The organism is Flavobacterium sp. C3NV, assembly GCF_046825355.2.
Lineage (GTDB): Bacteria > Bacteroidota > Bacteroidia > Flavobacteriales > Flavobacteriaceae > Flavobacterium.
Genome location: NZ_JBKQBJ020000001.1, coordinates 288,357 through 519,042, shown reverse-complemented (window position 1 = coordinate 519,042; position 230,686 = coordinate 288,357). Strand labels below are relative to the sequence as shown.

Genomic DNA, 230,686 nt, shown 5'->3' with positions numbered 1-230,686 from the left:
CTGTTCTGTAAATGCACCAAAAGTTTCGAATATTCAGGTAAATGAATCAAATGTAATTTGGTATAGTACTCCGACTGGAGGAACGGCAATTCCGGCAACAACAGCTTTAGCTAATGGTACTTATTACGGTGCTGTGGCAAGTGGTTCGAATTGCGAGAATCCATCAAGATTAGCAGTAGCGGTAGTTATAAATACACCACTTCTGGTTACTACGCCAAGAACAGCTCAGACATTCTGTTTATCAGCATTGCCAACAATAGAAGATATAGTTGTAAATGAAGCAAATGTAGTATGGTATACTTCTGCAAATGGTGGAACACCGCTAGCAGCAAATACGCCACTTACAGCGACAACATATTATGCTGTAGCAAGTAGCAATACAACGAATGGTTGTGAGGGAATTTCCAGATTAGGAGTTGCAGTTTCTTTTGAAAATGATGCAATGGTTCCAATCACTACTACAGACGATACACCATGTGTTTTCCAGGGAATTACATATTCTATTGCCAACGGAAAATCAGATTATCTGTGGATAGTTGAAAATGGTACTATTACTTCCGGAGGAGGAAATGCTGATGGAACTGTAACGATATCATGGTCTGACATCGGACCTGGAAAAGTGAGTGTTGCTTACATTAATACATGTAATGAAAGAACAATTAAATCATTAAATGTAAATGTAGCCACTTGTTCAGATCTAACGATAACAAATACAGTTAGTAATCCTACACCTAATTTTGGTGAGCAGATAACATTTACCGTAACAGTAAACAATGTTGGTCAAGGTAACTTCATCAATACGATAGTAAGCGAGTTATTACCAAGCGGATTTGATTTAGTAAGCGCCAGTACAACTGCAGGAACATATGATTTAGCTACACAGCTTTGGACAATTCCAGCATTAAATGCAGGACAAAGCGTAGTACTTACAATCGTTGCAGAAGTATTGCCAAGCGGTAATTATACAAACGTTGCAACTGTCGAAATTTCGACTCCTTTAGATGTTGATGCATCAAATAACTCGGCTTCAGTTACTGTTGTGCCGGTTTGTTTGACAGTGTACAATGAATTTACTCCAAACAATGACGGAGCGAATGATCTTTTCAGAATTGATTGTATCGAATCATATCCAAACAACGAGTTGAAAGTGTATAACAGATACGGTTCATTAGTATATAGTAAACAACATTATGAAAATGATTGGGACGGAACGGCCAATGTGTCCGGAGTTATCAATAGAGGAGATATGCTGCCAACAGGTACTTATTTTTACGTGATAACCATTGGAGACGGAACGGTTAAAAAAGGATGGTTATCTATCATGAGATAATCGCCGTATTAATCATCTAATTAATTAAACTTAATAAGTATCGTTATGAAACTATATATAAAATCATTAGAAACGTATTTTATTTTAATATGTTCTTTTATCACATTTTGTGCCAGTGCGCAACAAGATCCGGAGTACACACAATACATGTACAACACAATGTCGGTAAATCCTGCTTATGCAGGATCTACCGGAACATTAGAAGCAACACTTTTGCACCGTTCTCAATGGGTTGGAATTGATGGAGCACCAGAAACGCAGTCGTTCTCTGTTCATTCACCACTTCGAAACGAAATGATTGGTTTAGGATTAAGTGTCGTAAATGACAAAATAGGTCCGTCGAACGAATTATACATTGATGGAAACTTTGCTTATTCAATTCCTTTAGGATATGAAAAAAGATTAGCATTTGGTCTTAAAGCGGGTATGAGAATGTTGAATATAGATTGGTCTAAGGGAAGGTATTACAATAATAATGATGTTTTGTTAAATCAAAACATTGATAATCAAATGAAATTAGCTGTTGGAGCAGGGATTTACTATTATACTGATAAATGGTATTTAGGATTCTCTATCCCAAGTTTTATTCAAAATAATTATTACGACGATGTTCAGGAATCGATAGATTACGATCGTTTGCATTATTATTTAATGGGAGGTTATGTTTTTGATTTAAATCCGAATTTAAAGTTTAAGCCTGCATTTTTAGTAAAAGCAGTAAGCGGAGCGCCACTTACAGCTGATATATCGGCGAATTTTATGATTGCAGAGAAATTTGTAATTGGCGGATCTTATCGAACAGATGATTCTGTGAGTCTATTGGCGGGTTTTCAAATATCCAGAAGTTTTTACATCGGATACGCTTTTGATTACACGGTTAGTGAATTGAACAAATACAACGATGGATCGCACGAAATCATCTTGCGTTATCAATTTACTAAGAACCAAAGTAAAATTAAATCCCCTCGATTCTTCTAAATATAAAACCTTATGAAAAAATTATATATCCTTAGTTTAGTATTGAGTTTTACATTTGGTTTTGCTCAAAAGACTAATTTAAAAAAGGCCGATGCATTGTTTAAAAACTATTCTTATGTAGATGCTTCTAAAGCTTACGAAGAATGTTTGCAAAATATCGAAAACCCATCGGCTCAAACGTTAAAAAATGCCGCAGACTCGTATTACTTTATTTCTGATGCCAGAAATGCTTTAAAATGGTATAAAAGATTGTACGAAGTGCAAGGCAATAATTTAACAGATATCTATTACCTGCGTTATATCCAGTCAATGAAAGCCGTTATGGATTATGATGATGCAGATAAAATCACGAAAGAATATCTAAACAAAAAAGGAGATCAAAAAGAAATCAACAGATACGTGGCTCAAAAAAAACAGCTCGATAGTCTGGCGAAGGCGAAGTCTCTTTATTCGATTAAAAATTTAGATATCAATACCAGTAAATCAGATTTTGGAGCTACTTTCTATCAGGATCGAATCGTGTTTACATCTGCCAGAGATACAACAAGATTTGCTGATAAATTGTATAATTGGAACAATCAGCCTTTTCTAAATTTGTATGTAGCCGAGAGAAATCCAGCTGACGGAAGTTTGTTTAATGATGCGTTGTTTATACCCAATATAATGACCAAATATCATGAAGCAACAGCAAGTTTTGATGCCAGCGGAAAAACAATTTATTACTCTTCGAATATTGTCAAGAAAAACAAATTAGTTACTGATGGAAATAGTGTAAACAATTTTCAAATCCTAAAAGGTTCAATTGTAGATGGAAAAGTAGAAAATCCGCAAAAAGTTTTCTTTGATAATAATGATTACTCAGTTGGACATCCTAGTTTAAGTGATGACGGACAATTGCTTTTCTTTGCGTCAGATATGCCGGGAGGTTATGGCGAAACCGATTTGTATGTAGTGAAAATTGCAGATGACGGAACGATGAGTTCGCCTCAAAATCTGGGACCAAAAATCAATACAATGGGTAATGATCTTTTTCCATTTTTTCGTAACGGAATACTTTACTTTTCTTCAGACGGACATTATGGTTTAGGAGATCTCGATGTATATCAAAGTACTTTTTTATCAGATGGAAGTTTCTCTACACCAAAAAATTTAGGAGCTCCTATAAACAGTAACAAAGACGATTTTACTTTTGTTATTGATAAAACGGGTACTTATGGTTATATCTCTTCTAACAGGGCAGGCGGTAAAGGTGATGATGATATTTATTCTTTTGTAAAAGGAGAACCGGTTTGCAACCAGAATATTTCAGGTAAAGCAATCGATCACAAATCAAAATCGCCAATAACAGACGTTACCATTGTGGCTTACAATTCGTACAATGAGATTCTGGCAGAGACCAAAACAAACTACGAAGGAAAATATGCTGTAACGGTACCTTGTAATAAAACAGTTCGACTAGTGGCTACAAAAACAAATTATAGCAACGACGAAAAAACAGTAGAAACTACAAAGGAAAATGAAGCAGAAATTACCGATGTTAATTTCGAACTAAGTAATTACGATGATCTTGTAGTTAAAAAGAAAGGAGTAGAAAAAGTAGATGTTAACCCTATTTATTTTGACTATAACAAATTCGATATAACACCTTTAGCTGTTGAAGAATTGGCCAAAGTAGTTTTTATTATGCGAAAGTTTCCTAATATCCGTATCAAAATCGAGTCTCATACAGATTCCCGCGGAAAAGATGCTTATAACCTGAAACTTTCAGACAACAGAGCAAAATCGACACGTGATTATATTGTAGCACAGGGTATTGACGCTTCGAGAATAGAAAGCGCAATAGGTTATGGCGAAAGCCGATTAATTAATAAGTGTAAAAATGGAGTAAAATGTACTGAAGAAGAACATTTATTAAACAGAAGATCAGACTTTATCATTATTCAGAAATAGTTTTAGGTTTATATTCTTCTAATTTGGGGATTATTAGAATAAAAACATAAAACGAAGAAACCATTTGGAAGTTGGTTTTGTTTAATTCTTTTTAAGAATAATGGGCAAGAAGAAAATCAAGTTGCATCGTTTTGCAACTTGATTTTTGATTTTATAAAAGTTTCATTTTTTACTGTTTTAGAACAAAAATAATCCTAATTTTGATGTTCAGTTATTCTAAATCACAACCTACAGTATTTTAATATTATATGAATATTCAAGACACCATTCAGACTTTAAGAGACGAACTTAATCAGCACAATTACAATTATTATGTGTTAGATAATGCCACAATTTCTGACTACGATTTTGATATAAAACTAAAAGAACTTCAGGATTTAGAAAATAAACATCCGGAATTTTTTGACGAACATTCTCCAACGCAGCGAGTAGGAGGAATGGTTACCAAGAACTTCAAAACTATAGCACATCAATACCGTATGTATTCTTTGGATAATTCTTATTCGAAAGAAGATTTGCTGGATTGGGAAAACCGAATTCAGAAAGTTCTCGGAAACGTGAATTTACAATATACATGCGAATTAAAATACGACGGAGCCTCGATAAGTATTACTTACGAAAACGGAAAATTAGTACAAGCCTTAACTCGTGGTGATGGTTTTCAAGGCGATGAGGTTACCAACAACATCAAAACAATACGATCAATTCCGTTAAAACTAAAAGGGAATTATCCGGAAAGATTCGATATTCGTGGCGAAATTATTCTGCCATTTGCCGGTTTCGAAAAAATGAATCAGGAATTAATCGAAATAGGAGAAACACCCTATTCGAACCCAAGAAATACAGCATCAGGAAGTTTAAAATTACAAGACAGCGCCGAGGTTGCAAAACGTCCGTTAGAATGTTTATTGTATTTTGTAACAGGTAATAATTTACCTTTTTCGTCTCAATATGAAGGCTTAGAATCAGCCAGAAAATGGGGATTCAAAGTGCCTACCGAAGCAAAATTAGTCAATAATATGCAGGAAGTTTTTGACTTCATTGATTATTGGGATGTGCACCGTCATAATTTACCTTATGAAACAGATGGAGTTGTTGTAAAAGTAAACAGCATTCAATACCAGGAAGAATTAGGATATACAGCAAAATCACCGCGTTGGGCAATTGCGTACAAATTTAAATCAGAACAGGTTTCGACTCAATTAAATTCTATTACCTATCAGGTAGGACGTACGGGAGCCATAACTCCTGTAGCAAATTTAGCACCTGTACAATTGGCAGGAACAATTGTAAAAAGAGCTTCATTACATAATGCAGATCAGATTGAAAAATTAGATATAAGAATAAATGATACCGTTTTTGTTGAAAAAGGAGGTGAAATTATCCCTAAAATTATTGCCGTAGATTTATCAAAACGCCCTGAAAACTCAGAACCGACACATTACATCACACATTGTCCGGAATGCCAGACCGAATTGGTCAGAAATGCCGGAGAAGCCAATCATTACTGTCCTAATTTTTACGGATGTCCTCCGCAGATTATTGGCAGAATTCAACACTACATTTCAAGAAAAGCAATGGATATTGAAGGTTTGGGAGGCGAAACAGTAGCTTTACTTTTCAAAAATGGTCTGGTACACAATTACGCCGATTTATACGAATTAAAAGTAGAGGATATTTTGCATTTAGAAAGAATGGCAAAAAAATCTGCTGAAAATCTGGTAAATGGCGTAGCGAAATCTAAAGAAATTCCGTTCGAAAGCGTGTTGTTTGCGCTTGGGATTCGTTTTGTTGGAGAAACAGTGGCTAAAAAATTAGCCAAACATTATAAAAATATCGATGCACTTCGTCAGGCCACTTTAATGGATTTGATTTTGGTAGACGAAATTGGTGAAAGAATTGCCAGAAGTGTAATTGAATTCTTTGAAAACGAAGAAAATCAAAAAATTATTGAGCGTCTAAAAAGTTACGGCGTTCAATTTGAAATTGTTGAAAAAATCAACCCAAATGCTACCGTAAAATTCGTTGGAAAAACATTCGTTGTTTCTGGTGTTTTTACTCAATTTTCAAGAGATGAACTTAAAAAAGCCATCGAAGATAACGGAGGTAAAGTAGGAAGTTCAATTTCTGCAAAAACTGATTTTGTAGTAGCGGGCGATAATATGGGCCCTGCAAAATTAGAGAAGGCGAATAAATTAAATATCCCTATCTTGTCCGAGGAAGATTTTATAAACAAATTAAATGAAAGCGAATAAGCCGTCTTTGATTTTATTCTTTGTAGCATTACTGTGTACAATTATATTCGATTGTACACAACAAGATATCTTTGCGCTCTATGCGAAAGCCGTTGTTCTTCCGGCAATATTCATTTATTTTTTAATAAGCAGCGAGTTTAAAATAGCTAAAACCGAAAGTTTGATTTTTCTGTTTTGCTTTATAGGTCAGGTTTTTGATTTAATGGATGTTGAGGTTTCTGAAATTGGCGGAGTACTATGTTTTTTAGCTGTTTATCTTCTTATAATAACACTTTTTATAAGAGAACACGAAAAAATAAAATTGACAAAAAAAGATATTTTGCCCGTATCTATAGTAATTATATTTATTGTTTATTTACTCGTTTCTGTTTTGAGTTTACAGTTCGACAATCTAAAGAAATTCAGTTTTATTTATACTTTTTACGGAATTATACTAAGCGTTTTAAGTTGCTTTTCGTTTGTAAGTTACATAACAAAAGGAACACATATAGCATTATTAATGTCACTCATGGCCATTAGTTATATCTTTTCGGATATATTCTACATCTTCAATGAATACTTCTCGTACTCAATTGTCCTGGTTTTAATTCGCGACATTACACAAATTTTGGCTTATTTCTTTATGGTGGAGTACTTTCTTGAAAAAGCCAAAATTCATACTAAGATATTATACAACAATTGATCTTCCTTGGTTGGTGTGTGCTTTATCTTTATCGAAATAAAAATCGATTCGGCCTAAATTTATTCCGTAGCAACCCACCTGATTTACCAAAACATCTTGTCCTGCCTTATTTTTCACAATGGTAGGTTTGTCAAGAAAAGTATGCGTATGCCCGCCAATGATTAAATCAATATCCTGAGTTTGTGCGGCAAATTTTAAATCAGAAATTTTAGATTCGTCGTCTTTGTATTTATAACCTAAATGCGAAAGGCAAATAACCAAATCACATTTTTCTTCTTTTTTTAATAATTGCGTCATATCCTGAGCAACTTCTACAGGATTGTTGTAAACAGTTTCCTTGTACATTTGTTTGTCTACCAAACCTGCAAGTTCAATTCCTACACCAAAAATACCTACTTTAATTCCGTTTTTATTAAAAATCTTATACGGTTTTACAAGACCGTTCATTACAGTATTCTTAAAATCATAATTTGAATTAATAAATTCAAAAGTTGCATGAGGCATTTGTGCATATAAGCCATCAAGACCATTATCAAAATCATGATTTCCTATAGTCGATGCGTCGTATTTCATCATACTCATCAACTTAAATTCAAGTTCCCCACCATAATAATTAAAGTACGGAGTTCCCTGAAAAATATCTCCCGCGTCTAATAAAAGAACATTTGGGTTTTCCCTGCGAATTGTTTCTATAAGAGCAGCTCTTCGTGATACACCACCTTTGTTTGGGTTACGCGGATCATCAGCCGGAAACGGATCGATGTGGCTGTGAACATCATTAGTGTGTAGAATCGTTAAGTGCTTAATATCGTTAGTTTCAAAACTGCTTAATGACAAACCTAAACTTAATAAGGCAGTACTTGCAGCTGTTTTTTCGATAAATTCTCTTCTTTTCATTTTGTATATTTTTTGCGGAAACGATATTTTATTTTGTTATTTTTTTGCCACAGATTAAAAAGATCTACGTAGATTTTTAATCCTTTAATTTTTGGCTGAAACCTTTTACGCACATAGAAATAATTTGTTTTTTAATTCTAAATATGCGCTTGGTCTTTTTATTCTTCAGTAATTCTGATATTCTTTGCTACCGGAATTGTATCAACTTGTTTAAAATAGTCAATCAATACATCTCGAAGTTTATAGTTTAGATCAAATTTCTCAACACCCTTAGCGAAAAAAGTCATGCTATCGCCGCCATTCGCCAAATAATCATTTGTAGCCACATAATAAACCTTATTTACATCAAGAGGTTTTCCCTGAACTAAAATATTCTTGGCTTTATTATCTTTTGTAATTGTAAAAGTCATTCCGGATAAAGGCTGAGGTTTTTTCTCCTTAATAATATAAGCAGCGATTTCAAGAATCTGATCTCCTTTTAAAGCGATAACAACCAGATTGTTTTCAAAAGGCATAATTTCAAAAGCAGTTCTTGGAGTTACATTTCCTTTTGGTAAAATAGCGCGAATTCCACCGTGGTTTAAAAGACATAAGTCGATACTTTTCTTTTCGCGTGCGTTAAAAACAAGATTTCCTCTTTCTATACAAACATCGGCTAATAAGCTGCCAATACTCGTTTGCCATTTTCCTGTGCTTTTATCAAGAGTTTCAGGGCAGTATGCCAAAACGCTGTCTAAATCTTTATTAATATGATCGCGATAAGGTTTAATGAAATTTTCAATTGCTGGAGTTTCAGCGTTTTTTTCGGTGATCGGAATTTGCTTTCCTTCTATCTTCGTCAGGTTGTAATTTTTCTGACTGCAAGAAGTTATAAAAAAAAGTGTTAAGAATATAACAAAAAGTTTTAAAAATCCGTTATACTTTTTTAGTTTTACCATCTTAAATGCGACTTAAATAATTAATTTTGTAATCTGGCAAAAGTACTATGTTTTTAAATTATATAAAGGAATTTTTTGTAAAAAAAACATTAAATAAAAACTTGAATAATTTCAAAAACGAAGTCTTTACCAGTAATATACAAACAATTGGTTTACTGATCGATGAAAGTGGTTTTGGTCATTCAAAAGAATTAGTAAATGAACTTATTTTGCAGGGCATCGCTCCTCAGAACATAAAAGTTGTGGCGTATAGAAGTAAATTTAAGGAAAAAGAAACGTATTTGATCCCTACATTTGGTAGTAAACATATCAAATGGAGCGGAGAAATTACCGAAGTTTTTCTGAATGAATTTATAACAGTAGAATTTGATCTTTTGATTAGTTATTATGATATCGAAAATGCAATTTTGATGATGATAACCAACCAGTCAAAAGCCAGGTTTAAAGTGGGATTTGCATCTGTAGATAAAAGATTAAATCGATGGATGATTGATACCGCGTTACAAAATTATAAACTTTTCGCTTTCGAATTGTTTAAGTATTTAAAGAGTATAAAATAAAATCATAAATTAGAATATGCAATCATTAATAGGAACTGGTGTTGCGCTTGTAACTCCATTTAAAAAAGACTTTTCAATTGATATCGAAGCTTTACAGCGTATCGTTAACTTTTCTATTGATGGAGGGGTTGAATATCTTGTGGTTATGGGAACAACAGCAGAAAATGCTACCTTAACACAAGCCGAAAAAGAATTGGTTATTACTACTGTAATCAATACAAATAAAGGAAGATTACCACTAGTTCTTGGAGTTGGAGGTAATAATACGATGCAAATTGTTGAGGAATTAAAGACAGGAGATTTCTCTGCCTTTGAAGCCATACTTTCTGTTTCTCCTTATTATAATAAACCAACACAGGAAGGCATTTATCAGCATTTTAAAGCCATTGCTGAAGCTTCGCCAATTCCGGTGATCTTATATAATGTTCCTGGTAGAACTTCTAGCAATATGTTGCCGTCTACTGTGATACGTTTAGCGAATGATTTCAAGAATGTTGTTGCTATAAAAGAAGCTGCAGGTGATGTGGTGCAGGCAATGCAGTTAATAAAAAATGCACCAAAAGATTTTCTTGTAATTTCAGGAGATGATATGATTGCTTTGCCAATTGTTTTGGCTGGTGGAGCAGGTGTAATTTCGGTTATCGGGCAAGGTTTTCCAAAAGAATTTTCAGAAATGATTCGTTTAGGACTCAATAAAAAGGTAAGTGAAGCGTTTAAAACGCAATATTTTTTATCAGATTGTATTGATATGATTTTTGAGCAGGGAAATCCTGCAGGAATCAAACAAGTCTTTCAAGCCCTTGGTATTGCTGACAACACAGTACGTTTGCCATTAGTAAGTGTTGATGAATCGTTAGCAAACCGATTGAATGAATTTGTAAAAAACAGCATAAAATAAGAGTGAGATTGCCGGTATTTTAATATACCAAAAAATATTTTGTAGTAGCTAAATTAATAACTAAATTTGCCACCGGAACTTCGGTGTGATTTTGCTTTGGCATAATTGTCTAAGAAATCATAATAAAAGTAAGAAAATGAAAAAAATAGTATCTCTATTAATTGTTGTTGTCCTTTTTTGTTCTTGTAGTGAATATCAAAAAGCATTAAAAAATGAAGATGTTGCAGCTAAATTTGAAGTGGCAACGAAGATGTACGAGGCAGGAAAGTATTCAAAAGCAATTCGTCTTTTTGAACAATTAGCGCCTTCGTACAGAGGAAAACCTCAGGCAGAGAAACTTTTTTATATGTTTTCGCAATCTTATTATAAATCAAAACAATATTATTTAGCTGGATATCAGTTCGAAAGCTTTGTTTCAGGTTATCCACGAAGCGAAAAAGTACAGGAAGCTGCTTTTTTAGGCGCTTTCAGTTATTCAAAATTAGCACCTGTTTATAGTTTAGATCAAACAGATACTCAAAAAGCATTAGAAAAATTACAAGCTTTTATTGATAATTATCCAAACTCAGAATACATCGCTCAGGCCAATGAAGCTGTAAAAGTTTTAAATGGTAAACTGGAGAAAAAAGCATACGAAAATGCTAAAGGATACAATACAATTTCAGATTATAAATCAGCATTAATTGCATTTGATAATTTTATAGCTGATTATCCTGGAACACCTTTTAAAGAAGATGCCCTTTTTTACAAATACGATTCGGCATACAAATTAGCAATAAACAGTATTCCTGCAAAAATGGAAGAACGTTTAAATGTGGCCAAAGTAGCGTACAATAACTTAATTAAGTTTAATGCTGCTACTAAATACAAAGTACAGGCAGATGAAATGAATGCCAGAGTTGAAACAGATTTACAAAAATTTACTAAATAAAATAAAGTCATGGATTTAAAAAAGACGAATGCTCCTGTAAATACAATAACTTACAATAAAACAGTTATTGAAGAGCCAACAGGAAATGTGTATGAAGCAATTACCATTATGGCTAAAAGAGCAAATCAAATTAATTCTGAAATTAAAAAAGAATTAACTGAGAAATTAGAAGAGTTTGCAACATATAATGACAGTCTTGAAGAAGTTTTTGAAAATAAAGAACAAATTGAAGTTTCTAAATTTTACGAAAAATTACCAAAACCACACGCTTTAGCAGTTCAGGAATGGTTAGACGGTAAAACTTACCACAGAAGTTCAAATAAATAATATATAGTATAATGTCAGTTTTAAACGGGAAGAAAATTTTACTGGGTGTTTCTGGTGGAATTGCAGCCTATAAAACAGCCTCATTAGTACGACTTTTTATAAAAGCAGGTGCACATGTCCAAGTGATAATGACACCTGCTTCTAAGGATTTTGTAACTCCACTTACGTTATCTACGTTATCAAAAAATCCTGTATATTCCAGTTTCTTTAATCAGGATGATGAAGATGCTGTCTGGAACAATCACGTTGATTTGGCGCTTTGGGCCGATTTGATGATAATTGCTCCTGCAACAGCAAATACCTTGTCTAAAATGACAACAGGAAATTGTGATAATCTTTTAATCGCTACTTATTTATCGGCTAAATGTCCTGTTTATTTTGCTCCGGCAATGGATTTGGATATGTACAAACATCCTTCAACATTGTCTAGTTTTGCTGCTTTAAAACAGTTTGGCAATATAATGATTCCGGCTGAAAGCGGAGAATTGGCAAGCGGTTTATCCGGTGAAGGCAGAATGGCTGAGCCTGAGAATATTGTCGCTTTTCTTGAAGCTGATTTAGAAAGCAAGTTACCTCTAAAAGGAAAAAAAATACTAATTACTGCCGGACCAACATACGAAGCAATAGATCCTGTACGTTTTATAGGAAATCATTCGTCAGGAAAAATGGGTTTTGATATTGCTCATGAAGCAGCAAGTCTTGGGGCGCAGGTTATCCTGGTTTCCGGACCAACATATTATAAAGCTAAGAACAGCTTAATAAAAGTGGTTGATGTCATTTCGGCTCAGGATATGTACGATGCGTGTCATTTGTATTTTAATGAAGTAGATGTTGCTATTGCAGCAGCAGCTGTTGCAGATTACAGGCCTAAAGTCGTAGCTTTACAAAAGATAAAAAAAGCATCAGAGGATTTTTCGATCGAACTCGAAAAAACAAAAGATATTTTAGCATCGCTGGGAGCAATAAAAAAGAATCAGTTTTTAATTGGCTTTGCTTTAGAGACTGAAAATGAAATTGAAAATGCTAAGTTGAAAATTCAGAAAAAAAACTTAGATTTGATTGTTTTAAATTCCTTACAAGATGAAGGCGCAGGTTTTAAAAAAGAAACCAATAAAGTAACATTTATTGATCATAATTTTGAAATCGAACCAATGGAATTAAAATCAAAAGAATCTGTTGCAGTTGATATTTTAAACAAAGTGATTTTGCATTTTTCGAAATCGTAATGATTTATAGTAAAAACGAGTGGCAGAAATAGTAAATCTATTGTAGCTAAAACCAAATATTATCTTTCGCATGAATAAAGTAGTTACCCTTTTAGTATTTTTTATTTTTGGCTTTACACAAGCGCAACAGCTAAATTGTACCGTAACTATTAATACAGAAAGGCTGCCCAATGCCAATCAGCAAGTTTTTAAAACACTTCAAACCTCTTTGTCTGAATTTGTAAATAAAACAGACTGGACAGGATCAGTTTTAAAACAAAACGAACGAATCAATTGTTCAATGTATATCACATTGTCATCAGGAGGTTCGAATCAATTTACAGGTACGATTCAGGTACAGTCTTCACGATTGATTTTTAACTCGACTTATTCATCACCTGTTTTAAATTACAACGATAAAGACTTTAATTTTCAATATACAGAGTACGAACCTTTGCTTTTTAACCCGGCTACTTTTGAGTCTAATTTAGTATCTGTAGTATCTTTTTACAGTTACGTGATTTTGGCTATGGATGCTGATACTTTTCAAATGGGAGCAGGAAATCAATATCTTGAAACCGCTCAGAATATTGCGAGTGTTGCACAACAAGGCGGATCTAAAGGCTGGAGCCAGTCTGATGGACTTCAAAACCGTTATTATTTAATAAATGATCTTGCTTCGCCAATGTATAGTGATTTACGTCAGACAATGTATGCGTATCACACTGGTTTAGACGGAATGAGTCTGGATTTGAAGGCGTCAAAAGAAAAAATTAAGAATGCAATAATGCTTATTGGTAAATTGAATTCAGTTAAACCAAATGCTTTTTTGACAAGAGTCTTTTTTGATGCAAAATCAGATGAAATCGTTTCTATCTTTTCAGGAGGCCCGAGTATTCCGGTTGGCGATTTAACAGATGTGCTGAATAAAGTATCGCCTTTGAATTCTACTAAATGGTCTCAGATTAAATTTTAATTGAATTTCTTTTTCAATTTACTATCTTACTAACTTTTATACTTATACAATTTCTTTATGATAACGTCCTTGTCAATTAAAAACTATGCCCTGATTGAAAAACTGACTATCGATTTTTCAAGAGGTTTTTCTATAATTACAGGTGAAACGGGTGCTGGTAAATCTATTATATTAGGCGCAATAGGATTGGTTTTAGGAAAAAGAGCTGATTTAACATCATTAAAAAATAAAGAAGAAAAATGTGTAATCGAGGCGCATTTTGAAATATCCAAATACAATCTTAAAGAATTTTTTGAAGTAAATGATCTTGATTATGAAGACGACACCATAATTAGAAGAGAAATTTTACCTTCAGGAAAATCTCGTGCTTTTATAAATGACAGTCCGGTAAATCTTCAGGAATTACAAGATTTAAGTTTGTTTTTGATTGATATTCATTCGCAACAGCAAACTCAGGGACTTTCAGATGAAGGAGTTCAGTTTAAAATTATTGATGCAATTGCAAATAATTTTGATACTATTCAATCTTATCAAAAAGCACTAAAATCATATAAAGCAGATAAATCTAAATTGAATGCTTTGCTGAAAAAACAAAGTGATTCAGGAAAAGAGCAGGAGTACAATACTTTTTTACTGAACGAATTAGTATCGGCTAAATTAAAATCCGGCGAACAAGAAGAATTAGAAGCTGATTACGAAAAATTAAATAATGTTGAGATTATAAAAGAGGCGATCGATAAATCTCTTGTAATTGCTAACGAAGAACAATTTGGAGTTTTTCATAATTTAAATGAAATTAAAACTTCAATACAGAAAATTGCACTTTTCTCTCCTGAATATCAAAGTATATTCCAACGAATTACAAGCCTTGCGATTGAATTTGATGATGTTTCTAAAGAATTGCAAAATGCTTCTGAAAAATTATTGAACGATCCGGTGCAATTAGAATTTGTGAGTCAAAAACTGCAATTGATTTATAATTTACAGAAGAAACATCAGGTAAACACTGTAGATGAATTGATCGAAATTCAGGCAAATTTAGGCAATACACTATTAGAACTTGATAATATCGAAGAAGAAATCGCTTTGTTGTCAAAAGCAATAGATCAAAAAACAATTGAGTTGGATGCTTTTTCAGCAACGATTCATCAAAACAGAACAAAAGCAATTCCGGTTTTATCTCAAAAACTAATTTCGATTTTAGAAACTTTAGGAATGCCAAATGTTCGTTTTAATATGGAACTTTTACCTTCTGAAACATATTTCCAAAATGGAAAAGACGAACTACAGTTTTTATTTTCTGCCAATAAAGGAACTGATTTTGGTTTATTGAAAAAAGTAGCGTCAGGAGGGGAGATGTCCCGTATTATGTTGGCTGTTAAAGCAATTTTGGCACAATATTCAAAATTACCTACTTTAATTTTTGATGAAATAGATACCGGAGTTTCCGGAGAAATCGCGATTAGAATGGGCGAGATTATGAAAGAAATGAGTACGACAATGCAAATTTTTGCTATTACCCACTTGCCTCAAATAGCAGCAAAAGGAGATTCTCACTTCAAAGTATTCAAATCTACAGTAGACGATGATACGCAATCAGAATTGAAGCTATTGTCTCAGGACGAAAGAGTTATAGAGATTGCTCAGATGTTATCAGGAGCAGTTGTCTCTGATTCGGCTTTAAATCATGCCAAAGCCTTGTTGAACTAAAGAAATAATTTATATTTGTCAACTCAAAGCTAATTAAACAAACGTAAATAAGTTAGTCGTTTATCTTAAGGATAAGATTAACCCAATCAACGAATAAATACAAAAATATGATTATAGAACCTAGAATGAGAGGATTTATTTGCTTGACTGCACACCCAAAGGGCAGCGAGCAAAATGTTAAAAATCAAATAGAATATATAAAATCAAAAGGTCCAATTGACGGTGCTAAAAAAGTATTGGTTATTGGTGCTTCAACAGGTTTTGGATTAGCTTCAAGAATCACAAGTGCTTTTGGATCTGATGCTGCAACTATTGGAGTATTTTTTGAAAAACCACCAGTTGAAGGAAAAACAGCTTCACCAGGTTGGTATAATTCTGCTGCATTTGAAACAGAAGCTCACAAAGCAGGTTTATATGCGAAAAGTATCAATGGAGATGCTTTTTCAAACGAAATAAAAAGACAAACTTTAGATTTAATCAAAGCCGATTTAGGTCAAGTTGATCTTATCATTTATAGTTTAGCATCGCCAGTTCGTCAACATCCGGTTACAGGAGTGTTGCACCGTTCAGTTTTAAAACCAATCGGACAAACTTTTACCAATAAAACAGTCGATTTTCATACAGGAAATGTAACAGAAGTTTCTATTGCTCCGGCAAATGAAGAAGATATTGCAAATACTGTAGCGGTAATGGGCGGAGAAGACTGGACTATGTGGATCGATGCTTTAAAAGCTGAAAATTTATTAGCAGATGGAGCTACAACAGTTGCTTACTCATACATTGGCCCATCATTGACGGAAGCAGTTTACCGTAAAGGTACAATTGGTCGTGCAAAAGATGATTTAGAAGCTACAGCATTTTCTATTACAGATAGTTTAAAATCAATAGGAGGAAAAGCTTATGTTTCTGTAAACAAAGCATTAGTAACTCAGGCAAGTTCTGCAATTCCGGTAATCCCGTTATATATTTCTCTTTTGTATAAAATTATGAAAGAAGAAGGAATTCATGAAGGTTGTATCGAGCAAATCCAACGTTTGTTTAAAGACAGATTGTACAACGGATCTGAAGTTCCTGTAGACGAGAAAGGAAGAATCAGAATCGACGATTGGGAAATGCGTGAAGATGTTCAGGAAAAAGTGGCTAAACTTTGGTTAGAAGCTACAACTGAAACATTACCTGCAATTGGAGATTTAGCCGGATATAGAAATGATTTCTTAAATCTTTTCGGGTTTGAATTTGCCGGAGTAGATTACAAAGCAGATACAAATGAAGTTGTTGAAATCGAAAGTATCAAGTAGATAAAAAAATAGCATAATTGAAAAAACCATCAACCTAAAGTTGATGGTTTTTTTATGAATATACCATATCTTTGTTAAAATTTTGAAGTTTAAAAAATTGCCACTTTAATACCGCACATCCCGTTATGATTTTTTCTTTAATTATACCCGTGTATAATCGCCCAGATGAAGTTGATGAACTTTTAGAAAGTCTGTCTAAATCTGATTATAATGAAGCTTTTGAAATTGTTCTTGTAGAAGACGGATCATCAATACCATGCAAAGATGTGGTGATGACCTATCAGGGAAAATTGAACATTTCGTATTATTTCAAGCCGAATTCAGGACCAGGTGATTCAAGAAATTTCGGAATGCAAAAGGCACGTGGAGATTATTTTATCATTTTTGATTCAGATTGTATTATTCCGCCTAATTATTTAACGGAAGTTCGAAAAGCATTAGACGCAGATTATGTAGATTGTTTTGGGGGACCGGATAAAGCATTAGATAGTTTTTCGGATATTCAGAAAGCAATTAATTTTGCTATGACTTCGTTTCTTACGACAGGAGGAATTCGTGGCGGATCTGAAAAGATCAATAAATTTCAGCCAAGAAGTTTCAATATGGGAATTTCAAAAAAGGCATTTGAAGCATCAAAAGGCTTCGGAAACATTCATCCCGGCGAAGATCCGGACCTTTCGATTCGTTTATGGAATCTTGGTTTTGAAACCAGACTGTTTCCAGAGGCTTATGTATATCATAAACGCAGAATCGATTGGGAAAAATTTTCAGTTCAGGTAAATAAATTCGGGATCGCAAGACCTATTTTAAATAGTTGGTACCCAGAGCATAATAAGTTAACATTCTTCTTTCCATCCGTTTTTATAGTAGGGCTATTATTAGCTTTTTTACTATTAATTTTCAATTTTGATATTTTATTACAATTATATTTTGTATATTTCGTTATTATTTTTCTTACATCAAGTATTCAAAATAAAAGTGTTAAAATTGGATATTTATCTGTAATTGCAGTTTGGAAGCAGTTTTATGGTTATGGAACAGGATTTTTAAAGTCGTTCATAAAAATTATTCTTTTAAAGAAAAAACCACAAGAAGCTTTTCCTCGTATGTTTTTTAAAGTATAATATGACTAAAGTTATTGGTTTAACAGGCGGAATAGGGAGTGGTAAAACCACCATTGCAAACTATTTTGCGACAATGGGCATCCCTGTTTATATTGCAGATGATGCAGCCAAAAAAGTGATGCAGTCTAAAAATATAGTACAACAAATAAAAACAACATTTGGCGATTCTATTTTTGAAAAAGAGATTTTAAACCGTGCAAAACTGGCTGAAATTGTTTTTAATAATGCCGATAAATTAGCACAACTAAATGCTATTGTGCATCCCGCTGTAAAAAGCGATTTTGAATTATGGCTTCAGGAAAATAAAAAGTACGACTACGTAATTTATGAAGCCGCAATTTTGTTCGAAAGTGGTCGTTATAAAGAATGTGATGTAATTATAACTGTTACTGCACCGGAAGAAATTAGGATCGAAAGAGTCGTGAAGCGAGATAATACCACACGCGAACAAGTTTTAAGCAGAATGAAAATGCAATGGAATGACGAAAAAAGAATTTCTTTAAGCAATTTTGTAATTAATAACAGTAATCTTAAAATTGCTAAAGAAGAAGTTGTTAAAATTCTTAAAATTTTAAATATAAAACAAAATCAGTCTTAAATGTTAATATTTGGTTAATGTATTATTTAGTATATTGTTAAAATATTAATTTTGTTTCGATGAATAAATTATTTTTTAGAATACTTGTTTTACTAATGAGTTTGTCCTTAATAGGGATTATTCTGGTACAGGTATATTGGTTCAACTCTTCATTTAAAAACAATGATGAGCAGTTTAAATACCACGTGACACAAGTAATTGGTAATGTTGCTGATAAACTTGAACAACAAGAAGAGTACAGTTTCTATGACAAATACAACCGTATAAAAGACAGTACAGGTAAAACTCCAAAAAAAGAAGATTTATTAGAAGTTCTCTATGTTCAGAGAAATACAAAAACAAATAAAACAATTGTATACTCTAATACCCTTACATCCGAAGATTACGATATAAATGGTTCATTATTCAATAAAAAATTTAGTAGTGAAAGATTTAAAAACTTTAGCTCTAAAAGAGTAACTGAAGTTTACAATAACAATAACGGAATCGATAATAATGGTTTAGGTCAAAGTATCATTCCGGATCTAAGAGTTGAAAAATCAGGTAGTTTAGATATTTTAAATAAAGTACAGCAGCAAATTCAATACAAAGATATTGCTTCACTGACACCTATAGAGGGTAGAATTACACCAGATAAGCTTCAAAAACTTTTAAAGAAGGAATTACTAGAATATGAAGTAAAAACTAAATTTGAGTTTGGTGTCCTGAACAGCGGTTTAGTTACAAAAGTGAAATCAGAAGGATTTCATTATGATAAGGATGCAAGTTATCATGTACCTATTTATACAGATAATGAAGGAAATAGTAAATACGAGTTATATATAACTTTCCCTCATAAAAAGAAATTTTTATTGTCTGAATTGTTGAGTATTACCATATTGTCAATAGTTTTTACATTAATTATTATAGTTGCTTATACAAGTGCATTGAATCAATTGTTACGTCAAAAGCATATTTCTGAAATCAAAACAGATTTTATAAATAATATGACGCATGAGTTTAAGACTCCAATTGCAACGATAAATTTAGCTCTTGATGCGATTAAGAATCCTAAAATTATTGAAGATAAAGAAAAAGTATTTCGATATCTGCAAATGATCAGGGATGAGAATAAAAGAATGCACGCTCAGGTAGAAAACGTTCTTCGTATTTCTAAATTAGAAAAAAGAGAATTAGACATTACAAAAGAGCCAACAGCAATTCACGATATAATCGATGATGCAATTGAGCACGTAAATTTAATTTTGGAAGATAGAAAAGGAACCATTGTAAAGCATTATAATGCTGCAAGAACAACCTCTTTAATCAACGAAGTACATTTTACAAACGTCTTGGTAAATATTTTAGAAAATGCTATAAAATATTCACCTGGTATTCCTGAAATAGAAATTTTTACAGAAAATGTCAAAGACATGATTCTGATAAAAGTAAAAGATAATGGTCTTGGTATGAGTAAAATAGCTCAAAAAAGAGTTTTTGAGAAATTTTACAGAGAGCATACTGGAGATTTACATAATGTAAAAGGACACGGTTTAGGCCTTGCTTATGTAAAAAGAATAGTAGAGGATCACAATGGTCAAGTATATGTTGAAAGCGAAAAAGGAAAAGGTAGCACCTTTATAATAAAAATACCATTAATAAATTAAAATATGGAAAATAATAACAAAAGAATACTTTTAGTAGAAGATGACCTTAATTTTGGGGCAGTTCTTAAAGATTATCTAATGTTAAATGACTTTGAAGTTACTTTAGCTAAAAACGGTATGGAAGGTTTCGAGAAATTCAAGAAAGATGTATATGATTTATGTATTCTTGACGTAATGATGCCTTATAAAGATGGTTATACTTTAGCCAAAGAAATTAGAGAAAAGAACAGCGAAGTGCCAATTATATTCTTAACAGCAAAATCAATGAAAGAAGATGTGCTAAAAGGATACAAAGCTGGTGCTGATGATTATTTGAATAAACCTTTTGATTCAGAAGTTTTATTAATGAAAATCAAAGCGATTATTCAAAGAAAATCTGCAGATACAAAAGCAGAACAAGTTCAGTTTGAGTTTAACATTGGTAAATTCCACCTGAATTCTAAACTTAGATTTTTAACGTTCGAAAACGACGAACCTATAAAATTATCTCCAAAAGAGAACGAATTGCTTAAAATGTTAATTCTTCATGAAAATGACTTAATGCCAAGAGAATTAGCGTTAACAAAAATCTGGAGAGATGACAACTACTTTACTTCAAGAAGTATGGACGTTTACATCGCTAAACTTAGAAAATACCTAAAAGCAGACGAAGATGTTGAAATCCTTAACATTCACGGTGAAGGTTTCAGACTAGTTGTTAAAAGCAAAGTTGCAGAATAAAAAACAAAATTCACAAAAACAAAAGCATAAAGCCCTGAGTAATCAGGGCTTTTTTTGTGGCTATACTTTTTTAAAATTACACTTATACTCAATCTTGTCATTTTTCCTCCTTCGAAATGAAACATCACGTAAAATTGGAATTTGGAATTTAAAAGATTGTAATTTTTAATGTCAAGGAGCTATTTCCTGCTGTCCGCTATATCTTTTTCTTGCTAAAGAAGCAAGAAAAAGGATGCCGCTTCCATCAGGGCTAGGGCTTTAGTTTTCAGATAGATAATTTGTTTTTTTACGATTCAAAAAATATAGTAATTATTTTTTACATGAATTTTCTTTAAATAAATTTGGAAAATCAAAAAACAATTCACAATATTTGCACACGAAAAAAGTAATAACCCTTTAATAACGAAGAAAAATGTCTGTATTTACATTATCATCTCAGAGCTTCACACCAAACGGATTTGGTGCAGCGCTTCTTCGTGGTCTTTTTCAATCTTAGAAAATCATTTTTTAGATATATATAAAAGCCCGAAGACATTTAGTTTCGGGCTTTTTTTATTCTAGACACTTCAAATTTTCCCGAATAATCGATTTTATTATTTATCCTCACGGATAAAATGTTATGGCCTCTTTTGGCTATTAATTTAATGCACTATAATTTTTTATGGAAAATTATACAGCAGAAGAGTATGCTTTGTGCTCTCGCTTTAAAAATAAAAGAACAAAGAAAAGATTAGTAAAAGAAGATTTTGAAAAACAATTAATTCAAATCAGAAAGCTTGAAGTAGAACTCTGGAAAAAACGACAAAATTTGCCATTGGTTCCTTTAGCAACACCTTATCAAAAAGGTTGGGAACGCAGTTTTGTACTAAGAGAAGATATAGTAAGATCTAATGAAGCTTCCTTTTACAGGACATTGTTGGAAAAGATCAATACATGGCAGCATTCTCCTGAAAAATCTTTTAAGAAAAAGAAAAAGAGGAAAAGAAAACATGTATATGTCGAAAAGCTTCAAACAGTAAAAGAGTTTTCTGAATCAGAATGGAGAAGCCCAAAATTATCATTGACTGAGAAAGAGAAAATGCATTTTTATAAAAGGGAACGATGGTGTCCTAATTGTAAACGCTATAAGATTCATTATGTTTTTAATGAGCCATGGCGTTATGTATTTCGCATTAAACCATATATGATAACGCATACCAAAATGGTTGATGCAGATTTAGAAAGTGAAATTCAGGTTCTTGACAATTACATTACTAATCTTAATTTAAGATATAAAATAAACAAATTAGTAAATGGTTTTTCTTACCGTTGGAGATATTATCAAAATGAAAATCCAAGAGAGATAAGCCCAATTAAAAATAAAAGTCTGCATGTATTGTACCAACAATATGTAGACGAAATGATATAAATCATGGGAAATAAATTATCCGGAAAAGACCTTATCAAGTTAGGCTTTCCAAAAAATAATTCAATAAATATTGCTTTAGGGCAAATAAACAGATATAGAAAAAGAGAGAAAAAAGAATCTATTCTAACAGAAGCCAAAGAGGTTTTACTTCATCCTGAAAAGTTTAATGGACACGGAACCTGGGGAAAAGTGGCTGAAGGTTTAATAAACCCGGTTCAGGTAAGAATGCACCAATTGAAAACAACAAGAGTTCCTTTTACCATTTTTGGTGAAAATGAAATCGATGAACAAGCTAAATTTCAGTTATATGATTCATTAAAATTACCAATTTCGGTTGCAGGAGCCTTAATGCCAGATGCACATTCAGGTTATGGTTTGCCAATTGGCGGTGTTTTAGCCACAGATAATGCCGTGATTCCGTATGGAGTTGGCGTTGATATTGGTTGCCGAATGAGTTTATCGATTTTCGATTTACCAGCTTCGCATTTCAAAGGAAAGGAGCATCAGTTGCAGGCGATTTTAAAAGATAATACCAAATTTGGAATGAACGAAACACATGCTGTAAAAGCAGATCATGAAGTTTTTTACAAAAGTGAATTTCAGGATATTCCTTTATTGAAGAATCTTTTACCTAAAGCTTACAAGCAATTAGGAAGTTCTGGCGGAGGAAATCACTTTGTAGAATTTGGTGTGGCGAAAATTGACAATCCGGAGAATGATTGGAAACTAGGCGTAGGAGAGTATTTTGCTGTTTTATCGCATAGTGGTTCTCGAGGTTTGGGAGCAAACATCGCCAAACATTATACTTATTTGGCTACTAAGCAATGTCCTTTGCCTAAAAACGTTCAGCATTTAGCGTGGTTAGATCTAAACACGCACGATGGACAGGAATATTGGCTAGCGATGAATTTAGCCGGAGAATACGCAAAAGCGTGTCACGATGATATTCATAGAAGAATTGCCAAAGCGATAGGAAAAAGAGTAGTGGTAACAATCGAAAATCATCACAACTTTGCGTGGAAAGAAATGGTAAACGGACAAGAATGTATTGTGCACAGAAAAGGTGCAACTCCAGCGGCTGAAGGGCAATTGGGTATTATTCCCGGTTCGATGACGGCGCCTGGTTATATTGTGAAAGGCAGAGGAAATGCAGAGAGTTTAAACTCGGCTTCGCATGGAGCAGGACGTTTATTTTCAAGAGCGAAATGCAAAGCTACTTTTACCCAAAGTGAAATCAAAAAGGTTTTGAAAGCCAATGATGTAACCTTAATTGGCGGAAATATTGATGAAGCGCCAATGGCATACAAAGACATTACAAAAGTAATGGGAAATCAAACTGATTTGGTTGAAGTTCTGGGAACTTTCACTCCAAAAATTGTTAGAATGGACCGATAAAAAAGTAAAGATCATGGAAAGATTTCAAGATGAAAATAAATGGTTAGGAAGTTTTGGGGATATTATTAATGTAAAATGTCCTCAATGTGGCTCGCAAGCAGTTGTGAAAAGAATTTTTAAATCGGAAAGATATTATAGCGATAGTCGAGTTTTAGAATGTAAAAATTGTTACTATTCAATAAAAGAAGGAACAGTGAAATATAGTGCTACTGTGGATACTTATTGTTGTAATAATGAAGATAAGATACAATTCAAATCACAATTGCTAAATGAAAAACCAAATAAAATCAAGTTAAAATGCCCAATCTGCAATGAAATTAAAGAGTTTAAACCTGCCATTACAGAGGTTCCTTTTGTTTTGAATACAGATAATACAGCGGCTAGGGAATTTAGTTTTAATGCCGAATTATGGTATCAGAAAGAATTTAGTAGATCAATTTTTTGGGCTTATAATCTGGAGCACATAAATTATCTGGAAAGATATATTAAAGCAGATTTAAGAGAAAGAAACAATAATGGAAGTACTAACGGAACTATGATTTCAAGGCTTCCAAAGTTTGTAAAAGAAGCAAAGAATAGAGAAAAGCTTCTTAAAATATTAGAAAAATGGAAAAAATAATTCAGATAACAGCGGGTCGCGGACCTGCAGAATGCACTTGGGTGGTTGCCCAAGTGCTTAAAAAAGTTTTAGACGAAGCGCAAGAGCAGGGATTAGAAGCCACTTTATTACAAAGAGAAGTTGGGCAGGAAAACGGAACGGTTGAAACAGCAACAATTGCCGTAAAAGGAAACAATGCCGAGAAATTTGCGAATTCCTGGATAGGAACGATTCAGTGGATTGGACAGAGTCAGTTTCGTAAAATGCACAAACGTAAAAACTGGTTTATTGGCATTTTTGAGATTGAAGCACAAAAGAATGCTTCGATTTCAGAAAATGATATACAATATCAGGCGATGCGTAGTTCCGGTGCAGGCGGACAACACGTTAATAAGGTAAGTTCGGCTATTCGGGCAACTCATATTCCAACAGGGATTGCAGTTGTGTCGATGGACAGCCGCTCGCAGCACCAAAACAAGAAACTGGCCACAGAAAGATTATTAAAAAAACTAGAAGACGAAACTTTGCAGCAGCTTAAAAATCATGTTGGGAAACAATGGGAAAACCAGTTGAATATTCAGCGTGGGAATCCGGTAAGGGTTTTTAGCGGATCGGACTTTAAAAAGAATAAAGTCGAAAAAAGCTACAAAGGAACTCGTCAGCAATTAAAAACAGATTTACGAAATGAAAGCAATTGATAAATACCTATTTCAGGCTTTGGATAATTATCCGTATTCGCTTGAAGAAACAATAGAATCCTTAGATTATGCTTTTTCTTATGATGCAAAAAATACGATGGTTTTGTGTTTGTATGGAAGAATTCAGGTGGAGCAATTATGGAATTATGAAGAGGCAAAATCTTATTTTCAAGAAGCTTTGGCTATAAACATTCATGCTCTTGAAGTGTATCCGTATTACATTCAGACTTTAATATTGAATGAAGACTATGAAGAAGCACAAAAACTCATTGATTTTGCTTTGACTATAAAAGGGATAAACAAATCTGAAATCTATGTAAAGAAAGCGATTCTGTTTGAAGCGCAACTTCGATTTAAAGACGCGTTGACAGCCATTAAAAACGCAAAACTTTATACGCTGCAATTTGCTTTTGAATCTGATATTATGGAAGTTGAAAAAAGAATAAAAAGCAAAATTGATTTGCTGAAAAATAAAAAGAAATCTAAAAAAGATTTGAAAAAGAAATCAAAGTGATTTTGATATGAAACAAAAAACGATGCAAAATTGCATCGTTTTTTGTTTTTTTTGTCACGAATTAAAAGTAAATAAATCGGTGTAAAACCGTTCAATCTGTTTAAATCTGTGGGCCGAAAATTATTTCCAATGCAGTTCTAAAGCAAAACAAGTTTTTTCTCCTTTTGTAATGCTAAATCTTGCTGTACTTTGGCCATCTTCGCTTTCGTGAATTACGACTTGATCTTTTAATGACAGTTCTTTCATGAAATTCATTTCAAAGTTTTTTACTTCTTGTTTCAAAATTCTTTTTGGCTCAACGTGATCAAGGCACCATTCCAGATATTTTACGTTATTAACGTGATTTACAATATCTAAATCAGATAAATAAACTGTTTTTTCAAAGACAGCTTCTTTTTCATGGTTGATGTTTATTTTAGAAAAACCTTCATCTGTAGCTCTTTTTTCAGGGAATAATTCGAAATGTTCATACGGAATTGCCAAAGATTCCGGACGACGTGATTGGGTATTAAAAACAGCCCAGTACGTTTCGCAACCTACAATTTTCTTTCCATTTACATACATTTCGAGCGCACGAACAGAGCGTGAATTTTCGAGGCTGTTTATCCATGTTTTTACAGTTACAACATCCTGCCATTGAGGCAATGCATGCACTTCTACACGCATTCGGCTTAAAACCCATGCCTGGTGAAATTCCTGCATGTCCTGAAAACTGATGCCTCCAACTTCGGCGTGAGATCCTGCGGTTAATTGTAGAATATTACATAAATCTGTATATTTTAAAAAACCAGCCGGGGTGCATTGTGTAAAATTGATTTCCCAGTCTTTACTATAAACTGATGTGAAATTAGGTGATATTGGCATTTTTTTATTTTAGATTTTTGATATTAGATTTTAGATTGATTTAGAGAATAGAAAATAGAATATAGAAAATAGATTTGCTTTACTTTAGAAGATTTTCTATATAATCTATAATTTCTTTTTTATCTGTCGCGTAATCAAACCATTTTGTGGTTTCATTTCGTTTGAACCATGTAAGTTGTCTTTTCGAGAAACGACGGGTATTTTTCTTGATTTCTTCGATAGCTAAAGCTAGTGAGAAATCTCCGTCAAAATAACTAAATAATTCTCTATATCCGACGGTTTGAAGTGCATTTAACGCTTTGTTAGGGTACAATTTTTTTGCCTCTTCAAGTAAACCTTCATTCATCATAATATCGACACGCTGATTGATTCGATCGTAAATGATTGGTCTTTCGGCATCTAAACCTATTAAAATAGGAGTGAAGTCCCTGTTGTTTTTCTTTTGATTTAAAAAAGAAGAATATGGTTTTTGAGTTCCGATACAGACTTCTACAAAACGCATCATTCGTTGTGGGTTTTGAAGTGTTTGCGGGTTTTCTATTGTGATTTTTTGATAATAATCCGGATCCAGGTTTTTTAATTGTTCTTGCAGATATTCGATTCCGAGATTTTCGTATTTTGAATTTACTTCAGAGCGTACTTCGGGATTAATTTCAGGAAATTCGTCAAAACCTTTTAAGATTGCGTCAACGTATAATCCTGAACCGCCAATAAGAATGACAAAATCATTGTTTTGAAATAATTCCTCTATTTTTAAAAGTGCTTCTTTTTCGTAATTGCCAACGGTGTAATTTTCGAAAATCGATTTATTTTGAATGAAATGATGTGTTGCTGCTTGTAATTCTTCCTGATTTGGAACTGCGGTACCAATGGTCATTTCTTTAAAAAACTGACGGCTGTCGCAAGATATTATCTCGCATTTGAAATGTTGGGCCAGAGCAATACTCAGGGCTGTTTTGCCTATAGCGGTAGGTCCGACAATGGTAATTAAGTGTTTCATATTTTTTAGCCCAGATGGGAGTGAAAACCCCGGACTTATATTTGTTAGTTTTTTTTGGGATAAAAGAGCGACTTTAGAAGCTCCTTTTATGCCTTAAAAAAACAACAAAGATAAGGAGGAGTTGTAATGTACAGCTGGAATAGCTCCTTAAATTAAGTATTAGGTAATTCGGTTCCGCATTCGTAACAGTATTGTGCGTTATCAAAATGTGTTTGTGCGTTGCATTTTGTGCATGTTTTTTTTCCACTAACGCTATTCATGTTTTTAAGACTGCTTTTTGCAAACTCAGCCGTCACGATTCCGGTTGGTACCGCTATAATGCCGTAACCTAAAATCATTACCAGCGATGCAACAAATTGGCCTAGAGGGGTTTGCGGTGAAATGTCTCCATAGCCCACTGTTGTTAAAGTAACTATAGTCCAGTATATACTCATCGGAATACTGGTAAATCCAGATTCTTTACCTTCAATCAGGTACATCACCGATCCGATAATTATGGTACTGATAAGTACAAAATAGATGAAAACTAGAATTTTCTCTTTGCTGGCATCTATTGCTTCTTTTAATTGAAAGGATTGATGCGAGATTTGCGGAATGTGTAATATTTTAAATAATCTTAAGAAACGCAAGGCTCTTACAATCGATAAAATACTCGCACCCGGAAAAAATATCGACAAATACATAGGCAAGACGGCAAGTAAATCTATTACTCCGTAAAAGCTAAAAATGTATTTTATAGGTTTTTGAATAGAAATAATTCTCAGAATGTATTCGATGGTAAAAAAAATAGTGATAACCCATTCGCAAATTAATAACTGATCGTGATATTTTGAACTGATACCCTGAACAGTATCGAGCATGATTAAGAGCACACTCAATAAAATCAATCCTAAAAGAACCAGATCAAACATTCGTCCTAAAATGGTATTGGTGCCATATAGAATGATTTTAATTCGTTCTCTGAAGATTTCGTATTTTGATTTTACTTTTCTCATATCGCGAAGATAATGAAAGTTTTTATTTGTTAAAAATCTAAAATTTTAAGCGATTTGCTTTTACGCATGTAATTCTGGATAATATTTTTTACATCGCGATTGTGATCCATTGGAATAAGGATATTTTTTAGAATTTCGATATTTGTAATCTGATAGTTTAAATCGTAGAAAGCATATCCCTGATAAATTCCGTTTTCGATTAATATTGCGCTTCTTTCGTTTACATTTCGGCCTCTGTCAATCAGGATCATACTTTTATTGTCGAAGCTATTTTCTGAGATGAATTGTTGTACTCTTGCATTGTATATTTCGGGAGTGATTTCTCCAATACAAGCGCCGTCGCATTCTTTTATTTTATATTGAAAACACTCTTTTTTACTTTGATACAATCCTGTGAGCTTTTGGCATAAATGGTATTTTGCAGTGAATTTGAAAAGTGCATTTTTGCCTTCTTGCAAAGTAGCAAAGGATGTAATTTCTTTTTTGCGACCATCGGCTTTTTCAAGTTTAAGATTGATGTAGCTATTAGCATCTTTTTCAGGATACAAGGCATATTGAAAAATCGTTTTTCGTCCGGAACGATTGTATCTCGGTCGGTTTATTTTGATTTCCTGACTTTCTTTTAATAATGCTATTAATTCGCTTCCGGTTTCATCATAAGTAATAGTGAAAACTTCGGTTTGAATTTTTTTGCTTTTGGTTGTTATTCCTGTAAAATGCTGATTGACTCTTTTTTTGATATTTTGGCTTTTGCCAATATAAATTAGGGTTCCTCCTTCGTTATAAATATAATAAACACCTGTTTTAGTTGGCATTTGAGATAAAAGATCGAAAAATTTTGGTGCTATACCTTTTTCTACTTCTAGTTTTATAAAGTCTTTTACGATTGTTTTTTCTACATCTTTTTCAAGAAGCATTTTAAATAACTTGGTGGTTGCCATGGCGTCTCCGCTGGCGCGATGTCTGTCGGCCATTGGAATTCCAAGTGCGCGAACGAGTTTTCCTAAACTATAAGAAGGTTGTTCGGGGATTAATTTTTTAGCCAATTCAACCGTACAAAGTGTTCTGGCTTCGAAATCATAGCCTAAACGTCTGAATTCGGTACGAAGGATTCTATAATCGAAAGAGGCGTTGTGAGCAACAATAATACAATCTGAAGTAATTTCGATGATTCTTTTGGCAACTTCAAAAAACTTAGGAGCAGAACGCAACATAGCATTATTGATCCCGGTTAATTTCACCACAAAAGGCTGAATCGGAATTTCGGGATTAACAAGGCTAATGAACTGGTCGACTACTTCGTGGCCATCAAATTTATAAATGGCGATTTCAGTAATTCCTTCTTCGTTAAACTGGCCTCCAGTGGTTTCTATGTCTAGTATTGCGTACAAATTCAGTATTCAGTCTCAGTTTTTAGTATTCAGTTTGCTTGTAGGTGTGCACCGCAGTGCGTCTTATGGATCTGTGGTTTTTGAAAAATCAACGACCTCCAAAAATGCTGCTTCCAATTCTAACCATTGTGCTTCCGCATTCTATGGCTAGTTTATAATCTCCAGACATTCCCATTGAAATGGTATTCAGATTGCAGTTTTCAGATTTCAATGATTTTATGGAATCAAAAATCGATTTTAAATGTGTAAATTCTTTTTTAATCTGGTTTTGGTCTTCTGTAAATGTTGCCATTCCCATTAATCCTAAGATACGAATATTTTTCATCTCTTTGAATTCTGATGAAGATAATAATTCGTTTAATTCGTTTTCGTCTAAACCAAATTTGGATTCTTCTTCGGCAATGTATATTTGAAGCAAACAATCGATAGTTCTATTGTTTTTTAAAGCGTGTTTGTTGATTTCCTGTAATAATTTTAAACTATCAACACCGTGAACCAAACTCACAAATGGTGCCATAAATTTAACTTTATTAGACTGAACATGACCAATCATGTGCCATTGAATGTCTTTTGGCATTTCTTCGTACTTATCGGCCATTTCCTGGATTTTGTTTTCTCCAAAAATGCGCTGACCGGCTTCGTAAGCTTCCATTAAATCAGGAACAGGTTTGGTCTTTGAAACAGCAACTAATGTTACATGTTCAGGTAAACTTGCTTTGATTGTATTTAAATTCGATTGTATCGACATTGTGTTTGTTTTTTACAAAAATTGCTTAGAGATTTTCTCTGCTTTTTTACTTTCACTGTAATCGTAAAAACCTTCGCCGGATTTTACTCCTAATTTTCCGGCTCTAACCATATTAACTAATAGTGGGCAAGGAGCGTATTTAGGATTTTTGAAACCTTCGTACATAACGTTTAATATCGCAAGGCAAACGTCAAGACCAATAAAATCAGCTAATTGAAGTGGTCCCATTGGGTGTCCCATTCCTAATTTCATTACGGTATCAATTTCGTAAACACCGGCAACTTTATTGTATAACGTTTCGATTGCCTCGTTTAGCATAGGCATCAGGATTCTGTTTGCCACAAAACCCGGATAATCGTTTACTTCGACAGGCGTTTTTCCTAATTTTTCAGATAAATCCATGATGATTTTAGTGACTTCATCGCTGGTATTGTAACCGCGAATGATTTCGACTAATTTCATAATTGGCACCGGATTCATAAAATGCATTCCGATAACGCGTTCAGGATGTGCAACTACGGCTCCAATTTGTGTTATTGAAATCGAAGAAGTATTGGTTGCTAAAATAGTATTATGAGAACAAGCTTCGTTTAATTGTTTGAAGATGTTTAGTTTTAATTCTACATTTTCTGTAGCAGCTTCGACTACTAAATCAACGCCAACAACACCATCCTTAATATCAGTATACGTAATAATATTAGTGATAGTTTTAGCAACATCTTCCTGAGTTATGGTTCCTTTAGACAACATTCGATCTAAGTTTGCGGCAATAGTTGCCATTCCTTTGTCTAATGATTTCTCAGAAACGTCAATTAGTTTTACAGTAAAACCACTTTGTGCAAATGTATGAGCAATTCCGTTACCCATTGTTCCTGCACCAATTACAGCTATAGTTTTCATTTTATCTTAGATATTATATTTATGATTTAGCCACGAATTCACCAAATGGTTCGTGAATTCGTGGCTAATTTTATTTTTTAAACTTTCAATTATTTATTGAAACAATCAATTATTTGATACGCTACTCTCAAAGCATCAGTTGCTTGTTCAAGTGTTACAACCGGAGTAGTATTTGTTTTTATGGCGTTTGCAAACGATTCTAATTCGTCAAGAATGGCATTGTTTTGCTCGACATCAGGATTAGTAAAATAGATTTGTTTTTTTACGCCTTCGGCATTTTGCAGAATCATATCAAAATCTCCTGGAATTTCCGGTGCATCTTTCATACGGACTACTTCGCATTTTTTCTCCAGAAAGTCTACAGAAATATAAGCATCTTTCTGAAAGAAACGTGTTTTACGCATATTTTTCAAAGAAATTCTGCTTGCTGTTAAGTTTGCTACACATCCGTTTTCGAACTCAATTCTGGCATTGGCAATATCCGGAGTATCACTAATAACCGAAACGCCACTTGCATGAATGTCTTTTACTTTTGAGTTTACTACGCTTAAGATCGCATCAATATCGTGAATCATTAAATCCAGAACTACAGGAACATCTGTACCACGCGGATTAAATTCTGCCAAACGGTGCGTTTCTATAAACATTGGATTTTCGATCATGTTTTTTGTAGCAATAAACGCTGGATTAAAGCGCTCAACATGACCCACCTGACCTTTTACGTTGTATTCTTTGGCTAAAGCGATAATTTCTTCGGCTTCTGCAACGGTATTGGCAATTGGTTTTTCTATAAAGATGTGTTTTCCTGATTTAATGGCTACCTTAGCACATTTATAATGAGAAAGTGTTGGGGTTACAATATCAATGACATCCACAGCGTGGATTAATTTTGCAATAGTACTGAAGTTTTTATAGCCAAATTCTTTTGATATTCGTTCGGCATTTTCTTGATTTTCATCGTAAAATCCAACTAATTCGTATTTGTCAGATTGTTGTAATAAGCGTAAATGTATTTTACCAAGATGACCAGCACCTAAAACTCCTACTTTTAACATGAGAATGTATTTTAAACAAAAATATAATTTATTTGTTGAAAGTAAAAGTGAATGCAATAAAGATTTAGCGATTTAATAATTAAAAATCAATATTTGATTTCCTATTTACTTTCTTATTTTTGCAAAAATTAAACCTACCTATTTTGAAAGACACTGCCAAACATCAAGGACTTCGTAATCAATTAGTAAGCACTTTAGAACAAAAAGGAATTACCGATAGAGCAGTTTTGGATGCGATAAAAAAAATCCCAAGACACCTTTTTTTGAATTCAAGTTTTGAAGATTACGCTTATCAGGATAAGGCTTTTCCTATAGGAGCCGGGCAAACTATTTCGCAGCCGTACACCGTTGCGTTTCAATCGCAATTATTGGAAGTTAAAAAAGAGCATAAAATTCTTGAAATTGGTACCGGTTCAGGTTATCAAACTGCTGTTTTATGTATGCTAGGAGCCAAAGTTTTTAGTGTAGAAAGACAAAATGAATTGTTTAAAACAACTTCAAATTTATTTCCAAAATTAAACATTCGCCCCAAACATTTATCTTTTGGTGATGGTTACAAAGGCTTACCAAGTTACGCACCGTTTGATAGTATTATTGTTACGGCGGGTGCTCCGTTTATTCCTCAGCCTTTAATGGCACAATTAAAAATAGGAGGAAGGCTTGTAATTCCGCTAGGAGAAGACGTTCAGATTATGACTTTATTGATTCGAAAGAATGAAACCCAATTCGAAAAACATGAGTTTGGAGAGTTTCGATTTGTTCCTTTATTAGAAGATAAAAATTAAAGAAAAAGCCCATTGAGTTGGGCTTTTTTATTTAGAAACCAATTCTATTGCCCGAAGTAAATTGGTTTTTTCAATTTGAAGTATAAAATTAATAAAAAGTGATTTATCATTTTTGTTTTGACATTCTTCTAAAATTGATAAATAATGGTCTTTGCTTTCTTGGATTGTTGCAAAAACATAATCGTGTTGAAGTAATATCCAATTCATTAATAAATTTGCTATTTGCATATTTCCCTTTTCAAAAGGACTAATAGCTATAATTTTTAAATGTACTTCAGAAGCTAAAAGTATGGGGTGCAAGTTGTTTTTATTTGTTTCATACCAATTAAAAAATAAATTCATTTCACGAGGGATTAATGAATTGTTTTTATATTTTCCTGAGTTTTCAGCTTGAATTCCTCTAAAAACTAAATTGTGAATTGTTAGAAATTCTTTTTCGTTTATTGCTGCTTTTTTTTGATTTAAGTCTTGAATGTAAGCTATAGTTTCATGAAGATTAACAGCTTCAAGATGTTCATGCATACTTTTTCCTGCAATTGTAAGTCCTTCATTGATTACAGATTTTGTTTCCTGAAAAGTTAATGAGTTTCTGTTTAAGCGATTGCTTTCAGAAATAAATTCTAATTCCAATATTTTAGAAATTCGACGTAAGTCAAAGTGCTGAAAAGATTTTATTTGTTTTTTCAAAATTTCAATTTCGTCCAAAATAATTTGTAGACTTGATAAAACAGCTGAATTGATGAATTTTTTCTTATTTTGAATTTCTTGCTCAGCGAGTAATAATGCCTTTAAAGCAAATTCTTCCTCTCCAATTTCATATAGAATTTTTTCCTTGAGCCAGGCAATCATTATAGTTTCATGATCAATTTCTAATAGTTGAGATAGTTTTGATATTTGATTTTTAGTTGGTCTTCTGGTTCCGCTTTCAAATTTACTTATTAATGCCTGATCAATACCCAGGATTTGCGCCACTTCTCTGGTCTTTAATCCTTTTAGTTCTCTTGCATTTTTAAGAAGTGTTTTCATATTTGTAAAAATGTTTTAAATTGTCTTGACAGAATTAGTCATTTTATTAGTAATAAAAAAAGCAATATTAAATATTGCTTTTCTAAAATTATATTTTACTTTTTGGAGGAAGAGATCCGTCTTTTCTCATTTCCTGAACTACAGTCTGCATAATAGCATCAACCGTTTGACCTAAATCAGTAACATAATCTGATTTTGTCGTTCCTGTCCAGATTAATTTATTTTCTTTTAATGAAAAAACATTCGTTTCTACCATATAAGATGTAGTTTCCTGATAGTATCCCGGGTCATAAAAGTTAGGAGAGTACATTCCGTACCAGTTTGCAAAACCGTAACCATACATACCGGTATACATGCCGTCGAAGCCGCCGTAGTACATACCTGTGTAAGTTCCGGGAACATAAGTTGTTTCTTTTTCTTTGCTTACTAAACGCAATGTAATAACGCCATCAAAATTCTCATCTTGCAATATTTTTAATTTTTGCTCCTGAGTAAGATTTTTAGTTGTTTCGTTTAAGTACTGATAAGAAGTTTTGAAAATTTCATTACTGGCAGCAATTCTGTTTTCAGTAACTCTTCGCGAAGCTTCGTCTTTTAGTAAAGCTACAACCAGAACTTTTTTGAAATTTTCCTGTGCGACTGTTATTTTTGGATCTCTCCAGCTATTTACAATAGAAGTATTGCTACCACAACCTGAAAGAGCAAGAACAGCGATTATTAAAAATAAGTATTTTTTCATATTACAATTTTTTATAATGATTGTAGTAAAAATACGTATAAAATAAAAGCAAACCCTTCTTGCAATTAAAAATATATTTTAATTATAAGCTTTTTTTATTCGGTCTAAGTCGCGTTTGGTATCTTGTTCTTTTAGCGATTCGCGTTTATCGTAGTTTTTCTTTCCTTTACAAAGACCAATTTGCAATTTTGCAAGTCCCTTTTCGTTGGTAAATAATTTTAAAGGAACAATGGTAAGACCCTTTGCCTGAACGCTTTTATAAAGACTTTTTAATTCTTTTTTGTTCAAAAGCAATTTTCTTTCGCTTCTTGCTTTATGGTTAAACTGATTTCCGAATGTGTATTCTTCGATATAAGTATTGATCGCAAAAAGCTCCAGATTACTAAATTCACAAAAACTTTCGGTGATATTTGCTTTTCCTAATCGTATCGATTTAATTTCAGTTCCAGATAAAACAATTCCAGCAGTATAGGTATCGATTATCTCATAATCAAATCGAGCTCTTTTATTAAGTATATTGACTGTTTTTAACATAGGATGACAAATTTAGTAACAAATAAATGAAACAGCAATTGTTTTTGCATAAATGATATAAATTTGCATCATGGAAAAACAACAATCAAAAGATCCGTTACACGGAATCACTCTTCAAAAAATAGTAGAAGCTTTAGTAGATCATTATGGTTTTGATACTTTGGCAGAAATAATTCCGATAAAATGTTTTACTTCAAATCCAAGTGTAAAATCTAGTTTGACTTTTTTAAGAAAAACCGACTGGGCCAGAAAGAAAGTAGAAGATTTATATGTAAAATCTCTGCCTAAATTTGCAAAGTAATTACAATTTATAAGAGATCATAACACCACCGCGGTATGGTAACCATTCGCCGCTTTTATTCCAGTTTGGAGCTTTTTCGTATCTTCCCGGAGTTCCATCGTTGTAATATCCGTGATAGAATCCTTGGTGCCATCCACCTCCAGCAAAAATATCCAACACAAATTTATCGCTTAGTTTAAGATTATATCCTACAGTAATACCTAAGCGGTAGCCAAACCCATGTTCGTACTTATTAGTATCCCAGTAATTCCATTTTTGTAGTTCGTAAACATCCGGACCAGCATGAGCACCTACATAAAATCCGTTATACTTTTCTTTAAAATGGTAACGAACTTCAGGAGTTAATGTGTAAAATTTCATTGGACTATGCCCATTAAAAGATTCCCAGAATGAAGCCATTACATCAACACTAAAAGTCATTTTTTCTCCTATACTGGTCTCGATACCCACATTAGGTATTGCAACTATAGCAGTCGCAGCATTGAATTTAATAAAAGTTTGACTTTGAGACTGAATCGAAAAGAAAAGAACAATTAGGGTTAAGATTTTTTTCATAAAATGGGTTTTGTGGTATTATAACAAGCCTTTATTGCTTATTTTGCGTGCAAATATAACGCAAACCATTAATGACTATTATAATTTAACAGGAATATTTTTTTAAATAATTAAGCTGAATTATTTAGGTTCTAGTAATGAGTATATTACACTATCGAGAAAACGTCCTTCATAAAATTCGCTTTCTTTTAAATGCGCTTCTTTAACAAAACCACATTTTTGTAAGACTTTTTCAGATGCATAATTCTCAGGATCAATTACAGCTTCTATTGAGTGTAATTTTAGATCCTCAAATCCATAAGTAATTAATCTATTTACAGCTTCAGGAATAATTCCTTTTCCATGAAATTCAGGAAGTAAAATATATCCAATTTCAGCGCGATAATTTTGGGGCTGCATTCTGTAATAGCCTATAATCCCCAGCAATTTTGAACTACCTTTTAATGTAATTCCCCAATTGATTCCCACATTTGTTTCGATTTTTTCTTCGATCATAGCAATATGTTCCAAAGCATCTTCATTGTTTTTTACCAATGGACGCGGAATATATTTCATGGTTTCGGGATTCGAACGTAATTCGAAAACTTCATTTACATCATCGTTTGTTATTCTTCTTAAAAGCAAACGTTCTGTTTCTATAACAGGAAATGGATTGAAATTAAATTCTAACATTTTTCTTGAATTATAATATTGTAATACTAAATTTTGAATGGAAAGTTTTATTCGCATCCAAAACCAAAATTCCTTCTTTTTCGAATAAATCTCCTGAATTTTCGGCAGTATCCGAATAACCTAACCAAGGTTCAATACAAATAAAAGGAGCTTGTTCTTTGGTCCAAAGTCCTAAACTTGGAAAATCTTCAAAATCAACTTTTAAATACGGTTTTGAGTTTTCAAGAATCGTTAATGATTTTGATTCTAATGTTTTAAAAATCAAAGCATCGTTTTCGAATAAACTATAATTTAAAGGAATGATATTACGAGTAGTTTCCAGAACTTTAGTTTTATTAGAAATTAAATCATTCTCTAAAAGATAATATTTTAAAGTCTCTTCTTTTTCAAATTCAAAAGCATAGTTTTCGAAATTTTCAGGTAGCGCTATTGCAGGATGCGCTCCAATAGAGAAAGGCATTTTTTTATCACTTTTATTAATTACCTTATATTCTATGTCTAACGAAGCATCTTTGATTGTGTAAATAAGCTGCAATTCAAATTTGAAAGGATATTTCTTAAGTGTTTCTGTTGTCGATGCTAACGAAAAAGTTGCACTGTTTTCTGTTTTATGAATAAGTTGAAACTCCATATCACGCGCAAAACCGTGTCTTGGTAATTGATATTCTTTTCCGTCAATGGTATAAGTATTATTTTTTAAAGTTCCCACAATTGGGAAAAGAATAGGAGAGTGCTTTCCCCAAAAATCAGGATTGCCTTCCCAGATATACTCTTTATTGTCATTGTTTTTTATCGAAAATAATTCGGCTCCGGCATGTTTTATGGATACGCTTAATGTTGAATTTGAAATAGTTGTATTCAAAGTATATAGTATTGAAATGAATGAATTTTATAGTGATGTAAATATATTTTATAAATTTTAGTTTTTCAGGAAAATGCCTCAAATTATTTTTTTAATAAAATTTTGCTAAAATTCAATTTAAGCTTCGTGTTTTCTCTGTAAATAGCTTTTTTTTTCATTAATTTGCTACATAAACAGCTAAAAAATATGAAAATACAATCTTCAAGAGCCTTATTAACCATGGCTTTGTTTGTTGGGATTTCTTCTGTTTGGGCACAACAAAAGCCTGCAACAACAGCAGTAACTCCAGTTAATAATTATAGTTATCATGATGCATTTGCACCGCATTTTTATACTAAAAACGGGACTTCAACTCGTTCTGCAAGTGGTCAGCCGGGAGTCGAGTACTGGCAAAACAGAGCCGATTATCAGATTACGGCAAAACTAAATGCCACTACAAATGAAATTATTGGTACAGATGAAATTACTTATACCAATAATAGTCCTGATAAATTAGGTTTTTTATGGTTGAATTTAGATCAAAATTTATTCAAAGAAGATTCAAGAGGAAATGCGGTTGTGCCTTTAACAGGAAGTCGTAACGGAGCTCAGGGTCAGGTTTTTGAAGGAGGAAATAAAATCAAGTCGGTTAGAGTAATTTCTGTTGGAAAGAAAAAAACGGATATTGAAGCAAAATATGTAGTTACAGACACCAGAATGCAAATATTTCTTCCAGAAGAATTAGCATCAAAAGGAGGTACTGTAAAAGTTAAAATCGAATTTGCATTCACAGCTCCTTTTGAAGGGTCAGACAGAATGGGAGTTCTAGAAACTAAAAATGGTAAAATTTTTACCATTGCTCAATGGTATCCGCGTATGTGTGTGTACGATGATGTAAGAGGCTGGAACACACATCCGTATTTAGGAGCTTCTGAGTTTTACTTAGAATATGGTAATTTTGATGTAAAACTTACGGTACCTGCCAATCATTATGTTGTAGGTTCAGGAGAATTGATAAATGGGGCAGAAGTATTGTCGGCAGAAGTATTTAAACGTTATAAAGAAGCTGGTCAAAGTGATAAAACAGTTACAATTCGTTCTGCCGAAGAAGTTGCTGCAACAGCAACAGCAAATGCTACGGGTGAAAAAACATGGCATTATCAAATTAAAAATGCTCGTGATTTCTCTTGGGCATCATCTCCTGCTTTTGTTTTAGACGGAGCAAAAATCAATTTGCCAAGTGGTAAAAAATCATTGGCTTTATCTGCTTATCCGGTAGAAAGTGCTGGACAAGGAGCTTACGGACGTTCTACAGAATATGTAAAAGCAGCGATAGAACATTACTCTAAAACATGGTTTGAATATCCTTATCCGGCAGCGACAAATGTGGCAGGAAATGAGGGCGGAATGGAATATCCTGGAATTGTTTTTTGCAGCTGGGAATCAAAAGGTCAGGATTTATGGGGAGTTACAGATCATGAATTTGGTCATATCTGGTTTCCTATGATTGTAGGTTCAAACGAAAGATTATTTGGCTGGATGGATGAAGGTTTTAATACTTTTATTAATTCGCTAAGTACTGCCGATTTTAATAAAGGAGAATATGTAGAAGAACCTACAGATTTGCATAAATCAGCAGAATCATTTACCAGACCTGCTTTAGAAACGATCATGAGTTCGCCTGATAATATGAAAGAAGCTAATATTGGGATGTTATGCTACTTTAAACCAAGCTCAGGATTGGTAATATTGAGAGAACAAATATTAGGAAAAGAGCGTTTTGATACTGCTTTCCGTACATATATCGAGCGTTGGGCTTACAAACATCCTCAACCGGATGACTTTTTCAGATCTATGGAAAATGTAGCTGGTGAAGATTTAAGCTGGTTCTGGAGAAGCTGGTTCGTAAACAACTGGCGTTTCGATCAGGGAATTAATTCGATTAAATATGTAAAAAATGATCCTTCAAAAGGAGTAGTTATTACAGTAGAGAATTTTGATAAAATGCCAATGCCTGTTATTTTAGATGTAAAAACAAAAAGCGGGAAAGTGACAAGAGTTAAATTGCCTGTAGAGATCTGGCAGCGTAACACTGTTTGGAGTTTCAAGCATAACTCTACAGAAGAAATCGAAAGTATTACCCTTGATCCTGATCATGTTTTTCCTGATAATAATGAATCTAATAATGTGTGGACGTCGGGAAACGGTAAAGTAGAGAAGGATGTAATTTTAGATGGTTATTTAGGAACCTATTCAACTACCAGAGCGCCTTTGAAAATTGATTTTACTGAGAAGAACAGCACATTAAATGTTGAAATTACAAACTTTCCTAAGTTTACTGTCGCTCCTGTAGAAAACGAAAAAGATACATTTCAATCTACAAGTGCCGGATTAAAATTTAAATTTAATGAAGCCAAAACAGGTTTCGATATGATTATTTTAGGTAACGGAGAAATAATTCCGTTTACAAAAAAGTAAGATCATAAAATATAAAGTTTTTAAAACCCGATAGTTATTACTAACTATTGGGTTTTTTGTTTTGTTTCAGGTTTCAAGTTTCAATTTTTGGATTGTAAAAAAAAACTCAGCACCTTAGCAACTCAGAATCTTAGTGTCTTTAAAAAAAAACAACATAACATTAAAAAAATGTTAGAATTTTAATTTTTTGTTTTGGAAATAAAAAAATAGTGTACTTTTGCACCGATGAATAAAATAAGTTTACATATAACTTCTTTGTCACGGACAAACACACCTGTAACTTCTCCCGAAGTACGGATACTATCTCTATAGTATTCACAGAGTTTTTCGCCGCGTATTTATTTATATTCATTTTTCATTTTGAAATCACAACATTTGTCCATTGGACAAACATATCCTAAAAGTATATATAGTTTTTTGAATTTTCTTAATCAAGTTTTTGATTTTGAGAATGTTACTTCTATTATGTCTATTTTTGTCGGACTGATTTCCGGATTTCAAACTAAACAATACGTTTTAATTTTTAACTCTAACTTCAACTATTGAAATGAAAATCTCTATTGTTGTTACTCAGGAAGAACACTTCAAATTCGCACAGGAAATTTGCGATACAATAGAATCATCTGCCTTGTTAAGAGGTACAGGGATTGCTAAAAGAACTCCTGAATACATTCAGAAAAAAATGTCGAACGGTGATGCGATGATTGCTTTGGCAGATGGAAAATTTGCAGGTTTTTGTTATATCGAAAGTTGGCAACACGGAAAATTCGTGGCCCATTCCGGCTTAATTGTACATCCGGATTACAGAAGTTTAGGTTTGGCGAAAAAAATCAAATCAAAAGTATTTGATTATTCTCTAAAAAGATACCCCGACGCTAAGATATTTGGTATTACAACAGGTTTGGCTGTAATGAAAATCAACTCTGATTTAGGATATAAACCAGTGCCTTTCTCTGAACTTACAACAGATCCAAGTTTTTGGTCAGGATGTAAAACCTGTACCAATTATGAAATTCTAAAAAGCAAAGAAAACAAAATGTGTCTTTGTACCGGAATGTTGTATGATCCAAAAGAAAAACAAAAAGATCCGCCAAGACATCCTTTTAATGAGGCTGTTTTAAGCAGATTGAAAAAAATAAAACAAGCTTTATTCTTAAATAAAATACTGTCTTTCGGTTTTTTATCTTAAGAATAAAATTAAAAAAGAAATCTCAAACTTGCTACATACGAAAGTATTAGCCTAAATTATAAAAAATGAAAAAAGTTGTATTAGCTTATAGTGGAGGATTAGATACCTCGTATTGTTTGAAATATTTAAAAAATGAAAAAGGATACGAAGTTCACACCGTACTTGTAGATACAGGAGGATTTGATGCTGAAGAATTATCAGCAATCGAAAAAAGAGCTTACGAATTAGGAAGCGCGCAACACGCCAACCTAACCATCGTAGACAAATATTATGATAAAGCAATAAAATATTTGATTTTCGGAAACGTATTAAAAAACAATACTTATCCATTATCAGTAAGTGCAGAGCGTGTTTTTCAGGCAATTGAAGCCATTAAATATGCTAAAAAAGTAGGAGCGAGCGCCATCGCACACGGAAGTACAGGTGCAGGAAATGACCAGATTCGTTTTGATTTGATTTTCCAAACCATCGCTCCGGAAATTGAAATCATCACTCCAATTAGAGATTTAAAATTATCAAGACAAGAAGAAGTTGATTATTTGTCTAAAAACGGAGTTCACTATTCTTGGGAAAAAGCACAATATTCAATCAATAAAGGACTTTGGGGAACAAGTGTAGGAGGAAAAGAAACCCTTACCTCAAGCCAGCCATTGCCTGGTGACGCTTATCCGTCACAATTGAAAAAAGAAGGAGAAGAAAAAGTTAGATTACATTTTGAGCAAGGAGAATTAGTTGGAATAAACGGTCAATTAGACAAACCATCAAATAATATTGTAGCTCTTGAAAAATTGGCAAATGCCTTTGCAATTGGTAGAGATATTCACGTAGGTGATACTATTATTGGTATTAAAGGAAGAGTTGGTTTTGAGGCTGCTGCACCATTAATTATCATCAAAGCGCACCATTTATTAGAGAAACACACACTTGGTAAATGGCAACAATACTGGAAAGATCAATTAGGAAACTGGTACGGAATCTTATTTCACGAAGGTCAGTTTTTAGATCCTGTAATGAGAAATATTGAGACATTCTTGCAAGACACACAAAAAACAGTAAATGGAGTTGTAACCGTTTCTCTAAAACCATATCATTTTTCGCTTGACGGAATTGAATCAGATAATGATTTAATGAATACTGGTTTTGGTCAGTACGGAGAAATGAACAATGCATGGACTTCTGACGATGCAAAAGGATTTATTAAGATTTTAGGAAATGCACAAAACATATTTTCATCTGTAAATCATTTAGATCATGATTAATTTCTGATGATTTATTCAAAAAAATAAAACTTAATTTTTATGAAAACAAAAGTATTTTTTTTACTTCCAATGTTTCTGCTATTTCTTGGTTGTTCAAGTGATAGCGATACGCCGGAAAAGGAAACTTTAAAACCGGTTACGTATGAAGTTTTGTTATTTGAATTTACAGCTGACACAGGTAATAATTCATCTCGATTACATTATGAAATAAAATATACTAACCCCAATGATGTTGCTGTAAAAGGAACATCAAGCGTAACTGCCAATTATAACGGATTGATATTAACTCCTATTAAACGAGTTTCTGTTTCTCCATATACTGAAATTGGTGCAAATTCTACTTATACAGAAGTTTATAATGTTGAATCTCCACATGAAACACAATCATTAAGTCCTGAGCAGATAAAGACATATTACATAAAGTTTGTATCCGCAGAATTTGTTTTTGCTATTGATTAAAAAAACTAGGAGATTAGACAATTTTTTAAAGTTTTCTAATCTAAAAACACAAAAGATATTAAGAATCGAATTCGATTTAACAACATATCTAAAAAAATAAAAATTATGATTAATATCGGAATAATTGGTGGTTCGGGCTACACGGCCGGAGAATTGATCAGAATATTAATGTATCATCCCAATGTAAACATCGATTTTGTTTACAGTACGACAAATGCAGGGAAACCGCTTTCTGTGGCGCACCACGATTTGATGGGAGATATTGAAATGAATTTTACTGATGTGGTGAATCCGAATGTGAATGTTGTTTTTTTATGTTTGGGTCACGGAAAATCTATTTCGTTTCTTGAGGAAAATAAATTTGCAAGCCATACTAAGATCATCGATTTAGGAAATGATTTCAGATTGACAAAAGACGCTGTTTTCGAAGGAAAAGAATTCGTTTACGGATTGCCTGAATTGAATAAAGCAGAAATCAAAAAAGCAAATTTCATTGCAAATCCAGGTTGTTTTGCAACAGCAATTCAATTGGCTCTTTTGCCTTTGGCTAAAAATAATTTGCTTAAAAATGACGTTCATATTAATGCCACAACCGGAAGTACAGGTGCGGGCGTAAGTCTTGCTGAAACTTCTCATTTTAGTTGGAGAAACAATAATATGTCGCATTACAAAGCTTTTGAACATCAACATTTAGGCGAAATCAATCAAAATGTGAATCAATTGCAGGCAGATTATTCAGATGAATTGATTTTTGTTCCGAATAGAGGAGATTTTACAAGAGGAATTTTTGCGACTTTGTATACAGAATCTGATGAAAGTTTAGAAGATTTAGTGGCGAAATATCAGGATTTCTATAAAAATGAGCCTTTTGTAACCGTAACAACGACAAACATCAATATGAAACAAGTTGTTCAAACCAACAAATGTATCATTAGTTTATTGAAAAAAGGAAACCGGGTTTTAATAACATCAATCATTGATAACTTAACCAAAGGTGCTTCAGGACAAGCGATTCAAAACATGAATTTAATGTTCGGATTAGAAGAAACCACCGGTTTACATTTGAAACCAAGCGGATTTTAAATTGTTGTCAAAACGGTTAATCGTTGATTCGGTTAATCGATTAAACAAAAAACGGTTAAACAATTAAACTAAGAAAAAATGAATTTATTCAACGTATACCCACTTTACGATATCACTCCTGTAAAAGCAGTAGATTGCACAATTATAGACAATAACGGAGTAGAATATTTAGACTTATATAGCGGACATGGTGTAATTTCGATTGGCCATACGCAACCTGATTATGTAGCCAAATTAAAAAATCAATTAGATCATTTAGGATTTTATTCGAATGCTATTCAGAATCCTTTGCAGGTAGAATTGGCTCAGAAATTAGGTAAACTTTCAGGATTAGAAGATTACGAATTGTTTTTGTGCAGTTCAGGAGCCGAAGCAAACGAAAATGCTTTGAAATTAGCTTCTTTTCATAACGGAAAATCAAGAGTTGTAGCTTTTGATAATTCTTTCCACGGAAGAACTTCTGCAGCCGTTGCCGTTACAGACAATAAAAAAATTGTTGCGCCAATAAATGCACAACAAATAGTTACTTTTTTACCGCTGAACCAAATCGAATTAGTTGAAGCTGAATTGGCTAAAGGAGATGTTACAGCTGTAATTATCGAAGGAATTCAGGGAGTTGGAGGTTTGGATCAGGGAACAACAGAATTTTTTCAGGCTTTAGAAAAAGAATGTAAAAAACATGATGTTGTTTTGATTTTAGACGAAGTACAATCAGGATATGGAAGAAGCGGAAAGTTTTTCGCTTTTCAACATCACGGAATCAACGCTGATATTATTTCAGTTGCAAAAGGAATGGGGAATGGATTTCCGGTTGGAGCCATTTTAATCTCTCCAAAATTTGAAGCAAGTTTCGGATTATTGGGAACTACTTTCGGCGGAAGCCATTTATCTTGTGCTGCAGGAATTGCAGTTCTTGACGTAATTGAAAAACTAGATTTACAGAAAAACGTAAACGAAGTTTATGAATATTTCTTAGAACAAATAAAACAAGTTCCCGGAATTAAGCAAGTAAAAGGAAAAGGTTTAATGCTTGGGGTTGAATTTGATTTTGATGTTGGTGCTTTAAGAAAGAAACTAATCATCGAGAAACACATTTTTACAGGAAGTGCCAACAACAAAAATCTGTTAAGAATTTTACCGCCACTTACCGTAAAAAAATCAGATATTGATACCTTTATTGTAGCTTTAAAAGAAAGTTTAGAAGAGCTTCAAAATTAAATATGCTTATCCTAACAGGTTTTAAAAACCTGTTAGGTATATTATAAAGTTTCAATCAAAACGAAACTATCAAAAAAACAACCAACCAACTAGAAATTATGAATCCATTATCAATTGAAAAACGCAATCTGGTTTTGCACTCGATGGCAAAACTCGTCGAGAAGGAACGGAGTCAGATTATCTTAACCAATCAAGAAGATTTACTCGCTTATGACGGTTCAGATTTAGCAATGGAAGAACGCTTGAAAGTAGATGATAAAAAAGTCGACGAGATGATTTTATCGTTGAACCAATTGGCTTCGCAGGAAGATCCTGTTGGAGTAGAGCGTTTTCATTTTACTCATGATAATGGAATAAAAGTCATTAATAAAACGGCCGCTTTTGGTACGATTTTAATCATTTACGAATCTCGTCCGGATGTGACAATCGAAGCGGGAGGAATTGCTTTTAAATCTGGAAATAAGATTTTATTAAAAGGAGGGAAAGAAGCTTTACAATCGAATTTGAAAATTGTTGATTTATGGCATCAGGCTTTAGAAGAAAATAGAGTTTCGAAAGATTGGGTCGAGTATTTGAATTATAACCGCGCAGAAACACAGGTTTTTTTAGAAAAACCAACTCAAAAAGTCGATTTAATTGTACCAAGAGGAGGAGAAAAATTAATTGAGTTTGTAAAAGCGCACGCAACGTGCCCGGTGATAGTAAGCGGACGCGGAAATAATTTTGTATACGTTCATAAAGATGCAGATACTGATTTGGCTTTAAAAATAATTTTGAATGCTAAAATCTCAAAAATCTCTGCTTGTAACGCGGTAGATAAGGTTTTAATAGATTCTAAATTACCCAATTTTGAAGGTTTTACAGCTATCTTAATAGAAACATTAAAAGAATCTAATGTAGAAGTGATTGTTGACGAATCTTTAAAAAGTTTTGAAGACACAGAAACACTTCAGAATGAAGATATCTGGTACGAAGAATTTTTAGATTATAAAATTGTCATTGGAACCATTGATTCTGAAGAAAATGCAATCGAAAAAATAAATAAATATTGCGGAGGACATTCGGCAGTAATTATTACGAAAGATGACAAAGCAGCACAAGAATTTATGGATGCCGTTGATACCGCAGCTGTTTATCAAAATGCCTCAACCCGTTTTACCGACGGAGGACAATTTGGCTTAGGTGGAGAATTAGCGATAAGCACAGATAAATTACATCAAAGAGGACCAATTGGACTCCAACATCTCGTAACCAACAAATGGTACGTGTACGGAGAAGGACAAATACGATAATAATTTTAGATTTCTGATTTTAGATTGGGATTAAGAATTTCTGATTAAATTTTTAAAATTGGAATTTGTCCCGAGGCTTCGGGATTGGAATTTTATTAGTATAAAGCTTTGCGAACTTAGCGTTTGTAAACACAAACTATATAGAAACCTTGCGCCCTTTGCGGTAAAAAAAAAAACTTAGTGCCCTTGTGCCTTCGTGGCCAAAACAATAACAATGAAAAAAAGGATTTTATTAAAAATAGGAAGTAATACTTTAACCAAAGAAACCAACCATATTTCGCGGGGAAAGATTGAAGATATTGGTATGCAAATCGCCGCTCTCAACAAAGATTACGAATTTGTAATCGTAAGCTCAGGAGCCATTGCAGCCGCCAAACAATTTGTAAAACTCGAAAGTAAAGGCAAAGAAATTGCATTAAAACAAGCGCTAGCTTCAATAGGACAACCTCATTTAATGCGGATTTTCCATGAGAATTTCAGCGATTTAGGATTATTGACATCACAATGTTTATTGTCTTATTCAGATTTTGAGAAAGAGCAATCGAAAGTAAATATTGTCAATACAATCAATGTTTTGGTCGAGAACAATTACATTCCGATTATTAATGAAAATGATACCGTTGCCACAGATGAGATTCGGTTTGGAGATAATGATAAATTAGCGGCATTAACGGCGGTGCTGCTAAATGTTGATATTCTGATTATTGCGACCAATACAAACGGAATTTACACGAAAGATTCTATTCACGATGAAAATCCTGAAACCATAAAATTGGTAAACGATCTAAAAGTATTAGAAAAGGAAATCGGAGAATCAAAATCATCACACGGAACAGGCGGAATGCAATCCAAAATCGAAGCAGCCGGAATCGCAAAAGCGGCCAACATAGAAACCTGGATCGTAAACGGATTAAATGATAATTTTATTTTAAAGGCATTAGAAGGAGAAATTCCTTTTACGAAAATTGTGTAGAAATGTTTATTTGTTTAATCGTTAATTCGGTTAATCGATCGGGCAAATAAACAGTTAAACAAATTAACGATTAAACAAGAAAAAGACATGAATTATATTTCAATAGAAGATATCAACTCATTATCAAAATGGGTAAAAAGTGCGTTAAAAATCAAAAAGAACCCACTTAAAAATCAAGACTTAGGGAAAAACAAAACCTTAGGAATGTTATTCTTTAACCCAAGTTTAAGAACGCGTTTGAGTACTCAAAAAGCCGCTATAAACTTAGGAATGAACGTTATGGTGATGAATTTTACCAACGAAGGCTGGACATTAGAGTTCGAAGATGGAGCTATTATGAATTCAGGAGCTTCAGAACATATTAAAGAAGCAGCAGAAGTAGTTTCTCAATATTGCGATATTATCGCCATTCGTGCTTTTGCAGGTTTGGTAGACAAAGAAAAAGATTATGCCGAAACGGTAATTTCAGGATTTCTGAAACACGCAACAGTGCCAATCGTGAATATGGAAAGCGCTGTGCGTCATCCAATGCAATCTTTGGCAGACGCTATTACAATGGAAGAATACAAAACGAAACACAAACCAAAAGTAGTTTTGTCCTGGGCGCCACATCCAAAAGCGTTGCCACAAGCAGTTGCAAATTCATTTGTAGAAATGATGCAAATGCAAAAAGACATGGATTTTGTAATCACACATCCTGAAGGTTACGAATTGAGCCCGGAAATAACAAAAGACTGCAAAATCGAATACGACCAAAACAAAGCTTTCGAAAATGCCGATTTCGTTTACGTAAAAAACTGGAGCAACTTCAACGATTACGGAAAAGTAACCAATATAGATCCAAACTGGACCGTTACTGCAGAAAAAATGGCATTAACCAATAATGGAAAATTCATGCATTGCCTTCCGGTTCGTCGTAACGTAATTGTAAGCGATGAAGTTATCGACAGCGAGAATTCAATCGTAATTCAGCAAGCGAATAACAGAACATATTCGGCACAATTAGTTTTACAAAAGATTTTGAAGAAATTGTAAATAAAGGTTCTAAGGTCCTGAGTTGCTAAGATGCTAAGTTTCTTAGAACCTCAGAACCTTAGTATCTTAGAACCTTAAAAAATGGAAGTTAAAGTAATAAAAATAGGTGGAAACATCATTGACAACCCAACCGAGTTAGAACAATTCTTAACCGACTTTTCTAAGATCGAAGGCTATAAAGTTTTAGTTCACGGCGGAGGAAAATCGGCTACAAAAATGGCTCAAAGTATTGGTTTAGTACCTCAAATGATTGATGGACGAAGAATCACAGATGCTCCAATGCTTGACGTTGTCGTAATGATTTACGCCGGACAAATCAATAAAGATGTTGTGGCGCAATTACAAGCGAAAGACAACAACGCAATGGGCTTTTCAGGAGCTGACGGGAATTTGATTCAGTCAACAAAACGAAATCACCCAACAATAGATTACGGATTTGTAGGCGATGTAAAACAAGTAAATACCAAATTATTGGCAACTTTACTTGAAGCGGGAATAGTTCCTGTTTTCTGCGCCATTACACACGATAAAAACGGACAATTATTAAACACAAATGCTGATACTATTGCAAGCGAATTATCAATTGCATTGTCTGAAGTATTTGATGTTACGCTAACCTATTGTTTCGAAAAACAAGGCGTTTTGCAAGATTCAGAAGATGATTCATCTGTAATAACCGAAATCAACGAAGAATTATACAACAAACTAAAAGGAGAAAAAGTAATCCACTCCGGAATGATTCCTAAACTGGATAATTGTTTCAATAGTTTATCAAGAGGCGTTCAGAAAATCAAAATTGGACATCATAAAATGCTTCAAAACCCAGGCATTTTGCATACAACGATTACATTATAAAGATATAGCCACAGATTACAGATTGAAAGGATTAAAATCTGTGAAAATCTTTTAATCTGTGGCAAAAAAAGAGCATTGCACAAGGCATTTTAAATATTAATTTAAGAAATTTGCGCAAATTAAAATCGTCACAGATTTAATTAAAAACTTTGTGACTTCGTCCCGATAGCTATCGGGATCACGGTAAAGAAACCATAACTATGAAAAATATTGCAACGCTTACCCAGGAAGCAATTAGTTTATTAAAAAGCCTGATCGAAACCCCTTCATTTTCAAGCGAAGAAGATCAAACGGCACTTTTGATAGAAAATTGGTTCAATCAAAACGAAATTCCTTTCAATAGAGAAAACAATAATGTGTGGGCTTTCAATAAATATTTCGACGAAAATAAACCAACACTTTTACTAAATTCACACCACGATACCGTAAAACCAAATCAAGCCTATACAAACGATCCGTTTAAAGCCATCGAAAAAGACGGCAAATTATTCGGGTTAGGAAGTAATGATGCCGGAGGATGCTTAGTTTCATTATTAGCGACTTTTGTTCATTTTTACGAGAACCAAAACTTATCTCATAACCTTGTAATTGTGGCTTCTGCAGAAGAAGAAAGCAGCGGAAAAAATGGTTTAAACAGCGTTTTAAAACATTTACCTGAGTTAGATTGCGCCATTGTAGGTGAACCAACTTTAATGCAATTGGCTGTAGCTGAGAAAGGTTTGTTGGTTTTGGATGTAAAAGTAAAAGGAACAGCAAGTCACGCCGCACATCAAAACGATGATAATTCATTATACAAATCAATTCCGGTAATGGAATGGTTTAAAAACTATAAATTCGATAAAATCTCAGATGTTTTAGGTCCCGTAAAAATGACCGTAACGCAAATCAGCGCAGGAAAACAACATAATGTGGTACCATCAGAATGCGATTTGGTTGTCGATATTCGCGTAACAGATCGTTATACAAATGCCGAGATTCTTGAAACAGTAAAAGCAAACGTAAATGCCGAAGTAACTCCAAGATCCATGCATTTAAATGCGTCATCTATTCCAGTTACTCACGGTTTAGTACAAGCCGGAATCGCTTTAGGAAGAACAACTTATGGCTCGCCAACACTTTCAGACCAATCTGTTTTAAGTTGTCAGTCATTAAAACTAGGACCAGGAGAAACATTACGTTCACATTCAGCAGACGAATTTATTTTCATCAACGAAATCGAAGAAGGAGTCGACTTGTATATCAAAATACTAACCGATTTTTTTAAATTATAATTATCCTAATTTGTCCTCCTGATCGAGTCGAAAGACTTTCCTTTTTGGAATTTGGGTTTTAAAATTTGGAATTTAGTTTTTATTTAGGAGCTATTTCCCGCTATCCGTTACAATCTTTTCCTGGCTAAAGAAGCCAGAAAAAGGATTTTCACTACTATCGGGGCTAGGACATTCGGGGAATAAAGAAACATAGTAATAAAATAAAACTTTGTGAATCTTTGAGTTTTCTTTGAGAAACTCTGTGAAACAAAAAAAATATATCTTATGAAACTTTGGGAAAAAGGAATACCAACAGATAAGCAAATCGAACATTTCACAGTAGGAAACGATCGTGAACTGGATTTAGTTCTTGCAAAATACGATGCTTTAGGTTCAATCGCACACGCGAAAATGCTCGGGCAAATAGGTTTATTAACTCAGGAAGAAACCACTTCTTTAGTTGATGCATTAAACGAAATCATTGCAGATGTTGTAATAGGTAATTTCGAAATCGAAGACAGTTTCGAAGATGTACATTCTAAAATAGAATATTTATTGACCGTTAAATTGGGCGATGCCGGAAAGAAAATCCATACGGCACGTTCTCGTAACGATCAGGTTCTGGTAGATGTTCATTTATACTTAAAAGACGAATTAAAAGCCTTAAAAGAACAAGTAAAAACATTGTTTGATTTGCTAATGGAATCGGCAGAGAAACACCAAAATGTTTTATTGCCAGGATATACGCACTTGCAAATTGCGATGCCATCATCATTCGGAATGTGGTTTTCAGCTTACGCCGAAAGTTTTATTGACGATGTTACGATGTTAAATGCAGCTTTAAAAATTGTAGATCAAAACCCTTTAGGTTCTGCAGCAGGTTACGGAAGTTCGTTTCCTATCAACAGAACATTTACCACTCAGGAATTAGGTTTCGAAACTCTAAAATTCAACGCTGTTGCTGCACAAATGAGCCGCGGAAAAGCAGAGAAAACCGTTGCATTTGCAATGGCAAGCGTTGCCGGAACGTTATCAAAATTTGCAATGGATGTTTGTTTGTACATGAGCCAAAACTTTGATTTTATAGGTTTGCCGGCACATCTTACAACAGGATCGAGCATTATGCCTCACAAGAAAAACCCAGATGTTTTCGAATTAATCAGAGGAAAATGCAACAAGATTCAGGCGCTTCCATACGAAATCACATTAATCACGAATAATTTACCAAGCGGTTATCACAGAGATTTACAGCTTTTAAAAGAAGGATTGTTTCCAGCGCTTCAAAACTTAAAAGCATGTCTTGATATTGCGATTTTCTCTGTAAAAGATATTACAGTAAAAGACAATATTTTAAAAGATAAAAAATACGATTATTTGTTTACAGTTGATACTTTAAACGAAATGGTGGTTGCAGGAATACCTTTTAGAGACGCATACAAAGCCGTTGCAGAACAATTGGAAGCAGGAACTTATCAATCTCCAAAAGAAACAAAACATACGCATGAAGGCAGCATCAATAACTTATGTTTAGATGCTATCAAAGACAAGATGAAAGCAGCGCTTTAAAAGTGTTTCAGCCAATAAAAAAAGCCGATTTGTATGGGATACAAATCGGCTTTTTTATGAAAATTATAATGATGATCAACTTTTGTTTGCGCAGCTTGTAGAGATTACACCAACAGAACTTACCTGAAGTGTTGCACCTGCACCACACGATGTATTAGTTACATATTGTTCCACTTTTCCAAGAGGGATTGTGGTGTAAGGATAAGAGGGTTTATTTACTTTGGTGCCAAAATCCATTGGGCCTTTGCGACAGTGATCAAATACAATTCCAACCGTTCCGCCGTCTGTACTTATGTAGTCTTTAAAAACCTTTTCTACTTTTGCAAAATCAGTCCCTTCAACATAACAAGTCGAATTTTTAACGCCACCGCCTAAACCAATGGCCAAAGAACCAGATTCTGACGTATTATAATAACAATTCAGAATATGAATTTCTAAATTTCTGCCACGAGGCATACGCTGTTTACAGCCTTCGGCCCAATAACAATTCTTAAAAGTAATGCTGTAATGCCCGTCAGCAGGAAAATCATTTTTGTTGGAACCAATAAGATCACTAAACCTATGATCGTCTGCACCACCTGAACCGCCTGATTTTGGTGCTTTTAGATAAGTAAATTTACACCATGAAATGGTTACATTATCTGTTTTTCCTTTATTATCATAATTTCCGTCCTGACCATCCTGAAACTCACAATGATCAACCCAAAGATTCGTGCAATCAGCGGTTAAATTATCCTGACCATCAATATCATAAGCGCCTGGGCCAACGAAAACAAGATTTCTGATAATTACATTATTAGATCCCGGTTTTAAACTTAAAATACCTGCTCCGGGATTCGATTGTGTTTCGTTCACTAATTTCGCGCCTGGCAATCCTAAAATAGTTTTATCTGTGACTACTTCATGAATAGGTTCGCCACTTGGAATAGTAATTATTCCTGAGACTAAAATTACAGCAGGCGATTTTAATTTAATTTTTGATAGCAATTCAGTATAAGTTGTTACTGTGATAGGAGTAGAGTTACCTCCCCCAGTAGTGGCTGCGCCAAATCCTTCCGGAGATTCCATATAGTAGTTTTGCGCAAAAACAGAAGACATACTCAATAAGAAAAAGAGTAAAAGCAAGTTTTGTTTCATTTTTATAAGTTAGTTTTTTGTGGTTTTCTATAATAGATCAATTAAATGTAATCGATTACACAAATTTAATTATTAAAGTTTACAATCAGTCATTTTACTGAAAATATTAACGATTTACATCTTTTATATTTTATAAGTATTTTTTTACTAACAAGATATTCAAACAAAAAAGACTATTTTTGATTGGTATGTATAAAAGTAAATTATGAATAAGTTTGATGACCAGGCTTCGAAATCCCTTTTGGATAAAAATCTAATAACTGAGAATCAATATCAGGAAATTAGCGCGTATCGAAATTTGAATATTTTCTCGCTAAATGCAGAATTAAAATTGTTCCTCTATTTATCTGTTTTGTTGTTTACTTCAGGAATTGGGATTTTAATTTACAATAATATCGACAGCATTGGTCATATTGCAATCCTCTCATTGTTGTTAATTGTAATAGGAGTTTGTTTTTATTATTGTTTTAAAAATTCAAAAGGATTTCAAAAACAGGAAACTACTTTTGAACATCCGGTTGTAGAATATCTGGCTCTAGCTGGCAGTATTTTGACTTGTATTTTTATAGGATATTTGCAATTTCAGTATCAGCCATTTGGAACAAATTACAGATTCGCTACTTTAATCCCAACCATTGTAAGTTTCTTTTGTGCGTATTATTTCGATAATAAAAGTATTCTCACTATTGGTATTACAGGTTTGGCGGCATACGTGGGACTTTCGGTAACACCTCAGGATTTGCTAAACAATAGTAATTTTTACCACGATCAGACGTTAAGTTATTCGGCTATAATATTGGGAGTGTTGCTAATTCTATGGACGATTTATAGTTCCAAAATTCAGTTAAAAACGCATTTTAACATTATCTATCTCACTTTTGCTTTGCATATTATTAGTATTGCCACTATTAGCAGTTTGTTTGATTATTTTGAGTACGGAATTTGGTTTCTTTTTCTGATCGTATTGGCTGCTTCGTCTTTTTATTTTTACAAAATTAGCCATGAACTTAAGGCAATTTCTTTGTATGTTTTTATGATTGTCTATGCTTATATTGGACTGAATATATTCCTGATTAGAATTTTCGAAAACTTTAATTTCTCAGATATTTGGGTATTGTTCATTATGATCCTTCCGGTATATTTTATAGGATCTATTTTAATGTTTATAAAGTTGATTAAAAAATTCAATAAAGAAATCGCAGCATGATAGTATACGATAAAAATTTATTAGACAATTTAGCTTTAGTCGAAGAAGCTAATTCTTTAGAATCTGCTGGATTTATTAGTAAAGAGCAAAAGAATTTAATTAAAAAAGAATTACCTGCTTTTAAGAGGCAAAGTAATATCCTGGTACGTTTGGGGTTCTTTTTATTAGGAGCATTTTTGTACTTATCTATATGTGGAGTAATCGCATTAATAGGATTGACAGGTTCTACTTCTGAACATAATTTTTTTAATATTTGCTGTTATATTTTTGCCGCAATTGGTTTTGCGGGCGCAGAGTTTTTGGCGAATCAAAAATATTACGGACACGGATTAGACGATGCTTTTATTTTAGGAGCACTTTTAAATGTAGGATTTGCTATTGCCATAACAACCGAAGGCTATGAAATACAAGTTGCACTTTTTGTTGCTGTAGCTTCGTTTTTTATGTACAGAAGATATTTGCATCTATTGTCTTTATTGGTCTTTTGTATTGCAGCTGCAGGAGTTTTATTTTTCGGAATGTTTGAATTTGGCGATACAGGAAAAACGATTTTGCCATTTATAGCCATGTTAGCATCAGCCGCATTTTACTTTTTTACAAAAAGAATGCTTCATAAACTCACCGTAAATTATTACTACAATGGTCTTTTATTGGCCAATAGTTTTTGCTTGGTTTTGTTTTACCTTTCTTGCAATTATTTAGTAGTTAGAGAGCTTTCGGCAGAGCTTTTAGGTAACGAAGTACTGCCGGGACAAGATATTCCGTTTGCTATTTTCTTTTATGCTTTTACTTTTATTGTTCCTGCTGTTTATTTGGTTCAGTCCTTAAAAACAAAAGACAGAATCATGCTTTGGATAAGCTTTTTGGCTATCGGATTTTCAATCTATACCATAAGATTCTACTATTCAGTTTTACCAATAGAAGTAGCCCTAACACTTGGCGGATTAGTATTATTCGCAATAGCTTATTTTTCGATTAGAAAACTAAAAGAGAATGAAGTTGGTTTAACATTCAAACCGGATAGGATCAATAATTCAAATGCGATTTTAAATGCCGAAGCTTTAATAGTAGCTTCAACTTTTGGAATGAAACCAGAAGCAAAAGTACCGGATTCTCCCATGGATTTTGGAGGAGGAGGTTTTAGCGGTGGAGGTTCAGAGGGAACTTTTTAGTTCTTTTTTACCATTGCATTTTTATTTTTTCACCATTAAGATATTAAGTTTCATTAAGGGTTAAGCTTAATTTTTCTTAATATCTTAATGGTGAAATATTTTAACTTTAATGTTTAAATTTTTTCTTTCAAAGCCACAGCATCAATATCGCTGTGAGAAACATCATAAACAGCTTGTCCGTTTTTGATTAAGATTAATTGCGGAGATTCATGATAGACATTAAATCTGCTGGCAATTTCGTTAGAGATATCACGATGCGCGATTAAATCTAAAAAATAAGCATCGACAGTTTCGTTTAAATCGTATTCACGTTCAAACTGTTTCAAAGCCATACGGCTAATGCTGCATCTTGTACTATGCTTAAAAATAACAACCGGCTTCTCGCTAGAGATCGCGGTAACTTCTAATAATTGTGCTATATCGGTTAATTCTGTCCAGTTTACATTACTTTTTGGAGAGTCTGTATTCTCTGAACTTCCGAAGATTGAATTTAAAAAACTCATATTTGACGTGTTTTATGACTTTTTGACGTTAAAAAATGATAAAAATCACGTTTTAAATGTCATTTTGTCTGTATTTTTAATGTGGAATATCTTTTGAATGATCGAAAGCAAAGTTATATCATTTAAAGTTAAAAATGTAATCCAATAAATTGTAATTTTAATGTTATCGAACTTTACAACTAAAAATAAAACCTAAAACGTACACATATGAACATAAATAAATTTACAATTAAGTCGCAGGAAGCCATACAGTTATCGCAACAGTTGGCCCAACGCAACGGACAGCAGCAAATAGAAAACGAACACATTTTTAAAGCTATTTTTGAAGTAGATGAAAATGTAGCGCCGTTTATTTTGAAAAAACTAAATGTAAATGTTCCGTTGTTTTTACAAATATTAGACAGTACCATTCAAAGCTTTCCTAAAGTTTCCGGAGGTGATATTTTACTTTCCAGAGAAGCTAATAAAGCGCTGAATGAAGCTGAGATTATTGCTCAGAAAATGAACGATGAATATGTTTCTATCGAACATTTGATTTTGGCAATTTTCGATTCAAAAAGCAAAGTTTCTCAGATTTTAAAAGATCAGGGAGTTACAGGAAAAGGCTTAAAAGCAGCCATTGAAGAACTTCGTAAAGGAGAAAGAGTAACATCTGCTTCGGCTGAAGAAAACTATAATTCATTAAACAAATACGCTAAAAACCTAAACGAATTAGCGCGAAACGGAAAACTGGATCCTGTTATTGGCCGTGATGAAGAAATTCGTCGTGTGTTACAGATTTTGACGCGTAGAACAAAAAATAACCCAATGCTAATAGGAGAGCCGGGAGTTGGTAAAACTGCTATTGCTGAGGGATTGGCACATAGAATTGTTGATGGTGATGTACCGGAAAACTTAAAAGATAAAATCGTTTTCTCACTAGATATGGGAGCACTGATTGCCGGTGCTAAATTTAAAGGAGAATTCGAAGAACGTTTAAAAGCTGTTGTAAAAGAGGTTACCGCTGCCGAAGGTGATATCGTTTTATTTATTGATGAGATTCATACCCTTGTAGGTGCAGGTGGAGGAGAAGGCGCAATGGATGCGGCTAATATTTTAAAACCAGCTTTGGCTCGTGGAGAATTGAGAGCAATTGGTGCAACGACTTTAGATGAATATCAAAAATATTTTGAGAAAGATAAAGCGTTAGAGCGTCGTTTTCAAAAGATCTTAATTGACGAACCGGATACTGAAAGTGCTATTTCAATTTTACGTGGAATCAAAGAAAAGTACGAAACACATCATAAAGTTCAGATCAAGGATGAAGCAATTATTGCAGCAGTTGAACTTTCGCAACGTTATATTACAAACCGTTTTTTACCGGACAAAGCGATCGATTTGATGGATGAAGCAGCTTCTAAACTGCGTATGGAAATCAATTCGAAACCAGAAGAATTAGATGTTCTGGATCGTAAAATTATGCAGTTAGAAATTGAGATCGAAGCCATTAAACGTGAAAAAGAAGAAAGTAAACTGAAAATCCTGCGCATGGATTTGGCGAACTTAAAAGAAGAACGCAACGAAATCTATGCAAAATGGAAATCAGAAAAAGATGTTGTTGACGGAATTCAAGCCGTAAAACAAGAAATTGAAGATTTTAAATACGAAGCAGAACGTGCAGAACGTGATGGAGATTACGGAAAAGTAGCCGAAATTCGTTACGGAAAAATTAAAGAAGCACAGGAACGTCTTGATGTTTTACAAAAACAATTGCAGGAATATCAATCAGGAACTTCATTGATTAAAGAAGAAGTAACCCGTGAAGATATCGCAGAAGTCGTAGCAAAATGGACAGGAATTCCTGTTATGAAAATGCTTCAGACAGAGCGCGAGAAACTATTGCATCTAGAAGATGAATTACACAAACGCGTAGTAGGGCAGGAAGAAGCGATTGAAGCCGTGAGTGATGCTGTTCGTAGAAGTCGTGCGGGATTACAAGACATGAAAAAACCAGTTGGTACCTTCTTATTTTTAGGAACTACAGGAGTGGGTAAAACCGAGTTGGCAAAAGCACTGGCCGAATATCTTTTTGATGACGAAAATGCTATGACGCGTATCGACATGAGTGAGTATCAGGAACGTCACAGTGTGAGTCGTTTAGTAGGTGCGCCTCCGGGATATGTGGGTTATGACGAAGGAGGTCAGTTGACTGAAGCCGTACGCAGAAAGCCGTATTCTGTAATTTTGTTAGACGAGATCGAAAAAGCGCATCCCGATACTTTCAATATTTTATTGCAAGTTCTGGATGAAGGTCGTTTGACAGATAACAAAGGCCGTTTGGCTGATTTTAAGAATACAATCATCATCATGACATCCAACATGGGAAGTCAGATTATACAAGATAAATTCGAAAATCTAAAAGGTGGTGTTGAAGCTGCTACGGAAGCTGCGAAAGTTGAAGTTCTAGGATTATTGAAACAAACAGTTCGTCCGGAATTTATAAACCGTATCGACGAAATCGTAATGTTTACACCGCTAACGTTAGAAAACATTTCTAAAATTGTGAGTTTACAGCTTAAGAGTGTTACAAAAATGCTCGCTTTACAAGGTATTGCAATGGATGCAACTCCGGAAGCGATCAAGTATTTGTCTGATAAAGGTTATGATCCTCAATTTGGAGCAAGACCTGTAAAACGTGTCGTACAGAGAGAAGTGCTGAATCAGTTGTCGAAAGAAATTTTGGCAGGAAACATCACTACAGACAGCATCATTTTAATAGATGCTTTCGATGGGCAATTGGTATTTAGAAACCAAACCCACATCGAAAAATAATTTTTTGGTTTTAATATTTTTTTGAGATAAGCACCAGTCATAAGGCTGGTGTTTTTTTTTATCTAAACCAAATCTGTAAATCATGAAACTTTTTTTTAAAGTCATATAAATAGATTCAGGGATTAAATTATGAACTTTACTTTAATAAATTTATTTAACAAATCATAAAAACAAACACTATGAACAATATTTTCAGAGGATTACTAGCAGGTTACGGAGCAAAAAAATTAGGCGGAGGATGTTTTGGAACTATTATAGTTTTTATAGTTCTTTGGGTTCTTTTAGGACAATGTAGTTAATTTTAGACTAAAAAATAAACAAAAAAAGTCTTAGATTAGCGCACATAAATAATCAAACATGTGCATTAAATTGGATACTCAATGCCAGTGAATTACACAGTTTTTAAAACCAAATAAAATAAAATGGCATCAGGTTTTTTCGTACTATTAGATGATATTGCAGCAATTATGGATGATGTTGCAGTAATGAGTAAAATTGCAGCAAAAAAAACAGCCGGAATTTTAGGCGATGATTTGGCAGTAAATGCAGAGAAAGCTTCAGGCTTTGCGTCATCACGAGAGCTTCCGGTATTGTGGGCAATTAGTAAAGGTTCGCTCCTTAATAAAATAATTATTTTACCAATAGCTTTTTTATTAAGTGCCTTTTTGCCAGTTGCAATCATTGTCATTCTTGTACTTGGAGGATTATTTTTGGCTTACGAAGGAGCCGAAAAAATCTATGAATTTATATTTCCGCACAGCCATGAAGAATCAGCAGGAATTACAAATGAAACTTTAACCGAAGAAGAAATTCTGGAAGCCGAAAAAGGAAAAGTAAAATCAGCCATTATTACCGATTTTATTTTATCTGTAGAGATTGTCATTATTGCCCTGGGTACAGTAATAGAGGAGCCACTTATACAGCAAATTATTGTAACATCGATAATTGCCTTAATTGCAACTATTGGTGTATATGGTATTGTTGCTCTTATTGTAAGAATGGATGAAGCAGGTTATAAACTAATAAAATTCAGTAAAAACGAAAAAAGTATATCAAATTTTATTGGTAATATATTAGTAAAAGCGCTGCCAATAGTCATCAAAAGCTTAACCGTAATTGGTACAATAGCTTTAATTCTGGTAGCAGGTGGAATCTTTGTGCACTATATCCCATTTTTTCATCATATAGTACCTACAATCAATCTTCCTTCAATTATAAAAGAATTTGTAATTGGTCTGGCATTAGGGATCGTAGTTTTAGGATTTGTAAACCTATTCAAAAAAATATTTAAAAAGAAAGAAATAGCATAGCAGCTACAACATATATAAATATCAAAACACTATTCGTCGCGGCGAATGGTGTTTTTTTTTTTTTAGAAGCAAAGCAATCATTTTCAAAATACCACTTGTCCCGCTATCCACTATATCTTTTATCCGTTAAAAAACGGCTAAAAAGGATACCGTTTCTATCGGGGCTAAACCAGATATTTTAATTTTCATAAGAAATAACTGTTGTTTCGTATTTTTTTTTATTCGATTAATATTTTGATTTGCAATAGTTTAATGTGTATGTTTAATTATTTAACAAATTAATAAAGCAACCAAAGCAACTCTCCTGCATCTTCATAGTAATTAACAATTAATTATTATTTTATATGAAAAATTTTAGATTTAAATCAGTTTTTGTAGTATTATTTTTAGCAACAGCATTAATTTCTTGCAGTAATGATGATGATAAACCAAGTACACCTAACCCAACTACAAAAGTGGCGTTAGTAACAGAAGTAAAAGGTCCGGCAACCGGAAAAGTAAACGAAGAGCTAGCTTATGATGTAACTTTTATAGTAGATAATGCTTGCGGAGAGTTTAGTAAAATTTCAGAGGTAACAATAGGAACAGAAAAAGGATTACAAATAGAAGCAAAGTACCCTTCAGAAGTTTGTACTCAACAAGTTCCGGATCCTAAGAAAACAGTTTACAAATTTAAATCAGCAACAAAAGGAACTTTTGAAATCAAATTCAAAAAATCAGATAAGGAATTCGTAACTAAAAAAGTGGTTATTGAATAATTAGGTTATTTATAGATGAATTTTTGGCCATAAACCATTTTACAGATGTTTTAAAATATTTGTAAAATGGTTTTTTTATTGAAATTAGATCTCGATCGATTTTATATATAACTAGTATAAAAACGAGCCAAAATAACTATCTTTGAAGTATCAAAAAATTATAATTATGGGAGCTTTAGAGTTAAGAGATAGTGTTTTAGAATATATAAATACTGCAGATGAACGTCTTTTAAAAGTTGTTAAAGCAGTTATTGAAAGTTATCAGGAAGAAGAAATTGTAGCTTTTTCAGTCGATGGAAAACCAATTACAAGAGCGATTTATAAAGAGGAATTAGTAAAGGCTAAATTAGACATTAAAAATGGCAATGTGATTTCGCAGGAAGATTTAGAACGAGAATCTGAGAATTGGTAATGAGTAAAATAAGAAAAGTAGTTTGGACCAATACAGCCAAAGATCAACTAAAGACGATATATAATTATTATAAAGAGAAGTCACTTCAAGGCGCGATTAATTTGAAAAATGATGTTTTGTCTAGCACTAAAGGTATTCGTTTTGTAGAACAGTATCAAAAGGATGAAATTGAGCCAGAATACAGAAGAATTATTGTCAGAGATTATAAAATATTATATTTAGAAGAGAATGAAGTTGTTTACATTACTAAGATATTTGCAACAAAACGGGATTCTCTAAAGCAAATATAAAGGGCCTAATAGGCTCTTTTTTTATTACTACTAAGTACACAAAACACCCTTTGCCATTCCTTTAAAAATTACTATTTTTGCACTCTAAATTTTATGTCATGCCGAAAAGAAAATATAAAATAGCCGTTATCCAGTTAAATCTGAATGACGTTGCCGAAAATAATCTTAAAAAATGTATCAGCTGGGTAAAAGATGCTGCCAATAAAGGGGCAGAAGTAATCTTGTTACCTGAATTATATAGCAGTCATTATTTTTGCCAAAGCGAAGATGTAGACAATTTTGCTTTAGCAGAACCACTTTACAGTACTTCATTTATTGCTTTTAGTGAATTGGCAAAAGAATTGGGCGTAGTAATTATTGTTCCTTTCTTCGAAAAAAGAATGGCTGGAATTTATCACAATAGTGCTTACATCATTGATACTGACGGAACAGAAGCTGGATTATACCGTAAAATGCACATTCCGGACGATCCACATTTCTACGAAAAATTCTATTTCACACCAGGAGACTTAGGTTTTCAGGCAATCGAAACTAAAAAAGGAAAAATCGGAACGCTTATTTGTTGGGATCAATGGTATCCGGAAGCAGCACGTATTACAGCTTTAAAAGGAGCAGAGGTATTGTTTTACCCAACTGCAATTGGATGGCATCCTAAAGAAAAAGAGCAATATGGAGAAAACCAATATGGTGCCTGGATGAACGTAATGAAAGGTCACGCTGTAGCAAACGGAGTTTTTGTTGCTGCTGCAAACAGAATTGGTTTAGAAAAATATATCGAAGGAACAGAAGGAATTCAGTTTTGGGGAGCATCATTTATTGCAGGACCACAAGGCGAGATTTTAGCTCAGGCTTCTCACGATCAGGAAGAAATTCTAATTGCCGAAGTAGATTTAGATCTACAGGAAAATGTACGTCAGAACTGGCCATTTTTCAGAGACAGAAGAATCGATGCTTTTGGCGATATCACAAAAAGAGCGATTGACTAATTCAGTTAATTAAAATAAAACAAAAAGGACGAAATCTACATTTCGTCCTTTTTGTTATTCACTTAAAACAAAAAAAATCCGCTTCAGAATATTCCGAAGCGGATTTTTAGAAATATATAATAAGATTATTTTACTTTAAAAGTAACTCTTCTTACGATTTGACGAGCTTCTTTAGAATCTTTGTTCACAGAAGTATCTTCACCGTTAGCAATTACATTTAATCTTGAAGCATCAATTCCAGCGTTTTCAGCTACTTTTTTCACAGCTTCAGCTCTTTTTCTTGATAATTCAGTGTTGTAGCTTGAACTTCCAATTTCGTCAGCATATCCTACGATATCAGCAGATTTTCCTGGATTGTTTTTCAAGTATTTCACTAAGAAGTCAACACCAGATAAAGAAGCATTTGTTGGTTTAGATGAGTTAAAGTCAAAGTAAACATTCACATATCCTCCGTTGATCAATTCTTCAACAGTATTGTTTGTTGCAGTTTGACTACCTTGTCTAACATAAGTTTTATCTAAGTAGCTTTCTAATTCATCCGGAACACCATTTTGGTTGGTATCGATAGATTGTCCTTTAGTATTTACAGCAACTCCAGAAACAGTATTAGGTTCTAAATCGTATAAATCAGCAACACCATCTTTATCAGTATCAATAAGACCAGTTTCGATAGTTGTAACTCTGTTTTCTAATTGGTTTAATCTTTCGTTTTCTTCAGAATACCAGTCAGCATGTTTCTCGTTTTTACCTAGGTAAAAAGTCAAACCAATAGAAGCATTTAATAATACACCATCTAATGAACCTGTAGTTGGAACTCCGTGACCATCAAAGTTGTGATTTTGTCTTCCGTTAACGATACCTGTAAGATCTCCTGTCAAAGCGACTCTGTTACTTAATCTAACTTGTCCTGTTAATCCCATGATTCCATGAGCCATGTAATCTTTTCCGTCAAAACCATCATCATTACTTAATTGAGAAACACCAAAACCACCATGTGCTAATAAACCAAAAGTGTTTGTCCAGGTTTCAAAGTTTAAAGCTCTACCAAGGTTAATTACCCCTTGTAAACTTGCTCTGTAATACTTGCTGTCGAATTCAGGCGTGTCATCGCGTTCCTGAAACTGATCATATCCAACATCCAGTTTCAAACCAAATTTAGGATTAAACATATATCTTACACCTAAATCTGCGTGAAACGGACTAGCAGTTTCTGTAGAATAACCTGGAGTTATTGCTCTAAGAGGTTTGTTTAAACCACCATTTAATTCTAAAGACCATTTATTGTAAGCAGGTTTTTCAATTGTAGGTTGAGATGATGTCGTTGCCATATTTTGTGCACCCGCAGCAAATGTTAGTAGTAAAAGTGATACTGAAGCTAATTTCTTTTTCATGATATCCAAATTTTAATTTAATTGTGATTATTAAGAGTTTTTCGTTTTAAACTCCTGGACAAAATTATACCAGTAACTTCAGAATGTGTTCTATTTGGTCTTACATAATTCCCACCTTTTGGGTTTTATTTATGTAAATACGTTAAAAGAATCAGAATTTTGGAACAAAAAAAAGAGCTAAATTTATATTTAGCTCCTCTTTTAAATTGTAAATGTGAAAGTTATTTTAAATCTGGTTGGTATATTTTTACAGTGCCATCTCCCTCACTACTAACGACTAACAAACTTCTTTTTGTTGGACTTTTAGAAGCCGGAATAAATAATATTCCTTCAGGAGCATCACCCGTTTTTACAGTTTGTAAATATTGAGGTGAAGTTGGATTTGTTACATCATAAGTCATAAAAACATCTGATCTTTCTAGTCCAACAAACAGAATATTCTGACTTCCCATCTTAACTGCTACTACCGCTTCAGGTTCTGAGCCTTTATCATCACTGCGTTTGTTATCATAAGATCCAAAATCATTTGATTTTTTATCAAGGTCATTTTTACTATCGTAAACAATTTTTCCGGTATTTCCGTTCCAGATCGAGAAAGATCGCGCTCCAAAAGCTACCATTTCGTCAAGATCTCCGTCTCCATCAGTATCACCCATGTCGGTAATTAGATTTAATCTTCCTAAATTGGTTTCTAGTTTTAAAGTTGCAGCATCAGGAAAAACAGTTGCATCAAGCTTCATGTCTTTCATTCTTTTAATATCACTATACGCTGCATATTCTCTGGCATCACCTTCGTTTGCTGTAACAAAATAAGGAACATTATTGGCAGAAAAATGACTAATTGCGTCTGGCATAAACATACCTTTCACTTTCCATGGACTAAAAACAGCTGTTTCATTTTTGTCACTTACAGCAATAGCATTTTCAGCAGTATTAAAGTCTTTAAAACCCAAAGGATAAATAGCTGTAATGGTTTTAGAAGTCAAATCTACTTTTGCAACACCATTGTTTTCCTGCAATGTTACCCAGGCAGTTTTAGAATCATCAGAAATAGTTACATATTCAGGTTCGATATCCTGAGCGAAGCTTTTAGCGAATTTAGAAACTCTAAAGCCTTCTTTCTGCAAAGCAGCAGACTGGCTGGTAAAAGAAGCGAAATCTAAAGTTGTCACCGCATAATTATTAGCAACTTCAATAATAGAGATAGTTCCGTTTGGATCTTGCAAATAATCTGTGCTTGGTTCTCCTTCATTAGCAGTCATAATATATTTTCCGTCAGGCGAAAAAGTAATCATATCCGGCAATGCGCCAACCGTAATTTGTTTAATTAAACTATAATCAGTAGTATTAAAAACAACAACCTTTCCGTTTCCTTGTTTGTTTACAGTCGATTCTAAGGCAACGGCTAGTTTCCCGTCAAATACAGCAACACTATTAGAAGCGCCTTCATATGGAGTCAAATCGATTTTGCCAATTTTAGTTGGTTTTGTAGGATCAGATAAATCAATTACATCTATTTGGTTTGTTCCGCTATTATTTACAGTAAAAAGTCTTTTTGTTTTTTCGTCGTAAGCCGTAATCTCTGCTGCACCTTCGCCGCCAATAGTGATAGAACCTATTTCTTTAAAGGTTCCCGGGTTTTCGTTTATAACAACTTCAGGTTCTGGTTTGCTTGAATTTTCATCATCATTATTACAGCTTACCATTATAGATAAAGCAGCTAATAACGTAATACTTAATTTCTTCATTTTTGTGTTTTTTAGTTTTGCCAAATGTAATTAGCAGATTTTGCTCGTATATTAAGGCTGTATTATTTAATCTTTAACTTAATTTTTATCAGATAATTTATCTAAAACCAATATCATTTTGTCTCGACTATTTTATAATCCTTCCGAATGCTTATCTTTGTACACTTTCAAAATTAGAACCTCTTTATGTCAACAAATAATAGAAGATTTCCAGCAGAATGGGAAAAACAACAAGGAATCGTATTGTGTTTTCCGCATAATGGTAACGACTGGCCAGGAAAATACGAAGCTGTTCAATGGGCTTTTGTAGAATTTATTAAAAAAGTAGCCACTTTTGAAACTGTTTTTTTGGTCGTAGCCGATGAAAAACTAAAAGAAAAAGTAGCTGAAATGTTAGAAAGAGCGCGCGTAAATATTGCCAATGTATCTTTCATTATTCATAAAACCAACAGAAGCTGGATGCGTGATTCCGGACCAATTGTAGTAAAAAATGGTTCGAAAAGAGAAGCGCTGAATTTTAATTTTAATGGTTGGGCAAAATATAAAAATTATCAACTAGATAAATTTGTGCCTTCTAAAATAGCTGATTTTATCGATGTTCCTTTAACGCAGGTTGTATACAAAGGAAAACCGGTAATCGTAGAAGGCGGTGCAATAGATGTAAACGGAAGAGGAACTTTGTTAACTTCTGAAGAATGTTTGATGCATCCATCAATTCAGGTTCGAAATAAAAACTTCACCAAAGAAGATTACGAAGCGGTGTTTAAAGAATATCTTGGAGTTACAAACGTAATTTGGCTTGGAGACGGAATAGAAGGCGACGACACACACGGACACATCGACGATTTATGCCGATTTGTAAATGAAGATACCATTGTGACAATTGTTGAAACAGATAAAAATGATGCTAATTACAAACCATTACAAGATAATCTGAAACGTTTACAAAATGCAAAATTAGAAGACGGAAAATCTCCAATAATTGTAGCATTGCCAATGCCAAAACGTGTAGATTTCGAAGATTTAAGATTACCGGCAAGTTATGCTAATTTCTTAATCCTGAATAATTGTGTTTTGGTTCCTACTTTTAATGATAGTAACGATCGTGTAGCTTTGAATATTTTATCAGAATGTTTCCCTGACAGAGAAGTAATAGGAATAAGCTGTATCGATTTTATCTGGGGATTTGGAACTTTGCATTGTTTGAGCCAGCAGATACCTGCTTAGGTTTAGCCAGGAAGGCACAAAGTCACTAAGTTTTTTTAAGTTTTGCGTAATATTTAATCTCGCAAAGTCGCGGAGTCGCAAAGATTTTTTTGCATAGCCCCTAGCTTCAGCTAGGGGAATATGATTTGAATATAAAAAAGGCTTTAGCCAAACTAATCTAGTTTGGCTAAAGCCTTTTTGTTTGCGTTAAATATTTCCAGCCAGCTGAAGCTAGACGCTATTAATCTTATTTTTTTAAATAAAATTTTGAGACTCTGCTCCCGATAGCTATCGGGATTGCGAGATTCAAACATAAAAGTATTTGCTTAAAATAAAGCATAAAAAAAACCTTGGCGAGAACCAAGGTTTTATATTTTTATATCTCTTCAGATAATTTATCTGCTCTTCATGGTCTGATAAATGGTGGTAATAATTGGCTTGCAACTTCTCCAAAACCAAGACGTACTTCAGCATTTTCGCAAAAACCTCTAATGATAACAGTGTCGTTATCTTCGATAAATTTACGTTCACTGCCATCTTTTAATTTCAAAGGGTTTTTTCCTCCCCAAGTCAATTCCAGCATCGAACCAAAACTATCCGGAGTTGGACCAGAAATAGTTCCTGAACCCATCATGTCACCAGAATTTACACGACAACCATTAGAAGTATGATGTGCTAATTGTTGGCTCATGGACCAGTATAAATATTTAAAGTTTGATTTAGAAACTATTGTTTCTTCTGCATCTTCAGGTTTAATAGAAACTTCAAGATGAATATCAAAAGCTTTTTTTCCTTTAGTTTGTAAATAAGGTAACGGCGAAGGATCTTGTTTAGGTCCTTTGGTTCTAAAAGGCTCCAAAGCATCCATAGTTACAATCCACGGAGAAATTGATGTTGCAAAGTTTTTAGCTAAGAAAGGCCCTAGCGGCACATATTCCCATTTCTGGATATCGCGCGCGCTCCAGTCATTTAGTAAAACCATCCCAAAAATATAATCTTCGGCTTCGTAAGTTGGGATATTTTCTCCCATTATATTTACGTCAGTTGTAATAAAAGCTGTTTCCAATTCAAAATCTACCAAACGAGACGGTCCAAAAACAGGATATTTCTCGCCAGCCGGCAAAGTTTGTCCCATTGGTCTGTGTACCGGAATTCCTGACGGAACAATAGTAGAACTTCTACCATGATATCCTACAGGTATATGCAACCAGTTTGGTAATAAAGCATTTTCAGGATCGCGGAACATTTTTCCAACGTTCGTAGCGTGTTCTTTACTAGAGTAAAAATCTGTATAATCACCTATTAATACAGGTAATTGCATCTCTACATCGTCGATTTTAAAAATAACAATATCGCGATCTTTTGTTGAATCTCTTAGTTGAGGATTAGTTTCGTCGAAAATCTCAGCGATGCGATTTCGAACTAAACGCCATGTCTTTTTTCCGTCAGAAATAAAATCATTAAGCGTATCCTGCATGAACATATCATCAGTTAAGTCTATTCCTGAAAAATAGTTTAATTGTTGTAGAGCCCCTAAATCTATAGCGTAGTCGCCAATTCGTGTTCCTACTGTAACGACATTTTCTTTGGTAAGAAATACACCGAAAGGAATATTTTGAATAGGGAAGTCGCTATTTTCTGGCACTTCTAACCATGATTTTCTTTTGGTATCGTTAGCGGTTATTGGCATGTGAATGTTAATTATTTGTTGAAAAATTCTATGTCAAATATATCATAATCTAGCAGTTTGACAAACGTTTTTTTGTATTTTTGCAGGAAATTAACGAAAAACGAAAAAATGCAACGCGACGAACAAATTTTTGACCTTATACTAGAGGAACAAGACAGACAAATTCACGGATTAGAACTTATCGCTTCAGAGAATTTTGTAAGTGATGAAGTAATGGAAGCAGCTGGTTCTGTTTTAACTAACAAATATGCCGAAGGATATCCAGGCAAAAGATACTACGGAGGTTGCGAAGTAGTTGACGTTATTGAGCAAATTGCAATAGACAGAGCTAAAGAATTATTTGGTGCTGAATATGCAAACGTTCAGCCTCACTCAGGATCTCAGGCAAATACTGCAGTTTACCATGCATGTTTAAATCCTGGTGATACTATATTAGGTTTCGACTTATCTCACGGTGGTCACCTGACTCACGGTTCTCCTGTAAACTTTTCAGGTCGTTTATACAAACCTGTTTTTTACGGAGTAGATGCTGAAACTGGTCGTTTAGACTATGATAAAATTCAGGAAATTGCAACAAAAGAGCAGCCAAAATTGATCATCGCAGGAGCATCAGCTTATTCTCGTGATATGGATTTTGAGCGTTTTAGAGTAATTGCAGATAGCGTAGGAGCAATCTTATTCGCTGATATTTCTCACCCTGCAGGACTTATTGCAAAAGGATTAATGAACGATCCAATTCCTCATTGTCATATTGTTTCTACAACAACTCACAAAACTTTACGTGGACCACGTGGAGGTTTGATCTTGATGGGGAAAGATTTCGAAAATCCACAAGGATTAAAAACTCCAAAAGGAGAAATCAGAATGATGTCGTCTTTATTAGATCTTGCAGTTTTCCCAGGAAATCAAGGTGGACCTTTAATGCACATCATCGCTGCTAAAGCGGTTGCTTTTGGTGAAGCATTAAAAGATGAGTTCTTTACTTATGCTATGCAATTGCAAAAAAATGCAAATGCTATGGCAGATGCTTTTGTAAAAAGAGGATACAAAATTATTTCTGGCGGAACTGATAACCATATGATGCTTATTGACTTAAGAAATAAAAATATTTCTGGTAAAGAAGCTGAAAATGCATTAGTAAAAGCAGAAATCACTGTAAATAAAAATATGGTTCCATTTGATGATAAATCACCATTTGTAACTTCAGGAATTCGTGTAGGAACAGCTGCAATCACAACTCGTGGTTTAGTTGAAGAAGACATGGAAACTATCGTAGCATTAATCGATAAAGTATTAGCTGATCATACAAATGAAGCAGTTATCGAAGAAGTAGCAAACGAAGTAAACGAAATGATGAGCGAAAGACCAATTTTCGTATATTAATTTAAGATAAGTCTTAAAGTTTTAAAATCGAAAGTCAAAAGTCTTATTTTGACTTTCGATTTTTGCTTTTATAACTTATAACTTTTAACTCATAACTTTAGAAATGGGCGTACTAAGATTACAATTGCCAACAGACCCAAGATGGGTAAATATTGTAGAAAAAAATATTGAAGAAATCCTGACAGATCACGCTTGGTGCGAGCAAAAAGCAGCAACAAACGCGATTACTATTATTACCAATAACTCTGAACATCAGGATTTAGTCAAAGATTTATTGGCTTTAGCCAAAGAAGAAATCGATCATTTTGAGCAGGTTCACAATATCATCATCAAAAGAGGATTAAAACTGGGCCGCGAACGCAAAGACGATTATGTAAATGAGCTTTATTTATATATGAAGAAAAGCGGAGACGGAAGCAGAGTTTCAGGTCTTGTAGAAAGATTATTATTCTCCGCCATGATCGAAGCCAGAAGTTGCGAACGTTTCAAAGTTTTATCCGAAAACATTCAGGACGAAGAATTGGCCGTTTTCTACAGAGAATTAATGGAAAGCGAAGCAGGTCATTACACTACTTTCATTACCTACGCCCGTAAATACGGAGTTGGAATCGACGTTGAAAAACGCTGGAGAGAATGGCTGGCCTACGAAGAATCTATTATTTCTAATTACGGAAAAGGCGAAACGATTCATGGATAAATTTATTAAAATTCTAATTTTTTAAATTCCAAATTCCAAAATTGAAGGAAGCTTTGTGAATCTCCGTGGCATTCTCTGTGAATCTTTGGGAAATAAAAAAAATAAAAAATCCGTATAAATCCGCGTTTTCGCGATAGCGAATCCGCGTCATCCGTGTGCCATCCGCGTACCAAATTAACCACAAAGTTTAGCAATCTAAAATCAACATTCTAAAATCTAAAATTCCTATATTTGAGTGTAATCAAAATTCAAAGCCATGAGAATAGAAACTGATCTGAAATTAGGATTTAAAGATGTAATGATTCGCCCAAAAAGATCAACGCTAAAAAGCAGATCGGAAGTTTCTTTAGAACGAAATTTTAAATTTTTGCATTCCACCACAAATTGGACAGGAATCCCAATTATGGCAGCCAATATGGATACGGTAGGAACTTTTGAAATGGCTCAGGTTTTGGCGAAAGAAAAACTTTTTACAGCAATTCATAAACATTATTCATTAGAAGAATGGAATGATTTCCTGAAAAATGTTACACCAGATTTCTACGATTATATTGCTATTAGTACCGGAACGGGAAAAGATGATTTTGCCAAAATTGGTCAAATAATTACTGCAAATCCTTTACTGAAATTCATTTGTATTGATGTCGCAAACGGTTATTCAGAACATTTTGTTCAGTTTTTAAAACAAACCAGAAAACAATATCCTGATAAAGTCATTATTGCCGGAAATGTTGTTACCGGCGAAATGGTCGAAGAATTACTTTTGGCTGGAGCCGATATCGTAAAAGTAGGAATTGGACCAGGTTCAGTTTGTACAACACGTGTGAAAACCGGCGTAGGATATCCGCAACTTTCAGCTATTATAGAATGTGCCGATGCTGCGCATGGTTTAGGCGGACATATTATAAGCGATGGCGGTTGTAAAACTCCGGGAGATGTGGCGAAAGCTTTTGGAGCAGGATCAGATTTTGTTATGTTGGGCGGAATGCTCGCAGGACACACTGAAAGCGGAGGAGAGCTGATCGAAGTAAACGGCGAAAAATTCAAACAATTTTACGGAATGAGTTCTACAACGGCAATGGATAAATATGTTGGAGGAGTTGCAGAATATAGAGCCAGCGAAGGAAAAACAGTTCAGGTTCCTTATAAAGGGCATGCTATCAATACAGTTTTAGATATTTTAGGAGGTTTACGAAGTACTTGTACTTATGTAGGCGCATCAAGATTAAAAGAATTAACAAAAAGAACAACTTTCATCCGCGTAAGCGAACAGGAAAATCAAATTTTTACTAAATAATAAAAGTATTTTAAATAGCATTATGATTACGATTACAGCAGCAACAATAAACGATATTAAGCAAATTCAGAATATAGTAAATATTACCTGGCCCATTACTTATGGTGAAATTCTATCAAAAGAACAACTTGATTATATGTTGGGGCTTTTTTATTCTACTGAAGCTCTAAGCGAACAATACGATAAAAAAGTACAGTTATTTTATATGATTGATGAAGATGAAACAAATATTGGATTTATCGGAATTGAACATCATTATAATGAAGAAGCCCTGACCAAAATTCATAAAATCTATCTTTTGCCGGAAACCCAGGGAAAAGGAATTGGTAAAAAAGTGATTGACGAAATTGGAAAATTAGCTTCAGAAAACAATTCAACTGCTTTATTATTAAACGTAAACCGATTTAATACCGCTTTGGGATTCTACAAAAAAATAGGTTTCGAAGTTAAAGAAGAAGTTGATATTGAAATCGGAAACGGTTATTTGATGGAAGATTATGTAATGGAGAAAAAGATTTAAAACACTAATTTACTTCGTCTGTTCGCTATCGCTCGGGTCACTAATTACCACGAATTAGTTTGTGAAATAATTCCACAAACTAAACTCAGAGTTAAAAATTCGTGGTAATTAGTGACCCGAGCGATAGCGAACAGACGAAGTAAATTCGTGTTGAATTATGGTTTTAACTCACAATCACATCATGCTTAAACAACAATCCTTTCACTTCTTTCAAAGCAAAAACAGCTTTCTTCAGTTTGGTTTTTGATGGATCAATGGTGTAATTATAACTGGTTTTAAAATCGGCTTTGTTGGCGATGGCTTTGTCAAATTCTGAGCGGTACAAATCGCAATTATCGAAAAGAACGCTGGTAAGATCTGTAGACATAAAATCAACGGCAACTAAACTGCAATTGTTAAACGTTGTTCCTTTAATCTTTAAGGTATAAAACTTCGAAAAGTCCAGAATACAATCATAAAAATGAACTTCAAAAATGAGTTTGTCGCACATGGCAAAATTCACTTCCTTGATTTCGCATCGGTTAAAAGTAGCCGTTCTAAAAGCTACATAATTGATTTTGGCTTCGCTAAAAATACAATCGTTAAAAACACAATCGATAAAAGTAACGGCTAGGAAAGTACAGGCCGAAAAATTACAATTATTGAAAACACAACATTCAAAATCCTTAAAATTTACATCATCTCTACCATAAGTAATGGTATCGTATTCTTTATCAAGGAAATATTCAGACTCTTTTTTCAATGTAATTTTTAATGATTGTTTAAGAGTGAAAAGATAATAATTACGTTGCATTAATTATGTATAAAATGGTATTAATTTTTTAGTTTTAAAGTGTGATTTTTCTCAGGAAAATAAACGGATTGAGATTGTGCTTACCTTAAATAAGGATGTTTTTTACGGCTTGTTTTTTACGAATATGATATTTTTAAAGCTTTAAAATGATAAGTGTTTAATTTTAAGGCTTTATTTTTATAAAATATTATTAATTTTTAATTTGAAATATTTTATTATAATAGTATTTCGCAGTAGCTTTACAGTGATTTTTTAAGTTAAAACGTAACACTTATATTATATGGGATCAACAAGAAAAGAACATGATTTTTTAGGAGAATTAGATATTCCGAATCATCTGTATTATGGTATCCAAACTTTCAGGGCTGTAGAGAATTTTAATATTACAGGAATTCCAATTTCAAAAGAACCTTTATTTATTAAAGCTTTAGGTTATGTGAAAAAAGCAGCAGCTTTAGCTAATAAAGATTGCGGAGCACTCGATCCTAAAATTGCCGAAGCCATTTGTTACGGAAGTGATCAGGTTATTGCCGGTAAATTCGATCAGGAATTTGTAAGCGATTTGATTCAGGGCGGAGCAGGAACTTCGGTAAATATGAATGCAAATGAGGTAATTGCCAATATTGGTTTGGAATATCTGGGACATAAAAAAGGAGATTATAACTTTTTGCATCCAAATAATCATGTTAACTGTTCCCAATCTACAAACGATGCTTATCCATCGGCATTTAGAATTGCGCTTTACCTGAAAATGGAAAGCTTTATTAAGACATTAGAAGGTTTAGAAATTGCTTTTGCTGCAAAAGGAGAAGAATTTAAAAGTGTTCTTAAAATGGGAAGAACCCAATTGCAAGATGCGGTTCCGATGACTTTAGGACAAGAATTTAGATCTTATGCGACTACAATAGGCGAAGATGTTCGCAGATTAAAAGAAGCTCAGAGTTTGGTTTTAGAAATCAATATGGGAGCAACCGCAATTGGCACAAGAGTAAACGCACCAGAAGGATATCCTGAAATTTGTGTGAACTATTTAGCCAAAGAAGTTGGAATTCCGTTAACGCTTTCTCCGGATTTAATTGAAGCTACTGTTGATACAGGAGCTTACGTTCAGATTATGGGAACATTAAAAAGAACAGCCGTTAAAATTTCTAAAATCTGTAATGATTTACGATTATTGAGTTCAGGGCCAAGAACTGGTTTCAACGAAATCAATTTACCGGCACGTCAGCCAGGATCTTCTATTATGCCTGGAAAAGTAAATCCGGTAATTCCGGAAGTAGTAAACCAGACTTGTTTTTACGTAATTGGTCAGGATTTAACGGTTACCATGGCGGCTGAAGCAGGACAATTGCAGCTGAATGTAATGGAGCCAGTAATTGCTTTTGCGATGTTTACATCTTTAGATTACTTATCAAATGCCATTCAGACTTTGATCGATAAATGTATTATTGGAATTACGGCAAATGTAGATCATTGCTATAATATGGTAATGAACAGTATTGGGATTGTAACACAACTAAATCCTATTTTAGGTTACGAAGTAAGCGCCAGTATCGCTGGTGAAGCTTTAAAAATGAATAAAAGTGTTCATGATATTGTGGTGGTCGAAAGAAAATTAATCACTCAGGAAAAATGGGATGAAATCTATTCATTAGATAACCTGATCAATCCAAAATTTATCACGAAATAAGAAAAAATACTTATAAGTTTATAGAGCCGTCAAATTATATTGACGGCTTTTTTTATGTTCTAAAATGCTGTTTTTTATTAAAGTTGAATTATAAAACCTTGAAAATAAGATGTATATTTACGTGAGGATTGAATGTTATTTCGAAAAATTAAAACTTTCAGATGGTAAAATTTTTAAAAAATAATTATTTTCATCATTATAAAATCTTAGGGTTACTCTTCTTTATTTCGTTCAGTTCGATAGCGCAAACAGAAAACGTTAATCCGGAATTATGTCCGCCCAGAACGATTTTAGAAATCTTTAAAAAGAAGGATTCTACAGCTATAGTAAGACCTTCAAAAAACAACTTTTTCCTTATTATTCCGGCAATTGGTTCTCAGCCAGCAACCGGATTTTTTTTTGGTGCGGTAGCGCAATATACTTTCAAAGGAAAACTTGAATCAGACAAATATTCTATCGCAAATCTGGGGATAACCTATACTACAAAAAAACAATGGCTGGTAAATGTTAAGAATAATATCTTACTCAATAACAACAAGATTTTTTTAAGCGGAGATTATCGCCTGTATATTTTTTCTCAGCCCAATTATGGTTTAGGAACAGATATAATTCCGCATCACAGCAAGAAAAATCATTTTAGCATCGATTCTATTGCACAGCCTATGGACTATGATTATTTTAAATTTCACCAAACTGTTTCTTTTGAAGTTCGTAAAAACTTTTATATAGGCGGAGGTATAAATCTCGATTGGTATTCCAGTATCAAAGACAAAGATCTTGATGTAGAAAACGGAAAATATACTTATCATTATAATTACAGCCAAAAACACGGGTTTAATGATTTAGAATATTTCTTAAGTGGTATGAGCCTCAATTTAGTATACGATTCCAGAGACAATCAGGTAAATTCTACCCGCGGATGGTTTGCTAATATCAATTATCGTTTTAATCCCGTTTTGTTTCATAATCAGGAATATAGTAATGTTTTATATGCAGAATATCGTCATTTTATACCCCTTTCGAACAAAAATGAAAGATACATTTTGGCACTTTGGGCTTACGGACAATTTATAACCAGAGGAAAAGTTCCGTACCTGAATTTGCCTGCAATAGGCTGGGATCAGCGAAGCCGAAGCGGAGAAGGTTATACACAAGGACTATTTAGAGGAGACGGTTTAGTTTATCTTTCAACAGAATTTAGATTTCCAATTACTTGCGACCAGATGATAAGCGGTACCGTTTTTACCAACTTCGTAACAGCAAGTAATGTCGATAATAATGTTTCTTTATTCAAATCAATTCAACCCGCGGCAGGTCTTGGTTTGCGTATTTTGATCGATAAAAAAACACGGACCAATTTAATTGTAGATTATGCCTGGGGAAATAATTCAAAAGGGTTTTATCTAAATGCCGGCGAAACATTTTGATTTGTAATTTAATGTTTGTTAAGTAGTTGTGTTTTTTATGTGCGAATTTTATCTTAAAAAATATTTAATTTTTAGAAAGAAAAAACTTAAATTTGAGATTCAATTAACTTTCAAAAACAAACACTATGAAACGGTACGGTTTATTACTCGTTCTTTTCCTGTCGGTGATAGGAGCGAACGCACAAGATGCAAGGTCTTTTTCTCTTAATTTGTATGGTGGTTATAACTTTTCAGATGAGATCGATTATGATGGTTTTTCTGCTACTATTGATGATGGTTTTCAATACGGTGCAGGATTTGAATATTTCTTTTCGACAAATAACTCAGTTGAGGTAAAGTATTTAAGACAAGATTTAAAAATACCTTTTTATAATCCGGCAGGAGTTCAGGTTAATGCTGGAAATGACAAGGGAGCCTTTAATTTTATTTTAGCAGATTTTACCCATTATTTTGATACAGGCTCAAATTTACTTCCTTATTTAGGGGCAGGAGCCGGAGTTGGGATTGTAGAAACACCTCAGGGAGGAAGTGGAACTTATTTTGCCTGGGATTTAAAAGCCGGAGTAAAGATTAAAACAGCTTCAGTAGTTTCTGTAAATATTAATGCCTATTTACAATCGATGTCGGCAGCAGTTGGTGAGAGTTATTATTGGACATATTGGTACGGACCAGTTGCGGTTGATGATTATGTTTCTACTTACCAGTTTGGACTTGGCGCTGTATTGAGTTTTAACTTTAAAAATTAGTATTTACCCCCGTAAATCATTCTTAAAAAAATATAAAAGCATTCATTTCTGGTGAATGCTTTTTTTGTGGTTACTAAAAGCTATTGTTCATAATTAAATCATAATTTATAACTATTGTGATTTATATTTTTAAACTCAATCCCTATTTTTGTTATTCAGACCACTTATTTATGAAATTATTAATAGTCGAAGACGAACCAAACCTTTTATCTATTTTACGTAAAGGATTTGCCGAAAACAACAACGAAGTTAGTGTAGCAATGGATGGGAAAACAGCCCTGGAAATGCTTCATAATTATAATTTTGATGTTGTAATCTTAGACGTAATGTTACCTGATATTAACGGAATTGAAATTTGCAGACGTTTGCGTGCCAGCAAGAATTTTGTGCCAGTTTTACTTTTAACAGCTCTTGGAACTTCAGAAAATATTGTAACCGGACTTAATGCCGGTGCCGATGATTATTTGGTTAAGCCCTTTAAATTTGGGGAACTTGACGCAAGGGTAAATGCATTGCACAGAAGAGCGCATCAGGAAACAGAAAGAATAGACAGCATTACAGTAGGAGATTTAGAAATAAATGCGCGTGCTAAAACCGTAAAAAGAGAAGGAGAATCTATTATTTTAACGGCCAAAGAGTTTAAATTACTGTATTATTTAGCTAAAAATAGCGGTCAGATTGTTTCCCGTGATCAAATCTTAGATAATGTTTGGGATATTAATTTTGATATGAATACCAATGTTGTAGACGTGTATATTACCTATCTGCGCAAAAAAATAGATAAACCTTTTGCAACTAAACTTATTCATACCATGAAAGGTTTAGGTTATGTTATAAAACCATAAAATGGATATAAGAAAAAAAATTACTTTTACTTATGTAGCGCTTTCCAGCTTTAGTACACTATTGTTGTGTATTATTGTCTTTGTCTTGTTTCAGGAAAATAATCGATATCATTTCTTAAAACGATTAGAAGACAGGGCCAAAATCGTCGCTTCAATTCATTTTCAAAACGATCCTGAAAAAATAAAGTATTATAAAAACCTCAAAAAAGACGGACTTGAAGAACTTATAGAAGAAGAAGAATTTGTTCTAAAAATAAACAGCGCCAACAGTTTTGATTATAATACCAATTTAAATTTACCCAATGAGTTCTATACTAATGTTCTAAAAACCGGAGAAGATTATTTCGAAAAAGATAACAAATACTATTTAGGACAAGTTTTTACAGAAAGAAGTCAAAGATACATTGTAATTGTGGGAGCAAGGGATCAAAAAGGCCCTACAACGACCATTTATATTGTAAAAATCATGCTTTTTGGCGGGATCGGATTTATATTTCTGGCTTTTTTCTTAGGGCGCTTTCTCGCAAAACGTGTTATTAATCCCGTAGCAAGAATTACCAAAGAAGTAAATAGAATTAGTGCTTCTAATCTTCATAACCGATTACCCGAAGTAAAAAACTCAGACGAAATCTCAGATCTTACAGAAACATTTAATGATATGCTGGACCGCTTAGAAACCTCTTTTGAGATTCAGGCCAATTTTATCAACAATGCTTCGCACGAATTAAAAACGCCAATTACCACCATTATTGCCGAGTCTGAAATTATGCTCCTTAAAGAACGTCAGGTTCCCGAGTATATTCAGTCATTAGAAAATATCTATAGTCAGGCTTCAAAATTAGGAAACCTTACAGAAAGCCTGCTAAAACTTACTCAAACGGGTTACGACGGTAAAAAACAAGTACTGGATATTGCAAGAATCGACGAATTGTTAATGGATGTAAAATCAGATTTAGATAAAATTTATCCTGATAATCGTGTGAGTATGAAATTTAATTTTGCTCCAAACGATTCTAATCTGTTATTAATTCCGTGCAACAAACCTCTTTTAGAATTAGCAATTAATAATATTGTTACCAATGGTGTAAAGTACTCAGATAATAATGAGGTTTTTGTTACGCTTTCTGCCAATCAGGAAATGATTAAAATCGCTATCAACGATATTGGTATTGGTATTCCGCCAGAAGATATTCCGCATTTGTATGAACCTTTCTTTAGAGGAAAAATTGCCACCAAATATATAGGGTATGGTTTAGGGCTTCCTTTGGCCTCAAAAATCATTCGCATGCACGATGGCGAAATACAAGTACAATCAGAACAAAATAAAGGAACTATTGTAACGATCGTTTTTAATAAATCGAAAATCAAAAAGAACAACATTAAAAATTCTAATGTTGAATCTTAGAAAGTTCTAATTTTATATTAAGCCCCTTCTAATTTCGAGAGAGTTATTTTGTATGTATAAACTAAACGATTATACATATGAAAAATTTCCTTATACCTACGACTTTAAAAGATGATACTATTTGCGCTGTAAAATCAGCAGTAAGTCAGGCAAAATCATCAGGTTGCGAAATCATTTTAATGATGGTTGCCGATGCCCCGGATACTTTTTCTTCATCAGGTTATTTGCGTGAAATGCGTACCGGACTTACAGCTAGTCAGGAAACAGTACTTGATACTTGTCGCTATATTATCGAGCATACTCCAAATTGTAAAATAAAAGTACAAAACCAGTACGGTCTTTCATCTCCAATCTTCAAACGTATTATTGATGTTTTCTCTGTAAAATTAGTCATTCTGACACAGTCTTATAAACAAGAAACAAAACGAATTCATCAGTATTTGATTCAATTAGCAGGAAACCAAAAATGCCCCATATTGCATTTAGGAGTAGAGCAGTACAAAGAAGACTTTAATAAAGCACTTTATATCGAAAATGCCCGTGCCAATATGCATGTTAAGGACGTTCAGCAATTCTTGAATGAAAACTTTTCATTTGAAATTGTAAGTCAGACCGCCAATTTCGATGACAACTACGAAAAATTTGCTCCTTATTTATCCGAAGCGATTTCAAAATACGATATCGATTTGCTGGTAGAAACCCGTAAAGGAGAAAAAATCAAATTCAAAAAAGCAAAAAAAGCAGATATGAACGAGAGATTAGGACTTCCGGTTTTGTCTCTTTATGAGGAAATGGCATAATACCCAATTGCTCTCTAAAAAAAATATAAGTTTAATTTAAAACCGAAAATATGTTATTAAAGAAAAGAATACCAATGAAGTACGTTCTCGGGAAAATTAAAGTAGAAATTACATTAGTACTGGCGTATACAATAGTTTTTGAAGTTTTTCACAATTATTTTATCAATCTTCCTGTAGATATTCCAATTGCAATTCCAACAATGATTGGAACCATTATATCCTTATTATTAGCTTTTAAGTCGAATCAGGCTTATGACAGATGGTGGGAAGCCCGAATCGTTTGGGGCGCAATTGTAAATGATTCCAGAACATTGATCAGGCAAGTACTGACATTCTATAAAGACCCTAATTTTTCTGTAGAAGCAAATGAATTCAAAGAAAATTTTGCCAAACGACAAATTGCGTGGTGTTATAGTTTAGGAGAATCTTTACGAAATAGAGATGCCTTAAAACCACTTGAAGGTTTGATAAGCGACGAAGAATTACGTTTTGTAAAAAATCATCAAAACATACCTAACGCGATTTTATTATTGCATGCGAGAGATCTTCGAAATGCTAAAAACGACAAACGTATTAATATGTATCAGCAGGTAGAAATCGATAATACTTTGTCAAGATTATGTGATGAAATGGGGAAATGTGAGAGAATTAAAAACACTATTTTTCCAACGACTTACAGCATGTACATCAGATTGACATTGTGTTTGTTTATTTTACTATTGCCTTTTGGCTTAATTAGTGTCTTGAGTTGGTTTGCAATCCCGTTAATTACAGCTATTGCAGCCGCTTTCTTTTTGATCGAAAGAATGGCAATTCACCTGCAGGATCCATTCGAAAACAGGCCTACAGATACACCTGTAACCACTATTGCCAATACTATCGAAAGAAATATCACTCAGATGATGAATGAATACCAAAGCGAATTTGATATTATCAATGAATTTCATCTTCAGCCTGAGCCTAAAAAAGCGGAAAACAACGCTTATTTTGTTTTATAATTAAAATTGATTTTGGTTTCTCAATTTGTTGCCGGACAACGCTATTTACAGCATTGTCCGGTTTTTTTTTGTTATTGCAATTCCTTAAAACTGAATCTTTTTTTTCAGGAGCTAATCCCGCACCCGAGCCTGAAAGTGCGAATTGGCGAAGCAATCCGTTCCAATCTTTTCCTGGCTAAAGAAGCCAGAAAAAGGATTTCCTCCCGAAGCCTCTGGACTATCGGGGCTAGGACATCCGTTTTCATAACAATGTTTTCGTCTAGTTTGTCATCCTGACGGAGGAAGGATCACAACAGGAACTTCACAATCAAAATCGCCAATCTTTGTAGAATCCCGCGTGTGATCCTTCGTTCCTCAGGATGACAAGATTGGAGTAGCTGCAATGAGTAAAACAAAAAATCTGTGTAGATCTGTGTTTTTGCAAAGCAAATCCGTGTCATCCGTGTGCCATGACAAAGATTGTCGAGCTTATTGTGTGATACTTTCTGCGTCAAGGATGACAAGATTACGCAGAGTTTATCATCATCGATGAAGTAATCTTCCTAAAGTCTGTATAGATTCTCTTAATTCATTCGTCCATACCAACCCGAAACTCAATCGCATACAATTCGAAAACTGATCCTGAAAAGAGAAAATTCTTCCGGGCGCGATACTAATCTTGTGTTGCATCGCCAAATGATAAAAAGCAGCAGTATCAACACTTTTGTCCAGTTCGATCCAAAGAAAAAATCCCCCTTGCGGCTGACTTACTTTGGTTCCCTTCGGAAAATATTCCAAAACCGTATTAATATAATTGTTACAATTATGATTCAATATCTGGCGTATTTTTCTAAGATGGTTTTCGTATCGTCCATTTTTTAGAAAATCTCCCACAACCTGATGCGTAATAGTAGGAGAGGAAAGCGAATGGTAAATTTTGTTGCGTAATATTTCTTTTTTAAATTTTCCCGGCGAAACCCAGCCTACGCGATAACCTGGCGCCAGAGTTTTAGAAACCGAACTACAGCAAAGTACAATACCGCTTTCGTCATAGGTTTTACAATTCTTAGGTCGGCTTGCGCCAAAGTACAAATCGCCGTGAATATCATCTTCGATTAACGGAATATTGTAGAACTCCATCAACCTGACGACTTCTATTTTATGTTCTGCCGGCATCATACTTCCTGACGGATTACTAAAATTACTCATTAGCAAACAAAGCTTTACTTTTTTAGATGATAACGCTTTTTTCAATGCTTCCAGTTCTATTCCCGTTGTCATGTTGGTTGGCAATTCCATGATGTACAATCCTAATGATTTTGCCAATTGCAGAATTCCAAAATAAGCAGGACTTTCTGTAATGATAGTATCTCCGGGTTGAGTTAGAGTCATTAAACAATGTGATATTGCGCTTGTACATCCGGGCGTTGTAATAATATCCTCTTCGGTCAGTGAACCTCCCCAGGTAAAAGACCATCTGGCGATTTCTCTTCTTAAATTCGGATTCCCTTTTACTTGCTCATAACTCGTTCCGCTGTTAGGAAGTTGTCGCATTGCCTGAACCATCCCCTTGTTTAATTTCGCAATAGGCAGCAATTCATTCGACGGAAAACCCAAAGAAAGCATCGTAATATCAGGATCTGTCATATTACCATACACCTGATCGATCAAATCTTCCCGGTCAACATTGGCACATTTTAAAATAGGACTGCTTGGCGAAGGTTCAGGAATCGCTCTGGCCGAAATATTACTCACATAATAACCGGATTGCGGTCTTGACTCGATCAGTGATCTGCTTTCGATTTCGTAATAGGCTTTACTTACCGTGCTCATGCTGTAACCCGTTTCGGCGCAGACTTCACGTATCGATGGCAGCTTGTCGCCCACATTCAAAACACCGGATTTTATTTGCTTTTCTATTCGGTCAGCAAACTGAAGATACAAGTAATTTGGATTTTTCATAAAAAAAAACTGTTATGGTGCAATTTACAAAAACTGTATCTGTATTGCTGTTTTATTTTTTAGAAATTTGTTTTAGTAGAAAAATAAACAAAAACAACATTCGTGAAAACAACAAAATACTACATAGCTGCCATTACTTGTTTTGTAATCTGGGGATTTTTTAGTCTGGTTTTAAAACCCATACACGATTATGCTTCTCTGGATATTTTGTTCTATCGTGTTTTTAGCTGTAGTATTCTAATGTTGATGATTGCTTTTACTTTTAAAAGAAAAAGAATAAAAGAAGCAATTCAAAACTTCAAATCGTTGCCCGCTTTTGAGAAACGCAAAACCATTTTATTAAATATTGGCGGAAGCGTGTTTCTAATGGCCAACTGGTTTACATTTATTTATGTAATGAACCACGTTAGCGTAAAAGCGACATCATTGGCCTATTTGGTCTGCCCAATTCTAACCACTTTACTGGCTTATTTTATTTTGCACGAAAAACTAAGTAAAACCCAATGGATAGCCGTTGGTTTAAGCATTTCCGGTTGTATACTTTTATCGTATGCCAATATTATGGATATGTTTTTTAGCATCATTATAGGATCAACCTATGCATCTTATCTGGTTAGTCAGAGAGTCAATAAAGGTTTCGACAAATTTATAATTCTAACGTTTCATATTACTTTGGCGGCGTTGTTCTTGTTGCCTTTTTATCCCATATACAGCGGTCCGGTTCCAACGGAATTTAAGTTTTATTTCTGTATAGAAACCATTGCGATTTTGTTTACGATTTTTCCTTTGTTTCTTAATCTATATGCTTTGTCAGGAATAAATTCTTCAACAGTTGGGATGCTTTTAAATATTAACCCAATGATCGCTTTTCTATTGGCTATGTTTCTGTATAAAGAACAGTTCGGACTCATACAGATTATAGCTTACGGAATTGTTTTTCTGGCCGTCTTGGTTTTCAATTCACATCATATTTTTGCCATGAAGCAAAAGTTTATCGCAATATCCAAAGATTCTAAAATAACGTGAGGTTTTTTATGTTTTTTATTGGTTTAAAATATAAATTACCAGAATCTTAACAGGATGTTTAAACAGGAATGACTATTTTCATTCCTGTTTTTTTATGCGACATTTTTTCGCTACGAATTTCACGAATTTTCATGAATTTTTTAATCTGCTCGATCTGCAAAATCTGCGTGAACTTTTTTACGCTGTAATAAGCGATAGTAAAGAGCCTAATTAATTAGTGAAAATTGGTGAATCCCGATAGCTATCGGGAGTGGCGAAAAACAATAATCTGTGGCAAAAAAAAGATACAAACTGAACAAACTATTTATATGAAAAATACCAAACTCCAAGCCTTTATCCCGTTATTTTATTTAGTGTGGTCTGATGATTTACTGACTCAAAAAGAGTTTACCACCATTCAGAAATTTATTAATGACTTAAGTTGGCTTTCGCCCGAAGAAAAACAACAATTAGTATCAAGATTAGACATTTCAAATCCGCCTTCGCGAAATGAACTCACCCAATGGAAATTGGATATCGAAAACAGCATCCAAAACAAATCCGATATAAAATCCATTTTTGATATTGCAGTAGCGCTTTCAGAAAAAGATGTGGATATTTCGAAATTGCAATCTGATTTTATAAAATTAGAGAACGACCTTGGAATTCTTGGCGAAGAAGCGCTTCAAAACTTTAAAACAAAAGCAAGTTCTTTTACAGCCAATTCTCAAACCAATGCCGATTTTGATATTCAGAAAATAACGGACATTTTAAACGGTAAAGAAGCAGCTATTATCAATAAAGTAAAATCAGTAATTTCAAGACCTGAATTTGCTTATGAAACTTCTACAGATATCAATGTATACCGCCAAACCGTCTATAATTGGTGTAAAATTCTGGCCGATGAAAATCTCGGAAATATGGCTTATCCAAAGCAATATGGAGGAGGAGAAAACATAGCCGATTATTTTGCGATAATGGAAACGCTAAGTTACCACGATTTGAGTTTAGTAATCAAATTTGGTGTTCAGTTTGGATTGTGGGGAATGAGCGTCCAGTCGTTAGGTACAGAGAAACATTATGCGAAATACCTAAAAGATATTGGAACCTTAAAAATTCCCGGATGTTTTGCCATGACCGAAACTCATCACGGATCGAACGTAAAAGGACTGGAAACCACAGCAACTTACAATCATAACGATCAAACGTTTACGATTCATACGCCGACTAAAAATGCTCAAAAAGAATATATTGGCAACGCAGCCGTTCACGGACAAATGGCGACTGTTTTTGCTAAATTAGTGATCGACGGTCATGATTATGGCGTAAATGCTTTTGTGGTTCCGCTAAGAGACACCAACGGAAATACCTTAAACGGAATTACGATAGGCGATTGCGGACATAAAATGGGATTAAACGGAGTCGATAACGGAACGATTAGTTTTGACAATGTGGTGATTCCGAAAGAAAATATGCTCGATCGTTTTGCTTCTGTAAATGATAAAGGCGAATTCGAAAGTCCGATCCCGAGTGACAACAGACGATTTTTTACCATGTTAGGTACTTTGGTTGGCGGACGAATCGGGATTCCGCGTTCTGCTTTGGCTGCAGCCAAATCCGGATTAACAATTGCCATTCGCTACAGCGATCAACGCCGACAATTTGGTCCAGAAGGAGGATCTGAAGTTCCGATTTTAAATTACAGAATGCATCAGCGAAGATTAATTCCGCCTTTGGCGAAAACCTACGCCGTACATTTTGCTTTGCAATATCTTACCAATCGCTTTTTAAATAAAACCGAAGCCGAAATGCAGGAAATCGAAGCTTTGGCAGCAGGAATGAAATCGTATTCGACCTGGAGTACAAGAGATATTCTGCAGGAATGCCGCGAAGCTATTGGAGGAAAAGGATATTTGTCTGAAAACAGAATAGATGCTTTAAAAAATGATACCGAAATATACACGACTTTTGAAGGTGATAATACCGTTTTGATGCAATTGGTGGCTAAAAACCGTTTGTCTGAATTCAGAAAATCGTTTGGCGAAATGGGTTCTTTGGGAATCATCAATTATGTGTACGAAAATGCAAAAACGGCATTCACAGAGAAAAACCCAATTGCTACCAGAAGAACAGATGATGAACATTTACTGGATTCTGAATTTCATTTACAGGCTTTTATTCACAGAGAAAAAACAATTTTAGCTTCGGCAGCGCGACGCATCAAAAAATTGGTCGACGGAGGTTTAGAACCTTATGATGCTTTCAATGTTGTACAACATCAAATGATCGATGTTGCTCAGGCGTATTTGGAAAGAGTTGTTTTAGAACAATTTCAATTGGCTATAAAAGACGTAGAAGACATTGAAACAAAAGAAATACTAACAAAACTGAATCAGTTATACGCACTTTCACAAATAGAAAAAAACAAAGGCTGGTATCTTGAAGACGGTTATATGGAAGCTGTAAAAACCAAAGCAATCCGTAAAATTGTCAATCAATTGTGTTGGGATATTCGTCCGGATGCGGTTTCATTGGTCAATGCATTTGATATTCCGGAGAGTTGTCTTGCAGCGCCAATTGCTGTTCGATTAAAGATTAAAGATTAAAGATTAAAGATTAAAGATTAAAGATTAAAGATTAAAGATTAAAGATTAAAGAGTAAAGAGTAAAGAGTAAAGAGTAAAGAGTAAAGAATAAAGAGTAAAGAGTAAAGAGAATAGATCTTGTGGGAACTTTGTCAAAGTTTTAAACTTTGACAAAGTTTATGGAGTCTTTTTTTGTCATCCCTAACGAGGGATCTCCACAAGAAGCTCTACAAAGATTGGTGATTCTGCAAGAGGAGCTACTTGCGGAGATCCCTCGTTCCTCGGGATGACAAGCTTGTGGTTACTTATTGTAATTAGAGCTGTTATGTGATTTTTAAGTAAGAAAAAAAACTTTCTAATCCTTTTAATCTGTGGCAAAAAAATAAATCAAAAAGCAAAATGCTATAATTAATTTTATATCATTAATAAAATAAATTATAGCTCTAACATCGTTTTATTGAAATAACTAGCCTTCTCAAAATCTTTTATATTGATAGAAATCACAGGAACTTCAGGAAGTACTCTATTGAGTTTAGAAACAATTATTTTCGAAAGATTGGCTTTTTGTTCTGTATTTCGGCCTTCCATAATGTAGGCAAAAACATGAATAAAGTCTTTTAAGGAATTTCCGTTGTTATAATACGAAAACGGATTAATACGAACCTTAATCTCAGATTCATCAAAAAGACCGGTTGATAATGCTGCATTAAAAACATCCTGCATAATGTCGTCTGCAGATTTTAACCGAAGAACGTTTTCTGAGCAATCAATAATAAAATGAGGCATTTGTGTGTGGTTTTAGATTAGAGAAATAGACTTCAACCAAATTTACAAAAATCCTTGTGATATAAAAACTAAACATTTTTCTTTTACACTCGATTTTCTGTTACAAAACTCAAAATTTGCGACTTACTAAATAATTCATTTTTGTATCTGCACTTTCTTATATTTGTGGGTCTCATTATACCATAATTGTTTTGAAAAATTATTTATTGTTTTGTTTATTCGTTCTTTTAGGCAGTCCTGTTTATTCATCAGACAGCACTGATACTATTTTAGCAAAGCTAAATGACGCTTTAAAAAATAAAGCACATTATGTCAGGCTCAAAGAAGAGCGTATTTTGAACTTTAAAAAAATCAATTCAGACGATTTAACTCCGGAACAAGAATACAATTACAACAAAACTTTATATACAGAATATCAAAAGTTCAACTCAGATTCGGCTATTTTTTATGTCAAAAAGAATCTGAAAATTGCCAGTGAACTTCAAAATAACGAGTTGCTAAACTTAGCCAATTTGCAGTTGGTTACCCTTTATTCTTCGTCAGGAAAATACCGCGAATCTGAAGCTATTTTAAAAAGCATTGATAAAAAAACACTCTCAAAAGCATTGCTTCCCAATTATTATGTGGCCTACAGGGAATTTTTTGAGCATTATGCCGCCAATAGTTATGATATAAAATACATTCAGAAAATACGGGAATATCGTGATTCTTTGGTCGCTGTTTTAGATCCTAATACGCTAAATTATCAGATCAATAAAATTCAGCAGGGGATGTCCCGGAAAAAGCTAAAAGTTGCAGAACAACAGTTGTTGCAATTGTTTGCAAATATTAAAGAAGATAACCCTCAATATGCCATGATTACCTATCTTTTGGGCAGTATTTATGAGGCAAGACATCAATTAGAACCAAGAAAAAAGTTTTATGCGCTTTCGGCTACTTCTGATCTAAAAAATGCGAATAAAGATAATGCATCACTTCAGGAACTAGCGTTGGTTTTTTATGAAATAGGCGATGTAGATATGGCGTATAAACTCACTCAATCGGCTATTGAGGACGCACTTTATTGCAATGTTCAGTTTCGAACTCTTTTAATGTCAGAAGTTTATTCGATTATCAATACCGTTTATTTAGAAAAAGAAGCCAAGAGAAAAACCGAACTGCAGCTGTATTTGTTATGCATCAGTTTGCTTTCGGCATTTTTGATCGTAGCCGTTATTTATGTCTACAAACAAATGAAAAAAGTATCCAGAATACGTGGAGAACTTTATGAAACCAGTCAAAAATTAGCAGAACTAAACAAAGATATTACAGAAACCAACAATCAACTGCAGGAACGTAACGCACAATTATCAGAATCGAATCATATCAAAGAAGAATATATTGCGCATTTTTTCAGTCTTTGCTCGACTTACATCAATAAATTAGAAAATTACCGTATTATTTTAAATAAAAAAGCAACGGCAAAACAGTTTGATGAGATTTATAAAATGCTTAAATCAACAACCTTGGTTGATAATGAGCTGGAGGAATTGTATAAAAATTTCGATATCATCTTCTTGAATTTGTATCCCACTTTCGTGAAAGATTTCAACGCACTTTTGATTAAGGAAGAACAAATCTTTTTAAAACAAGGAGAATTGCTAAATACTGAACTTCGCATTTTTGCACTAATTCGTTTAGGAATTACCGACAGTGTAAAAATTGCAGCGTTCCTTCGTTACTCTTTAAGTACAATTTATAATTACAGAACCAGAGCTCGAAATAAAGCCGCAGTTTCGCGAAATGATTTTGAAGAAATGGTCATGAAAATTGGTTTAATTTCATTGAAAGTCTAATTTTATATTTTAAAACCACTACTTTTTTTAGGGGGTGTTTTTGTACAAGTATTTGTAAATCAAATATTTATTTTTTTATTTCACTACTTTTTTTCGTTTGAAAATTAAAAACGAACTATAACGTTTTAGCTTTACAATATTATTAAAAGGTAATAATGACCTTATTGCTGCCTTTTATATTATCCATTAAATGCTTTAATAAATTAATAGTTATGTTTAAAAACGTTAAAACAATTGTTGTTTTACTTTTGTTGAGCTCTATCGGTGTAAATGCACAGAGTAAAGTTCCGGTTTATCTAGATGATAAAAAGCCAATTAATGAGCGTGTAGAAGATGCTCTTAAAAGAATGACCACAGCAGAAAAAATTGCCATGATTCATGCGCAGTCAAAATTCAGTTCGCCGGGTGTACCGCGTTTAGGAATTCCGGAAAACTGGATGACTGACGGACCACACGGAATTCGTACCGAAGTAAAATGGGACGAATGGGATCAGGCAGGCTGGACAAATGACTCTTGTATTGCATTTCCGGCTCTTACAGCACTTTCTGCAACCTGGAACAAAGAGTTGTCTTCTTTATATGGTAAATCTATTGGGGAAGAAGCGCGCTACCGTAATAAAAATGTATTATTAGGACCTGGAGTAAATATCTACAGAACACCATTAAACGGTCGTAACTTCGAATACATGGGAGAAGATCCTTTTCTTGCTGCAAAAATGGTTGTTCCTTATATAAAAGGTGTACAAGCAAACGGAGTGGCTGCCTGTGTAAAGCATTTCGCTTTAAACAATCAGGAAACAAAACGTAACTCAGTAAACGTAATCGTTGATGATCGTGCTTTATACGAAATCTATTTACCTGCTTTTAAAGCTGCAGTTCAGGAAGGTGATGTTTGGGCAATTATGGGTTCATACAACAGATACAAAGGACAGCAATGTTGTCATAATGAATTTTTACTAAATGATATTCTTCGCGGAGAATGGGGTTTCAAAGGTGTTGTAGTTTCAGATTGGGGTGGCGTTAGCGATACAAAACAATCTATATTTAATGGTCTTGATATGGAATTTGGTTCATGGACCAATGGACTTTCATGGGGAACCAGCAATGCGTATGATAATTATTATCTGGCAAAACCATATTCTGAAATGATTAGAAAAGGTGAAGTTGGAACTAAAGAATTAGACGAAAAAGTACGTCGTATTTTACGTTTATCGTTCTTGACTACAATGGATAGAAACCGTCCGTTTGGATCTTTTGGAACACAAGAACACGCAGATGCAGGCCGTAAAATTGCCGAAGAAGGAATTGTATTACTTCAAAACAATAATAATATTTTACCAATCAACCTTTCTAAAACTAAGAAAATCGTTGTTATTGGTGAAAATGCCATCAAAATGATGACTGTAGGTGGAGGAAGTTCTTCGCTTAAAGCAAGATACGAAATTACACCTCTTGAAGGATTAAAGAAAAGAATTGGTAATCAGGCAGAAATCGTTTATGCCCGTGGTTATGTGGGAGATCCAAAAAGTGAATATAACGGAGTAGTAGCAAAAGTAAGTTTAGAGGACAAACGTTCTCCTGCAGAATTGACTGCCGAGGCTCTTAAAGTTGCTAAAGATGCGGATGTTGTTCTTTTTATTGGAGGATTAAACAAAAGTGATAATCAAGATGCAGAAGGACATGATCGTAAAGAATTGGGCTTGCCATACGGTCAGGACAAATTAATTACCGAATTGGTTAAAGTAAATAAAAATGTAGTTTTTGTAAATATTTCAGGAAATGCTGTAGCAATGCCGTGGGTAAAAGAAGTTCCGGGAATTGTACAAGGATGGTTTTTAGGTACAGAAGCAGGAAATGCTTTAGCTAATGTTTTGGTTGGAGATGTAAACCCTTCAGGAAAATTATCTTTTACTTTCCCAGTAAAATTAGCTGATAACGGCGCTCATGCTTTAGGAGAATTTCCTGGTGGAGATGAGGTAAAATATAACGAAGGAATTTTTGTAGGTTACCGTTGGGCAGATAAACAAAAAGCAAAACCATTATTCTCTTTTGGTCACGGTTTAAGCTATACGACTTTTGCTTATGGAAAAGTAACGGCAGATAAAAAACAAATGTCAAGCAGCGACAAAATTACATTCTCTGTTAATGTAAAAAACACAGGATCAAGAGAAGGTTCTGAGGTTGTTCAGCTTTATATCAGCGATTTAAAATCTTCATTACCACGTCCGATTAAAGAATTAAAAGGATTTGAGAAAATTTCGCTTAAAGCGGGAGAAGAAAAAACAGTAACTTTTACGGTAGATAAAACAGCTTTAAGCTTTTTTGATGATAAAAAACACGACTGGGTTGCTGAGCCGGGAGCTTTTGAAGCAATCGTTGGAGCATCATCTACAGATATAAAATCAAAAGTGGGATTCTCACTTCAATAATTTCATTATTTCTAAATTGGTTGGTTGTAAAGCTGCAAGTGTAAAAATTTGCAGCTTTACTTTTAAAATAATCTCGCCATTTAAGATTTTACCATTAAGATATTAAGGAAATTAAGCTTTGTGTTTGCTGTACTTGAAAGTTTTATTAGTAAGGAAATTAAGTATTGTGTTTAATATGTATTGTGGAGTTAAACTCTTCTTTGTTTGTTCTGTGACAAACTTTGGGAACTTTTCGGTTATCTATTTAAAGAAAACTATGACTGTTTAGAAAAAATCTTATTTTAGCTCACACCAAAAAATAAAAACTAACCTTTAACCATCAAAAAATATTTTTATGAGTTCACCTTCTATTGATATTAAACCTAAAAAACATTATGAAATTCTGGACGGACTTCGAGGAGTCGCTGCGATTTTAGTAGTGATTTTTCATATTCTGGAGGCCCATAACGGGGGAAGCCGCTTTAACCAAATTATCAATCACGGTTATCTGGCCGTTGATTTCTTTTTTCTTTTATCAGGATTTGTAGTAGCATATGCGTACGACGATCGATGGGGAAAATTGACTCAGTGGGAGTTTTATAAACGACGCTTAATTCGTTTACAGCCCATGGTTATTATGGGAATGATCATTGGAGCGATTTTTTACTATTTTCAGGCATCCAGTCTTTTTCCTTTAATTGCAGGAATGGAAGCCTGGAAAGTGATTCTAACAATGGTAATTGGTTTTACATTACTTCCTATTCCGCCATCATTAGAAATTAGAGGCTGGGGCGAAATGCATCCGCTTAATGGACCTGCATGGTCACTATTCTTCGAATATATTGCCAATATTTTATACGCTGTATTGTTTCGTAAATTTTCGAACAAAGTATTAGCAATCTTTGTTTTTATATTTGCAGCAATGCTCGTAAATTATACTGTTTTTGGACCAAATGGAGATGTAATTGGCGGTTGGTCTTTAAACCTGCAACAAATGAATGTGGGATTCACGCGATTATTATATCCGTTTTTTGCCGGAGTTTTACTTTCAAGATTAGGAAAACTAATTCACTTAAAAGGAGCTTTCTGGATTTGCAGTATTCTTATTATAGTTATTTTTTCGATACCAAGAATTGGCGATGAAAACACTTTATGGATGAATGGTTTATACGAATCAGTTGTTATTATTCTTTTCTTCCCATTAATTGTTGCTATTGGAGCAGGAGGAGAGATCAAAAATGCACTTTCGGTTAAAATATGCAAAGCTTTAGGAGATATTTCGTATCCAATTTATATTATACATTATCCGCTAATTTACTGGTATACTGCCTGGGTAATCGACAATAAAGTTTCTATAAAGGACGGTTATATGATAGGAACTGGAGTTTTAGTAGCCAGTATTACAATAGCTTATTTATGTTTGAAATTTTACGATGAGCCTGTACGCAACTGGCTTCAGAATAAATTTCAAAAAAGAAAAATTTCTTAAAAGGAGGGACAAAGGTTCAAAGGCTCAGAGGGAAAAAAGGTAAAACTTTGCTACTTTGAACCTTTGTAACTCTGAACCTGTATAAAGATCTTGAATTTCTTAATTTTGTTAGTTATAGATATTCAAAAAAGGGATGAAATTTCATGTTTTCATCCCTTTGTTTTTTTTCTCAAAAGGACAAAGGTTCAAAGCAACAAAGGTTGAAAGGGAAATTTGTTGATTTCAGTATTTATCCCTTTTGTATTTATAATTTCATGTAGAAATAAATAAATAAAAAAGCAAACAATTGTAAAATGCCAATTTAGAACGTAAAATTGTACATAAGCATAATTGTAGAGATGCACAGCAGTGCATCTACGCAAAGTATATCGACAAAGAAGAAAAACAAAACGTACAAGTTCAGATTTTTTTTTGCCACAGCATAAAATAATTTTGAATCCGTGTAAATCAGTAAAATCCGTTTTATCTGTGGGCAATTTAATTTTAAATACATTGTGTAGACGCACAGCAGTGCGCCTCTGCGATATAGATGCCGAAAAAATTGGTAAACTTTTGTATTTATAGAAACGCATCATTTTAAATTTGTATAATTGTAGAGATGCACAGCAGTGCATCTACGCAAAGTATATCGACAAAGAAGAAAAACAAAACTTAGAGATTCATAGTATTTTTTTTGCCACATCATAAAATAATTTTTAATCCGTGTAAATCAGTAAAATCCGCTTTATCTGTGGGCAATTTAATTTTAAATACATTGTGTAGACGCACAGCAGTGCGCCTCTACGATATAGATGCCGAAAAGATTGGTAAACTTTTATATTTATAGAAACGCATCATTTTAAATTTGTATAATTGTAGAGATGCACAGCAGTGCATCTACGCAAAGTATATCGACAAAGAAGAAAAACAAAACGTACAGATTCAGAGTTTTTTTGCCACTGCATAAAATAATTTTGAATCCGTGTTAATCCGTACAACCCGTTTTATCTGTGGGCAATTTAATTTTAAATACATTGCGTAGACGCACAGCAGTGCGCCTCTACGATATAGATGCCGAAAAAATTGGTAAACTTTTGTATTTATAGAAACGTATCATTTTAAATTTGTATAATTGTACAGATGCACAGCAGTGCATCTACGCAAAGTATATCGACAAAGAAGAAAAACAAAACTTAGAGATTTAGAACATTTCTTTTGCCACAGATTTTAAGATTAAAAAGATTTTGGATATAGATGCCGAAAAGATTGGTAAATATAAAAGGGATAAACAATGAAGTTTATCCCTTTTTATATTAAGTTGGATTAAAGAACCTTCCTCTGTTCCTTTGAACCTTTGTCCCTTTATAGAAAAAATTTATTCTAAAACCAATGCTCCTAAAGCTTCTTTACTGAAACCTTTCAATTCATCAGTTTTACCCGCTTTGATTTTTGCTACCCAATTCGGGTCAGATAAAAGAGGTCTTCCTACTGCAACCAAATCAAAATCGCCTCTGTCGAAACGTCTGTTTAATTCTTCTAATGAAGTTGGTTGAGAACTTTCTCCTGCAAATGCACCAAAGAAATCTCCTGAAAGTCCAACAGAACCTACAGTAATTGTTGGCGCTCCGGTAACTTTTTTAGCCCAACCTGCAAAGTTCAAATCAGATTCTTCGAATTCAGGTTCCCAAAAACGACGTTGAGAACAATGTAAAATATCAACTCCCGCATCAACAAGAGGTGTTAACCATGCTTCTAATTCCTGTGGATTTTTAGCCAGTTTATAATTATAATCAGAAGGTTTAAATTGAGAAAAACGCATGATCACAGCGAAATCATTACCAACTTGTTTTCTGATTTCCTTTACCACTTCAATAGCAAAACGATTACGTTCCGGTAGCGTTTTTCCTCCGTAAATATCCTCACGTAAGTTGGTTTCGGCTCTAAAAAACTGGTCAATCAAATAACCGTGCGCTCCGTGGATTTCGATCGTATCAAAACCTAATCTTTTAGCATCGGCGGCAGCCTGACCAAAAGCAAGAATAGTATCTTCAATATCTTTTTCGGTCATAGAAACACCATTTCTAAAATCAGGACGGTTTAATCCCGACGGACCTTCAAAAGGAACCGGTGGCACCCATCCAGAATGATGATTGTCCATAATTCCCATATGCCAGATTTGTGGTCCCATAGCACCTCCGGCAGCGTGAACTTCGTCGATCACTTTTTTCCATCCGTTTAAAGCTAAATCCCCATGAAAATGTGGAACATTAGCATCATTAGATGATGAAGCTCTGTTGATAACAGTCCCTTCAGATAATATTAAACCAACTTCACCTTCAGCTCTTTTTTGGTAGTAAGAAGCTACTTCATCAGTTGGAACTCCGTTTGGAGAAAATGAGCGCGTCATTGGCGCCATTACGATTCTATTTTTAAGATTTAACGTTTTTAAGTTAAATGGCGAAAACAGGTTGTTTGTACTCATAGTAATTTACAAATTAGATTGAATTAAGTTACTGAGTGCTTCAAAGGCACCTTCGTTGCGTTTATAGTAAGTCCATTGTCCAACACGTTTAGATTCTATAAATCCGGCGCGCTGTAAAATAGAGAGATATTCAGAAACAGTCGATTGCGTCAGGCCAGCCTTGGCTTGTATTTGTCCAACGCAAACTCCGTGCTCAAATCCAGCATGCTGGAGCTGATCCGGAAAATTGATTTCAGGCTCTTTTAACCATTCCAGCATTTGCAATCTGGATTTGTTAGAGAGCGCTTTAAAGATTTCTATTGGTTCCATGGCGCAAATATATCGACTTTTCCCGATATACCAATTAAGGAGATAATTATTTAGCAAAAAATTAAGATGGAGAATAAGGAAGTTGTATGAAACAGTGGAGGATTTTAATAAAGAAAAATTATATTTGCTTGTGAAAAATAATTTCGCAAAGGCGCGAAGACGTAAAGAATAAAAGCTTATAAGAAATAAAACTTTGCGGCTCTGCGCCTTTGCGAGATTCAAAAAAAAACAAGCCCCCAAATAAATAACTTAATCAAACTATGAAAAAAACTTTACTTATTTTAGGATTCTTATGTTGTGTAATAACCAGTTCAAAAGCTCAGGTAGTAGGAACCGATGTTGGAGATATTGCTCCTGAAATCGATCTTCCGGATACAAAAGGAAATAATGTGGCACTTTCCTCTTTAAGAGGAGATTTAGTCTTAGTCGACTTTTGGGCATCATGGTGCGGACCTTGTATAAAAGAACAGCCGCAATTAATAAAATTAAACAGTACCTACGCAGGTAAGTTTTCTATTTACAGCGTTTCTATGGATACTAAAAAGCCGCTTTGGCTGGGAGCTATCGCAAGGCAAAAATTGACATGGACACAAGTAAGTGATTTGAAATATTGGCAATCTCCTGTTGTTGGCGATTATATGCTGCAATCGGTACCATTGAATTTTTTAATAGACAAAAACGGAATTATTCTGGCTAAAAACATTCACGGAAAAGCTTTGGAAGAGATGCTTAAAAGTTTGTTGTCAGTGCAGTGAAAAACTGAAATTAATCAAAACTTTGAGTATATTGCTATTTCAAAAAAGTGATAACAATAAATGACGATATAATCATGATTCAAAAATTAGTATTCATATGCTTTATTTTGATTGCATTTCAGTGTAATGCACAAACAATGGAGACCGTTAATAAAGCGAAAACTTCTTATCAAAAATGTGTAGATAGTGGGAGCGGAATGAAAAATTGTGCGATTGAATATTACAATCAATCGGATAGTTTGATGAATGTTGCGTACAAGAATTTAAAACTTAAATTAAGTTCTAAAGAACAATCACGATTAAAAAAAGAGCAACTAGACTGGATAAAGAAACGCGATCTGTATTTTGAGAAAGTATATTCTGATACCAAAAAAGAAGGCCATTTTACAGAAGGAAGCAGTGATTTTGATATGGTAGTTTTTGATGAAAAAGCAAATTACGTTTTCGCAAGGGTCAAAGAACTTATAAAAAGGATATAGTTGCTTTTAAATAAATAGCTTAAATGGAATCAAAACTCAGTCTGGCTGAATTTAGAACAAGATTACAAAGTAATACAGAAATTGGTTCTCTAAAAGCAAACTTAAGTCTCTTTAGAATATTTCCCCGATTTGGAGGTACAAAACCTTTTTACGGACTTTTTGATGAGAAAAGTTTTCGATTGACTCTAAATTCGAGAACTTCACCCACTTATTTTATTATAAGAGGAAATTACAAGAATAGTAATAATAGGGTTAACGTAAGTTATATTGTTGAGCCCAACAGTAAATTTCAGTTAATCTGGACAAGATTTTCTCCGGTAGTTTTTTTAATAATTATTAATGTATTTTTTCTTTTTTTTGGAAGAGGTCTTAGAAGAGCCACTACAATTGTGAGTTTGTTTCTTCTTATTCTCATTTTTTATTCAAGATGGAAAGAAGAAAGAAAGAGGAAAAAGCTAGAGCGTAATTTTGTCAGGATTTTTGAGATTAAGATGTAAAAGGGTTGGATTGTTTCAGGTTTTCTTGGTTTCATGTTTCAAGTTGCCTGTATTCTCAATCTCTCACATTGTTACCTTTGTCAAAGTTTTAAACTTTGACAAAGGTTGGGAAAACCTAAAACCTGAAACCAATTATTTCCTATTCGCGTTCATTGCCTGTAACGCATTTTCAGGAGAAGACAAATATAATTTATAAAAATCAGCTGTTGCGCCAACGTGAATTTCATAGGTTTCATTTTCGAATCCTTTTTTGAGGTCTAAAGCGACTTGTTCCGGGCTTATACCATTTTCGCCGCCAATCGACTTCGAAAATTCGGTATTTACTAACGGAGGCATCAATTCAAAAACCTTTACAAGTGGTCGTTTCTCCTGTTTTTCAAGTGAAACTCGTAATACCTGAGAATAGGAGTGAAGCGCCGCTTTACTTACCGCATAACCCGGAAGTGTATATCCGGGAGAAAAGGCAGCAATAGACGAAACGTTTACAAAAGCGGCTTCGGGTTGTTTTTGCAACAAAGTCAGCAATTTTTCAGTCAGTCTTACAATCGAAAGATAATTGGTCAGGATTTCTTCGCTGGCTTTTTCGAATGCATTCGCATTTTCATCTGTTAACTTAAAATAATGGGCTAAACCGGCATTGTTGATTACGATATTAAGGTTCGGGAAATCTTCGTATAATTGTTTGGTCAGTTTACTCACATCGGCTTCATTATTAATATCTGAGACGATTCCGGTTACATTTTTTAAACTCAAAACCGCTTTTTCCAGTTTTTCGGCATTTCTTCCTGTAATAATTACTTTGTTATCAGCAGAAAATAGTTTTGCAATTTCGTATCCAATTCCTGATCCGCCGCCAGTAATTAGAATAGTGTTATTTGAAGTTTTCATTTTATTTTTAGTTTAAGGTTTCAGGTTTCTTTGTTTCAGGTTTTAGTGTTTACTGGTTTAACCGCAAAGCACGCAAGTATTTTTATAATATCTTGTCTTGACAAACGCAATGAACGCAAAGCTTTATCAATTAACTTTACGAGCTTATCTTTTTTAGATTACAGTGAATAAAATAAAAACTTGGCGCCTTTGCGAGATTAAAAAAAACTTACCGAACCTTGTCATAAATCTTGCGTGCCTTGCGGTTAAATTTGTGTTCTCATTTCAAACCTGAAACCTGAAACAAAGAAAACCTGAAACAAAATTTTAAATATTTATCGCCCCTTGTCCCGATGCAATCATATAGGCTTCTTTCAGGGTTTCAGAGTAGGTAGGATGCGCGTATGAAATTCTAAACATATCTTCGTCGGTCACTTCATATTCCATACCTATAACGCCTTGTGCAATGAGATCTGCGGCTCGCGGGCCAATGATGTGCATGCCTAAAAGTTCGCCGTATTTAGGATCTGAAAGTACTTTCGAGAAACCGTCTTTTTCTAATGCAGCTCTCGCTCTCGCACTTGCCGAAAACGGAAATTTACCTACACGATATTCGATCCCTTTTTCTTTCAGTTCTTCTTCGGTATAGCCAACAGAAGCAACTTCCGGCCAGGTATAAACCACTCCTGGAATTAATTTGTAATTGATGTGCGGTTTTTGTCCGTTGATGGTTTCTGCAACAAATATCCCTTCTTCCTCAGCTTTGTGGGCGAGCATGGCTCCGGCAACCACATCGCCAATAGCATAAATATTTTCGGATTTGGTTTGCAGTTTTTCATTCGTTACGATTCGGCCTTTCGAATCTACCTCTACTTTGGTGTTTTCTAATCCTAAGCCTTCTGTATATGGTTTTCGTCCTACAGCAACCAGGCAATAATCGGCAGTGATTTCTTGTGTGGCGTTTGCAGTATCAAGAAAAGTAACGGTTGCATTTTTGCCATTATTTTTTGCCGATTGTACTTTATGGCTTAGTAAAATTTTGATATTTTGCTTGGTGAATATTTTTTTGAGTTCTTTTCCGAGTTCTTTATCCATTGTTGGGATCAGGCTCTCAAAATATTCGATTATAGTAACTTCAACGCCAATTCGGGCATAAATCGAAGCCATTTCTACACCAATTACACCACCGCCAATAATGACCATTGTTTTGGGTTTGTCCGGAAGCGAAAGAGCTTCGGTAGAAGTTATAATTCGTTTTTTATCGATTTCAACTCCGGGAATTGTAGCGGGTTTCGAGCCTGTTGCAATAATGTAATGAGTGGCAGAAATAGTAGATGAAGAACCGTCTGTTGCTTTTATGCTGATTTCTTTATCATTCAAAAAAGAAGCAAATCCTTCAAAAACCTCGATCTTATTTTTCTTCATCAAAAAGTTAAGTCCGGCAATATTTTGCTCGACAACTTCTGATTTTCTTTTGATGAATTGCGGAAAGTCCAGACTTAATTTTCCTGTTATGATTCCGTGAGTAGCAAATTTGGTGGCTGCTTCATAATAATGTTCTGTACTGTCAAGAAGCGCTTTTGTGGGTATGCATCCTACATTGGTGCAAGTGCCGCCTAAGGCTTTGTACTTTTCGACAATAGCCGTTTTATAACCCAATTGCGAACATCTGATGGCCGATGCGTAACCACCAGGTCCGGAACCAATAACAATGATATCAAACTTTGTTTCCATAGAATAAAAAATTAGTTATGTTTCAAAAGAACTATGCAGACTTTGCAATTACTCCTGTATTATAAGTAATTGTTAGTCTTGTTTTAAGTGTCTGAAATATAAGGAATTATATTTTATTACGGAAGGGAGTTTGTCTTTTTTTGATGATTAATCTGTTGACTTAGTGATGATTAAGGAGTGTGAAGAGGAAGTGAGAATTGTTTTTAAAGATTAAATTGAGTGTTGAGAACTCAATTTAATCTCTCTTCATGATTTTTTACACCGCCAAAACTATTTTTCAGCAATTCTCTAACCTGAAACTGAGTTTTGTTTCGGGTGATGTTTTGCCATTCTTTAAAATCGAAAAGGTGTATTGTTTTCGCATTTGGGTTGGTAACAAATGAAAGCCTTGCAATCGAATATTTATAATATTTTAATTCGTGCGATATATGTCTGTTGGGTACAACAACAAGAATCGTTTCCCATTTCAGGAATTCTGTTGCAGGTGGGATATCTTCTCTTTCGGTTAAGCCAAGTGATTCAAAAAAAGCAATTATTTTTTGATCATTTAGTTTATCGATTTTTTGGTCAATGCGCTTAATAGTATTAAGAAGCGTATTTTCGTCTTTAATAACACTCATGATAATACTTTTTTTAGTTGAAATTAAAGATAAAATTACATTAAAAGAGAATAATTTAACAATGTATAGCCCGTAGAATGATTCTAAATTTTTTATCGTCTAATTTTCAACTATGAGTACGAAAGCAAATACCATCAGGTTTTGATAAAATACTATTATTTTCGTAGACTTAAAAGCAATATTTTTATCGCTCTAGCTAACCACATTTTTATGAAAACTATTTCCTTCAAAGAAATTCTCCTGTATTTTATTGTTTTAATTTCAATTAGTTCATTCGCTCAAAACAAATCAGATCGGGAATTAATTTTAATCGATAAAGACTGGCATTTTTCGTTGGGCCATTTATATGATACTAAAAAAGATTTCGGTCATGCCGAAGGTTATTTTTCTTACCTAACCAAAACTGGATTTGGAGATGGTCCGGCCGCCAAAGATTTTGACGATCGTGCCTGGCGAAAACTCGATTTACCACATGATTGGGCAGTTGAACAGGAATTTAGTGAAAAAGGCAGTTTTAGCCACGGTTTTAAAACTTCGGGAAAGGGTTTTCCTGAAAAAAGTATAGGCTGGTATCGAAAAAAAATTAGTATTTCGCAAAGCGATCAGGGAAAAATTATATCCTTAAAATTTGATGGTGTTTTTAGAAATTCGAAAGTTTTTTTCAACGGTCATTTCCTTGGGACAGAAGAAAGCGGTTATAACGGTTTTGAATATGATGTTACAGCTTATGTAAACTATGGTGGCGAAAATACAATTGTGGTTCGTGCTGATGCTTCGATGGAAGAGGGCTGGTTTTATGAAGGCTCGGGAATTTACAGACATGTTTACCTGCAAAAAACAAACCCGTTGCATGTGATCCAGAACGGAACTTATCTAACTTCTGAAATTCAAAATGCTAATGCTGAGGTTACGGCCGAAGTTACTATTGAAAATAAAGGAAATTTTAAAGGAGCGATAGAAGTTTTACAAACAATTATTGATGCTTCGGGTAAAGAAGTAGCAACTAATACTGAAAATGTATCAGCTCCGGATTTTTATAAAACAGCAAAATTTACTTCAAAAATAAAAGTCAATAATCCTTTATTATGGGATATAGATGCGCCAAACTTATATCGTTTGCTTACGCAGATAAAACAAGAAGGGAGAATTGTAGATCGTTATGAAACTAGTTTCGGAATCAGAACAATCAAATTCGATCCTGAAAAAGGTTTTTTTCTTAACGGGAAATCTATAAAACTACAAGGAACCAACAATCATCAGGATCATGCCGGAATAGGAACTGCTTTGCCGGATGAATTGCAATATTACCGCATAAAAAAGCTCAAAGAAATGGGTTCGAATGCGTATCGATGCTCACACCATCCGCCAACTCCTGAATTATTGGATGCCTGCGATAAGTTAGGAATGCTGGTAATTGATGAAACCCGTTTAATGGGAATTAACGATTATCATCTTAATGATTTAAGGCGAATGATAGAGCGTGATCGCAATCATCCGAGTATTTTTTGCTGGTCGGTAGGAAATGAAGAATGGAATATCGAAGGCGGAATCGTGGGCGAACGCATTACCAATATAATGCAGGGATTCAGTAAAAGTATCGATCCTACAAGGCCTGTAACGGTTGGAATAAGCAGTGGTTTTAAAAGCGGAATTTCGTCTGTAGTCGAAATCATGGGCTATAATTATATGGGCAACGGAGATATCGACGCTCATAGAAATGAGTTTAAAAACCAACCCGGAATGGGAACAGAGGAAGGTTCTACTTTTGCAACCCGTGGGATTTATTTTACAGATGATGCCAAACATTATCAAAGTGCTTACGATAAGAAACCGCGTCCCACTTTTTTTAGTATCGAAGAAGGATGGAAGTTTTATGCAGCGCGTCCTTATCTGGCAGGAATGTTTATCTGGACCGGTTTTGATTATCGCGGAGAACCAACGCCTTATGGATGGCCATCGGTAACGTCTTATTTCGGGATGATGGATGTTTGCGGTTTCCCGAAAGACAATGTTTTTTATCTAAAATCATGGTGGGGAACTGCGCCGGTTTTGCATATCATGCCACATTGGAACTGGAGTGGAATGGAAGGAAAGGAAATCGACGTTTGGGTACATTCTAATTGTGATGAAGTAGAACTTTTCCTGAATAAAAAGAGCCTCGGAAAAAAGAAAATGGAACAATACGGACATTTAGAATGGAAGGTAAAATATACGCCCGGAACTCTCGAAGCTATTGGATATAAAAACGGAAAAAAGATCCTGACCGAAATTCAGAAAACAACCGGAAATCCTGAAAATATTAAACTTTCTGTAGATACTGAAAATCCATCAAATGCAAATGTTTCTGTGATTACAGTCGAAGTCACAGATAAAAATGGTTTACGCGTTCCAACAGCAAATAATGAAATTTCATTTTCGATAAAAGGCGGAAAAATATTAGGCGTAGGAAATGGTGATCCAACATCATTAGAAAAAGATCAGTTTATTGATGATGTTACTCTTGTTCCTATTACTAATTTTGAAGAAAAAAAGCAGGCGTATGTTGATAATACCAATCAATCTGCTTTGGATGAATCGAATGCCTGGAAGGAAGCTTTTAAAGATAGAGATTATAAAAATCAGGCGTCGGCATATATTTACAGAGGTAAATTTGAGTTGAAAAATAATTTACAATCGAATAGTGTTGATTTCTTTTATAAAAAAATTGGTGTAAACGAATCTGTTTTTATAAACGGAAATTTAGTTAATGCCAATGCAGATGATCCTCAAAAATACCATCTTGACAAAGCGGTTTTAAAAGAAGGAAGCAATGTCATCACGATAAGAACTTCGCCTTTGCAAAAAGTAAAAGAATGGGATGTTATGAATACAGATCCGGGAATCATTAGAGTAATAACACCATCAGAACCGTGGAAACGTAAATTGTTTAATGGTTATGCGCAAATTATTATTCAGAAAGAAGAAAGTGGAAATGATGTTGTTTTATCGGCTTCCGCCAAAGGACTAAAGGCGGGTGTTTTGAATGTTAATCAGAAGAAATAGAGCTTTTAGATTATCGCGGTAAATATATGTCGCTCCTATGGAGCTTTGACAAGGATATTGTTGATTTCTATAAATATAACGCTCCGCTGGAGCTTTGATAGGGATTATGGATATCTTTCTATAAATATAATGCTCAACTGTAGCTTTGTCAATAGGGACTTGTATAAATATAACGCTCCGCTGTAGCTTTGATATGGATTATGGATGTTTTTCTATAAATATAATGCTCGACTGTAGCTTTGTCAATAGAGGCTTATATAAACATAATGCTTCACTTTAGCTTTTCAGGGGCTTATTATAAATGTAATGCTCCTCTGGAGTTTTGAGGGGGTTTATGGATGTCTTTCTATAATATAACTCTCAATTAGATTTTTTAATATTTAAATTAAATAATCCCAGCGGGATGCCATATTTATAGAAAATTGATAATCGCTACCATAAAACCCCAGCGGGGTGACATATAATAAAATTCAAAGATTGTATTTTTTCAATGATCTGAAATAATCATATTAGTTTTTGGTTTCTTCGATTTGTTCATTACAAATAAAAGAAGCGGTAATGTCACAACAAAAAATAATCCGACAAGAAAAAAGGCATCCCGATAACTTAATAAAGAAGATTGTTTCAATACAATATTTTCCATCAATTTAAGAGCTTTCAATTTTGCTTCATTATAAGCAAAACCTTTGCTCTGAAAATATTTTGTGAAAGCATTTAATCGATCCATTGCCTGAATGTTGTATTGATTGACATTCGATACCAATTCATTTCGATGTGCTGAAAATCGGTGCGCAACATAGGTATTGATAATAGAAACCCCAAATGAACCACCCAATTGTCGCATCATATTATTAAGCGCCGCTCCCTGACCAACATCTTTATCATCCAGAGAAGAAACAGCCAGCATGGTAAGCGGAACTGTTAATAAAGCCATGCCCAAAGCACGAAAAATAAGAGAAGTGGCAACATCAGAAGCGCTTGTGTTTAAAGTCATTCCGGACATTCTCCAATTAAAATAAATGAATAACAAAAATCCTGTTGCGATGATGATTACGGGTGAAATTCCTTTTTGCAATAATGTTCCGCAAGTTTTGAGGGCAAGCAAAGCAAATAGTGCTCCGGGAAGTAAAAGTAATCCGGTTTGATAAGGAGAGAAACTCAAAAGACGTTGCGCCACAACCGGAGTTATATAAATAGAAATAAACATTCCGAATCCTGTTACAAAAGTCAGAACGGCGGCAATACTCAAAGATTTACTTTTAAGTACCCGAAGATTGACAACGGGTTTATCTATCGATAATTCCCAATAAATAAAAAACAATAAGGTGCTGACGGCAGTAACCGTTAAGACAATAATATATCGGGTTTCGAACCAATCTTCGACTTCGCCTCTTTCCAGAACGGTTTGCAAAGCGCCAACGCCAATGGCTAATAAAGCAATTCCTGTCCAGTCGACTTTGGTAATTTCGGGTTTAACGGAAGGTTCTCGTAAAAGAAAATAACAAGAAATCATAACCAAAATCCCGATTGGAACATTAATTAAAAAAATCCACGGCCAATCGTAATTTTCGGTAATATAACCGCCAAGCGTTGGTCCAATTGTTGGTCCAATAAAAATTCCTGCACCAAACAAAGCGCCTGCGGTAGATTGTTTGTCTTTTGGGAAAAGTTCGAAAACCACTACCTGAGAAATAGATAATAAAGCACCACCGCCAATTCCCTGCAAAAACCTGAAAATGACCAGCATCCAAATGTTAGAAGAATGGCCGCACATAAACGAACAAAACGTAAATAAAATGACAGAACCAATATAGTAGTTTCGTCTCCCTAAATTGGCGCTCAAAAAGCTTGTAATAGGTATGATAATTACATTGGCAATTGCGTACGCAGTAATTACCCAGGAAGTATCTTCGAGTGTTGCACCAAGATTACCGCTCATGTGAGAAAGTGCAACGTTTACGATCGAGATATCAATCAGTTCCATAATGGCAGCCAGAATGACTGTAAAAATGAGCAGTTTTCGGTGTAATGGAGTCATAATATTATTTTATACCGATTGGTATATTTTTAATTAAAAAAAATGTTCGATCTCTATAATCTCATCCAAAATCTGCTTAATCTGCGTGAAAAAATATTCACGCAGAGATTTAATTTGGGTATCAACAGAATCTGTTTTAAAAAACATTTACAATTCTTTCTTAACAATATTAGTTTTAAGAAGATTAGAAGTTGCCCTTGCAATTAATCGGGTTTGATCTTTATTCCAGATTTCGCATTGTGCGTTTACAATTTGTTTTCCTTTTCTAATAATAGCTGTCTTTGCCAGAATCGTATCGCCAACAAAAGCAGGCGCAAAGTAGTCCACAACAAGATTTATGGTCGTATAAAAAGTTTCTTCATCAAGAGAAAACATCGTCGCGCCAATGCAATCGTCGGCAATGGCAGCGGTTACGCCTCCGTGTAAACTCTTCACCGGATTCGACATTTCTTCACGAACCGTATATTTAAAGGTAACTGAGCCTTGCTCTGCAGCGACCACTATGGGTTTCATCCAAAGCATAAAAGGCGATGGCGACGCTATAAATTCTCTGTCGATATGATTTTGCAATACTTGTAATCTCGTTAATTTTTCCATTAGGTTTTAGTTTATATTTAATACTGATCGGTATATTTTTATTCAAAAAAAAGTAATTTCGGTTATTACTTTTATTCTAAGTCGTTTATAATTTTATTTAGCGAAAGCATAATATCAGATAAGTTCGAAAGATTTCCTGTGATTTTGGTAATCATTACAGCACCTTCAATAATGGCAATGATAGTCAAGGCAGTTTTTTCAGGATCAATGTTTTTGGCTTTAAATTCTCCTGCGAGGATTCCTTGTTCGATAAAGTAGACTAGTTTATCTTTCCAGGCAAGAATGGTGTTTTCGACTTTTTTTCTCAAAACAGGATGTGTGTCGTCAGCTTCTGTTGCGGTATTAATAATAGGACAACCGCCTTTTGTAACCCGCAACTCGTAGTAATCAGAATACAATCTCGGGTATACTAGTAATTTGTCTTTATAAGTCGTTTGCTTTTCAATTTCCCTTGCAAAAGTATCCTGAAGTTTTTTTACATTAAATTTAAAAGCAGCAATTGCGACTTCATCTTTATTTTCGAAATTACCGTAGATACTTCCTTTTGTAAGTCCGGTCGCTTCGGTAATATCACTCATAGAAGTACCGCTGTATCCTTTCATATTAAAAAGTGGTGCAGTTTTCTCGATAATAAATTGCTTTGTTTTTTCGGCTTTACTCATGATTGGTAAAATTTGAATGCAAATATATACCGATTGGTATAATTTTACAAAGTTTTGGGGAATTATTTTGTTTCAGGTTTCAGGTTTCAAGTTTGAAATGAGGATAGGATCGTGCTGAATTTAACCGCAAAGTGCGCTACGATTTACGCAAAGTTCGCAAGGCTTTTTTTTGTAATCTCGCAAAGGCGCAAAGTTTTTGTTTTATTGTATCGATTTTAAAATAATACGTGCGCAACGCTAATTGACAAAGCTTTGCGTTCTTTGCGTTTGTCCAAACAATCTACGATAAAAAAACTTTGCGCGCTTTGCGGTTAAATTTTTATTCTCATTTCAAACCAGAAACAAAATAAAACCTGAAACTATTTTTTTATGTTTGATTTTCATAACTTTGTCTCATGAAAGAGCAATTAGATTTTCAGGCTTCTGAACTTGGTATAAACGATTTAAAGCTAAAAGGTTTTAAAGTATACGAAGTAAACGATACAATTAGTAAGATTCCGACCTATAACCGCAGGGATTTTTACAAGATTTGTATTAATACAAGTCAGAGTTTGATTCACTATGCAGATCGTGGTATAGAAACTGACGGTACTATTTTATTCTTCGGAAATCCGCATATTCCGTATTCATGGGAAATTATTTCACCACAATACGAAGGATATGCCTGTGTTTTTACCGAAGAGTTTTTAAAAGCAAATGATCGTTCTGAAAGTCTTCATGAATCGCCTTTGTTTAAAATTGGGGGAACACCTATTTTTACGTTATCATCTGAACAAAAAGTGTTTATAGATTCGTTATTTAAAAAAATGATCGAAGAACAGGAAACTGATTATGTTTTTAAAGATGATTTAATTCGCAATTACATCAATCTGATTTTGCATGAATCGATGAAAATGCAGCCTTCAGAAAATTTCTTTAAACATAAAAACGCCTCTTCGAGAATTACCTCATTATTTTTAGAATTATTAGAAAGACAATTTCCTATAGAAACAAAAAATGAACCTTTGGCATTAAAAACACCTCAGGATTATGCACAAAGTTTAGCTGTACACGTAAATCATTTAAACCGTTCTGTAAAAGAAGTAACGGGAAAACCAACAACGGCGCATATTACCGAAAGAATCATTGGCGAGGCCAAAGCATTGCTGCAACACACAGATTGGAGTATTTCTGATATTGGTTATTCGCTTGGATTTGAATATCCGAGTTATTTTAATAATTACTTTAAAAGACTTACAGGAACGATTCCAAAATCGCTGCGATCGTAAATTGTTTCATATTCTTAATTTTTTGTTTGAATATTGTTATTTCTGATTGTCATTGCTAAAGTACTTTTGCCCTGAAATAATTAGTATTAACTTCTATCGGTTTTTTCGCTGACTAAATATAACTTCTACAAAGCGCATTCTAGCTTTCTAAATTTAGTTTCAGGCACTGATATACAAAAACAAAATAATTATGAAAGAACCAGAAAATCAATTAAATGAAACTATTTTTCCAAAAGGAGATTTGGCTTCAGCGGATTATTTTACAGGAAAAGCATGGGTGAAAATGTTGGTTCCAAATGATCCGGTTTTAAATACTGCAGTGGGTAATGTAGTTTTCGAAGCAGGTGCGAGAAACAATTGGCATACACATCCCGGCGGACAAATTCTAATTGTAACACAAGGAACAGGATATTATCAGGAAGAAGGAAAACCAATTCAGTTACTTCAGGCAGGGGATGTTGTAAACATTCAACCCGAATTAAAACATTGGCACGGAGCTTCTCCGGATAGTGAATTTACCCATATTGCAATTAGTACCAATACCGAAAAAGGTATTGTAGACTGGCTTGAACCAGTAACCGACGAACAATACAATAGCTTTAAATAAATTAAGTAAAAGTGTTGTTTGGCGAGATCTAACGATTAATTAACGGTTTTTGTTAGCTCTTATTTAAATAAAATCAATCTCAAAAAATCTATTTTATGTCAACACTTTATACTTCCGCTATTGAAGAGGGAAAAATCCCGAATACTTTCATGACTGGTAATGTTTCTTATAAAAAGCAAACCAGCAATATTCATCCGGACAATACGATGATTAAAGAAATTTCTTTTGAACCGGGCTCAAGATGCAAATGGCATATTAATGCAAGTTTACAATTATTTATCGCAACAGACGGAATTGGCTATTTTCAGGAAAAAGGTACTGCCATTCGTTTGCTTCATAAAGATGAGGTAGTTACCATTTTACCAGGTGTAGAACATTGGTATGGTGCAACACCTTTTAGTAAATTTTCGCACATTAGCATCATTACAGAAATCGACAAAGGAAAAGGAATCTGGTTAGAAAGCGTAACCGATGAAGAATATTTTAGTTTTGGAAAATAGTCTAAGTTTCTGAGTTGCTAAGGTTCTAAGTTACTAAGTAAACTTCGCGACTTTGTGAGAAGTATTATTTTTTTTGCGTAGATTTTAATAGATTTTTAGCTGATATTTTTTAAATCAAATTAAATCTGCCTAAATCCTCTTAAATCTGCGTGAAACTATACCAACTCTAAAGCAAAAAAACTTAGAACCTTAGCGACTTAGTATCTCAGTACCTTAAAAATAAAAAACAAAAAAATGGAAACAAAAAACATAAAAGCCTTTGGTACAGAAGCTGCCGAAGCACCTTTACAAACATTAGACATTCAGCGTAGAGCGGTATTAGCGCATGACGTAGAGATCGAAATTTTATATTGCGGAATCTGCCATTCCGATTTACACTCAGCCAGAAACGAGTGGCACGGAACGATTTACCCAATAGTTCCCGGACATGAAATTGTGGGTCGTATAACAAAAGTGGGCGATCACGTAAAAGGTTTTAAAGTTGGAGATTTGGCCGGAGTAGGCTGTATGGTCGATTCATGTAGAGAATGTGAGCATTGTAAAGACGGATTAGAGCAATTTTGTGATCCCGGAAATACATTAACTTTCAATTCTCCTGACGTTCATTTAGGCGGACAAACTTTTGGAGGATATTCTCAAAGTATTGTAGTCGATGAAAATTATGTATTGCATGTTTCAGACAAATTAGACCTTGCCGGAGTTGCTCCTTTATTATGTGCCGGAATCACGACTTATTCTCCGTTAAAACACTGGAAAGTGGGTCCTGGGCAAAAAGTTGGGATCGTTGGTATTGGTGGTTTAGGACATATGGGAATCAAATTAGCGAAAGCAATGGGCGCTCATGTCGTTGTTTTTACCACTTCATTATCTAAAACCGAAGATGCAAAACGTTTGGGCGCAGATGAAGTAGTTTTATCTACAAATCCGGAACAAATGGCGAAACATGCAAAATCACTTAACTTTATTTTAGACTGCGTATCGGCAGAACATAATATAGATTCTTATTTGAATTTACTAAAAGTAGACGGAACTCTTACATTAGTTGGTGCTCCAATGGAACCGCTTCCGGTAACATCATTTAGTCTTTTATTAGGCAGAAGAAGTTTTGCAGGTTCAAACATTGGCGGAATTGCCGAAACTCAGGAAATGCTTGACTTCTGTGCAGAACATAACATTACGGCAGACATCGAAATTATTGGTGTTGATGAAGTAAACGATGCTTACGAAAGGTTATTGAAAGGAGATATTAAATACCGTTTTGTAATTGATATGGCTTCTTTGAAGTAACTAAGTAACTAAGGTTCTGAGATTCTAAGATTCTAAGATTCTAAGTTTAAACTTTTTGCCTTTGCTTTCGCTAGCTCAATTTCATTAATTTAAGCTTAAAAAAATAATCTCGCAAAGGCGCTAAGACGCAAAGTTTAAACACAATGTTGTTTATAATAAATGCTTAAAAAGGTCTGACTTTTATAAAGTCAGACCTTTTTTTATTCTTTTAGAAACTTATGCTATTTAATTATTAATTTTGAAATTGAACAACTAAACACTTTTTCTCTTGCAAAAAAAATCAATTCCTGTTTTATCTGTTGGCAATATACTTGGAGAAGAAACTTTGGGTATTACCTTATTTCGCCATAGCGTAAAAGGAAGAAACGAATTCGAGCAGCCACATAAGCATGACTTTTATCTGGTATTTTTTGTTGAGAATGGTTCCGGGTTTCACAATGTCGATTTTACTCAATATACAGTAAACGATTATCATGTGTATTTTATCAGGCCGGGACAGGTGCACAACTGGTCGCTTGATGTAGATACTTCGGGGTTTCAGCTGATGCTTTCTGCCGATGTGATTAGTATTTTTTCGAATTTAGGGAAATTTCCGTTTTTTGAGCAAAGTGTTCCGTCTTGTCTTTCTTTAAACAAAAAAGAATTTGAGGAATTTAAAAATCATTTGCATGAAATAGAATTACTACTGTCTGATAACGATACACTTACCAAAGAAATAGTTTTGCTGCGTTTGCATTTATTACTCAAATTACTGCAAAAACAATATTTGAATCAATTTCCTGAGCACGATTCATCGACCAAACCTGAGAAAATAATAAAAGGGTTTACTATTTTAATTGATGATTATTTCAGTAAAGAACCTTCGGTGAATTTTTATGCCGATAAATTAAATATTACCTCTAATTATCTCAACATCCTCTCGCAGAAATATTTAAAGGTTCCGGCAAGTGATGTGATAAGACAAAGAACCATTCTTGAAGCTAAACGTTTGCTAACCAGTACCGATTTGTCTATAAAAGAAATTGGTTACCAACTTGGTTTTAATGACAATACTTATTTTACCAAAGTCTTTAAAAAATATGCCGGAAAAACTCCGGGAGATTTTAAAAAATTATAATTTTTACCATCTTTCTCCGTAATATTACCGTTATCATTTTAAGTTTATAACGATTTTTGCAATGTAATAATACTGTTGATTATTAGAATGTTATTGTAAAATTGTATAACAAACTCAAAGAAGATAAAATATAATTTATGGATGATCATAAAATAAGCCGAAAAAAATTCTTAGGATTGGGAGCCGCAGCAACCGGAGCCGCTTTGTTTTCAAGAATTGGAGGAAATGTCGTTGCGCAGGTTTTACCCGAAGAAAACAAAACAGCTTTAAACGAATATCTTTTAATCAATGTACGATTAGAAGATGGTTTTGAATACAACGAAAAAAATGAAGTAATTGCTACCAAAACAGCACTTTATACAATTCATATCGCTAATGGTAAAATAAAAAGCATTACGACAGGAAAGTCGGCTTTGAAATTGAAAACAGTTGATGCCAAAGGACTTTTGATGCTTCCGGGATTACGCGATATGCACATTCATATTGATAAAACGTACTACGGCAGCGGAACCTGGAATGCAGCGCCCAGAAAAGGATATACAGTAAAAGATATGATTACACTGGAGCAAAAGTTGATTCCGCAATTATTACCGGATTCTCAGCATAAAGCCGAAGAAGCCATTAAACTAATGCAAAGTCAGGGAAGTTATTTTGCGCGTTGTCAATGTAATATCGATCCTGTAAGCGGACTAAAAAGTCTCGAACATTTACAAGCTGCTTTAGATAAAAATAAAGAGAATTTTGGATCTGAAATTGTAGCGTTTCCGCAACACGGGATTTTATATTCAAAATGCGAACCTTTATTAAGAGAAGCGGCTTCGATGGGAATTGATTTCATTGGCGGACTTGACCCAACAAATGTCGATGGCAATATGGAGAAATCGCTTGATGTCATGTTTCAAATTGCACTTGATAATAATAAAGGTGTCGACATACACTTGCATGAATCGATACCATCTGGAAAAGCTGCGATTGAATATATGATTAAAAAAACCGAAGAAAACAAACAGCTACAAGGAAAAACCTATATAAGTCACGGTTTCGCACTTGCCAAAATGGATCAAAAAGATTTGGAGAAAATCGCAGAGCAAATGGGAAATCTGGGAATAGGAGTAGTGTCAGGAATTCCGATTGGGAAAACGATAATGCCAATTCCAACTTTAAAAAAATACGGCGTAAAACTAATGACCGGAACCGATAGTATTGTCGATCACTGGCAGCCTTTTGGAACTTGTGATATGCTCGAAAAAGCAAAATTATGCGCTCAGCTTTATGGCTGGACGGACGAATATAATTTAAGCAGAGCCTTACACATTGCAACAAAAGATGAAATATTACCGCTTAACGATGCCGGAACAAGAGTTTGGCCAGCAGTCGATAACGAAGCCAATTTTATTTTAGTAAAAGCAAGCTGTTCCGCCGAAGCCGTAGCGCGTTTACCAAAAAGAGAAGGAGTTTTTTATAAAGGAAAAAAGATAGCTGGGGATCTTTCTTAAGGTTCTGTTCTAAGTTGCTAAGATTCTAAGGTTCTATAAGTTTCTAAGTTTTTCAAACCTTTTAATATTTCAACGATTAAATTATTCCTACGGAGTTATATAAGCAGTTCCGAAGGAACGGAAGATATTGTAGAGATTGATTTTAATCCATCTTGCGCAGTCAAATAATTTAGATCATATATAAAAGATGCACTGCTGTGCGTCTCTAAAAAACCTTTGAACTTTAAAAAAAACTTAGAGTTTCAGAACCTTAGAACCTTAAAAAGAAAAACTTAGAACCTTAGCAACTTAGAATCTCAGTACCTTAAAAAAAAAAAAGAAAACCCCTCAAGCAATTCAACTCTTGAGGGGTTTTTGAAAATAAATAATAACCAATTAAATTTATTTTTTATCTAAATTTTGTTTTAGCAATTTCGCATGCTCCAAATGAGCGGTTAGCGGTGCTATATTATTCGATGCCCAAAGCTTAACATCATTATCAGTAGCATCTTTTGATGCTTTTTGCAATTTGTCAATTGCTTTTTCGTGACCATCGATCATCATGTCTACGAATTTTTTATCAAAATCAAGACCTGATTTTTCGTTTAATTTTTTATACTCTTCTTGTCCGTCTTCAGTTAAAGAAGTTGGTAGAGTAAAGTTTTTAGCTTTTGCCAAAGCGCTTACTTCAGATGCTGATTTAGTATGCTCGTCAACAAGCATTTTACCAAATTTTTTCACTTCTGCATTAGTACCTTTTTGTTGCGCTAATTTTCCAAGTTCAATCTCGGCTAAATTAATTTCTGCCTGATCCACTAAAAATTCAGAATCATCTTCTTTATTATTAAGAGTATCAAATTTTGCTTCGTTTGCATCTTCCGCTACTTCTTTAGGATCTTCTTGTTTGTTTTCATTTTTACAAGAATTTAAAGATAAAATAAGTAATCCTGCTCCTAAAATTGCTGTTCCGGCTAAAAGTATTTTTTTCATGATTTAATCGTTTAAATGTTATAATGTAAAATTATTCAGATTGTGTGAAGAATGTCTTACAGTATTTTTGGATAATGTTACAGGATTTGGATATTGTGGTTTTTACTAAATTATTTTGTAATAGGATTTGTTTTATATTAGCGCAAGAAAACCTCTTTTTGAACCAATTACTTACTACGGATCATGATAAAGCCATTGCAATTGACTTTACTTTTTATGATAATTATCTTTATGAGTTGTCAAAAAAAAATTAGCGATTTGGAATTTGAAAAAAATGTAATGACGGAAATTTTTCCGGATTTGATTGATTTTATTTGTTTTGATTACAGAACGGTACTTAATCCGCCTCCTATTTATGGATTACTTACTTATGATGAAAATGGTCATCGTATAAAAGTTGATTCAACAATGAGTATTGAAGAGCAAAAACAAAGAATGGCTAAGTGGGAGCATAATCAAGAAGCAATCGCAAAAGATACTTCAAAATTAATTGTAGCATTCAATCCTAAAATAAAGAGTAATGGTAAGGATTTAAAAGAATATTTAGGAGAGCATTTTAAAGTTACGGAAGTTTTTTATCCAAAAATAGAAGGAGATTCTACCTATACTATAGATTTTAAAAATATCCCACTTAAAGGGAAATTTCAACTTAGGGACATTTCTGAGTTTCCAAAAGACCGACGTGAGTTTTGGAGAAAAAAGTATGATTTTGTTTTTTCGGGTTCAGTTTATTTTACAGGAATTCAATTTGACAAAGAGAGAAAATTTGGAGTCTTAGACGGTGGTTTTTCTTGCAGCAGGCATTGCGGAATGGGCGTGAGGATTTATATCAAAAAAGTAAATGATAAATGGATGATTGATAAAATTGATAACACTTCGGTTTCATGATTGTACTAAAAAAAAAATATAGGTTTGTTTTCAATTTTTGTGGGCACGATTGGGACGCTTGCGCGTAATGTCATTAAGTTAAGATATTTTAGATTGTGTTCCATCGGAACACCTCATTGGTAGTAGAAAAAAAAATGCATCGTGAGAAACATCGTCCCATTGGGACGTTTGAGAAATTAGATATGTAATCTGCATATGTTTTTTACCAATTATTATTTATAAAATCAAACGTTCCTACGGAACGTGAAAAAACGCCGTATATATTGGGCTACCAACGAAATGTTCCGATGGAACAAAAACAAAGTGACCGGATATTGTCTTTAACAAATTGTTCCATTGAATTTCCCTTGACTTAATGACATTGTGCTCACGCAAGCAAGCTAATGTTTGGAAACGTTGCTCTGAAAGAGCTCTAGCACTAGCATGGTGCGAAGCACTATGACCACATAATTTTTGTTTTTAAGCCCTGAAAGGGCGAAAGCTTATTTGCAAAGTAAAAGTTCATTATATTATTTGTGTAATAAAGTAAACAGTTTTTTGATAAATGTAAAATAGATTTGCTTTTGCCCTTTCAGGGCGATAATCCCGTTTAACGCAGTTCGTAGTGCGTTGCACTACGCTGTTTCTTTTAGGCCTTCAGCCCTTTTTGAGCTTTTAAGCAATTTTCTCATTGTCTCATCCCAAAACTTTTTTACATATTTAAACTTAATCCTACAATAGATTTGCAATTGACATTGTTTGCAAAAATAGGTATTGAAAACCTGTTGCTCTGAAAGAGTTCTAGCAATAGCATGGTGCGAAGCACTATGATGAGAGACAATTGTTGTTTTAGCCCTGTAGGGGTGAAAGACTGGTGACTATAAATTTATAAAGTTTATATCAAAAGTTTTTTTCAATAGTATATATTTATAACGACTAAAAACAGAACAACCAAAAATGACCAGGAATGATTAATATAGATTTTAAAAAAGAGAAAGGTAAAATTGATGAAATTATAAATAAAGCGTTAGCCGATTATCAAAATGAAATAGACCTGATTAATATTGATGACTGGACTTTAAAATCTAAAGAATTATTTATAGACAGATCCTATAACGGTTATAGTTCTCAAAGTACACAATTCATTAATACCAGTTATCCTGATATTAGCAGCCTTGTAGACAGTAATGCCAGATTAATATTGTATCTGTATACATCAGAAAGAGATTTTGAATTTGATTTGATTAAAAAACAATTAATAGCAAAAATTAAAAAATCTAAATAACCGAATTTACGTCGCGCCATCATTAAAAAAACAAACAGAAAGCCTTGATTATTATAATCAAGGCTTTTTTGCTATTTATCTAATTAATAAAAACTCATGTGTTAGCAGTCTCAGACTTCTTCACGGCGTCAAAGTCCTTTTGAAAGTTTATTGTATAGCATAGCAATTTCTTCTTTATAATGACTTTCTTCTGAAAACGAATGCCCTAGCCCTGATGGGAGGGAAAATCCTTTTTCTTGCTCCTTTAGCAAGGAAAAGATTTGGAAGGACAGCAGGAAACAGCTCCTAAAAAATGTAATGGTTTATTACGACAAAATCTCTCATATAGTTAATTATGAAAATAAAACCAAGAATTATATAACAGAGAATTCCTGCTTTTTGAAGAATTTTGGTATAAGATTTCTAAATCATTAACCTTAAAATTTTTTAGTCATGCCAGATGCAAGAATTCAAAACGAAAAACAATACCAGGCTCTTTTAGAAATAGGCTACAGCAAAGAAAAAGCAGCGCGAATTGCGAATACGCCAGATGCAGGTGAAAAAGGAGGAAGGGCAAAACCTTATGATGAATGGTCGAAAGCCGAATTGTACCAGCAGGCTATAAAAGTGGGGATTCCGGGACGTTCTTATATGAATAAAAAGAATCTCGTTAAGGCATTACGAAATAATTAAAAAGTATTTGAAAAATAATAAAGCCACAGAGGATAAACAGAATATATCGGAAATAGAATCTTTTACATCCTGATCCCGATAATTATCGGGAGTGGCTTAATAAAAACGAAACGACCATGAATGCAGCTGCAAAAACCGAAAAACTAATGAATCAATTGATCAAAACACCGCATTTGGTGATCGAGAAATTAGATTTAGTTTACATCAATAATCAAAGGCTGCCTATAGAACGATGCAAATGCGATGATGGTTTTGTTTATAAAAAAAACGGAAGATGCATTAAGCGAAAAAGCGAACTGAAACGCTTTAGCAGTCTGGTGCTTCCGCCGGCTTGGGTAAACGTTCAGATTTCAGATTTGCCAAACGGACATTTACAAGCCGTGGGTTTGGATGTTAAAAACAGAAAGCAATACCGTTATCACCCAAAATGGAATTTGATTCGAAATCAAACTAAGTTTTATAAAATAGCTGAGTTTGGAACCAAATTGCCTTTGATTCGAAAACAAGTTGATGAGGATTTAGAGAAAAAAGAATGGTCGAAAGAAAAAGTGGTAGCGTTAGTGATCCGGTTAATGGAAGAAACGCATATTAGAATTGGAAATGAAAAATATGCCAAGGACAATAAGTCATACGGACTTTCGACTTTAAGAAAACGCCACATTAACATTAATAAAAATTCACTCCGATTTGAATTTACAGGAAAAAAAGGAGTACAGCATACGATTACAACCCGAAATAAAAAATTGATAAAATTGGTGAGCCGTTGTGAAGAAATTCCAGGTTGGGAAGTTTTTAAATATTATGATAAAAACGGCGAACGAAAAGTGCTGGACAGCCATATGGTAAATGAATATTTGCATGAAATTTCAGGAGAATATTTTAGTGCCAAAGATTTTAGAACCTGGGCAGCATCGATCGTGTTTTTTGAAACCTTGATGGAAATGGGAACAACAAGCGACGAGAAAGAAATCAAAAAGAATATCCTGACCGCTTTTGACACAACTGCCGAAGCTTTGGGAAATACCAGAAATGTGTGCAAAAATTATTACGTTCACCCTTTACTGGTTTCGACTTACGAGGATGGTTCGATCGAACAATACTTTGAACGGGCAAAGAAATGCCGAAGCACCAAAGAGCACTTTTCGCACAGTGAAATTGCTTTTTCAGAATTAATTCAAAATTATCAGGTCAACTTATTGTAAATCAGGTTCGATCGTGCTAACAAAATAATGTTTAGAGTTAATACATCTCTTTAAAAAGTATGAAATTTGAGTAACAAACAAAATCATTATTAACTAAAATCACAAGCTTATGTTACGTTATACAGTCATTTTTATTATTCTTGCTATCATAGCCGGAATATTTGGTTTTGGTGGAATTGCCGCCGGAGCAGCAAGTATCGCTAAAGTTTTATTCTTCATATTTTTAGTCTTATTCGTTATATCTCTAATTAGCGGAAGAAAAAGTATTTAGTCAGCAAATAAATAACAATTAAAAAACGACACATATATTTCGGTAAATGTGTCGTTTGCATTTTTAAAAAATAATAAAAAAAAGAATTATGGGAACCAAAAGCGGTGCTTACCAGGATGTCTACATCAAAAGAGATGATGAGATGGTAAGCTTAAAAAACGATGTGACAGATTTCTGTGAAAAATATATAAAACCTGTACATCCTGAAAATTGGGATTGGTCGACACGCGATTTCGAAAATCCGGATAATGATCCTACAGTTGCCGAAGCAAGAGCGATAGGAAATGTTGTTTTTAACGATTTAAACGATCAAAAAGATACAGATGTCGATTTGTCTACGATGAACAATGTTGAGTCGATTAAAGCTTATTTAAATCCGCAAAGCAAATACGAAGCTTTTAATATGGAAGAATTTGCTTTTGCCTTGAAAGTAGAACTCGAACACGGGAAAATAAAAGACGTTAACGTTACTAATAATCATCCGTTTTTGACCGCGATGATTGCATTGGCACATATGACCGAAAGTTTGACGTATTACAAAAGATTGAAAGTAATGGAAGCCGAAGGCGAGATTTACGAAATCATGCGTAAAATTGATAAAGTCACAACAGGAAAAGATAAATTACTCGAAGAACTCATAAAAGCCGAAGAGGAACTAAAAGAGGCCAGGGCAGGACTGGCAGAACGCCTCGAAAAAATGGATGACATTCCGGTTTTGGAAATTATTGGGGATTGATTCTCTTTAAGATTCTAAGTTTCTAAGAGTCTAAGATTCTAAGGTTCTGAGATTTTTTGCAGGAGGTTTTAAAAAATTAAAGGTTCAGATGGATAAAAGATAAAAAGAGTTTCACCTCTTCAACTTTATTCATCTGAACCTTTAAGTTTTTAGATCTTAGAACCTTAGCGTCTTAGCATCTTAGCACCTTAGTCCCTTTTCTCTAAAATTTCCTCGGATCATTATCAGGATATTCCACATCATCTTCTTCCTGAACATCATCTTCGATATATTCAGTTTCTTCTTCCTCTTCTTCATCGTCGATATCCTCCAGGACATCTTCGGTTTCGTTAAAATCTTCTTCTTCTCTTTCCAAAGAAGCGTCAGACGGATTATCCAGTTCGTCGTTTACATCGTCGATATTGTTACCGTTTTGATCCAGTTCCTCTTCATACAAATCATCTGTATTTGAGTTGAGGTCATCTTCGCTATGAAAATCATCCGTTAGATCGTCTTCGTCATCCGTAAGTTCATCCGGATTAGGATTGTCCGGATTGTGACCATTTCTAACTGTGTAACCACGTTCGGCTATTTCGCGATTATCAGTATCGCTTTCTTTCATATCGTCGATATCATATAATTCTTCGTTCATAAGATTATTTCTATCGGCCGTATTTGGATTCTGATTTCCGGGAACTCTATTTCCTTTCATCATGCTGTTTTTTTGATCTGTAGTATTCATGACATTTCGTTTTTAATATTACTATATACAAATCTAATGAGGAAGAGAAGCAATTGTATTATAGAATTATAACGTGTAATTGTATAATTAACAGATGGTTATGTCTAGTTTGAAATGTGTGCAAAAAAAAAGACCATTATACATGATAACAGTCTTCTAGCATTTTCGGCTTTTATAATTCTTTTGAAACCTTAGTTGTCGTTTCTTTCTAAATCGTCATCATCAAAATGATCTTCGTCTTCAATATGCTCTTCTTCATCCAGTTCGTCAACATCAATAATTTCAAATTCCTCATCCGGATTATTACTGATATAATCATCTTCATTTACAACCTGCTCTTCGTTAGGGATGTTTTCGTTTCTGATGATGTTGTCTTTTTTAAGCAGTTTATCAATAGCATTATCAATCAATATTGCTGTGTCAATATCTAAATGGCCTCTTTGATATTTTTGTTGAAAATAAAGTTCGGCTTCCTGATACGTATGGTCTATATGTGTTTCCATTATAATATGTTTTTAAATAAATTTTCCTCTTACAAATCTATCTCTCAAACCAAAAAAATATCTTACAGAATTCTAAAATCTAGTTGTATAATATGCAGGTGTTTAGAATACAACTTTAATAAAAAATGATATAACCTGACTGATAATCAAGGTACTAATTTTATCAAATATTAATTAACAAAAATTATTACCATGAAAATTACAGATAATAAAAAAGAGACCGCTTCTCAACCAGAAGCAAAAAAAGGAGTGACAAAAGCAAAATCTGATGCAGCATCAGGATTGACTGAATTGTTCGAAGATGGATTAAAAGACATTTACTGGGCAGAAAAAGCTTTGACTAAGGCAATACCTACCATGACTAAAAATGCAACGTCAGCGGACTTAATAGAGGCTTTAAACAGTCACTTGACCGAAACTGAAGAACATGTAACACGATTAGAGCAGGTTTTTAAACTAATTGGTCAAAAAGCTTCGGCAAAAAAATGCGATGCAATGGCGGGCTTAATCGAAGAAGGAAAAGGAATTATTGAAGAAACTGAAGTTGGGGTTGTACGTGATGCAGGTATTATTGCAGCAGCGCAAAAAATAGAGCATTACGAAATTGCTACTTACGGTACTTTACGTCAATTTGCAGAGACTCTTGGTTTAACCGAAGCAGCCGGTATTCTGGAACTGACGTTAGACGAAGAAAAAGGAGCCGATAAAAAATTAACCGAGGTTGCGGTAAATGCTGTAAACCTTGAAGCTGCAGAAGCAGATTAATGACAAGAAATCATGATTCTAAAAAGTGCAGCTTTACGTTGCACTTTTTTTAGTTTATAATTTAAAAATTAAGATTATGCCAGAAGGTCCGTCGATAATGATTTTAAAAGAAGAAGTGCAGCAATTTTCAGGAAAAAAAATAATTGAAGTTTCCGGAAATAGTGCGATTGATATTGAGCGTCTCCAGGACAAAACCATTCTGGATTTTAAAACCTGGGGTAAACATTTTTTAATTTGTTTTGATGATTTTACCGTAAAAATTCATTTGCTCATGTTTGGAACGTATCGCGTAAACGAACGAAAAGAAACCAAACCAAGATTGAGTATGATTTTTTCAAACGGAGAACTCAATTTTTATACCTGCTCGGTCAAAATCCTCGAAGGCGATATTAATCAATATTACGATTGGAGAGAGGATGTAATGAATAAAAAATGGGATCCGAAAAAAGCAAAACAAAGTCTGGATAAAAAACCGGACGAAATGATTTGCGATGCAATTCTCGATCAGAACATTTTTTCGGGAGTAGGGAATATTATTAAGAACGAAGTTTTGTACCGATGTAAAATTCACCCCGAATCTTTGGTGGGAAAAATTCCGTCAAAAGATTTAAAAAATATCATCAACGAATGTTCGATTTATAGTTTTGAATTTCTGGATTGGAAGAAAAATTATGAATTAAAAAAGCATTGGCTCGCATACAGCAAAAAAGAATGTAAGCGATGTAATCTTCCCATTCATAAAAAGCAAACAGGGAAGAGAAGCCGAAGAAGTTTTTTTTGTACTAACTGTCAAAAACTACACATATGAAAAATCAGGTTTTAGTTGGCTGTTCCAGTTTCAATAATAGGTTTTGGAAGGGAATTTTTTACCCTGACAACTTGTCACAGTCTAAGTGGTTTGAGTTTTATTGCCAGTACTTTAGCACGTATGAGTTCAACGGAAGCTTTTATAAGTTTCCGACGGTCAGAATATTTCAAAATTGGTACAATAAAACGCCTGAAAATTTTATTTTTTCGGTAAAAGCACCAAAAGAAATTACCCATCTTAAGAAATTTTCAGACTGCGAAGACCGAATAAAAGAGTTTTATAACGTCTGCGAAACCGGTTTAAAAGAGAAATTAGGCTGTATTTTGTTTCAATTTCCGCCGAGTTACCATTTTAGTCCCGAAAAGCTCCAAAATATCATCAATAATCTAGATTTAAGCTTCAAAAACGTAGTCGAATTTCGTCACGAAAGTTGGTGGAACGAAGAAGTTTGGAAAGCTTTTCGCAACCATAATATTACGTTCTGCAGCGTCAGTCATCCGCAATTACCGAGCACTATTTTCACAGATTTTCCCCTGATTTTCATCAGACTTCACGGAACACCCAAGATGTTTTACTCGAGTTATTCACCTGAAGAATTACTTTATATAAAAGATGCAATTATTTCAAAATCAGCATTTGTGTATTTTAATAATACTGCAAGCGAACCAGGAATTTTGAATGCTTTGGAGCTGAAACATATGTTGGAATGAGGTTTTTGGGTTTAACCGCAAGGAGCGCGAGGATATACACAAAGTTCGCAAAGTTTTTTAGCCACAGATTAAGAGATTAAAAGGATTTTTAAAATCTGTATAATCATTTTTATCTGTAGCTAACTTTTTTAAATTCTTAGCGAACTTTGCGGCCAAAAAACAAAGCCCGCCAAGAAATAAATCTTAGCGGGCTTTACGTAAATCTCGCGTTCATTGTGGTTAAATTCTTTTAAAAAAACTACAATTTCAAGTTACCTTCAATACCGTCATCCATAGTTTTTCCGGTTACAAAAGCAGTGGCCATTTTAGCAATTGCGACCATTTTTCCGTTTTTATTATTCCAGTAATAACCGTCTTCCGGAACTACTTTTATAACACTCAAATTCGGGTCATCTTCACCTTCAGGCATCCAAACTTTTACAATAGGATCCCATAATTCTTTTATCGTTTCCCTGTCGTACGAGATACTTGCGGTTCCGTGTAAGGTTAGAAATTTATCATGTGGTTCAGAGAAAAATAATTCTACCTGAGGGTTCAGGCTAATCTCTGCATTGTGGCTGCTGTTTCTGTCTGATAAAAACCAAAGTTGGCCTAAATCATCAATTTTTTGTACAGACATTGGTCGTGATTGTAGTCTGTATTCGTTATAAGTGCAAAACATACACGTTTTAATGTTTTCTGCCAGATCTTTTATTTTATCTACAGCAAATTCGTTCGTAAGGTCTTTATGATCTCCCATGACTTTATTTTTTATGATTTATTAAATAGTTTTTCGATTAAAGTCCTCATTTACTGAGTACTATAATAAGTTTTAAATTAGAACTTCGTAATAGTAAAGTTGCTGATTTTATGGCTTTTGGGTTTACACAATTAGATTTAAAAATTATGAGATTTCAATTACTAATTTTACGGATCATAATCTAAAAGATATTGATTAATTTATAAATTTGGTTATCTTTGAGGAAACAAAAGACACAATTTACGAAAATACCATTATGACTGATTTTACTATATTTTATACTGATGATGATGAGGACGATTTGAGCATTTTTACCGATGCTGTAGAGTCATTACCAAAAAAAATACAGCTTCAGACCTATTCTGGAGGCGAAAAGTTATTGAATGCGATTTACAATCCGCCACCCACACCACATGTAGTTTTTTTAGATTTGAATATGCCGGGTAAAAACGGATTTGATGTATTGACTGAATTGAGAAATTCAGAAATGAAAAATGATATTCCGGTAATTATTTTCTCGACTTCAAACGAGCCAAGTATAATCGAAAGATGTCGTAACTTGGGAGCTAATTACTTCATTACAAAGCCTGTTTTAATGAAAGATATCATAAAATCTATTGAACATGCACTGGAAATCGATTGGAAAAAATTCAACCCAACCGATAAAAACTTTGTTTATAAAACGTAATTCAACTTTATAATTCAGGAATGTAAATATCAAAAGTGGCGCCCTGACCTTTTTCGCCACTTGCCGTGATAATTCCCTTGTGGTTTTCTACAATCTTTTTTACAATTGCCAGACCAATTCCGGTTCCTGCAAATTCAGTTTCTGTATTCAGACGCTTAAAAACTTCAAAAATACGCTCCTTATATTCGGCTTCAAAACCAATTCCGTTATCCGAAATTTTAAGATGATAGTAAATTCTTTCAGGATAGTTTACATCCTCTTTAATGCTTTTTCCTTTGATTCTTTCCGCACTAATCTCAATTACGGGAGTAACATTCTTTTTAGAGAATTTCAACGCATTTCCGACAAGATTATGCAGCAATTGTCTAAACTGAAACGGAATAATAGTGGCTTCACCCAAAGGATGAAAATTAACGCGAGCATTCTTTTCCTCAATACGATCAGAGAAATCACTTAATATTTCCTCTGCAATATCGTCTAAATTCGTTTTTACAAAGATTCTTTCGGCAGAGTTGGTTCTCGAATATTCTAATAAATCCTGAATTAAAGTCTGCATTCTTTTGGCGGAAACTTCAATACGGCTTAAATAAGTTTTGGCTTTCGCCGAAATATTCTGCTCGTCTAAATCAGACAATCGACTGGCAAAAGTTTGAATTTTACGTAACGGTTCCTGCAAATCGTGGCTCGAAATATAAGCGAAAGACTGCAGCTCGATATTCATATTAATCAGATCCTTATTTTTAAGTTCAAGTTGTGCCGTACGTTCCTGAACCTCTTTTTCAAGTTTCGAGGTAAAATCTTTCTGATCCTGAATATCCGTGCTCGTACCCACCCACATCTGAATTTTTCCCTGATCATCTTTCTGAGCCATCGCCCTGCTTAATTGCCACCTGTATTCGCCATCATAACGACGAAAACGATGCTCTAACAAAAAGTCATTTCCGGTTTTTATGGCTTCCATCCAGGTATTTACATTCGCTTCGCGATCTTCAGGATGTACAATTTGCAGCCAGCCTTTTTTCTCAATTTCATCAACCGGTATTCCGGAATAGGTATAAACAGATTCATTAAAATAATTCAAATTTCCCAGCGCATCACTTGTCCAGATATGCTGTGGCATAGAATCGGCAAGGAGTCTGAATTTTTCTTCGCTTTTAATCAAAGTCTGCTGGCTGTTTTTTTCATCTGTAATATCCATGATGGTCCCCAGCATTTTTACAGGATTATTATTTTCGTCAAAAAATATCTTACCGTGAGCTTTTATCCAGCTAATAGAATCATCTGGTTTAATAACGCGTGCCTCATATTTGTAAATACTGGTTCTAAGAGCCACCTTATACGCTTCTTCTAAAATAGGCTGATCATCAGGATAAATCTGACTTCGAATTTCTGCTCGTGTTATTTTTACCGTTTTATCATGCCCAAAAATAGGACCAAGGTTTTCTGAGTATATTAAATCCTGAGTCGCAAGATTGACATCCCAAGTTGCAATTTCGGCAATTTCAACCGCTAATCTGGCACGTTCTTCGGCATCTTCGACCTTTTTTCGGGCTTCAACTTTTGAGGTTACATCATTTACCGTAACCATAACTCCAGACGCTTCTCCTTCTTTTTCCAGTAACGGAGTATATTGATAATCAAGATAAAACTTCTTAAGTTTTCCTTTAATATTTACATAAGCAACAGCTTCATTTTCGCGAACAATTTTCTTGTTTAATATAACCTGATCCAGTAATTCAGGATATTTTTGTTCTAATAATTCGGGGAATACCTCGATAATAGGTTTTCCAATAGTTTCTTTTTTCTTTTTTTGCCAGATGGTTTTCATCATGGTATTATTGGCCATTTCGATAATATGGTCTTTTCCTCTAAAAATGGCCATTGCAATAGGAGAATCCATAACTAAATTACGAAAAGCCTTTTCGCTCTGTGTCAATAGATAACGTGCTTTTACAGCTTTAGTAACTTCGTGGGTCACAATAATAACACCCACAATATTATTTTCTTCTTTTAAAGGATGAAAAACAAGATTAAAATAACAAACTTCCTGCCTTCCATAACGATTTAAAGTAACCTCTAATTCATCTGAATAATAAGGAATTCCGTCTTCATACACTTTTGAAAGCAACGGATAAACCGTATCTTTAGTTTCCGGAACAGTAGCAAAAACGGGTTTGTCCAGAATGTCTTCTTCTGTTTTATCGATGATCTGAAGATAAGTAGCATTGGCCATTTCGACAATAAGATCAGCGCCTTTAAGAATGGCAATTCCAAGCGGAAGCTGTTTTACGGTATTTCTAAATCGTTTTTCGCTTTCCTCAACAGCCGTTCTGGCGATTACCTGTATCGTAACATCATTCGCAATGGCAACAATTCCTGAAATAGAACCGTCGGATTCTTTTAGAGCTTCGTAAACGACATTAATAAATGTGTTTACAATCTTGCCTTTTCGGGTTAATTTCACTGGTAATTCGTATGCGGTAAATCGTTCTCCTGTGTTATAAACATTCAGTAAAACATCTTCTAAACCTTGACCGGCAACTTCTGGCAATGCTTCAAAAATTGGCCTGTTGATGACTTCTTCAATTTTTCGCTCCCAAATTTCGAGCATCAGTTCGTTTGCAATTTCTACCACATAATCTTTTCCCCTAAAAATGCACATGGCGTTAGGAGTTTGCAAAATATTATTACGATAACGTTCATTACTGTTTTCCAGTTTTTTACGAATGTTAACTTTGCTGGTGGTTTCATCGCAAATAACCAGAACTCCATTTATTTTTCCTTCATCATCGTTTACGGGACTATAACTAAAGGTCCAGTAAACGTCTTCCATTTTTCCGTTTCTGTATATTGGTAAAAGCTGATCTTCGTGCCAGGTGGCTTCGCCCTCAGTAAGAACCTGATCTATTAATGGTTCTATAAAATCCCAGATTTCCGGCCAGTATTCGGCGCCTTTTTGTCCTAATATTGCCGGATGTTTTCCATCATTCCCAAGACTTGGGCGATAAGCATCATTATAAAAACAAATATGGTCCGGTCCCCAAAATAAGAACATAGGGAACTTTGAGTTCAAAAGTATTCCTAAAGTAGTACGCAAACTTTGTGGCCATGATTCAACAGGGCCAATAGAAGATTTGCTCCAGTCTTTAGCACGTGTCAGCGCGCCCATTTCGCCTCCTTTGGCAAGAAAATCGTGATTGTTAGTACTCATTAAAGTCATTTTTGTTTTTGGTTAAAACAAGAAAGTATTGGTAATAAATGTAATAATTCTAAAATTGGTTTTTTAGAGAATTGTTAAAATTAGTAAAATAATTATTGATTTGTTTTTTGATTTTTTGAATGAGGTAATTTTTAAATCTATTGAGTTAATTTTATTTGTAATCAATGATGAAATTTGGATTAACAATAGGTTTGAAAAAATCTTAATACAATAAAGTCATGAAAAAAGAGCAAAAACACGAAACCGATTATATCAAAAAATATCAGGACCAAGGATATACTTCTAATTTTTTATTCGAAGCAGGAACTTTATTAGACTCTGAAACGAAATATGCTTATCAGCCCAATGAAATTTTTATTGTAGCACATCACCGTTATGAAGGAATGAGTGATCCGGATGATATGTCTATTTTGTATATAATTGAAACAAAAGATCAGATAAAAGGAACACATTTAATAGGGTATGGCCCAACAGCAGACCTTGAAGAAGCCGAATTTTTTAAAGATATCCCAAAGGCAAATTATGCCAAAAACGCCGATATCAATGAACTTACATAAGAAAAGAAAATAGATTAGTATTTTTTTATTTTGCTGGGGAGCAGTTGTTCCGGATTTATCCGGGGCAGCTGCTTTTGTTTTTTTAAGGTTCTCAGTTGCTGAGGGGCTAAGGTTCTACGTTTTTTTGCCGCTAAGGCGCAAAGAATTTAATTGCTATACGTTGTAATTAATCTCGCAATCCCGATAGTGGCCAATGTCATTAAGTTAAGGAAAAATCTATAAAATTACTTAACCGTTTAATCAAGAAAGTAATTATAAAAATCCGTTTTTATCAGCGTTTTCGCTTTAGCGAATCAGTGAAATCAGCGTCTAATTTTGACGCGGATAAAACAGATTTACTTCGTAAAAACGCGGATAGAAACGGATTTGATTTGCAATAATTTTATTTTCTAAAAGCTTAACTTAATGAAATTGCGATAGTGGCCGGGCGCGAAGTCGCAAAGTTTTGATTTTTCTTTTCGTTTTTTTCTTTGCGACTTCGCTCCCGATCACTATCGGGATTGCGAGAAATTTTGACAATCCTATTCAAAATAAACTTTTGTGCCTTAGTGCCTTCGTGGCAAAAAAAGCAAAATGTCTTCTAGGTAAAAACAGCCCTTGTAATAATTATGAAATATCTGACTGAAATTGTATAAAGGTTTGATTAACAATATTCCTGAAATTTGAATTATCAAAATAAGATAAAAAACCAAAGTCAGGTTTTGTACGTAAATAAGTACGAACCATATTGTAAAAACCAAACCATTATGAAAAAACTATACTTAAATACAGGTGGATTTAATGCTATTTTTAATAACCTTAAAGATAGTTTTAACGCCGAATTGATTACCACTAATAATAACGAATACAATTTGATCATTAAATCGAAATGGGCAAAAGGAACTATTAGCGGCGTTTGTTTTGAAAATAAAATGTCTCATATGCATTTTGACCTTGTATTTAATGAAGATGTTACTTTAAGCGTAGAAGCTTTTAAATCTGCTCCGATACTTTTTGCATATTGCGAAAACGGGAATTTAGCACATAGTTTTGGTGCTAATGGAGAGAAAAAAAGCATTAAAAAGAATCAAACAGGAGTTTTAAGTAATACATCGGTTATCAATAGTGTTTTGTATTTTGAAAGTCATAAACACATTCAGTTCTCTTTAATCGGAATGCCAACAGAGGCGGGAGAAGAGGATCAGAATGTTGAAATGATTGCCCAATTAAAGAAAAGATTCATGACCGAATCAGGAAATTATATCTATACAGGATCTCAGAGCTTAAAAGTAATTCAGAAATGGCAAGAACTAAAAACACTTCCGCAACAAGGAATTGTTAGAAACCTGCTTAAAAAACTGATACTAAAAGAGATTATCGAAATGGAGATAGCCCAACATAGTTACAATTACATGAGTACTTTTGATCCTATTGTAAATTTAGCAGCAAGACAAATAAATGAAATTAAAAGAATTTCACACATGAATATTTCTGAAGTTATTAGTGCTGCAGGATTAGCCAGTAGAAACTATTTGCCACGTATTTTTAAAGAAAAATACCATTTATCATATAAGCCATTCAATCAAAAATTAGCTAGCTAATAAGCATTATATATACCACTTCTTTACGAAAAAAAACAGCTTTTCTACGAGCTGTTTTTTTTATGTTTTGAATTGTGGTAAATGGCACACGGATGACACGGATTCGCTTCGCGAAAACACGGATTGGCGCGGATTTTTATAATGTAAACTTAAACAAGTTTTGTATCTTAGAATTAGATAAAAATAGACCACGGATGACACGGATTCGCTTCGCGAAAACACGGATTGGCGCGGATTTTTATGATGTAAACTTAAACAAGCTTTGTATCTTAGAATTAGATAAAAATAGGCCACGGATGACACGGATTTGCTTCGCAAAAACACGGATTGTCGCGGATTTTTATAATGTAAACTTAAACAAGCTTTGTGTCTTAGAATTAGATGAAAATAGACCACGGATGACACGGATTCGCTACGCGAAAACAGGGAGTGGCGCGGATTTTTATGATGTAAACTTAAACAAGCTTTGTATCTTAGAATTAGATAAAAATAGGCCACGGATGATACGGATTTGCTTCGCAAAAACACGGATTGGCGCGGATTTTTATTTTGAGTCTTTGTAATTTGTAATAGAAAAAATTAGCGACTTAGCGCCTTCGTGGCAAAAAGAAAAACTTAGAATCTTAGAATCTCAGTATCTTAGAGTCTCAGCACCTTTAATCCTAACCCTCTTTCTCATAATAAATAATAAAATACACCATAATCAAATTCAGGCATAACGAGACGCTGTTGGTAATTATTATCGGCAGATCATTTTTTAAAATGCCGTAAATAATCCAAACCAAAATCCCGAAAGTGAGGATGCTAAAGGTTTTAAGTGATATTTGTTTCACTTTTTTAGTTTTCCAGACTTTTATAATCTGCGGAATCACTGATATTGTAACACAGGTTCCGGCGAAGAGTCCAACAATATCTATTAAGTTCATTGTTTTTAATTTTTTAGGGTTCTAAGATTCTAAGGTGCTGAGATGCTAAGGTTCTGAGTTTTTTCTTGCCACGAAGGCACTAAGGCGCAAAGTTTTTTAGTGGAAAGGTTTTAAGAATGCTAAGCTCCTGATTTTTTAACTTTGTAATCTTAAATAAGCTCATGCGAAATTAAAAAGAGAACTTTGCGTCTTTACTCCCGATCACTATCGGGATTGCGAGATTTAATCTATACATAGTTCTAAAACCTTAGAACCTTAGCATCTCAGCATCTCAGCACCTTCAAAAAAATCTATCCCCCAATCATTTCACCTCCATTAATATGTATAAATTGTCCAGTGATATAACTGCTGTCTTCGCAGGCCAGGAATACATATGCAGGAGCAACTTCTGAGGGCTGACCGGCTCTTTCCATTGGATTGTCTTTTCCAAAATCAGATAAATTATCGAAACTCGCCACAATCAGCGGAGTCCATATTGGGCCGGGAGCGACTCCGTTTACACGGATTTTTTTCCTGGCAAGCATGGTCGATAATGATCTCGTAAAACTTACTATCGCACCTTTTGTACTGGCGTAATCTGCAAGATGTTCGCTGCCGCGATATGCTGTGACTGAACTTGTATTGATTATGGTATCGCCTTCTTCTAAAAATGGAAGCGCGGCTTTTGTAATATAAAAATAAGGGTAAATATTGGTTTCGAATGTTTTATGAAGTTGTGCGGCGGTTATATCTTCCAATTCGGTTTGAGGGAATTGTACTGCGGCATTATTCACCACAATGTTTAATTTTTTAAAGTGCGTATGGCATTTCTTTACAGCACTTTTACAAAATTTCTCATCCTTCAAATCTCCGCTAATAATCAGGCATTCGCGACCTTCTTTTTCAATTAAGGCCTTTGTATCTTTGGCATCTTTGTCTTCTTTAAGGTAAACAATCGCAATATTTGCACCTTCTCTGGCAAAATGTACGGCAACACTTCGTCCAATACCGCTATCGCCTCCGGTTATAAAAGCTACTTTTCCTAAAAGTTTTCCGCTTCCAACATAGTTTTCTCTTATTACTTCAGGTTCCGGATGCATTAGATGTTCGTTGCCCGGAAGGTTTTGTTTTTGTTCGGGAAATGTTTTCGTCTTTTTCATAACTTGTAATTTTAAAGCAATTAATCTGACTCTAAAATAGTTAATGATAATTCAATGCATTAACTGAAAGAAATTTAAGATTATCGCAATAAAAAAACCTTATATAATTTGAATATTGAACATGGGAATTATGTAACGAATTAAATTCTCAATAAAAGATCAGTTTCCTTTTTTTTTATAAATTTGAAGGTTTGACTAACGTTATCTAAAAGTAGGATCAGCTATTTTTAATGGCATTTTTCAATGATATTTTAAACTAAAAACAATTTTTTAATTCATAGAACTTTACTCCCCCAACCAGTATGGTATTAATCGTTGACGATATAAAGGCAAATATTATTGCCTTGAAGAAAACATTAGAGCTACATGATATTGATGTGGATACTGCCGAATCTGGTGAAGAAGCCCTGAAGAAGATTTTAAAAACAGATTACTGCCTGATTATCATGGATGTTCAGATGCCGGGACTTGACGGTTTTGAAGTCGTAAAAATTCTCTCGGGTAATAAACGAACCAAAGACATTCCTGTTATTTTTCTATCGGCGCTTAATATCGAAAAAAAGTATATTTTTAAAGGATATGAAACCGGTGCTGTCGAATATATTACCAAACCTGTCGACAGTGATTTGCTGATTTTGAAAGTAAAAACCTTTTTGAAATTATACGAACAGCAAAGAGAATTAAAAGGTATAAAAGAACTTCTTTCTAAAGAAATTATCATAAGAAAAGAAGCTCAGGATAATCTCGAAATTAAGATCGCAGAAAGAACCAAGGAACTGGTTTTAAAAAACGAAGAATTAGAGATGAAAAATCACGAACTCCAACAATTTTCCTGGGTAGTTTCGCACGATTTAAATGAACCCATACGAAAGATCCAGATCTTTATAAAAATCATCAAGGAACTTTATCTGGCCGATGATGCAAAAGCTGTTGATTATGTAAATCGTACGATAAAATCGGCTGAAAGAATGCAGACTTTAATTACAGATTTACTGGCTTACTCGAGATTATCATCGCAGGTAAAACCCGAAGTAACAGATTTGAATGTGGTACTGCAGGAAGTTTTATCTGATTTTGATTATTTGATCGAAAGAAAAAATGCTACTATAAAATCGAATGAACTTCCTACGATAGATAGTATTCCGAGTCAACTAAGACAGGTTTTTCAGAATTTGATCGGGAATGCCTTAAAATTCTCGGGAAATTCGCAACATCCCTTAATCGAAATTACTTCGGAAATCATTTCTGATAAATCGTTTGATAGTCCAACTTCCCCGGAAGGGAAATTTTGCAGAATTACAGTAAAAGATAACGGAATTGGTTTTGATGAAATTTATCTCGACAGGATATTTATTATTTTCCAGAGTTTAAACGATCGCCAGTCGTATGAAGGAACCGGAATTGGATTGGCAATTGCCAAAAAAATCATCGAAAAACACAACGGATTAATTACAGCAAAAAGTCAGGTAGGACAGGGCGCAAGCTTTATTATTATCCTGCCTCTAAAATACGAGTAAACAAAAAATATATTTTCCCTTTAAAATACCAATAAATATAACCAAAAAACATGAAGAGTAATTTTAAAAGAAATTTGTTAATCAGTTCATTAGTATCATTATTGGTGCTAATGGTCAGTTCCACGGCGTCGTTTCTTAGTATTAAAAGTTTATTAAACAGTAATTTTTGGGTCAATCATACTCAGGAAGTGATTTATAACCTTAACGAAGGTTCGGCTGTAATTACAGAAGCGCAAACTAGTATGCGCGGTTATTTAATTACAGGTGATGAACAATTTGTAGAAAGATATAATGATGCCGAAGCAAAATCGAATACTTTTTTTGAAAAAGTAAGCGAACTTACTGTCGATAACCCATCGCAACAGTCACAATTAAAAGAATTGCAAACGCTTCGCAGCAATTTTTTTAAATACCTGAACAATCAAATTGTAAAAAAACGTCTCGGAAAAAACTCCGCTACATTCGATCTTACCGAAGGTCGAAATATGATGAGTGATTTGCGTACGCATATTAAAAAGGTAGAATCTACAGAACAAAATCTTTTAAAAGAACGTAATGAAAATTCAGAACGTTACGGTACTTATAGTATTGTCCTGATTATTGTGGCTTTTATAATAGCTTTCGTAATTTCGATTGTCTTTCTGATCAGAATTTTGAAAGATTTCAACGAACGTGCTATACTTCAAAATGAATTAGAGAAAAAAGACCGCGAAACGGCTCAAAGAATCGAAGCCATAAGTTCTATTGCCAGTAATATTTCGAACGGAAATTATGATATCAGGGTAGATGATAACAAGGCTGACGCTTTAGGAAGTGTTGGAGAATCTCTAAATAGTATGGGAGTTTCCTTAAAAAGTTCTTTCGATTTATTATCTCAAAAAGAATGGCTTCAAACTGGTATTGCAAATCTTAATAATGTGATGCTGGGTGATAAAACGTTAGCAAAATTATCAAAAGATGTTATCGAATTTGTGTGCCAATATACCAATAGCAGCGCAGGGGTTTTGTATGTTTTAGAAGATAATGAACTTTTTGTTGCCGGTGGTTATAGCTATATACCGGGTAAAAATCGTGAGCGCATTCAAAAAGGAGAAGGGTTAATTGGTCAGGCCATTGTTTCAGGAAAAATTCTGGAATTAAAATCTTTATCTCCGGATGATATCCAGATTAATTATGCTTTGGGGCAAATAAAACCAACCCATATTGTAGCCGTTCCGTTATTGGATAGCAGAATCGAAGGTGCAATAGAATTGGCGAGTATTTACGGATTTTCGGAACTGCATTTAGAATTTCTAAAAAGTGTTTCAAACAACATAGGCATTGCCATTAAATCGACTCAAAACAGAAAACGAGTGATGGAATTGCTGGAAGAAACCAAATCTCAGTCAGAAGAACTTCAGGTACAGCATAGCGAACTTGAAGCTATTAATGCTGAGTTGGAAGCGCAAACAGAAAAACTTCAGGCTTCTGAAGAAGAGTTGCGTGTACAACAGGAAGAATTAGAGCAAACGAACGAAGAATTGTCTGAAAGAAGTGTTTTATTAGAAGAAAAAAACAATGAAATTCAGAAAAAATCTGAAGCTTTAGAACTTACTACTCGTTATAAGTCAGAGTTTTTGGCGAATATGTCGCACGAATTAAGAACACCTTTAAACTCTATTTTACTTTTAAGCCGTTTGTTATCTGAAAACAATAACAAAAGCATGGTCGAAGAAGAAATTGAGTTTGCCAAAGTAATCCAGAGTTCTGGAAATAGTTTGTTAGGATTGATTGATGAAATTCTTGATTTGTCTAAAATTGAAGCCGGTAAAATGGAGCTTGAATTCCTGGATGTTTCGACCAAAGAAATCACAGATACTTTATGGAACTTGTTTAATCAGGTGGCAAAAGAAAAAGGAATTAAGTTTGAAATTATCTCTAAAGATGCACCAATTGTTATCAAGACAGACAAAATGCGTTTAGAGCAAATTTTGAAAAACCTGATTTCGAATGCGATTAAATTTACCGAAAAAGGAACGGTTAGTTTAGAAATTAAAATCAATACCGACGACGATAAAATCATTTGTTTTATTGTAAAAGATACCGGAATCGGAATTCCGTTAGAGAAACAGCCTTTAATTTTCGAAGCTTTTCAGCAAGCCGATGGTTCTACCAAACGTAAATATGGCGGAACTGGTTTAGGATTGTCGATTAGCCGTGAATTGGCGAAACTGCTTCGTGGAGAAATTATATTGCATAGTAAGGAGAACGAAGGAAGTTCGTTTACGTTATGTCTGCCGGTTTTTGGAACTGCTGTTCATAAAATTAATGTAGAGAAGATTCCGCCAACAGAATTTACAGAAGTTGAACCGGATGAAGTAACGCCGCCAAAGAAAAAATACATAAGCGAAACTATTCCTGCCGAAATTGAAGACGACAGAGATTCAATTTTGCCTGGCGATAAGGTAATTATGATTGTAGAAGACGATATTAATTTTGCCAAATCGCTTTTAACTTTCACCAGAAAAAAAGGATATAAAGGAGTTGTTTCTGTGCGAGGCGATTATGCTTTAAATTTTGCATTGCTTTACAATCCGGTTGGTGTTTTATTAGATATCGAATTACCTATAAAAAGCGGTTGGGAAGTTTTAGAAGAATTAAAAAATCATTCGGCAACCAAACATATTCCGGTTCATATTATGTCATCGCACAAATTAAAACAGGAAAGTTTGCTAAAAGGAGCTGTAGATTTCTTAGACAAACCGGTGGCTTTCGAGAAAATTCCGGATGTGTTTTTACGAATCGAACATATCATTAATAAAGAAGCTCAAAAAGTTTTAATTATCGAGGATAATCCAAAACACGCTAAAGCGCTGGCTTATTTCCTGGAAACCTATAATATTAATTCAGAAATAAAAAGTGAAGTTTCGCAAGGATTAGAAGCCCTGAATAAAACAGAAGTAGATTGTGTGATTCTTGATATGGGAATTCCGGACAAACACGCTTATCAAATTCTTGATGGAGTAAAGAAATCTCCGGGATTAGAAAACTTGCCGGTAATTGTTTTTACGGGAAAAAGTTTATCGATGAAAGAAGAAGTAAAAATTAAAAAATACGCCGATTCGATTATTGTAAAAACAGCCCATTCGTACCAAAGAATGTTAGATGAAGTTTCTTTATTTCTGCACTTGGTAGAAGATAAAAAAGAAGGAAAAGACAATAAAGAAAGCTATAAAAAGCTAAATTTACTAAATAATATCCTGCACGATAAAAAGGTATTAATTGTAGATGATGATGTTCGTAATATTTATTCGTTGACAAAAGCCTTAGAAGTTTTTAAAATGAATGTGATTACTGCTTTTGATGGTAAAGAAGCCATCAAAATCCTGGAAGAAAACGACGATACTGATATTGTTTTACTGGATATGATGATGCCTAATATGGACGGTTACGAAACAGCCGAAAAAATTCGCAGCATGCCTAAATTCCTTAATTTGCCACTTATTGCTGTTACAGCAAAAGCAATGACAGGCGACAGAGAAAAATGTATCAAAGCAGGCGCATCAGATTATATTACCAAACCGGTCGATATCGATCAGTTACTTTCGTTATTGCGAGTGTGGCTGTATGATAAGATATAAATAGATTACAAAGAAAAAGTTAGCCAAAGATTAAAATAATTCAGGCAGATTATTTGATGCTAATTTCACGCAGATTTAAAAAGATTCAAGCAGATGTGCACAGATTAATTTAATAAAAATCTAAAATTAAATCTGCTTTAATCTGTAAAATCTTCGTGAAACAAAAACGTTTTAATCTTTGAAATAAAAAACTTAAAAAATAATTCGTTACAAAAAAATAAACCAAATAAAAAGTGGACGAAATGAATAAAAAAAGACTCTTAATTATTGATGATGACTCTAGAAATATTTTTGCTTTAGAACACACTTTACGTGCAAAATCATTTGATTGTTTGTCTTGTCTAAGTGCTGAAGAAGCATTAAAATTATTGAGTACTGATGAGCACATCGATGCTGTCCTGATCGATATGATGATGCCTGAAATGGATGGCTATGATGCTATTCCGTTAATAAAAGCATTGCCTGGCAGGAGATCAACGTTTGTTGTTGCAGTAACAGCGCAGGCAATGGTAGGCGATAAAGAAAAATGTCTGGAGGCTGGGGCAGATGCATACATCTCGAAACCGGTAGATGTGGATAAATTACTGCTTATTTTAGGCAAAATTTAATGGAATATGATTGAGGATATTGAGTTAGAAACGCTTATTAATGAAATATATGAATATTATGGTTTTGACTTTAGTAGTTACTCGCGCGCTTCTCTAAAAAGGCGTGTAAACAGACTAATTCATCTTGACGGATTTGCACATTTTCATGAATTTCTTTCCAGGGTTCGTTACGATCCTGAATATTATAAACACATGGTCGACGAAATCACGGTAAATGTTACCGAGATGTTTCGCGATCCCTCTTTTTATGCCGTTGTTCGAAATGAAATATTGCCCTTATTAGGTACAAAACCTTTTATAAGATTATGGCATGCGGGCTGTTCTACAGGCGAAGAAGTCTATTCGATGGCTATTATGCTAAAAGAAGCCGGCTTGCTGCATAAATCCTTAATTTATGCAACAGACATTAATGCTACCGTTTTAGAAACGGCCAAAAAAGGAATTTTTCCTTTACGAATGATGAAAGAATATTCAGAAAACTATCGCGATGCAGGCGGGCAGGAAGATTTTTCTAATTATTACATCGCCAATTACGGTATCGCCAAGTTTAATGAAGAACTGGCCGAAAAAATGGTTTTCTCGCAGCATAATTTAGTTTCAGATACTTCATTTAATGAGTTTGATCTTATTTTATGCCGTAATGTTTTAATTTATTTTGATAACGATCTTCAAAAAAGAGTTATTAATTTATTTGATGAAAGTCTGTCTGTTTTAGGTTTCTTAGCCCTTGGAACCAAAGAAACCATAAAATATTCTATTCCTATGAGTAAATACAAACAGTTGGATAAAGAAAAAATATGGAGGAAAATAAAATAATATCAGGCTGTAAAGTAGTTATCATAGGCGGATCTGCAGGAAGTTTAAACGCTTTAATGCAAATTCTGCCTGATTTATCCCAATTAAATGGTTTTGCTGTTGTAATTGTTTTGCACAGAAAAAGCACAGACGATCAGACTTTAGAGGAATTAATTGCCCTGAAATCTAATATTACCGTTAAGATAGTAGAGGATAAAGTGCCTCTTGTACCAGGTTACATCTATGTTGCACCATCTAATTATCATTTATTATTCGAAAGAAATGATACACTTTCATTAGATATATCAGAAAAAATCAATTATAGCCGTCCAAGTATCGATGTTTCGTTTGAATCCGCCTCAGAAATATATGGAGAAACTTTAGTCGGAATTTTATTGTCTGGTTCTAATACAGATGGAACTTTTGGTTTAAAAGCCATTAAAGCCGCAGGAGGAACCATTGTCGTACAAAACCCAACAGTGGCAGAGATGCCTTTTATGCCTCATAATGCCATTTTAAACACCAGTCCTAATTTTGTTTTAGACAATCAGGAAATATTAGAATTATTACGTTCTATAAATACTTAATAATCTCAATCAAAGAGTTGGCATGCGCCTTTAGGCACTAAATGTTGGTAGTAAGAATAAATTTAGCGTGCAGTATTTTAGACCTTGATTTAACCACTATTTTTTAGGTTTTACTTCCTCATCTTCCGGAAGAACAACTTTATTCAATTCCGCTTCTTTTTCGGCCCTTCTTTGTGCTGCTTTACCTTTACCTATTGGTATTCCAGCCGTTAGATACAAAGATCTGTTGTAAACATTTGGTCCGTCACCTTTCATTACAGGAACCAGACCATAATAGTATTGCACCGTAACGTTTAAGCCGTTACCCACATTCATATGATAACCCGCACCAAATGCCACACCAGCATCAATAACCCGTATCTGATCGCGGATATTCTTTTTGTAAATCACATCATCCTTATCAACTTCTTGTTTAAATTCATCAAAAGCTTTAGCCAATAAACCAAACTGAGGTCCGGTTTTAAGATATATTCTATTTTTAAACTGATACTTAATTAAAATAGGAACATTAAAATACCTGATTTCACGATTCACACTTCCGCCTGCAAAAGTATTATCCAGATTTACATCGTTTAAAGAATAAACCGGAATTGAGTGCGCACCCATAGGCGATTTTACAATTACTCCCGTATTGATCATCCAGGCAGGGTTTTGTTTAGATCGAATGTCAAAATAAAAACCAAGATTAAAACCCGCATTAGTTCCCGAAGATTCAAGACCCGAAATATCAGAAAAATTCACGCCACCTTCGAGTCCAAATTCCAGGAAAGGAGAATTTAATTTATCTCCAAAAATCAAGGAAATTAAAACTTGCGAATGTCCAGATGTAACGCTAAAGAAAACGATAAGAAGTAATAAACCTTTTTTCATATAATTGGGTTTAAAGTCCAAAACGATACTGAAGACCACCTAAAACCTGTGTACGGGTTCCTAAAAAACCAGCTTCTACACGAAACATAATATGTTTATTGTACTGAAATTGAGATCCTACAATAAAATTCCACATATCCTTTGGCGCTTTATGCAAAGAATATTGTACTGTGGATGATTCGGCAGTACTCAAAGCTCCATCAAGAGTATTTAAAAAATTCCCTGCTGATTGTAATGCCCTGTTCGCCGTATCGTGCTTGGCAATATTTGCCGGATTTTTTTGCTGAGTTGCCGTCAATCCGTCCCACCAGGTATCTACTTTTGATTGGTTTTCAGATACTTTTGTCAAGCCGTCATCTACTTTTTGCTGAGCACCATCCAGATTTAAAACATCAGATAAAGCAATATTTCCCTGAGTATTTCCTTCAATATGAACTCTAAAACCACCTACCCAAACCGCAATATTTCTTTCGGGTTTACGAAGTTTAAAAGTTTTTCCCAGCCTTGGCCCAAAAATATAAGAAAAAGCAGGTTTGTCCAGCGCACTAACATCGCTCCAGGACATATTCATATCCAGAGCCAGCCAGCCACCGCCAATACCAATAGTTGGGGTTAACCCTAATCCAAATGTGGTAGCACTAAAATTGGCTTTGGTATTAAAACTCGCTACTTGCGACCAGTTATTATCGGCATCAGGAATCCATATTCCCGCGTTTATTTTAGTAGTTGGATTTGATTTTCCAAAAATTCCGTAGACATTTAAAAACGGAAGCAGCCAGATATCAGGTCTAATGGTAAGGGCGCCAACTTCGACAGAAGATTTATCAAAACGAACAATTTCGTCTAAATTATATAAAGGACCATTATTAAAACCTACCTGTAAGTCTGTAATGTTGATTTCAGAATCCTGCCAAAAGTAATTTATCGAAAGTCCGGCAGAATAGGGTAGATTGTATCCTTTTTGTGCTACTTTTTCTCCCCAAATAGGTAAGGCATAAGGATATTTTATAGTAGAGAGACTGTCTTTTAGTTCCTGATTTTTTTCTCCTACGATTTTATCGGTGTAGACTTGTCCAAAAATTTGTATGCTAAAGAATAATAAAAAGGCTGATAGTAGTGTATTATATTTCATTGATTTCGGTTTTATAAATGTTAATTAATAGAACTGCGTAAAATAAATAGGTACTAATGTATTCTCGAGGGATTTTGGCTTATCTTTTTGTATTGTAGGCGAATAAGAAATTAGGTTTTAAAGAGATGAACTGAAATTATATGTTAATTATTGTTAAAGTTAAATAAAATTTCTTACCAGTTATAATATTTTTTAAGAAAGTGATTATTTTTTTTGAATGAATTTTCACAAAGTTTGTCTTTTTTACAAACATCATTTTCAAACATTTAGATTTTTATAATAGAAATAAATGTTACTTTTGTGTTGTGAAATGGATAACAATCATATTGTCGATTTATTTAATGGCGCTTTCCAATATGCCTTGTGCAGATATGGAAGTAAATAGTGCTGCTCATAAAACCGCACAATTTTCATCAGAAGCGAATCATACCCACGATAAAGACAATGATTTATGTTCTCCGTTTTGCGCCTGTAACTGTTGTGGCGCGCAGGTTTTAAGTTATCAGACTGCTGTAACTTTTGAATTTCCTGTACAGCATACTATCATTTCGATACCATTACCCAACTACAATTCTGTTTTTGCTTCCAATTTCTTCGGAAGTATTTGGCAACCCCCTCAAATAGCATAATGATTGCCTGATTAAGTTCAGGTTAGAGAGTTGTGGATTTTCCACAGAAGTAATAGGCAAAACTTTGTCTAATTTCTCACGTCATTATACCCTTAAAATGTTAGATAAAATTATACAATTCAGTATAAAGAATAAGTTCGTTATACTGCTATTTACCCTTGTATTAATAGCTTGGGGAAGCTATTCGCTCAAACACTTACCACTGGATGCTTTGCCGGATATTACCAATAATCAGGTGCAAATCATTACAACGGCGCCTACTTTGGCCAGTCAGGAAGTCGAACAATTAATCACTTATCCGCTCGAGCAAGCGGTAAAAACAGTTCCGGATATTATAGAACTCCGCAGTATTTCCCGTTTCGGATTATCGGTTGTTACCGTTGTTTTCGAAGACGATGTCGATATTTACTGGGCAAGGGAACAAATATTTCAACGCTTAAAACAAGCCGAAGAAAACATTCCCGATTATGCAGGTTCTCCTGAATTAGCGCCTATTACCACAGGTTTAGGCGAAATTTACCAATACGATGTGTATGCCAAAAAAGGCTACGAAAACAAATACGATGCGGTAAAACTAAGAACCATTCAGGACTGGATTATTATTCCGCAATTGCAAGGCGTGAAAGGCGTTGCAGATGTCAGTACCTGGGGAGGAAAATTAAAGCAATACGAAATTGCCGTAAACCCAAATACCTTAAATAGTCTGGGCGTTACGATTACAGAGATTTTTGATGCACTTGAAAAAAACAACCAAAATACCGGAGGTGCTTATATCGAAAAAGACCAATTAGCCTATTTTATTCGCGGTGTCGGAATGGCAAAGGGAACAAATGATCTTGGAAATGTGGTAGTAAAAAACCGAAATGGTTCTCCCGTTTTAGTCCGCGATGTTGCCGAAGTCCGCGAAGGCGTTGCATTGCGTTACGGAGCATCAACGAAAGACGGAAAAGGAGAAATTGTTTCCGGAATGGTTTTGATGTTAAAAGGCGAAAACTCCAGCGCCGTTGTAGATCGAATCAAAGAAAGAATGATTCAGATTAATAAAAGTTTACCCGAAGGCGTTGTTGCCGAAGCTTTTATTGACAGAGGAAAACTAGTTGATAATGCAATAGGAACAGTGACAAAAAACTTACTAGAAGGAGCTTTGATCGTGATTTTTGTCCTGATTTTATTTCTTGGTAATCTTCGTGCGGGTTTAATCGTGGCTTCGGTAATTCCGTTAGCAATGCTTTTTGCTATTATATTAATGAATGCCTTTGGCGTAAGCGGAAACTTAATGAGTTTGGGAGCTATCGACTTTGGAATCATTGTCGACGGAGCCGTTATTATTGTCGAAGCTACGATGCATCATTTGCAGCAACTGAAACGAAAAAAACAATTATCGCAAAGCGAAATGGATGTCGAAGTCTATAATTCGGCTTCGAAAATCAGAAATAGTGCGGCCTTTGGAGAAATCATCATTCTGATCGTTTATCTGCCAATCCTCGCTTTGATAGGCACCGAAGGAAAAATGTTCAAACCTATGGCAATGACCGTTGGTTTTGCAGTTGCCGGAGCCTTTATCCTTTCGTTGACTTATGTGCCCATGATGAGCGCCTTATTCTTATCTAAAAACACAGAACATAAAGAAAACTTCAGCGACAGAATGATGGCTCGTTTAGAGGCCTTTTATACGCCATTATTAGAAAAAGCACTTCAATTTAAAAAGATTGTTCTGGGAATATCAGTTGGTTTATTTGCCTTTGGATTAATTGTCTTTAATAGTATGGGAGGAGAATTTATCCCGACGATCGAAGAAGGCGATTTGGCTATAAATGCCACCATTATGACCGGAAGTTCCCTTACGCAGATGGTAGAAACGACCACAAAATACGAGCAAATATTAAAAGCGAAATTTCCGGAGATCAAAACGATCGTAACCAAAATAGGAAGCGGAGAAATCCCTACAGATCCAATGCCTATTGAAAGCGGGGATTTGATTATTGTTCTAAAAGACAAAAAAGAATGGGGACGAAAATATCACAATTGGGAAGAATTGGCCAATGCCATGAAAGAAGAAATGGAAGTCATTCCGGGTGCCAATATTGAGATTTCGCAACCTATACAAATGCGTTTCAACGAATTAATGACCGGAAGCCGAAGCGATATTGCCATCAAAATTTTTGGTGATGATCTGGAAATTCTGGACGCTAAAGCTGCCGAGTTAATTTCGAAGATAAAAAGCATTGAAGGAATTGGAGATTTAAAAGCCGATAAAGTAACGGGTTTACCTCAAATTACGATCAAATACGATTATAATAAAATCGCTTTATACGGACTGAATATTTCAGATATCAACAGAATTATCCGTTCGTCATTTGCGGGAGAAAGTGCTGGAAAAATTTACGATGAAAGCAAGAGATTTGATGTCGTAGTGAGAATGAATCAGGACAATCGCGCCGATATTACCGATGTGAGTAATTTGTTTATTCCGTTACCAAACGGACAGCAAGTACCGCTTTCTCAAGTGGCAACAGTCGATTATGAGCAAGGTCCTGTGCAAGTAGTTCGTGAAGACGGAAAACGCAGAATTACCGTTGGATTAAACGTTCGTGGCCGAGACATAAAAAGTGTAGTTGAGGAAATTCAGCAAAAGCTGGATAAAAACTTTAAACTTCCTGCGGGTTATTACGTAACCTACGGCGGACAGTTCGAGAATTTAATAGAAGCTACCAAGCGACTTTCGATCGCTTTGCCAATCGCTTTAGGATTAATATTAGTATTGCTTTATTTCACCTTTAAAAGTTTCAAGCAGGCAGGATTAATTTTTACCGCCATTCCGTTATCTGCAATTGGTGGTGTTTTTGCCCTCTGGATGCGCGGAATGCCGTTTAGTATTTCGGCAGGAATTGGTTTTATTGCCTTATTTGGAATCGCGGTACTAAACGGAATTGTATTGATATCGTATTTCAATCAGCTTAAAAAAGAAGGAATAACAGATCCGTTACAAAGAGTTTTAATTGGAACCAAAACCAGATTACGTCCCGTTCTAATGACAGCAGCCGTAGCCTCTTTAGGATTTTTACCAATGGCATTGTCAACGAGTGGAGGAGCAGAGGTTCAAAAACCTTTGGCAACTGTGGTTATTGGAGGATTGTTCTCTGCCACATTATTGACGCTGATCGTTTTACCGATTTTGTATTTAATGCTGGAGAAGTTTAACCGCAAAGAGCGCGAAGATTTACGCGAAGAACGCAATGAAAATTAAAAGATCAAAAAACATGAATTCAATATATAAAATAATCGCAAACCCCTTTGCTAACTTTGCGAAAAACCTTTGCTCCCGATGGCTATCGGGATTGCGGTTAATTGCATTACTATTAGCCACCACGCATATATCAGCACAAGAAAAAATCAGCTTAGAAAAAGCCATAGAACTCGCAAAATCAAACAACATCGACTTAAAAATAGCCGATAAAGAAATAGAAAGGCAAACCGTTCTAAAGAAAACAGCATTTCAGCCCGAGCCATTGCAAGTACAATATCAAGGCGGGCAATTCAACAGCGCTGATTACGACCACAACGTTTCGGTTCAGCAGTTTTTTCCAATGGGAAGTATCACAAAAGCCAATCGTCAATTGCAGGAAGAATTGGTAAAACTGGCCGAAAAAAGAAAAGCTTTATCTGCTTACGAAATTGAAAAAGCCGTTACGTTGGCCTATTATCAGTATTTGTATGGCGTTTCGATTCAGAAATTGAATTCGGAACTGAATGATATTTATACCAAATTCTTAAAGAATGCAGAACTCCGTTTTCAAACCGGAGAAAGCGGAAATATTGAAGTTATTAGCGCTAAAGCGAAAGTAAAAGAGATCGAAACACAAAAAGCACAATTAGAATATGATTTGGCGATTTACCAAAAGCAGCTGCAATTTTTTGTTCAGACCGATGAAAACATAGTTCCCGATGACAAAACAGCGTTGCAATATACGATGCTGAAAGAAGAAGGAAATTCGAAAGCAGAAGGTCTAATAACCGATTATTACCAACAGCAGATTTCGGTTTCTCAAAAAGAAGCCAATACGTATAAAGCGATGCGAATTCCGAAAATAGGAGTGGGTTATTTTGCTCAAACCATTGATACCAAATCGTTGTATCAGGGATTTACAGCCGGATTGCAAATTCCGTTGTTTGGAGGCGTGAATACGGCCAGAGCCCAGGCTGCATCCATTAGTATTTCGCAATCGCAATTGGCTTTAGATAAAAATAAATTAACGCTGAATTTGCAACGACAAGAATTAGAAAATAATTTCAAGAAACAGCAAAAAGCATTAGATTATTATCAAAAAGAAGGATTGCAATATGCTGATCAGATCATCAATACGGCACAAAAAAGTTATGCCAATGGCGATATGAGTTATTGGGCGTACATCAGTTTTTTGAATCAGGCAATTGATATTAAAAAGCAATATACAGAAGCAACCCATACTTTTAATCAAAGTGCTATCGAACTTCAATTTCCATCTCTTAAAAATAATTAAAATGAAAAATATAGTTAAAAACTTAACCGCAATCCCGATAGCTATCGGGAGCAAAGTTTTATCGCAAAGGTCGCAAAGTTTAATTTCCTTGCGTGCCTTGCGCTTTTCTGTCTTTGCGTGCCTTGCGGTTATAATAGTAAGCTGCAATGAGAAGAAAACAGAAGAACCCCAGGAAGAAGAAAGTTCACAAACAGAAGTAGCTTTAAACGAATCTCAATACAAAACTGTCGGGATTGAAACAGGATTTGTAGAAAACAGAAACTTAAATAAAGTCATAAAAGCCAACGGTTATACCACAGTTCCGCCGCAAAATTCTGCTGAAGTTTCGACTTTGATAGGAGGAACCGTGAAAGATATTTTTGTTCTCGAAGGCACTTATGTCAACAAAGGAAAAGTTCTGGCGACGATTCAGAATCTGGAAGTGATCGAAATGCAGGAAGATTATCATTCGGCTACAGCCAATATAGAATACTTGCAATTAGAATACAATCGTCAGAAAACCTTAAGCGATGAAAATGTAAACCCAAGGAAAGTTTTTCAGGAAGTAAAATCAAAATTGGCAGCAGAAAGAGCCAGAGCACAGGCAGCAAAAAATAAATTAGATGCTTTGCATGTAAGTACAAAGGGAAGTACTTCGCTGGTACCTATTGTAGCGCCAATAAGCGGTTATGTGGGGAATATCAAAATTGCAAAAGGGGCGTATGCACAAACCGGAATCACATTATTTGAAGTGGTCGATAATAGTCAGATGCATTTGGATCTGAATGTGTACGAGAAAGATTTGGGTTCTATTTCGATCGGACAAGTTATTGATTTTGTACTGACAAATCAGTCGAACAAATCGATAAAAGGAAAGATATTCGGAATCAATAAATCATTTTCTAACGAAAGTAAAACCGTTGCCGTTCATGCCAAAATAGAATTGGATGATGCAAAAGGACTGATTCCGGGAATGTATGTTTCGGCCAATATCAATATCATAAATGCCACCGTGCCGGCATTGCCAAAAGATGCTGTAGTGCGAAATGCAGATAAGTATTTTGTTTTTGTTCAGGAAGAGGATCATAAAGACGATCATCAACATGAAGAAGGAAAAGAGGAAAAAGGCGCCGTGCACGAGAAGGAAATTCATTTTAAAGCCATTGAAGTAATTCCCGGAACAACAGATTTAGGTTTTACCGAAGTAAAATTTGTAGATAAGATTGATGAGGAAGCTAAGATTGTGACCAAAGGTGCTTTTTATGTGCTTTCGGCTATGAAAGGCGGGGGAGAGCATAGTCACTAACTTTTTTAGACGCTAAGTGGCTAAGTTACTAAGATGCTAGGTTTTTTTAGCTGGTGCAGCATTTGCTCGCAAAGACTCAAAGGCGCAAAGTTTTCTTGTATTATTTTTTTAATTTTTAATATAGAAAATCAAAAGAAACTTAAAAAACTTTGCGACTCAGCGTCTTTGCGAGATTAAAATAAAACGCTACCTATAGACAATTGGCTCAAAATCCGTAAATTTAGAACATATTTAAACAAAGTTTAAAACTTTAAACTTGAAACAAATAAAACTTGAAACTCATTTTATGGAACATATACATACCGAAGAAAAAATAACAAAAAAGAAACCCAAACAATCTACCTGCTGTTGTTCACATGATGAACCCGTTCATTCTGATAATGACGGACACGATCACAGAGACGGTCATGATCATGAACATAATGCTGAGGGCGGTTTGTTTAAACTATTTTTACCAGCGATAATCTCGTTTGTTTTATTACTTATCGGGATTGGGCTAGACAATTATTTCCCGCAGACCTGGTTTACGGGTTATGTTCGAATTGCCTGGTATATCGTGGCTTATTTACCGGTTGGACTTCCGGTTTTGAGAGAAGCTTACGAAAGCATCATGAAAGGCGACGTTTTCTCGGAATTTTTCCTGATGTGCATTGCAACAATCGGTGCTTTTGCCATTGGCGAATATCCTGAAGGTGTTGCTGTAATGTTGTTTTATACCATTGGAGAAAACTTTCAGGGATTGGCGGTAAGCCGTGCGAAATCGAATATTAAAAGTTTACTGGATCAACGTCCTGACGAAGTCAATGTTTTAGAAAATAATGTTGCCACAAAAGTAAAAGCTGCCGATGTTGTGATAGGATCGATTATTCAGCTTAAAGCGGGAGAAAAATTAGGTTTAGATGGCGAATTATTATCGGATACTGCTTCGTTTAATACTGCGGCATTAACAGGCGAAAGCAAGCCCGATACCAAAGTAAAAGGTGAAACAGTTCTGGCCGGAATGATCAACGGAAACACTATTGCACTGGTAAAAGTAACCACGGCTTATAAGGACAGTAAATTGTCTAAGATTCTGGAAATGGTACAAAATGCCACGACCAAAAAAGCGCCTGCGGAATTGTTTATTAGGAAATTTGCCAAGATTTATACGCCAATCGTCGTGTATCTGGCGATTGCTATTTGTGTATTACCATGGTTTTTTGTAGACAATTACGTCTTTAGTGATTGGTTGTACAGAGCTTTGGTATTTCTGGTAATTTCATGTCCTTGTGCCTTGGTAATTAGCATTCCGTTAGGGTATTTTGGCGGAATTGGTGCGGCGAGTAAAAACGGAATTTTGTTTAAAGGAAGTAATTTTCTTGATAGTATTTCAACCATTCAGAATGTGGTAATGGATAAAACCGGCACCATGACCGAAGGTGTTTTTAAAGTTCAGGAAGTTATTATTCAGGAAGGTTTTGATAAAGAAGAGATTCTGAAACTCGTTAATGTTCTCGAAAGCCAAAGCACGCATCCCGTCGCAACGGCCATTCACAATCATGTAGGGCAGATTGATGCTTCAGTCGAGTTGAAAAACGTGGAAGAAATTTCGGGACATGGTTTAAAAGCCGAGATCAACGGAAAAGAGTTGCATGTTGGGAATTTCAAATTGATGGATAAATTCAACATTTCATATGATATTGATCCAAATTCGGTTGTTTATACGACGATTGCCATTGCATATGGTAATAAGTTTGCAGGATATTTGACTATTGCCGATGAAATAAAAGAAGATGCGCAGGAAGCAGTAAGCAAATTAAAAGCATTAGGCGTTAAAGTTACCATGCTAAGTGGAGATAAAACCAATGTTGTACAATTTGTTGCAGATAAATTAGGTATCACAAATGCTTTTGGAGATTTACTTCCGGAAGGCAAGGTCGACAAACTAAACGAGATTAAAGCCAAAAACGAAACCGTTGCTTTTGTGGGCGATGGTGTAAATGATGCGCCTGTTATCGCGTTAAGTACCGTAGGTATTGCCATGGGAGGTTTAGGAAGTGATGCCACCATCGAAACTGCCGATGTTGTGATTCAGGACGATAAACCAAGCAAGATTGCGATGGCGATCAATATAGGGAAACAAACCAAAAAAATCGTCTGGCAAAATATCACGCTGGCTTTTGTCGTAAAAGCTTTTGTACTGATTTTGGGTGCCGGCGGACTTGCCACAATGTGGGAAGCTGTTTTTGCCGATGTTGGAGTAGCGTTACTGGCAATTTTAAATGCCGTGAGGATTCAGAAGATGAAGTTTTAAATTAATTCATTCAAATAAAACAAAATCCCAATTCATTAATTTTGAATTGGGATTTTCTTATTTATAGAATTATTTCTTTAAATGCGTTGGTACCTGAACTTCTCCATTACCAAAAGACCAATTCTCTAAACCATTATTTTCTAATAAAACAATGATCACATTATTGATCAAAATTTCGGTTGAGGTCGAAATTCGTGTCGCAATCTGATGGTATAATTTTTTCTTTTGTTCTAATGTTCTTCCTTGTCCTGCCGTGATTTGCACGTAAATAATATCTTCAGAATGTGAAATGCCAAGATAAGTTTCAGGATATTTTATCTGATGCGATTCCAGTTCTTCAATGACATGAAAATAATCGTCTTTTGGGATATTAAATTCGGCTATTAAAGATTCATGAACAGATGCTGAAATAGTATTTTTTGTTTCTAATGAAAGCTTTTTGGGAAGGCTGATTCTAACGAATGGCATTTTGTTTTTATTTAATGATATACTAACAAATATAATGGCTCTTTTTAAAAGATTAACAAGATTTTAAAAAAAAACACTACAATTATGTTAGATACTTTCTTAATATATTATAACAGACAGTTAGTATAAAAAAATAAATCTTTATTAGTTAAATTAAGTTTTGCAATGCCACCTCTCATACCAATAAAAACATTTTCATCATTAATTGCGACTACTGAGATTGGATATAAACATTCCCAAAAAGCATTTTTTAAAATGAGTCGCTTTCTGTATCCTTTTATAATATAAAATTTTTTACGAGTTACAATTAGAATTTTATCATCATAGATCGTTAAAGCAGATGGGGCATCAATAAAATCAATAACTTTTTTTTCTATAAATTTTTTCCCTACTATATTTAACTCATACATTGCTCCAAAACTGAAAGTTAAGTGCGCAAATCCTTCTATGAAATATATTTTATCTTTAAAACGAAATATAGATATTATGTTTCCTCCGGCAACGGTAATTTCTTTTTTAGAAGTGTCATTAGGTATAAAGGTCAATCGGCCTCCCCATTCTCCGTTATTTACACCTTTAAGTGTACCTGTATCAATTTTAAGCTCACATATATTTGTTCTCTCAATTTTTTTAACGTGTAGTTTGTCATTAACAATACTAACCCCAAAATCATCAGCATGATTTAATTTAAACCAGTCACTACTAAAGCTTTCAGGAAATATTGTTTCTTTAAATTCTGCAGGTATTTCTATAATACTTTGTATATTTTGAGAAGATGTAATAATTTTTTTTTTTGGAATCTTAGACATAAAAGAGCCTTCAATTATTCAATAAGAGTCAAAGAAGTAATTCTTTTTAGAATTATTTCTCAACAAATATAAAAAATGAAGTTATAATATTAATAATAAACTCCATGAAATAATAGAGATATTTCGCATTATTAAAAATTTAATTCTATTTTATTCCCTTTATTCTCAATTCTAACTTCGATTTTATTACTTTCAGAAGGTGTTTGTGTAGGATACCAGTTTCTATTTGGTTTAACCATAATCAGCAAACCTTCATCATCACCAACGGCAGCAAAAAGTTCGCTATTGGCATTTTTGCTAAAGAATTCTAAGCCGTGTTGTGCGATCAATTGTTTTCCTAATGCTAATGGATTTTCATTCACGATTCCTATTTCACTAATATTTAAAATAGCTTTTGAGCTGAATGCTTCTGTTTGCGCATTATCAAGGTCATGACGGGCAATAAATTCTAACAAATTGCCATTATTGTCGTAGAAATAAACCGCATTGGCATTCCAGTTTTCGAAATTGGTAATGACTTTTTGATCTTCAATAAAAATTAAATCTACTTTGCTTTTACACCAATTAATGGCTTCGTCTAACTTGTTTTCCGGAATATTAAAAGCAAAATGATAAATAGATTTAAACTCAGGATTTTCAACGAATTCCAAAACAGAATCTCCCGCCTGAATGCTCACCGATTCTTTGGTTTTTTCTATAATATGCAGCTCAAGAATGTCTTTATAAAAAGTGGCAGTTTGTTGTATATCGCTGGATTGAATTTGAATGTGTGCTAACTTCATGGCGGTATTTTTTATAAGAAGAAAAAGCTTCTTTCGTTTCAAACAAATTTAAGAAATGATGGAAGGATTGCGATTCACAAGCTATTTTATACTTCAATGAAAGGATAGTAAATTATGATTAAAGTTTCTCTTATTGTAATGCCTAATTTTTTAAACACATGGAAACATAGATTTAAAACTGCAATTTAGATACTTTTAGAAAATCATGATTTTTTCACAAAGTGCTATGAGATTTATTTGTAGTGAAACGTCTTTCTGCATTTAGTTGAGCTATGTTTCTATGTGTTTAAAATAAAAAAAAGCCCATTTCATAAAAGAAACAGGCTTAGTAGATTTGAGAATTTTGGGACAATTTGCAAATCATTTTACTTAGGCATTGTTGGCGTCATAATTCTTCGTGTTGGCGTGCTCAACGTTTCTATAAAAGCCAAAAGATCGCTGATTTCTTCTTTGTTTAAATTCAGTTTTTTAAGCATAGGATCTGCTTTTGGAATTAATGAATCTCTTGCTGTTCCCAGATATTTTTTCTGAACAGGAGAAGGGTTTCCTAAGTTGTACAATTCCACCACATCCAGTAAAGTCGGGAAATGTCCGTGATGCATCCAGGGTTTTGTATTGGCCACTTCACGCAATGTTGGTGTTCTAAATTTGCCAATGTCTTTTACATCTTTTGTAACATTATAGCGCCCGAAATCTTCATTTTTTGTTCCGAATAAAGTTTGACCGTCATTATGAAACTGATTGTCGCTGAAATAAGGCGTATTATGGCAATTGATACATTGCGCTTTGGTTCTGAATAAATGCAGGCCTTTTACCTGAGCATCTGTATAGGCTTCAGATTTTCCGCTAATGAAATTATCAAATTTACTTTTTGGGCTATTAATCGATCTTTCGAAAGTTGCAATGGCATATTGTATTCTTTGCAGATTAACTTTTTTATCTCCAAAAGCATCAGTAAAAAGAGTATTGTAACCTTTTATTTTTGCGATTTTATCAACGGCAATCGTCAGTTTTTCATTCATTTCAAGCGGATCTCCAATCGGGAATTGTGCCTGATCTTCCAAACTCTTTGCGCGTCCGTCCCAAAATAAGGATGTGGCATACGCCGAGTTTAAAATCGTCATCGAATTACGTTTCCCCGTTTGGCGATCGTGCCCAAAAGAACGTGTTAAATTATCGGTCCAGCCCAATTCTGGATTATGGCAGGAAGCGCAGGCAATTTGTCCGCTGAGAGATAATCTGGGATCGAAAAATAATATTTTACCCAGACTTTCTTTTTCTTTTGAGTATGGGTTATAATCCGGATACGGAACAGCAGGAAGCACGCCGATATCCTGAAATGTAGCTTTATCGACATTTTCGTGTAATTCCGCTGCGGGCCATTTCGTAGCATCTCCGCTGGAATATAGTTTTCTCAATTCCTGAATGTCTATATAATCAGGTTGTTCAACGCTTTTGTAAGCCGTTAAACTCAGGAGTAATAGGATAGGGACGATTAGTTTTTTCAATTTTTTGTTTTTGTTTGATTTGTTTCAGATTTCAAGTCTCAGTTTTCAGTCTCAGTTTTCAGTCTCAGTCTCAGTTTGCGTTTTCAGAAAACTTTGTCAAAGTTTTAAACTTTGACAAAGTTAGTGCGACTGCGACTGCGACTGCGACTGCGACTGCGACTGCGACTGCGACTGCGACTGCGACTGCGACTAAAATCTAAAGCGTAACTTCCTTAGGACACGGGATACTTAAAGCTGTTGGTTTTGGATAAACTCTATTATTATACATTCTGTATTGTGTCGTAACGGTTCCTCCAAATAGTTTATCGTTTGTGAGTTTTAACTCAAATGAGATTTCAAACAAACCGGCACTGATTTCCTTATAAGTACCCTCACCTGAAATAGCAATAATGTGAGTATTTGATGCACTGGATCCAATAGTTAAATCCTGCGGAATCACCAATACGGTTCCCTGCGTTTTGCTGTTTCCGTTTTCCGGAAAAAATTCTAGAGCAGAAGTAATATTAAATCCGGGAGAAATAGCAGCAGATCCGCTTTCGTTTGAGAACCATCTTTTTAAACCAAAAGAGTTTACTGTATTTGGTCCGGTAGCAACATTAAATCCAATTTTAAAGGCATCGTGGTACACATCGTCATTAGGATTTGCTGTTCCTTTATCACTGTAAAGTATTGCATTCTCATTGTCCTTCGTTACCACGACAGGAAAGGTTAAAGCATTAAAAGTCTGCCATGTGCAATTTCCATTGTTGTTAAACCAGTGTTCACCATAAGTTAAATAAAAAGCATTCGTAGGATCTGTAAATTTTGATGCGGGATATGCCTGTAAATCTCGTGGTGATTTTATTGGTTTTACAATTGTTAAGTTGATACTTCCGGTTGCATTGTAATTTGGAATATTTACTAAGGTTATTTTTGATTCATAACGTGCATCGTCATTTTGAATATCTTCCAACAGCGTAAAATGATAAGTTATTGAATTTCTGTTGTCGCCAAAATCATCATGGGTAAGCGAATATTCAAAACCATTTTGAAATTTAAAAATTGACGCATTTTCTATTTCCGAAGGAAAAAATCCGTTAGGGAAATTTACTTTAAAATCGAATGTCTCACCAATTTCTCCTTTTATTAAATATTGGTTAACCGGAAAAGTATAATTGGTTGTAATGGTTTCTAAATCGATCTTAAAGGTATCATTAGGATAAGTTGAATTTAAATTTCCAATATGAATTTCGGGATCAGATACAGTTTCCAATTTTAAATTAATGCTTTGATTGGCCGTCCATCTTTTATCAAAAGAAACAAAAATAGTATCTGTTACCTTACTTCCTTCAAATACTAATTTATTGACCGGATTTACTGTAAAACTTTCGTTGTCGCCATTTGATGATACTGCACTAAAAGTAGCAGTTACAGGACCTTTTAAAGAGTTGGCTGTTAGGGCAACCGGAACTTTCAAAGTTTTTACTGAACTATTTTTATAAGTAGACTGAGGAACTATAATTGCGCTTACTGCCGGATATTCCAACGGAACATTACTAGTGCTTACCATAAAGTTAAACCTTAAAAAAGGATCTACTCCTGAACCCAATTTATAATCGTCTTTTGAGCATGAACCCAATAGCAATGCTATGGTAAATAGGCTGAATATCTTAATAAGATTCATTTTGTTGTAAGTTTGAATTAAGATTAATATTGTATTGTGGTATAGGTAATACGAATTTTAGCGACGGATAAACCATACTGCAATTTGTCGAAATACAACCGTCGTTTCTTGTAATTCCTTTATGGTTGCGAACTAGATCAAAGAACAAATGTCCTTCAAAACAAAGTTCTTTTCTTCTTTCTAAAAGGATATCTTCTTTGAGGTTAGCGGTATTAGATAATAAAGTTGCATTAGCACGTGCGCGAATGGTATTAATATCGGCCATTGCAAGGGCTGGCTGATTGTTTTCAAGAGCAGCCTCGGCACGAATCAAATACATTTCACTTAATCTAAAGGCCACGTAACCTGCATTATCCTGAAATTTACGGGTAAAGTTGTAAGGAACATAAGTTAAAACTCCATTTACTAAAGTCTGAAGATCTACAGTAAGAAATAATTGTTTTCTTAAATCATTATTTTCGTAAAGATCAACGAGGTCGTTTGAAGCTACATAATGGGCATAAGTGGTTGAAGTAACACCAAAATAATTGGACATTGATGTTGATACGGCGCTTTCTGAATCCTTTGGAACTGAAAATTCTAGCAAAGCTTCAGAAACAGGAAGATCAGGCTGTGCCCATTGAGCTATCAAATCAGAAGAATTTACTAATTTAAATCCGGAGTTTTCAATTACATCATTGGCAGTTTCGTAAGCTTTTGTCCAGTCTTTTTTATACAAATAAACTCTTGCCAATAAGGCTTTTGCATTATTTCTATTGAAGTAAGAATAAACAGGACCCGGCATAGCAGCAGTGTCAGAATAATTATCGATCGCTGTTTTTAAGTCATTAATAATGAAGGAATACGTGTTTGCCAGAGTTTCTCTTTTTGGATATTTAAGTCCTGATTTTATCGATTCGGTATTATAGACAATACCTAAATGCGAAGCGTCAGGTGTATAACCGTAATCCTGGCAATAAATCTGTGATAAAACAAAATGGGCATACGCTCTAATGGTTAAGGCTTCTGCTTTTATTTGATTTTTTTCGGTTTCGGTTGCATCTTTTAGATTGGGAGTATATTCTAAAATTAAATTAGCCTGATTGATAATGCTGTAATTACCACTGTAAAATGATGCAAAATTACTGGTCTCTTCTACATCTTCAAAAGAATATACCTCTCTAAGATTAACTCCCGGTGTAATTTGTCCTAAGCTGCTTCCTGAAGAATTTGGTGTGAATTTGATGTTTCCGCCTTGTAAATCTGAATAAACAGAAAAGCGTTCTTCTCTTACTGTTCCTTCTACAGTGCGGTAAAGCCCTTTTAAAGCAATTAAAACACCTTCCTTATTTTGCAGAAGTTCATCTATAGAAGTTTGTGTTCCCGGTTCCTGTTCCAGAAAATCACTGCAGCTTTGCAATGAAAAAATAAGGAATGCTGTTGTGATGTATTTTAAATAATTCATGGTCTTAAAATTTTGCATTTACACCAAGCGAAATGGTTCTTGCCTGTGGATAAGTATAACTAAACTCTCGTATTCCGTTCATTCCTTTCGGACTTTTCTCTTTGTACCAATACAATACATTTGTGGCATCTGCAAAAACAGAAAGCGTATCGAGGAAAATATTTTTTATTGGCACATTATAACTAAGATTAACGTTGCTTAATCGTACATAAGTCGCATCATAAACGTATTTACTTAAATTTGCCGTAACAGGAACAATTGTTACCGCGGGATACGGAACGATATCTCCCGGATTTCTCCAGTGATTAGCAGCATTTACAGAAAGATTTCTGTTTGACGTATTCGAATATTTGTCGATTATAGCATCAGAAGCAAAAAAATCACCGCCCAATTGAAAATCTCCTCTTACGGATAAAACTAAATTGTTGTAAAAAGTAAAACTATTATTGAATCCGCCGTATGCTTTTGCCTGCGTATCTCCAATGGGTTCCCAGTCCGCTATTGTAAATAAAGATTTATACGTGTTAAGATCATATACCTGTCCGTTTTTAGTAACCAAATCTCTTCCTGTAGCCGGATCAACACCAACCCATTTTATTCCCCAAACTGTCGTGGTGCTGTAGCCTATTTTTTGAGCCAAAGCAAGTTCTGCTGTAGAAAATTCGCTTCCTAAGCCTTTCAAATCAGTTACTTTACTATCAACTGTAGAAATATTGAAAGAAGTTGTCCATTTAAAATTATTGTTGGTAATCCACTTAATTCGCGTCTGAAATTCAAAACCCTGATTGTACATGCTTGCAGCATTTAGCAACATCGAACTGTAACCCGTTTCAGTCGGAATGTTTCGGGTAGTAATGAGATCACTTTTATCATCACGATAATACTCTACAGAAAACTCTACACGATTGAAAATATTAAAATCGATTCCGGCATTAAACTTCGTATTTTTTTCCCAGCTTAACTTTCCGTTTGGGGCAGAACCCGGAGTTGCGCCCGTTCCGCCATTATAGTTGTTTTGTATATAATTATATAAACCTTTTGAACGGTAAGAACCAATTCTTGAGTTTCCTGTTGTACCGTAACTTGTTTTTATTTTTAAAAAGTTAATCCAGGAATTATTATTCAGGAAGTCTTCATTACTAATAATCCAACTTGCTCCAAGACCGCCATTGTTCGCCACATCAGTATCATCTCCAAAGACAGAACTTTGATCGCGACGGAAATTGGCCAATAGATAATATCGTTTTTTGTAGTTATAATTTACCTGAGAAAATAAAGACACCCTTGAGTTATAACTAATTTCACTTCCAATAGTCTGATTATTTTTGGATTCATCTACATCTGTAGTTAATGGGTTATCATCTATTAAAGCATTAGAGACTGGATTGATCACATTGGGATTTACAAAACCAATTCCCGACTGATAATCAAAATTCGTTTTATCCTCAGAAATTTCAAAACCAACAACACCATCAATAGCATGATTTTCAGTAAACTGTTTATTAAACAAAGCTTGTCCCTGCCAGTTCCATTTAGTGGCATTTCGCTGGTTTAAAAGTCGGCGTCCCCATCTTCTGTAAGTAGTATTGTCTAAAACAAAAGTTCCGGGAAACTGACCGCTTTCATTTTCAGCCGAAAAATAACGATCCTGATCTTTATCTGAGTAATCCATACCAAAAAGCGTAGAGAATTTTATCGCATTACTTAGTTGATATGAAAGACTTAAACTACCTAAGATGCCATAAGTTTTTGCTTGATTTTTGTTTTGTTCGATCGCAGCCAGCGGGTTTCCTCTCATCATACCGCTAACACCTAAAAGCGAGTATGATCCATCTGGATTATAAGGTGAAAGAGTAGGGAGGTAAGCAAAAGAATAAAAAATATTTGGTGCAGTTTTCTCGATGTAACTTGGATTTAGTACTAAGCTAATATTCAGTTTATCAGAGTTGTAACCTAAATTAATTCCCGCATTCAATTGTTTGGTATTGTTACCCATTTGAGGTTCATCAATTTTTGTATAGCTAATGTTGGTGCGATAGGAGATTTTTGATGTGGAGCCGGAAACATTGAAATTATATTTATTGAAAATTCCTGATTGATTCAGTAAACCAAACCAATCCGTATTAACACCATTGTATGGAGTCAGGGCAGCACTTGGAGTAGTATTTTTTACAAATTCGTTTCTAAGCTCGTTATATTGCTCTCCGCTAAGATATTTAATCTGATTGATGGCCGATGAAATCCCAAGCTGGTTAGAGAATCCAAATTGTGTTTTTCCTTTTTTTCCTTTTTTTGTCGTAATCAAAATAACGCCATTAGCTCCGTCAGCACCATAAATACCTACAGCCGCCGCATCTTTAAGAACCGAAATACTTTCGATATTTTCCGGAGCAATTTTCATCAGCGGATTACCAAAATTTTCAGTAAAATCTCCGTTTCCACTAAAGTAAGCACTGTCGATTCCGTATTCTTCTCCCATGATGACACCGTCTATAATAATAAGCGGCTGACTCGAAGTTCCGGTTCTTGCACCAGACAAAGACGGTAAAGTTCCCTGACCGCGAATATTAATTTTTACTGGACCGCCAACACCGGAAGTATTTTCAACCATCACACCGGCGATTTGGCCTGTAATCATTTTATCGATACTTTCTGAAGCCTGCTCAACAGCAATATCTTTTGCATATAAGGTCGAAATACTCCCTACAATCTCTTCTTTTAGTTTTGTAGTTCCATAGGAAGACGTAATTACGACAGGATTTAATTCGTCTGTAGCTTCTTTCAAATAAAAAACAAACTGCTTTTTGTCATCTGCTTTTTGTAATTGAGGTTCCATTCCTAAAAATCCAACTTCAAGCACCAGATTGTTGATGTCGTTTCCTTTTAACTGATATACAAATTTTCCATTAAAATCAGTTATAGCGCCCATTCCTGTTCCTTTTATGCGAATCGTCGCGCCGGGAAGCGGTTGTTTGTCTTTGGCAGTATAAACCGTTCCACTAATGAATCTTTCTTTTTCATCAGAAGATGTCGCAGCTGATGGAGCAGGAGCAGCGTTCGTTAATAAAACCTGTTTTTTCTGGATGTAAAACGAAATATTTTTACCGGCAAATAGTTGCGTTAGAGCAGTTTCTAAACTCACATTCTGAACATTAATATCTGCCAGTTGCTCAGCATCAATTTTTCTGGCGTTATAAATAATCCTAAAATCGGTTTGTTCTTCAATAGCTTTAATAATCAAACTAATAGGTTTGTTTTTAAGCTGTAAACTGATGTTTTTATTCTGAGAAAAACCTTTAAAACTGGATAAAAGCAAGGCTAGGAAAAATAGAATTTTCCTTAAATCGTGTATCGTAAAAGTCATGTTTATTTAGTTATGGAAGATTGGTAATGGTTATCGTATTTCCTTTAACGGAATAATTAAATGGCGTGTCACGTTTTAGAAGTTCTAAAATATTTTCGACACTGGATTCGCTAATTTTAATCGTTCCTGTAAAATTCTGTTTGGCCAAAACAGCATTTTCATTGATAATTTCAACGTCGTAGGTACGCTGAATTATTTTAGCGATAGTAGAGAATGGGGTATCTTTAAAAGCAAGTTCACCTTTTGTCCATGCCGAATAAAAGCCTGGGTCAACTTCTTTTGTTATAATTTTTTTGGAGTTATTATTCCATGTTGCCATTTGATTGGGTTGAAGCAAAACCGCATTTAGTTTGTTGTCGGCTTCATACATCTCAATGCTTCCTTCGACCAAAGTACCATTTACAGTTGGGTTTTCAGGATAAGCACTTACATTGAATTTCGTTCCCAAAACTTCAATATCAACCTGATTGGCGTTTACAATAAAAGGATGCTGTTTGTCTTTGGCCACTTCAAAAAAAGCTTCACCGGTTAGGTATACATTTCTTTTTCCGTTAATGCCAAATTGCTCCGGATATTTTAAGGTAGTTCCTGAATTTAAACTCACAACAGTCCCGTCAGAAAGGGTAAGTTTAAACTTTTTCCCGTAAGGCACTTTTAGCGTATTGTAAACCACTTCCTGATCCTGAACTTTTCCAAAATAAATAATTTGGTTAGAAAATTTCTTCGCAATCAAATCGCCTTTGTCATTTACAAGTTTCGTTTGGTTGTCTTTTGTAATATATTCAGAACGGCCATTGGCTAATTCTAAAACAATTTCTTTTGAAGATTTTGCTTTCTGATTAAAATCGAAAGCTAATTTTCCTAAACCAAATAAAACCAAAAATACCGCAGCATATTTCAAATACTGAATTACTTTCTTTTTAGGCTGAATAGCAATTACCGGAGTTGATGCTGTCGAAATATCTTCAGAAAGTGCCGTTAACGCCCAGGTTTTCTTTAGCGTAATAAAATGCTTTTTATTTTCTTCCGAAGCATCAATCCATTCAAACAGCATTTGAACTTCTTGTTCTGAAGCTTCGTTCGAAAGGTATTTATAAATGATTTCCGATGTCATATTTAAGTTTTTGAACTTCTCGTTTTAGTAAGTACACTTCAGAAATAAAATACCCTACCTTTTATTTTTAATTATTACAAATAAGGATAAAGATTAAGAACAGATAATCTGATAATTTTGTTTTTAAAATCTTCAAAGCCTTTGTCATATGGGCTTCTACAGCTTTTAAGGTTACTTGCATTTCTTCGGCGATTTCTGCATTTTTTTTATTTTCGAAACGCTTTTTTATAAAAACTTCGCGGGTTTTGGGCGGAAGATCGCTTATCGATTCCTGAATTAAACGTTCAAGTTCGGTTAATTCTAAAGTATCAAACTGCACCGAATTTAAGATTTCGATATCCAGTTCTCTTTCTTTTTGGTTTAAAACTTCACTCTTGAATTTATCCTTTACCTTATTATGCCGAATCATATTCAGGCATTTCGATTTGGCATAAGTATATAAAAAAGATTGTATACCGTTTAGCGATTCGACAGTTTCCTTGTTTTGCCACAAATACAAAAGAGCTTCCTGCGCCAGATTTTCAGCTTCATCTTTATCATAAATAAACTGAACACTAAAAGCGGTGATTCTGCGAAAGTATTTATCGTAAAAATAAGTGAAAGCAGTTTCGTCTCCTTCTTTGAAAGATTCAAAAAGATGTAGTTCGAAACTGGAATTATTATTCATTATAAGAGAATCACTTTTTAGAAAGCAATATAGGCAATTTAATAAAAAGACCTTTTTTGCACTGAAAGCGGCAAATATAAAAGTTTATTTATATTAATTCTAAATAAAATTCAAATAAACATCGTTTCAAAAAATATTATTCAGAATAAGTGTAAAAAACGCGTTTATCTTATAAGTTATAAGTAAGTTTAATGTTGCTGTGCGTTTGTTTTAACCATATAAGTTATATAAGTAAATATAAGCTTTGTGTATTTTGAAGCGTAGAATGTCATATAAGTGATTGTAATATGATCAGTTGTTAATTAAACTTATGCAAGTAAAACTGAACACAACCATTTTTAATATGAACTTATATAACTTATATGGTGAAAAAAAACTTTTTATTCAAAGTATAAAATTGTGCGAAACAACTCTAATATGTACTTATTTAACTCAGATGTTGAATTTTTTTTCACTCAACTATTGGTAACTAAATTATAATTTGTATCATTGTAGTATAGAATAGTATAATAACTTAAATTTTTATTTAATGAAACAATATCCTTTCCTACTAAAGAGCTTGTTTATGTCCGTTTTACTAACGGTATTTTTTTGCATTCCGGCTTTGGCACAAAAAAATATTAAAATGACTTTTGGCAAAAGCGGCGTAATTACTTATGATGTAAAACAGAAAACAATTGCTGTTACTCAACACGGGGTAATTGTGTTTAGCGAAGCAAAAGCTGCTGTAGTAGTAAATGGAAAAACAATTTCAGCAAGTTCATATCCTGATGCTGTTTTTGCGAAAGAAACAATTAATGATGATTTAGGAAAAGGGCTAAAATATACACTTACTTATAAAGAAAATAGTAAGCCTACAGTAGTCCAAAGTTTTTTAACTTATAACAATAAGGACTATTTTATAACTCAAATAGAAGTTTTAGGCAACGGACAAAAAGTAGCAACCAATTATATTGCGCCATTAGATTTAGGAAAAATAGCTTTCGATAAAATAGAAAACCTGCAAACGGTTTTTGTTCCTTATGATAATGACGCGTTCATCAGTTACAATTCTAAAAAATTAGATACAATCGCTCAAAACACAAGTGGTGAGGTTGGAATTATATTTAATAATGCATCCCGAAAAGGTTTTATTGTAGGTTCACTTGAACATACAGTTTGGAAAAGTGCCGTAAAAACCATTAATGAAAACAAACAAGCTTCGTTTTCTGCCTGGGCAGGATATTCAGAGAAAGAAAATACACGCGATAGTATTGCGCATGGTATTGTAAAAGGCGAGAGGGTATCTTCTCCAAAATTTTTCGTGGGTTATTATTCAGACTGGAGAAATGGGATGGAAGAATATGCCAAAACCAATCGTATCGTAGAGAAACCCTATGTTTTTGCCTGGGATAAAACAACTCCGGTAGGCTGGAACAGCTGGGGAGTTTTGATGGAGAAAATCAATTTTGAGAATACAACGAAAGTGGCAGATTTCTTTGCTAATTCAGTTCCGGAATTTCGTGTTGGTAATACCGCTTATATCGACCTTGATTCGTTTTGGGACAATATGGTAAAAGGTGGTTTTACCGGAGATTTTAGTAAACTAAAAGAATTTGCTGATTATTGTAAAAAGAAAGGTTTAGAACCGGGAGCCTATTGGGCGCCGTTTACAGATTGGGGTTGGAAAGATGGTCCAAATCGTAAAGCCGAAGGAAGTGATTATACGTTTGGCGAAATGTGGACAAAAACGGGAAATACGTATTTTGATTTTGATGGTGCACGCGCCATCGATCCTACGCATCCTGGAACGCTTAAACGTGTTGATTATGTGATTAATAAACTAAAAGAATGCGGTTTTAAAATGATTAAAATTGACTTTTTAGGTCACGCTGCCGCGGAATCTACTTCGTTTTATGATAAAGAGGTAACAACAGGAATGCAGGCTTACAAAGTAGGGATGGAACATTTGGTCAATGCTCTTGACGGAAAAATGTTGATTTATGCTGCGATTTCTCCTAATATGGCCACTTCACGTTACGCACACGTTCGTCGTATTGCGTGCGATGCCTGGAAAACTATCGAGCAAACACAATACACCTTAAATAGTGTCAATTATGGTTGGTGGCAAACGTATTCATACGATTATATAGATGCAGATCACGTGGTTTTTGCAGATGTTACAGAAGGAGAAAACCGTGCGAGATTAATTTCGTCTGTTATTACAGGAACTTTAATTACGGGAGACGATTATAGTAAAGACGGAATCTGGAGCAAACGTGCAAAGGAATGGCTACAGAATAAAGAAATGCTTAAAATTGTTGAAAATGGAGTAGCATTTCGTCCTGTGGAGGGAAATACAGGAAAATTAACCACCGAAGTTTTCGAACAAAAAATTGGCAACAATTGGTATATAGCTATTTTGAATTACGGAAATATGCCTAAAAACTATGCACTTCCGTTAGAAAGATTAGGTGTGAAAAAGGGGAACTATAAATTGCAGGATGTTTTTACCGCTCAAAATATCGATGTAAAAAACAACAGTATCAATTTAAGTATTGGTTCTAAAGATGCCCGTTTATTTAAAATTGTAAATCGTTAACTTAATGCTTATGAAAAAACAGTTTTTTAAGAAAACGATGCTATTATTGACGTTGTTTATTCTGTCGTCAAATGCGGTTAATGCTACAGTATCGTTGCCTTCTTTCTTTACCGATAATATGGTGCTGCAGCAAAAAAGCGCCGTTCCGTTTTGGGGAGAAAGCGATGCGAAATCAGTAAGTATTACCACCTCATGGGATAAAAAAACATACAAAACCAATGTCGAAAATGGCAAATGGAAGGTAGTTTTTAAAACTCCGGTTTATGGAGGGCCGTACACGATTACTATAAATGACGGAACAATTAAAACGCTCAACAATATTTTAATTGGAGAAGTTTGGTTGTGTTCCGGACAAAGTAATATGGAAATGCCGGTGGAAGGCTGGGGAAAAATCAATAATTATAAAGAAGAAATTGCAAACGCCAATTATCCACAAATACGATTATTACAGGCAGAACATATAGAAAGCACTTTACCATTAAGTACCCTAAAAGTACAACACGACGGATGGAATGTTTGCAGTCATGCAACGATAGCTGATTTTAGCGCAACAGCTTATTTTTTTGCAAGAAAGATTTACAACGAAAAAAAGATTCCAATTGGGTTAATTCATTCTTCATGGGGAGGAACACTTATAGAAGCCTGGACAAGTTCCGGAGCGTTAACCAGCATTCATGATTTTGATGCCGAAATTCAGGCGATGAAATCTGAAGTTGATCAGCAGGCTTTACTGAAAAAGTATAATGCCGATATGACCGTATGGGAAAAGAAATTGACAGATTCAGATGAAGGATTCCAAAACGCAAAAGCCATTTGGGCAACAGCCAGTTTTGATGATTCATCCTGGAAAACCATGCCATTGCCGGCATTTTTTGAAAATAAAGGATTATCCAATTTTGATGGCGTAGTCTGGTTTAGAAAAAAAGTAAATATTACTACAACCAATGCCGACTTTATCCTAAGTTATTTGGCAGATGATGACGATATGATTTGGTTTAACGGAAATTATATTGGCGAAACCAAAGGTTATAATGTAGAACGTCATTATACAATTCCGTCGAAGTTTCTCAAAAAAGGCGAGAACATTATAACGATACGAGTTTTTGACGGAGCAGGAAACGGCGGAGTTTACGGAGATGAGAATTTTACTTTAAAATCAGGAAAAGAAACCATCTCATTAGCCGGAGACTGGAAATATAATATTGGCGCAGATATCAAAGATTTGCCTGCAAAACCTTATTTGGCTCAAGGCCAAAACAGACCAAGCGCCATATACAATGCGATGATTGCACCTTTGATTGATTATAAAATAAAAGGCGTAATCTGGTATCAGGGAGAAAGCAATGCCGAAAGAGCGTATCAATACCAGAAGTTGTTTCCGTTATTGATAAACGATTGGAGAGAGCGGTTCAAAGATAAAAATTTACCGTTTTTCTTTGTTCAGTTGGCGAATTACAAACAGAAAAAAGAACAACCGGGAGATTCAGATTGGGCAGAGTTGAGAGAAGCACAATTTAAAGCTTTGAAACTATCCAACACCGGAATGACCGTTACAACCGATATCGGAAACGGAGAAGACATTCACCCAAAAAATAAACAAGATGTAGGAGGTCGTTTGGCGAGTATTGCTTTGGCGAAAGTATACAATACCAAAATCGATTATTCGGGACCGCTGTATAAATCGTACAACATAAAAGGAAATACAGTTACGGTTGATTTTGATTTTAATAAAAATATAAAAGCCAGAGACGATACGCTTAAAGGATTTAGTATTGCAGGATCAGACCAAAAGTTTTATTGGGCTGTAGCCAAAGTAGTAAACGGCAAAGTCGAGGTATATGCTCAGGAAGTACCAAATCCGGTTGCTGTTCGCTACAATTGGGCTGATAATCCTGACGGAAATTTAACGAACGAATCGGGATTGCCTGCATCATCTTTTAGAACAGATGTTTGGGCAGGAATTACACAAGAAAAGAAATAAAAAAAATATAATAAAATGAAAAAACACATTACCACTTTAAGGCAATCTTTTGGGATAGCATTTTTTATGCTGGCGAGTTATTGTAGCCCAGTTTCGGCGCAACAAATTATATCAGTAAAAACAAAAAGTAATGCGCTTGTTTTGCAGGTAACTCCGGGAAAAGAAGTGAACACCATTTATTTAGGAGAAAAATTAGCAAACGATTTTGATTACGTAAAAATACAAAGTCAGTTCAAACAAGGAACCGATTATTCAGGAATTTACAGTGCAGCTTATACACCATCAGGTTCTAAAAACTTATTAGAACCGGCGATTGCCGTAACACACGCTGACGGAAATACTTCACTGGATTTGTTATATGTAGACCATAAAACCACAACGGTAAGTACAGGAGTTTCTCAAACCGAAATTACACTAAAAGATAATGTTTACCCAATCGAGGTTCATATGTTTATTCAGTCGTATTATGATACAGATGTTATCGAGCAATGGACAACGATTAAGCATTCTGAAAAAGGAAATATTACTTTAAACAAATATGCTTCGGCCAATTTGTATCTGAAAGGATACAACAACTTTTACCTGAACCAATATCACGGTGACTGGGCAAAAGAAATGCAGCCTGAAGAAACCAAACTAACGCACGGAATTAAAGTTTTGGACACCAAATTAGGAGCGCGTGCCAACTTGTTCCAACCATCTGTATTTATGGTTTCTTTGGATAAACCGGCTACAGAGGACGAAGGAAAAGTATTGTTTGCAGGTTTAGAATGGTCAGGAAATTTTCGTACCGATCTTGAATTAGATCCGTTAAATAATCTTCGTGTTATTTCAGGGATTAATAATGCAGCGGCGGCTTATTCACTGGCAAAAAACACCCTATTTACAACGCCTAAATTTTGGTATACTTTATCTTCTAAAGGAAAAGGAAACGCAAGCCGTAACCTACACGACTGGTCAAGAAGCTATAAAATATTAGACGGAAAAGGAAGTCGTATGACATTGCTAAACAACTGGGAAGCTACTTATTTTAATTTTGATGAAGATAAATTGAAAGTACTTATTGCCGATAGTAAAAAACTGGGCGTTGATATGTTTTTATTGGATGATGGATGGTTCGGAAACAATTTTCCTCGTAATAATGATGATGCGGCTCTTGGAGATTGGGACGTAAACAAGAAGAAATTACCAAACGGAATTGGAACTTTGGTACAAACAGCCAAAGACAATCAGGTAAAATTCGGAATCTGGATTGAGCCTGAAATGGTAAATCCTGCAAGTGATTTATACAAAAAACATCCGGAATGGATCATCAAACAACCGGGAAGAACAGAACATTATTTCCGTAACCAATTGGTTTTGGATTTATCAAACCCAAAAGTTCAGGATTTTGTTTATGGAGTTGTGGACAATCTTTTTACAGAAAATCCGGAATTGGCGTATATCAAATGGGATTGTAATGCGGTGATTTATAACGCCTATTCAAGCAATTTAAAAGACAAACAAAATAATTTTTATACAGATTATGTAACAGGATTGTATAAAGTTCTGGAGCGCATTCGTGTAAAATATCCAAAAGTACCTATGATGCTTTGTTCTGGTGGTGGAGGAAGAGTAGATTATGCTGCTTTGAAATACTTTACAGAATTCTGGCCAAGTGATAATACAGATCCTTTAGAGCGTGTGTATATGCAATGGGAATACTCTTATTTCTATCCTGCATTAACAATTGCTGCGCACGTTACAGATTGGGGAAAACAACCTTTAAAATACCGTACAGATGTTGCCATGATGGGAAGATTAGGTTTTGATATTGTAGTAAAAGACCTGAACGAGAAAGATTTGACTTTTGCTCAGCAGGCAATTAAAAACTATAATGCGTTGAGCAACACCATTTGGCAGGGAGACCAATACCGTTTGCAAAACCCTTGGGGTAATGATGCGGCATCGGTAATGTTTGTCAACAAAAACGGAAATGAGGCAGTAGTATTTACTTATTCTGTTAATTCCCGTTACGAAGCAGGAACACATTTACCAATAAAATTAAAAGGTTTACAAGCCGGACAAAACTATAAAGTAGAAGAAATCAACGTATATCCGGATAAAAAGCCAGTGGTAGAAACAGCAACATATTCAGGTGATTTTTTAATGCAGGTAGGAATTAATCCTAATGTAAATTCTACTAATACAAGTGTTGTTTTAAAAATTACAAAAGCTTAAAATCTCAAACATTAGTATATATTTGTAATTGATTTCTAAATAAATACCTATTAAAACGTTTTATGAAGCAAATTATCCAACAGATAAAAAATCTGGAATCCATCAATTCCTTATCTAAACATGAGCAATTGGTTCAGGGTATAATTAATGCCATTGATGAAAAAGTGGTTACAAAAGGCGATTTACTGCCATCTGTAAATACATTTATAAGTGAATTGGGTTTTGCGAGAGAAACCATTGCCAAAGCGTATAAAGAACTTGTGCACAGAGGAATTATCGAGTCAAAAAACCGATTGGGTTATTTTGTTGCTACTAATGATGTAAAGCAAGAGCTAAAAGTGGCTTTGCTAATATTTGCATTTGATATTTTTCAGGAAACGTTTTACGAGAATTTCAGAAAAGGTCTTGGAAAGAACATTCAGCTGGATATCTTTTTTCACCACAATAATTTTGATACATTCGAAAGTATTGTTCAGAATATAAAAGGAAAATACGGCATGTTTGTTATTGCTCCAATTCCGAGTAAAAAAACACCGGCTGTTTTAAAACAATTGCCTACCAATAGAGTGTTACTGGTAGACCGTTTTATAGAAACAGATGAAGATTATAATTATGTTGCACAAGAGTTTGGAGATTCGTCTTACAATGCTTTTGTGCAGCTTAAAGATAAAATTAAAAAATACGACGAGATCATTTTCTTTTTTAAACCCTCATCTGCAGAACCTGATGAAATCTTAAATTCATTTAAAAGATTCATGAAGGATTATGATATTAAAGGAGTTATCAAAGAAGAGTATGTTTCAGGTTCTCTTGAAAAAGGAAAAGTGTATTTCACGATTCATAATCTTGAACTTTGGGAAATGCTGAAAGACTCCAAAATCAAAGGGCTTAAAATAGGTTCAGACATTGGTTTTATTTCGCATAATGATGATATCGTAAAAGAAATTATTTTTGACGGAGTAACCACATTCTCTACAGATTTCTCTGAAATGGGAAAAAAAGCAGCTAATTTTGTTTTGAATCGTAAAAAGATTCAGGAGATTGTTCCAACAATTTTAGTTGATAGAAATTCGCTGTAGTGTATGAGTGTATTGTCGATTGTTAGTTTTTTGCTCATTACGGGTTTTATCGCCTTATTTTCAGCTTTAAAAACACGTAAAAAAAAGGTCCAAACTACAAACGGACTTTTTTTTGCAGATCATAACAACAATTTTTTTATAGTAGGAGGAGCCTTATTACTAAGTAATATTAGCGCGAATCAATTTATAGGCGAAAACGAGTCCATTTACACCAACAATATGAGCGTTATGGCATGGGGCGTAAGTTCTGTGTTGGCGATGTTGCTTGTAGCGGAGTTCTTTTTGCCTATTTATTTTCGTACCGGAGCCATGACAATTCCGGATTATCTGGGAAAACGCTACGATAATTCGACCAAAAGACTGGTGTCGATTGTATTTCTGTGCAGTTATGTCGTGAATTTATTGCCAGCCGTTTTATATGGTGGCGCGGTTGCACTTACCGGAATGTTCAATTTTATAGAGCCTTTACAATTAAGCTATTGGCAAAACATCTGGATTATGGTTTGGGTGATTGGGCTAACAGGCTGCGCGTATTCGGTTTTAGGAGGTTTAAGAGCAATATCGATAAGTGATACCATTTTAAGCATCGGATTATTGACCATTGGGATTGCTTTCCCATACTTCGGATTTAAATTCCTGGGTAATGGCGATTGGTTCAAAGGATTTCATATTTTGCTGTCTCAACATACAGAACATCTCAATGCTATTGGAGGTCCAAAAGACGAAATTCCGCTGAGTACCATTTTTACAGGTATGTTTATCATGAATTTGTATTATTGGGGAATGGAGCAGTTTATTGTTCAGCAGGCACTTTCGGCAAAGAGTTTATCGCACAGCCAAAAAGGGATGGGATTAGCTTGTTTAGGAAAATTGCTATGTCCGTTTATTATAAATATTCCTGGATTGGTTGGGGTTCATTTGTATAGTAATCTCGAAAACACCGCTGAGGTTTTTCCTTTGGTGGTAAAAGATACTTTGCCGGGTATTATGATTGGTCTTACGGCTGCAGTGGTTCTGGGCGCAGCGATAAGTACTTTTAATGCGGGTTTAAACAGTAGCAGTACACTCTTTGTGCTCAACCTTTATAAACCGTGGTTGGAAAAAAGAAACAAAGAAATTACAGAAAAGCATTTGGTTTACACCGGACGTAAATTCGAGATTATTGTTTCGGCTTTAGCCATGTTTTCGGCTCCGTTTATCATGTTTAGCAAAGCAGGTTTTTATACCTATTTGCAACAATTGGGCGGAATGTTTTGCGTGCCTATTTTTACGATTATCTTAGTTGGTTTTGTGTCTAAAAAAGTACCGCCACAAGCCGCTAAAACCGGAATGATATTCTTTATTTTTAGTTATATCATCTTTAATTATATCCTTGACATCAAACTGCATTATTTGCATATGCTGGCGCTATTATTTGTTTTTACCACAATATGTATGCTGGTGGTTGCTAAGTTTTATCCCAAATATAAATACACCGAAATCAAAATTGAATCTGTCGAATTATCGCCTTGGAAAAACCGTTATTGGTATTTCGCTTTACTTTTGATGGGTATGTTGAGTATTTTCGTTTTGTTCTCGAAATGGGGGATAGCTTAGGATGAGGTACTAAGGTTCTGAGAGACAAAGGGACAAAGGTTTTACTATAGGGACGCATGTTTGTGCGTCCTTTTTTTTTGTTTCATTATGAACGAGGGTTTTATTGTAGAGACGCACAGCAGTGCGTCTAACGCAAAGAAATTTACACAATTATGATCTGACAATCTTTGTTGATATTCTTTGTCATGTCACACAGATGACACGGATTTGCTTCGCAAAAACACGGATTTTACGCGGATTTTTTGTTTGTCATCCTTGTGACAAGCTTGTGGTTACTTTATATTGAACACTTTACACCCCAACATTAACCCCAAAGTATTTGTCAATCCTGACGCAGGAAGGATCACAAAAGAAGCTCGACAATGAAACTCGACAAAGATTGCGGCATCACTTTACGGAATTACTAGTGTGATCTTTCGTTCAGGATGACAAGCTTGCGGTTACTGTATGTTAAGCAAATGACAAATGGTAAAAATCCGTTTTAATCCGCGTTTTTGCGAAGCAAATCCGTGTCATCTGTGTGCCATGACAAAGAATATCAACAAAGATTACTTTTAAAAACGGAATATATTAATCATAAGACATATCTTTTAATGCAAAAACCCCCATCAATGTGTCGTTTTTACACAAAGAAATAAGGTGTTTGTTTTACCATTTTGCGCTTCTAATTGAGATTTTTTTATAATGTTTTTAGTAATAAATTTTTAGGAATTTCACTTTTATTGCCATTATTGATTAACAAAATTAATGTAGCCGAAATCGTTGTAAAGTGGTTATTTTCTTTGTTTAAAAGTATGAATTGATAGCTTTTTGTGTGAGATTTCTTTATTTTATTGCTTTCTTTTTTTTCTTTTTCCTTTTTAAATGATCTTATTTATAGTAAAGCCGAAATAAAAGGCCGAAAAAAATAACAAATTCTTAAAACATAAATTTGGTTGTTATGAAAATATTTGTATGTTTGTATTGTTGTAGTATAGTATAGTATAAGTCAATTCGTTTTCTCGTATTTTAAATGCTCAATAATTCAAAAAAACCAACTCAATATTTTATTAACTAAAAACCAAATCATTATGAGAATTGCAATAAGATACTTATGCTTCTTAGTAGTTATGATGTCCGCCGGTACACTTTATTCCCAAACCATCACCGGTAAAGTTACAGATAATGAAAATTTACCCTTGCCTGGTGCTACAGTTGTAGTAAAGGGTACACAGAACTCAACTGTAACTGACATTGACGGAAGTTACAAATTAGCCAATGTTAAAACTGGATCTACTTTAGAATTTAGTTTCATAGGATTTAATACTCAAAGTGTTTCGGCCAATAATGCGGTTGTAAATGCTTCTTTAAAACCAAGCTCACAGGAATTAAATGAAGTTGTAATAGTTGGAGCTGTAATGAAAAAGGGAGATCTGACAGGTGCTGTAAGCAGTGTTTCTGGTGATAAACTTAGAGAGGTTCCTACGCCAAACGTAGTGCAGGCACTACAAGGACGTGCATCAGGTGTATATGTACAACAAAGTGCTGTACCTGGTCAGTCAGGTACAATAAGAATTAGAGGAAATAATTCTCTAAACTTTGGCGGTAACCCAATATTTGTAATAGATGGTTTGATTACCGACAGCAATTTTGAAAACATTAACCCTGACGATGTTGCCAGTATGGAAGTGCTTAAAGATGCTTCGGCTACTGCATTATATGGTTCAAGAGCAGCAAATGGAGTAATCGTAATTACAACAAAAAAAGGTTCAAGATCTGGAGAAGCAAAAATACAATATGATACATGGACAGGAGTCTCTGAATTCGCAAGAACAATCCCGTTGATGAATGGCCAGCAATTATTTGATCTTAGGGTTGATGCTTATGCAAATCGTTATATGGATGAGAATCCAGGGGCTGATCGTGCAGCTTATGTTAATCAAATTAAGTCAAACGGTTCGACTGTATTTGCGCCTTATGAATTAGACTCTTACAGAGCGGGCAAAAGTTACAACTGGCTAGATCAGGTAACACGTTCAGGTTTTCAAACGAATCATAATTTAAGTTTTAGCGGAGGAGGAGAAAAAGGAACTTATTTTGTGAGTTTTAATTATGTTAATCAGGAGGGACTTCTAAAAAACTCTGATTTTAAAAGATATAACGGAAAAATTAACCTTACGCAGGATTTAAAATCATGGCTGCAGTTTGGTACCAATACTACTTTTTCAAGAAGTAAGAGCAATTATCAGGAAGGTAGTGCCTTTGGTGTGGCACTGGGAGCAAATCCATTATTGCCTATAGACGCTAAGGCTACTTATCTTAGATATGGTGAAGTGTTTGACCAAAATCTTTATAATCCGATAAGAAGTCTTGATATCATCAATACAAGCTCACGTAACAGACTTACAAGTAGTAATTTTTTAAGTGCAAAACCGCTAAAAGGACTTGATATCAGAACTACTTTATCTGTAGATATTGCAGATCAGGCAAATTTTGATTATATACCAAGTTCCACAGGACAGTCACTTAGAAATTCTATGGATGGGGAAGCGCATCATTATAGATATTCACAATTCAATTATCAGTGGGATAATACCGTAAGTTATAGTAAAGTTTTTGCTGAAAAACATGACGTAAGTCTTATGGGAGGATTTTCTGTAATGAGTAATTCAGGTAATAGCACTGATGTAAGAGCTCGCGGATTTGTTAGTGATGATTTGACCTATATGGCATTATCAGGTGCATACCAAAAGGATAATGCGCAGTTAAGTTCGAATTTTACAGATTATTCAAACCAATCGTATTTTGCAAGAGCGAACTATACTTATGATGGTAAATACACTATAACTGGTACAGTAAGAAGAGATGGTTCTTCTAAATTTGGCCCTAATAATAAATGGGGAACCTTTCCTTCTATAGCAGGAAGTTGGGATATTGCTAAAGAAAATTTCCTTTCAGGATTTGAAAAATTAGATCAACTTAAATTTCGTGTAGGTTATGGTATGGTGGGTAACCAAAATGTAGATGCTTACAGGTATTTTGCCTTATATAATGCACAAGTTAGTAATAATTCAGGTACTTATGTGTCTGATAATTATATTGATAATTTTGATTTAAGATGGGAAAAACAAAAACAATTTAATGTTGGATTAGATACTGGTTTCTTTCAAAACAGACTGACTGCAAGTGCTAATTATTTTCATATCAATAATGACGACCTTTTAATGTTGCGTAATATGCCGGTTTCATCAGGATATAAATATAAACTGGATAATATTGGTGCTACAACTAATGAAGGTATCGAATTAGAACTTAGAGGTGACATTATTAGAAACAAAGATTTTAAATGGAATGTTTCTGCCAACATATCATCGGCAAAAAATAAGGTTACAAAACTTTATGGAGATGCTACAGAGATCTACAATTTGGGTGGTTATAGCAACAATGAGATCCAACGTACCGGGAACTTTTTCTTAGGTCAATCGGTAAACACAGTTTATGTGTTTCAATATGATGGTATAGCTCAGCAAGGAGAAAACCTTACCGGAGTAAATTACGGAAGTAGAACTGTTCAGGCTGGGGATATTAAAATTAAAGACCGTAATGGCGATGGTGTAATAAACGATCAGGACAGATATGTTGTTGGTGATTTGAATCCTGATTATTATGGAGGTTTTTCTACAGATCTTAATTATAAAGGTTTTGCATTGAATGCCGTATTTTCTTATTCAATAGGAGGTAAAAGACCAAGTGGTACCTACGAAAGCTATATGAACTCAGGAGGTATGAGTGCAGCACATACAGATCTTTTAGATCGCTGGACTCCTACGAATACCAATACAGATGTACCAAGAGCTTATTATGGAGGAGGAAGATATACTTTGGGTGAGACAGATAAGGCAATACAAGATGCTTCATTCCTAAGATTAAATGCACTTACATTATCATATACATTACAAGACAAGGTTGCAGAAAGTGTTTTTCTTAAAAATGTAAGGTTTTATGTCACAGGATCAAATCTATTTATTGTAACGAAATACAAAGGTTATGATCCAGAGGGAGGAGATTCTTATCCAATTTCCAGAATGGTAGTTATGGGATTAAATGTATCTCTTTAATCAAATTAATTTAAAAAATTATTTTATGAAAGCAAAAATTATAGCCTTTATGGCCGTGGCAATATTCTCAGCCTCCTGTTCTTCAGATTTTTTGGAGGAAGAGCCTAAAAGTTCACTTACTGCTGCACAGGCATATGGCAGTTTAGGTAAAATAGAGCCTGTTCTTTTGGGAGCGATAACGAATTGGAGAAATATGCAAAAAGACCGTGCAGGCCTTTATACTTCTCTTGGTACAGACGAAGCACAACAAGGTGCTTTGCAGGTAACCGGAGATGCAAATCAGGCAGGACTTGATTTGTACAATGGTTTTCTAAGTCAGGAGAATCAGGCAATTGGACAATTGTGGAATGACAGATGGCCAGTAATTGAAGTAGCTGCGCAAACTATTAGAGCATTAGGGACCAATACCGAAGACGATAGTGCAAAACGTGATCTTTTGATGGGAGAAGCTAGTTTTTTAAGAGCAACATTAATGTTTGAACTAACACAATATTGGGGAGAAATACCTATTAATGATAAAGCAAAAACAGCAGAATTTGGTTTAAGACGTCAGCCTTTGCCTTTGGTTTATTCTTATATCGTAGCCGATTTAGAAAGAGCAATTGAAAAACTTCCTGTATCACAAAGCAATCCTGCATTTCCTGCAAAAGGAGTAGCTCAGGCACTTTTAGGAAAAGTATATTTATATGCTCCAGAAGCTTCAGGATACCGCGATTATAATAAAGCAAAGCAATGGTTTGGAGAAGTTATTACTTCCGGGAAGTATAGTTTACTGCCTAATTACGCAGATGTTTTTAGTCCGGATCACGCTAATTCTCCAGAATCATTATATGAATGGCAGTACACTAATAACTGGCCTGATAACAACCAGATACAATGGCAGACAGGTTCAAGAGTTTTGGCAAACATAAACCAATATGCTTATTTTGGAGGTTATGATCTTATACTTCCTACTCAATATTGTTATAAAGATAAAACGGATGGCGGAATATGGGAACCAGGCGATGTACGTAAAGACGCCAGTATTCGTTATGATTTTACTTATAAAGGAGTTAAACCAACACTTCCTGCTGGTTTTGGGGGTGATGAGTTAGATCCGCACATTAAAAAATTTGAAGATATTCGTGTAGAAGGAAAACAATCATTTTGGAATTCAGGAAAAAATAAAGCTTATATCAGATATTCAGATGTATTACTTAACTACGCAGAATGTTTAAATGAATTAGGAAATACAACAGAAGCTGAAGGATATGTAAATCAGGTTCGTACAAGAGCTTTTGGAGGAACATTACCTGAAGCCATGAAATGGAGCGGACTTTCGCAAACTCAGTTTAGAGATCAAATTCTTGACGAACGTATGCGTGAATTAGCTTTTGAAGGCTGGAGAAGAATGGATCTTATTCGTACAGGGAAACTGGTACAATTAGTAGGTGCCCGTAACAAATGGGCAAAACAAAACGGTACAATTGCCGCATTTCATAACCTTTATCCTATTCCTATCGGAGAAATCAAGCTTAATGATGAGATTGGTCCGGAAAACCAAAATCCAGGATATTAATGTTTTTGAAGACAGTTTTAATGTAATTTTTTATTTTTTGGTCACGTGATTTTTGGTTAGTCACAGTTTTGATTTGCAATGCCATTTTGGATTTAGGTAATAACAGTACAAAGTTTTCTGTTAGAAAAAACTTATTCCAAAATGGCATTCTTTTTTTTAATGTTTACAAAAATGTAAACGAATCAAATAGTAATATGAAGTTTAATAATATTCACTTTTTTATATGGTTATTAGTTTTAAATGCTTTTTCGTTAAGTATTTATGCTCAAAACAAAGTAAGTTTAAACTCTTCTGATATCGTTTGGAAAGTCAAACCGCAAGCAGAAGTAGGGCAGGACAGTCTTAAAATATTGGCCCCAAATTATTCAGGAACAAATTGGGTAAATGCCGTTGTTCCGGGTACAATTTTCAATTCGTATGTTGTAAACGGATTAGAAAAAGATCCTAATTTTGGAGATAATATTTATCAGGTAGATAAAGCAAAATACGATCGCAGTTTTTGGTATCGTACCGAATTTAAAGTTCCTGACAATTTTACAAAAGACATTATCTGGTTAAATTTTGAAGGAATCAACCGCGAAGGCGATGTTTACCTTAACGGAAAAAAAATAGCCACACTTAGCGGAATGATGCAACGTGGTAAATTTGATATCACAAAATTGGTGCATCGCAAAGAAAAGAATGTTCTGGCAGTTTTGGTAAGTATCCCGAAAACACCTTTAAATAATTACGGAAGTCCAACCTATATTTCAAGCGCAGGTTGGGATTGGATGCCATACGTACCGGGATTAAATTCCGGAATTACAGATGATGTTTTTCTTAGCAATACAAACAAAATTACGATTGTAGATCCTTGGATTCATAGCAATTTACCTTCGAATGCACGAGCAGATCTTGATGTAAAATTAGAATTGAAAAATTCTTCGGCACAAAATCAGGAAGCAGTTTTGACAGGTATAATCATGCCTGGGAACATTACTTTTTCTAAAAAAATAAATTTAGATGCAAACGGAATTACAAGCGTACATTTAAACAAAGAACAATTTCCGGAACTTTCGATTCAGAATCCTAAATTATGGTGGCCAAATGGTTACGGAGATCCTAATTTATATACGTGTCAGTTTACTTTAAAAATTGGAGATGTAGTTTCGGATACTCAAAAAATAACCTTCGGAATCAAAAAATATACTTACGATACAGAGGGCGGTGTTCTGCATGTTTCGATAAACGGAAAACGTGTTTTTCTAAAAGGTGGAAACTGGGGAATGAGCGAATATATGCTTCGTTGCAGAGGAGACGAATACGATCTTAAAGTGAAACTGCACAAAGAAATGAATTACAATATTATTCGTAACTGGTTAGGCTCTACCACAGATGATGAATTTTATGAGGCTTGTGATAAATATGGGATCATGGTTTGGGATGATTTCTGGCTCAATGCAAATCCAAACTTACCATTAGACATTCACGTTTTTAATAGCAATGTAATCGAGAAAATAAAACGAGTAAGAAATCATGCCAGTATTGCAGTTTGGTGCGGGAATAACGAAGGATTACCACAACCTCCGTTAAACGGCTGGATTGCCGAAAATATAAAGACTTTTGATAATAATGACAGATATTATCAGCCTTGCTCCAACACAGGAAACTTAAGCGGCAGCGGACTTTGGGGTAATAAAGATCCGAGGTTTTATTTTACCAAATATCCTGCGGCTTATGTAGGAACGGGTGATGGCCCAAGTTGGGGTTTAAGAACCGAAATTGGTACAGCGGTTTTCCCGAATATTGAAAGTTTTAAGAAATTTATCCCTGAAAAAGACTGGTGGCCAAGAAACGAAATGTGGGACAAACATTTCTTTGGAGAAAAAGCCTTTAATGCTTCGCCCGATAATTATGATAATAGCATAAATGAACGTTATGGAAAACCCAATAACCTCGAAGAATATACCACAAAAGCCCAATTACTAAACATCGAAACCAACAAAGCCATGTACGAAGGCTGGTTAGATCATATGTGGGAAGATGCTTCAGGAATTATGATCTGGATGAGTCAATCCTCTTATCCTAGTATGGTTTGGCAAACTTATGACTATTACTATGACTTAACAGGAGCATATTGGGGTGTAAAATCAGCTTGTGAGCCAATGCATATTCAATGGAATTCGGTAAATAATTCGGTTAAAGTAATTAATACTACAGGAACCGATTTCAAGAATCTAAAAGCCGAAGCAGAAGTATTTAATATGGATGGAAAATCAGTAGCAAAATTCAAACAAAATGCGACTGTCGATTCGTATTCGAATACTGCGACAGAAAGTTTCGTGATTCCGTTTTATTCGAATCAAAAAGATCTTGCTTTTCAAAAAAATGCAACAGCTTCTTCAACAGATGGAGGAAATCTAAGAGACGTTACAGATGGAGATTCCAACAGTCGTTGGGCAAGTAATGCTACTGATAACGAATGGATTTATGTAGATCTTGAAAACGAATATACCATAAACAGAGTAGTTTTAAACTGGGAAAGTGCCTTTGGAAAAGAATATAAAATTCAGGTAAGTACCGATGCAAAAAACTGGACAGACGCAAGTGTTATAAAAGAAGGAAAACAAGGTCTTGAAACCATTTCGTTTGATGAAATAAAAGCGCGTTATGTTCGAATGTTGGGTATAAAACGCGGTTCAGGTTGGGGATATTCTCTTTATGATTTTAAAGTTTTTGGTGCCGATGCCAATACTTCAGAGTTGAGTCCGGTACATTTTATTAGATTAAAATTAAAAGACGCTCAAAATAAAGTAATTAGTGAAAATTTTTATTGGAGAGGAATCAACATGAAAGACTTCACCGATTTGAATAAATTGCCAAAAGCAAACGTAAATGTTTCTAGTAAAGTTGTAAAACAAAACGGGAAATACGTTATAAAATCTAAAGTTTCAAGTCCACAAGGAATTGCTTTTGGAATCCATATTCAAACATTAAATGATAAAACCGGAGCTCAGATTTTGCCGGCAATTGTAAGCGATAGTTATTTTACTTTACTAAAAGGAGAAAGCAAAGAAATTACCGTAGAATTTGATGAGTCACTTTTGAAAAACGGTGAAAAACCGGTTATAAAAGCTGTTCCGTACAATAAATAAAAAAGATTTTATCCTAACAGGTTTCCAAAACCTGTTAGGTATGCTTAAAAACCCAAAATATTATCAACATAAACCTCTCAGGTTTAGTTGAAACGAACTGTATACGAGAATTTAATACCAATTTATCATAGATTAAAAATCATTTCCAATCTTTTTAATCTGTGGCTAAAAACAAAACAATTATGAACATTAAAAAATTGAAAGCACTGCTTTTTATATTATTGCCTTTTTTAGGTTATTCGCAAAGCAATCCGTTAGAGTTATGGTATACTAAACCAGCATTGCAATGGGAAGAAACATTGCCGCTAGGAAACGGACGTTTAGGAATTATGCCGGACGGAGGAGTGACAACCGAAAAATTGGTTTTGAATGAAATTACTTTATGGAGCGGAGGTCCGCAAGATGCCAATAATTACAAAGCATATTCTTTTTTGCCACAAATAAGACAATTGTTATTGGAGAATAAAAATAAAGAAGCCCAAAAACTAATCGACCAGCATTTTATCTGTACAGGAGCAGGTTCAGGAAGCGGAAACGGAGCTGATGTACCCTTTGGAGCGTATCAGGTTTTGGGAGATATGACATTAAAATTTGATTACAAAACCCAGTCAAAACCGGTTAATTATAGCAGAAATCTGGACATTCAAACCGCAGTTGCCGGAACTCAATTTACAATTGACGGCGTGACGTATAAGCGTGAATATTTTACAGGATTTGGAGATGATGCAGGTTTTATCAAATTGACTTCGAGCAAAAAAGGAAAACTAAATTTCACTATTCAGTTAGATCGACCAGAACGTTTTAAAACTGTAAATGGCTCTGATAATTCGCTTGTTATGACAGGTCAGCTTAACAACGGAACCGACGGAAAAGGAATGAAATATAAAGCAAAAGTAAAAACTCAGCAAGTAGATGGAAATGCTTTATATACCAACAATAAAATTGAAATAAAAAATGCTACAGAAGTTGTGATTTTTATTTCTGCAGGAACAGATTATAAAGATAAAAATTTCGAAACTACTACAGATAAAGTTTTGGATGCAGCGATGCAAACGAAATATCAGGATCAGAAGAAAAAACACGTTGAAAACTACCAAAAGTTATTCAATCGTTTGACTTTAAATTTCGGAAAAAGCGCAAAGAAAACATTACCAACAAATGAGCGTTTAGATACTTTTATAAAAGAACCAGATACAGATAAGGGACTTCCTGTTTTGTTTTATCAATACGGTCGTTATTTGAGTATCAGCAGCACAAGATTAGGATTGTTGCCACCAAACTTGCAGGGATTATGGGCGAAAGAAGTACAAACGCCATGGAACGCCGATTATCATCTGGATGTAAATGTTCAGATGAATCACTGGGCATTAGAAACCGCCAATTTATCAGAATTGAATCTTCCATTAAAAGATTTGACTAAAGATCTTGTACCAAATGGAGAAAAAACAGCCAAAGCCTATTACAATGCTGATGGTTGGGTGGCACATGTTATCACAAACGTTTGGGGTTTTACAGAACCAGGTGAAAGTGCTTCATGGGGAATCACAAAATCAGGTTCAGGCTGGTTGTGCAACAATTTATGGAGCCATTATTTGTATACCAATGATCAGGCTTATTTAGCTGAAATTTACCCAATTTTAAAAGGTGCGGCTCAGTTTTACAAAAGTATGTTGGTAAAAGATCCTGAAACAGGCTGGTTGGTAACTTCACCATCGGTATCTCCGGAAAACTCATTTTTATTACCAAATGGCGATGCGTCGCACGTTTGTATGGGACCTACAATTGACAATCAAATTATTCGCGAATTGTTTAATAACGTGATAATCGCCTCTAAAAAACTTGGTCTAGATAATGATTTGAGTATTGAATTAGACAAACAATTAAAATTATTACCGCCTCCAGGAGTTGTTAGTCCAGATGGAAGAATCATGGAATGGTTGAAAGATTATAAGGAAGAAGATCCTCAACACCGTCATATTTCTCATTTATATGGCTTATATCCAGGATCTTTGATTACTCCTGAAAACAAACCAGAATTGGTAGACGCCATTAAAAAAACGCTTGAAGTAAGAGGAGATGATGGAACAAGCTGGTCAATTGCATACAAAATGCTGTTTTGGGCTCGTTTAAAAGATGGAAACAGAGCTTATAAATTATTTAAGACAATACTTAGACAAACACATGATACCAATATTAATTATGGTCCTGGTGGTGGTGTATATGCCAATTTACTTTCTGCAGGTCCACCATTTCAAATTGATGGAAATTTTGGAGCAGCTGCCGGAATTGGCGAAATGTTGATTCAAAGTCATGCCGGATTTATCGAATTATTGCCTGCAATGCCAGATGTTTGGTTAAACCAAGGTGAAGTAAAAGGGCTTAAAGCCGAAGGAAACTTTACCGTAAATATCAAATGGGAAAAAGGAAAAGTAACCAAATATGAGATTCTATCTCCAATACCAACAAAAGTAAAAGTTAAGGTAAACGGAGAATTAAAAGAAATTACCTCGTCTAAATTGTAATAGCAACAAGACCTAACAGTTTAAAAAATCTGTTAATTCTAATATATGAATAGCCCCCAGCTTTAGCTGGGGGTAATAAAATGATATGCAATATGGCTTTAGCCGAAATCTTATTGTATTTCGGCTAAAGCCATTTTTATATTTGACTCTTTTGATCTCCAGCTAAAGCTAGAGTCTATTCAAAAAATTATGAAATCATATTTCATTAAATTCCATACAATGAAAATAAAAAAAATAATACTCTTTGGGACTTTACTAAGTTCAATAGTTCTTGGAGCACAAAACACCGATAAAATCACCTCTCACGTAAATCCATTTATTGGAACAGGAGCTGCACACGGATCACCGCTTTCAGGAAATAATTATCCCGGAGCAACAGTTCCGTTTGGAATGGTGCAATTGAGTCCTGATACACGCAACACACCCGATTGGAGTGTTGCCAGCGGCTATAATTACAATGATACTACAATTGCAGGCTTTAGTCACACGCATCTTAGCGGAACTGGTGTAGCCGAATTATTCGATGTTATGTTGATGCCTTTTAGTGGAGAAATTGTCAAAGAAGAAGCAGGACAAAATGCCTATCAATCGAAATTTTCTCATGAAAAAGAATCCGCAAAACCGGGCTATTATAGTGTAGAACTTTTAAATTATCAGATAAAAGCAGAGCTTTCGGCAACAACGCACGCGGGTTTTCATAAATATAGTTTTCCTAAAAATAAAGAAGCACATATCGTCATCGATTTAGATCATTCGATGAAAAAATCGGATTGGAATACGCGTATTATTGCATCTCAATTGTCATTTCCTAACGATCATACGATTGAAGGATATCGTATCATTACAGGTTGGGCGCCAATGCGGAAAGTATTTTTTCATGCCGAATTTTCACAGCCTATAATCCGTAATCACGTAACCGATGGAGGAAATGTTTATGATAATGCCAAAGTTGTAAACGGAAATGCAATTAGAGCCATTTTAGACTTTGATACGTCAAAACAACAGGAGATTTTGGTAAAAGTTGGAATCTCGGCAACCAGTATCGAAAATGCCCGTTTGAATGTACAATCGGAAATTCCTGCCTGGGATTTTAATGCAACCGTAAATGCTGCGGATGTCATTTGGGAAAAAGAATTAAGCAAAATAAAAATTGAAGGAACAGCAGAGCAAAAACAAATTTTCTACACCGCTTTGTATCACGCATTTATTCAGCCCAACACTTTATCAGATATCAGTGGCGATTATCCATCAGCTGATTATACGGTTAGAAATTCATCCAAACCTTATTATTCGACATTCTCTTTGTGGGATACGTATCGTGGCGCACATCCATTATATACGATAACGCAACCAGAACGTTCGGCCGATTTTGTAAACAGCATGTTGTCGTATTATAAAGCCTTTGGTTATTTACCCATTTGGCAATTATGGGGACAGGAAAATTATTGTATGATAGGCAATCACGCCATTCCGGTTGTGGTTGATGCTGTACTTAAAAACTTGCCAGGCATTGATGTCGATTTAGCTTTTGAATCTGTAAAGAATTCAGCAACACGTGAACATCCGGGATCGCCATTTGGTATTTGGGAAAAGTACGGATACATTCCTGAGAATTTAAAATCGCAATCAGTTTCTTTGACTTTAGAAATGGCGTATGATGATTGGTCTGTAGCAGAACTGGCAAAGAAATTAGGTAAAACTGATGATTACAATCATTTTACAAAACGTTCTCAATTCTATAAAAATCTATACGACAAACAAATTGGTTTTTTCAGGGCAAAAGACGATAAAGGCAATTGGATTGGCCCATTCGACCCATTAAAATATGGCGCAAACGGTGGATATCCTTTTACAGAAGGAAATGGCTGGCAATACTTTTGGTACGTTCCGCAAGATGTAAAAGGACTTATTGGTTTAGTGGGCGGAGATAATCTTTTCACTAAAAAACTAGATACTTTCTTTACATTAGAAGATAAACCCGAAGAAGTAAATGACAATGCTTCAGGTTTCATTGGTCAATATGCACACGGAAATGAACCAAGTCATCACATTGCTTATCTCTACAATTATGCAGGTCAACCCTGGAAAACCCAACAATATGTAGCAGAGATTTTGAAGAAAATGTACAATACAACTTCATCAGGTTATTCCGGAAATGATGATTGCGGTGAACTTTCGGCTTGGTATGTTTTTAGTGCGATGGGATTTTATCCTGTAAATCCTTCAAGCAGCATATATGTTATTGGAACACCAATACTTAAACAAAGTTCGATTCAATTGAAAGATGGAAAGGCTTTTAGAGTTATAGCAAAGAATGTTTCTGATAAAAATATTTATATCGAAAGTGCCAAACTAAATGGTAAATCTTATACCAAAACGTTTATCCGTCAAGCTGATATTGATGCAGGAGGAATTTTAGAATTTATTATGGGATCAAAACCGAATAAGAAATGGGGAACGAAATTGGAAGATAGACCAGTTGAGTAGATTTGAATTTCGATGAGAAAAATTAGCCACGGATTACACGGATCAAACGGATTTTAGCTGATTTTTTTACTATTTGTGCGCGTATTATTTTGTCATCCTGAGGCACGAAGGATCACACCAGAAACTCCGCATGCAAAATCGCCAATCTTTGTCGATTTACGAGTGTGATCCTTCGTTCCTCAGGAAAACAAGATTGCGTAAATAAAAAATCCGTTTTCATCCGCGTTTTCGCGAAGCGAATCCGTAACATCCGCGTGCCATATTCCATTCTAAGAATAACAAGATTATGACAATAAAAAAAGTTTGATGAAATTAATCATCAGACCTTTTTTGTTTCCAAAGATCTGACAGGTTTTCAAAACCTATCAGATCTAATATTTAAACTACTAACTTAAACAGAATCGGATTCTTCATTCTTCAATAAAGACAAATGTATTGTAACTCCTGAATGACTTTTCTCTTCAGATAAAACGCTTTCAAAAACTTCCTCAGCTTCCGCTTTTTTATCCAAGCCTAAAAGCCCTAATCCCTGCATGTACAAACAGTGAATTTTATTTCGTTTGTCTAAATCATCTTCCCAAATCATAAGATCCGGAAGCGATACTGCAAAATAGTCGATTGTAACATGATCGTTTAGGTGTTTTTTAGCGTAAGCGACTAATTTTTCAAAACGTTTATCCGCTTCAGATTGCTGGTTTAATTTTAAGAAAGCCAAGCCCTGATAGAAAATTTTATCCGGTTGCTGATCGTTATAGAAAATCGCTGCCGTTGGTTCATCTAATCCTTGTGTTGCTTTGTTCCACCAGTTTTTAGCTTGTTCAGGATTGTTTTTCTTTTCGAAAGCAACACCCAACCAATAATGAATATCATTTTCCTGAGCGCCAGGTAATTTTCCTTCACCTAAATTATCAGGATACGTTTGCGCTTGTTCCAAAAGCTCGATCGCTTTATCGTAATTTCCTTCTGAAATTTGCTGTTTGGCAATTTCGGTTAAAGAAACAAGATATTGTCCGCTTACTTTTCCTTCGCCGCCTTCCCACGGATGGAAAATTCGGTTTTGTAGTAACGTTAACGCTTTGTCGTGTTTTCCTAAAAGATTGTATAAAGCCACTCTTTCTAAGTAAACATCATCACGCTGAATCACCAATTCCAGATGTTTTTCTAAGAAAGCCAGTCTAAAAACTAAATCTCTGTTCAAACGTTTGTACAATTGATCTAATTCCATTAAAATTCTGGAATCTTCCAAATCTAATGAGAATGCCTTTTCTAAACTTGCAAGTGCTTTTTGTTCATTTTCTAATTTATTGTAATACGCCAAAGCCAAATTACGAAGCACCGTTGGGAAGCTATCATCGATCGCAACAGATTGCTCCCAGCAAGAAATAGCATCGTCATAAAACTTAGAAGCGTACCAAAAGTTTCCTAAATAATACAACGCTTTTGCATCATTAGTTTGTTTTTTAATTACATTTTGAAGTACTAAAGCAGCTTCGATCTGATTTGGGAAACAATAATCCGGTTTTGCCTGAGAAGCCATTTTGAAGCATTCTTCGGCTTGACCGAAATCATTTAATTTCTCATAAAATGAACCCGCATAATACCACGCAATTGGGTACGTTTCTTTGTCTTTTAAACCTTCAGATAATAAATTTACCGCTTCGTTGTATAAACCAGCCGCGGCATAATCTAAAGCATATTCTACATACGTATGAATATTATTTCTGATCAATGAGTTGAAATACGCAAGGTCTTTTTTGTTATTGCTTAAAAGGTATTTCTCGTAAAGCAATCCAAAATTGAAACAATCATTTTCTAAATAAGTATTCGCCAATTGAAGTGCTTTTTCTTGTTGATTTAACTTTCTAAGAAAAGCCACTTGCAAATGAAGCGCTTTATGATCTTCGGTATTTTTAGAAATCGCTTTTTTAATGTGTGCCAATGCCAATTCATAATCACCATTTAAAGCATCCAATTGTGCTACATAAAAATAACCTTGATTTTGCCAGGCCGCATTCCACGTTGATTTGTAGAAAGCATCGTAAGCTTCTTTGTTTTTATTTTGATATTTCAGACACAATCCCAGATTGAAATAAGCTTCTCCTTCATACGGATTTGGATTTCGTTGTGTCAATGTTTTAATAGCTGCTCTAAAATAAGGTTCGGCTTCTTCAAACTTTGCTCTGCGCATCAACCATAATCCCATCGCATTATTCGAACGAATATCGCCAGAATCACGTTTGATTGCTTCTTCATAATACGGAATCGGGCTATAAGTCGCGTGTCTGTATTGTTCTAAATGTTGTGCTGTAAGGAATAATTGTTCGTTATTTTCAATATCTTCCGGAGCAAGAGCAGGTTTTGCAGCTTCCGGAATTTCGTCTTCATTTTGTCCTTCATACATCCAGTCTACCAAAACTTTATTATCAGCATCAGTTACTGAAATCGATAATCCTTCTAAAGAGGTATTTTCAAAATCAATCGTTTCTTCGAATGAATTGTACGGCGAAGCATCATATTGTTTTTGGAATAAAACTGTATCATTATTCTTTAAAGTAACTGTTGTATTTGGATAAACGCCCGTTGTATAAGCTTTTATAACCAATTTGTTATTGATACTTTCCAGATTAACCATCGCATTTTTGGTCGCGTTTTTTACGATACCTAAATCACGATAAGGCATAAAATATTGTGTAAAATCTTTTTGTTCACCCGGCATAATCCACGTAAAATCAGGCTGGTTATCCGTGTAAACTCCACACATCAATTCGATATACGGACCATCTTCATCGGTAAGATTACGATCCCAGGCACGGCCAAAATCGCCGTGACCCCAAGTCCATTGTTTTTTTCCCGGAGAAACATGATGATTGGCGACGTGCAATAATCCGCCTTTCGAATCATTTTCATATCCGCCCACAAAATTATATTTGGATGCAATCGCCATATATGACGTTGGAACAGGAATGTTTTTATATCGGGAAATATCAGTTCCCGGCGAATAATCGACTTTATAATACGTTCCTTTCGCAATCGGGAAAGAAGATACATCACGTTTACCATGATCAAAAACAGCATTCACATCCGGCGGAAAAACTGATTGATAATCATCGTTTACCTTAACAGCAGGATTGGCCCACCATAAAAAAGTTTGAGGAAACGAAGTTCTATTGTACAATTGCACTTTAATTTCCAGATACGCTTTGTCTGGATACAATCGGAAACCCGCCATACCTTTGGTTCTAAACATACGCTCGACTTCGCTGCACCAAACCGTTGCACTTCCGTCTTCGTGTTCTTCAATCGTAAAATCAACAGGATCAAAAGTTGTTGGTCTGTGGTGTTGCGGCCAGTTAAATTCGATTCCTCCCGAAATCCACGGACCTGTAAGTCCAACCAAAGCCGGTTTTACCACCTGATTGTAATATACAAAATGACGTTCTTTGGTTTTATCATACGCCATATGAACGCGCCCGCCAAGTTCAGGCAGGATCATTATTTTAACAAACTCATTTTCAAGATAAACGGCTTGATATTCTTTATCGATTTTTTCGTCTGCGATTTTTTCAATAACCGGATACGGGTATACAGATCCGTTACTTCCCTGATATACTCTTTTTTCAATAAATACAGGATTTTTTTCAGGTTTGCCCACCTCATAGGTTGGCAGGATTATTTTTTCCTTCCAAACATTTACTTTTTGCATGATGTAATGAAATTTAAATTATAGAATATTCTTTGATTTTTTATCAGAAACCATCAGCTCTTCAATCTCTTCGAGACTTTTGTTTTTGGTTTCAGGAAGTTTTCTAAATACAAACACAAATCCTAAGGCACAGATAATTCCGTACAACCAGAAAGTGCCAGACGTACCCAGATATTCGTTGAAAATAGGGAAGGTTTGTACTAAAAGTGCAGAGGCGATCCAGAGCGCAAATGTGGCAACTGACATCGCAACACCTCTGATTCGGTTAGGGAAAATTTCTGATAAAATCACCCAGGTAATAGGAGCAAGGGACATGGCGTAGATTGCAATCGCCAGTAATACCAGTAATAATAAAGGGAAACCGGTAACATTAGTATAATAAAAATAACCCAATAAAGCATAGATTACAGCAAGTGCGCCGGAACCGAAAAGCATCAGTTTTTTACGTCCAATTTTGTCTACTGTACCCATCGCAACCAACGTAAAAATCAAGTTGATACTTCCGGTAATTACAATATTCATAAACAAATCATTGATGCTGTAACCCGCCGAAACAAAGATTTCCTGAGCGTAGTTGAAAATGATATTGATACCGCACCATTGTTGGAAAGCAGCGAGAACAATCCCAATTGTTAGAATTGGTAAAGCTTTTTTGTCCAACAGCATTCTGAAATCGGTTTTTTCGGTTTCATGAGAGAACGTTTCTTTTATTTTTACCGAAGCTTCTTTGGCGTAAGCCAAGCCTCCAATTTTAGTAAGGGTATTTTCTGCCGAATCATAATTTCCTTTTTTAGCCAAATATCTCGGGCTTTCCGGAATTAAAAACATTAGAATAAAGAATAAAACTGCGGGGAAAAATCCTGCCCAAAACATCCATCTCCAACCGGTTTGTCCGTTCCAGGAAGCCAGAATTTCAGCGTGAGAATAACCAGCCGGAATAACCTCGGTAATCAACATATTGGTAATTTGCGCGGCAAGAATACCAATAACTACGGTAAGTTGGTTGATCGATACAAAAAGTCCGCGGGTTTCCTGAGGCGCGATTTCGGCAATATATAAAGGGGAAATTGTCGATGCAATCCCAATTCCGATTCCGCCAATAATTCTCCAGATAATAAAGATCGTAAAAGTTTCTGACGCTCCGGTTCCAATCGCCGATATAGAGAATAATACTGCGGCAGCGATCAACATAGGACGTCTTCCGTAACTGTCTGCCAGTTTTCCGGCAACAGCAGCTCCCGCAACACAGCCCACAAGTGCACTACTCATTGCCCAGCCTTGTAAAGCCGGAGAATTTGAAATGCCAAAATAAATTTCGTAAAATGGTTTTGCACCACCTATTACAACCCAGTCGTAACCAAAGAGTAAACCACCCAATGCTGCGACAAGGCTAATTGATAGTAAAAAGGTATAATTATAATTTTTCATAAAAAGGTTTTAATAGCTTTTGTAAAATTAGCGGAATAGGAACCTTTGATTTATGGATATTTTTTTTGAATAGATGGACTATAATACGATTTTTTTTATGTTTATTCTAAAATACGAAAACAATTGCGCTACTGCTTGTATTCGGTGCGATATTGTATGGGCGAAGTACTCATTATTTTTTTGAACAAACGAGAGAAATACAACGGATCATTAAACCCCAAAGTAAAGCTGATTTCCTTAATACTCATAGTAGTGAAGCTTAGATATTGACAGGCTTTCTGCATTTTTAAATAGTTGAAATAATGTATGGGCGAATAGCCGGTTTGCTTCTTAAACAAGGTAAAAAAGTGTGACGATGAGTAATTGAAATAAGCCGCTACATCATTGATTTTTAAGGATAAATCCAAATGCTTTTTCATGTAATCAATTGCGGACTCAATAGTATTATCCTCTGAAAATATCCTGTTTTTTTTGATGAAAAATCGCTCATATAAAAAAGCGTTCAGTAATTGCCATAACGAGAGATTGGCATATTCGAGATTGCTGGCGCTGTAGCCGTCTTCCATAACATCGAGGATGTTTTCAAAAAGTTCGATACGTCTTTCTTCCAGCGATAATTGGGGCGCTGTGTCCGGAAATTCGGTGATGAATTTTTCGTAGAAATGTGGTGCTTGTGGTCCCGTAAAATGCAGCCAATAAATACTCCACGGATTTTGTTTTAAAGCATAATAATCATGGGCCACTTCCGGTGGTATTATATAAAAGGTATTCGCTTTGAGCGTTATGGTTTTATTTTCTTTACTAATAATGCCTTCACCTTTATAACAATAAATCAATATATATTGTTTGCTTCCGTGTTTGCGTTTCATCGAGTGATGGCTTGCATTTGGGAAAACGCCAATATCGGTAAAATACAAACTTGATATAAGTCCGTTATTTTTTATTTCCGAAAGTATGTTTTTAGGAATCACAATCATGCGTTGTCCTAAAAAGCCCTCTTTTACTTTTATCTTTTCCTTTTGTGATGAATTCTTCATTTTTTAGAATCTATTTTTCAAATATCGTAATTTAATCCATGTTTTTAGAAAAAATGTCCATTTTGATGAAAATAATCAGGATTACATTTGAAACATTAGAATAACAATGATGTTTTCAATCTCTTTTTTAAAACAATATGAATCCTATTAATAAGATTGTATACGAACCTTTTGGGGTTTGTGATGGCAAAGAAATCTTTAAATTCAAACTAAAAAATATTCACGGAAATTCCGTTGAACTGCTTAATTATGGTGCCATAGTAAAATCCATAGTTGTGCCGGATAAAAATGGAAAGAAAGAAAATGTGGTTCTTGGATTTCCGACTTTAGAAGGATATTTAAAAGATACGTCTTATATAGGAGCAACGGTTGGGCGTTTTGCCAACAGAATCAATAATGCCGAGTTTTCGATCGAAAATAAAACCTATTATCTCGATAAAAATGACGGTAAAAACAACAATCATAGCGGTTCTGCCGGATTTAATACTAAAGTTTTAGATTTTAGTGTAAACGAAGATTCTGTGATTTTCACTTTAGAAAGTAAAAATGAAGAAGGCGGTTTTCCCGGAAATGTAAGCGCAAAAGTTATTTATAAATGGACAGATAAAAACGAACTTAAAATTGAATTTTTGGCTGTAGCCGATGAACCAACACCGCTCAATTTTACCAATCATTCCTATTTTAATTTATCGGCCTGCGCCGAAAAAATACACCATCATAAACTGAATATTCAGTCGACTAAAATTCTCGAAAGTACTCCGGATTATATTCCGACTGGAAAAATTATTTCCGCAGATAATTATTTGTTTTTTAATTATAAACTAACCGATGTTATGCAAAATAACGGACTGAATATCTATTATGTTTTTGATAGAATTTCGGCAAATGAAAATGCGGTTTGCGAATTGTTCGATGAAAAATCAGGACGATTAATGCGCGTTTACACTTCATATCCGGGCGTGCAATTGTATACCGGAGATTATTTAAATAGCGAAACAATTGGAGAACATTCAAAAAATTACAAAGCTTTTGACGGACTTTGTTTAGAATGCCAATATTATCCGGATAGTCCTAATCATGCCAATTTTCCCAATACAATATTCCAAACAGGACAAGTTTATAACGAAACGATTACTTATGCTTTTGACACTATTTTACTCTAAAAAAAAACATTTAACACATAGAAACATAGATTTTAGGCGTAAAATAAGATGATAAAAAAGAAACATATTTCTTAACACATAGCTATGTGCATTAATGCAAAATGAAATGCCTTTTTATGCGCAATATAAATCTATGTTTCTATGTGTTAAAAATGATTATACCCAACGGTTTAACCAATAAAACTTTAAAAACTAATCTCTAAAAACTATATAAATGAAAAAAATGTTTATTCATCGCTCTTTAAGTTTGCTGCTTCCTGCAATGTTTTTTGCACAGGTCAGCGTTAAAGCACAAAACGAAGGACTTGATCTGAAATCTAAAGATAATTCAAATAAAATCACCTTGTCTTTGGGCGAAGGAGGAAAGCTGTCTTATAACGTTACCCGCAAGGATAAAACCATAATTTTAGATTCTCCGCTTGGTCTGAGTTTAGAAAACAATGATTTTACATCTGGTTTATCAGTTGTAAAAGTTTCAGCTATTGAAGAAAAACGTGAAAAGTATGAGCTTAAAGTGGCTAATAATAAAGTCGCAGATCATGTCTTTAAAAGTAAAAGCATAACATTCAAAAATAAACAAGGCGGTTTAATGACAATAGATATAATTGCAGGCTCAGAAGGCGTTGCTTTTAGATATAAATTCACTGACAAAGAGCCACAAAAGAGAGTGGTTACCAATGAAATTACAGGATTTCATATCGAACAAAATGCAAAAGGCTGGCTTCAACCGTACAATAAGTCTGGAGATTATACGCCGGGTTATGAAGATTTTTATGTTAATGTAAAGTCGGGCGATCCAATAAGTGGTGCACGAAATGAATCTGTGGGTTGGTGTATGCCAGCGCTTTTTAATGTAAATAGTACTAAAAACTGGGTGCTGATTGCAGAATCAGGAGCAGATGGCACATTTCCGGGATGTCATTTGCAACCCGATTCTAAAGGCGGAATTTACAATATCGCATTCGCTAAAAAAGATGAAAAATTTACCCTGCCTTTACCGGATAAAGAAGCTTATCCTGAATCAAATTTACCATGGACAATGCCTTGGAGAGTGATCATGATTGGTGATAAAGCTGGAGATATATTACTGTCGACGATGATTACCGATTTGGCTCCGGCCTCTAAAATTGAAGATACTTCATGGATTGTACCGGGAAAAGCGGCTTGGTCTTGGTGGTCACACCCTGAAGATTTCACGCCTGAAATGTATAATAAGTTTACGGATGTTTCGGCTTCGTTTGGATTCAGATATACGCTTTTTGATGCCGGATGGGAAAAGGCGAATAAAGAAGGAAAAATTATTGATTATGCTTTGTCTAAAGGAGTTCAGCCATTAGTTTGGGGATATTCGGCAGAATATTTTGATTCGCAAAAAAGAAAAAATAGGTTTAAAGAATTGGCTCAAATGGGAGTGAAAGGTGTTAAAATAGATTTTTGGTGTTCAGATCGTCAAGAGGTTATGGCAGCGTTGCAAGGTGTTTTTGAAGATGCCGCCAAAGAACATTTATTGGTAAACTTACACGGTACAACAATACCAAGAGGATGGCACAGAACATGGCCTAATTTTGTAACGGCAGAAGCTATTTTAGGAACAGAAAGTTATTTTTATGAGCCAAGATTTCCTGAAAAAGCAGCAGAACAAAATACGGTATTACCGTTTACAAGAAATGTAGCCGGACCTGCAGATTATACGCCATTTGCATTGACTTTTAGAAAATACACACGTTTGAATACAGCAGTTCATGAGTTGGCAATGGCGATGATTTATACTTCAGGAGTTATTCATTTTGCTGATTCTGAAGAAGTTTTTAATTCACTTCCTGATGCGCTTAAGAATTTATTGAAAGAGATGCCTGCAACCTGGGATAAAACAGAATATATAATTGCAGATCCAGGGAAAACGATTGTTTTATCACGTCAGAAAGACAATCTTTCTTATATCGTAGGGATAAATGGTACAAATGCAGCAGAGCCAATTTCTATAGATCTTAAAAAATACGGTAAAGGTTTTTCGAAATTCAGAGTTATCTCCGAAGGAAAAGATCCTTTAATGGAATTTAAAGTGGAAACGTATCCGATAACTTCAAACTGGAAATATAATTTAGCTCCTAAAGGCGGATTTATTATTCAGTTTATAAAGTAAGTAAGTTTTTTTTTTTAACCGCAAAGCACGCAAAGTTTTTTGCTATGCAGGATTTTATAAAACGCAAAGTTCGCAAAGCTATATGTAGAAATAGCTTTGCGAACTTTGCGTAAAAACCTTGCGCACTTTGCGGTAAAAAAACTTGCGCGGTTAAATAACCTTACGATTAAAATTTCGCCATCCAAAACCAATCAATAATAAATTGAAAAATAGTAAAGGCAAAAAGGCTTTTGCAAAACTAATTTCTGACGGATCATGAAACGTTTCTACTTTAAATTTTGACCAGTTTTCTTTATTAACATCGGCATTATCAAAGATTTTTGGATAAAAATACAAGCGCATTTTTTCGTGAAATTGCTTTGTTTCTTTCAAAAACAAAAGCTGATTTCCTAAGTCTGATTGGGCAATTTCGTTCAGTTGAAGCTGCGTATGCAAAGTAGGAATAAATTGCGCGATAAGCTGACTCGCTTTATTGCGTTGTTGTAATTTATGCTCTAATTCCTGAGATTGTTTCGCCGAATCGTCATCACCTGCTTGTTGCATGGCATAATACCAAAGCCAGCTGAATTCTTTATCCGGCAAAGGATAAGTTTTAAATTGCGGATAATGATTGTAGAATTTATCCATCGTTATTTTTTTATCCATATCCCATTTTTCATGATAGGCATTTCGTTGTTTTACCGTTAGTTCCAAAGCTTCGGGAATTGGGAATTTATTGACAATATAAGTATTGATTACGGCTGGTAAAATAATAATCATAAACAACCAAATCGTTAATAAAATAACAGCATTAAAGTTGGAATTCTTTTGTAAGGAAACAATGAAAAAGCTGATAGCAAACCAAAAAAGAATGTACAGAATTCCGAGCCCGTAAAATGTAAAAAGTGACTGGTTTAACGGAATATTCAAAAACAGGATGGCTATAAAAAGCACGATCGTTAAAAGTACAATCAGACTTAAAATACGGATATAAAACAACTTCAGAATATAAAAAAAAGTGTTTTGACTTTGAGTTACCACAATTTTCCAGGTGCCGCTTTCTTTTTCTTCTGAAACCAGATTATAAGAAAACGCAATGATTAAAAGCGGAAAAAGATAAATCAAAACAAAGCTAAAGTCGATATTTCCGGACAAAAGATTATTAGGATTATTAAGTTCCGAATCGTATTTCTGACCTTCTAAACCACGAATTGTAACACTTTGTATCGACGGGTTTACATCTCGCTGACCAATTGCCAGACTATTAACGGGCAAAGCTGCATTAACCAGCGAAAATTTAATATAATAGAGCAGAAGCCCCATTTCGTCTTTATGAAAAGCAGCATTTCGGGCAATATGTTCTTTTTGATAAAGTGCTGCTTCTTTGATGTTATTTTGTTGCTTTTGCTGAAATTGTTGTCCAATTAAAAGGCTTATAAAACAAATTACTAAAAGGAAAATCAGTCCAATTTTGGTTCCTTTAGATCGTATGAAATTTTTAAAAAGTAATACTAACATATTAAATGGCTTTAAGGTTTTTAGCTGCAATTCGAATCAAAACAAAAAGCATTATTATCCAGAGAATTATAGAAATAACAGAAACAATTTCGGATTTTAGAACCTCCAGAATTCCTTTTGGCTCATAGTGAAATTCGGCTACATCAGCCCAATGTTCTTTATTGATTGTTAAAGGTTTGTCATTAGGTCCGGGCTTTTTATTACTGATGTATTTTACCTGCAAACCATTCATTTTTTGCGCCATGTTGTAGCGATAATCCTCGGCTTGTTTTTGAAAATCGATATACGAATCATAATCTGTATTCGATAATCCCATCGATACGTTTTTTATGGCGATATAGGGATTTAAGAAAGAAACGGTTTTAGAAAAACTATTCTGCTTTTCATAAACCTGAAGTAATTTTTCTAAATGCTGATTGTATATTCTGGAGCTTATTTTTTCGCCTTCGGTCATAATAAATCCGGAATAATTGAAAGGAAGTTTTTGTACCGAATCGACTTTGTAAACACTTAAAAGGGAATCCTTAATGGCTTTATAATGCAAATCATTCGGATTATGACTATCTCCTTGTTTTAGAATATCTTTTTCGATATCGCTCTGAAACTGGATTTTCGATGGCGCTTCAAAAATATATGCTCCAATTGCCTGAGTGGTTCTTGGTAAAATAATGGTAAAAACCAGCCAAATTCCAATCAATGAAATCAATGCTTTTTTTGATGTTTTGCTTGATGCAGAAACTAAAACGGCAATGATGCAAAAGAAAATCAGATAAACAAAATGAAACAAAATAAACAACAGCATTTTGATGGTTTCATCAGCAGAAATGCTAAAATTCTGAAGTAATAACCAGATCAAAACCAATACAATAATTGTGGGAACAAAAAGAATCATGATCACGCCGGCAATTCCGAGTATTTTACCTCTTAATAATTGTTTCCAGCTAATTCCCTGACTTAAAAGCAATTTTAAAGTTCCGTCTTCTCTTTCGGCTGCGACCGCATTAAAACCTAAGAAAAATATCAATAACGGCAATAAAATTTGTAAAACCATAGCAATACTTATTTCTCCAAATCGAAGCATACTGTTCGAAAATCCTGCTTCAGAGAAATTGGCGGTATTTTGTTTGTGCGCTTCAAGAAAAATGGCATTCCCGAAAAACGGTTCCATTCCAAATTCAAAAACACTGAGAGGTGTACTTTTTCTGAAGGCAAAATTCCCGTAATGCGCCATTCGATGCGGGTTTTTGTCTGGATTTTTCAACCAGTCTTCTCTGGATTCGTGCTGGTATTTTTCGCTGGTTTCGTTTTGATTGCTGTAATTTTCCCAACCTGAAAACGCAGCATAAAGTAAAATTATCCCAATAAAAAGGGTGATAATAAAAACTGCCGTATTCTTAAAAACGGAGTTCTTTAAATGTTTGGCGATTAAAATTTCTGTGTGTAGTGATTTCATACCAATTAAAATTTATAAGTTACAGTCAGGCTAAAATTTCTGGGAGCACCGGGAAATAATCTCAGGTAATTCTGAGCACCTAACCAATATGTTTTATTGAATACGTTACCCGCATTAAGCGCAATTTGCATATTGCTTTTGTTGGGTTTGTAATAAACAGCGGCATCAAAAACGGTAAAATCAGGAAGAGTAAAAGCTCTTGTAAACCACGGCACTTTGCTGCTCTGGTATTGCATGCCAAAACCAATTCCTAAATCCTTCAAACCCGAATCGGAATTGAAATTATAACGCGTCCATAAATTGGCGCTGTTTTTTGGTGTATTTTGCTTTCGGGCACCAATTAGCGAAGCATCGCGATCGTTTGTAATTTTGGCATCGATATAACTGTACGAAGCATTTATTTGCCAGTCGGCCGTGATATAACCTGCCAGATCACACTCGAAACCACGACTTCTTTCAGCACCTCTGGTAACCAGTAAATCGGGATTGACCGGATCATTGGCATTCATCAAAATATTACGCTGATTGATCTCGTAAACAGCGGCATTAAAACTCATCGAATTATTGAAGAAAGTCGCTTTTAAACCCACTTCTTTCAAATTACTTTCAAGCGGATCAAACAAACTTCCGGCAGGTAAAGACCCCGTTTGTGGCATCAAAGTCACCGTATTCGATTGTGGCTGATAACCTTCAAGATAAGTTGTGTAGACATTAATTTCATTGTTAATGGCATAAGTGACACCCACGCGAGGCAATAAAGCCGACTTTTTAACCGTCAATTCATTGTTGGATTCATAATTGGTAATGTCTTCAAACCATTCGTTTCGCAAACCCAGTAAAAAAGTAAATTGCTCCCACTGAATCTGATCCTGAATATAAATGGCATTTGTCGTTGTCAATGCTGATGGCAGCGCTGTTCTAACATTTAAGGTATAATCATCTGCGCTTGTAATGGTATACGCTGGATTATTCAGATTGAAATAATTGACATTGGGTTTTGGTAAAAGCACACCATCAATCGTCGTCGTTTGATAATTGGCAGCGTTTGCCGGAACAAAAGTACTCGCTACAGTTCCGTCTTTTAATACATAACCTCTTGCTGCATTTTGTCCGCCGCCCTTTGTTTTATTCCAGGAACTTAAATCGTATCCAGCCAATAGTTTATGTTTGATTTTTCCGGTTTTTAGATCGAAATTAAAATACGCACTCAAATTATCGATATCCCAATATTGCTGGCGTTGCACAAATTGCATCATGGCCAGACTGGTTACAGGCTGATTGTTCATATCAACCGCAAAACCGTTTGTCGTTCTGTGTTCCTGAAGATCTTCTGTCCAGGATTGTTTCATGTATTGGGCATTAAAACCTATTTTAGAACTGAATTTATGGGCAAAACTCGTCGTAAAAATCATTTCTTTCGACTTGAAAAAATCACTGGGAGCGCCCAGATTTAGACTAATTGGTGTTTTATTTAAATTCGTAACTCCTGCAACCGCACCAAAAATAGGCTGACCACGATCGAGAATTCCGGTCATGTCACTCAATATCAATTCAGTGTTAATCGCCGTTTTTTCATTTGGAATATAACTGAAAGATGGAGAAATCAAAAACGACTTATTATTCACTAAATCACGAAATGATTTGGCTTCCTGATACGCTCCGTTTACACGATACAAAAGAGTTTTAGATTCGTTAAGAGGTCCTGTAAAATCTAAGCTTCCGCGGAAAGTACTAAAACTCCCCACACTCAGACTAACTTCTTTTCGATCAATAGATAAAGGTTTTTTAGTCACCAAATTGATGCTTCCGCCCGGATCTACAGAAGAAAATGTGGCACTCGACGGACCTTTAATCACTTCAACACGTTCGATATTGGTAGTTAAAGGCTGTAAAAAGTAATATTGACGCGTTCGCATTCCGTTGATGATCTGTCCTTCTTCATTTTGACTGATACCGCGAATCGTGTACTGATTGTAATAACTTGCAGGGATTACGCCACTGGCCATTTTTACGGCATCGGCAAGATAAAAAGCACCTTTATCAGCAATTAATTCTTTGGTAATTGTCGATATAGATTGCGGAATATCCTTGTTTAATGCTGCGGTTTTGGTGGCAGCAAACGAGTAATCACTATTGTACTTTTTTGACGAACGACCAACAATTTCAACTGTTTGTAATTCATTTCTGGCCACTTTTACGGAGTCTGGTGCAATGCTGTCTTTGGTTTTTTTGTTAATGATTTGAGATTGTACGCATTGAGTACCAATGATTAAAAATATGAAAGGATATATATGTTTCATTTTATGTTAATGGAAATTATACTTCCTTTTTTATACCGTTTGTAAATACAAATCTTCCAGTTCATTTGCCGATATTTTATCAGCTTCAATAACTGTTACCAGATTGCCTTGTTTCATGATCCCAATATGTGAAGCCACTTCTCTGGCTCTGAAAATATCGTGTGTAGCCATCAAAATTGCCGTTCCGTCTGCAGAAAGTTCTTTCAGGATTTGCGAAAATTCGTTTGAAGCTTTTGGATCTAATCCACTCGTAGGTTCATCCAGCAACAATACTTTTGCTTTTTTGGCAATGGCAATGGCAATACCTACTTTTTGACGCATTCCTTTAGAATATCCGCCAAGATTTTGTTCGTGAGCTGTGACTTGTAAACCTGCTTTAGTCAGGAAATAAGTCAGTTCGCCTGTAGAATATTTAAATCCGGCAAGAGACGAGAAGAACTTCAGGTTTTCTAAACCGGTAAGATTAGGATATAACATTACAGTTTCAGGAATATATGCAACATATTTTTTGGTTTCCTGAGCATTTTCTTTAACCGAGATATTGTTGATTTTCAATTCTCCTTCTGTTGGCTCAATAAAACCAAGAAAGAGATTAATTGTTGTCGTTTTTCCGGCACCATTCTGACCTAAAAGCGCAAAGATTTCACCTTCTTTAATGGTTAAATTCAATTTGTTCAAAGCAGTATGATGGCCATATTTCTTGGTCAGGTTTTCAGCTATAAGCATAGTTTTTATGTATTTGGAGTGATTTAATTTTGTTTTTTAGTCGCGGTTTTCAGTCGCAGTCTCAGTCTCAGTCTCAGTCTCAGTCGCAGTCTCAGTCTCGGTCTCAGTCGCAGTTATTGAGAGTCGCAGTCACAGTTTTGATTGTGACGATAGGGATAGTTTACTACGGTTTCTGTAGAAAGAAATATTAGTATTTTTAAATAAGAATGAGCAGCTAATCTTAATAAAGTGCAAAAACATAGCCAACGGTTTCAACCGTTGGGGCGCATTTATTATCACCTTTATTATCACCTTTATTATCACATTTCAATATGAATTTTTCAATATGAGATTTCATTGTCAATAACTTATCCCAAGATTGAAATCTTAGGCTATTATTGAAATAATAAAAAGAGAATATTGCATTCTTTATCACTCTTAAATGCTTAATTCTAAAGCTAAAATGTGTGTTGATCCGTAAGAAGTATTCTTAATTTTTCGAATAAAATGTAGTAAACTAAATTAGGGCAGGAGGTGCTCTAAGGGCAAAAAGACTGCCTTTAAAGAAAGTTGAAGCGATTTTTGTATAAAAGAATACATAAGTAGTTTCAGTATTTATCTTGTGAAAAGATAAAGCTTGAAATGCGTTGGGAATAAAGGTACTAAAAGCAAAGTGGCAAACGTGGCAATTACTATCAACAGTATGGCTGTGTGTGATCTGTTTTTGCCCCTCAACATATTGATGATCACAAGGTTTCTCTGTTAGTTGCTTGTAAACATGCTCATAAGAATGCACAGTCTGAAACAGCATTGCGAACAATACAGTCAAAGACATAAAAAGATTAATTAAGACAATTTTCTTTTTCATTCTTGTTTTGGAAATCCTCTGTTTATGGCGAGTACATGAGTTTTTAACTAACGCAACTCGGTTGCAAAGATAGATATCTTAATTAAAAAAGTACCGGAATTCAATATTAATTTTAAAAATAGAAACTGAACATAGTAAATGCTACTTCTTAAAAATTGCTGTACAACAATTGAAGTGTATGAAAATCAGAAGAACCGTCGAAATATTTATCTAATACTTCCTCGAATATCGGTTCAGAATTCTGAACGCTGGCAAACAAAGTCATACACGATTGTAATTTTTCGTTATCAGGATTTCCAAAAATATCTTCAGCCGTTTTTTCACCTGTTTTGATTAATTCGGCAGTAATTTCGATAAGGTGTTTTCCCAGAATTGGATGCTCAAGAAAAGCGATTGCTTCATCGGCATTTTTAATTTCGTAGAATTTCGAAGTATCACAAGACCCAAGTCCTTTTATCTGCGGAAAAATAAACCACATCCACGGAGATTCTTTCTTTCCTTTTTTTATTTCTGAAAGTGCAGACAGGTATAATTTATTTTGCGCGTCAAGAAAACGAACCAATTCTTTATTATTGTAAGCCATTATTTACTGATTTTGTTTGGGGCAATCAGGTCGTAAAACTACTGAAAATAAATAGAGTTAAGTATTCTGAAAGTTTTTTTACGTCTCTTTTTTTTCTATATATTAAGCGGGAAATTATCTGTAGTATTTATCGGAAATTTTGGCTGGTTGGAGAGCAATATTTGTTTTAGAAGTAAAGAAAATAATCTCGCGCAAAGGCGCAAAGGCGCAGGGTTTTTATTTGATTCTTTTAAGTTTTTAACTTGGCGCCTTTGCGTCTTTGCGTGAAATTGTAGGTGTATATAAAAGTAGCTTTAAAATAATCGCGCAATTCCGATAGCTATCGGCAGCAGAGTCGCAAAGTTTTGATTTTGATTTTAAATCATTTTAATCCTTTAATCTGTGGCAAAATAAAACCTTGCGATCTTTGCGAAAAACCTTTGCGACCTTCGCGGTTAAGAAAAATCGAATAATACTAAACTTCTAATTATATAAAATGTTTTCACATTATTATTCCTGTTAACAAAGCTGTTTTTTGTTATATATCCGGGAAATGGTTAGAAATCTTGTTATAATATTTCTATTTTTACTCATAGAGTATTATTATCTGCTTAGATAATAATGGATTTTTTGATTTGACATTAGTTGCAAAAAATGTCAATTTCTGTAACGGGCGTTCTGTCCAATAAAAAAATAAAATATGAAAATAGGATTAATCGGATTTGGAAAAACTGGAAAATCAGTAGCATCAATACTACTTGAAAACAAGAAATTTTGCCTGGAATGGGTTTTAAGACAAAGTACTGTTTTAGAACACAGATCAGTGCCCGAATTTTTTGGAATTCAGTCAGACGAACCCGGACTAATCTATTCCAGTTCAAAAACTACGATGGAAGAGTTGTTAGACAAACATCCGGTTAATGTTATTATTGATTTTTCGTCTAATGAAGGGATTTATACGTATGGAGAACTTGCCGCAAGCAGAAACATTAAAATTATTTCGGCCATCTCACATTATAAAGACAAAGAATTGCAATTATTAAAAAAACTAGCCCATAAAACTACCGTATTTTGGTCGCCGAATATTACACTTGGAGTGAATTATTTACTTTTTGCTGCAAAATTTTTAAAGAAAATTGCGCCGTGGGTGGATATCCAAGTCAATGAAGAGCATTTTAAAATGAAACAAGGAACATCCGGAACGGCGGTTAAAATTGCAGAAGCTTTAGATATTGATAAAGAAAATATCAATTCTGTCAGGGCAGGAGGAATCGTAGGGAAACATGAGGTCATCTTTGGTTTTCCGTATCAAACAGTTCGATTGATTCATGAATCTATTTCGAGAGAAGCTTTTGGAAACGGAGTTGTATTTGTAGCTGAAAATTTAGAACACAAACAAAAAGGATTATACAATTTTGAAGATATTCTGACTCCTTATTTTGCAGTTTAGATCTTGATTAATCTCAAAATAAATTATAAAAATGATCAAATCGGAATAGCACTAATTATTCCGATTTGATTTAATTATTTCTGTTTTATTCGGTCATCGAGCCAATATTATGATCTTCAGGAGCACCTTGCTCAAGTCGGGTTAATTCATCGCAACTTATAATTTTTCCCTCAGCGATTCTAAATTCTCCTAATACATGAATTTTTATAATATTGCCATCATTTTTTGTGACGATAACGTCATGATTGGTAAAAACAAGTTCATCTTCTGCAACAATATTCCTGAATTCACAGTGATGTTACTAATAATACTTTTTTGCGCTTTCATATGCTGAATAAAACCTGAATAATCAAGTTGTACGCCATCAACATTTTGCTGATATTTCGAATGAAAAAAATCGGCAATAATTTTTTCGTCTACTATAGTTCTTTCTACTACCTGCGTAAATGTATCTTTTATTAATTGTTTGTTTTTGATATTCATTTCCTTTGTGATTATAATTGACTGCAAAGAAATGATTAGGCAGAATGGTCTGCAATATCATAAATAAGGTTTTGATTGGACAATTTGTAGTTCGAATCAATAATTACTTCTATTTTCTACTATTTTCCCTAAAGGAAAGAGGAGTGAGACCGGTTAATTTTAAAAACAATCTTGAAAAATAGGCAGGATCTTCATAACCCAGATTAAAGGCAATTTCTTTAACTGTATAAGTTGTAAAGAACAGTAATCGTTTTGCTTCAAGAATTATTTCCTGCTGAATCCAGTAACTAAGAGGCATTCCCGTATTCTTTTTTACCACCTGATTAAGATACGCAGCCGATATATTAAGTTTGCCGGCATAATCCTTTGGACTTTTTATAGTTCTGAATTCCTTTTGCAATAACTTTTTGAATTGATATGTCAGTGTTTCAGAATGATCAGAGTTTTCGTTTTTCTGAAATTTTTGGTCAAATGTTCCAGCAAATAAATTCACTAATGCATTAGCAAGGAATTTTATAATATTAAAATCATATTCCTCAGATTGAGGATTTAGGATCATTAATTCCAGTAGTTGAATAGTGTTTTTTATTTTCATTGCCCAGCCATCATCAAATTCACAAGTAATATTTATGCTATACAACTGGTCAAAAATATTGCGAACATAATCAGGAACCAAATCACTATCTAAAGCGATAAGATATCCTTTCGATTCAAAATTAGAAATCTCATAATGCACTTGCCCGGGGAAAATACAACATGCAACACGGTTATCAAGTTTAATTTCTTTAAAATCAATCATCAAAGAACTCGTTCCGCTTTCCTGAAAAATAAAAATATAATTTTCGTCTCTATGCGCTTGTTTAACACGAGTACTAGCAATGTTCCCGGACATATTTCTAATAAAGATTCCCCGTTTAGAAAACGTTTCTAAATTATATACAGGAATATCTTTTTTTGAATGCATAAGTAAAGATTTGAAAGTATTGTAAAGATAGTTATCCCGATTAAAAAACTTAGCATTTAATCTCGCAATCACGATGTTTATCGGGAACGAAGGCACAAAGTTTTTTTAATAAGGTTTAAAATAATCTTGTCAATTTCAATTACAATAAAAAACTTTATTTCCTTTAATATTCAAACCCGACAGGTTTTTAAAATCTGTCGGGTTTATTGTATGCGCTAATTTGATTCGAATGATAATTAATTTAAATTTATTTGATATATCAAATAAATAATTATCTTTGATGTATCAAATAAATTATAATATGAGTCAGAAAACGCCAACCGGAACGGTTCTCTACACCATAGAACAAGCCATTAAAGAATACAGGAAAGTTTGTCAAAAAAACATTCAAAAGGTTGTGAGTGATATTACAGTCGATCAATGTTTGGTATTAATTATCTTAAATGATAATGCAAAAATTTCTCAGATAGAGATGGCCAGATTAATTTTTAAGGATAATGCCTCAGTAACCAGAATCATCGAATTGATGGTTAAAAAAGATTATCTGACCAGAGCAACAGATGAACTGGATAAAAGAAAAACCAAACTTGAAATCACTGAAAAAGGTCATAAAACAATTGTCTTACTGACTCCTGTTTTTAAGCTCAATAGAAAAACTGCGCTTGACGGATTATCTCCTGACGAAATCCAGTTATTAGATAAAATCTTAAACAAAATAATTTTAAACTGTAAAACTTCATAAAAAATGAAACACCTATTTACCTTATTTTTTCTAATATTTTCAATGGGTTCCTATGCCCAAAATCAGCCAGTTCAAAAAGAAGAAGTTAAGCTTACTGAATTAAATAAAAAACAAATTATTGATTCATTGGCTCAACAACTTGAAGAATTCTATATACGACCAAATGCCGTTGGAGATATTAAAAAGAAACTGAATGAGAATTATAAAAAAGGGCTTTATAAAGATCTTGTAAAACCAAATGATTTTGCGGGTAAACTAAGTTCAGATCTTGTAGAGGCTAGTAAAGACTTACATTTTGCAGTACGATATGATCCGGAATGGACAAAAGATCAGCTAAAAAAAGGAGATAAAGAGGTACAGAAAAAAATTAAAGCAGAGGAATTGGCTGAAGCCAAAAAGAAAAATTTCGGTTTTCAGCAAGCACGAATTTTAGAAGGAAATATCGGCTACTTAAAGTTTGATTATTTTGAAGATCCTGCAATAGGAAGTGAAACTGCAGCAGCGACGATGCAATTTTTAAGCAGTACTGATGCGCTAATTATCGATTTACGTCAAAACAATGGCGGAGCAATGGAAATGGGACAATTTTTAAGCAGTTATTTTTATTCAGGTAAAGAATTGCCTCTTTATAAATATTACACTAATGACAAAAACAGAAAAAAAGTCGAAAGAGAAATGTGGTTATTGCCATCTGTACCGGGAAAACGTATGGAGGATGTTGACATTTATATCCTAACAAGTAACACTACTTTTTCTGCTGCTGAATGGATGAGTTATTCGCTCCAAAATTTAAAACGTGTTACGATTGTGGGCGAAAAAACAGCCGGTGGTGCGCATCCGATTGATCGAAAGATATTACCAAATGGCTTTTCAGTGAATATTCCTTTTGGAGAAGTAAAAGATCCTATTACGAATACAGATTTTGAAGGAAAAGGGGTTACGCCTGATGTTTTATGCAAAAGCGAAGAAGCGGTAAATACCTCTCACATATTGGCTTTGCAAAAGCTTTCGGCAAAAAACAAAGAATTATCAAACCATCTTGATTGGTATGTTCCTATCGTTAAAAACAGACAAAAAAAGGCCAATGTTGATGCTGCAATTTTAAAGTCTTACCAAGGTAAATATGGCAAAGTTGAACTGAAATATGAAAATGATAATTTATATTACAAATGGAATAATATTGCCACTTTGCTATTGATTCCGCTGGAACAGGATTTATTTTTGCTTGATGGAATAGATGAATTCCGCATAAAAATTGTTTCAGAAAATAATGTTGTAACAGGATTTAAAAGAATCTATCAGGACGGGCAGGAGAAGTTTTATAAAAAAGAGTAAAGGTTAATTTCATTTTTATTGAATAGACTCCAGCTTTAGCTGGAGGTAATTAAATAATTATCAAAAAGGCTTTAGCCAAAATACTGCATTTGGCTAAAGCCTTTCAAATAGACTCTGTTAAACTCCAGCTAAAGCTGGAGGCTATTCAAAACTTTACGGATTTATCATGTAAATCACTTCTTAAAAATCAAAGCTTTACTATATTCCGCATTCATTTTAGCAATTGAAAGGATCGAAATCCCTTGCGGACATTCGATTTCGCATGCTCCGGTATTCGAGCAATTTCCAAAACCTGCTGCATCCATTTGGTCCACCATCGTTAAAACTCTTTTTGATGCTTCGATTTTTCCTTGCGGAAGCAAAGCCAAATGTGTTATTTTCGCACCAACAAACAAAGCAGCACTGGCATTTTTACAAGTCGCTACGCAAGCTCCACAACCAATACAGGCCGCAGCATCAAAAGAAGCTTCTGCAGTTTCGTAAGATATTGGGATGCTATTGGCTTCGGGAGCCTGACCTGTCGAAGCGCCAATAAAACCGCCAGCCTCAATAATAAGATCAAAAGCAGAACGATCGATTTTTAAATCTCTTAAAACCGGAAATGCTTTGGCACGAAAAGGTTCAATATAAATAGTATCTCCATCTTTAAAACTTCGCATATGAAGCTGGCAGGTTGTCGTATTTTTTAAAGGTCCGTGCGCTCTTCCATTAATGACAACGCCACATTGGCCACAGATTCCTTCTCGGCAATCATGGTCAAATTCTATCACACGTTCCTTTTTCTGAATTAAAGATTCGTTCAAAAGATCGAGCATTTCCAGAAAAGACATATGTTCAGAAACCCCGTCAATTTCATAATTTATCATTTCTCCTTTCGCGGAAGCGTTAAGTTGTCTCCATATTTTAAGATATAGTTTCATATTCTGATGCTTTTGATTTATTTGTAACTTCTAACTGCCAGTTCAACCGATTCGAATACCAAAGGCTCTTTGTGCAATTCCGGTTGCTGATCTTTTCCTTTCCATTCCCAGGCCGAGACATAACAAAAGTCTTCGTCATTTCGAACTGCTTCACCATCTGGAGTTTGGTATTCTTCACGAAAGTGTGCCCCGCAGGATTCTTCTCTTTGCAGAGCGTCATGGCACATTAATTCGGCCAGTTCGATATAATCTGCAATGCGTCCGGCTTTTTCGAGTTCGCTGTTTAAAGTATCATCGCCAGTAATTAAGAGGTCTTTTTCAAAAGATGCTTTTAGTAATTGGATTTCATTTAAGGCTTCTTCGAGTTTTTCTTTACTTCTGGAAAGTCCGCATTTTTCATATAATAATCGGCCAATTTTTTTATGGAAGTAATCTGTTGAAAGCGTTCCATTGCTATTTAAAAATTTATCAAGTTGAGTTCTGACAGCATTTTCAGCTTCATCAAAAGCAGGATGATTGATATTTAATTTTGGAGTGTTTAATTCACCAGCCAAATAATTCGGAATTGTGTATGGCGCAATAAAATAACCATCAACGCAAGCCTGAAGCAAGGAATTTGCCCCCAGTCTGTTCGCGCCATGATCGGCAAAATTGGCTTCTCCCAATGCAAATAAACCAGGAATACTGGTCATTAATTCATAATCGACCCAAAGACCACCCATCGTAAAATGTGCTGAGGGTGAAATTAACATCGGTTCTTTGTAAGCGTTGATTCCGGTGATTTTCTCGTACATTGCAAAAAGATTGCTGTATTTGGCTTCGATACTCTCTTTTCCCTGCGCTTTAATCGCAGCCGAAAAGTCAAGATATATTGCATTTTTCATAGGGCCAACGCCATGTCCGGCATCGATTTGTTCTTTTGCTGCTCTTGACGAAATATCGCGCGGAGCCAAATTCCCAAAAGAAGGATATTTACGTTCCAGGTAATAGTCGCGTTCGTCTTCCGGAATTGTATTAGGATTTCTGTCGTCCTGAGCTTTTTTAGGTACCCAGATTCGTCCGTCGTTACGAAGCGATTCCGACATCAACGTAAGTTTAGATTGATTTTCTCCGTGTTGTGGGAGTGAAGTAGGGTGAAACTGAATCCAGCTCACACCTGCCATATAAGCGCCTTTTTTATGTGCTCGCCAAATGGCCGAACTGTTGCAGCCCATTGCCAAAGTAGAAAGATAATAGACTTTACCATAACCTCCTGACGCTAAAACTACAGCATCTGCAACGTGACGTTCGAGTTCTCCGGTTTCCAGATTTCTGGCAATGATTCCTTTTGCTTTTCCATCAATTACAACCAATTCCAGCATTTCGTGACGGGTATGCAAAGCTACTTTTCCTAAAGAAACCTGACGTAATAAACCCTGATAAGCACCCAATAAAAGCTGCTGTCCGGTTTGTCCGCGGGCATAAAACGTTCTGGAAACCTGAACACCTCCAAAAGATCTGTTATTCAGATATCCGGCATATTCTCTGGCAAACGGCACGCCTTGCGCCACGGCATGATCTATCAGAGCTGCTGAACATTCCGCGAGACGGTAAACATTGGCTTCACGGGATCTGAAATCGCCGCCTTTTATGGTGTCGTAGAACATTCTGTAGGTGCTGTCTCCATCATTTTTGTAGTTTTTTGCAGCATTTACACCGCCTTGCGCCGCAACAGAATGGGCTCTTCTGGCCGAATCCTGAAAACAAAACGATTGAATATTATAACCTTGTTCTGCTAACGACGCCGCACATGAAGCACCTGCAAGACCAGTTCCTACCACTATGATATTGAGTTTTTTTCTGTTGGCCGGATTTACAAGTTTTGCTTTCGCTTTATAATTATTCCATTTTTCGGTTAATGGACCTTCCGGTATTTTGGAGTCTATCATTTTTATTTATTTAAAATGAAATGGATCTTTAAGAAGCTGTAATTTACTACAAAATATTGACTTTTGGAGTAGAAAACCAGAAGGATTTGGAGAAATCTACAGATTAAAAAATCAAATAGATTAAAAAATAAAATCTGCTAAATCTGCGTGAAAAAATATTAAACACATAGAGACATAGCTTTTAGGGATGCTAAAAGGCGTTTCACTTGAAATATTATCGCATAGTACAATCACTAGGTTATGTGAGAACAATAGATATCTTTATGCCGACGGTTTGAGCAATGTCATTAAGTTAGGCTTTTAGAAAATAAAATTACTGCAAATCAAATCCGTTTTTATCCGCGTTTTTACGAAGTAAATCTGTCTTACCCGCGTCAAAAATAGACGCTGATTTTACTGATTCGCTAAAGCGAAAACGCTGATAAAACGGATTTTTCTAATTAAATGGTTAAATGATTTTATAGATTTTTCCTTAACTTAATGACATTGTGTTATGGGTAATGTCATTAAGTTAAGCTCTTAGAAAATAAAATTACTGCAAATCAAATCCGTTTTTATCCGCGTTTTTACGAAGTAAATCTGTCTTATCCGCGTCAAAAATAGACGCTGATTTTACTGATTCGCTAAAGCGAAAACGCGGATAAAAACGGATTTTTCTAATTGCTTTCCTGATTAAATGGTTAAATGATTTTATAGATTTTTCCTTAACTTAAGGACATTGGGTTATGGGGATAAAAGACATTATAAAATACCTGCTCAATCTTTGTGAAAAAAAGCACATAGATCTAATTTTAAAAATCAGAATCTATGTGCTTAAGATGATTGTCCCAAAAGGGAAATTATTACTGTTTACTAATCGAAATAGCCTTAGTAGCAGCGTTTGTTTTTACAAAATAAATTCCTGTTGGATGTTCAGAAATAGAGATTGTATTTCCTGATCCTTGTTTTATTTTGATGCCTAAAGGCGAATAAACACTCCACTCCAGTTCTTTCGATAAATGAAATAAACCAGTTGAAGGATTTGGATAAACACTGATTTTACTCCATTCTTCACTCGGGTTTTCAACGCCCAGATTACAGTTATGTACCGTAAAAGGGGAGTTGTTTTTGGTATTACTTCCAATGGTATTGCTTACGGTTAATGAAACAGCTTTTATTCCTTCGGTACCATAAATTACGGTATGAGGACCAGCTCCTGTTGCGGTTGCGGGTTGTGCACCTTCACCAAAACTCCAAAGATAATTATCGACCGTACCTATAGAAACAGAGGTAAAAAGAACTGGCGCATTAAGACATCCCATTTGTGGACTTACCTCATAATCAGCAATTGGAGCCGTTGTACTTCCGGTGAGTACAAATTCCATTTTATTAACGTTGATGTCGCCTTCTTCAAAAAATAAAGTAATAACTCTAGTGCCCTGTGTTAAAGCAATATTGGGAATTGTAACGGTTTGCCAATTTTGAAAACCTGTTGTATTAGGAATATTTACTGTTCCTGTGACATTAACGCCGTCGACTTCAAGACGTACTTTTCGGTTGGCATAAGGTGATGCAATTCTTAAATTGATATTATAGTTTCCGGTCGTGTTTACTTTTGCAGTGTATTTCAGCCACTCATTTTTGGCTACGTAAGAAAGATTAAAACCACCTTCATTACAAACTTCAGTTCCTACACCATCGCCAGGTCTGTAAGCCGTATCTCCGCCGCCATTACTGTCAAAATAAGCGCCCGGGCCAATATCATAATTTTCGGCTTCAATAACTCCCGGAATCTGTGCAATAACTCCTAAATATGGAGCATTAGGCAGTGTTGTCGCAGTGTAAACGGCTGTATAAGTTATCGTTCCGGTTACAGGAGCTTTAAAAGTCTGGTTGGCAGCTCCGCCATGGTTCCAATGGTCAAAATCATATCTAATGTTTCCAATGTATTGTGGAGTAGGGGCATTTAAGGTTTGTACGGCAGCATTTGCTACAACTTGTTTTGTTGCGGGCGCTGTAACTGGTTTTTGATTGAATTCTAAAGCCAGTAAAGCGGGTGAACTCGTTACGGTTACATCAACTAAATTAGGTTTAATATCTACAAAAGCAGTTCCTGTCAAGCCGTTGCTATCGGTTACTTTTACAGTAAATCGGTACCAAACATTTGGTGTTTTTTCGCCTTGATTAGAGGCTGTAAAATCGCCTGATTTTACGCCTTGCGGACTTCCGCCAGGATGTGAATGTCCTGCTCCGGGAACATCTTCGTGAAAAAGATCAATATTCCAGGAATAAGCGGTTGCCGGTAATGCTCCGTCTTCGATATCTGTTGCTGTTGCTTCAAAATGAACGATATCCTCAGCATTCCATTTTAAGGTTGGTAACGGAGAAACGATTGTAACGGTTGGTGTATTGTTAAAAGGTGTTACCGTTAATGTCGCCGGATTACTCGTGGCGCTTCCGGCAGTATTGGTAACGATAACTCTGTAAGCGCCTGCATTTGCCGGTACAACAGCAGGAATCGTATAGCTTGCAGCAGTTGCTCCGGGAATATCTGCATTATTAAATTGCCATTGATAACCAAGTCCCACGCCACTTGCCGAAACCGTAAAAGTAACAGGCGTAGTTTGCATGATCGTTTGAGATAACGGATGATTTACGATCGTAGGAGCTGCCGTGGCGATATAATCAAGTTTGATTAAAGCTCCGTTATTTTCGTAAGCACAATAGTAAATATAGCCATCATTCCCTAACATCATTCCAAGGGCTTGTTTTTGTGGTGCGAAATAAAATTCGGTCGAAACCGGATCAGCAATATTGGGATCGAAAGAACGAATTTCATTTCGAACATAATCCTTAATAATAAATTTGCCTTCAAGATTAGGATAACGTGGTGTAGTAGGGTTGTAGAGAAGACCATTGGTCAAAGCGTTCCCGATACTTCCGGTGGCATATGTAAATATGGGGTTGGTAAATAAATTAATCTCAGTTTGTTTTCCGTCACCACCCTGCGGATGTCCCCAGGCGTAGTTACGAATAGTGGGATTACTGATTTCATTGATTTCTTCCCATGAAGTTCCAACATCCAAAACAAATAATTTATTGGCTGTTTTATTGGCAACCAGCCTCCACGGATTTCTAAAACCATAAACCCAGATGCTTTGTTTTTGTACAGATCCACTTCCGTAGAAAGGATTTCCGGGCGCAGGCAGTCCATCTTCGGTAAGGCGGAGGATTTTTCCTTTGTAGGTATCAAGATTCTGAGCATTGGTGTTTAACTGACTGTCTCCAACGGTTACGTACAAATATCCGTTAAAGAATTTTAAGTCCCCACCATTATGAAATCCGTCCCCAACGGGTTCTAACAGCAAGATTTCCTGTCTGCTCACCACCTGATTTGCATTATTAATTTGAACTCTTTCTATTCGGTGTCGGATTATTGCGCCATCAACAATGGCATAAAACACATACATATAACCGTTTGTCGTAAAATCAGGATGTAGCGTTAAACCGAGTAATCCTTGTTCTTTATCTGTAATAGTGGTCACTGTAAATACGGTTGAAACGGCATTGTTTTGAAACACTTTTACAATACCGGCCCTTTCGGCTATAAATATTCGTCCGTCTGGAGCTTGTTCTATTGCTAAACCTTCTTTAATTACAGCTGTGGGAGCAACGTTTTGTGTGATGTACTGGCAGTGTCCCTGCCATGAAAGAAAGAGAAAAAATGCATAAAATATATGCTGGAATTGCCTTTCTTTAAATTTTTTAAGTAGATTTTTTTTCATAATTATTCAGAATGAATTTATAATTTGGGTAACCAAATTTAATCTTTTTCTTTATAATTATTTTAGATTCTAATATTAATTAGTTGTGTAATTTATTGATTATTAATTGTTTTTGGGTTGTTGTGTAAGGATTTGATGTATTCTTTTGCTAAAATTATTGTTTGATAAATTTTTCTACGTTCAGAATTTTCTGTAATGATTTTGTGTTTTCTAACAGATTTTAGCTGCAGCTTCATTTATCTTTTTTGATGGAATTGCTTTCCATTTATACAAATCTTTTTCGTATCGTTATGAAATAATAATCTTGATAGATATAGAAGCTTAGAAAACGCTTTGCACGCAGATCTTGCAGATTATAGCAGATTTAATTTTAGATAATTATCTGTGCAGATCTGCCCAGATCTTTTTAAAATCTGCGTGAAAAAATATTTAAACGCTTAGAAACATAGCTTTTGTATCCTTTTTTAAATCTAAAGTCTATGCTTCTAAGTGTTTAATAAAATTTTGATTACCAACAGGGTATTCTATTTTTTAATGCCCGATAATTTCTTTTCTATGCAAAGTTCCCCATTCATTTAATGCTCCAATCACATTATACAAAGTGTGGCTGTGTTCTGTTCTGGCATATTTAACAGTTGGCGGAAAAGTATCATAAACAGTTCTGGTAACGAGTTTGTTTATCTCCAGGTCTTTAAGTTCTTTCGAAAGCATTTTATCTGTAATTCCATTTATATCTTTAGAAATCTCTTTAAATCGTTTGGGTCTGTTTGATAATGCAATCAGAATAGGCAACTTCCATCTTCCGCTTAAAACTTCTAATGCATCTCGTACGGGAAGGAGTGCAGCAAGACATTCTTCCGGTTGGCCAGCACAGCCCATTTCTTTTGTTATTTCGCTCTTTGTTTTCATATTTCTCGTGTTACTATCCTCAAGGATAGCGCTATCCTTGAGGATAGTACTATAAAAGAGATAGCAAATGTATATAAGTTTGTATCGTAAAACAAATAGTAAAAAAGATTCTGAATATAATAACAAGCATCAAAGGTGATGCTTCATTTAGTAATAAATTATCCAACGCAGTTCTGGAAAAACTGACAAAAGAATATCCTGCAAGCGAGGTAAAAACTTTTGACCTTTCTAAAACACCGTTACCATATCTGAATGAAGTGCAGCTTAGTGCATTTTATACTCCCGAGGAAGCGCATACAACGGATCAGTCAGAATCTATTAAACTTTCTGATGATGCAATAACAGATTTACTGGAAGCTGATATCATTGTAATTGGTGTTCCCATGTATAATTTTGGAATTCCGGCATTATTAAAAGGATGGATCGATCAGGTAGCGAGAGCAGGAAAGACTTTTAGTTATGATGAGAATGGACCAAAAGGATTAATAAGCGGTAAAAAAGTATTCTTATCTGTTGCTTCAGGAGCTGTATTTTCTGACGGACCTTATAAAAGTTATGATTTTGCAGAACCGTATTTGCGTGTGGTTTTGGGCTTTTTAGGCATAACCGATGTCACTACTTTTCGCGTAGAAGGAACTTCAATTCCTGATTTTGCAGATAGTGCTTTACCAAATGCTTTGGCTGCTGTCGAAGAATTCGCTTTTTAAATGAAAATAAAAGTACGGGAGTTGGACATTTTCGTATGCATAAACCCGACATTTTCGATCCTTAGGATTTAGGACTGTTGGGTTTTAAATCATTTTGTAAAAAGAGTGTTTGCCACGAATTTCACTAATTTCCGCGAATTATTTTTTAAACCTTTCTGTATAATATTCGTGAAAATTAGTGAAATTCGTGGCTAAAAACACTTATTATTTTTCGATTATCATAGTAACACCTTGTCCTCCGGCTGCACAAATAGAGATAAATCCTCTTCCGGAACCTTTTTCGTTTAATAATTTTGCCATTACACCAATAATTCTTCCTCCAGTTGCGGCAAAGGGATGGGCGGCAGCAAGACTGCTTCCTTTTACATTGAGTTTATTTCTGTCAATGGCACCAAGAGCTTTCTTTAAACCTAATTGGGCACTAAGTTCAGGACTTTCCCAAATTTTTAGAGTGGCTAAAACCTGAGCTGCAAAAGCTTCGTGAATTTCATAATAATCAAAATCCTGCAAAGTCAATCCGGCTTTGTCCAACATTCTGCTTGCAGCAAATAAAGGTGCTAACAAAAGGTTTTGTTGATTTTTGACATATTCGATCGCAGCAATTTCGGCAAAAGTAATGTAGGCCAAAATAGGAAGACCTTGTTCCTTTGCCCATTCTTCGCTGGCTAAAAGTATGCAGGAAGCACCATCTGTAAGCGGAGTCGAATTTCCTGCCGTAAGTGTTCCGTTTACTTTATCAAAAGCAGGATTTAATTTGGCCAATTTTTCAATTGTACTATCCTTTCTCAGATTATTGTCTTTATCCAATCCGTTAAACGGAGTAATCATATCATTAAAAAAACCTTCGTCGTAGGCTTTTGCCATATTCAAATGACTTTTAAGCGCCAGATTGTCCTGATCTTCACGCGAAATTTTATAATGTTTGGCAGTAATTTCAGTATGTCCGCCCATCGAAAGTCCCGTTTGTGATTCTTCATTTCTGGGAACAAGAGGTGTCAAATCTTTTGGGCGTAATTGTAAAAAGAGTTTTATTTTTTCGCCTAATGATTTCGCTTTTCGGGTATTCAGTAAAATTTTTCTCAGCTTTTCGCTCACCGCAATTGGCATATCACTTATAGAATCTACACCGCCGGCAATTCCGGATTCTATTTGTCCCAAAGCAATTTTGTTGGCAATATAAATAGCACTTTCTATTCCGGTGTCGCAGGCTTGTTGCAAATCGCATGCGGGAGTTGCAGGATCAAGCGATGTTTTCATTACACATTCGCGAATCAAGTTATTATCGTAAGTATGTTTGATTACTGCACCTCCGGCAACTTCTCCTAATAATTTTCCTTTTAGATTGTATTTATCGATGAGTCCGTCAAGTGCGGCCGTCATCATTTGCTGATTTCCAACTTCGGCGTAGGCCGTATTTGCTCTCGCAAACGGAATTCTATTGTATCCAACAATGGCAACTTTTCTAATGGTTTGCGTGGTATTCATAGCTAAAATTTTTGTTTTTGGACGATGTTTTCCAGATTAAAGATAAGCAGAGTAGGTGATAATTTTGATGTTTTAAATGAAAAATACATAGTTGTTTGGATGAAATCGATTTTTATATCAATAATTTTAAAATAATTGTATAAAGTTAAGGTGTTTGAAAATTAGATGTTTATGATGATTTAAAAATCTTGTTTAGAAAACCTTAATGTTAATTTAGGTTCTTATTTAGAATAATTAAAAATAATTTTGGTTAAGAAGGATTTAGCTATTACTTTTGCCATCGAAATCAAAACGAGATACAAAATGAACATATTGACTATTAAAAGAGCATTGTTTTGCCTGATGTTTTTGACCTCATTGCAAATGATGGCTCAGGACGCAGGAAAAGTAATAGGAAAAGTTTCTTTAAGCGGAAACGTTCCGGCAGAAGGTGTTTCTGTTGCTCTTAAGGGAACAAGACATAGTGCCATTACCAATGAAAATGGGCAATACGAAATTAAAAACGTTAAGCCGGCTACCTATACGATTAGTATTCACGCTATGGGTATCCATCCGGTAGAAGCTCAAATTACTGTAAATGCAAAACAAACAGTAACTAAAAACTTCATGCTTTCTGAAAGCCAGGAAGATCTTGACGAAGTAGTAATTACCAAAAATAAATACAAACAAGACAAGCCTTCATTGTCATTACGTCTTCAGACTCCGGTACTTGAAATTCCGCAAAACATTCAAATTATAAGCGCTCAGACTTTAAAAGACCAACAAATTACAAGTATGAGTGATGGAGTGATCAGAAACGTGAGTGGTGCTGTACGTTCAGAACATTGGGGAGATTTATACACAAATATTAAAATGCGTGGTTCTCAGGTTCAGGCTTTCCGTAATGGTTTTAACGTAGTTTCTTCTTCATGGGGACCTCTTACAGAAGACATGAGCTTTGTAGATCATATTGAGTTTGTAAAAGGGCCGGCAGGATTTATGCTTTCGAGCGGCGACCCAAGCGGACTTTATAATGTAGTAACTAAAAAACCAACCGGAATTACTAAAGGTGAAGCTTCGGTAATTGCTGGAAGTTATGATTTTTACCGTGCAAGTATTGATCTTGACGGGAAACTGGATAAAAAAGGAAAATTATTGTACCGTTTTAATGCAGCGGCACAAAATAAAGGTTCACACAGAGCATACGAGCACAATGACCGTTATGTAATTGCTCCGGTGATTACGTATCAAATTGATGATAAAACAAAAATTACGGCTGAATATAATTTTCAGTATGCGAACATGACCGAGGTTGGTTCTTATTATGTTTTTGGGCCTAAATCTCAGGGATATGCAACTTTACCAGTTGATTTTACTATGACGCAACCAGGTTTGCCGGATACTAAAATTCAGGATCATAGCGGATACTTTATGTTTGAGCATAAGTTTGATGACAACTGGAAACTGACGGCACAGACTTCTTATTTTAAATATCTGCAAGAAGGATATAGTTCATGGCCAAGTGCTGTAGGTTCTGAACAAAATGCACTTGGAGTAGGCAACATTATAAGAAATGTTAGTATTTGGGATGCAGAAAGCAATATGTACTTAGGTCAGATTTTTGTAAACGGAAAATTCACTACAGGACCAGTTACCCATAAAGTATTGGGTGGTGTAGATTTAGGAAGTAAAGATTATATGGCAGATTGGGGACAATCTCATAATCTTGATACTCCAGCAAATCCTTTTAATGTGTATAATCCAAATTACGGACCACCAGTAAACGGTATGCCTGCTTTTGATCGTACAACGCCGCTTTCAGCAAGAGCTGGCGGAAAAATAACTTCAGAATATGCAGCAGCATATATTCAGGATGAACTTGGTTTTCTTGAAAACAGATTAAGATTGACTCTTGCTGCAAGATATACCTGGATTACTCAGTCAAGTTTTGGAGAAACACAGGAAGACAGCCATATTACACCACGTGTAGGGGTTAGTTTTTCTGTAACAGATGATTTGGCGGTTTACGGATTATACGATCAGGCTTTTACACCACAGTCAGGTATTGTTAAAGAAGGCCAGATAAAACCACTTACAGGAAATAATATTGAATTTGGTATCAAAAAAGATTGGTTTGATGGTTCCTGGAATACCAGTTTATCTGCTTACAATATTTTAAAGAAAAATGAGCTTACTTCTGACCCGAATAATATTCCGGGTGGTCAACAATATAGTGTTGTTCTTGGAGAAAAAAGAGCTCAGGGTATTGAATTTGACCTTAGAGGAAAAATCTTTGATGGTCTTAATTTAATTGCCAATTATGCTTTTACAGAATCTATTGTACTAGATTCAGATGTTACAACTATTAAAGAAGGTTCTGTTGTTCCGGGATACTCTAAACATACAGCCAATGCATGGTTAAATTACACGGTTCAAAACGGAAAACTAAAAGGATTAGGCGCTTCTATTGGAGGTACTTATCTTGCAGGTCGTGAAACAGATACCTGGAGTGTAGCATCAGAAAGATTACCGGACTATTTTAAACTTGATGGAGGTTTATCTTATGAAACAGGAAAAATAAAAATTACGGCCAACGTATTTAATATTTTGGATAAATATCTTTACAGCGGTTCTTATTATGAGTGGCTTGAAGCTTATTACTGGCAAACAGAAGCACCAAGAAACTTTAGAGTTGGTGTAACTTATAAATTCTAATTTTTAGCCCACGGATTGTAAGGTGAAACCGATTAACACTGGTTTTTATTTTGCCGATCTTTAGCTAAAAACAAAAAGCATCCGTCGTTATGGCGGATGCTTTTTTTATGTTTTAATGTTTTTTGGCCCACGGATGAAACGGGTTAACCGGGTTTTCGCAGGTTTTTTTTAATGCATGCGCCATTTAGCCCACGGATGTTACTGGTTTAAACAGGTTTACACGGATTTTTTTTATATTATTTAAAAAAAAAAAATCCGTCTAAATCCGCTTAACCCGTGTTATCTGTGGGCTATTTATAAAGCATTTTCATTAAGAATTTTAAAATAAAAATCCGTGTTAATCCGTTTAACCCGTTTCATCCGTGGGCCAAAATTCGCGTATTTATCCTTTATGAATTAATGGAATTACTTTAGATCCTATAAGTTCTATAGCGTTCATTAATTGCGTGTGTGTAAGTCCTGCATTATCCATTTGGAATGTAAATCTTGAGATTCCGCCAAGAGATTCGCTGTGGCTTAAGATTTTCTCGGCAGCACGTTCAGGATCTCCAACTATGAGAACACCAAGATCATCAATAAGTCCGTCAAATTTGTCTTTGGTTACGGGCGGCCAACCGCGTTCTCTTCCTAGTTTTGTCCAAAGTTCGGCGTAACCCGGGTAATATTCTTCGATGGCTTTTGCCGTTGTGCTTCCCACAAAACCTGGCGAATGCAAACCTACTTTTAGTTCTTCGGGTTTGTAACCTGCGGCTTTTCCAGCTTCGCGGTACAAATCTACCAAAGGTTTAAAACGGTATGTTTGTCCGCCAATTACGGCAACCATCAACGGTAAGCCCAAAGATCCTGCGCGTACAAAAGATTCCGGAGTTCCGCCAACGCCTAACCAAATAGGCAATTTTTCCTGTAAAGCTCTGGGATATACCGGCAGATTATTCAAAGCCGGACGAAATTTTCCGGACCAGGTAATAAATTCATTATCTCTAATTTGTAAAAGAAGATCTAGTTTCTCGCTAAAAAGAGCGTCATAATCATTGAGACTATAACCAAAAAGCGGATAGGCTTCAATAGCAGATCCGCGGCCTACAACTATTTCGGCTCGACCTTTTGATATTAGATCCAGCGTAGAGAAATTTTGATACAATCGAACGGGATCAGCGGCACTTAAAACCGAAACAGCGCTTGCTAACCTGATGCGTTTTGTTCGCGCGGCAGCAGCGCCTAATATTACGGCTGTAGCCGAATCTAAAAACTCCTTTTTATGATGCTCTCCAATTCCAAAAACGTCAAGTCCGGCCTGATCAGCCAACTCGATTCTTTGTAATAATTGTTCCATCGCATCGACACTACTCAAAGTGTTGTTGTCTCCGTACATCGCCGAAGCAAAACTGTCTATACCAATTTCTATCATCTAGTAAAGATATTAAAATTTATTTTTTCTGTTATCAAAAAAACTTCTAAGAGCTACCGTCCAGACACGAATAATTTTGAACACGAATTTCACGAATTTTCACGAATTGGTTTGTGAAATTAATTTCACAAACTTAGGGCTAACCAGTTATAATTTGTGCAAATTCGTGAAATTCGTGTTATTTTAAACTTATCTGCGAGTTAGAATTTTAAGCCTATAATTATTTTGTTATCTGTACCCTGAAATTAAATGATTTTTGTATCTGTATCTGATCTGTTTTACCTCCTAATTTTGTTAAGAAATTAAACAACTACAGCAATGGATACCACGAAAACAGCCAACATTCAATTTGATTCAATCAATATATCGTCTTTAAAATCTGTGGTAAATATTTACCAAAGTAAGGTGAACGATACCAAAAGCAAATTCATAAAATCATCTGATGATTTTGGTCTTCCCTTAAGTATTGCCTCTTTTGATAATCGTGTAATTGGTTATGCTTTTGTATTGATTGATAAAGCAGGAAAACCGGAAATTAAATCGTACTGGGAGCAGGAATTTTATAGTATTGAGATAGAAAAGGATTTAAAATTTCATGCCCAAAATACTTTTTTTACTGCATTTAAAGATCCTGAAACACGCATCAATAAAATTCAGAATGCTGCCGAAAAATTATTCAACTGGCTAAATGTTTGTAATTAATACAACAAAGGATACAGATTAAATTTTAGTAAATTTACAGGACACAGATAACGATTAGAAAATGGCAAGAGAGGTTTTATATCAAAAAATTGCAAATACAATTCAGGAACAGATTTTCTCCGAAACTTTAAAAATTGGAGATAAACTTCCGTCGATTCGTGCTTTTCAGAAATTGCATAATGTAAGTATGAATACCATAAAACAGGCATTTTTAGAATTAGAGAGCAAATCGTTGATAGAATCCCGACCAAAATCAGGGTTTTATGTTAGTAAAACTTCGAATAGAAAACTGCTGATTCCTTCCATGAACAAGCTGAAATTATCAGAACAAAAAACAACTTCTGAGGATTTAATCACCAAGGTTTTTGATAGTTTGAGCGATAAAGACATCACCCGATTTTCGATTGGAGTTCCGGATCCGAGTTTGTTGCCCATTGCCAAGCTTAATAAAGGTCTTGCAAAAGTGGTACGCAATCTGGCAGAAAGCGGAACAAGTTATGAACCTGTTCAGGGAAGCGCCAATTTGAGACGAAATGTAGCAAAATGGGCGATTGTTCTGGAAGGGAAATTGACAGAAGATGATTTCGTAACCACGTCGGGAGCTATGAATGCGATTTTTAATTGTTTAATGGCCGTTACCAAACGCGGTGATACTATTGCGATTGAAAGTCCGGTTTATTTTGGAATTATTCAGATTGCCCAAAATATGGGACTTAACATTATCGAATTGCCTACGCATCCTACGACAGGAGTAGATTTAGAAGCTTTAAAGAAGGTGATTCATAAAGTAGATGTTTGCTGTTTTATGAGCAATTTCAGTAATCCTTTAGGAAGTTTAATGCCCGATGAACATAAAAAGGAATTGGTAAAAATGCTTACGCATCATAATATTCCTTTGATTGAAGATGATTTGTATGGCAATCTGTTTTTTGGAACCGTTAGGCCAAAACCTTGCAAGTACTACGACGAAGCCGGAATTGTGATGTGGTGCGGATCAGTTTCTAAAACTTTGGCGCCGGGATATCGGGTAGGCTGGGTGGCACCGGGAAAATTCAAAGATAAAATTATCAGGCAAAAAATGGCTCAGACGGTTTGTATGCCTTCGTTGTATCAGGAAGTAATTGCCGATTTCTTAGAACACGGAAGATACGATCACCATTTAAGGAATTTAAGAAGTACATTATATACTAATTCGCTGCATTTTCAACGTACCATTGAGGATCATTTCCCTGAAAACACTAAAATTTCGCAACCGCAGGGAGGTTCTTTTCTTTGGCTTGAACTGGATAAAAGTATTGATACGGCTGTTTTATATGATACTGCAATTCAGCAAAAAATAGGTTTTGCTCCAGGCAGAATTTTTACGCAACATGATCAATACCATAATTGTATGCGTCTTAATTTTGGTCTCGAATGGAAGGAAAAAGTAGAACTGGATCTAAAACGATTAGGACAATTAGTAAAAAATAGTCTTTAACGAACTGCGATTCTTTTTAAACACATAGAAACATAGCTCTTGTAAACTTATAAAAAGGCGTTTCACTTATTTTAAATTCACATAGCTAGCCAGACAGTTATGTGAAATAAATGGGTTTCTTTTTTTTTGAATTCTTTATTTACACATAACAGTTTCTATATGTTTAATAAAAAAAAATCGATTGTTATCTAATGGGAAAATCCAAAAGAAACACTGATCAGAATGATTACAATAACGATTAATGTAATTACGACATACAGATAATCTTTCTCTAAAAGAAAAGAAAACAGCGATAGTAAAACTCGTAATACAGGCGTAAGGAAAAGTAAGATGATCCCAACGAAGATTAACGATTCTCCATTTCCCTGAATAGCGCCATTATAGATGGCTGCAATTACTTCGAATATATTACGGTCGTTTTCTTTAAAAACAGAATAGTTTTCGATATCGTTGCTGTGTCTCATCAAATAAACTATTCCGCCAATAAAAGCCACCGATAATGAGATCCAGACACCGTAGCGCAATAAGTTTCCAATAATGGTTTGAAAATCTTTTTCTCCAAATTTTTCGTGTTGCATTGTCTTAGATTTTTCCATTAAGTCCGTTGTATATCATGTTTACTGCAAGCACAAAAATCAGGCACGCAAAAAAGATTCTTAGTTTTTTAGGGTTGGTTTTTACCAGTACTTTTGCTCCTGCCATAGCGCCAAACAAAACACCAATAACCACTGGCATGCAAATTCCAGGTTCGATATATCCTTTTTGTATATAGATTACTGAACTCGCCATTGCGGTAACACCCATCATAAAATTACTCGTTGTGGTAGAAACCTTAAAGGGGATTCTCATGATATTGTCCATTGCAATAACTTTAAAAGCACCGGAACCAATACCTAATAAACCTGACATCATACCGGCGATTCCCATCATTCCAAAACCGCCCACTACGTTTTTGGTCCCGTAATGTACCACTTGCCCGTCATGAGTTGGATAAGTTCCTTCCAGTTTTAGTTTTTTAGCCAAAGGACTTGATTCTAAAACAATATGTTCTTCCTTTTTTCGAAGTGAATTTATAGCCGAGAAAATTAAAGTAAGTCCGAATAATACGGCTATGAATGAAGTAGGCGCGATGGTCGAAAGTAAAGCTCCGCAAACGGCTCCAATTGTTGTGGCAATTTCGAGAAAAATTCCCAGTCGCATATTCGTGATTCCTTCCCTGACATATGCTGCAGCTGAACCCGAGGAAGTTGCGATTACAGAAACCAAAGCTGCACCAATTGCATAATGAATGTCGACGCCAAGAATGACTGTTAAAAGGGGAATAATGATGATTCCGCCACCCAAGCCTGATAATGAGCCAATAAAACCTGCTAAAAAAGCACCAAGAATCATAATCAGGGTAAATGTAAGTACTGTCATTCGGATAAATTTTGTTGGTGCTAATTTACGAATTGATATTTGTTCAGGACGGATTTAGGAACTTAAATATACCTTAAAAATGAGGAGTCTTTAATTTGTGTCAGTGTAAAATACTGTTAATTAATGAGATATGGTATTTGGTTTTGTTTTTAAATTTCTAAGAGTTTCTGCAACTATGCACAATTTTGTCATTTTTATTTTTTGAGGAGCTGATCCCGCACCCGAGCCTGAAAGTGCGAACTGGCGAAGCAATCCTTTTCATAAGACAATTTAAGATTAACATATCGTTTGTTTTCCTGATGAATAATTTTTATTTAAAAAAAGTAATATAAAATGACATTTACCGCAAAGTGCACAAAGGTTTTGCGCAGAGTTCACTAAGCTTTGTCTTTATTTCGCTTTGCTTTGAGATCGCTAAGGGATTGTGAAAAATTAAAAACGTCAATAGTAGCGAAGTCGAAGGCGCACCAATTGAAACCTGGGCTTCTCCCGAAGTCTCGGAACGCTCAGCCTGACAAAAATTGAGTGTAAAAAATTCGCGTAAATCTGCGTTTTCGCGATAGCGAATCCGTATCATCCGTGTGCCATTATAGACAAGGTAACCACAATATAAAAAACAAAAAAAAACTCCATTATAACAATGGAGTTTTTATGAAAATAATAGTCTGAATCCTTTACTAAATGGGATCATGATCTATTTTTTTGCTTTTGCGATAGAATCTCTTTTTATTGCAGATGTATCTGTAGGTACAGTTGCTGTGTCTATTGTAGCGTCTACACTATCAATTGTTGTTTCGGTAGAATCAACATAGGTATTATCGGCTGGAATGGTATCGGTTTTCTTGCAGGAAAACGAAAGTCCGATTAAAATAAAAAGAAATGCGATTTTTGATTTGATTAGCGTTTTCATAATTTTATTTATTTCGTTAATAATTAATTATTTCAAAATTAGAGGTTTAGGTCTTTAATCCTTTACATGATTCTTTATTTTGTTTTATAAAATACTCATTATTAGTGAATTAAATATGTTTTATTGAAAACTAAAATCTCTTATGAAAACGACTGCCCTAGCCCAGACAGGAGCGGCATCCTTTTGTGGTGGGGTTCACCACAAAAGATACAGTGGATGGCTGGATTAGCTTCTAATTATTCAACTGAAATTTTTATTTATTGTCAAGAGCAAAAGAAGTTCTGTCGATAGTAGAAAGCAATAAAGCAGCGGCAGCACTTGTGAGAACAGAATAATCAAAAGGGGCTTTTACAGCAACTGAAATGGCCATGGTGATGGAGAAAAGGAGCATTAATCCTGCGGTTCCTAAAGCGGCATATTTAGTTTTGAACCCGATGATTAAGGAAAGTCCAAATGCGATTTCGAAGAAGGTAGCCAAAGCGCCTAAAATTCCTGCAACGGATTTACTAACAAAAGGATTTAAGGTGTGGGTGTAGGTGATAAAGTTGTCCCAGTTTCCCCAGGCAACTCCGGGGTCACCGGGCGCGCCCCAAAGTCCGAAACGGTCTGCAACGGCTGAAAGCATGGTGATTCCTAACACTATTCGTAAAATTAAGCCTGCTTGTGGTATTAATATGTTTTTCATTTTTGGATTTATTTTTACGTAAATATAACAAGATGAGAAGTAACTCTACAGTCCAGTTTTTATAAATGCTACAGCCCAGATTATTTTTTAAATCCGTCTTCTTTATCCTTAAAAGCCCATGTTGCCATTGCTTCGATAACGGGCATTAAACCCTGTCCTGCATTGCTGAGTTTGTAGGTTACAAAAGGAGGAACTACCGGTTTTGCTTCGCGAATGACAAGATTATCTGCTTCGAGTTGCTTGAGATGCTGAATGAGCATTTTCTCGGTAACTGCGGGTATCGCTCTTTTAAGTTCGCTGTAGCGTTTGCTTCCACCCGAAAGGTGGTAGATAATAATGGGTTTCCAATATCCGCCAATTTTTTCCATAACATAAGTTACAGGGCATTGTTCTAAGGCATATTGCTTATTTTCCTGAATAGTCGATGATTCTTTGATTGCTGTCATTTGTGCATACTTTAGGGTAAGTACTTGTATAAAAGTAAGTACAAATATACCTTTGTTACAGATAATAAAAAAATAATTTAGCTATGAAAATTACAATCTCAGGTTCTTTAGGAAATATAGGAAAACCTCTAACCGCAAAACTAATTGCTTCTGGCCATGAAGTAATCGTAATTACAAGTAATAATGACAGAGTTGAAGCTATTGAAACTTTAGGCGCAAAAGCTGCTGTAGGTTCAGTAAGTGATGCTGCCTTTTTGAAAAATGCTTTTACAAATGCTGATGCCGTTTTTGCGATGACGCCGCCAAACTTAGGAGGATCTAATATTATTACAAATACTACAGCTGCGGGTAAAGCGCTGGCAACGGCAATAAGCGAAGCAGGAGTAAAGCGCGTTGTAATGTTAAGCAGTATTGGTGCCGATTTGCCAGAAGGTACAGGACCAATTGCGGGACTTTATAATATCGAAAAAATATACGAAGGTTTAGATAACGTATCGCTTACTTTTCTTCGTGCGGGATTTTTCTACACGAATTTGTATAATGATGTTCCGATGATTAAGGGAGCGGGAATTATAGGTTCTAATTATCCATCGACTGCTAAAATTCCTTTTGTGCATCCGGAAGATATTGCAGCTGCCGTTGCCGAAGAATTGCAAAAAACACCGTCAGGAAAAAACATTCGTTATATTGTAAGTGATGTACGAACTCCAATTGATGTGGCAAAAGTTTTAGGTGCTGCAATTGCCCAACCAGAATTACCGTGGATTGAGTTTACAGATGAGCAAGCGCTTGGCGGAATGACGCAAGCCGGATTGCCGGAAGAAATGGCAGGATTGTACACCGAAATGGGTTCAGGTTTAAGAAGCGGTAAAATTCAGCATGATTTTTTGAGTAATACAATTGCTGTTGACGGAAAAATTAAGTTGGAAGATTTTGCGAAGGAATTTGCTGCACGATTTTAAGTAAATCATATTATAGAAAAAAGCCGATTGTACAATCGGCTTTTTTTTGTTTTCGATTTTTATTGATACATGCCAATTAGATTTGATAAATTTATACAGATATACAATCAACTTATACCATTTGTAAAATTTGATCTGCTAGTATCTTTGTACTATAAGACAACTTAAAATTAAAAATATGAAAGCTATAGGATTTAAAACTTCATTGCCCATTGCTGAAAAAGACAGCTTTATAGCATTTGAAACTCCAAAACCAATTCCGGGTAAACGTGATTTGTTAGTAAAAATAAGTGCTGTATCTGTTAATCCGGTTGATTTTAAAATACGTCAGAATAGTGCAAAAGATACTGTTCTGGAAACGCCAAAGATTATTGGCTGGGATGCTGTAGGAATTGTAGAAGCAGTGGGAGAAGATGTGCGTTTGTTTGAGGTAGGCGATTCTGTATTTTACGCCGGAGATATTACCAAACAAGGAAGCAATGCTGAATATCAGGTTATTGATGAGCGAATTGTGGGTAAAAAACCAACATCATTAACCATTGAAGAAGCTGCTGTATTACCATTAACCGGTTTAACTGCCTGGGAAATATTATTTGACCGTATCAGGATTAATCCTGAAAAGGACAAAGGAAAATCTATCCTAATCATTGGCGGTGCCGGTGGAGTAGGTTCGATTGCGATTCAGTTGGCTAAGAAAATTGCAGGTTTAACAGTTATTGCTACAGCATCTCGCCCTGAAACTATCGATTGGTGTAAAAAACAAGGTGCTGATTTTGTAGTAGACCATAAAGATTTAGTGGCATCGGTTCGTGAAGCGGGATTTGAATATGTAGATTTTATTTTAGATTTTGTTGACACCAATACTTATTGGGACACTATGGTCGAATTGATCAAACCTCAAGGACATATTGCATCGATTACGGGAAGCAGTGATCCAGTTGTATTAAATAAACTAAAAAACAAAAGCGCATCATTTTCATGGGAATTAATGTACACACGTTCGATGTTTGAAACTGATGATATGCAGGAACAACATAATATCCTGAATAAAATTGCTGATCTTCTGGATGACGGGACTTTAAAAACAACGCTGAACGAAACTCTATTGGGATTAACTCCTGAAAATTTTAAAAAGGCTCATGAGTTGCTGGAGTCAGGGAAGACTATTGGCAAGATTGCTATTAAGTTTTAAGTAATTTAAAGCTTTAATTGAAAAAGGGAATAGAAATTTTAGTTTCTATTCCCTTTTCTATCAATTTACTTTTAGTATAAAATCTGAATATTTTAATTATTAAAGTTACCTTGCGGTTAAATTTAGAGAAACCGTGGACATATTTCCATTTCCGTCAAAACGTTCTACCCAAATTTCAACATAATCGCCTGTTTTCATCTGTACAGTTCCTACAATTGGTAGTGCCAAAATACCAGAAGTTACTAAAAGACCTCCACTAGGTCGACCATATACTTTCGTTTCAGGAAGTACAACGCCGTTCTTTGCTATATACAAAATAAAGGTTGCATCAGCTGTGTTTTGGTATGAAATTGAAGCCACAATTTGAAAATATCTGTTTTTATTTCCTCTATAAGTAATTCTATTATCTCCATCTTTTGTAAAGCGGAACAAACTGTTAGTAGTAGTAGTACCAAGAACTTTTCTCCTAGTTCCCGATCCTGTAGTACCGGAGCTAAATGTTGTTGCTATCCCACTACCGACTGCAGCATCAAGATTAATATCCCCAGTTGCCTCACTATCCGCTTCTCTTGGGATTCCGGGAGCATCTACTGTCCAGGCATTACTAAAATTATATCCTGTATAAGTTGATGCAGCAGGATAACCTCTTACATAACCTGCAGTATTTGTTGTGGTGCCTGAAAAAACGGTACCAAGTAAAGTCCCTGTCCCTAATGCTGTAATACCGTTAACATCTAATGCTAAATCAGCTCCGTCAACCGTACTAAAACCACTGTTTTTTTGTATTAGGCCAAAAGTTCCGGCGAACGTTTCAAAAGTTCCATTATTAGTACTTAACCAAGCCTGATTGCTTAGCAATAAACTACTAATACCAGAATACGTAATGCCGCTGGTATTGTTAACAAATTGAACTATGTTGCCAAAATATAAACCTACACCTGAAATAGTTCCAACATTTGTAGTCATCCCGTCTATGATGGTATTTTGAATAAAAAGCGAAGTTCCACCAGTAATACTAAAAGCTCTTGCTGCTGCTTTCAGAGTGACATTTCTGATACTTCCACCAGTACTTCCTGAAAAAATAGTTCCACCTGGAAATGTTAGAATATCTTCATTAGTGTCTTGTCCACTAATGTAAGCATCATTCAAATTTATTGGAGCTGCTAGCGTTATTGATCCATTTATTTCGTAAAGGGTATTTGAACTTAACTGATAAACAGATCCTCCGGCGATAAGTTCCGGTGCGAGATCTGCTGCAGATTTTACACGTTTAAAATTAGTTCTTCCCACAGAGCTGTTTAAAAGAGGTAACCACCCACTTGGGCTAGAGAAATAATAAAATGATTTTAAATCGGTATCATAAACTAGTAATCCTTGCGCAGGAGAAGTTATAGCATTTCTTTGAATAGTTGTCATTCTGGGAGCTAACATTCCTTTTGTTGTTGAGGTGATATCCACGATAGAAGTAGCGTCCGGCGTTGTTGTTCCAATCCCGATTTGTGCATTTCCTATAAAAGTAATAAGAAAGAAAAACAACAATAATAATGTTTTATGATTTTGTAGAGTAGATTTAGTGCTCATAATTTCTAAATATTAGTTAGTGGTGTGTATTTATTTAGCTATAATTTTATTTTCCTGAATTTGAGATGAC

The 230,686-nt window shown here is 34.7% G+C and carries 187 protein-coding genes (2 of these 187 only partly in view); 114 read left to right on the top strand and 73 right to left on the bottom strand.

Annotation, left to right across the window (positions count from 1 at the left end):
* From ACIDC4_RS02105 to ACIDC4_RS02085, 5 genes are all read left to right on the top strand, one after another.
* Nucleotides 1-1,330: the end of an Ig-like domain-containing protein gene (locus tag ACIDC4_RS02105; RefSeq protein WP_412044768.1), read on the top strand. The gene continues 9,080 nt to the left of window position 1, outside the view; the window shows 1,330 of its 10,410 coding nt (coding positions 9,081-10,410); the start codon falls outside the window, past its left edge; its stop codon occupies nucleotides 1,328-1,330.
* A gap of 45 nt (nucleotides 1,331-1,375) precedes the next feature.
* The gene (locus ACIDC4_RS02100) at nucleotides 1,376-2,308 is read left to right on the top strand and encodes a PorP/SprF family type IX secretion system membrane protein (RefSeq protein WP_412044767.1); all 933 of its coding nucleotides are present in this window, start codon (nucleotides 1,376-1,378) and stop codon (nucleotides 2,306-2,308) included.
* 12 nt (nucleotides 2,309-2,320) lie between these two features.
* A complete protein-coding gene (locus ACIDC4_RS02095; RefSeq protein WP_412044766.1) occupies nucleotides 2,321-4,258 on the top strand; it encodes an OmpA family protein in 1,938 nt (645 codons plus the stop codon).
* A 248-nt stretch (nucleotides 4,259-4,506) separates the two neighbouring features.
* Nucleotides 4,507-6,513, top strand: coding sequence for an NAD-dependent DNA ligase LigA (gene ligA / locus ACIDC4_RS02090; RefSeq protein ID WP_412044765.1), 2,007 nt, complete (start codon nucleotides 4,507-4,509; stop codon nucleotides 6,511-6,513).
* Nucleotides 6,500-7,195: a lysoplasmalogenase family protein gene (locus ACIDC4_RS02085; protein WP_412044764.1), complete on the top strand. Its 696-nt coding sequence runs from the start codon at nucleotides 6,500-6,502 to the stop codon at nucleotides 7,193-7,195. Before ligA ends, ACIDC4_RS02085 begins: the two co-directional genes overlap by 14 nt.
* Here ACIDC4_RS02085 and ACIDC4_RS02080 read toward each other — a convergent pair.
* Entirely contained in the window at nucleotides 7,181-8,092 is a 912-nt protein-coding gene (locus tag ACIDC4_RS02080; RefSeq protein ID WP_412044763.1) for a bifunctional metallophosphatase/5'-nucleotidase, read from the bottom strand. The two genes, ACIDC4_RS02085 and ACIDC4_RS02080, sit on opposite strands and share 15 nt — an antisense overlap.
* Nucleotides 8,093-8,250: 158 nt before the next feature.
* Complete coding sequence (locus tag ACIDC4_RS02075) at nucleotides 8,251-9,030, bottom strand: 5'-nucleotidase C-terminal domain-containing protein (protein WP_412044762.1); 780 nt, start codon at nucleotides 9,028-9,030, stop codon at nucleotides 8,251-8,253.
* A 47-nt stretch (nucleotides 9,031-9,077) separates the two neighbouring features.
* On the opposite strand from ACIDC4_RS02075, the gene ACIDC4_RS02070 reads away from it, so the two are divergent.
* From ACIDC4_RS02070 to ACIDC4_RS01990, 17 genes are all read left to right on the top strand, one after another.
* Nucleotides 9,078-9,590, top strand: coding sequence for a DUF6913 domain-containing protein (locus ACIDC4_RS02070; RefSeq protein WP_412044761.1), 513 nt, complete (start codon nucleotides 9,078-9,080; stop codon nucleotides 9,588-9,590).
* A gap of 16 nt (nucleotides 9,591-9,606) precedes the next feature.
* Nucleotides 9,607-10,488: a 4-hydroxy-tetrahydrodipicolinate synthase gene (gene dapA / locus ACIDC4_RS02065; protein WP_412044760.1), complete on the top strand. Its 882-nt coding sequence runs from the start codon at nucleotides 9,607-9,609 to the stop codon at nucleotides 10,486-10,488.
* Between the two features lie 136 nt (nucleotides 10,489-10,624).
* Nucleotides 10,625-11,419, top strand: a complete 795-nt coding sequence (locus tag ACIDC4_RS02060; protein ID WP_412044759.1) for an outer membrane protein assembly factor BamD — start codon at nucleotides 10,625-10,627, stop codon at nucleotides 11,417-11,419.
* A 9-nt stretch (nucleotides 11,420-11,428) separates the two neighbouring features.
* A complete protein-coding gene (locus ACIDC4_RS02055) occupies nucleotides 11,429-11,746 on the top strand; it encodes a DNA-directed RNA polymerase subunit omega (RefSeq protein ID WP_008463064.1) in 318 nt (105 codons plus the stop codon).
* Between the two features lie 11 nt (nucleotides 11,747-11,757).
* Nucleotides 11,758-12,972 (top strand): bifunctional phosphopantothenoylcysteine decarboxylase/phosphopantothenate--cysteine ligase CoaBC, encoded by a 1,215-nt coding sequence (gene coaBC / locus ACIDC4_RS02050; RefSeq protein WP_412044758.1) that lies wholly within the window; start codon nucleotides 11,758-11,760, stop codon nucleotides 12,970-12,972.
* 70 nt (nucleotides 12,973-13,042) lie between these two features.
* The gene (gene porD, locus ACIDC4_RS02045; protein WP_412044757.1) at nucleotides 13,043-13,927 is read left to right on the top strand and encodes a type IX secretion system protein PorD; all 885 of its coding nucleotides are present in this window, start codon (nucleotides 13,043-13,045) and stop codon (nucleotides 13,925-13,927) included.
* Between the two features lie 57 nt (nucleotides 13,928-13,984).
* Nucleotides 13,985-15,637 carry a DNA repair protein RecN gene (gene recN / locus ACIDC4_RS02040; protein WP_412044756.1) on the top strand — a complete coding sequence of 551 codons (1,653 nt, stop codon included), beginning with the start codon at nucleotides 13,985-13,987 and terminating at the stop codon, nucleotides 15,635-15,637.
* 107 nt (nucleotides 15,638-15,744) lie between these two features.
* Nucleotides 15,745-16,935 carry an enoyl-ACP reductase FabV gene (gene fabV / locus ACIDC4_RS02035; RefSeq protein ID WP_412044755.1) on the top strand — a complete coding sequence of 397 codons (1,191 nt, stop codon included), beginning with the start codon at nucleotides 15,745-15,747 and terminating at the stop codon, nucleotides 16,933-16,935.
* 125 nt (nucleotides 16,936-17,060) lie between these two features.
* A complete protein-coding gene (locus tag ACIDC4_RS02030; protein WP_412044754.1) occupies nucleotides 17,061-18,059 on the top strand; it encodes a glycosyltransferase family 2 protein in 999 nt (332 codons plus the stop codon).
* A gap of 1 nt (nucleotide 18,060) precedes the next feature.
* The gene (coaE, locus tag ACIDC4_RS02025; protein ID WP_412044753.1) at nucleotides 18,061-18,657 is read left to right on the top strand and encodes a dephospho-CoA kinase; all 597 of its coding nucleotides are present in this window, start codon (nucleotides 18,061-18,063) and stop codon (nucleotides 18,655-18,657) included.
* A gap of 59 nt (nucleotides 18,658-18,716) precedes the next feature.
* Nucleotides 18,717-20,303 (top strand): sensor histidine kinase, encoded by a 1,587-nt coding sequence (locus ACIDC4_RS02020; protein WP_412044752.1) that lies wholly within the window; start codon nucleotides 18,717-18,719, stop codon nucleotides 20,301-20,303.
* Between the two features lie 3 nt (nucleotides 20,304-20,306).
* On the top strand, nucleotides 20,307-21,023 hold the full coding sequence (locus ACIDC4_RS02015; RefSeq protein ID WP_072963937.1) for a response regulator transcription factor: 717 nt from the start codon (nucleotides 20,307-20,309) through the stop codon (nucleotides 21,021-21,023).
* 661 nt (nucleotides 21,024-21,684) lie between these two features.
* Nucleotides 21,685-22,431 carry a hypothetical protein gene (locus ACIDC4_RS02010; RefSeq protein ID WP_412044751.1) on the top strand — a complete coding sequence of 249 codons (747 nt, stop codon included), beginning with the start codon at nucleotides 21,685-21,687 and terminating at the stop codon, nucleotides 22,429-22,431.
* A 3-nt stretch (nucleotides 22,432-22,434) separates the two neighbouring features.
* Nucleotides 22,435-23,826: an RtcB family protein gene (locus ACIDC4_RS02005; RefSeq protein ID WP_412044750.1), complete on the top strand. Its 1,392-nt coding sequence runs from the start codon at nucleotides 22,435-22,437 to the stop codon at nucleotides 23,824-23,826.
* A gap of 13 nt (nucleotides 23,827-23,839) precedes the next feature.
* Nucleotides 23,840-24,445, top strand: coding sequence for a hypothetical protein (locus ACIDC4_RS02000; RefSeq protein WP_412044749.1), 606 nt, complete (start codon nucleotides 23,840-23,842; stop codon nucleotides 24,443-24,445).
* Nucleotides 24,433-25,122: a peptide chain release factor H gene (prfH, locus tag ACIDC4_RS01995; protein WP_412044748.1), complete on the top strand. Its 690-nt coding sequence runs from the start codon at nucleotides 24,433-24,435 to the stop codon at nucleotides 25,120-25,122. The genes ACIDC4_RS02000 and prfH overlap by 13 nt, the downstream gene beginning before the upstream one ends.
* Nucleotides 25,109-25,636, top strand: coding sequence for a hypothetical protein (locus ACIDC4_RS01990; protein ID WP_412044747.1), 528 nt, complete (start codon nucleotides 25,109-25,111; stop codon nucleotides 25,634-25,636). Before prfH ends, ACIDC4_RS01990 begins: the two co-directional genes overlap by 14 nt.
* A 120-nt stretch (nucleotides 25,637-25,756) precedes the next feature.
* Here ACIDC4_RS01990 and ACIDC4_RS01985 read toward each other — a convergent pair whose 3' ends face one another.
* From ACIDC4_RS01985 to ACIDC4_RS01955, 7 genes are all read right to left on the bottom strand, one after another.
* Nucleotides 25,757-26,500 (bottom strand): acyl-[acyl-carrier-protein] thioesterase, encoded by a 744-nt coding sequence (locus ACIDC4_RS01985; protein WP_412044746.1) that lies wholly within the window; start codon nucleotides 26,498-26,500, stop codon nucleotides 25,757-25,759.
* A gap of 79 nt (nucleotides 26,501-26,579) precedes the next feature.
* The gene (gene miaA, locus ACIDC4_RS01980) at nucleotides 26,580-27,500 is read right to left on the bottom strand and encodes a tRNA (adenosine(37)-N6)-dimethylallyltransferase MiaA (RefSeq protein WP_412044745.1); all 921 of its coding nucleotides are present in this window, start codon (nucleotides 27,498-27,500) and stop codon (nucleotides 26,580-26,582) included.
* A 152-nt stretch (nucleotides 27,501-27,652) separates the two neighbouring features.
* On the bottom strand, nucleotides 27,653-28,495 hold the full coding sequence (locus tag ACIDC4_RS01975; protein ID WP_412044744.1) for an ion transporter: 843 nt from the start codon (nucleotides 28,493-28,495) through the stop codon (nucleotides 27,653-27,655).
* A 29-nt stretch (nucleotides 28,496-28,524) separates the two neighbouring features.
* The gene (locus ACIDC4_RS01970; RefSeq protein WP_412044743.1) at nucleotides 28,525-29,886 is read right to left on the bottom strand and encodes an exonuclease domain-containing protein; all 1,362 of its coding nucleotides are present in this window, start codon (nucleotides 29,884-29,886) and stop codon (nucleotides 28,525-28,527) included.
* Nucleotides 29,887-29,974: 88 nt separating this feature from the next.
* On the bottom strand, nucleotides 29,975-30,634 hold the full coding sequence (locus tag ACIDC4_RS01965; RefSeq protein ID WP_412044742.1) for a YggS family pyridoxal phosphate-dependent enzyme: 660 nt from the start codon (nucleotides 30,632-30,634) through the stop codon (nucleotides 29,975-29,977).
* 12 nt (nucleotides 30,635-30,646) lie between these two features.
* Nucleotides 30,647-31,534 carry a 3-hydroxyacyl-CoA dehydrogenase family protein gene (locus tag ACIDC4_RS01960; RefSeq protein WP_412044741.1) on the bottom strand — a complete coding sequence of 296 codons (888 nt, stop codon included), beginning with the start codon at nucleotides 31,532-31,534 and terminating at the stop codon, nucleotides 30,647-30,649.
* 89 nt (nucleotides 31,535-31,623) lie between these two features.
* Complete coding sequence (locus ACIDC4_RS01955; protein ID WP_412044740.1) at nucleotides 31,624-32,589, bottom strand: Gfo/Idh/MocA family protein; 966 nt, start codon at nucleotides 32,587-32,589, stop codon at nucleotides 31,624-31,626.
* 143 nt (nucleotides 32,590-32,732) lie between these two features.
* On the opposite strand from ACIDC4_RS01955, the gene ACIDC4_RS01950 reads away from it, so the two are divergent.
* A complete protein-coding gene (locus ACIDC4_RS01950; protein WP_041518722.1) occupies nucleotides 32,733-33,374 on the top strand; it encodes a protein-L-isoaspartate(D-aspartate) O-methyltransferase in 642 nt (213 codons plus the stop codon).
* Nucleotides 33,375-33,401: 27 nt separating this feature from the next.
* Here the strand turns inward: ACIDC4_RS01950 and ACIDC4_RS01945 are convergent, their stop codons facing one another.
* The 3 genes from ACIDC4_RS01945 to smpB form a co-directional block, all read right to left on the bottom strand.
* A complete protein-coding gene (locus ACIDC4_RS01945) occupies nucleotides 33,402-34,400 on the bottom strand; it encodes a helix-turn-helix domain-containing protein (protein ID WP_412044739.1) in 999 nt (332 codons plus the stop codon).
* A gap of 88 nt (nucleotides 34,401-34,488) precedes the next feature.
* Nucleotides 34,489-35,139, bottom strand: a complete 651-nt coding sequence (locus tag ACIDC4_RS01940) for a lipoprotein (RefSeq protein WP_412044738.1) — start codon at nucleotides 35,137-35,139, stop codon at nucleotides 34,489-34,491.
* Between the two features lie 78 nt (nucleotides 35,140-35,217).
* Complete coding sequence (gene smpB, locus ACIDC4_RS01935; protein ID WP_412044737.1) at nucleotides 35,218-35,673, bottom strand: SsrA-binding protein SmpB; 456 nt, start codon at nucleotides 35,671-35,673, stop codon at nucleotides 35,218-35,220.
* 70 nt (nucleotides 35,674-35,743) lie between these two features.
* On the opposite strand from smpB, the gene ACIDC4_RS01930 reads away from it, so the two are divergent.
* Nucleotides 35,744-35,974, top strand: a complete 231-nt coding sequence (locus tag ACIDC4_RS01930) for a VF530 family protein (protein WP_230037382.1) — start codon at nucleotides 35,744-35,746, stop codon at nucleotides 35,972-35,974.
* On the opposite strand, the gene ACIDC4_RS01925 is transcribed toward ACIDC4_RS01930, so the two are convergent.
* From ACIDC4_RS01925 to ACIDC4_RS01915, 3 genes are all read right to left on the bottom strand, one after another.
* On the bottom strand, nucleotides 35,975-36,529 hold the full coding sequence (locus tag ACIDC4_RS01925) for a DUF3575 domain-containing protein (protein WP_412044736.1): 555 nt from the start codon (nucleotides 36,527-36,529) through the stop codon (nucleotides 35,975-35,977).
* 120 nt (nucleotides 36,530-36,649) lie between these two features.
* The gene (locus tag ACIDC4_RS01920) at nucleotides 36,650-37,201 is read right to left on the bottom strand and encodes a GNAT family N-acetyltransferase (RefSeq protein ID WP_412044735.1); all 552 of its coding nucleotides are present in this window, start codon (nucleotides 37,199-37,201) and stop codon (nucleotides 36,650-36,652) included.
* Between the two features lie 10 nt (nucleotides 37,202-37,211).
* Nucleotides 37,212-38,063, bottom strand: coding sequence for an aldose 1-epimerase family protein (locus ACIDC4_RS01915; protein ID WP_412044734.1), 852 nt, complete (start codon nucleotides 38,061-38,063; stop codon nucleotides 37,212-37,214).
* A 186-nt stretch (nucleotides 38,064-38,249) separates the two neighbouring features.
* On the opposite strand from ACIDC4_RS01915, the gene ACIDC4_RS01910 reads away from it, so the two are divergent.
* From ACIDC4_RS01910 to argH, 12 genes are all read left to right on the top strand, one after another.
* Nucleotides 38,250-40,520, top strand: coding sequence for a M1 family metallopeptidase (locus tag ACIDC4_RS01910; protein ID WP_412044733.1), 2,271 nt, complete (start codon nucleotides 38,250-38,252; stop codon nucleotides 40,518-40,520).
* Between the two features lie 547 nt (nucleotides 40,521-41,067).
* Nucleotides 41,068-41,709, top strand: coding sequence for a GNAT family N-acetyltransferase (locus tag ACIDC4_RS01905; RefSeq protein WP_065449613.1), 642 nt, complete (start codon nucleotides 41,068-41,070; stop codon nucleotides 41,707-41,709).
* Between the two features lie 65 nt (nucleotides 41,710-41,774).
* The gene (locus tag ACIDC4_RS01900; protein WP_412044732.1) at nucleotides 41,775-42,968 is read left to right on the top strand and encodes an argininosuccinate synthase; all 1,194 of its coding nucleotides are present in this window, start codon (nucleotides 41,775-41,777) and stop codon (nucleotides 42,966-42,968) included.
* 39 nt (nucleotides 42,969-43,007) lie between these two features.
* Nucleotides 43,008-43,427, top strand: coding sequence for a hypothetical protein (locus ACIDC4_RS01895; protein WP_412044731.1), 420 nt, complete (start codon nucleotides 43,008-43,010; stop codon nucleotides 43,425-43,427).
* Between the two features lie 105 nt (nucleotides 43,428-43,532).
* On the top strand, nucleotides 43,533-44,510 hold the full coding sequence (argC, locus tag ACIDC4_RS01890) for an N-acetyl-gamma-glutamyl-phosphate reductase (RefSeq protein ID WP_412044730.1): 978 nt from the start codon (nucleotides 43,533-43,535) through the stop codon (nucleotides 44,508-44,510).
* 78 nt (nucleotides 44,511-44,588) lie between these two features.
* Complete coding sequence (locus ACIDC4_RS01885; RefSeq protein WP_412044729.1) at nucleotides 44,589-45,728, top strand: aspartate aminotransferase family protein; 1,140 nt, start codon at nucleotides 44,589-44,591, stop codon at nucleotides 45,726-45,728.
* A gap of 68 nt (nucleotides 45,729-45,796) precedes the next feature.
* The gene (locus ACIDC4_RS01880; protein WP_412044784.1) at nucleotides 45,797-47,020 is read left to right on the top strand and encodes a glutamate-5-semialdehyde dehydrogenase; all 1,224 of its coding nucleotides are present in this window, start codon (nucleotides 45,797-45,799) and stop codon (nucleotides 47,018-47,020) included.
* Nucleotides 47,021-47,234: 214 nt separating this feature from the next.
* Nucleotides 47,235-47,993 carry a glutamate 5-kinase gene (gene proB, locus ACIDC4_RS01875; RefSeq protein WP_412044728.1) on the top strand — a complete coding sequence of 253 codons (759 nt, stop codon included), beginning with the start codon at nucleotides 47,235-47,237 and terminating at the stop codon, nucleotides 47,991-47,993.
* A gap of 87 nt (nucleotides 47,994-48,080) precedes the next feature.
* Nucleotides 48,081-49,028 carry an N-acetylornithine carbamoyltransferase gene (locus ACIDC4_RS01870; RefSeq protein WP_412044727.1) on the top strand — a complete coding sequence of 316 codons (948 nt, stop codon included), beginning with the start codon at nucleotides 48,081-48,083 and terminating at the stop codon, nucleotides 49,026-49,028.
* Nucleotides 49,029-49,109: 81 nt separating this feature from the next.
* Nucleotides 49,110-49,883, top strand: a complete 774-nt coding sequence (argB, locus tag ACIDC4_RS01865) for an acetylglutamate kinase (protein WP_412044726.1) — start codon at nucleotides 49,110-49,112, stop codon at nucleotides 49,881-49,883.
* A 200-nt stretch (nucleotides 49,884-50,083) separates the two neighbouring features.
* Nucleotides 50,084-51,154: a M20 family metallo-hydrolase gene (locus ACIDC4_RS01860; RefSeq protein WP_412044725.1), complete on the top strand. Its 1,071-nt coding sequence runs from the start codon at nucleotides 50,084-50,086 to the stop codon at nucleotides 51,152-51,154.
* Nucleotides 51,155-51,418: 264 nt separating this feature from the next.
* A complete protein-coding gene (gene argH, locus ACIDC4_RS01855) occupies nucleotides 51,419-52,699 on the top strand; it encodes an argininosuccinate lyase (protein ID WP_412044724.1) in 1,281 nt (426 codons plus the stop codon).
* Between the two features lie 75 nt (nucleotides 52,700-52,774).
* On the opposite strand, the gene ACIDC4_RS01850 is transcribed toward argH, so the two are convergent.
* On the bottom strand, nucleotides 52,775-53,836 hold the full coding sequence (locus tag ACIDC4_RS01850) for a pectate lyase family protein (protein WP_412044723.1): 1,062 nt from the start codon (nucleotides 53,834-53,836) through the stop codon (nucleotides 52,775-52,777).
* A gap of 205 nt (nucleotides 53,837-54,041) precedes the next feature.
* Between ACIDC4_RS01850 and ACIDC4_RS01845 the strand changes: the two genes are divergently transcribed.
* The gene (locus ACIDC4_RS01845) at nucleotides 54,042-55,043 is read left to right on the top strand and encodes a DUF2157 domain-containing protein (RefSeq protein WP_412044722.1); all 1,002 of its coding nucleotides are present in this window, start codon (nucleotides 54,042-54,044) and stop codon (nucleotides 55,041-55,043) included.
* Nucleotides 55,040-56,215: a hypothetical protein gene (locus tag ACIDC4_RS01840; RefSeq protein ID WP_412044721.1), complete on the top strand. Its 1,176-nt coding sequence runs from the start codon at nucleotides 55,040-55,042 to the stop codon at nucleotides 56,213-56,215. The genes ACIDC4_RS01845 and ACIDC4_RS01840 overlap by 4 nt, the downstream gene beginning before the upstream one ends.
* Nucleotides 56,216-56,328: 113 nt before the next feature.
* On the opposite strand, the gene ytxJ is transcribed toward ACIDC4_RS01840, so the two are convergent.
* A complete protein-coding gene (gene ytxJ, locus ACIDC4_RS01835; RefSeq protein ID WP_412044720.1) occupies nucleotides 56,329-56,718 on the bottom strand; it encodes a bacillithiol system redox-active protein YtxJ in 390 nt (129 codons plus the stop codon).
* 207 nt (nucleotides 56,719-56,925) lie between these two features.
* On the opposite strand from ytxJ, the gene clpB reads away from it, so the two are divergent.
* From clpB to ACIDC4_RS01805, 6 genes are all read left to right on the top strand, one after another.
* Nucleotides 56,926-59,529 carry an ATP-dependent chaperone ClpB gene (clpB, locus tag ACIDC4_RS01830; RefSeq protein ID WP_412044719.1) on the top strand — a complete coding sequence of 868 codons (2,604 nt, stop codon included), beginning with the start codon at nucleotides 56,926-56,928 and terminating at the stop codon, nucleotides 59,527-59,529.
* A 422-nt stretch (nucleotides 59,530-59,951) separates the two neighbouring features.
* On the top strand, nucleotides 59,952-60,839 hold the full coding sequence (locus ACIDC4_RS01825) for a DUF808 domain-containing protein (protein ID WP_412044718.1): 888 nt from the start codon (nucleotides 59,952-59,954) through the stop codon (nucleotides 60,837-60,839).
* A 344-nt stretch (nucleotides 60,840-61,183) separates the two neighbouring features.
* Nucleotides 61,184-61,597: a hypothetical protein gene (locus ACIDC4_RS01820; RefSeq protein WP_412044717.1), complete on the top strand. Its 414-nt coding sequence runs from the start codon at nucleotides 61,184-61,186 to the stop codon at nucleotides 61,595-61,597.
* A gap of 166 nt (nucleotides 61,598-61,763) precedes the next feature.
* Entirely contained in the window at nucleotides 61,764-62,009 is a 246-nt protein-coding gene (locus tag ACIDC4_RS01815) for a hypothetical protein (protein ID WP_412044716.1), read from the top strand.
* Complete coding sequence (locus ACIDC4_RS01810; protein WP_412044715.1) at nucleotides 62,009-62,299, top strand: type II toxin-antitoxin system RelE/ParE family toxin; 291 nt, start codon at nucleotides 62,009-62,011, stop codon at nucleotides 62,297-62,299. The genes ACIDC4_RS01815 and ACIDC4_RS01810 overlap by 1 nt, the downstream gene beginning before the upstream one ends.
* 98 nt (nucleotides 62,300-62,397) lie before the next feature.
* The gene (locus tag ACIDC4_RS01805; RefSeq protein ID WP_056251458.1) at nucleotides 62,398-63,285 is read left to right on the top strand and encodes a carbon-nitrogen hydrolase; all 888 of its coding nucleotides are present in this window, start codon (nucleotides 62,398-62,400) and stop codon (nucleotides 63,283-63,285) included.
* Between the two features lie 125 nt (nucleotides 63,286-63,410).
* Here the strand turns inward: ACIDC4_RS01805 and ACIDC4_RS01800 are convergent, their stop codons facing one another.
* Together ACIDC4_RS01800 and ACIDC4_RS01795 are read right to left on the bottom strand one after the other, a co-directional pair.
* On the bottom strand, nucleotides 63,411-64,676 hold the full coding sequence (locus ACIDC4_RS01800) for an OmpA family protein (protein ID WP_412044714.1): 1,266 nt from the start codon (nucleotides 64,674-64,676) through the stop codon (nucleotides 63,411-63,413).
* Between the two features lie 221 nt (nucleotides 64,677-64,897).
* Nucleotides 64,898-66,424 (bottom strand): choice-of-anchor I family protein, encoded by a 1,527-nt coding sequence (locus ACIDC4_RS01795; protein WP_412044713.1) that lies wholly within the window; start codon nucleotides 66,422-66,424, stop codon nucleotides 64,898-64,900.
* Between the two features lie 186 nt (nucleotides 66,425-66,610).
* Between ACIDC4_RS01795 and ACIDC4_RS01790 the strand changes: the two genes are divergently transcribed.
* Complete coding sequence (locus ACIDC4_RS01790; RefSeq protein WP_412044712.1) at nucleotides 66,611-67,651, top strand: agmatine deiminase family protein; 1,041 nt, start codon at nucleotides 66,611-66,613, stop codon at nucleotides 67,649-67,651.
* 385 nt (nucleotides 67,652-68,036) lie between these two features.
* Here ACIDC4_RS01790 and fahA read toward each other — a convergent pair whose 3' ends face one another.
* Nucleotides 68,037-69,320 carry a fumarylacetoacetase gene (gene fahA, locus ACIDC4_RS01785; RefSeq protein ID WP_412044711.1) on the bottom strand — a complete coding sequence of 428 codons (1,284 nt, stop codon included), beginning with the start codon at nucleotides 69,318-69,320 and terminating at the stop codon, nucleotides 68,037-68,039.
* A 108-nt stretch (nucleotides 69,321-69,428) separates the two neighbouring features.
* Here fahA and glyA point away from each other — a divergent pair, with 108 nt between their 5' ends.
* The 4 genes from glyA (at nucleotide 69,429) to ACIDC4_RS01765 (ending at nucleotide 73,217) form a co-directional block, all read left to right on the top strand.
* Complete coding sequence (gene glyA, locus ACIDC4_RS01780; protein WP_056251471.1) at nucleotides 69,429-70,703, top strand: serine hydroxymethyltransferase; 1,275 nt, start codon at nucleotides 69,429-69,431, stop codon at nucleotides 70,701-70,703.
* A 103-nt stretch (nucleotides 70,704-70,806) separates the two neighbouring features.
* Nucleotides 70,807-71,400: a MiaE family protein gene (locus tag ACIDC4_RS01775; protein WP_007810758.1), complete on the top strand. Its 594-nt coding sequence runs from the start codon at nucleotides 70,807-70,809 to the stop codon at nucleotides 71,398-71,400.
* Nucleotides 71,401-71,656: 256 nt separating this feature from the next.
* On the top strand, nucleotides 71,657-72,697 hold the full coding sequence (locus ACIDC4_RS01770) for a GMP reductase (RefSeq protein WP_412044710.1): 1,041 nt from the start codon (nucleotides 71,657-71,659) through the stop codon (nucleotides 72,695-72,697).
* A gap of 22 nt (nucleotides 72,698-72,719) precedes the next feature.
* Entirely contained in the window at nucleotides 72,720-73,217 is a 498-nt protein-coding gene (locus tag ACIDC4_RS01765) for a GNAT family N-acetyltransferase (protein WP_412044709.1), read from the top strand.
* Between the two features lie 163 nt (nucleotides 73,218-73,380).
* Here the strand turns inward: ACIDC4_RS01765 and ACIDC4_RS01760 are convergent, their stop codons facing one another.
* Nucleotides 73,381-73,959 carry a pentapeptide repeat-containing protein gene (locus ACIDC4_RS01760; protein WP_412044708.1) on the bottom strand — a complete coding sequence of 193 codons (579 nt, stop codon included), beginning with the start codon at nucleotides 73,957-73,959 and terminating at the stop codon, nucleotides 73,381-73,383.
* 331 nt (nucleotides 73,960-74,290) lie between these two features.
* Between ACIDC4_RS01760 and aspA the strand changes: the two genes are divergently transcribed.
* From aspA to ACIDC4_RS01725, 7 genes are all read left to right on the top strand, one after another.
* The gene (gene aspA / locus ACIDC4_RS01755) at nucleotides 74,291-75,700 is read left to right on the top strand and encodes an aspartate ammonia-lyase (protein WP_412044707.1); all 1,410 of its coding nucleotides are present in this window, start codon (nucleotides 74,291-74,293) and stop codon (nucleotides 75,698-75,700) included.
* 161 nt (nucleotides 75,701-75,861) lie between these two features.
* Nucleotides 75,862-77,127, top strand: a complete 1,266-nt coding sequence (locus tag ACIDC4_RS01750; RefSeq protein ID WP_412044706.1) for a BamA/TamA family outer membrane protein — start codon at nucleotides 75,862-75,864, stop codon at nucleotides 77,125-77,127.
* Between the two features lie 125 nt (nucleotides 77,128-77,252).
* Nucleotides 77,253-77,873, top strand: a complete 621-nt coding sequence (locus ACIDC4_RS01745; RefSeq protein WP_412044705.1) for an outer membrane beta-barrel protein — start codon at nucleotides 77,253-77,255, stop codon at nucleotides 77,871-77,873.
* A gap of 170 nt (nucleotides 77,874-78,043) precedes the next feature.
* On the top strand, nucleotides 78,044-78,718 hold the full coding sequence (locus ACIDC4_RS01740; protein WP_065449644.1) for a response regulator transcription factor: 675 nt from the start codon (nucleotides 78,044-78,046) through the stop codon (nucleotides 78,716-78,718).
* Nucleotide 78,719: 1 nt separating this feature from the next.
* Nucleotides 78,720-80,123 carry a sensor histidine kinase gene (locus ACIDC4_RS01735; RefSeq protein ID WP_230037459.1) on the top strand — a complete coding sequence of 468 codons (1,404 nt, stop codon included), beginning with the start codon at nucleotides 78,720-78,722 and terminating at the stop codon, nucleotides 80,121-80,123.
* 77 nt (nucleotides 80,124-80,200) lie between these two features.
* Nucleotides 80,201-80,923, top strand: coding sequence for an adenine nucleotide alpha hydrolase family protein (locus ACIDC4_RS01730; protein ID WP_230037461.1), 723 nt, complete (start codon nucleotides 80,201-80,203; stop codon nucleotides 80,921-80,923).
* 50 nt (nucleotides 80,924-80,973) lie between these two features.
* On the top strand, nucleotides 80,974-81,921 hold the full coding sequence (locus ACIDC4_RS01725; RefSeq protein ID WP_230037463.1) for a bestrophin family protein: 948 nt from the start codon (nucleotides 80,974-80,976) through the stop codon (nucleotides 81,919-81,921).
* Between the two features lie 522 nt (nucleotides 81,922-82,443).
* Here the strand turns inward: ACIDC4_RS01725 and ACIDC4_RS01720 are convergent.
* Nucleotides 82,444-83,862, bottom strand: a complete 1,419-nt coding sequence (locus tag ACIDC4_RS01720; RefSeq protein ID WP_412044704.1) for an aminotransferase-like domain-containing protein — start codon at nucleotides 83,860-83,862, stop codon at nucleotides 82,444-82,446.
* A 102-nt stretch (nucleotides 83,863-83,964) separates the two neighbouring features.
* On the opposite strand from ACIDC4_RS01720, the gene ACIDC4_RS01715 reads away from it, so the two are divergent.
* Both ACIDC4_RS01715 and ACIDC4_RS01710 read left to right on the top strand, forming a co-directional pair.
* Nucleotides 83,965-84,888 (top strand): EamA family transporter, encoded by a 924-nt coding sequence (locus tag ACIDC4_RS01715; protein WP_412044703.1) that lies wholly within the window; start codon nucleotides 83,965-83,967, stop codon nucleotides 84,886-84,888.
* 308 nt (nucleotides 84,889-85,196) lie between these two features.
* Nucleotides 85,197-87,473 (top strand): acyl-CoA dehydrogenase family protein, encoded by a 2,277-nt coding sequence (locus ACIDC4_RS01710; protein WP_412044702.1) that lies wholly within the window; start codon nucleotides 85,197-85,199, stop codon nucleotides 87,471-87,473.
* Between the two features lie 414 nt (nucleotides 87,474-87,887).
* On the opposite strand, the gene ACIDC4_RS01705 is transcribed toward ACIDC4_RS01710, so the two are convergent.
* Nucleotides 87,888-88,238: a 5-carboxymethyl-2-hydroxymuconate Delta-isomerase gene (locus tag ACIDC4_RS01705; RefSeq protein WP_412044701.1), complete on the bottom strand. Its 351-nt coding sequence runs from the start codon at nucleotides 88,236-88,238 to the stop codon at nucleotides 87,888-87,890.
* 191 nt (nucleotides 88,239-88,429) lie between these two features.
* Between ACIDC4_RS01705 and susR the strand changes: the two genes are divergently transcribed.
* The 3 genes from susR (at nucleotide 88,430) to ACIDC4_RS01690 (ending at nucleotide 93,970) form a co-directional block, all read left to right on the top strand.
* Nucleotides 88,430-90,073, top strand: coding sequence for a SusR family glycan utilization regulator (susR, locus tag ACIDC4_RS01700; RefSeq protein WP_412044700.1), 1,644 nt, complete (start codon nucleotides 88,430-88,432; stop codon nucleotides 90,071-90,073).
* 212 nt (nucleotides 90,074-90,285) lie between these two features.
* Nucleotides 90,286-92,502: a glycoside hydrolase family 3 C-terminal domain-containing protein gene (locus ACIDC4_RS01695; RefSeq protein WP_412044699.1), complete on the top strand. Its 2,217-nt coding sequence runs from the start codon at nucleotides 90,286-90,288 to the stop codon at nucleotides 92,500-92,502.
* 334 nt (nucleotides 92,503-92,836) lie between these two features.
* The gene (locus ACIDC4_RS01690) at nucleotides 92,837-93,970 is read left to right on the top strand and encodes an acyltransferase family protein (protein ID WP_412044698.1); all 1,134 of its coding nucleotides are present in this window, start codon (nucleotides 92,837-92,839) and stop codon (nucleotides 93,968-93,970) included.
* 1,354 nt (nucleotides 93,971-95,324) lie between these two features.
* Here ACIDC4_RS01690 and ACIDC4_RS01685 read toward each other — a convergent pair.
* Nucleotides 95,325-96,431, bottom strand: coding sequence for an NADH:flavin oxidoreductase (locus ACIDC4_RS01685; protein WP_230037481.1), 1,107 nt, complete (start codon nucleotides 96,429-96,431; stop codon nucleotides 95,325-95,327).
* 6 nt (nucleotides 96,432-96,437) lie between these two features.
* Entirely contained in the window at nucleotides 96,438-96,740 is a 303-nt protein-coding gene (locus ACIDC4_RS01680) for an ArsR/SmtB family transcription factor (RefSeq protein WP_055097872.1), read from the bottom strand.
* A 260-nt stretch (nucleotides 96,741-97,000) separates the two neighbouring features.
* Between ACIDC4_RS01680 and ACIDC4_RS01675 the strand changes: the two genes are divergently transcribed.
* The 3 genes from ACIDC4_RS01675 (at nucleotide 97,001) to ACIDC4_RS01665 (ending at nucleotide 98,471) form a co-directional block, all read left to right on the top strand.
* The gene (locus ACIDC4_RS01675; RefSeq protein WP_412043373.1) at nucleotides 97,001-97,495 is read left to right on the top strand and encodes a TlpA family protein disulfide reductase; all 495 of its coding nucleotides are present in this window, start codon (nucleotides 97,001-97,003) and stop codon (nucleotides 97,493-97,495) included.
* A gap of 74 nt (nucleotides 97,496-97,569) precedes the next feature.
* Complete coding sequence (locus ACIDC4_RS01670) at nucleotides 97,570-97,974, top strand: lysozyme inhibitor LprI family protein (protein WP_488381123.1); 405 nt, start codon at nucleotides 97,570-97,572, stop codon at nucleotides 97,972-97,974.
* A gap of 23 nt (nucleotides 97,975-97,997) precedes the next feature.
* The gene (locus ACIDC4_RS01665; RefSeq protein WP_412043371.1) at nucleotides 97,998-98,471 is read left to right on the top strand and encodes a hypothetical protein; all 474 of its coding nucleotides are present in this window, start codon (nucleotides 97,998-98,000) and stop codon (nucleotides 98,469-98,471) included.
* Nucleotides 98,472-98,603: 132 nt separating this feature from the next.
* Here the strand turns inward: ACIDC4_RS01665 and ACIDC4_RS01660 are convergent, their stop codons facing one another.
* The 3 genes from ACIDC4_RS01660 to ACIDC4_RS01650 all read right to left on the bottom strand — a co-directional run bounded on the left by ACIDC4_RS01660 (nucleotide 98,604) and on the right by ACIDC4_RS01650 (nucleotide 101,692).
* On the bottom strand, nucleotides 98,604-99,359 hold the full coding sequence (locus ACIDC4_RS01660; RefSeq protein ID WP_412043370.1) for an SDR family oxidoreductase: 756 nt from the start codon (nucleotides 99,357-99,359) through the stop codon (nucleotides 98,604-98,606).
* A 306-nt stretch (nucleotides 99,360-99,665) separates the two neighbouring features.
* The gene (lpdA, locus tag ACIDC4_RS01655) at nucleotides 99,666-101,072 is read right to left on the bottom strand and encodes a dihydrolipoyl dehydrogenase (protein WP_412043369.1); all 1,407 of its coding nucleotides are present in this window, start codon (nucleotides 101,070-101,072) and stop codon (nucleotides 99,666-99,668) included.
* A gap of 230 nt (nucleotides 101,073-101,302) precedes the next feature.
* Nucleotides 101,303-101,692: a hypothetical protein gene (locus ACIDC4_RS01650; RefSeq protein WP_412043368.1), complete on the bottom strand. Its 390-nt coding sequence runs from the start codon at nucleotides 101,690-101,692 to the stop codon at nucleotides 101,303-101,305.
* 210 nt (nucleotides 101,693-101,902) lie between these two features.
* Here ACIDC4_RS01650 and galA point away from each other — a divergent pair, with 210 nt between their 5' ends.
* A complete protein-coding gene (gene galA / locus ACIDC4_RS01645) occupies nucleotides 101,903-104,734 on the top strand; it encodes a beta-galactosidase GalA (protein ID WP_412043367.1) in 2,832 nt (943 codons plus the stop codon).
* A gap of 487 nt (nucleotides 104,735-105,221) precedes the next feature.
* On the opposite strand, the gene ACIDC4_RS01640 is transcribed toward galA, so the two are convergent.
* The 3 genes from ACIDC4_RS01640 to ACIDC4_RS01630 form a co-directional block, all read right to left on the bottom strand.
* A complete protein-coding gene (locus ACIDC4_RS01640) occupies nucleotides 105,222-106,772 on the bottom strand; it encodes a DHA2 family efflux MFS transporter permease subunit (protein ID WP_412043366.1) in 1,551 nt (516 codons plus the stop codon).
* Between the two features lie 147 nt (nucleotides 106,773-106,919).
* Nucleotides 106,920-107,369 (bottom strand): PaaI family thioesterase, encoded by a 450-nt coding sequence (locus tag ACIDC4_RS01635; RefSeq protein ID WP_230037504.1) that lies wholly within the window; start codon nucleotides 107,367-107,369, stop codon nucleotides 106,920-106,922.
* A 71-nt stretch (nucleotides 107,370-107,440) separates the two neighbouring features.
* Nucleotides 107,441-108,031: a TetR/AcrR family transcriptional regulator gene (locus tag ACIDC4_RS01630; RefSeq protein ID WP_230037516.1), complete on the bottom strand. Its 591-nt coding sequence runs from the start codon at nucleotides 108,029-108,031 to the stop codon at nucleotides 107,441-107,443.
* Between the two features lie 395 nt (nucleotides 108,032-108,426).
* Here ACIDC4_RS01630 and ACIDC4_RS01625 point away from each other — a divergent pair, with 395 nt between their 5' ends.
* The 6 genes from ACIDC4_RS01625 (at nucleotide 108,427) to ACIDC4_RS01600 (ending at nucleotide 114,306) form a co-directional block, all read left to right on the top strand.
* Nucleotides 108,427-109,299 carry a helix-turn-helix domain-containing protein gene (locus ACIDC4_RS01625; RefSeq protein WP_412043365.1) on the top strand — a complete coding sequence of 291 codons (873 nt, stop codon included), beginning with the start codon at nucleotides 108,427-108,429 and terminating at the stop codon, nucleotides 109,297-109,299.
* A 190-nt stretch (nucleotides 109,300-109,489) separates the two neighbouring features.
* Nucleotides 109,490-109,906 (top strand): (R)-mandelonitrile lyase, encoded by a 417-nt coding sequence (locus ACIDC4_RS01620; protein ID WP_072964075.1) that lies wholly within the window; start codon nucleotides 109,490-109,492, stop codon nucleotides 109,904-109,906.
* 95 nt (nucleotides 109,907-110,001) lie between these two features.
* A complete protein-coding gene (locus tag ACIDC4_RS01615) occupies nucleotides 110,002-110,406 on the top strand; it encodes a cupin domain-containing protein (protein ID WP_412043364.1) in 405 nt (134 codons plus the stop codon).
* 234 nt (nucleotides 110,407-110,640) lie between these two features.
* The gene (locus ACIDC4_RS01610; protein WP_412043363.1) at nucleotides 110,641-111,693 is read left to right on the top strand and encodes an NAD(P)-dependent alcohol dehydrogenase; all 1,053 of its coding nucleotides are present in this window, start codon (nucleotides 110,641-110,643) and stop codon (nucleotides 111,691-111,693) included.
* 268 nt (nucleotides 111,694-111,961) lie between these two features.
* Complete coding sequence (locus ACIDC4_RS01605) at nucleotides 111,962-112,810, top strand: AraC family transcriptional regulator (protein WP_412043362.1); 849 nt, start codon at nucleotides 111,962-111,964, stop codon at nucleotides 112,808-112,810.
* Between the two features lie 137 nt (nucleotides 112,811-112,947).
* Complete coding sequence (locus tag ACIDC4_RS01600) at nucleotides 112,948-114,306, top strand: amidohydrolase (protein ID WP_412043361.1); 1,359 nt, start codon at nucleotides 112,948-112,950, stop codon at nucleotides 114,304-114,306.
* 381 nt (nucleotides 114,307-114,687) lie between these two features.
* On the opposite strand, the gene ACIDC4_RS01595 is transcribed toward ACIDC4_RS01600, so the two are convergent.
* Nucleotides 114,688-115,275 (bottom strand): DUF4142 domain-containing protein, encoded by a 588-nt coding sequence (locus tag ACIDC4_RS01595; protein WP_412043360.1) that lies wholly within the window; start codon nucleotides 115,273-115,275, stop codon nucleotides 114,688-114,690.
* Nucleotides 115,276-115,554: 279 nt separating this feature from the next.
* Here ACIDC4_RS01595 and ACIDC4_RS01590 point away from each other — a divergent pair, with 279 nt between their 5' ends.
* The 6 genes from ACIDC4_RS01590 (at nucleotide 115,555) to ACIDC4_RS01565 (ending at nucleotide 120,308) form a co-directional block, all read left to right on the top strand.
* Entirely contained in the window at nucleotides 115,555-116,163 is a 609-nt protein-coding gene (locus tag ACIDC4_RS01590; RefSeq protein ID WP_412043359.1) for a hypothetical protein, read from the top strand.
* Nucleotides 116,164-117,109: 946 nt separating this feature from the next.
* Nucleotides 117,110-117,427: a hypothetical protein gene (locus ACIDC4_RS01585; protein ID WP_412043358.1), complete on the top strand. Its 318-nt coding sequence runs from the start codon at nucleotides 117,110-117,112 to the stop codon at nucleotides 117,425-117,427.
* A gap of 432 nt (nucleotides 117,428-117,859) precedes the next feature.
* Complete coding sequence (locus ACIDC4_RS01580) at nucleotides 117,860-118,099, top strand: DUF7218 family protein (RefSeq protein WP_208686923.1); 240 nt, start codon at nucleotides 117,860-117,862, stop codon at nucleotides 118,097-118,099.
* A 116-nt stretch (nucleotides 118,100-118,215) separates the two neighbouring features.
* A complete protein-coding gene (locus ACIDC4_RS01575; protein ID WP_412043357.1) occupies nucleotides 118,216-119,301 on the top strand; it encodes a DNA topoisomerase IB in 1,086 nt (361 codons plus the stop codon).
* 109 nt (nucleotides 119,302-119,410) lie between these two features.
* Nucleotides 119,411-119,572, top strand: coding sequence for a DUF1328 family protein (locus ACIDC4_RS01570; RefSeq protein ID WP_083691381.1), 162 nt, complete (start codon nucleotides 119,411-119,413; stop codon nucleotides 119,570-119,572).
* Between the two features lie 88 nt (nucleotides 119,573-119,660).
* Nucleotides 119,661-120,308, top strand: coding sequence for a DUF5661 family protein (locus ACIDC4_RS01565; protein WP_412043356.1), 648 nt, complete (start codon nucleotides 119,661-119,663; stop codon nucleotides 120,306-120,308).
* A gap of 202 nt (nucleotides 120,309-120,510) precedes the next feature.
* On the opposite strand, the gene ACIDC4_RS01560 is transcribed toward ACIDC4_RS01565, so the two are convergent.
* A complete protein-coding gene (locus ACIDC4_RS01560) occupies nucleotides 120,511-121,029 on the bottom strand; it encodes a hypothetical protein (protein WP_412043355.1) in 519 nt (172 codons plus the stop codon).
* Between the two features lie 191 nt (nucleotides 121,030-121,220).
* Nucleotides 121,221-121,532, bottom strand: a complete 312-nt coding sequence (locus tag ACIDC4_RS01555; protein WP_412043354.1) for a hypothetical protein — start codon at nucleotides 121,530-121,532, stop codon at nucleotides 121,221-121,223.
* Between the two features lie 192 nt (nucleotides 121,533-121,724).
* Here ACIDC4_RS01555 and ACIDC4_RS01550 point away from each other — a divergent pair, with 192 nt between their 5' ends.
* The 3 genes from ACIDC4_RS01550 to ACIDC4_RS01540 all read left to right on the top strand — a co-directional run bounded on the left by ACIDC4_RS01550 (nucleotide 121,725) and on the right by ACIDC4_RS01540 (nucleotide 123,815).
* Nucleotides 121,725-122,297: a YciE/YciF ferroxidase family protein gene (locus tag ACIDC4_RS01550; protein ID WP_412043353.1), complete on the top strand. Its 573-nt coding sequence runs from the start codon at nucleotides 121,725-121,727 to the stop codon at nucleotides 122,295-122,297.
* Nucleotides 122,298-122,373: 76 nt separating this feature from the next.
* The gene (locus ACIDC4_RS01545) at nucleotides 122,374-123,105 is read left to right on the top strand and encodes a DNA-formamidopyrimidine glycosylase family protein (RefSeq protein WP_412043352.1); all 732 of its coding nucleotides are present in this window, start codon (nucleotides 122,374-122,376) and stop codon (nucleotides 123,103-123,105) included.
* On the top strand, nucleotides 123,102-123,815 hold the full coding sequence (locus ACIDC4_RS01540; protein WP_412043351.1) for a DUF72 domain-containing protein: 714 nt from the start codon (nucleotides 123,102-123,104) through the stop codon (nucleotides 123,813-123,815). Before ACIDC4_RS01545 ends, ACIDC4_RS01540 begins: the two co-directional genes overlap by 4 nt.
* Before the next feature lie 238 nt (nucleotides 123,816-124,053).
* On the opposite strand, the gene ACIDC4_RS01535 is transcribed toward ACIDC4_RS01540, so the two are convergent.
* The gene (locus tag ACIDC4_RS01535) at nucleotides 124,054-124,554 is read right to left on the bottom strand and encodes a pyridoxamine 5'-phosphate oxidase family protein (RefSeq protein WP_412043350.1); all 501 of its coding nucleotides are present in this window, start codon (nucleotides 124,552-124,554) and stop codon (nucleotides 124,054-124,056) included.
* A 256-nt stretch (nucleotides 124,555-124,810) separates the two neighbouring features.
* On the opposite strand from ACIDC4_RS01535, the gene ACIDC4_RS01530 reads away from it, so the two are divergent.
* The gene (locus tag ACIDC4_RS01530) at nucleotides 124,811-125,242 is read left to right on the top strand and encodes a response regulator (protein WP_412043349.1); all 432 of its coding nucleotides are present in this window, start codon (nucleotides 124,811-124,813) and stop codon (nucleotides 125,240-125,242) included.
* A gap of 7 nt (nucleotides 125,243-125,249) precedes the next feature.
* On the opposite strand, the gene ACIDC4_RS01525 is transcribed toward ACIDC4_RS01530, so the two are convergent.
* Nucleotides 125,250-128,453 (bottom strand): PAS domain S-box protein, encoded by a 3,204-nt coding sequence (locus ACIDC4_RS01525; protein ID WP_412043348.1) that lies wholly within the window; start codon nucleotides 128,451-128,453, stop codon nucleotides 125,250-125,252.
* A gap of 227 nt (nucleotides 128,454-128,680) precedes the next feature.
* Between ACIDC4_RS01525 and ACIDC4_RS01520 the strand changes: the two genes are divergently transcribed.
* Together ACIDC4_RS01520 and ACIDC4_RS01515 are read left to right on the top strand one after the other, a co-directional pair.
* Nucleotides 128,681-129,019, top strand: a complete 339-nt coding sequence (locus tag ACIDC4_RS01520; protein WP_412043347.1) for a hypothetical protein — start codon at nucleotides 128,681-128,683, stop codon at nucleotides 129,017-129,019.
* A gap of 746 nt (nucleotides 129,020-129,765) precedes the next feature.
* Complete coding sequence (locus ACIDC4_RS01515) at nucleotides 129,766-130,599, top strand: hypothetical protein (RefSeq protein ID WP_412043346.1); 834 nt, start codon at nucleotides 129,766-129,768, stop codon at nucleotides 130,597-130,599.
* Between the two features lie 662 nt (nucleotides 130,600-131,261).
* On the opposite strand, the gene ACIDC4_RS01510 is transcribed toward ACIDC4_RS01515, so the two are convergent.
* Together ACIDC4_RS01510 and ACIDC4_RS01505 are read right to left on the bottom strand one after the other, a co-directional pair.
* The gene (locus ACIDC4_RS01510; RefSeq protein WP_412043345.1) at nucleotides 131,262-131,525 is read right to left on the bottom strand and encodes a SemiSWEET family sugar transporter; all 264 of its coding nucleotides are present in this window, start codon (nucleotides 131,523-131,525) and stop codon (nucleotides 131,262-131,264) included.
* 290 nt (nucleotides 131,526-131,815) lie between these two features.
* Nucleotides 131,816-132,664, bottom strand: coding sequence for an SDR family oxidoreductase (locus tag ACIDC4_RS01505; protein WP_230037552.1), 849 nt, complete (start codon nucleotides 132,662-132,664; stop codon nucleotides 131,816-131,818).
* Nucleotides 132,665-132,966: 302 nt separating this feature from the next.
* On the opposite strand from ACIDC4_RS01505, the gene ACIDC4_RS01500 reads away from it, so the two are divergent.
* From ACIDC4_RS01500 to ACIDC4_RS01480, 5 genes are all read left to right on the top strand, one after another.
* Nucleotides 132,967-134,181 carry a hybrid sensor histidine kinase/response regulator gene (locus tag ACIDC4_RS01500; protein ID WP_412043344.1) on the top strand — a complete coding sequence of 405 codons (1,215 nt, stop codon included), beginning with the start codon at nucleotides 132,967-132,969 and terminating at the stop codon, nucleotides 134,179-134,181.
* 50 nt (nucleotides 134,182-134,231) lie between these two features.
* Nucleotides 134,232-137,801: a response regulator gene (locus ACIDC4_RS01495; RefSeq protein WP_412043343.1), complete on the top strand. Its 3,570-nt coding sequence runs from the start codon at nucleotides 134,232-134,234 to the stop codon at nucleotides 137,799-137,801.
* 242 nt (nucleotides 137,802-138,043) lie between these two features.
* Entirely contained in the window at nucleotides 138,044-138,409 is a 366-nt protein-coding gene (locus tag ACIDC4_RS01490) for a response regulator (RefSeq protein ID WP_412043342.1), read from the top strand.
* Between the two features lie 6 nt (nucleotides 138,410-138,415).
* Nucleotides 138,416-139,225, top strand: coding sequence for a CheR family methyltransferase (locus ACIDC4_RS01485; protein WP_412043341.1), 810 nt, complete (start codon nucleotides 138,416-138,418; stop codon nucleotides 139,223-139,225).
* Nucleotides 139,207-139,791 (top strand): chemotaxis protein CheB, encoded by a 585-nt coding sequence (locus ACIDC4_RS01480; RefSeq protein ID WP_412043340.1) that lies wholly within the window; start codon nucleotides 139,207-139,209, stop codon nucleotides 139,789-139,791. Before ACIDC4_RS01485 ends, ACIDC4_RS01480 begins: the two co-directional genes overlap by 19 nt.
* Nucleotides 139,792-139,887: 96 nt before the next feature.
* On the opposite strand, the gene ACIDC4_RS01475 is transcribed toward ACIDC4_RS01480, so the two are convergent.
* Both ACIDC4_RS01475 and ACIDC4_RS01470 read right to left on the bottom strand, forming a co-directional pair.
* The gene (locus tag ACIDC4_RS01475; protein WP_412043339.1) at nucleotides 139,888-140,661 is read right to left on the bottom strand and encodes a porin family protein; all 774 of its coding nucleotides are present in this window, start codon (nucleotides 140,659-140,661) and stop codon (nucleotides 139,888-139,890) included.
* 10 nt (nucleotides 140,662-140,671) lie between these two features.
* A complete protein-coding gene (locus ACIDC4_RS01470; RefSeq protein ID WP_412043338.1) occupies nucleotides 140,672-141,793 on the bottom strand; it encodes a hypothetical protein in 1,122 nt (373 codons plus the stop codon).
* Between the two features lie 305 nt (nucleotides 141,794-142,098).
* Here ACIDC4_RS01470 and ACIDC4_RS01465 point away from each other — a divergent pair, with 305 nt between their 5' ends.
* From ACIDC4_RS01465 to ACIDC4_RS01445, 5 genes are all read left to right on the top strand, one after another.
* On the top strand, nucleotides 142,099-142,422 hold the full coding sequence (locus tag ACIDC4_RS01465; RefSeq protein WP_412043337.1) for a DUF6660 family protein: 324 nt from the start codon (nucleotides 142,099-142,101) through the stop codon (nucleotides 142,420-142,422).
* Nucleotides 142,423-142,519: 97 nt separating this feature from the next.
* Complete coding sequence (locus tag ACIDC4_RS01460) at nucleotides 142,520-145,669, top strand: efflux RND transporter permease subunit (protein ID WP_412043336.1); 3,150 nt, start codon at nucleotides 142,520-142,522, stop codon at nucleotides 145,667-145,669.
* Nucleotides 145,670-145,682: 13 nt separating this feature from the next.
* Nucleotides 145,683-146,942, top strand: coding sequence for a TolC family protein (locus tag ACIDC4_RS01455; RefSeq protein WP_412043335.1), 1,260 nt, complete (start codon nucleotides 145,683-145,685; stop codon nucleotides 146,940-146,942).
* Nucleotide 146,943: 1 nt separating this feature from the next.
* Complete coding sequence (locus ACIDC4_RS01450) at nucleotides 146,944-148,227, top strand: efflux RND transporter periplasmic adaptor subunit (protein ID WP_412043334.1); 1,284 nt, start codon at nucleotides 146,944-146,946, stop codon at nucleotides 148,225-148,227.
* A 286-nt stretch (nucleotides 148,228-148,513) separates the two neighbouring features.
* Nucleotides 148,514-150,520 (top strand): heavy metal translocating P-type ATPase, encoded by a 2,007-nt coding sequence (locus ACIDC4_RS01445; RefSeq protein WP_412043333.1) that lies wholly within the window; start codon nucleotides 148,514-148,516, stop codon nucleotides 150,518-150,520.
* Between the two features lie 69 nt (nucleotides 150,521-150,589).
* On the opposite strand, the gene ACIDC4_RS01440 is transcribed toward ACIDC4_RS01445, so the two are convergent.
* From ACIDC4_RS01440 to ACIDC4_RS01400, 9 genes are all read right to left on the bottom strand, one after another.
* Entirely contained in the window at nucleotides 150,590-150,988 is a 399-nt protein-coding gene (locus ACIDC4_RS01440; RefSeq protein WP_412043332.1) for a tautomerase family protein, read from the bottom strand.
* A 107-nt stretch (nucleotides 150,989-151,095) separates the two neighbouring features.
* Entirely contained in the window at nucleotides 151,096-151,797 is a 702-nt protein-coding gene (locus ACIDC4_RS01435) for a hypothetical protein (RefSeq protein ID WP_412043331.1), read from the bottom strand.
* 131 nt (nucleotides 151,798-151,928) lie between these two features.
* The gene (locus ACIDC4_RS01430) at nucleotides 151,929-152,579 is read right to left on the bottom strand and encodes a VOC family protein (protein ID WP_412043330.1); all 651 of its coding nucleotides are present in this window, start codon (nucleotides 152,577-152,579) and stop codon (nucleotides 151,929-151,931) included.
* A 365-nt stretch (nucleotides 152,580-152,944) separates the two neighbouring features.
* Nucleotides 152,945-154,087 (bottom strand): cytochrome-c peroxidase, encoded by a 1,143-nt coding sequence (locus tag ACIDC4_RS01425; RefSeq protein WP_412043329.1) that lies wholly within the window; start codon nucleotides 154,085-154,087, stop codon nucleotides 152,945-152,947.
* A 196-nt stretch (nucleotides 154,088-154,283) separates the two neighbouring features.
* Nucleotides 154,284-155,750 carry a hypothetical protein gene (locus tag ACIDC4_RS01420; RefSeq protein ID WP_412043328.1) on the bottom strand — a complete coding sequence of 489 codons (1,467 nt, stop codon included), beginning with the start codon at nucleotides 155,748-155,750 and terminating at the stop codon, nucleotides 154,284-154,286.
* Nucleotides 155,737-157,194, bottom strand: coding sequence for a RagB/SusD family nutrient uptake outer membrane protein (locus tag ACIDC4_RS01415; RefSeq protein ID WP_412043327.1), 1,458 nt, complete (start codon nucleotides 157,192-157,194; stop codon nucleotides 155,737-155,739). The genes ACIDC4_RS01420 and ACIDC4_RS01415 overlap by 14 nt, the downstream gene beginning before the upstream one ends.
* A gap of 4 nt (nucleotides 157,195-157,198) precedes the next feature.
* A complete protein-coding gene (locus ACIDC4_RS01410) occupies nucleotides 157,199-160,558 on the bottom strand; it encodes a SusC/RagA family TonB-linked outer membrane protein (RefSeq protein WP_412043326.1) in 3,360 nt (1,119 codons plus the stop codon).
* Between the two features lie 10 nt (nucleotides 160,559-160,568).
* Entirely contained in the window at nucleotides 160,569-161,672 is a 1,104-nt protein-coding gene (locus tag ACIDC4_RS01405; protein WP_412043325.1) for a FecR family protein, read from the bottom strand.
* Nucleotides 161,673-161,739: 67 nt separating this feature from the next.
* On the bottom strand, nucleotides 161,740-162,339 hold the full coding sequence (locus ACIDC4_RS01400; RefSeq protein WP_412043324.1) for an RNA polymerase sigma-70 factor: 600 nt from the start codon (nucleotides 162,337-162,339) through the stop codon (nucleotides 161,740-161,742).
* A gap of 625 nt (nucleotides 162,340-162,964) precedes the next feature.
* Here ACIDC4_RS01400 and ACIDC4_RS01395 point away from each other — a divergent pair.
* The 10 genes from ACIDC4_RS01395 to ACIDC4_RS01350 all read left to right on the top strand — a co-directional run bounded on the left by ACIDC4_RS01395 (nucleotide 162,965) and on the right by ACIDC4_RS01350 (nucleotide 185,594).
* Entirely contained in the window at nucleotides 162,965-164,920 is a 1,956-nt protein-coding gene (locus ACIDC4_RS01395) for an alpha-galactosidase (RefSeq protein WP_412043323.1), read from the top strand.
* A 10-nt stretch (nucleotides 164,921-164,930) separates the two neighbouring features.
* Nucleotides 164,931-166,901 carry a sialate O-acetylesterase gene (locus ACIDC4_RS01390; protein WP_412043322.1) on the top strand — a complete coding sequence of 657 codons (1,971 nt, stop codon included), beginning with the start codon at nucleotides 164,931-164,933 and terminating at the stop codon, nucleotides 166,899-166,901.
* 15 nt (nucleotides 166,902-166,916) lie between these two features.
* Nucleotides 166,917-169,121, top strand: coding sequence for an alpha-galactosidase (locus tag ACIDC4_RS01385; RefSeq protein WP_412043321.1), 2,205 nt, complete (start codon nucleotides 166,917-166,919; stop codon nucleotides 169,119-169,121).
* Nucleotides 169,122-169,183: 62 nt separating this feature from the next.
* Entirely contained in the window at nucleotides 169,184-170,200 is a 1,017-nt protein-coding gene (locus ACIDC4_RS01380; RefSeq protein WP_230037600.1) for a GntR family transcriptional regulator, read from the top strand.
* Between the two features lie 3 nt (nucleotides 170,201-170,203).
* Entirely contained in the window at nucleotides 170,204-171,796 is a 1,593-nt protein-coding gene (locus ACIDC4_RS01375) for a solute:sodium symporter family transporter (RefSeq protein ID WP_412043320.1), read from the top strand.
* 1,070 nt (nucleotides 171,797-172,866) lie between these two features.
* Entirely contained in the window at nucleotides 172,867-175,893 is a 3,027-nt protein-coding gene (locus ACIDC4_RS01370) for a SusC/RagA family TonB-linked outer membrane protein (RefSeq protein ID WP_412043319.1), read from the top strand.
* A gap of 25 nt (nucleotides 175,894-175,918) precedes the next feature.
* On the top strand, nucleotides 175,919-177,451 hold the full coding sequence (locus ACIDC4_RS01365) for a RagB/SusD family nutrient uptake outer membrane protein (RefSeq protein ID WP_412043318.1): 1,533 nt from the start codon (nucleotides 175,919-175,921) through the stop codon (nucleotides 177,449-177,451).
* Nucleotides 177,452-177,645: 194 nt separating this feature from the next.
* Entirely contained in the window at nucleotides 177,646-180,585 is a 2,940-nt protein-coding gene (locus ACIDC4_RS01360; protein WP_412043317.1) for a discoidin domain-containing protein, read from the top strand.
* Nucleotides 180,586-180,767: 182 nt separating this feature from the next.
* A complete protein-coding gene (locus ACIDC4_RS01355; RefSeq protein ID WP_412043316.1) occupies nucleotides 180,768-183,107 on the top strand; it encodes a glycoside hydrolase family 95 protein in 2,340 nt (779 codons plus the stop codon).
* Nucleotides 183,108-183,326: 219 nt separating this feature from the next.
* On the top strand, nucleotides 183,327-185,594 hold the full coding sequence (locus tag ACIDC4_RS01350; protein WP_412043315.1) for a GH92 family glycosyl hydrolase: 2,268 nt from the start codon (nucleotides 183,327-183,329) through the stop codon (nucleotides 185,592-185,594).
* A 391-nt stretch (nucleotides 185,595-185,985) separates the two neighbouring features.
* Here the strand turns inward: ACIDC4_RS01350 and ACIDC4_RS01345 are convergent, their stop codons facing one another.
* The 3 genes from ACIDC4_RS01345 to ACIDC4_RS01335 all read right to left on the bottom strand — a co-directional run bounded on the left by ACIDC4_RS01345 (nucleotide 185,986) and on the right by ACIDC4_RS01335 (nucleotide 191,762).
* Nucleotides 185,986-189,297, bottom strand: a complete 3,312-nt coding sequence (locus ACIDC4_RS01345; RefSeq protein WP_412043314.1) for a DUF5107 domain-containing protein — start codon at nucleotides 189,295-189,297, stop codon at nucleotides 185,986-185,988.
* Nucleotides 189,298-189,315: 18 nt separating this feature from the next.
* Nucleotides 189,316-190,725 (bottom strand): sugar porter family MFS transporter, encoded by a 1,410-nt coding sequence (locus ACIDC4_RS01340; RefSeq protein ID WP_412043313.1) that lies wholly within the window; start codon nucleotides 190,723-190,725, stop codon nucleotides 189,316-189,318.
* 128 nt (nucleotides 190,726-190,853) lie between these two features.
* Complete coding sequence (locus tag ACIDC4_RS01335; RefSeq protein WP_412043312.1) at nucleotides 190,854-191,762, bottom strand: AraC family transcriptional regulator; 909 nt, start codon at nucleotides 191,760-191,762, stop codon at nucleotides 190,854-190,856.
* A gap of 137 nt (nucleotides 191,763-191,899) precedes the next feature.
* Between ACIDC4_RS01335 and ACIDC4_RS01330 the strand changes: the two genes are divergently transcribed.
* Nucleotides 191,900-192,925, top strand: coding sequence for an aldose epimerase family protein (locus tag ACIDC4_RS01330; RefSeq protein WP_412043311.1), 1,026 nt, complete (start codon nucleotides 191,900-191,902; stop codon nucleotides 192,923-192,925).
* A 214-nt stretch (nucleotides 192,926-193,139) separates the two neighbouring features.
* Nucleotides 193,140-195,068, top strand: a complete 1,929-nt coding sequence (locus ACIDC4_RS01325) for a glycoside hydrolase family 97 protein (RefSeq protein WP_412043310.1) — start codon at nucleotides 193,140-193,142, stop codon at nucleotides 195,066-195,068.
* A gap of 150 nt (nucleotides 195,069-195,218) precedes the next feature.
* On the opposite strand, the gene ACIDC4_RS01320 is transcribed toward ACIDC4_RS01325, so the two are convergent.
* From ACIDC4_RS01320 to ACIDC4_RS01295, 6 genes are all read right to left on the bottom strand, one after another.
* Nucleotides 195,219-196,565 (bottom strand): DUF3526 domain-containing protein, encoded by a 1,347-nt coding sequence (locus ACIDC4_RS01320; protein ID WP_412043309.1) that lies wholly within the window; start codon nucleotides 196,563-196,565, stop codon nucleotides 195,219-195,221.
* A gap of 1 nt (nucleotide 196,566) precedes the next feature.
* A complete protein-coding gene (locus ACIDC4_RS01315) occupies nucleotides 196,567-198,018 on the bottom strand; it encodes an ABC transporter permease (RefSeq protein WP_412043308.1) in 1,452 nt (483 codons plus the stop codon).
* 5 nt (nucleotides 198,019-198,023) lie between these two features.
* On the bottom strand, nucleotides 198,024-200,318 hold the full coding sequence (locus tag ACIDC4_RS01310; protein ID WP_412043307.1) for a TonB-dependent siderophore receptor: 2,295 nt from the start codon (nucleotides 200,316-200,318) through the stop codon (nucleotides 198,024-198,026).
* A 30-nt stretch (nucleotides 200,319-200,348) separates the two neighbouring features.
* A complete protein-coding gene (locus tag ACIDC4_RS01305) occupies nucleotides 200,349-201,044 on the bottom strand; it encodes an ABC transporter ATP-binding protein (protein ID WP_412043306.1) in 696 nt (231 codons plus the stop codon).
* Between the two features lie 496 nt (nucleotides 201,045-201,540).
* Nucleotides 201,541-201,891 (bottom strand): hypothetical protein, encoded by a 351-nt coding sequence (locus ACIDC4_RS01300; RefSeq protein WP_412043305.1) that lies wholly within the window; start codon nucleotides 201,889-201,891, stop codon nucleotides 201,541-201,543.
* Between the two features lie 148 nt (nucleotides 201,892-202,039).
* The gene (locus tag ACIDC4_RS01295) at nucleotides 202,040-202,474 is read right to left on the bottom strand and encodes a DUF1810 domain-containing protein (RefSeq protein ID WP_230037633.1); all 435 of its coding nucleotides are present in this window, start codon (nucleotides 202,472-202,474) and stop codon (nucleotides 202,040-202,042) included.
* Nucleotides 202,475-203,153: 679 nt separating this feature from the next.
* On the opposite strand from ACIDC4_RS01295, the gene ACIDC4_RS01290 reads away from it, so the two are divergent.
* On the top strand, nucleotides 203,154-203,903 hold the full coding sequence (locus tag ACIDC4_RS01290) for a 4-hydroxy-tetrahydrodipicolinate reductase (RefSeq protein ID WP_412043304.1): 750 nt from the start codon (nucleotides 203,154-203,156) through the stop codon (nucleotides 203,901-203,903).
* A 204-nt stretch (nucleotides 203,904-204,107) separates the two neighbouring features.
* Here ACIDC4_RS01290 and ACIDC4_RS01285 read toward each other — a convergent pair whose 3' ends face one another.
* The gene (locus ACIDC4_RS01285; protein ID WP_412043303.1) at nucleotides 204,108-204,386 is read right to left on the bottom strand and encodes a hypothetical protein; all 279 of its coding nucleotides are present in this window, start codon (nucleotides 204,384-204,386) and stop codon (nucleotides 204,108-204,110) included.
* Between the two features lie 109 nt (nucleotides 204,387-204,495).
* On the bottom strand, nucleotides 204,496-205,350 hold the full coding sequence (locus ACIDC4_RS01280; protein WP_412043302.1) for a helix-turn-helix domain-containing protein: 855 nt from the start codon (nucleotides 205,348-205,350) through the stop codon (nucleotides 204,496-204,498).
* Nucleotides 205,351-205,651: 301 nt separating this feature from the next.
* On the opposite strand from ACIDC4_RS01280, the gene ACIDC4_RS01275 reads away from it, so the two are divergent.
* Both ACIDC4_RS01275 and ACIDC4_RS01270 read left to right on the top strand, forming a co-directional pair.
* A complete protein-coding gene (locus ACIDC4_RS01275; RefSeq protein ID WP_488381122.1) occupies nucleotides 205,652-206,092 on the top strand; it encodes a MarR family winged helix-turn-helix transcriptional regulator in 441 nt (146 codons plus the stop codon).
* Between the two features lie 3 nt (nucleotides 206,093-206,095).
* Nucleotides 206,096-207,427, top strand: a complete 1,332-nt coding sequence (locus tag ACIDC4_RS01270) for a S41 family peptidase (protein WP_412043300.1) — start codon at nucleotides 206,096-206,098, stop codon at nucleotides 207,425-207,427.
* Nucleotides 207,428-207,600: 173 nt separating this feature from the next.
* Here ACIDC4_RS01270 and ACIDC4_RS01265 read toward each other — a convergent pair whose 3' ends face one another.
* The 4 genes from ACIDC4_RS01265 to ACIDC4_RS01250 all read right to left on the bottom strand — a co-directional run bounded on the left by ACIDC4_RS01265 (nucleotide 207,601) and on the right by ACIDC4_RS01250 (nucleotide 214,948).
* On the bottom strand, nucleotides 207,601-208,347 hold the full coding sequence (locus tag ACIDC4_RS01265) for a succinate dehydrogenase/fumarate reductase iron-sulfur subunit (protein WP_412043299.1): 747 nt from the start codon (nucleotides 208,345-208,347) through the stop codon (nucleotides 207,601-207,603).
* Nucleotides 208,348-208,364: 17 nt separating this feature from the next.
* On the bottom strand, nucleotides 208,365-210,275 hold the full coding sequence (locus tag ACIDC4_RS01260) for a fumarate reductase/succinate dehydrogenase flavoprotein subunit (protein WP_412043298.1): 1,911 nt from the start codon (nucleotides 210,273-210,275) through the stop codon (nucleotides 208,365-208,367).
* A gap of 842 nt (nucleotides 210,276-211,117) precedes the next feature.
* The gene (locus tag ACIDC4_RS01255) at nucleotides 211,118-214,039 is read right to left on the bottom strand and encodes a PQQ-dependent sugar dehydrogenase (RefSeq protein ID WP_412043297.1); all 2,922 of its coding nucleotides are present in this window, start codon (nucleotides 214,037-214,039) and stop codon (nucleotides 211,118-211,120) included.
* Nucleotides 214,040-214,570: 531 nt separating this feature from the next.
* A complete protein-coding gene (locus ACIDC4_RS01250) occupies nucleotides 214,571-214,948 on the bottom strand; it encodes a winged helix-turn-helix transcriptional regulator (protein WP_412043296.1) in 378 nt (125 codons plus the stop codon).
* 83 nt (nucleotides 214,949-215,031) lie between these two features.
* Between ACIDC4_RS01250 and ACIDC4_RS01245 the strand changes: the two genes are divergently transcribed.
* Complete coding sequence (locus ACIDC4_RS01245; RefSeq protein ID WP_412043377.1) at nucleotides 215,032-215,655, top strand: FMN-dependent NADH-azoreductase; 624 nt, start codon at nucleotides 215,032-215,034, stop codon at nucleotides 215,653-215,655.
* Between the two features lie 204 nt (nucleotides 215,656-215,859).
* On the opposite strand, the gene ACIDC4_RS01240 is transcribed toward ACIDC4_RS01245, so the two are convergent.
* A complete protein-coding gene (locus tag ACIDC4_RS01240; RefSeq protein ID WP_412043295.1) occupies nucleotides 215,860-217,140 on the bottom strand; it encodes an acetyl-CoA C-acetyltransferase in 1,281 nt (426 codons plus the stop codon).
* A 303-nt stretch (nucleotides 217,141-217,443) separates the two neighbouring features.
* Here ACIDC4_RS01240 and ACIDC4_RS01235 point away from each other — a divergent pair, with 303 nt between their 5' ends.
* Nucleotides 217,444-219,834, top strand: a complete 2,391-nt coding sequence (locus tag ACIDC4_RS01235; RefSeq protein WP_412043294.1) for a TonB-dependent siderophore receptor — start codon at nucleotides 217,444-217,446, stop codon at nucleotides 219,832-219,834.
* Nucleotides 219,835-220,216: 382 nt separating this feature from the next.
* On the opposite strand, the gene ACIDC4_RS01230 is transcribed toward ACIDC4_RS01235, so the two are convergent.
* Nucleotides 220,217-221,239, bottom strand: a complete 1,023-nt coding sequence (locus ACIDC4_RS01230; protein ID WP_412043376.1) for an LLM class flavin-dependent oxidoreductase — start codon at nucleotides 221,237-221,239, stop codon at nucleotides 220,217-220,219.
* 321 nt (nucleotides 221,240-221,560) lie between these two features.
* Here ACIDC4_RS01230 and ACIDC4_RS01225 point away from each other — a divergent pair, with 321 nt between their 5' ends.
* Together ACIDC4_RS01225 and ACIDC4_RS01220 are read left to right on the top strand one after the other, a co-directional pair.
* Nucleotides 221,561-221,944 carry a hypothetical protein gene (locus ACIDC4_RS01225; RefSeq protein ID WP_412043293.1) on the top strand — a complete coding sequence of 128 codons (384 nt, stop codon included), beginning with the start codon at nucleotides 221,561-221,563 and terminating at the stop codon, nucleotides 221,942-221,944.
* Nucleotides 221,945-222,005: 61 nt separating this feature from the next.
* Nucleotides 222,006-223,421: an aminotransferase-like domain-containing protein gene (locus tag ACIDC4_RS01220; protein ID WP_412043292.1), complete on the top strand. Its 1,416-nt coding sequence runs from the start codon at nucleotides 222,006-222,008 to the stop codon at nucleotides 223,419-223,421.
* A 188-nt stretch (nucleotides 223,422-223,609) separates the two neighbouring features.
* Here the strand turns inward: ACIDC4_RS01220 and ACIDC4_RS01215 are convergent, their stop codons facing one another.
* The 5 genes from ACIDC4_RS01215 to ACIDC4_RS01195 all read right to left on the bottom strand — a co-directional run bounded on the left by ACIDC4_RS01215 (nucleotide 223,610) and on the right by ACIDC4_RS01195 (nucleotide 226,881).
* Entirely contained in the window at nucleotides 223,610-223,999 is a 390-nt protein-coding gene (locus ACIDC4_RS01215) for a DUF1634 domain-containing protein (RefSeq protein ID WP_412043291.1), read from the bottom strand.
* Between the two features lie 4 nt (nucleotides 224,000-224,003).
* Nucleotides 224,004-224,840: a sulfite exporter TauE/SafE family protein gene (locus ACIDC4_RS01210; RefSeq protein ID WP_412043290.1), complete on the bottom strand. Its 837-nt coding sequence runs from the start codon at nucleotides 224,838-224,840 to the stop codon at nucleotides 224,004-224,006.
* Nucleotides 224,841-225,534: 694 nt separating this feature from the next.
* A complete protein-coding gene (locus tag ACIDC4_RS01205; protein ID WP_412043289.1) occupies nucleotides 225,535-225,750 on the bottom strand; it encodes a hypothetical protein in 216 nt (71 codons plus the stop codon).
* A gap of 253 nt (nucleotides 225,751-226,003) precedes the next feature.
* The gene (locus ACIDC4_RS01200; RefSeq protein ID WP_412043288.1) at nucleotides 226,004-226,435 is read right to left on the bottom strand and encodes a DoxX family membrane protein; all 432 of its coding nucleotides are present in this window, start codon (nucleotides 226,433-226,435) and stop codon (nucleotides 226,004-226,006) included.
* A gap of 80 nt (nucleotides 226,436-226,515) precedes the next feature.
* Nucleotides 226,516-226,881: a winged helix-turn-helix transcriptional regulator gene (locus tag ACIDC4_RS01195; RefSeq protein WP_412043287.1), complete on the bottom strand. Its 366-nt coding sequence runs from the start codon at nucleotides 226,879-226,881 to the stop codon at nucleotides 226,516-226,518.
* Nucleotides 226,882-226,964: 83 nt separating this feature from the next.
* Between ACIDC4_RS01195 and ACIDC4_RS01190 the strand changes: the two genes are divergently transcribed.
* Together ACIDC4_RS01190 and ACIDC4_RS01185 are read left to right on the top strand one after the other, a co-directional pair.
* A complete protein-coding gene (locus tag ACIDC4_RS01190; RefSeq protein ID WP_412043286.1) occupies nucleotides 226,965-227,843 on the top strand; it encodes an NmrA family NAD(P)-binding protein in 879 nt (292 codons plus the stop codon).
* Between the two features lie 178 nt (nucleotides 227,844-228,021).
* On the top strand, nucleotides 228,022-229,035 hold the full coding sequence (locus ACIDC4_RS01185; protein ID WP_412043285.1) for a zinc-binding alcohol dehydrogenase family protein: 1,014 nt from the start codon (nucleotides 228,022-228,024) through the stop codon (nucleotides 229,033-229,035).
* Between the two features lie 105 nt (nucleotides 229,036-229,140).
* On the opposite strand, the gene ACIDC4_RS01180 is transcribed toward ACIDC4_RS01185, so the two are convergent.
* Together ACIDC4_RS01180 and ACIDC4_RS01175 are read right to left on the bottom strand one after the other, a co-directional pair.
* The gene (locus ACIDC4_RS01180; protein ID WP_412043284.1) at nucleotides 229,141-230,616 is read right to left on the bottom strand and encodes an autotransporter outer membrane beta-barrel domain-containing protein; all 1,476 of its coding nucleotides are present in this window, start codon (nucleotides 230,614-230,616) and stop codon (nucleotides 229,141-229,143) included.
* A gap of 46 nt (nucleotides 230,617-230,662) precedes the next feature.
* Nucleotides 230,663-230,686 carry the 3' portion of a T9SS type A sorting domain-containing protein gene (locus tag ACIDC4_RS01175; protein WP_412043283.1) on the bottom strand. 1,785 nt of this gene lie beyond the right edge of the window, so the window shows 24 of its 1,809 coding nt (coding positions 1,786-1,809); its start codon lies beyond the right edge, outside the window; the stop codon is at nucleotides 230,663-230,665.

Excerpts from the sequence above, each read along its gene's own strand:
- argC (WP_412044730.1), top strand. The coding sequence starts at position 43,533 with ATGATTAATATCGGAATAATTGGTGGTTCGGGCTACACGGCCGGAGAA.
- ACIDC4_RS01350 (WP_412043315.1), top strand. The coding sequence starts at position 183,327 with ATGAAAATAAAAAAAATAATACTCTTTGGGACTTTACTAAGTTCAATA.
- coaE (WP_412044753.1), top strand. The coding sequence starts at position 18,061 with ATGACTAAAGTTATTGGTTTAACAGGCGGAATAGGGAGTGGTAAAACC.
- ACIDC4_RS01360 (WP_412043317.1), top strand. The coding sequence starts at position 177,646 with ATGAAGTTTAATAATATTCACTTTTTTATATGGTTATTAGTTTTAAAT.
- ACIDC4_RS01495 (WP_412043343.1), top strand. The coding sequence starts at position 134,232 with ATGAAGAGTAATTTTAAAAGAAATTTGTTAATCAGTTCATTAGTATCA.
- ACIDC4_RS01280 (WP_412043302.1), bottom strand. The coding sequence starts at position 205,350 with ATGCATTCAAAAAAAGATATTCCTGTATATAATTTAGAAACGTTTTCT.
- ACIDC4_RS01365 (WP_412043318.1), top strand. The coding sequence starts at position 175,919 with ATGAAAGCAAAAATTATAGCCTTTATGGCCGTGGCAATATTCTCAGCC.
- ACIDC4_RS02100 (WP_412044767.1), top strand. The coding sequence starts at position 1,376 with ATGAAACTATATATAAAATCATTAGAAACGTATTTTATTTTAATATGT.
- ACIDC4_RS01625 (WP_412043365.1), top strand. The coding sequence starts at position 108,427 with ATGAAAGAGCAATTAGATTTTCAGGCTTCTGAACTTGGTATAAACGAT.
- fabV (WP_412044755.1), top strand. The coding sequence starts at position 15,745 with ATGATTATAGAACCTAGAATGAGAGGATTTATTTGCTTGACTGCACAC.
- ACIDC4_RS01750 (WP_412044706.1), top strand. The coding sequence starts at position 75,862 with ATGGTAAAATTTTTAAAAAATAATTATTTTCATCATTATAAAATCTTA.
- ACIDC4_RS01990 (WP_412044747.1), top strand. The coding sequence starts at position 25,109 with ATGAAAGCAATTGATAAATACCTATTTCAGGCTTTGGATAATTATCCG.
- ACIDC4_RS01340 (WP_412043313.1), bottom strand. The coding sequence starts at position 190,725 with ATGAAAAATTATAATTATACCTTTTTACTATCAATTAGCCTTGTCGCA.
- ACIDC4_RS01450 (WP_412043334.1), top strand. The coding sequence starts at position 146,944 with ATGAAAAATATAGTTAAAAACTTAACCGCAATCCCGATAGCTATCGGG.
- ACIDC4_RS01200 (WP_412043288.1), bottom strand. The coding sequence starts at position 226,435 with ATGAAAAACATATTAATACCACAAGCAGGCTTAATTTTACGAATAGTG.
- ACIDC4_RS01320 (WP_412043309.1), bottom strand. The coding sequence starts at position 196,565 with ATGTTAGTATTACTTTTTAAAAATTTCATACGATCTAAAGGAACCAAA.
- ACIDC4_RS02080 (WP_412044763.1), bottom strand. The coding sequence starts at position 8,092 with ATGAAAAGAAGAGAATTTATCGAAAAAACAGCTGCAAGTACTGCCTTA.
- ACIDC4_RS02070 (WP_412044761.1), top strand. The coding sequence starts at position 9,078 with ATGTTTTTAAATTATATAAAGGAATTTTTTGTAAAAAAAACATTAAAT.
- ACIDC4_RS02075 (WP_412044762.1), bottom strand. The coding sequence starts at position 9,030 with ATGGTAAAACTAAAAAAGTATAACGGATTTTTAAAACTTTTTGTTATA.
- ACIDC4_RS01485 (WP_412043341.1), top strand. The coding sequence starts at position 138,416 with ATGATTGAGGATATTGAGTTAGAAACGCTTATTAATGAAATATATGAA.
- ACIDC4_RS01550 (WP_412043353.1), top strand. The coding sequence starts at position 121,725 with ATGAAAATTACAGATAATAAAAAAGAGACCGCTTCTCAACCAGAAGCA.
- galA (WP_412043367.1), top strand. The coding sequence starts at position 101,903 with ATGAAAACTATTTCCTTCAAAGAAATTCTCCTGTATTTTATTGTTTTA.
- ACIDC4_RS01440 (WP_412043332.1), bottom strand. The coding sequence starts at position 150,988 with ATGCCATTCGTTAGAATCAGCCTTCCCAAAAAGCTTTCATTAGAAACA.
- ACIDC4_RS01540 (WP_412043351.1), top strand. The coding sequence starts at position 123,102 with ATGAAAAATCAGGTTTTAGTTGGCTGTTCCAGTTTCAATAATAGGTTT.
- prfH (WP_412044748.1), top strand. The coding sequence starts at position 24,433 with ATGGAAAAAATAATTCAGATAACAGCGGGTCGCGGACCTGCAGAATGC.
- ACIDC4_RS01290 (WP_412043304.1), top strand. The coding sequence starts at position 203,154 with ATGAAAATAGGATTAATCGGATTTGGAAAAACTGGAAAATCAGTAGCA.
- ACIDC4_RS01475 (WP_412043339.1), bottom strand. The coding sequence starts at position 140,661 with ATGAAAAAAGGTTTATTACTTCTTATCGTTTTCTTTAGCGTTACATCT.
- ACIDC4_RS01740 (WP_065449644.1), top strand. The coding sequence starts at position 78,044 with ATGAAATTATTAATAGTCGAAGACGAACCAAACCTTTTATCTATTTTA.
- fahA (WP_412044711.1), bottom strand. The coding sequence starts at position 69,320 with ATGCCAATAACCGCTAACGATACCAAAAGAAAATCATGGTTAGAAGTG.
- ACIDC4_RS01930 (WP_230037382.1), top strand. The coding sequence starts at position 35,744 with ATGGAAAAACAACAATCAAAAGATCCGTTACACGGAATCACTCTTCAA.
- ACIDC4_RS02055 (WP_008463064.1), top strand. The coding sequence starts at position 11,429 with ATGGATTTAAAAAAGACGAATGCTCCTGTAAATACAATAACTTACAAT.
- ACIDC4_RS01530 (WP_412043349.1), top strand. The coding sequence starts at position 124,811 with ATGACTGATTTTACTATATTTTATACTGATGATGATGAGGACGATTTG.
- dapA (WP_412044760.1), top strand. The coding sequence starts at position 9,607 with ATGCAATCATTAATAGGAACTGGTGTTGCGCTTGTAACTCCATTTAAA.
- ACIDC4_RS01370 (WP_412043319.1), top strand. The coding sequence starts at position 172,867 with ATGAGAATTGCAATAAGATACTTATGCTTCTTAGTAGTTATGATGTCC.
- ACIDC4_RS01670 (WP_488381123.1), top strand. The coding sequence starts at position 97,570 with ATGATTCAAAAATTAGTATTCATATGCTTTATTTTGATTGCATTTCAG.
- ACIDC4_RS01235 (WP_412043294.1), top strand. The coding sequence starts at position 217,444 with ATGAACATATTGACTATTAAAAGAGCATTGTTTTGCCTGATGTTTTTG.
- ACIDC4_RS01505 (WP_230037552.1), bottom strand. The coding sequence starts at position 132,664 with ATGAAAAAGACGAAAACATTTCCCGAACAAAAACAAAACCTTCCGGGC.
- ACIDC4_RS01225 (WP_412043293.1), top strand. The coding sequence starts at position 221,561 with ATGGATACCACGAAAACAGCCAACATTCAATTTGATTCAATCAATATA.
- ACIDC4_RS01355 (WP_412043316.1), top strand. The coding sequence starts at position 180,768 with ATGAACATTAAAAAATTGAAAGCACTGCTTTTTATATTATTGCCTTTT.
- ACIDC4_RS01735 (WP_230037459.1), top strand. The coding sequence starts at position 78,720 with ATGGATATAAGAAAAAAAATTACTTTTACTTATGTAGCGCTTTCCAGC.
- ACIDC4_RS01275 (WP_488381122.1), top strand. The coding sequence starts at position 205,652 with ATGAGTCAGAAAACGCCAACCGGAACGGTTCTCTACACCATAGAACAA.
- ACIDC4_RS02060 (WP_412044759.1), top strand. The coding sequence starts at position 10,625 with ATGAAAAAAATAGTATCTCTATTAATTGTTGTTGTCCTTTTTTGTTCT.
- ACIDC4_RS01765 (WP_412044709.1), top strand. The coding sequence starts at position 72,720 with ATGATTACGATTACAGCAGCAACAATAAACGATATTAAGCAAATTCAG.
- argH (WP_412044724.1), top strand. The coding sequence starts at position 51,419 with ATGAAACTTTGGGAAAAAGGAATACCAACAGATAAGCAAATCGAACAT.
- ACIDC4_RS01220 (WP_412043292.1), top strand. The coding sequence starts at position 222,006 with ATGGCAAGAGAGGTTTTATATCAAAAAATTGCAAATACAATTCAGGAA.
- recN (WP_412044756.1), top strand. The coding sequence starts at position 13,985 with ATGATAACGTCCTTGTCAATTAAAAACTATGCCCTGATTGAAAAACTG.
- ACIDC4_RS01660 (WP_412043370.1), bottom strand. The coding sequence starts at position 99,359 with ATGAAAACTTCAAATAACACTATTCTAATTACTGGCGGCGGATCAGGA.
- ACIDC4_RS01810 (WP_412044715.1), top strand. The coding sequence starts at position 62,009 with ATGAGTAAAATAAGAAAAGTAGTTTGGACCAATACAGCCAAAGATCAA.
- ACIDC4_RS01775 (WP_007810758.1), top strand. The coding sequence starts at position 70,807 with ATGGGCGTACTAAGATTACAATTGCCAACAGACCCAAGATGGGTAAAT.
- ACIDC4_RS01725 (WP_230037463.1), top strand. The coding sequence starts at position 80,974 with ATGTTATTAAAGAAAAGAATACCAATGAAGTACGTTCTCGGGAAAATT.
- ACIDC4_RS01380 (WP_230037600.1), top strand. The coding sequence starts at position 169,184 with ATGAAGCAAATTATCCAACAGATAAAAAATCTGGAATCCATCAATTCC.
- ACIDC4_RS01680 (WP_055097872.1), bottom strand. The coding sequence starts at position 96,740 with ATGGAACCAATAGAAATCTTTAAAGCGCTCTCTAACAAATCCAGATTG.
- ACIDC4_RS01720 (WP_412044704.1), bottom strand. The coding sequence starts at position 83,862 with ATGAAAAATCCAAATTACTTGTATCTTCAGTTTGCTGACCGAATAGAA.
- ACIDC4_RS01435 (WP_412043331.1), bottom strand. The coding sequence starts at position 151,797 with ATGTCTAAGATTCCAAAAAAAAAAATTATTACATCTTCTCAAAATATA.
- ACIDC4_RS01240 (WP_412043295.1), bottom strand. The coding sequence starts at position 217,140 with ATGAATACCACGCAAACCATTAGAAAAGTTGCCATTGTTGGATACAAT.
- ACIDC4_RS01820 (WP_412044717.1), top strand. The coding sequence starts at position 61,184 with ATGAAAAATTTTAGATTTAAATCAGTTTTTGTAGTATTATTTTTAGCA.
- ACIDC4_RS01325 (WP_412043310.1), top strand. The coding sequence starts at position 193,140 with ATGAAAAAAATGTTTATTCATCGCTCTTTAAGTTTGCTGCTTCCTGCA.
- ACIDC4_RS01590 (WP_412043359.1), top strand. The coding sequence starts at position 115,555 with ATGACGGAAATTTTTCCGGATTTGATTGATTTTATTTGTTTTGATTAC.
- ACIDC4_RS01945 (WP_412044739.1), bottom strand. The coding sequence starts at position 34,400 with ATGAAAACACTTCTTAAAAATGCAAGAGAACTAAAAGGATTAAAGACC.
- ytxJ (WP_412044720.1), bottom strand. The coding sequence starts at position 56,718 with ATGAGTTTTTTAAATTCAATCTTCGGAAGTTCAGAGAATACAGACTCT.
- ACIDC4_RS01395 (WP_412043323.1), top strand. The coding sequence starts at position 162,965 with ATGACTTTTGGCAAAAGCGGCGTAATTACTTATGATGTAAAACAGAAA.
- ACIDC4_RS01375 (WP_412043320.1), top strand. The coding sequence starts at position 170,204 with ATGAGTGTATTGTCGATTGTTAGTTTTTTGCTCATTACGGGTTTTATC.
- ACIDC4_RS01885 (WP_412044729.1), top strand. The coding sequence starts at position 44,589 with ATGAATTTATTCAACGTATACCCACTTTACGATATCACTCCTGTAAAA.
- ACIDC4_RS02095 (WP_412044766.1), top strand. The coding sequence starts at position 2,321 with ATGAAAAAATTATATATCCTTAGTTTAGTATTGAGTTTTACATTTGGT.
- ACIDC4_RS01710 (WP_412044702.1), top strand. The coding sequence starts at position 85,197 with ATGAAAAATACCAAACTCCAAGCCTTTATCCCGTTATTTTATTTAGTG.
- ACIDC4_RS01460 (WP_412043336.1), top strand. The coding sequence starts at position 142,520 with ATGTTAGATAAAATTATACAATTCAGTATAAAGAATAAGTTCGTTATA.
- ACIDC4_RS01210 (WP_412043290.1), bottom strand. The coding sequence starts at position 224,840 with ATGACAGTACTTACATTTACCCTGATTATGATTCTTGGTGCTTTTTTA.
- ACIDC4_RS01925 (WP_412044736.1), bottom strand. The coding sequence starts at position 36,529 with ATGAAAAAAATCTTAACCCTAATTGTTCTTTTCTTTTCGATTCAGTCT.
- ACIDC4_RS01255 (WP_412043297.1), bottom strand. The coding sequence starts at position 214,039 with ATGAAAAAAAATCTACTTAAAAAATTTAAAGAAAGGCAATTCCAGCAT.
- ACIDC4_RS01445 (WP_412043333.1), top strand. The coding sequence starts at position 148,514 with ATGGAACATATACATACCGAAGAAAAAATAACAAAAAAGAAACCCAAA.
- ACIDC4_RS01920 (WP_412044735.1), bottom strand. The coding sequence starts at position 37,201 with ATGTTAGAATTTAATTTCAATCCATTTCCTGTTATAGAAACAGAACGT.
- ACIDC4_RS01965 (WP_412044742.1), bottom strand. The coding sequence starts at position 30,634 with ATGTCGATACAATCGAATTTAAATACAATCAAAGCAAGTTTACCTGAA.
- ACIDC4_RS01525 (WP_412043348.1), bottom strand. The coding sequence starts at position 128,453 with ATGAGTACTAACAATCACGATTTTCTTGCCAAAGGAGGCGAAATGGGC.
- ACIDC4_RS01960 (WP_412044741.1), bottom strand. The coding sequence starts at position 31,534 with ATGAAAACTATAGCTGTAATTGGTGCAGGAACAATGGGTAACGGAATT.
- ACIDC4_RS01650 (WP_412043368.1), bottom strand. The coding sequence starts at position 101,692 with ATGAGTGTTATTAAAGACGAAAATACGCTTCTTAATACTATTAAGCGC.
- ACIDC4_RS01500 (WP_412043344.1), top strand. The coding sequence starts at position 132,967 with ATGGTATTAATCGTTGACGATATAAAGGCAAATATTATTGCCTTGAAG.
- ACIDC4_RS01400 (WP_412043324.1), bottom strand. The coding sequence starts at position 162,339 with ATGAATAATAATTCCAGTTTCGAACTACATCTTTTTGAATCTTTCAAA.
- ACIDC4_RS01665 (WP_412043371.1), top strand. The coding sequence starts at position 97,998 with ATGGAATCAAAACTCAGTCTGGCTGAATTTAGAACAAGATTACAAAGT.
- ACIDC4_RS01415 (WP_412043327.1), bottom strand. The coding sequence starts at position 157,194 with ATGAATTATTTAAAATACATCACAACAGCATTCCTTATTTTTTCATTG.
- ACIDC4_RS01305 (WP_412043306.1), bottom strand. The coding sequence starts at position 201,044 with ATGCTTATAGCTGAAAACCTGACCAAGAAATATGGCCATCATACTGCT.
- ACIDC4_RS01955 (WP_412044740.1), bottom strand. The coding sequence starts at position 32,589 with ATGTTAAAAGTAGGAGTTTTAGGTGCTGGTCATCTTGGTAAAATACAT.
- ACIDC4_RS01390 (WP_412043322.1), top strand. The coding sequence starts at position 164,931 with ATGAAAAAACAGTTTTTTAAGAAAACGATGCTATTATTGACGTTGTTT.
- ACIDC4_RS01745 (WP_412044705.1), top strand. The coding sequence starts at position 77,253 with ATGAAACGGTACGGTTTATTACTCGTTCTTTTCCTGTCGGTGATAGGA.
- ACIDC4_RS01840 (WP_412044721.1), top strand. The coding sequence starts at position 55,040 with ATGATAGTATACGATAAAAATTTATTAGACAATTTAGCTTTAGTCGAA.
- ACIDC4_RS01185 (WP_412043285.1), top strand. The coding sequence starts at position 228,022 with ATGAAAGCTATAGGATTTAAAACTTCATTGCCCATTGCTGAAAAAGAC.
- ACIDC4_RS01905 (WP_065449613.1), top strand. The coding sequence starts at position 41,068 with ATGAAAATCTCTATTGTTGTTACTCAGGAAGAACACTTCAAATTCGCA.
- smpB (WP_412044737.1), bottom strand. The coding sequence starts at position 35,673 with ATGTTAAAAACAGTCAATATACTTAATAAAAGAGCTCGATTTGATTAT.
- ACIDC4_RS01860 (WP_412044725.1), top strand. The coding sequence starts at position 50,084 with ATGAAAAATATTGCAACGCTTACCCAGGAAGCAATTAGTTTATTAAAA.
- ACIDC4_RS01295 (WP_230037633.1), bottom strand. The coding sequence starts at position 202,474 with ATGGCTTACAATAATAAAGAATTGGTTCGTTTTCTTGACGCGCAAAAT.
- clpB (WP_412044719.1), top strand. The coding sequence starts at position 56,926 with ATGAACATAAATAAATTTACAATTAAGTCGCAGGAAGCCATACAGTTA.
- ACIDC4_RS01940 (WP_412044738.1), bottom strand. The coding sequence starts at position 35,139 with ATGAAAAAATACTTATTTTTAATAATCGCTGTTCTTGCTCTTTCAGGT.
- proB (WP_412044728.1), top strand. The coding sequence starts at position 47,235 with ATGAAAAAAAGGATTTTATTAAAAATAGGAAGTAATACTTTAACCAAA.
- ACIDC4_RS01520 (WP_412043347.1), top strand. The coding sequence starts at position 128,681 with ATGAAAAAAGAGCAAAAACACGAAACCGATTATATCAAAAAATATCAG.
- ACIDC4_RS01195 (WP_412043287.1), bottom strand. The coding sequence starts at position 226,881 with ATGACAGCAATCAAAGAATCATCGACTATTCAGGAAAATAAGCAATAT.
- ACIDC4_RS01470 (WP_412043338.1), bottom strand. The coding sequence starts at position 141,793 with ATGAAATATAATACACTACTATCAGCCTTTTTATTATTCTTTAGCATA.
- ACIDC4_RS02015 (WP_072963937.1), top strand. The coding sequence starts at position 20,307 with ATGGAAAATAATAACAAAAGAATACTTTTAGTAGAAGATGACCTTAAT.
- ACIDC4_RS02030 (WP_412044754.1), top strand. The coding sequence starts at position 17,061 with ATGATTTTTTCTTTAATTATACCCGTGTATAATCGCCCAGATGAAGTT.
- ACIDC4_RS01730 (WP_230037461.1), top strand. The coding sequence starts at position 80,201 with ATGAAAAATTTCCTTATACCTACGACTTTAAAAGATGATACTATTTGC.
- ACIDC4_RS01580 (WP_208686923.1), top strand. The coding sequence starts at position 117,860 with ATGCCAGATGCAAGAATTCAAAACGAAAAACAATACCAGGCTCTTTTA.
- ACIDC4_RS01270 (WP_412043300.1), top strand. The coding sequence starts at position 206,096 with ATGAAACACCTATTTACCTTATTTTTTCTAATATTTTCAATGGGTTCC.
- ACIDC4_RS01285 (WP_412043303.1), bottom strand. The coding sequence starts at position 204,386 with ATGAATATCAAAAACAAACAATTAATAAAAGATACATTTACGCAGGTA.
- ACIDC4_RS01510 (WP_412043345.1), bottom strand. The coding sequence starts at position 131,525 with ATGAACTTAATAGATATTGTTGGACTCTTCGCCGGAACCTGTGTTACA.
- ACIDC4_RS02005 (WP_412044750.1), top strand. The coding sequence starts at position 22,435 with ATGGGAAATAAATTATCCGGAAAAGACCTTATCAAGTTAGGCTTTCCA.
- ACIDC4_RS01260 (WP_412043298.1), bottom strand. The coding sequence starts at position 210,275 with ATGATAGACTCCAAAATACCGGAAGGTCCATTAACCGAAAAATGGAAT.
- glyA (WP_056251471.1), top strand. The coding sequence starts at position 69,429 with ATGCAACGCGACGAACAAATTTTTGACCTTATACTAGAGGAACAAGAC.
- ACIDC4_RS01690 (WP_412044698.1), top strand. The coding sequence starts at position 92,837 with ATGAGTTCACCTTCTATTGATATTAAACCTAAAAAACATTATGAAATT.
- ACIDC4_RS01565 (WP_412043356.1), top strand. The coding sequence starts at position 119,661 with ATGGGAACCAAAAGCGGTGCTTACCAGGATGTCTACATCAAAAGAGAT.
- ACIDC4_RS01215 (WP_412043291.1), bottom strand. The coding sequence starts at position 223,999 with ATGCAACACGAAAAATTTGGAGAAAAAGATTTTCAAACCATTATTGGA.
- argB (WP_412044726.1), top strand. The coding sequence starts at position 49,110 with ATGGAAGTTAAAGTAATAAAAATAGGTGGAAACATCATTGACAACCCA.
- ACIDC4_RS01900 (WP_412044732.1), top strand. The coding sequence starts at position 41,775 with ATGAAAAAAGTTGTATTAGCTTATAGTGGAGGATTAGATACCTCGTAT.
- ACIDC4_RS01800 (WP_412044714.1), bottom strand. The coding sequence starts at position 64,676 with ATGAAAAAGAAATTAGCTTCAGTATCACTTTTACTACTAACATTTGCT.
- ACIDC4_RS01405 (WP_412043325.1), bottom strand. The coding sequence starts at position 161,672 with ATGACATCGGAAATCATTTATAAATACCTTTCGAACGAAGCTTCAGAA.
- ACIDC4_RS01205 (WP_412043289.1), bottom strand. The coding sequence starts at position 225,750 with ATGAAAACGCTAATCAAATCAAAAATCGCATTTCTTTTTATTTTAATC.
- ACIDC4_RS01585 (WP_412043358.1), top strand. The coding sequence starts at position 117,110 with ATGATTAATATAGATTTTAAAAAAGAGAAAGGTAAAATTGATGAAATT.
- ACIDC4_RS01180 (WP_412043284.1), bottom strand. The coding sequence starts at position 230,616 with ATGAGCACTAAATCTACTCTACAAAATCATAAAACATTATTATTGTTG.
- ACIDC4_RS01770 (WP_412044710.1), top strand. The coding sequence starts at position 71,657 with ATGAGAATAGAAACTGATCTGAAATTAGGATTTAAAGATGTAATGATT.
- ACIDC4_RS01630 (WP_230037516.1), bottom strand. The coding sequence starts at position 108,031 with ATGAGTAAAGCCGAAAAAACAAAGCAATTTATTATCGAGAAAACTGCA.
- aspA (WP_412044707.1), top strand. The coding sequence starts at position 74,291 with ATGGGATCAACAAGAAAAGAACATGATTTTTTAGGAGAATTAGATATT.
- ACIDC4_RS01815 (WP_412044716.1), top strand. The coding sequence starts at position 61,764 with ATGGGAGCTTTAGAGTTAAGAGATAGTGTTTTAGAATATATAAATACT.
- ACIDC4_RS01515 (WP_412043346.1), top strand. The coding sequence starts at position 129,766 with ATGAAAAAACTATACTTAAATACAGGTGGATTTAATGCTATTTTTAAT.
- lpdA (WP_412043369.1), bottom strand. The coding sequence starts at position 101,072 with ATGGAAACAAAGTTTGATATCATTGTTATTGGTTCCGGACCTGGTGGT.
- ACIDC4_RS01795 (WP_412044713.1), bottom strand. The coding sequence starts at position 66,424 with ATGAAGAAATTAAGTATTACGTTATTAGCTGCTTTATCTATAATGGTA.
- ACIDC4_RS01675 (WP_412043373.1), top strand. The coding sequence starts at position 97,001 with ATGAAAAAAACTTTACTTATTTTAGGATTCTTATGTTGTGTAATAACC.
- ACIDC4_RS02020 (WP_412044752.1), top strand. The coding sequence starts at position 18,717 with ATGAATAAATTATTTTTTAGAATACTTGTTTTACTAATGAGTTTGTCC.
- ACIDC4_RS01615 (WP_412043364.1), top strand. The coding sequence starts at position 110,002 with ATGTCAACACTTTATACTTCCGCTATTGAAGAGGGAAAAATCCCGAAT.
- ACIDC4_RS01910 (WP_412044733.1), top strand. The coding sequence starts at position 38,250 with ATGAAAATACAATCTTCAAGAGCCTTATTAACCATGGCTTTGTTTGTT.
- ACIDC4_RS01545 (WP_412043352.1), top strand. The coding sequence starts at position 122,374 with ATGCCAGAAGGTCCGTCGATAATGATTTTAAAAGAAGAAGTGCAGCAA.
- ACIDC4_RS01870 (WP_412044727.1), top strand. The coding sequence starts at position 48,081 with ATGAATTATATTTCAATAGAAGATATCAACTCATTATCAAAATGGGTA.
- ACIDC4_RS01265 (WP_412043299.1), bottom strand. The coding sequence starts at position 208,347 with ATGAAACTATATCTTAAAATATGGAGACAACTTAACGCTTCCGCGAAA.
- ACIDC4_RS01190 (WP_412043286.1), top strand. The coding sequence starts at position 226,965 with ATGAAAATTACAATCTCAGGTTCTTTAGGAAATATAGGAAAACCTCTA.
- ACIDC4_RS02000 (WP_412044749.1), top strand. The coding sequence starts at position 23,840 with ATGGAAAGATTTCAAGATGAAAATAAATGGTTAGGAAGTTTTGGGGAT.
- ACIDC4_RS01685 (WP_230037481.1), bottom strand. The coding sequence starts at position 96,431 with ATGAGTACAAACAACCTGTTTTCGCCATTTAACTTAAAAACGTTAAAT.
- porD (WP_412044757.1), top strand. The coding sequence starts at position 13,043 with ATGAATAAAGTAGTTACCCTTTTAGTATTTTTTATTTTTGGCTTTACA.
- ACIDC4_RS01455 (WP_412043335.1), top strand. The coding sequence starts at position 145,683 with ATGAATTCAATATATAAAATAATCGCAAACCCCTTTGCTAACTTTGCG.
- ACIDC4_RS01410 (WP_412043326.1), bottom strand. The coding sequence starts at position 160,558 with ATGACTTTTACGATACACGATTTAAGGAAAATTCTATTTTTCCTAGCC.
- ACIDC4_RS01345 (WP_412043314.1), bottom strand. The coding sequence starts at position 189,297 with ATGCAAAAAGTAAATGTTTGGAAGGAAAAAATAATCCTGCCAACCTAT.
- ACIDC4_RS01250 (WP_412043296.1), bottom strand. The coding sequence starts at position 214,948 with ATGAAAACAAAGAGCGAAATAACAAAAGAAATGGGCTGTGCTGGCCAA.
- ligA (WP_412044765.1), top strand. The coding sequence starts at position 4,507 with ATGAATATTCAAGACACCATTCAGACTTTAAGAGACGAACTTAATCAG.
- ACIDC4_RS01560 (WP_412043355.1), bottom strand. The coding sequence starts at position 121,029 with ATGAATACTACAGATCAAAAAAACAGCATGATGAAAGGAAATAGAGTT.
- ACIDC4_RS01315 (WP_412043308.1), bottom strand. The coding sequence starts at position 198,018 with ATGAAATCACTACACACAGAAATTTTAATCGCCAAACATTTAAAGAAC.
- ACIDC4_RS01620 (WP_072964075.1), top strand. The coding sequence starts at position 109,490 with ATGAAAGAACCAGAAAATCAATTAAATGAAACTATTTTTCCAAAAGGA.
- ACIDC4_RS01985 (WP_412044746.1), bottom strand. The coding sequence starts at position 26,500 with ATGCCAATATCACCTAATTTCACATCAGTTTATAGTAAAGACTGGGAA.
- ACIDC4_RS02010 (WP_412044751.1), top strand. The coding sequence starts at position 21,685 with ATGGAAAATTATACAGCAGAAGAGTATGCTTTGTGCTCTCGCTTTAAA.
- ACIDC4_RS01310 (WP_412043307.1), bottom strand. The coding sequence starts at position 200,318 with ATGAAACATATATATCCTTTCATATTTTTAATCATTGGTACTCAATGC.
- ACIDC4_RS01825 (WP_412044718.1), top strand. The coding sequence starts at position 59,952 with ATGGCATCAGGTTTTTTCGTACTATTAGATGATATTGCAGCAATTATG.
- ACIDC4_RS01705 (WP_412044701.1), bottom strand. The coding sequence starts at position 88,238 with ATGCCTCATTTTATTATTGATTGCTCAGAAAACGTTCTTCGGTTAAAA.
- ACIDC4_RS01790 (WP_412044712.1), top strand. The coding sequence starts at position 66,611 with ATGTCAACAAATAATAGAAGATTTCCAGCAGAATGGGAAAAACAACAA.
- ACIDC4_RS01850 (WP_412044723.1), bottom strand. The coding sequence starts at position 53,836 with ATGAAACAAAACTTGCTTTTACTCTTTTTCTTATTGAGTATGTCTTCT.
- ACIDC4_RS01555 (WP_412043354.1), bottom strand. The coding sequence starts at position 121,532 with ATGGAAACACATATAGACCATACGTATCAGGAAGCCGAACTTTATTTT.
- ACIDC4_RS01570 (WP_083691381.1), top strand. The coding sequence starts at position 119,411 with ATGTTACGTTATACAGTCATTTTTATTATTCTTGCTATCATAGCCGGA.
- ACIDC4_RS01575 (WP_412043357.1), top strand. The coding sequence starts at position 118,216 with ATGAATGCAGCTGCAAAAACCGAAAAACTAATGAATCAATTGATCAAA.
- ACIDC4_RS01595 (WP_412043360.1), bottom strand. The coding sequence starts at position 115,275 with ATGAAAAAAATACTTTTAGCCGGAACAGCAATTTTAGGAGCAGGATTA.
- ACIDC4_RS01640 (WP_412043366.1), bottom strand. The coding sequence starts at position 106,772 with ATGACTCCATTACACCGAAAACTGCTCATTTTTACAGTCATTCTGGCT.
- ACIDC4_RS01635 (WP_230037504.1), bottom strand. The coding sequence starts at position 107,369 with ATGGAAAAATTAACGAGATTACAAGTATTGCAAAATCATATCGACAGA.
- ACIDC4_RS01535 (WP_412043350.1), bottom strand. The coding sequence starts at position 124,554 with ATGGGAGATCATAAAGACCTTACGAACGAATTTGCTGTAGATAAAATA.
- ACIDC4_RS01480 (WP_412043340.1), top strand. The coding sequence starts at position 139,207 with ATGGAGGAAAATAAAATAATATCAGGCTGTAAAGTAGTTATCATAGGC.
- ACIDC4_RS01805 (WP_056251458.1), top strand. The coding sequence starts at position 62,398 with ATGCCGAAAAGAAAATATAAAATAGCCGTTATCCAGTTAAATCTGAAT.
- coaBC (WP_412044758.1), top strand. The coding sequence starts at position 11,758 with ATGTCAGTTTTAAACGGGAAGAAAATTTTACTGGGTGTTTCTGGTGGA.
- ACIDC4_RS01490 (WP_412043342.1), top strand. The coding sequence starts at position 138,044 with ATGAATAAAAAAAGACTCTTAATTATTGATGATGACTCTAGAAATATT.
- ACIDC4_RS01330 (WP_412043311.1), top strand. The coding sequence starts at position 191,900 with ATGAATCCTATTAATAAGATTGTATACGAACCTTTTGGGGTTTGTGAT.
- ACIDC4_RS02085 (WP_412044764.1), top strand. The coding sequence starts at position 6,500 with ATGAAAGCGAATAAGCCGTCTTTGATTTTATTCTTTGTAGCATTACTG.
- miaA (WP_412044745.1), bottom strand. The coding sequence starts at position 27,500 with ATGAAACACTTAATTACCATTGTCGGACCTACCGCTATAGGCAAAACA.
- ACIDC4_RS01335 (WP_412043312.1), bottom strand. The coding sequence starts at position 191,762 with ATGAAGAATTCATCACAAAAGGAAAAGATAAAAGTAAAAGAGGGCTTT.
- ACIDC4_RS01420 (WP_412043328.1), bottom strand. The coding sequence starts at position 155,750 with ATGAATCTTATTAAGATATTCAGCCTATTTACCATAGCATTGCTATTG.
- ACIDC4_RS01695 (WP_412044699.1), top strand. The coding sequence starts at position 90,286 with ATGTTTAAAAACGTTAAAACAATTGTTGTTTTACTTTTGTTGAGCTCT.
- ACIDC4_RS01975 (WP_412044744.1), bottom strand. The coding sequence starts at position 28,495 with ATGAGAAAAGTAAAATCAAAATACGAAATCTTCAGAGAACGAATTAAA.
- ACIDC4_RS01895 (WP_412044731.1), top strand. The coding sequence starts at position 43,008 with ATGAAAACAAAAGTATTTTTTTTACTTCCAATGTTTCTGCTATTTCTT.
- ACIDC4_RS01600 (WP_412043361.1), top strand. The coding sequence starts at position 112,948 with ATGGATGATCATAAAATAAGCCGAAAAAAATTCTTAGGATTGGGAGCC.
- ACIDC4_RS01385 (WP_412043321.1), top strand. The coding sequence starts at position 166,917 with ATGAAAAAACACATTACCACTTTAAGGCAATCTTTTGGGATAGCATTT.
- ACIDC4_RS01845 (WP_412044722.1), top strand. The coding sequence starts at position 54,042 with ATGAATAAGTTTGATGACCAGGCTTCGAAATCCCTTTTGGATAAAAAT.
- ACIDC4_RS01430 (WP_412043330.1), bottom strand. The coding sequence starts at position 152,579 with ATGAAGTTAGCACACATTCAAATTCAATCCAGCGATATACAACAAACT.
- ACIDC4_RS01610 (WP_412043363.1), top strand. The coding sequence starts at position 110,641 with ATGGAAACAAAAAACATAAAAGCCTTTGGTACAGAAGCTGCCGAAGCA.
- ACIDC4_RS01300 (WP_412043305.1), bottom strand. The coding sequence starts at position 201,891 with ATGAAAAAGAAAATTGTCTTAATTAATCTTTTTATGTCTTTGACTGTA.